This is a genomic window from Hymenobacter qilianensis, assembly GCF_014489555.1.
Taxonomy (GTDB): domain Bacteria; phylum Bacteroidota; class Bacteroidia; order Cytophagales; family Hymenobacteraceae; genus Hymenobacter; species Hymenobacter qilianensis.
Map to the genome: position 1 here is coordinate 1,323,403 of NZ_CP060784.1, position 228,418 is coordinate 1,551,820.

226 protein-coding genes, 1 tRNA gene and 11 pseudogenes (2 of these 238 running past the window's edge) are annotated in these 228,418 nt (G+C 54.6%); 113 read left to right on the forward strand and 125 right to left on the reverse strand.

Annotated features, from left to right (window positions below):
* The 8 genes and pseudogenes from H9L05_RS23245 to uxuA form a co-directional block, all read right to left on the reverse strand.
* Position 1, reverse strand: a 1-nt sliver of a protein-coding gene (locus tag H9L05_RS23245; RefSeq protein ID WP_262892643.1) for a RagB/SusD family nutrient uptake outer membrane protein. Its footprint begins 1,088 nt before the window's first position; only 1 of the gene's 1,089 nt is visible here; the start codon is cut by the window's left edge — 1 of its three bases falls inside, at position 1; the stop codon falls past the left edge of the window.
* A 165-nt stretch (positions 2-166) separates the two neighbouring features.
* Positions 167-589 carry a hypothetical protein gene (locus tag H9L05_RS23250; protein ID WP_223284760.1) on the reverse strand — a complete coding sequence of 141 codons (423 nt, stop codon included), beginning with the start codon at positions 587-589 and terminating at the stop codon, positions 167-169.
* Positions 590-692: 103 nt separating this feature from the next.
* Entirely contained in the window at positions 693-3,305 is a 2,613-nt protein-coding gene (locus tag H9L05_RS06045; RefSeq protein WP_223284761.1) for a SusC/RagA family TonB-linked outer membrane protein, read from the reverse strand.
* 55 nt (positions 3,306-3,360) lie between these two features.
* Positions 3,361-4,173 carry an SDR family NAD(P)-dependent oxidoreductase gene (locus H9L05_RS06050; RefSeq protein WP_187733420.1) on the reverse strand — a complete coding sequence of 271 codons (813 nt, stop codon included), beginning with the start codon at positions 4,171-4,173 and terminating at the stop codon, positions 3,361-3,363.
* The gene (locus H9L05_RS25895; RefSeq protein ID WP_394368487.1) at positions 4,077-5,024 is read right to left on the reverse strand and encodes a hypothetical protein; all 948 of its coding nucleotides are present in this window, start codon (positions 5,022-5,024) and stop codon (positions 4,077-4,079) included. Before H9L05_RS25895 ends, H9L05_RS06050 begins: the two co-directional genes overlap by 97 nt.
* Positions 4,998-5,833, reverse strand: a pseudogene (locus H9L05_RS26770) (alpha-glucuronidase); the annotation flags it as partial. The pseudogene H9L05_RS26770 and the gene H9L05_RS25895, both read right to left, overlap by 27 nt.
* 26 nt (positions 5,834-5,859) lie before the next feature.
* Entirely contained in the window at positions 5,860-6,300 is a 441-nt protein-coding gene (locus H9L05_RS25905) for an alpha-glucuronidase family glycosyl hydrolase (RefSeq protein ID WP_317175126.1), read from the reverse strand.
* 25 nt (positions 6,301-6,325) lie between these two features.
* Positions 6,326-7,582 (reverse strand): mannonate dehydratase, encoded by a 1,257-nt coding sequence (gene uxuA, locus H9L05_RS06060; protein WP_223284762.1) that lies wholly within the window; start codon positions 7,580-7,582, stop codon positions 6,326-6,328.
* A 329-nt stretch (positions 7,583-7,911) separates the two neighbouring features.
* Between uxuA and H9L05_RS06065 the strand changes: the two genes are divergently transcribed.
* Complete coding sequence (locus H9L05_RS06065; RefSeq protein WP_187733421.1) at positions 7,912-9,090, forward strand: LacI family DNA-binding transcriptional regulator; 1,179 nt, start codon at positions 7,912-7,914, stop codon at positions 9,088-9,090.
* 24 nt (positions 9,091-9,114) lie between these two features.
* On the opposite strand, the gene H9L05_RS06070 is transcribed toward H9L05_RS06065, so the two are convergent.
* From H9L05_RS06070 to H9L05_RS06080, 3 genes are all read right to left on the reverse strand, one after another.
* Positions 9,115-10,302, reverse strand: coding sequence for a VCBS repeat-containing protein (locus tag H9L05_RS06070; RefSeq protein WP_187733422.1), 1,188 nt, complete (start codon positions 10,300-10,302; stop codon positions 9,115-9,117).
* Complete coding sequence (locus tag H9L05_RS06075) at positions 10,299-11,738, reverse strand: VCBS repeat-containing protein (protein ID WP_187733423.1); 1,440 nt, start codon at positions 11,736-11,738, stop codon at positions 10,299-10,301. Before H9L05_RS06075 ends, H9L05_RS06070 begins: the two co-directional genes overlap by 4 nt.
* 307 nt (positions 11,739-12,045) lie before the next feature.
* Entirely contained in the window at positions 12,046-12,303 is a 258-nt protein-coding gene (locus tag H9L05_RS06080; protein ID WP_187733424.1) for a hypothetical protein, read from the reverse strand.
* Positions 12,304-14,009: 1,706 nt separating this feature from the next.
* On the opposite strand from H9L05_RS06080, the gene H9L05_RS06085 reads away from it, so the two are divergent.
* The 7 genes from H9L05_RS06085 (at position 14,010) to H9L05_RS06115 (ending at position 20,896) form a co-directional block, all read left to right on the forward strand.
* Positions 14,010-15,290, forward strand: a complete 1,281-nt coding sequence (locus H9L05_RS06085; protein ID WP_187733425.1) for a tyrosine-type recombinase/integrase — start codon at positions 14,010-14,012, stop codon at positions 15,288-15,290.
* A gap of 11 nt (positions 15,291-15,301) precedes the next feature.
* Positions 15,302-16,504 (forward strand): hypothetical protein, encoded by a 1,203-nt coding sequence (locus H9L05_RS06090; protein WP_187733426.1) that lies wholly within the window; start codon positions 15,302-15,304, stop codon positions 16,502-16,504.
* Positions 16,505-16,600: 96 nt separating this feature from the next.
* Positions 16,601-16,927, forward strand: coding sequence for a helix-turn-helix domain-containing protein (locus tag H9L05_RS06095; RefSeq protein ID WP_187733427.1), 327 nt, complete (start codon positions 16,601-16,603; stop codon positions 16,925-16,927).
* Positions 16,928-17,258: 331 nt separating this feature from the next.
* Positions 17,259-17,636: a BT4734/BF3469 family protein gene (locus tag H9L05_RS06100; RefSeq protein ID WP_187733428.1), complete on the forward strand. Its 378-nt coding sequence runs from the start codon at positions 17,259-17,261 to the stop codon at positions 17,634-17,636.
* A 158-nt stretch (positions 17,637-17,794) separates the two neighbouring features.
* On the forward strand, positions 17,795-19,732 hold the full coding sequence (locus H9L05_RS06105; protein ID WP_187733429.1) for a YfjI family protein: 1,938 nt from the start codon (positions 17,795-17,797) through the stop codon (positions 19,730-19,732).
* A 55-nt stretch (positions 19,733-19,787) separates the two neighbouring features.
* Positions 19,788-20,276, forward strand: coding sequence for a hypothetical protein (locus H9L05_RS06110; RefSeq protein ID WP_187733430.1), 489 nt, complete (start codon positions 19,788-19,790; stop codon positions 20,274-20,276).
* Positions 20,277-20,290: 14 nt separating this feature from the next.
* Positions 20,291-20,896 (forward strand): recombinase family protein, encoded by a 606-nt coding sequence (locus H9L05_RS06115; protein WP_187733431.1) that lies wholly within the window; start codon positions 20,291-20,293, stop codon positions 20,894-20,896.
* A gap of 246 nt (positions 20,897-21,142) precedes the next feature.
* Here the strand turns inward: H9L05_RS06115 and H9L05_RS06120 are convergent, their stop codons facing one another.
* Genes H9L05_RS06120 through H9L05_RS23265 form a run of 4 tightly spaced genes read right to left on the reverse strand, consistent with a single transcriptional unit; the run spans position 21,143 to position 25,840 of the window.
* Complete coding sequence (locus H9L05_RS06120; RefSeq protein ID WP_187733432.1) at positions 21,143-23,716, reverse strand: DEAD/DEAH box helicase; 2,574 nt, start codon at positions 23,714-23,716, stop codon at positions 21,143-21,145.
* Complete coding sequence (locus H9L05_RS23255; RefSeq protein ID WP_223284763.1) at positions 23,713-24,339, reverse strand: hypothetical protein; 627 nt, start codon at positions 24,337-24,339, stop codon at positions 23,713-23,715. Before H9L05_RS23255 ends, H9L05_RS06120 begins: the two co-directional genes overlap by 4 nt.
* The gene (locus H9L05_RS23260; RefSeq protein WP_223284764.1) at positions 24,336-25,514 is read right to left on the reverse strand and encodes a DNA methyltransferase; all 1,179 of its coding nucleotides are present in this window, start codon (positions 25,512-25,514) and stop codon (positions 24,336-24,338) included. Before H9L05_RS23260 ends, H9L05_RS23255 begins: the two co-directional genes overlap by 4 nt.
* Positions 25,515-25,528: 14 nt before the next feature.
* Positions 25,529-25,840, reverse strand: coding sequence for a hypothetical protein (locus H9L05_RS23265; protein WP_223284765.1), 312 nt, complete (start codon positions 25,838-25,840; stop codon positions 25,529-25,531).
* Positions 25,841-26,297: 457 nt separating this feature from the next.
* Here H9L05_RS23265 and H9L05_RS06130 point away from each other — a divergent pair, with 457 nt between their 5' ends.
* Positions 26,298-26,927: a hypothetical protein gene (locus tag H9L05_RS06130; RefSeq protein WP_187733433.1), complete on the forward strand. Its 630-nt coding sequence runs from the start codon at positions 26,298-26,300 to the stop codon at positions 26,925-26,927.
* Positions 26,928-27,225: 298 nt separating this feature from the next.
* Here the strand turns inward: H9L05_RS06130 and H9L05_RS06135 are convergent, their stop codons facing one another.
* From H9L05_RS06135 to H9L05_RS24880, 5 genes and pseudogenes are all read right to left on the reverse strand, one after another.
* Positions 27,226-27,687: a hypothetical protein gene (locus H9L05_RS06135; protein ID WP_187733434.1), complete on the reverse strand. Its 462-nt coding sequence runs from the start codon at positions 27,685-27,687 to the stop codon at positions 27,226-27,228.
* Positions 27,688-28,780: 1,093 nt separating this feature from the next.
* Positions 28,781-29,839 (reverse strand): hypothetical protein, encoded by a 1,059-nt coding sequence (locus H9L05_RS06140; RefSeq protein WP_187733435.1) that lies wholly within the window; start codon positions 29,837-29,839, stop codon positions 28,781-28,783.
* Between the two features lie 255 nt (positions 29,840-30,094).
* Positions 30,095-30,167 (reverse strand) — tRNA-Met (locus H9L05_RS06145).
* 135 nt (positions 30,168-30,302) lie between these two features.
* On the reverse strand, positions 30,303-30,821 hold the full coding sequence (locus H9L05_RS24875) for a BamA/TamA family outer membrane protein (RefSeq protein WP_317175127.1): 519 nt from the start codon (positions 30,819-30,821) through the stop codon (positions 30,303-30,305).
* A gap of 26 nt (positions 30,822-30,847) precedes the next feature.
* Positions 30,848-31,828, reverse strand: a pseudogene (locus H9L05_RS24880) (POTRA domain-containing protein); the annotation flags it as partial.
* Positions 31,829-32,417: 589 nt separating this feature from the next.
* On the opposite strand from H9L05_RS24880, the gene hemW reads away from it, so the two are divergent.
* The 5 genes from hemW to H9L05_RS23275 all read left to right on the forward strand — a co-directional run bounded on the left by hemW (position 32,418) and on the right by H9L05_RS23275 (position 35,773).
* Complete coding sequence (gene hemW, locus H9L05_RS06160; RefSeq protein WP_187733437.1) at positions 32,418-33,557, forward strand: radical SAM family heme chaperone HemW; 1,140 nt, start codon at positions 32,418-32,420, stop codon at positions 33,555-33,557.
* A 28-nt stretch (positions 33,558-33,585) separates the two neighbouring features.
* Positions 33,586-34,065: a hypothetical protein gene (locus H9L05_RS06165; protein WP_187733438.1), complete on the forward strand. Its 480-nt coding sequence runs from the start codon at positions 33,586-33,588 to the stop codon at positions 34,063-34,065.
* Between the two features lie 224 nt (positions 34,066-34,289).
* The gene (locus H9L05_RS06170) at positions 34,290-34,898 is read left to right on the forward strand and encodes an alpha/beta fold hydrolase (protein WP_187733439.1); all 609 of its coding nucleotides are present in this window, start codon (positions 34,290-34,292) and stop codon (positions 34,896-34,898) included.
* A 105-nt stretch (positions 34,899-35,003) separates the two neighbouring features.
* Positions 35,004-35,501 carry a cyclase family protein gene (locus H9L05_RS23270; RefSeq protein WP_223284766.1) on the forward strand — a complete coding sequence of 166 codons (498 nt, stop codon included), beginning with the start codon at positions 35,004-35,006 and terminating at the stop codon, positions 35,499-35,501.
* An 8-nt stretch (positions 35,502-35,509) separates the two neighbouring features.
* Positions 35,510-35,773 (forward strand): hypothetical protein, encoded by a 264-nt coding sequence (locus H9L05_RS23275; protein WP_223284767.1) that lies wholly within the window; start codon positions 35,510-35,512, stop codon positions 35,771-35,773.
* A 119-nt stretch (positions 35,774-35,892) separates the two neighbouring features.
* On the opposite strand, the gene rpmA is transcribed toward H9L05_RS23275, so the two are convergent.
* Positions 35,893-36,183, reverse strand: coding sequence for a 50S ribosomal protein L27 (gene rpmA, locus H9L05_RS06180; RefSeq protein ID WP_133274413.1), 291 nt, complete (start codon positions 36,181-36,183; stop codon positions 35,893-35,895).
* 93 nt (positions 36,184-36,276) lie between these two features.
* Positions 36,277-36,582, reverse strand: a complete 306-nt coding sequence (gene rplU, locus H9L05_RS06185) for a 50S ribosomal protein L21 (RefSeq protein WP_133274414.1) — start codon at positions 36,580-36,582, stop codon at positions 36,277-36,279.
* A 483-nt stretch (positions 36,583-37,065) separates the two neighbouring features.
* Between rplU and H9L05_RS06190 the strand changes: the two genes are divergently transcribed.
* Positions 37,066-38,025 carry a ribonucleoside-diphosphate reductase small subunit gene (locus H9L05_RS06190; RefSeq protein WP_133274415.1) on the forward strand — a complete coding sequence of 320 codons (960 nt, stop codon included), beginning with the start codon at positions 37,066-37,068 and terminating at the stop codon, positions 38,023-38,025.
* Positions 38,026-38,148: 123 nt separating this feature from the next.
* On the opposite strand, the gene H9L05_RS06195 is transcribed toward H9L05_RS06190, so the two are convergent.
* Positions 38,149-38,433 carry a GIY-YIG nuclease family protein gene (locus H9L05_RS06195; RefSeq protein ID WP_187733440.1) on the reverse strand — a complete coding sequence of 95 codons (285 nt, stop codon included), beginning with the start codon at positions 38,431-38,433 and terminating at the stop codon, positions 38,149-38,151.
* 487 nt (positions 38,434-38,920) lie between these two features.
* Here H9L05_RS06195 and H9L05_RS06200 point away from each other — a divergent pair, with 487 nt between their 5' ends.
* Positions 38,921-41,305 carry a ribonucleoside-diphosphate reductase subunit alpha gene (locus tag H9L05_RS06200; protein WP_187733441.1) on the forward strand — a complete coding sequence of 795 codons (2,385 nt, stop codon included), beginning with the start codon at positions 38,921-38,923 and terminating at the stop codon, positions 41,303-41,305.
* A gap of 50 nt (positions 41,306-41,355) precedes the next feature.
* Here the strand turns inward: H9L05_RS06200 and H9L05_RS06205 are convergent, their stop codons facing one another.
* Both H9L05_RS06205 and H9L05_RS06210 read right to left on the reverse strand, forming a co-directional pair.
* The gene (locus H9L05_RS06205) at positions 41,356-41,967 is read right to left on the reverse strand and encodes a hypothetical protein (protein ID WP_187733442.1); all 612 of its coding nucleotides are present in this window, start codon (positions 41,965-41,967) and stop codon (positions 41,356-41,358) included.
* Positions 41,968-41,975: 8 nt separating this feature from the next.
* Positions 41,976-43,043, reverse strand: a complete 1,068-nt coding sequence (locus tag H9L05_RS06210; protein WP_187733443.1) for a GmrSD restriction endonuclease domain-containing protein — start codon at positions 43,041-43,043, stop codon at positions 41,976-41,978.
* 260 nt (positions 43,044-43,303) lie between these two features.
* Here H9L05_RS06210 and H9L05_RS23280 point away from each other — a divergent pair, with 260 nt between their 5' ends.
* Together H9L05_RS23280 and H9L05_RS06215 are read left to right on the forward strand one after the other, a co-directional pair.
* Complete coding sequence (locus H9L05_RS23280; RefSeq protein WP_223284768.1) at positions 43,304-43,489, forward strand: hypothetical protein; 186 nt, start codon at positions 43,304-43,306, stop codon at positions 43,487-43,489.
* Positions 43,435-43,986 carry a RibD family protein gene (locus H9L05_RS06215; RefSeq protein WP_223284769.1) on the forward strand — a complete coding sequence of 184 codons (552 nt, stop codon included), beginning with the start codon at positions 43,435-43,437 and terminating at the stop codon, positions 43,984-43,986. Before H9L05_RS23280 ends, H9L05_RS06215 begins: the two co-directional genes overlap by 55 nt.
* Before the next feature lie 246 nt (positions 43,987-44,232).
* Here the strand turns inward: H9L05_RS06215 and H9L05_RS06220 are convergent.
* Positions 44,233-45,683: pseudogene (locus tag H9L05_RS06220) on the reverse strand (Gfo/Idh/MocA family protein).
* Positions 45,684-45,939: 256 nt separating this feature from the next.
* Entirely contained in the window at positions 45,940-46,953 is a 1,014-nt protein-coding gene (locus H9L05_RS06225) for a ScyD/ScyE family protein (RefSeq protein WP_187733444.1), read from the reverse strand.
* A gap of 362 nt (positions 46,954-47,315) precedes the next feature.
* Between H9L05_RS06225 and H9L05_RS06230 the strand changes: the two genes are divergently transcribed.
* The 4 genes from H9L05_RS06230 to H9L05_RS06245 all read left to right on the forward strand — a co-directional run bounded on the left by H9L05_RS06230 (position 47,316) and on the right by H9L05_RS06245 (position 51,117).
* Positions 47,316-47,867 carry a glycosyl-4,4'-diaponeurosporenoate acyltransferase CrtO family protein gene (locus H9L05_RS06230; RefSeq protein ID WP_187733445.1) on the forward strand — a complete coding sequence of 184 codons (552 nt, stop codon included), beginning with the start codon at positions 47,316-47,318 and terminating at the stop codon, positions 47,865-47,867.
* A 122-nt stretch (positions 47,868-47,989) separates the two neighbouring features.
* Positions 47,990-49,264, forward strand: coding sequence for a M48 family metallopeptidase (locus tag H9L05_RS06235; protein WP_223284770.1), 1,275 nt, complete (start codon positions 47,990-47,992; stop codon positions 49,262-49,264).
* Positions 49,265-49,279: 15 nt separating this feature from the next.
* Positions 49,280-49,570, forward strand: a complete 291-nt coding sequence (locus H9L05_RS06240; RefSeq protein WP_187733446.1) for a hypothetical protein — start codon at positions 49,280-49,282, stop codon at positions 49,568-49,570.
* A 212-nt stretch (positions 49,571-49,782) separates the two neighbouring features.
* Entirely contained in the window at positions 49,783-51,117 is a 1,335-nt protein-coding gene (locus H9L05_RS06245) for a TPM domain-containing protein (RefSeq protein WP_187733447.1), read from the forward strand.
* A gap of 79 nt (positions 51,118-51,196) precedes the next feature.
* Here H9L05_RS06245 and H9L05_RS06250 read toward each other — a convergent pair whose 3' ends face one another.
* The gene (locus tag H9L05_RS06250) at positions 51,197-51,751 is read right to left on the reverse strand and encodes a hypothetical protein (RefSeq protein WP_187733448.1); all 555 of its coding nucleotides are present in this window, start codon (positions 51,749-51,751) and stop codon (positions 51,197-51,199) included.
* A 449-nt stretch (positions 51,752-52,200) separates the two neighbouring features.
* Here H9L05_RS06250 and H9L05_RS06255 point away from each other — a divergent pair, with 449 nt between their 5' ends.
* The 4 genes from H9L05_RS06255 to H9L05_RS06270 all read left to right on the forward strand — a co-directional run bounded on the left by H9L05_RS06255 (position 52,201) and on the right by H9L05_RS06270 (position 55,366).
* Positions 52,201-52,767 (forward strand): GNAT family N-acetyltransferase, encoded by a 567-nt coding sequence (locus tag H9L05_RS06255; protein ID WP_187733449.1) that lies wholly within the window; start codon positions 52,201-52,203, stop codon positions 52,765-52,767.
* 306 nt (positions 52,768-53,073) lie between these two features.
* Complete coding sequence (locus H9L05_RS06260; protein WP_187733450.1) at positions 53,074-53,340, forward strand: acyl carrier protein; 267 nt, start codon at positions 53,074-53,076, stop codon at positions 53,338-53,340.
* A 178-nt stretch (positions 53,341-53,518) separates the two neighbouring features.
* The gene (locus H9L05_RS06265) at positions 53,519-54,235 is read left to right on the forward strand and encodes a 3-ketoacyl-ACP reductase (protein WP_187733451.1); all 717 of its coding nucleotides are present in this window, start codon (positions 53,519-53,521) and stop codon (positions 54,233-54,235) included.
* 207 nt (positions 54,236-54,442) lie between these two features.
* Positions 54,443-55,366, forward strand: a complete 924-nt coding sequence (locus tag H9L05_RS06270; RefSeq protein WP_187733452.1) for an alpha/beta fold hydrolase — start codon at positions 54,443-54,445, stop codon at positions 55,364-55,366.
* A gap of 68 nt (positions 55,367-55,434) precedes the next feature.
* Here the strand turns inward: H9L05_RS06270 and aspA are convergent, their stop codons facing one another.
* Positions 55,435-56,841, reverse strand: coding sequence for an aspartate ammonia-lyase (gene aspA / locus H9L05_RS06275; RefSeq protein ID WP_187733453.1), 1,407 nt, complete (start codon positions 56,839-56,841; stop codon positions 55,435-55,437).
* Between the two features lie 132 nt (positions 56,842-56,973).
* On the opposite strand from aspA, the gene H9L05_RS06280 reads away from it, so the two are divergent.
* The 4 genes from H9L05_RS06280 (at position 56,974) to H9L05_RS06295 (ending at position 60,229) form a co-directional block, all read left to right on the forward strand.
* Positions 56,974-57,564, forward strand: coding sequence for a DUF4269 domain-containing protein (locus tag H9L05_RS06280; RefSeq protein WP_187733454.1), 591 nt, complete (start codon positions 56,974-56,976; stop codon positions 57,562-57,564).
* A gap of 61 nt (positions 57,565-57,625) precedes the next feature.
* The gene (locus tag H9L05_RS06285; RefSeq protein WP_187733455.1) at positions 57,626-58,393 is read left to right on the forward strand and encodes a creatininase family protein; all 768 of its coding nucleotides are present in this window, start codon (positions 57,626-57,628) and stop codon (positions 58,391-58,393) included.
* Between the two features lie 72 nt (positions 58,394-58,465).
* Complete coding sequence (locus tag H9L05_RS06290) at positions 58,466-59,404, forward strand: proline iminopeptidase-family hydrolase (protein ID WP_187733456.1); 939 nt, start codon at positions 58,466-58,468, stop codon at positions 59,402-59,404.
* Between the two features lie 108 nt (positions 59,405-59,512).
* Positions 59,513-60,229, forward strand: coding sequence for a haloacid dehalogenase type II (locus H9L05_RS06295; RefSeq protein ID WP_187733457.1), 717 nt, complete (start codon positions 59,513-59,515; stop codon positions 60,227-60,229).
* Between the two features lie 11 nt (positions 60,230-60,240).
* On the opposite strand, the gene H9L05_RS06300 is transcribed toward H9L05_RS06295, so the two are convergent.
* Positions 60,241-60,672: a hypothetical protein gene (locus H9L05_RS06300; protein ID WP_187733458.1), complete on the reverse strand. Its 432-nt coding sequence runs from the start codon at positions 60,670-60,672 to the stop codon at positions 60,241-60,243.
* 311 nt (positions 60,673-60,983) lie between these two features.
* A complete protein-coding gene (locus tag H9L05_RS06305; RefSeq protein ID WP_187733459.1) occupies positions 60,984-63,080 on the reverse strand; it encodes a M13 family metallopeptidase in 2,097 nt (698 codons plus the stop codon).
* A gap of 261 nt (positions 63,081-63,341) precedes the next feature.
* Between H9L05_RS06305 and H9L05_RS06310 the strand changes: the two genes are divergently transcribed.
* Positions 63,342-64,196, forward strand: a complete 855-nt coding sequence (locus tag H9L05_RS06310; RefSeq protein ID WP_187733460.1) for a pirin family protein — start codon at positions 63,342-63,344, stop codon at positions 64,194-64,196.
* 168 nt (positions 64,197-64,364) lie between these two features.
* Here H9L05_RS06310 and H9L05_RS06315 read toward each other — a convergent pair whose 3' ends face one another.
* The 9 genes from H9L05_RS06315 to H9L05_RS06355 form a co-directional block, all read right to left on the reverse strand.
* Complete coding sequence (locus tag H9L05_RS06315; RefSeq protein ID WP_187733461.1) at positions 64,365-64,622, reverse strand: hypothetical protein; 258 nt, start codon at positions 64,620-64,622, stop codon at positions 64,365-64,367.
* A gap of 63 nt (positions 64,623-64,685) precedes the next feature.
* Positions 64,686-65,180 (reverse strand): hypothetical protein, encoded by a 495-nt coding sequence (locus tag H9L05_RS06320; protein ID WP_187733462.1) that lies wholly within the window; start codon positions 65,178-65,180, stop codon positions 64,686-64,688.
* Positions 65,181-65,293: 113 nt separating this feature from the next.
* The gene (locus H9L05_RS06325; protein WP_187733463.1) at positions 65,294-66,472 is read right to left on the reverse strand and encodes a M56 family metallopeptidase; all 1,179 of its coding nucleotides are present in this window, start codon (positions 66,470-66,472) and stop codon (positions 65,294-65,296) included.
* Positions 66,473-66,480: 8 nt separating this feature from the next.
* Complete coding sequence (locus H9L05_RS06330; RefSeq protein WP_187733464.1) at positions 66,481-66,672, reverse strand: hypothetical protein; 192 nt, start codon at positions 66,670-66,672, stop codon at positions 66,481-66,483.
* On the reverse strand, positions 66,672-67,040 hold the full coding sequence (locus tag H9L05_RS06335; RefSeq protein WP_187733465.1) for a BlaI/MecI/CopY family transcriptional regulator: 369 nt from the start codon (positions 67,038-67,040) through the stop codon (positions 66,672-66,674). Before H9L05_RS06335 ends, H9L05_RS06330 begins: the two co-directional genes overlap by 1 nt.
* A 159-nt stretch (positions 67,041-67,199) precedes the next feature.
* Complete coding sequence (locus tag H9L05_RS06340) at positions 67,200-71,486, reverse strand: T9SS type A sorting domain-containing protein (RefSeq protein ID WP_187733466.1); 4,287 nt, start codon at positions 71,484-71,486, stop codon at positions 67,200-67,202.
* 42 nt (positions 71,487-71,528) lie between these two features.
* Positions 71,529-72,854, reverse strand: coding sequence for a DNA/RNA non-specific endonuclease (locus H9L05_RS06345; protein WP_223284771.1), 1,326 nt, complete (start codon positions 72,852-72,854; stop codon positions 71,529-71,531).
* Between the two features lie 369 nt (positions 72,855-73,223).
* Positions 73,224-73,730, reverse strand: coding sequence for a GNAT family N-acetyltransferase (locus H9L05_RS06350; RefSeq protein WP_187733467.1), 507 nt, complete (start codon positions 73,728-73,730; stop codon positions 73,224-73,226).
* Positions 73,731-73,975: 245 nt separating this feature from the next.
* Positions 73,976-75,580 carry a family 43 glycosylhydrolase gene (locus H9L05_RS06355; protein ID WP_223284772.1) on the reverse strand — a complete coding sequence of 535 codons (1,605 nt, stop codon included), beginning with the start codon at positions 75,578-75,580 and terminating at the stop codon, positions 73,976-73,978.
* A 618-nt stretch (positions 75,581-76,198) separates the two neighbouring features.
* On the opposite strand from H9L05_RS06355, the gene H9L05_RS06360 reads away from it, so the two are divergent.
* Positions 76,199-77,233 carry a Gfo/Idh/MocA family oxidoreductase gene (locus H9L05_RS06360; RefSeq protein WP_187733468.1) on the forward strand — a complete coding sequence of 345 codons (1,035 nt, stop codon included), beginning with the start codon at positions 76,199-76,201 and terminating at the stop codon, positions 77,231-77,233.
* 237 nt (positions 77,234-77,470) lie between these two features.
* Entirely contained in the window at positions 77,471-78,142 is a 672-nt protein-coding gene (locus tag H9L05_RS06365) for an Hsp20/alpha crystallin family protein (protein WP_187733469.1), read from the forward strand.
* Between the two features lie 18 nt (positions 78,143-78,160).
* Here H9L05_RS06365 and H9L05_RS06370 read toward each other — a convergent pair whose 3' ends face one another.
* A complete protein-coding gene (locus tag H9L05_RS06370) occupies positions 78,161-78,499 on the reverse strand; it encodes a hypothetical protein (RefSeq protein WP_187733470.1) in 339 nt (112 codons plus the stop codon).
* On the reverse strand, positions 78,424-78,843 hold the full coding sequence (locus H9L05_RS06375; protein WP_187733471.1) for a hypothetical protein: 420 nt from the start codon (positions 78,841-78,843) through the stop codon (positions 78,424-78,426). Before H9L05_RS06375 ends, H9L05_RS06370 begins: the two co-directional genes overlap by 76 nt.
* A gap of 239 nt (positions 78,844-79,082) precedes the next feature.
* Here H9L05_RS06375 and H9L05_RS06380 point away from each other — a divergent pair, with 239 nt between their 5' ends.
* Entirely contained in the window at positions 79,083-79,466 is a 384-nt protein-coding gene (locus tag H9L05_RS06380; protein WP_187733472.1) for an Hsp20/alpha crystallin family protein, read from the forward strand.
* Positions 79,467-79,550: 84 nt separating this feature from the next.
* On the opposite strand, the gene H9L05_RS06385 is transcribed toward H9L05_RS06380, so the two are convergent.
* A complete protein-coding gene (locus H9L05_RS06385; protein WP_187733473.1) occupies positions 79,551-79,874 on the reverse strand; it encodes a hypothetical protein in 324 nt (107 codons plus the stop codon).
* A gap of 39 nt (positions 79,875-79,913) precedes the next feature.
* Positions 79,914-80,195 carry a VF530 family protein gene (locus H9L05_RS06390; protein ID WP_187733474.1) on the reverse strand — a complete coding sequence of 94 codons (282 nt, stop codon included), beginning with the start codon at positions 80,193-80,195 and terminating at the stop codon, positions 79,914-79,916.
* 113 nt (positions 80,196-80,308) lie between these two features.
* Here H9L05_RS06390 and H9L05_RS06395 point away from each other — a divergent pair, with 113 nt between their 5' ends.
* Genes H9L05_RS06395 through H9L05_RS06405 form a run of 3 tightly spaced genes read left to right on the forward strand, consistent with a single transcriptional unit; the run spans position 80,309 to position 81,819 of the window.
* Positions 80,309-81,160, forward strand: a complete 852-nt coding sequence (locus tag H9L05_RS06395) for a glycoside hydrolase family 25 protein (protein WP_187733475.1) — start codon at positions 80,309-80,311, stop codon at positions 81,158-81,160.
* A 35-nt stretch (positions 81,161-81,195) separates the two neighbouring features.
* A complete protein-coding gene (locus H9L05_RS06400) occupies positions 81,196-81,585 on the forward strand; it encodes a septal ring lytic transglycosylase RlpA family protein (RefSeq protein ID WP_187733476.1) in 390 nt (129 codons plus the stop codon).
* A gap of 39 nt (positions 81,586-81,624) precedes the next feature.
* Positions 81,625-81,819 (forward strand): hypothetical protein, encoded by a 195-nt coding sequence (locus tag H9L05_RS06405; protein WP_187733477.1) that lies wholly within the window; start codon positions 81,625-81,627, stop codon positions 81,817-81,819.
* A gap of 63 nt (positions 81,820-81,882) precedes the next feature.
* Here the strand turns inward: H9L05_RS06405 and H9L05_RS06410 are convergent, their stop codons facing one another.
* Positions 81,883-82,161, reverse strand: coding sequence for a DUF6799 domain-containing protein (locus H9L05_RS06410; protein ID WP_187733478.1), 279 nt, complete (start codon positions 82,159-82,161; stop codon positions 81,883-81,885).
* 301 nt (positions 82,162-82,462) lie between these two features.
* Between H9L05_RS06410 and H9L05_RS06415 the strand changes: the two genes are divergently transcribed.
* From H9L05_RS06415 to H9L05_RS06425, 4 genes are all read left to right on the forward strand, one after another.
* Positions 82,463-82,801 carry a DUF3140 domain-containing protein gene (locus H9L05_RS06415; RefSeq protein ID WP_187733479.1) on the forward strand — a complete coding sequence of 113 codons (339 nt, stop codon included), beginning with the start codon at positions 82,463-82,465 and terminating at the stop codon, positions 82,799-82,801.
* Between the two features lie 117 nt (positions 82,802-82,918).
* Positions 82,919-83,380 carry a DnaJ domain-containing protein gene (locus H9L05_RS25910; protein WP_317175128.1) on the forward strand — a complete coding sequence of 154 codons (462 nt, stop codon included), beginning with the start codon at positions 82,919-82,921 and terminating at the stop codon, positions 83,378-83,380.
* Complete coding sequence (locus H9L05_RS25915; RefSeq protein WP_317175129.1) at positions 83,371-83,865, forward strand: J domain-containing protein; 495 nt, start codon at positions 83,371-83,373, stop codon at positions 83,863-83,865. Before H9L05_RS25910 ends, H9L05_RS25915 begins: the two co-directional genes overlap by 10 nt.
* A gap of 49 nt (positions 83,866-83,914) precedes the next feature.
* Entirely contained in the window at positions 83,915-84,238 is a 324-nt protein-coding gene (locus tag H9L05_RS06425; RefSeq protein ID WP_187733480.1) for a chaperone modulator CbpM, read from the forward strand.
* A gap of 19 nt (positions 84,239-84,257) precedes the next feature.
* On the opposite strand, the gene H9L05_RS06430 is transcribed toward H9L05_RS06425, so the two are convergent.
* The 7 genes and pseudogenes from H9L05_RS06430 to H9L05_RS06460 all read right to left on the reverse strand — a co-directional run bounded on the left by H9L05_RS06430 (position 84,258) and on the right by H9L05_RS06460 (position 89,146).
* The gene (locus H9L05_RS06430; protein WP_187733481.1) at positions 84,258-84,995 is read right to left on the reverse strand and encodes a ZIP family metal transporter; all 738 of its coding nucleotides are present in this window, start codon (positions 84,993-84,995) and stop codon (positions 84,258-84,260) included.
* Positions 84,996-85,076: 81 nt separating this feature from the next.
* Positions 85,077-85,817, reverse strand: a complete 741-nt coding sequence (locus tag H9L05_RS06435; protein WP_187733482.1) for a class I SAM-dependent methyltransferase — start codon at positions 85,815-85,817, stop codon at positions 85,077-85,079.
* 245 nt (positions 85,818-86,062) lie between these two features.
* Positions 86,063-86,437 carry a hypothetical protein gene (locus H9L05_RS06440; protein WP_187733483.1) on the reverse strand — a complete coding sequence of 125 codons (375 nt, stop codon included), beginning with the start codon at positions 86,435-86,437 and terminating at the stop codon, positions 86,063-86,065.
* A gap of 126 nt (positions 86,438-86,563) precedes the next feature.
* On the reverse strand, positions 86,564-87,187 hold the full coding sequence (locus H9L05_RS06445) for a hypothetical protein (protein ID WP_187733484.1): 624 nt from the start codon (positions 87,185-87,187) through the stop codon (positions 86,564-86,566).
* A gap of 87 nt (positions 87,188-87,274) precedes the next feature.
* Positions 87,275-88,135, reverse strand: coding sequence for a carboxylating nicotinate-nucleotide diphosphorylase (gene nadC, locus H9L05_RS06450; protein WP_187733485.1), 861 nt, complete (start codon positions 88,133-88,135; stop codon positions 87,275-87,277).
* Positions 88,136-88,304: 169 nt separating this feature from the next.
* On the reverse strand, positions 88,305-88,703 hold the full coding sequence (locus H9L05_RS06455) for a DUF4783 domain-containing protein (protein WP_187733486.1): 399 nt from the start codon (positions 88,701-88,703) through the stop codon (positions 88,305-88,307).
* Positions 88,704-88,748: 45 nt separating this feature from the next.
* Positions 88,749-89,146, reverse strand: a pseudogene (locus H9L05_RS06460) (DUF4783 domain-containing protein).
* A 155-nt stretch (positions 89,147-89,301) separates the two neighbouring features.
* Here H9L05_RS06460 and gpmI point away from each other — a divergent pair.
* The 3 genes from gpmI (at position 89,302) to H9L05_RS06475 (ending at position 92,726) form a co-directional block, all read left to right on the forward strand.
* Positions 89,302-90,852: a 2,3-bisphosphoglycerate-independent phosphoglycerate mutase gene (gene gpmI, locus H9L05_RS06465; protein ID WP_187733488.1), complete on the forward strand. Its 1,551-nt coding sequence runs from the start codon at positions 89,302-89,304 to the stop codon at positions 90,850-90,852.
* Positions 90,845-91,423 carry a hypothetical protein gene (locus tag H9L05_RS06470; RefSeq protein WP_187733489.1) on the forward strand — a complete coding sequence of 193 codons (579 nt, stop codon included), beginning with the start codon at positions 90,845-90,847 and terminating at the stop codon, positions 91,421-91,423. Before gpmI ends, H9L05_RS06470 begins: the two co-directional genes overlap by 8 nt.
* 169 nt (positions 91,424-91,592) lie before the next feature.
* Positions 91,593-92,726 (forward strand): glycoside hydrolase family 43 protein, encoded by a 1,134-nt coding sequence (locus tag H9L05_RS06475; RefSeq protein ID WP_187733490.1) that lies wholly within the window; start codon positions 91,593-91,595, stop codon positions 92,724-92,726.
* Between the two features lie 88 nt (positions 92,727-92,814).
* Here the strand turns inward: H9L05_RS06475 and H9L05_RS06480 are convergent, their stop codons facing one another.
* The 3 genes from H9L05_RS06480 to prfA all read right to left on the reverse strand — a co-directional run bounded on the left by H9L05_RS06480 (position 92,815) and on the right by prfA (position 95,942).
* Positions 92,815-93,246 (reverse strand): secondary thiamine-phosphate synthase enzyme YjbQ, encoded by a 432-nt coding sequence (locus H9L05_RS06480; RefSeq protein ID WP_223284773.1) that lies wholly within the window; start codon positions 93,244-93,246, stop codon positions 92,815-92,817.
* Between the two features lie 8 nt (positions 93,247-93,254).
* Positions 93,255-94,763, reverse strand: a complete 1,509-nt coding sequence (locus H9L05_RS06485; protein WP_187733491.1) for a right-handed parallel beta-helix repeat-containing protein — start codon at positions 94,761-94,763, stop codon at positions 93,255-93,257.
* A gap of 108 nt (positions 94,764-94,871) precedes the next feature.
* Positions 94,872-95,942 carry a peptide chain release factor 1 gene (prfA, locus tag H9L05_RS06490; RefSeq protein WP_166073832.1) on the reverse strand — a complete coding sequence of 357 codons (1,071 nt, stop codon included), beginning with the start codon at positions 95,940-95,942 and terminating at the stop codon, positions 94,872-94,874.
* Positions 95,943-96,350: 408 nt separating this feature from the next.
* Between prfA and H9L05_RS23285 the strand changes: the two genes are divergently transcribed.
* The 7 genes from H9L05_RS23285 (at position 96,351) to H9L05_RS25925 (ending at position 103,269) form a co-directional block, all read left to right on the forward strand.
* The gene (locus H9L05_RS23285) at positions 96,351-97,238 is read left to right on the forward strand and encodes an aspartate kinase (RefSeq protein ID WP_223284774.1); all 888 of its coding nucleotides are present in this window, start codon (positions 96,351-96,353) and stop codon (positions 97,236-97,238) included.
* Positions 97,235-98,797 carry an ACT domain-containing protein gene (locus tag H9L05_RS23290; RefSeq protein ID WP_223284775.1) on the forward strand — a complete coding sequence of 521 codons (1,563 nt, stop codon included), beginning with the start codon at positions 97,235-97,237 and terminating at the stop codon, positions 98,795-98,797. The genes H9L05_RS23285 and H9L05_RS23290 overlap by 4 nt, the downstream gene beginning before the upstream one ends.
* A gap of 123 nt (positions 98,798-98,920) precedes the next feature.
* Positions 98,921-99,844: a homoserine kinase gene (locus tag H9L05_RS06500; protein ID WP_187733492.1), complete on the forward strand. Its 924-nt coding sequence runs from the start codon at positions 98,921-98,923 to the stop codon at positions 99,842-99,844.
* A 58-nt stretch (positions 99,845-99,902) separates the two neighbouring features.
* Entirely contained in the window at positions 99,903-101,195 is a 1,293-nt protein-coding gene (thrC, locus tag H9L05_RS06505) for a threonine synthase (RefSeq protein WP_187733493.1), read from the forward strand.
* An 86-nt stretch (positions 101,196-101,281) separates the two neighbouring features.
* Positions 101,282-101,971, forward strand: coding sequence for a c-type heme family protein (locus H9L05_RS06510; protein WP_187733494.1), 690 nt, complete (start codon positions 101,282-101,284; stop codon positions 101,969-101,971).
* Positions 101,972-102,007: 36 nt separating this feature from the next.
* A complete protein-coding gene (locus H9L05_RS25920; protein ID WP_317175130.1) occupies positions 102,008-102,736 on the forward strand; it encodes an FAD-dependent oxidoreductase in 729 nt (242 codons plus the stop codon).
* Positions 102,733-103,269 carry an FAD-dependent oxidoreductase gene (locus tag H9L05_RS25925; RefSeq protein ID WP_317175179.1) on the forward strand — a complete coding sequence of 179 codons (537 nt, stop codon included), beginning with the start codon at positions 102,733-102,735 and terminating at the stop codon, positions 103,267-103,269. Before H9L05_RS25920 ends, H9L05_RS25925 begins: the two co-directional genes overlap by 4 nt.
* A gap of 108 nt (positions 103,270-103,377) precedes the next feature.
* Here the strand turns inward: H9L05_RS25925 and H9L05_RS06520 are convergent, their stop codons facing one another.
* On the reverse strand, positions 103,378-106,404 hold the full coding sequence (locus H9L05_RS06520) for a M16 family metallopeptidase (protein ID WP_187733495.1): 3,027 nt from the start codon (positions 106,402-106,404) through the stop codon (positions 103,378-103,380).
* A 313-nt stretch (positions 106,405-106,717) separates the two neighbouring features.
* Between H9L05_RS06520 and H9L05_RS06525 the strand changes: the two genes are divergently transcribed.
* Complete coding sequence (locus H9L05_RS06525) at positions 106,718-107,140, forward strand: hypothetical protein (RefSeq protein ID WP_187733496.1); 423 nt, start codon at positions 106,718-106,720, stop codon at positions 107,138-107,140.
* A 71-nt stretch (positions 107,141-107,211) separates the two neighbouring features.
* Here H9L05_RS06525 and H9L05_RS06530 read toward each other — a convergent pair whose 3' ends face one another.
* The 8 genes from H9L05_RS06530 to H9L05_RS06550 form a co-directional block, all read right to left on the reverse strand.
* The gene (locus tag H9L05_RS06530; RefSeq protein WP_187733497.1) at positions 107,212-108,309 is read right to left on the reverse strand and encodes a glycosyltransferase; all 1,098 of its coding nucleotides are present in this window, start codon (positions 108,307-108,309) and stop codon (positions 107,212-107,214) included.
* Positions 108,310-108,565: 256 nt separating this feature from the next.
* Positions 108,566-108,694 carry a hypothetical protein gene (locus tag H9L05_RS25930; protein WP_317175131.1) on the reverse strand — a complete coding sequence of 43 codons (129 nt, stop codon included), beginning with the start codon at positions 108,692-108,694 and terminating at the stop codon, positions 108,566-108,568.
* Positions 108,691-109,908: an MFS transporter gene (locus tag H9L05_RS06535; RefSeq protein ID WP_317175132.1), complete on the reverse strand. Its 1,218-nt coding sequence runs from the start codon at positions 109,906-109,908 to the stop codon at positions 108,691-108,693. The genes H9L05_RS25930 and H9L05_RS06535 overlap by 4 nt, the downstream gene beginning before the upstream one ends.
* Positions 109,909-110,071: 163 nt before the next feature.
* On the reverse strand, positions 110,072-111,034 hold the full coding sequence (locus H9L05_RS25935; RefSeq protein WP_317175180.1) for an alpha-amylase family glycosyl hydrolase: 963 nt from the start codon (positions 111,032-111,034) through the stop codon (positions 110,072-110,074).
* Complete coding sequence (locus tag H9L05_RS25940; protein ID WP_317175133.1) at positions 111,019-111,909, reverse strand: alpha-amylase family glycosyl hydrolase; 891 nt, start codon at positions 111,907-111,909, stop codon at positions 111,019-111,021. Before H9L05_RS25940 ends, H9L05_RS25935 begins: the two co-directional genes overlap by 16 nt.
* A 104-nt stretch (positions 111,910-112,013) precedes the next feature.
* Positions 112,014-112,721: an SDR family oxidoreductase gene (locus tag H9L05_RS06545; RefSeq protein WP_187733498.1), complete on the reverse strand. Its 708-nt coding sequence runs from the start codon at positions 112,719-112,721 to the stop codon at positions 112,014-112,016.
* 168 nt (positions 112,722-112,889) lie between these two features.
* Positions 112,890-113,243: a cyclomaltodextrinase C-terminal domain-containing protein gene (locus H9L05_RS23295; RefSeq protein ID WP_223284776.1), complete on the reverse strand. Its 354-nt coding sequence runs from the start codon at positions 113,241-113,243 to the stop codon at positions 112,890-112,892.
* 1 nt (position 113,244) lies between these two features.
* The gene (locus H9L05_RS06550; protein ID WP_223284777.1) at positions 113,245-114,798 is read right to left on the reverse strand and encodes an alpha-amylase family glycosyl hydrolase; all 1,554 of its coding nucleotides are present in this window, start codon (positions 114,796-114,798) and stop codon (positions 113,245-113,247) included.
* A 358-nt stretch (positions 114,799-115,156) separates the two neighbouring features.
* Between H9L05_RS06550 and H9L05_RS06555 the strand changes: the two genes are divergently transcribed.
* The 3 genes from H9L05_RS06555 to glgP all read left to right on the forward strand — a co-directional run bounded on the left by H9L05_RS06555 (position 115,157) and on the right by glgP (position 117,405).
* Entirely contained in the window at positions 115,157-115,609 is a 453-nt protein-coding gene (locus H9L05_RS06555) for a ferritin-like domain-containing protein (RefSeq protein ID WP_187733499.1), read from the forward strand.
* Positions 115,610-115,756: 147 nt separating this feature from the next.
* Entirely contained in the window at positions 115,757-116,266 is a 510-nt protein-coding gene (locus H9L05_RS23300) for a hypothetical protein (RefSeq protein WP_223284778.1), read from the forward strand.
* Positions 116,267-116,586: 320 nt separating this feature from the next.
* Positions 116,587-117,405 carry an alpha-glucan family phosphorylase gene (gene glgP, locus H9L05_RS23305; RefSeq protein WP_223284920.1) on the forward strand — a complete coding sequence of 273 codons (819 nt, stop codon included), beginning with the start codon at positions 116,587-116,589 and terminating at the stop codon, positions 117,403-117,405.
* A 124-nt stretch (positions 117,406-117,529) separates the two neighbouring features.
* Here the strand turns inward: glgP and H9L05_RS06565 are convergent, their stop codons facing one another.
* From H9L05_RS06565 to H9L05_RS06630, 16 genes and pseudogenes are all read right to left on the reverse strand, one after another.
* Complete coding sequence (locus H9L05_RS06565; RefSeq protein WP_187733500.1) at positions 117,530-118,123, reverse strand: arylesterase; 594 nt, start codon at positions 118,121-118,123, stop codon at positions 117,530-117,532.
* A 66-nt stretch (positions 118,124-118,189) separates the two neighbouring features.
* Positions 118,190-118,801 carry a TetR/AcrR family transcriptional regulator gene (locus tag H9L05_RS06570; protein ID WP_187733501.1) on the reverse strand — a complete coding sequence of 204 codons (612 nt, stop codon included), beginning with the start codon at positions 118,799-118,801 and terminating at the stop codon, positions 118,190-118,192.
* A 75-nt stretch (positions 118,802-118,876) separates the two neighbouring features.
* Positions 118,877-119,566 (reverse strand): carotenoid biosynthesis protein, encoded by a 690-nt coding sequence (locus H9L05_RS06575; RefSeq protein ID WP_187733502.1) that lies wholly within the window; start codon positions 119,564-119,566, stop codon positions 118,877-118,879.
* 90 nt (positions 119,567-119,656) lie between these two features.
* Positions 119,657-121,167 (reverse strand): annotated as a pseudogene (crtD, locus tag H9L05_RS26775) (1-hydroxycarotenoid 3,4-desaturase CrtD).
* A 214-nt stretch (positions 121,168-121,381) separates the two neighbouring features.
* A complete protein-coding gene (locus H9L05_RS06585) occupies positions 121,382-121,807 on the reverse strand; it encodes an ArsI/CadI family heavy metal resistance metalloenzyme (RefSeq protein ID WP_187733503.1) in 426 nt (141 codons plus the stop codon).
* A 73-nt stretch (positions 121,808-121,880) separates the two neighbouring features.
* Entirely contained in the window at positions 121,881-122,456 is a 576-nt protein-coding gene (locus H9L05_RS06590; protein ID WP_187733504.1) for a sigma-70 family RNA polymerase sigma factor, read from the reverse strand.
* Between the two features lie 12 nt (positions 122,457-122,468).
* Positions 122,469-123,536 (reverse strand): ArsO family NAD(P)H-dependent flavin-containing monooxygenase, encoded by a 1,068-nt coding sequence (locus H9L05_RS06595; protein WP_187733505.1) that lies wholly within the window; start codon positions 123,534-123,536, stop codon positions 122,469-122,471.
* A 23-nt stretch (positions 123,537-123,559) separates the two neighbouring features.
* Positions 123,560-123,985, reverse strand: coding sequence for an arsenate reductase ArsC (locus tag H9L05_RS06600; protein ID WP_187733506.1), 426 nt, complete (start codon positions 123,983-123,985; stop codon positions 123,560-123,562).
* A 45-nt stretch (positions 123,986-124,030) separates the two neighbouring features.
* Positions 124,031-124,825, reverse strand: a complete 795-nt coding sequence (locus H9L05_RS06605; protein WP_187733507.1) for a cation transporter — start codon at positions 124,823-124,825, stop codon at positions 124,031-124,033.
* Between the two features lie 39 nt (positions 124,826-124,864).
* A pseudogene (gene arsB / locus H9L05_RS06610) lies at positions 124,865-125,967 on the reverse strand (ACR3 family arsenite efflux transporter).
* A gap of 95 nt (positions 125,968-126,062) precedes the next feature.
* Positions 126,063-126,530: a DUF6428 family protein gene (locus tag H9L05_RS06615; RefSeq protein WP_187733508.1), complete on the reverse strand. Its 468-nt coding sequence runs from the start codon at positions 126,528-126,530 to the stop codon at positions 126,063-126,065.
* Positions 126,531-126,558: 28 nt separating this feature from the next.
* Positions 126,559-126,909 (reverse strand): ArsR/SmtB family transcription factor, encoded by a 351-nt coding sequence (locus H9L05_RS06620; protein ID WP_187733509.1) that lies wholly within the window; start codon positions 126,907-126,909, stop codon positions 126,559-126,561.
* 123 nt (positions 126,910-127,032) lie between these two features.
* Positions 127,033-127,527, reverse strand: a complete 495-nt coding sequence (locus H9L05_RS25955; protein ID WP_317175136.1) for a class I SAM-dependent rRNA methyltransferase — start codon at positions 127,525-127,527, stop codon at positions 127,033-127,035.
* Positions 127,437-127,868 (reverse strand): class I SAM-dependent methyltransferase, encoded by a 432-nt coding sequence (locus H9L05_RS25960; protein ID WP_317175137.1) that lies wholly within the window; start codon positions 127,866-127,868, stop codon positions 127,437-127,439. The genes H9L05_RS25955 and H9L05_RS25960 overlap by 91 nt, the downstream gene beginning before the upstream one ends.
* Before the next feature lie 35 nt (positions 127,869-127,903).
* Positions 127,904-128,275: a hypothetical protein gene (locus H9L05_RS25965; protein ID WP_317175138.1), complete on the reverse strand. Its 372-nt coding sequence runs from the start codon at positions 128,273-128,275 to the stop codon at positions 127,904-127,906.
* 54 nt (positions 128,276-128,329) lie between these two features.
* Complete coding sequence (locus H9L05_RS06630; RefSeq protein ID WP_223284779.1) at positions 128,330-128,668, reverse strand: SRPBCC family protein; 339 nt, start codon at positions 128,666-128,668, stop codon at positions 128,330-128,332.
* A gap of 267 nt (positions 128,669-128,935) precedes the next feature.
* On the opposite strand from H9L05_RS06630, the gene H9L05_RS06635 reads away from it, so the two are divergent.
* Together H9L05_RS06635 and H9L05_RS06640 are read left to right on the forward strand one after the other, a co-directional pair.
* Positions 128,936-130,576, forward strand: a complete 1,641-nt coding sequence (locus H9L05_RS06635; RefSeq protein WP_187733510.1) for a hypothetical protein — start codon at positions 128,936-128,938, stop codon at positions 130,574-130,576.
* A 102-nt stretch (positions 130,577-130,678) separates the two neighbouring features.
* Positions 130,679-131,131: a GNAT family N-acetyltransferase gene (locus H9L05_RS06640; protein ID WP_187733511.1), complete on the forward strand. Its 453-nt coding sequence runs from the start codon at positions 130,679-130,681 to the stop codon at positions 131,129-131,131.
* A 13-nt stretch (positions 131,132-131,144) separates the two neighbouring features.
* Here H9L05_RS06640 and H9L05_RS06645 read toward each other — a convergent pair whose 3' ends face one another.
* Positions 131,145-132,242, reverse strand: coding sequence for a M20/M25/M40 family metallo-hydrolase (locus tag H9L05_RS06645; RefSeq protein ID WP_223284780.1), 1,098 nt, complete (start codon positions 132,240-132,242; stop codon positions 131,145-131,147).
* Complete coding sequence (locus tag H9L05_RS23310) at positions 132,239-132,673, reverse strand: hypothetical protein (RefSeq protein WP_223284781.1); 435 nt, start codon at positions 132,671-132,673, stop codon at positions 132,239-132,241. Before H9L05_RS23310 ends, H9L05_RS06645 begins: the two co-directional genes overlap by 4 nt.
* 113 nt (positions 132,674-132,786) lie before the next feature.
* Here H9L05_RS23310 and H9L05_RS06650 point away from each other — a divergent pair, with 113 nt between their 5' ends.
* The gene (locus H9L05_RS06650) at positions 132,787-133,656 is read left to right on the forward strand and encodes a TolB-like translocation protein (RefSeq protein WP_187733512.1); all 870 of its coding nucleotides are present in this window, start codon (positions 132,787-132,789) and stop codon (positions 133,654-133,656) included.
* Between the two features lie 19 nt (positions 133,657-133,675).
* Here the strand turns inward: H9L05_RS06650 and H9L05_RS06655 are convergent, their stop codons facing one another.
* On the reverse strand, positions 133,676-134,101 hold the full coding sequence (locus H9L05_RS06655; protein ID WP_187733513.1) for a hypothetical protein: 426 nt from the start codon (positions 134,099-134,101) through the stop codon (positions 133,676-133,678).
* A gap of 368 nt (positions 134,102-134,469) precedes the next feature.
* Positions 134,470-134,682: a hypothetical protein gene (locus H9L05_RS06660; protein WP_133274492.1), complete on the reverse strand. Its 213-nt coding sequence runs from the start codon at positions 134,680-134,682 to the stop codon at positions 134,470-134,472.
* A 428-nt stretch (positions 134,683-135,110) separates the two neighbouring features.
* On the opposite strand from H9L05_RS06660, the gene H9L05_RS06665 reads away from it, so the two are divergent.
* Positions 135,111-135,518: a BLUF domain-containing protein gene (locus H9L05_RS06665; RefSeq protein WP_187733514.1), complete on the forward strand. Its 408-nt coding sequence runs from the start codon at positions 135,111-135,113 to the stop codon at positions 135,516-135,518.
* Between the two features lie 8 nt (positions 135,519-135,526).
* Here the strand turns inward: H9L05_RS06665 and H9L05_RS23315 are convergent, their stop codons facing one another.
* Together H9L05_RS23315 and H9L05_RS23320 are read right to left on the reverse strand one after the other, a co-directional pair.
* Entirely contained in the window at positions 135,527-135,901 is a 375-nt protein-coding gene (locus H9L05_RS23315) for a TlpA family protein disulfide reductase (RefSeq protein ID WP_223284782.1), read from the reverse strand.
* A complete protein-coding gene (locus tag H9L05_RS23320) occupies positions 135,898-136,134 on the reverse strand; it encodes a hypothetical protein (protein ID WP_223284783.1) in 237 nt (78 codons plus the stop codon). Before H9L05_RS23320 ends, H9L05_RS23315 begins: the two co-directional genes overlap by 4 nt.
* 261 nt (positions 136,135-136,395) lie before the next feature.
* Between H9L05_RS23320 and chrA the strand changes: the two genes are divergently transcribed.
* Positions 136,396-137,589, forward strand: coding sequence for a chromate efflux transporter (gene chrA, locus H9L05_RS06675; protein WP_187733515.1), 1,194 nt, complete (start codon positions 136,396-136,398; stop codon positions 137,587-137,589).
* A 249-nt stretch (positions 137,590-137,838) separates the two neighbouring features.
* Positions 137,839-138,276 (forward strand): hypothetical protein, encoded by a 438-nt coding sequence (locus H9L05_RS06680; RefSeq protein ID WP_187733516.1) that lies wholly within the window; start codon positions 137,839-137,841, stop codon positions 138,274-138,276.
* Positions 138,277-138,313: 37 nt separating this feature from the next.
* Here H9L05_RS06680 and H9L05_RS06685 read toward each other — a convergent pair whose 3' ends face one another.
* The 4 genes from H9L05_RS06685 to H9L05_RS06700 form a co-directional block, all read right to left on the reverse strand.
* The gene (locus H9L05_RS06685; protein ID WP_308421996.1) at positions 138,314-141,310 is read right to left on the reverse strand and encodes a DEAD/DEAH box helicase; all 2,997 of its coding nucleotides are present in this window, start codon (positions 141,308-141,310) and stop codon (positions 138,314-138,316) included.
* A gap of 135 nt (positions 141,311-141,445) precedes the next feature.
* The gene (locus tag H9L05_RS06690; RefSeq protein ID WP_187733517.1) at positions 141,446-142,675 is read right to left on the reverse strand and encodes an FtsX-like permease family protein; all 1,230 of its coding nucleotides are present in this window, start codon (positions 142,673-142,675) and stop codon (positions 141,446-141,448) included.
* A gap of 215 nt (positions 142,676-142,890) precedes the next feature.
* Positions 142,891-143,700: a class I SAM-dependent methyltransferase gene (locus H9L05_RS06695; protein WP_187733518.1), complete on the reverse strand. Its 810-nt coding sequence runs from the start codon at positions 143,698-143,700 to the stop codon at positions 142,891-142,893.
* Positions 143,701-143,798: 98 nt separating this feature from the next.
* The gene (locus H9L05_RS06700) at positions 143,799-144,227 is read right to left on the reverse strand and encodes a ribosome-binding factor A (protein ID WP_187733519.1); all 429 of its coding nucleotides are present in this window, start codon (positions 144,225-144,227) and stop codon (positions 143,799-143,801) included.
* A 205-nt stretch (positions 144,228-144,432) separates the two neighbouring features.
* Between H9L05_RS06700 and H9L05_RS06705 the strand changes: the two genes are divergently transcribed.
* On the forward strand, positions 144,433-145,524 hold the full coding sequence (locus tag H9L05_RS06705; protein ID WP_187733520.1) for a hypothetical protein: 1,092 nt from the start codon (positions 144,433-144,435) through the stop codon (positions 145,522-145,524).
* A 13-nt stretch (positions 145,525-145,537) separates the two neighbouring features.
* Complete coding sequence (locus H9L05_RS06710; RefSeq protein WP_187733521.1) at positions 145,538-145,843, forward strand: hypothetical protein; 306 nt, start codon at positions 145,538-145,540, stop codon at positions 145,841-145,843.
* A 79-nt stretch (positions 145,844-145,922) separates the two neighbouring features.
* Here H9L05_RS06710 and rpiB read toward each other — a convergent pair.
* The 3 genes and pseudogenes from rpiB to glyA all read right to left on the reverse strand — a co-directional run.
* A pseudogene (rpiB, locus tag H9L05_RS06715) lies at positions 145,923-146,350 on the reverse strand (ribose 5-phosphate isomerase B).
* 49 nt (positions 146,351-146,399) lie between these two features.
* Positions 146,400-147,290, reverse strand: a complete 891-nt coding sequence (gene tatC, locus H9L05_RS06720; protein ID WP_187733522.1) for a twin-arginine translocase subunit TatC — start codon at positions 147,288-147,290, stop codon at positions 146,400-146,402.
* A gap of 308 nt (positions 147,291-147,598) precedes the next feature.
* Positions 147,599-148,733 (reverse strand): annotated as a pseudogene (gene glyA, locus H9L05_RS06725) (serine hydroxymethyltransferase); the annotation flags it as partial.
* Positions 148,734-149,134: 401 nt separating this feature from the next.
* Between glyA and H9L05_RS06730 the strand changes: the two are divergent.
* Both H9L05_RS06730 and H9L05_RS06735 read left to right on the forward strand, forming a co-directional pair.
* Positions 149,135-149,425, forward strand: coding sequence for a hypothetical protein (locus H9L05_RS06730; protein WP_187733523.1), 291 nt, complete (start codon positions 149,135-149,137; stop codon positions 149,423-149,425).
* A 103-nt stretch (positions 149,426-149,528) separates the two neighbouring features.
* Positions 149,529-150,329, forward strand: coding sequence for a tetratricopeptide repeat protein (locus tag H9L05_RS06735; RefSeq protein ID WP_187733524.1), 801 nt, complete (start codon positions 149,529-149,531; stop codon positions 150,327-150,329).
* 67 nt (positions 150,330-150,396) lie between these two features.
* Here H9L05_RS06735 and H9L05_RS06740 read toward each other — a convergent pair whose 3' ends face one another.
* The 3 genes from H9L05_RS06740 to H9L05_RS06750 all read right to left on the reverse strand — a co-directional run bounded on the left by H9L05_RS06740 (position 150,397) and on the right by H9L05_RS06750 (position 152,093).
* Positions 150,397-151,095 carry a metallophosphoesterase family protein gene (locus H9L05_RS06740; protein WP_187733525.1) on the reverse strand — a complete coding sequence of 233 codons (699 nt, stop codon included), beginning with the start codon at positions 151,093-151,095 and terminating at the stop codon, positions 150,397-150,399.
* 181 nt (positions 151,096-151,276) lie between these two features.
* The gene (locus H9L05_RS06745) at positions 151,277-151,513 is read right to left on the reverse strand and encodes a hypothetical protein (RefSeq protein WP_187733526.1); all 237 of its coding nucleotides are present in this window, start codon (positions 151,511-151,513) and stop codon (positions 151,277-151,279) included.
* A gap of 43 nt (positions 151,514-151,556) precedes the next feature.
* Entirely contained in the window at positions 151,557-152,093 is a 537-nt protein-coding gene (locus H9L05_RS06750; protein WP_187733527.1) for a hypothetical protein, read from the reverse strand.
* A 142-nt stretch (positions 152,094-152,235) separates the two neighbouring features.
* Between H9L05_RS06750 and H9L05_RS06755 the strand changes: the two genes are divergently transcribed.
* From H9L05_RS06755 to H9L05_RS06785, 7 genes are all read left to right on the forward strand, one after another.
* Positions 152,236-152,499, forward strand: a complete 264-nt coding sequence (locus H9L05_RS06755) for a 4a-hydroxytetrahydrobiopterin dehydratase (RefSeq protein WP_262891916.1) — start codon at positions 152,236-152,238, stop codon at positions 152,497-152,499.
* Positions 152,500-152,567: 68 nt separating this feature from the next.
* Positions 152,568-153,266: a 16S rRNA (cytidine(1402)-2'-O)-methyltransferase gene (rsmI, locus tag H9L05_RS06760; protein ID WP_187733529.1), complete on the forward strand. Its 699-nt coding sequence runs from the start codon at positions 152,568-152,570 to the stop codon at positions 153,264-153,266.
* Positions 153,267-153,345: 79 nt separating this feature from the next.
* Positions 153,346-153,996, forward strand: a complete 651-nt coding sequence (locus tag H9L05_RS06765) for a hypothetical protein (protein WP_223284921.1) — start codon at positions 153,346-153,348, stop codon at positions 153,994-153,996.
* A 2-nt stretch (positions 153,997-153,998) separates the two neighbouring features.
* A complete protein-coding gene (gene lnt / locus H9L05_RS06770) occupies positions 153,999-154,940 on the forward strand; it encodes an apolipoprotein N-acyltransferase (RefSeq protein WP_223284922.1) in 942 nt (313 codons plus the stop codon).
* 118 nt (positions 154,941-155,058) lie between these two features.
* Positions 155,059-155,853 carry an inositol monophosphatase family protein gene (locus H9L05_RS06775; protein WP_187733531.1) on the forward strand — a complete coding sequence of 265 codons (795 nt, stop codon included), beginning with the start codon at positions 155,059-155,061 and terminating at the stop codon, positions 155,851-155,853.
* A 50-nt stretch (positions 155,854-155,903) separates the two neighbouring features.
* Positions 155,904-156,107 (forward strand): FeoB-associated Cys-rich membrane protein, encoded by a 204-nt coding sequence (locus tag H9L05_RS06780; RefSeq protein WP_187733532.1) that lies wholly within the window; start codon positions 155,904-155,906, stop codon positions 156,105-156,107.
* Between the two features lie 116 nt (positions 156,108-156,223).
* Positions 156,224-156,562: a hypothetical protein gene (locus H9L05_RS06785; RefSeq protein ID WP_187733533.1), complete on the forward strand. Its 339-nt coding sequence runs from the start codon at positions 156,224-156,226 to the stop codon at positions 156,560-156,562.
* Between the two features lie 78 nt (positions 156,563-156,640).
* Here H9L05_RS06785 and H9L05_RS24885 read toward each other — a convergent pair whose 3' ends face one another.
* The 10 genes from H9L05_RS24885 to H9L05_RS06830 all read right to left on the reverse strand — a co-directional run bounded on the left by H9L05_RS24885 (position 156,641) and on the right by H9L05_RS06830 (position 163,396).
* Entirely contained in the window at positions 156,641-157,141 is a 501-nt protein-coding gene (locus H9L05_RS24885; RefSeq protein WP_262892645.1) for a mechanosensitive ion channel family protein, read from the reverse strand.
* Positions 157,138-157,545, reverse strand: coding sequence for a mechanosensitive ion channel family protein (locus tag H9L05_RS24890; RefSeq protein ID WP_262892646.1), 408 nt, complete (start codon positions 157,543-157,545; stop codon positions 157,138-157,140). Before H9L05_RS24890 ends, H9L05_RS24885 begins: the two co-directional genes overlap by 4 nt.
* A gap of 194 nt (positions 157,546-157,739) precedes the next feature.
* A complete protein-coding gene (locus tag H9L05_RS06795) occupies positions 157,740-158,762 on the reverse strand; it encodes an SPASM domain-containing protein (protein ID WP_187734204.1) in 1,023 nt (340 codons plus the stop codon).
* A gap of 123 nt (positions 158,763-158,885) precedes the next feature.
* Entirely contained in the window at positions 158,886-159,347 is a 462-nt protein-coding gene (locus H9L05_RS06800) for a CHRD domain-containing protein (protein ID WP_187733534.1), read from the reverse strand.
* 162 nt (positions 159,348-159,509) lie between these two features.
* Entirely contained in the window at positions 159,510-160,016 is a 507-nt protein-coding gene (locus H9L05_RS26780) for a CHRD domain-containing protein (protein ID WP_394368475.1), read from the reverse strand.
* A 45-nt stretch (positions 160,017-160,061) separates the two neighbouring features.
* The gene (locus H9L05_RS06810; RefSeq protein WP_187733536.1) at positions 160,062-160,568 is read right to left on the reverse strand and encodes a CHRD domain-containing protein; all 507 of its coding nucleotides are present in this window, start codon (positions 160,566-160,568) and stop codon (positions 160,062-160,064) included.
* Between the two features lie 94 nt (positions 160,569-160,662).
* On the reverse strand, positions 160,663-161,499 hold the full coding sequence (locus H9L05_RS06815) for a CHRD domain-containing protein (RefSeq protein WP_187733537.1): 837 nt from the start codon (positions 161,497-161,499) through the stop codon (positions 160,663-160,665).
* 57 nt (positions 161,500-161,556) lie between these two features.
* Complete coding sequence (locus H9L05_RS06820; protein ID WP_187733538.1) at positions 161,557-162,060, reverse strand: CHRD domain-containing protein; 504 nt, start codon at positions 162,058-162,060, stop codon at positions 161,557-161,559.
* Complete coding sequence (locus H9L05_RS06825; protein ID WP_187733539.1) at positions 162,054-162,986, reverse strand: CHRD domain-containing protein; 933 nt, start codon at positions 162,984-162,986, stop codon at positions 162,054-162,056. Before H9L05_RS06825 ends, H9L05_RS06820 begins: the two co-directional genes overlap by 7 nt.
* 68 nt (positions 162,987-163,054) lie before the next feature.
* A complete protein-coding gene (locus H9L05_RS06830; RefSeq protein ID WP_187733540.1) occupies positions 163,055-163,396 on the reverse strand; it encodes a CHRD domain-containing protein in 342 nt (113 codons plus the stop codon).
* Positions 163,397-163,769: 373 nt separating this feature from the next.
* On the opposite strand from H9L05_RS06830, the gene H9L05_RS06835 reads away from it, so the two are divergent.
* Positions 163,770-164,132 carry a hypothetical protein gene (locus H9L05_RS06835; protein WP_187733541.1) on the forward strand — a complete coding sequence of 121 codons (363 nt, stop codon included), beginning with the start codon at positions 163,770-163,772 and terminating at the stop codon, positions 164,130-164,132.
* 66 nt (positions 164,133-164,198) lie between these two features.
* On the opposite strand, the gene H9L05_RS06840 is transcribed toward H9L05_RS06835, so the two are convergent.
* On the reverse strand, positions 164,199-165,677 hold the full coding sequence (locus H9L05_RS06840) for a TlpA family protein disulfide reductase (RefSeq protein WP_187733542.1): 1,479 nt from the start codon (positions 165,675-165,677) through the stop codon (positions 164,199-164,201).
* 313 nt (positions 165,678-165,990) lie between these two features.
* Positions 165,991-167,376: a DNA repair protein RadA gene (gene radA / locus H9L05_RS06845; RefSeq protein ID WP_187733543.1), complete on the reverse strand. Its 1,386-nt coding sequence runs from the start codon at positions 167,374-167,376 to the stop codon at positions 165,991-165,993.
* 271 nt (positions 167,377-167,647) lie between these two features.
* On the opposite strand from radA, the gene H9L05_RS06850 reads away from it, so the two are divergent.
* From H9L05_RS06850 to H9L05_RS06865, 4 genes are all read left to right on the forward strand, one after another.
* On the forward strand, positions 167,648-169,036 hold the full coding sequence (locus tag H9L05_RS06850; RefSeq protein ID WP_187733544.1) for a sensor histidine kinase: 1,389 nt from the start codon (positions 167,648-167,650) through the stop codon (positions 169,034-169,036).
* Positions 169,037-169,182: 146 nt separating this feature from the next.
* Positions 169,183-170,835, forward strand: a complete 1,653-nt coding sequence (locus tag H9L05_RS06855; protein ID WP_187733545.1) for an FAD-dependent oxidoreductase — start codon at positions 169,183-169,185, stop codon at positions 170,833-170,835.
* A 119-nt stretch (positions 170,836-170,954) separates the two neighbouring features.
* Entirely contained in the window at positions 170,955-171,788 is an 834-nt protein-coding gene (locus H9L05_RS06860; RefSeq protein ID WP_187733546.1) for a metallophosphoesterase family protein, read from the forward strand.
* A gap of 37 nt (positions 171,789-171,825) precedes the next feature.
* On the forward strand, positions 171,826-172,416 hold the full coding sequence (locus H9L05_RS06865) for a hypothetical protein (protein ID WP_187733547.1): 591 nt from the start codon (positions 171,826-171,828) through the stop codon (positions 172,414-172,416).
* A 29-nt stretch (positions 172,417-172,445) separates the two neighbouring features.
* Here H9L05_RS06865 and H9L05_RS06870 read toward each other — a convergent pair whose 3' ends face one another.
* Together H9L05_RS06870 and H9L05_RS06875 are read right to left on the reverse strand one after the other, a co-directional pair.
* Positions 172,446-172,835, reverse strand: a complete 390-nt coding sequence (locus H9L05_RS06870; protein ID WP_187733548.1) for a hypothetical protein — start codon at positions 172,833-172,835, stop codon at positions 172,446-172,448.
* The gene (locus H9L05_RS06875) at positions 172,820-173,821 is read right to left on the reverse strand and encodes a lysophospholipid acyltransferase family protein (RefSeq protein ID WP_187733549.1); all 1,002 of its coding nucleotides are present in this window, start codon (positions 173,819-173,821) and stop codon (positions 172,820-172,822) included. The genes H9L05_RS06870 and H9L05_RS06875 overlap by 16 nt, the downstream gene beginning before the upstream one ends.
* A 99-nt stretch (positions 173,822-173,920) precedes the next feature.
* On the opposite strand from H9L05_RS06875, the gene H9L05_RS06880 reads away from it, so the two are divergent.
* Both H9L05_RS06880 and H9L05_RS06885 read left to right on the forward strand, forming a co-directional pair.
* Positions 173,921-175,135 carry a tetratricopeptide repeat protein gene (locus H9L05_RS06880; protein WP_187733550.1) on the forward strand — a complete coding sequence of 405 codons (1,215 nt, stop codon included), beginning with the start codon at positions 173,921-173,923 and terminating at the stop codon, positions 175,133-175,135.
* 323 nt (positions 175,136-175,458) lie between these two features.
* The gene (locus H9L05_RS06885; RefSeq protein WP_187733551.1) at positions 175,459-176,223 is read left to right on the forward strand and encodes a porin family protein; all 765 of its coding nucleotides are present in this window, start codon (positions 175,459-175,461) and stop codon (positions 176,221-176,223) included.
* A 116-nt stretch (positions 176,224-176,339) separates the two neighbouring features.
* On the opposite strand, the pseudogene H9L05_RS06890 reads toward H9L05_RS06885, so the two are convergent.
* The 7 genes and pseudogenes from H9L05_RS06890 to H9L05_RS06915 all read right to left on the reverse strand — a co-directional run bounded on the left by H9L05_RS06890 (position 176,340) and on the right by H9L05_RS06915 (position 182,794).
* Positions 176,340-177,789: pseudogene (locus H9L05_RS06890) on the reverse strand (phytoene desaturase family protein).
* A gap of 291 nt (positions 177,790-178,080) precedes the next feature.
* Positions 178,081-179,181 carry a chorismate mutase gene (locus H9L05_RS06895; protein ID WP_187733552.1) on the reverse strand — a complete coding sequence of 367 codons (1,101 nt, stop codon included), beginning with the start codon at positions 179,179-179,181 and terminating at the stop codon, positions 178,081-178,083.
* Positions 179,181-179,498 (reverse strand): prephenate dehydrogenase dimerization domain-containing protein, encoded by a 318-nt coding sequence (locus H9L05_RS24895; protein WP_262892647.1) that lies wholly within the window; start codon positions 179,496-179,498, stop codon positions 179,181-179,183. Before H9L05_RS24895 ends, H9L05_RS06895 begins: the two co-directional genes overlap by 1 nt.
* On the reverse strand, positions 179,432-180,022 hold the full coding sequence (locus tag H9L05_RS06900; RefSeq protein ID WP_262892648.1) for a prephenate dehydrogenase/arogenate dehydrogenase family protein: 591 nt from the start codon (positions 180,020-180,022) through the stop codon (positions 179,432-179,434). Before H9L05_RS06900 ends, H9L05_RS24895 begins: the two co-directional genes overlap by 67 nt.
* An 87-nt stretch (positions 180,023-180,109) precedes the next feature.
* Positions 180,110-181,207 carry a pyridoxal phosphate-dependent aminotransferase gene (locus tag H9L05_RS06905; RefSeq protein WP_317175139.1) on the reverse strand — a complete coding sequence of 366 codons (1,098 nt, stop codon included), beginning with the start codon at positions 181,205-181,207 and terminating at the stop codon, positions 180,110-180,112.
* Between the two features lie 17 nt (positions 181,208-181,224).
* Positions 181,225-182,079 carry a prephenate dehydratase gene (locus tag H9L05_RS06910; protein ID WP_187733553.1) on the reverse strand — a complete coding sequence of 285 codons (855 nt, stop codon included), beginning with the start codon at positions 182,077-182,079 and terminating at the stop codon, positions 181,225-181,227.
* 421 nt (positions 182,080-182,500) lie between these two features.
* Positions 182,501-182,794 (reverse strand): hypothetical protein, encoded by a 294-nt coding sequence (locus tag H9L05_RS06915; protein WP_187733554.1) that lies wholly within the window; start codon positions 182,792-182,794, stop codon positions 182,501-182,503.
* A 169-nt stretch (positions 182,795-182,963) separates the two neighbouring features.
* Between H9L05_RS06915 and H9L05_RS06920 the strand changes: the two genes are divergently transcribed.
* Together H9L05_RS06920 and H9L05_RS06925 are read left to right on the forward strand one after the other, a co-directional pair.
* The gene (locus H9L05_RS06920; RefSeq protein ID WP_187733555.1) at positions 182,964-183,590 is read left to right on the forward strand and encodes an RNA polymerase sigma factor; all 627 of its coding nucleotides are present in this window, start codon (positions 182,964-182,966) and stop codon (positions 183,588-183,590) included.
* Entirely contained in the window at positions 183,577-185,112 is a 1,536-nt protein-coding gene (locus tag H9L05_RS06925) for a TonB family protein (RefSeq protein ID WP_187733556.1), read from the forward strand. Before H9L05_RS06920 ends, H9L05_RS06925 begins: the two co-directional genes overlap by 14 nt.
* Before the next feature lie 63 nt (positions 185,113-185,175).
* Here the strand turns inward: H9L05_RS06925 and H9L05_RS06930 are convergent, their stop codons facing one another.
* Complete coding sequence (locus H9L05_RS06930; protein ID WP_187733557.1) at positions 185,176-185,562, reverse strand: dodecin family protein; 387 nt, start codon at positions 185,560-185,562, stop codon at positions 185,176-185,178.
* A gap of 168 nt (positions 185,563-185,730) precedes the next feature.
* On the opposite strand from H9L05_RS06930, the gene fumC reads away from it, so the two are divergent.
* From fumC to H9L05_RS06965, 7 genes are all read left to right on the forward strand, one after another.
* On the forward strand, positions 185,731-187,134 hold the full coding sequence (fumC, locus tag H9L05_RS06935) for a class II fumarate hydratase (protein WP_187733558.1): 1,404 nt from the start codon (positions 185,731-185,733) through the stop codon (positions 187,132-187,134).
* Between the two features lie 239 nt (positions 187,135-187,373).
* A complete protein-coding gene (locus tag H9L05_RS06940) occupies positions 187,374-188,270 on the forward strand; it encodes a DHH family phosphoesterase (RefSeq protein ID WP_187733559.1) in 897 nt (298 codons plus the stop codon).
* Between the two features lie 97 nt (positions 188,271-188,367).
* Positions 188,368-188,961, forward strand: a complete 594-nt coding sequence (locus tag H9L05_RS06945; protein ID WP_187733560.1) for a GNAT family N-acetyltransferase — start codon at positions 188,368-188,370, stop codon at positions 188,959-188,961.
* Positions 188,954-189,346 (forward strand): diacylglycerol kinase family protein, encoded by a 393-nt coding sequence (locus H9L05_RS06950; RefSeq protein WP_187733561.1) that lies wholly within the window; start codon positions 188,954-188,956, stop codon positions 189,344-189,346. The genes H9L05_RS06945 and H9L05_RS06950 overlap by 8 nt, the downstream gene beginning before the upstream one ends.
* Before the next feature lie 135 nt (positions 189,347-189,481).
* Positions 189,482-189,949 carry a DUF6970 domain-containing protein gene (locus H9L05_RS06955; protein ID WP_187733562.1) on the forward strand — a complete coding sequence of 156 codons (468 nt, stop codon included), beginning with the start codon at positions 189,482-189,484 and terminating at the stop codon, positions 189,947-189,949.
* 111 nt (positions 189,950-190,060) lie between these two features.
* Positions 190,061-190,552, forward strand: coding sequence for a DinB family protein (locus H9L05_RS06960; protein ID WP_187733563.1), 492 nt, complete (start codon positions 190,061-190,063; stop codon positions 190,550-190,552).
* Positions 190,553-190,648: 96 nt separating this feature from the next.
* The gene (locus H9L05_RS06965) at positions 190,649-191,284 is read left to right on the forward strand and encodes a thioredoxin family protein (RefSeq protein ID WP_187733564.1); all 636 of its coding nucleotides are present in this window, start codon (positions 190,649-190,651) and stop codon (positions 191,282-191,284) included.
* Positions 191,285-191,370: 86 nt separating this feature from the next.
* Here H9L05_RS06965 and H9L05_RS06970 read toward each other — a convergent pair whose 3' ends face one another.
* Complete coding sequence (locus H9L05_RS06970) at positions 191,371-192,207, reverse strand: DUF4382 domain-containing protein (protein WP_187733565.1); 837 nt, start codon at positions 192,205-192,207, stop codon at positions 191,371-191,373.
* A gap of 211 nt (positions 192,208-192,418) precedes the next feature.
* Positions 192,419-195,493, reverse strand: a complete 3,075-nt coding sequence (locus tag H9L05_RS06975; RefSeq protein WP_187733566.1) for an AsmA family protein — start codon at positions 195,491-195,493, stop codon at positions 192,419-192,421.
* 349 nt (positions 195,494-195,842) lie between these two features.
* Between H9L05_RS06975 and H9L05_RS06985 the strand changes: the two are divergent.
* Positions 195,843-196,819, forward strand: a pseudogene (locus H9L05_RS06985) (PorP/SprF family type IX secretion system membrane protein).
* 76 nt (positions 196,820-196,895) lie between these two features.
* On the forward strand, positions 196,896-198,170 hold the full coding sequence (locus H9L05_RS06990) for an SUMF1/EgtB/PvdO family nonheme iron enzyme (RefSeq protein ID WP_187733568.1): 1,275 nt from the start codon (positions 196,896-196,898) through the stop codon (positions 198,168-198,170).
* A 127-nt stretch (positions 198,171-198,297) separates the two neighbouring features.
* Here H9L05_RS06990 and H9L05_RS06995 read toward each other — a convergent pair whose 3' ends face one another.
* Entirely contained in the window at positions 198,298-198,999 is a 702-nt protein-coding gene (locus H9L05_RS06995) for a ComF family protein (RefSeq protein WP_187733569.1), read from the reverse strand.
* Positions 198,996-199,538: a hypothetical protein gene (locus H9L05_RS07000; RefSeq protein WP_187733570.1), complete on the reverse strand. Its 543-nt coding sequence runs from the start codon at positions 199,536-199,538 to the stop codon at positions 198,996-198,998. Before H9L05_RS07000 ends, H9L05_RS06995 begins: the two co-directional genes overlap by 4 nt.
* 206 nt (positions 199,539-199,744) lie before the next feature.
* Between H9L05_RS07000 and H9L05_RS07005 the strand changes: the two genes are divergently transcribed.
* The 9 genes and pseudogenes from H9L05_RS07005 (at position 199,745) to mnmG (ending at position 207,981) form a co-directional block, all read left to right on the forward strand.
* Positions 199,745-200,122, forward strand: a complete 378-nt coding sequence (locus tag H9L05_RS07005; protein ID WP_187733571.1) for a carboxymuconolactone decarboxylase family protein — start codon at positions 199,745-199,747, stop codon at positions 200,120-200,122.
* Positions 200,123-200,124: 2 nt separating this feature from the next.
* Positions 200,125-200,481 carry a hypothetical protein gene (locus H9L05_RS07010; protein ID WP_187733572.1) on the forward strand — a complete coding sequence of 119 codons (357 nt, stop codon included), beginning with the start codon at positions 200,125-200,127 and terminating at the stop codon, positions 200,479-200,481.
* Positions 200,482-200,506: 25 nt separating this feature from the next.
* Complete coding sequence (locus H9L05_RS07015) at positions 200,507-201,349, forward strand: exodeoxyribonuclease III (RefSeq protein ID WP_308421993.1); 843 nt, start codon at positions 200,507-200,509, stop codon at positions 201,347-201,349.
* 141 nt (positions 201,350-201,490) lie between these two features.
* The gene (locus H9L05_RS25970) at positions 201,491-202,192 is read left to right on the forward strand and encodes a hypothetical protein (RefSeq protein WP_317175141.1); all 702 of its coding nucleotides are present in this window, start codon (positions 201,491-201,493) and stop codon (positions 202,190-202,192) included.
* A 275-nt stretch (positions 202,193-202,467) separates the two neighbouring features.
* Positions 202,468-202,800, forward strand: coding sequence for a hypothetical protein (locus tag H9L05_RS25975; RefSeq protein WP_317175182.1), 333 nt, complete (start codon positions 202,468-202,470; stop codon positions 202,798-202,800).
* A gap of 100 nt (positions 202,801-202,900) precedes the next feature.
* Complete coding sequence (locus H9L05_RS23330) at positions 202,901-204,904, forward strand: coiled-coil domain-containing protein (protein WP_223284787.1); 2,004 nt, start codon at positions 202,901-202,903, stop codon at positions 204,902-204,904.
* Positions 204,905-204,948: 44 nt separating this feature from the next.
* Complete coding sequence (locus H9L05_RS07025; RefSeq protein WP_187733573.1) at positions 204,949-205,410, forward strand: ATP-binding protein; 462 nt, start codon at positions 204,949-204,951, stop codon at positions 205,408-205,410.
* Positions 205,407-205,898, forward strand: a complete 492-nt coding sequence (gene ybeY, locus H9L05_RS07030; protein ID WP_187733574.1) for an rRNA maturation RNase YbeY — start codon at positions 205,407-205,409, stop codon at positions 205,896-205,898. The genes H9L05_RS07025 and ybeY overlap by 4 nt, the downstream gene beginning before the upstream one ends.
* 215 nt (positions 205,899-206,113) lie before the next feature.
* A pseudogene (mnmG, locus tag H9L05_RS07035) lies at positions 206,114-207,981 on the forward strand (tRNA uridine-5-carboxymethylaminomethyl(34) synthesis enzyme MnmG).
* 121 nt (positions 207,982-208,102) lie between these two features.
* Here the strand turns inward: mnmG and H9L05_RS24900 are convergent.
* A complete protein-coding gene (locus H9L05_RS24900; RefSeq protein ID WP_262892649.1) occupies positions 208,103-208,315 on the reverse strand; it encodes a hypothetical protein in 213 nt (70 codons plus the stop codon).
* An 80-nt stretch (positions 208,316-208,395) separates the two neighbouring features.
* On the opposite strand from H9L05_RS24900, the gene H9L05_RS24905 reads away from it, so the two are divergent.
* From H9L05_RS24905 to H9L05_RS07055, 5 genes are all read left to right on the forward strand, one after another.
* A complete protein-coding gene (locus tag H9L05_RS24905) occupies positions 208,396-208,617 on the forward strand; it encodes a class I SAM-dependent methyltransferase (protein WP_262892650.1) in 222 nt (73 codons plus the stop codon).
* On the forward strand, positions 208,581-208,976 hold the full coding sequence (locus H9L05_RS07040; protein ID WP_262892651.1) for a class I SAM-dependent methyltransferase: 396 nt from the start codon (positions 208,581-208,583) through the stop codon (positions 208,974-208,976). Before H9L05_RS24905 ends, H9L05_RS07040 begins: the two co-directional genes overlap by 37 nt.
* A gap of 149 nt (positions 208,977-209,125) precedes the next feature.
* The gene (locus tag H9L05_RS07045; RefSeq protein WP_187733575.1) at positions 209,126-210,760 is read left to right on the forward strand and encodes an Ig-like domain-containing domain; all 1,635 of its coding nucleotides are present in this window, start codon (positions 209,126-209,128) and stop codon (positions 210,758-210,760) included.
* Between the two features lie 724 nt (positions 210,761-211,484).
* Positions 211,485-211,976, forward strand: a complete 492-nt coding sequence (locus tag H9L05_RS07050; protein ID WP_187733576.1) for a DUF4385 domain-containing protein — start codon at positions 211,485-211,487, stop codon at positions 211,974-211,976.
* 47 nt (positions 211,977-212,023) lie between these two features.
* Positions 212,024-212,506 carry a hypothetical protein gene (locus H9L05_RS07055; RefSeq protein WP_223284789.1) on the forward strand — a complete coding sequence of 161 codons (483 nt, stop codon included), beginning with the start codon at positions 212,024-212,026 and terminating at the stop codon, positions 212,504-212,506.
* Positions 212,507-212,706: 200 nt separating this feature from the next.
* Here the strand turns inward: H9L05_RS07055 and H9L05_RS07060 are convergent, their stop codons facing one another.
* A complete protein-coding gene (locus tag H9L05_RS07060) occupies positions 212,707-214,107 on the reverse strand; it encodes an inorganic phosphate transporter (protein ID WP_187733577.1) in 1,401 nt (466 codons plus the stop codon).
* Positions 214,108-214,424: 317 nt separating this feature from the next.
* On the opposite strand from H9L05_RS07060, the gene H9L05_RS07065 reads away from it, so the two are divergent.
* A complete protein-coding gene (locus tag H9L05_RS07065; RefSeq protein ID WP_187734208.1) occupies positions 214,425-215,939 on the forward strand; it encodes a glycine--tRNA ligase in 1,515 nt (504 codons plus the stop codon).
* On the opposite strand, the gene H9L05_RS07070 is transcribed toward H9L05_RS07065, so the two are convergent.
* Positions 215,914-216,390 carry a hypothetical protein gene (locus H9L05_RS07070; protein WP_187733578.1) on the reverse strand — a complete coding sequence of 159 codons (477 nt, stop codon included), beginning with the start codon at positions 216,388-216,390 and terminating at the stop codon, positions 215,914-215,916. The genes H9L05_RS07065 and H9L05_RS07070 overlap by 26 nt on opposite strands.
* A gap of 244 nt (positions 216,391-216,634) precedes the next feature.
* Here H9L05_RS07070 and H9L05_RS07075 point away from each other — a divergent pair, with 244 nt between their 5' ends.
* The 8 genes from H9L05_RS07075 to H9L05_RS23340 form a co-directional block, all read left to right on the forward strand.
* On the forward strand, positions 216,635-219,073 hold the full coding sequence (locus tag H9L05_RS07075) for an efflux RND transporter permease subunit (RefSeq protein ID WP_187733579.1): 2,439 nt from the start codon (positions 216,635-216,637) through the stop codon (positions 219,071-219,073).
* A gap of 171 nt (positions 219,074-219,244) precedes the next feature.
* A complete protein-coding gene (ileS, locus tag H9L05_RS07080; protein ID WP_187733580.1) occupies positions 219,245-222,688 on the forward strand; it encodes an isoleucine--tRNA ligase in 3,444 nt (1,147 codons plus the stop codon).
* A 157-nt stretch (positions 222,689-222,845) separates the two neighbouring features.
* A complete protein-coding gene (locus tag H9L05_RS25980; protein ID WP_317175142.1) occupies positions 222,846-223,175 on the forward strand; it encodes a signal peptidase II in 330 nt (109 codons plus the stop codon).
* On the forward strand, positions 223,151-223,492 hold the full coding sequence (locus H9L05_RS25985; protein ID WP_317175143.1) for a signal peptidase II: 342 nt from the start codon (positions 223,151-223,153) through the stop codon (positions 223,490-223,492). The genes H9L05_RS25980 and H9L05_RS25985 overlap by 25 nt, the downstream gene beginning before the upstream one ends.
* A 235-nt stretch (positions 223,493-223,727) precedes the next feature.
* On the forward strand, positions 223,728-225,653 hold the full coding sequence (locus H9L05_RS07090) for an ABC transporter ATP-binding protein (RefSeq protein WP_187733581.1): 1,926 nt from the start codon (positions 223,728-223,730) through the stop codon (positions 225,651-225,653).
* Positions 225,654-226,111: 458 nt separating this feature from the next.
* Positions 226,112-226,474 carry a hypothetical protein gene (locus tag H9L05_RS07095; protein ID WP_187733582.1) on the forward strand — a complete coding sequence of 121 codons (363 nt, stop codon included), beginning with the start codon at positions 226,112-226,114 and terminating at the stop codon, positions 226,472-226,474.
* Positions 226,475-226,500: 26 nt separating this feature from the next.
* Complete coding sequence (locus tag H9L05_RS07100; protein WP_223284790.1) at positions 226,501-228,168, forward strand: ribonuclease R family protein; 1,668 nt, start codon at positions 226,501-226,503, stop codon at positions 228,166-228,168.
* Positions 228,111-228,418 carry the 5' portion of a S1 RNA-binding domain-containing protein gene (locus tag H9L05_RS23340; RefSeq protein ID WP_223284791.1) on the forward strand. The gene runs 205 nt beyond the window's last position, so 308 of the gene's 513 nt are visible here — the first part of the coding sequence; the start codon lies at positions 228,111-228,113; the stop codon falls past the right edge of the window. The genes H9L05_RS07100 and H9L05_RS23340 overlap by 58 nt, the downstream gene beginning before the upstream one ends.

Here is a 228,418-nt window from a genome sequence, read left to right on the forward strand (position 1 = left end):
TAGAGGTTAATCCACCGCTAACGCCCCTTTCGGTTTGAAAGTAGCCGGGCGTGTAAATGGCTCGGGGTTCTTCTTCCAAAAGATCCGTGCACCCAGCGGCAGACATAGAGATGAATGCCGCTCCAATAAAGAATTTTATGTTAAAGGTCTTCATGTTGATCTTTTCTTAAAAGGTAAGGTTGAGTCCGGCGATGAAGGCGCGGGTTGCCGGGGCGTTGGTGCCCAGCGTCAGAATGCGGCGCAGGTTGCCGGACAGGGGTACGGCCGCGTTTTGGTCGCCAAACGAGTTAGTCTCCGGGTCCATGCCTGATTCTTTGTGGTAGGGCGAGAACAGCACGAAGGGGTTTTGTGCCGTCGCGTACAGCCGCAGTCGGCTAACGCCGGCACTCTTCAACCACTCCATATTGTCGAAATTATAGCCGAGCGAGATGGTGCGGATCTTCAGGTAAGAGGCATCGAAATAGCCAAGCGTAGAGCCGTACTTTGGGTTGTCGCCGCTCGCGAGGGCACCTGGCCGGGGATATTTGGCATCCGTGTTTTCCGGCGTCCAGTAATCCACTTTTACGTTCCCGCGACGACCATTCAGCAAGTTGAGGTAGCCCGACGAACCGTAAATTGTACTATTGAGCAGGCCGCCGTTTTGGAAGGCCCTACGAGGGACAGGTCAAAGCCTTTGTACGCTACCCGGGTGTTCACCCCCCCTCAAAGTTGGGGTTTACATCCAGAATCTGACGGTCTTGGGTGCCAATGGGGCGGGTGGGGGTACCATCAGCGTTGTACGTACCGGTGTATTTCACCTTAATCATACCAATTGTGGCATTAGGGTTAGCAGATGGCTCCAGAATGGCTCTGTAGGGGTCCTCTTCTTGCCACAGCCCTATTCTTTCGTAATCAAAGACTACGTTGATCGGTTTGCCCACAAACCACCAGTTTGCTTCATCCCGGGGTGAATTTCCTGCCAGCGACGTAATCTTGTTGCGGTTGGCATACACGTTGAAGCCCGCTTCCCACGTCAAGCCGTCAGGATTGTCCAAGATCAACCCGTTCAAAGAAAACTCTATGCCTTTGTTTTGAGTGGAGCCAATGTTGGCCGTGTAGCTACCCACACCGGAGGTGGAAGGCAAGGGCAACCCCAGCAGAAGGTCTTCGGTGTTGGTGACATAGTACTCCACGGTACCCGAAAGACGATTTTTCAGGACTGCAAAATCCAACGCGTAATTCCAGGTTTTAGAAAATTCCCATCCCAGGTTAGGGTTGGGTGCCTCACTCACAAACAAGCCCGTCTGGTAGCCGGTAGGGCTAAGGCCAAAATTGTAGGGTCGGGTGGCCAGGCGGCCTAGGGTAGAATAAGGGTTAACGGCCTGGTTTGACGTTACACCGTAGCCAACCCGCAGTTTCAACATGTTTACGGCTGAAACACTCTGCATGAACGATTCTTTGGCGATGTTCCAGCCGACCGACACCGCCGGGTACGTGTTCCATTTTTTTCCTTCAGCCAGCCGGGAGGAGCCGTCCGAACGGACCGTAGCGGATAGCAGGTACCGGTCATCGTAGGAGTACATCACACGTCCCATGTAGGACAAGAGCCCGTATTTTACATACTGCTGGTCGTTGGGGTTTACTATGATTTCGCCGGCCGCCAGGCCCAGATTATAGAACTGAAAGGCGTCGGCAGGAATATCCCGGGCATTAATCTGCGACCGATTGAAAATATTGCTGGAGGCAGAATACAAGGCTAACGCATTGATATTATGCTTCTCGCCAAAGGTGCGATCGTAGGTCAGGATGTTTTCAACGGTGTAGTCCGTGGTAAGCGAGTTACTGGTGGATGCCGTAGAAGGATTAGTAGCGAGAACCGCGTTGATGCCCGGTCCCGTATAGCTGCCCCCCTGGCCCTGCCGATAGTTTACACCCAGGTTGATGCGGTATTTCAACCCATCGACTCCTGGCATACTGAATTCACCGAAGAGAGAGTTGTAGCTGGCAAAGTTTCTCGATTCACTCAGCCATCTGTCTTTATTGGCTTCTATCACATCCTTGGTACCTACCCACTGCTCATCCAAGGGCATTCTGATGGTTCTTCTCAGCGTCCCATCCTCATTGTACGGACTGGCGAGTGGTGATGAAGTCAAGGCCCCATACACCCCTACGTTAGAGCCTTCCGTTAAGCTATAGGTATTGTTGGTAGTGAAGCCCAAGCGGACATATCTACCAACGCCTTGGTCAAGAGAGCCACGGACAGAATAACGGGTGTACTCCTGAGTAGGAATTACGCCTTCTTCTTGATAGTAACCCGCGTTGAAATTGTACCGCCCGTTCTCCGTACCACCGGTAAGCCCTATGTTATGGTTGGATTGAATGCCGGTTCGGTACAACAGCTTCTGCCAGTCGGTATCGACGTCATCAGATTCGTCTAGGGTGTTAGTATACAAGGGCTGCCCATTATTGTACAAGCCCGTTGCTTTGCGGAGCGCCGCAAACTCTGGCCCGTTCATCATGGGGTATGGGGCAAAAAGGGTTTTCGCGCCCACAAATCCATCATATGTCAGTTGGGCCTTTTGCCCTTTTTTGCCCCCTTTGGTGGTTACCAAGACCACGCCATTGGCTCCCCGCGACCCGTAGATGGCCGTGGCCGAGGCATCTTTCAGGATGTCGACGCTCTGGATATCGTTGGGGTTGATGTCGCCGATGGAACCCGGGAAAGGAATCCCGTCCAATACAATCAACGGGTCATTGCTGGCCGTAAGGGAGCGAGTACCGCGTATCCGAATCTGCGTGGTTGCGCCCGGCTGGGAGGAGGTTTGGGCAATTTGTACCCCCGGCAACCGGCCTTGCAGGGCCTGCGAGATGTTAGCCGTTGGCACTTCGCGCAAGGACTCTCCACTGATAGAGGCAACTGAACCCGTTACCGCTTCTGCTCTCTGCACGCCGTAACCAACCACCACTACCTCGTTCAACTGCTTCGTATCCTCGGCTAGTGTTACATCAAGCGTGGACTGGTTGCCGACGGGTACCTCCTTAGCCGTATAGCCTACAAATGAAAATACCAAAGTAGATCCTGGTGCTGCTGCTACCGTAAACCGGCCATCTGCGTCGGTTGCGGAACCAGTACTGGACCCTTTCACCACTACGTTTACACCGGGCAACCCGGTACCATCGGCCGCCACTACACGACCGGAAATAGTTTGAGTTGCTTGGGCTTGTACCTGCACAGGGACGAGCATGGCCCCGACTAGGGGTAGGCTGGTGGCCACCGCTAGCGGCCAGCTCAGCCCGAAGACCGTTTTTCGTAATGATAAATGCATGGAAGTGGGATGTTTGAGGTGTGAGAGTAAGCTTAATTTCTAGTGGAACCAGCTCCTAGAAGCCAATGGAATTGCCTCCATCCACGGGGAGGGAAGCACCGGTGATATAACGTGCTGCCTCAGAAGCCATAAACACAGCTGCATGGCCGATATCGGAGGGCTGTCCGAACTTGCCCATGGGCGTGCGGCGCATGGCCCGGTCGCGGCGGTCGGGGTCGCTGTTCATGGCGGTGCGGCTCATCTCGGTTTCAATGAAGCCGGGGGCAATTGCATTCACGCGCACGTTGTGCTTGGATAACTCTGAGGCTAACACCTTTACCATGCCTTCTACTGCCGACTTGGAAGCAGCATAAGCCACTACCCGGTCGATACCATAGTAGGCCGCCATAGACGAAATCATGATAATCACTCCTCTCTGGCGCTCTACCATGCGCTTGGCACAGGCCCGGGTGAGGGCAAACACAGCGTTCAGGTTGGTGTGGATAATGCGGTTGAAGTCTTCATCCGTGACTTCGAGGGCAGGCTTTTTCATGTTTATCCCGGCATTGTTTACCAGAATGTCCAGCGGGCCATAGGTAGCTTCAATTTGAGCTACCAAGTCTTCCAACGTGTCTAGCTCATTGACATCATTGGTGAGGTAATGAGCAGCTTCGCCAAGCTCAGCAACAGCCTCCTGCAGCACGGCCTCACGGCGGCCGGTAATGATGACGGTAGCGCCCGCAACGGTCATGCAGCGCGCTATTTCCAGCCCGATGCCGGTGCCGCCACCCGTCACCAGCGCCAGCTTTCCTTCCAGGGAAAACGGGTTGGACTGCTGCTGCCCGCTAGGCTGGGTATGCGGTGAAACAAGGTGCTCGGTGTGTGCCATGTCAGAAAGAATGATGCGGGATAATTAGCGCAGTTGATAGATGTCGACCAGTTCTTTGATTTCGGCCAAGGGGCGCGTGGGGGCGTTAGCGAAGGCGGAATCGGTCGCTTTGCGTAGGTCTGGAAGTAGAGCACGCAGGCATCGCGCCACCATAGGGCCTCGCGGTGCTGAATGCGCAGGCGGGAGGCTATATCGGTGTGCTGCTCGGGGTCGACCTTGGGCTTTACCTGCTCCCACTGCTGCTGCATCCAGAGCACGGAGTCGGCCCCAGAGTAGTAGCGGGTGGTCAGTTCATCCCACAGAGTGTTGCCGGTACTTAGCCGCTGCCCCCAGGGAACGTGGTGAAACCAAAGCAGATAGTCGGGGGGGCAAGTGGCCGGATTGCCCCAAAGCTGGCGCACCTGGGGGGAATACAAGCTGAGGGCATTGGAGCCTTTGGCAGTGCGGTCGAAGCCCAGACCAATGGAGTCGGCTTTGTGGTAATACACGGAGGTCCAGTCGGGGCGGGCGCTTTTCTCCAGCCAGGGCTCGGGGCCGTAGTGGATGCTTTGACCCATAATGTGGTGCAAACCCAGTGGCGTGGTGTAGCGCACATAGATGTTGCGCGACTGATTGAGCACCTGCGCAATGGTATTCACGGCCTGAGGCTCGCGGGTGAGCGTCATCTTGGTCCATTCCTCGGCAACGGCATCCGACTTCAGTGTGTGGTCCCAAGCCAGCCGCCCGAAAGCGTACCAGTTGGCCTGGCCTACGGGGTGGCCGGTCCAGTTGCGGTCGGAGCCGATGTTGGCCACGCCGGCAATGCCGCTGATGCTGTGCTTTTCCAGGGTGCCATCAATCACTTTGGCCACCGTCGAGCCTTTGCCTTGGGAATACGTGTCCGACTCCAGGCATTCTTTGATAAGCGGGCCCAGGTACACGAGGTGAGTAGCAAAGCCCAGATACTCCTGGGTAAGCTGCACTTCCAGCACGAGCGGGGTGCGGGGCATGGCGCCAAACAGCGGGTGAAACGGCTCGCGCGATTGGAAGTCAATCGGGCCGTTTTTCACCTGCACCAGCACCTTCGGGGCAAATTTGCCGTCGAGCGGCTTAAACTCCTCGTACGCTTCCTTAAACCGGTCGCCTTTGGAGTTGGCTTTGTACACGAAGGCGCGCCACATTACGATGCCGTCGTGCTGGCCCAATGACTCGGCAAGCATGTTGGCGCCGTCGGCGTGGTTGCGGCCGTAGTCCTGGGGGCCGGGCTCGCCTTCGGAGTTGGCTTTTACCAGAAAGCCACCGAAGTCGGGAATGGTCTTGTAGATTTCATCCGTGCGGGCCTTCCACCACTGCCGCACTTTGGGGTCAAGCGGATCGGAGGTAGAAAGCCCCCAATGAGCTTGGGAGCCGCCCACATCACCGACAGATACACCCGGATGCCGTAGGGCCGCATGACATCGGCCACGGCCGCCACCTTCCGCAAGTACTCGGGCGTGAGGTAGCGGGCGCTGGCATTCACGTTGTTGACTACGATGCCATTGATGCCAATAGAAGCATTGGCGCGGGCATAGTCCTTGTAGCGAGGGTCAATGACCTCGGGCAGCTCTAGCCATTTCCAGATGGAAGAACCCGCGTAGCCGCGCTCCACGGTACCATTGGGGTTGTCCCAATGATTAAGCATGCGGTACTGAACGCGCGGCTGACTGGTCAGGGCCGCCGTGGGGGCATTTGCCCGGTTTGCACGTGGCGAAGCAGGGCGAAACAGCCGTAGAGTACGGCCGCGTCGGTGGGGCCAGTTACGACTAGTCCGCCATTTTGCTCCGATATTTTGTAGCCTTCCTTGCCCAGCGTGGGGTCGGCGGCTACTTGCAAGCGGATTCGCCCCTTACCGCCCGATGCTCCCACCGACACCGGGCGGCCCAACAAACCTTGCAGCCCGAGTTGCAGCTCGTGGGCGGCCGTTTGTAAAGTAGGCGAGGCTCCATTTTCTACTGTAATGCCCTTGGCCTGCGCCTGCCAGGCCTTGCGTAAGCGCGCATCTGGCAGCTGGTCGTACTTCAGCCACAAGCGGTAGCCATCGTCGGCAAGGCCCTGTTGAAGGGAGCCAACGCATAGAACTACAAGCAGGAGGAGAAAGCGAAATACCATAGGTGGGAAGGGCAATTGAAAAGAATTAATTGAAGTGGGAAGCGAGAGAATCGGCGTTGGTGTGGATTGGGGGGCTTTTTTCGGTTTCCTGCATGCTCCGGCGAATACCCAGCTCCAGTCCGCGCAGCTCGGCTAGTCCGCGCAGGCGGCCAATGGCCGAGTAGCCGGGATAAGTGCGTTTTTCCAAGTCGTCGAGCATCTGGTGGCCGTGGTCGGGGCGCATAGGAATGCTTGCGTTGCCTTCGCCCGTGCGGGCGCGGCGCAGCTCCTCGCGCACCAGCTCCTTCACCACCGCGTACATATCCACGTCGCCAGTGAGATGATCGGCCTCGTGGAAGTTGCGCGGGTTTTCTTCGCGCTTGGTGGCCCGGAGGTGGATAAAGTGAATGCGGGGGGCAAATCGGCGGGCCATGCCGGCCAGGTCGTTATCGGGCCGAACGCCCAGCGAGCCCGTGCAGAAGGTCAGGCCATTGGCGGGCGAATCATACGCCTGCAGCAAGCCAGTGAGGTCGGCTTCGGTGCTTACCACGCGCGGCAAACCCATGAGCGGAAACGGCGGATCGTCGGGGTGAATGCACAGATTAACCCCTACTTCTTCAGCCGTTGGGCCTACTGCCCGCAGAAAGTAATACAGGTTTTCGCGTAGCTCAGCGGCGCCGATATTGGCGTACTGATCCAACAAACCTTGAAATTGGGTTAGCTGAAAAGCTTCCTCCGAGCCGGGCAACCCAAGCAGCACCGTATCCGATAACGTTTGCAGCTCGGCCGGCGACATAGCTTCAAACTGAGTGCGGGCCGCGGCTGCCACTGTTGAGTCGTAATCGTTTTCGGCACCGGGACGCTTCAAAATGCACAGGTCGAAAACGGCGAAATCCTGCCACACAAAGCGTAGCGCCCGCGAGCCGTCGGGCATCTGATAGTTCAGGTTGGTACGCGACCAGTCCAGCACTGGCATGAAGTTGTAGCACACCGTCTGAATGCCACAAGCAGCCAGATTGCGCAACGACTCCTTATAGTTCTCTATGTACTGAGTCCGCGTAGGCAAGCCTTTCTTGATGTCCTCGTGCACGGGCAGGCTTTCTACTACTGCCCAATGCAAGGCCGAATACTGGCCATCATCAGTCTCAATCAGCTGCTGGCGCGCCCGAATTTCTTCCATTGGCCACACCGCTCCCACGGGCAGCTGGTGCAGGGCCGTAACTACGCCGCTACATCCGGCCTGGCGGAGTGAGTGAAGAGAAACCGGATCATGGGGTCCGAACCAGCGCATGGTGTGCAACATAGGCGCTTTGTATTATAAAAGTCCAATTAACTTTAAGCTCTACGGTTTGTATCGGAGGCTTTGCCGAAAAAGCCGCAACAAGCTATTTAGAGTAACTTGCTCTCGAAGATAGAATAACAATTGGAACCGAAAGCAAAAAAAAACATGGCCTAACTGGCTGATTTCTAAATAAAAATACCGGAAACGTTACCGGAAACGGTTTCGATAGGTATTCTTAAAACTCATCTATACAAAAAATAATTTTAGATTATCTTCGAATAATCAAGGAGGATATTTCTTAGTGCTTTTCCACTACCGCTTAGGCATTTAGAAATAATACTATTCATATTATGATGAAATGCACAAAGTGCACCTCCGCCGATGCGGTGATGCGGGCAGGCTTCATTCGGGGCCGCCAACGGTTCTTCTGCAAAGCCTGCGACTATCACTTCACGGATAATAAGGCTCTTCCGGCGCCGGAGCGCAAACGGCACCAAACCACGATCAGCGACGTGGCAAAAGTGTTGGGCGTAGCGCCCTCCACGGTGTCGCGGGCGCTCAATGGCCACTCCGACATCAACTCAAATACCCGGCAGGCAATTATTGACGTGGCCCGGCAACTGGACTATCAGCCTAATTTGCTGGCTCAGAGCCTTAAAAGCAGCGAAACCAAGACCATTGGCGTTGTTATTCCTGACATTGAGCGACCATTTTTCGCTACGGCTATCAGTGGTATTCAGCAGGTAGTGACGGAGGCGGGCTACCGCGTCATGATCTGTCAGTCGAAGGAGTCGTATGATGTAGAAGTCAGCAATGTACAGGCACTTATCGCCAGCCGCGTAGACGGGCTGCTGATTTGCCACTCCCGCGAAACCCAGAACTTCGACCACGTGAAGCCGCTGGCCTGCCGCGGAATTCCGGTGGTGCATTTTGATCGGGTGAGCAACGAGGTGGACAGCGCCAAAGTGATTCTGGATGACTGGAATGGCGCTTTCAACGTGACCGAACACCTGATTGAGCAGGGCGCGCAACGTATTGCAATCCTGGCGGGGCCTGAGTCTTTGCTGATCAGCCGTAATCGTTTAGCGGGCTACCAGCATGCCCTCAAACGCAACCAAATGCCCCTGCGCCCGGAGTACGAGGTGCACATAGAGTTTCAGCCCGAGGAAGCCGTAGCAGCCTTAGACGCGTGGCTGGCTCTACCCGAGCCTCCCGACGCCATTTTTGCTATTAACTACACCAATGCGTTTGATTTGCTGGTCGCCCTCAAAAAGCGCGGCCTGCGGGTGCCAGACGATATGGCGGTGGTAGGGTTCGGCGACGAGTTTATGGCTTCGATGATAGAGCCCGGCCTGACGACCGTTGATCTACACCCTTATCGTATCGGGCAGCAGGCGGCGCGGCTCTTTCTCGAGCAAATGCGGATGAAGGAGAACTTCCAGCCCCGCACCTTCGTCATCTCCGGCGACCTGGTGATCCGGCAGTCATCTTTGAAGGGCAAGGGAAATTATTTTAAGCTGGAGATTTAAACCTGCCGGCTCTCGTCTACTGTATCACGCATCGGCTCTGGAAATGGCCGTCGGGGGTGTGGTAGCGCACCACATAAATGCCCCCGGTAAGCCAGCCAGAGCCAAGTCGCCCTCTGCCGCGTCTTTTACCGTCTGCGTGCGAACCACCTGGCCGCTTTGGTTAACTATACTGAGGGTGGCCGCAACAGTTGGCCCGGTATAGCGGTAGTACGCCCGCCCGGCCACAACCACGGTAGGATACACGTCGAAGCCAGGTACAACTTTGGGTCGTTTTAGGGCCCGCACAGGCGAATAATTCACCGTGCCGTCGAGGTCGGTTTGGCGGAGGCGGTAATAGAGCACCGCCGCTCCGGGCGGCAGGTTGTCATCGCGGAAAGTATAGCGGTGCGAGGCAGTGCTCGTGCCAGCGCCATTCAGCTTGGCGATGGCGGCAAAAATTTGCCCCCCAGTGCTGCGCTCCACCGTAAAGCTGGCGTTGTCCTTTTCTGAGGCCGTAGTCCAGGTTAAACTCACCGTAGAGGAGCCGCTGGCTACGGCCGTAAAGCTTACTAGCTCAACTGGTAAGGGGACAACACTGGAACCCTGGTAAAGATAGACCTGGCCTTGCCGGTTGTTTGCGTATGGGTCGCCGATCATTATATCGTCGTCCCCATCCCCATCGATGTCCCCGACCCCGGCTACTACACTCCCAAATAGAAAGGCAGTCGTTGTGCTTTCCGGTGTCTTCAATATGATGGGGCTCGTGGTATACAGCCCAGAACTGGACCCATGATAGAGATACGCTCTGCCCTTATTCCCATCAGAACCATAGGCTCCAATCAGTACATCAGCATACCCATCCTTATCCACATCCCCAGCGCTGGCAATGTCCAGCCCAAAAAAGCTCCCCGGCTTTGCCATGGGGTCATCGAGCGTTACATGGGTCGTGTTGATTCCGGCAGGGCCACCGTTATAGAAGTAAGCACGGTTCGGGGTGCCACCCAGACCGGCTATGATTCCTACCAAAATATCGGAATAGCCGTCTCCATTTACGTCTCCTACTCCACATACACTTACACCAAACTGGCTGAGCCTCACCCCATGAGGCTCATTTAGTATGGTGGGTGGGGTGACTAGTCCAGCGTTAGAGCCGTGGTACACGTAAGCACGCCCCCGATTATTATTGGCGCCCTGAGCCCCAATCACCACATCAGCATAGCCATCCTTGTTCACATCGCCAGCCCTGCTACGCTGACGCCAAACCAATCTTCACCTGTGTTGACTGGGTTGGCGATGATGACAGGAGTAGTGTTTATTCCTAAGCTAGTACCCCGATACAAGTAAGCTCGCCCTTGGTAGTTATTATTACCAAAAGCGCCAACCATTACATCGTTGTAGCTGTCGCCATCGATATCGCCGACGCCCGCCACACTGTTACCAAAATAATCGCCGCTATTGCTACCGGGGGAAGCCAGCAAGGTAGGATCTTCGGTGACAAGGCCAGTGCCGGAGCCTCGGTAGAAGTATACCCGTCTTGACCCACTACTGATGCTTTCAGCGCTTATCAATACATCGTCGTACCCATCGTTATCAATATCTCCTGCTCCCGCCATATTCTGACCAAAGGCGCGCGTATTTGCAGGGGCAACTAAGACCGTAGGATTGGCAGTAACCAATCCGTTTTTGCTGCCATAATAGAGGTACGCCCGGCTTTTGTATATAACACCTGAATTGTTAGCAGTGTCGCTGGCAGCAATGAGTACATCGTCGTAGCCATCTCCGTTTACATCGCCGGCTCCCGCTATGCGATGGCCGAAGGTGGTTCGCTTCTTCGGGCCAGGCTCAGCAATGGTGATGGGGGTAGTGATAAGCGGATCAATAACGAGCGGATAGGTGGCGCGCGCATCATCCACGACCAGCGCTACTGTTTTTTCATCGGCGCTGAGCTGCATTCGCGACGCTAGTACCCGCCCGGTTGCGTCCCAGGCGCGTAGGCCCGCATAGCGAAGCACTTCTTTGCCGGCCTCACGCAAGCTCAATGCCTGCCCATCCGCGTGCCCTGCTACTTGCAGATTGGTATGCAGAGCCAACTGCACCTGCACCGGACCGGACCGGCCAGCCGGCCGCTGAAACAAGGTATAGTTCTGACGCAACCCTGCCGGCGAGTTCTCATAATCGACGGCGAAGGCTGCGCCGTGGGCATATGCCGCCTTATTTTCCTGGCAGGTGGTACCGGTGGAAGTGTCTTCCGGCAAAAACTTCAGCTTATCGCCTCGCCCGATGCCGCGCAGCTTTAAGCTTAGCTGCCACGCCCGGGAAGCCTTGGCGCGGTCGGCGGAAACGGCCACGGTATAGGCCGCAGCGCCCAGGGTAGAAATTAGCCCCTGATCAGGATTATCGGCGATAGTGGCAGCTGAGTGCTCACTGGATTGATACAGAAAGTAGGCGCGGCGCTGCACATCAGCCAGCACGGCCGCAAGTTCGTCGGTAGCCGGAGCAGCCCGCGAAACTGCACTTTGAGCAAGTCCGGCGGCGGGTCCGTTAGCCAGCCCACCCGCACTAGGCTTGGCAGATGCTTCCTGGCTGGAAAAAAGCCCCCAGCGGGACCAGCAGCCTGAGTAGCAAGCGTCCGGCTGGTGGCGATAAAATTCAAATAAAAAAGCCCCCACTAACAGTGGCCACTACAAAAAAGCCGACAGCACAGATACAGTGCCTCAAAAACGAGGAAATGCGTAACATAAAAATTAGAGTAGAACAATTGGCTCATAGACACTTAACATTAGATAAGACACCAATAACCTGTAAAAGCAGGGGTATGGAGGTGGCGCAAGCTAGTGGGGTGCGCGGGCCCCTTTGTCCAACATTCAATCTGGCACAAGCCGGAAGGAGCGTTAGAAGATCTTTACTAAATATACATGTAAACGTTCTCGCGTTTGAAAGCAAGCAAGAAAATTTGTGACTAAGCCTACATATTTCTTAGCGCATAATCTTGCCGCGTAAGTCCCAGTGGCTGGATTTTACCGTCATACCATCACCTTCCCGCTTGATTGTGCGCGTGTAGCGCTCACCGGCAATGAGGCCGTCAGGTCGGCGCTTACCAAAAAATAACGTCACGGGTTCACCGTGCTGGTTGGTCACAAAGGTGATATCATAATCTTTGAACACATCGTGGATGCTGGTGGAGGGCTCAAACGTCTTGTTAAGCTTCTTTTCTAATTCGGGATGAAGGGGCATAATCTGCAGTTAAAAATTATACTAGGTGCTCACCTAAGCGCAGACAGCAGGTGTGAACTGGGACCTTTTGAAGCCGCCAAAAACTGCTGTTACCTGTTTTTAAGTAGCAGGAGATTAGGACAGGATCTCAGCCATCTGCTTTCCCGTGGCTGTTTATGAGGCGTCCTACCCGAAAACTCTGCTTCTATGGCTTAGGATGGCACATTGGTAGCTGGAGCATGCTTAATGCGAAACCGTATCCCCATGGCTCGCAGTCGCTTCCGGTAGTGCGCAAGCAGGCGCAATGTTGCCATATCCAGCCGAGGCAAGCGGCAATCAATCCAAACCAGGCGTTTTCCGCTGCGAGCCGCTCGTCGGAGTGCCTCCTGCAAGAGCGGCAGCGCAGGTTCCCGCTCTAGGTCTTGTACCAAGACAAGTCGATACGTACGCGGCAGAATTTCGTGGTATACCTGCATGAGTTGGTTCTGGTGGGAGAAAAACCGGGGCCGCTTCGAGCAGCACTCATGAGGTTATACGGCGGAGATAAAAGTGTCGGCTAGGCCTTACAGGCTAATTCTGTGTGTGATTTACCTTGAATCTTGGGCTGCGTATTTGTCGCAGCTTTTGTACAACTCAAACTACTGCGCAGCTACCTCACGATACTTTAATGCTTCATGGCTTTGAGTACCGCAGTCGTTCCAAGCTGCACGGTTTGAGAGCATTGCGGCAGCAAGCAGATTAGAAAATCTGAACTCGTGAGCTCAAGGATAAACCCCTGCGCTAATGACTTTGGCCCGATATTTCGTTGTTATAAGTAGAAATACTTAACAGACTCTCATCAGCGCGTCTGTACTCGACATTATTACTCACGGGCCTCGAGAGAAGCCTTTTACACCTCAAATTATGTACACGTTGTTATTGCAAGGGGCGGATCCATCGGCAGTGATGGAATGCGTTTGCCCGTATAAATACCTGCTTGGTTCAGCTTGCGGGAAAAGTACGTATTATCGATCTTTGTATTCCGTAATAATACTGGACTGATCATGCGTTCTACTTCCACCCTGAGTTCCCATCAAGCGCATCGCTTGGCGGTCTCGTTAGCATTCCATTTCCCTTCCTGTGCTTTTCTCACTCCGGGTCCTTATCATCAGCTGCTGCTTGAGGCCTTCGTGCGCGGGGAGCTAACAATGGATCAGGTACTGGTTCATCTGGAGGCTCACGAGTATGCGCCCGAGAGACGGTCAGTGGTGTATACAGCCTAATGTCTGGAGTTTACAGGGGCGTTTGGCTGTAAGACTATAAGACTAGTCGAAGTAGCCCTGATGTTTAAGTGGCACTGAATCCTGTACGCTTAAAATTGGCTTGCGGTAGGAGTAAATGCGCTAGTCTCAGGCTTTGCATTACGCTCAGGTACATGCAGTAGAGCGCCTCAGCCAAGAGTTGGAAGCAAGGGAATATGTATAGTCAGGTGCCCTGATAAAAAGAAAAGGCCTTTCCGTTATGGAAAGGCCTTTTTAGGTAGCGGGGACAGGAATGCAACCTGCATTTTTATACATACTACAAACGACCGTAAAAGTGGCCTTAAAATTCCAATAAGGCATATTTATCGTTCATGATATCTGTTTGAGTATGTCTAAATAGTGTTAAAATCAAGAAGTGTGTACCCCTACGTGTACCCGAATGGGGTACACACCCTATATTTGATACGGCAACTACACACACTTTCTATGGCAACCGTATCCTTTCACTTGAAAGAGCCGGGGGCAGACCGCCCTACGGCCATTTATGCCCTACTCACCATTGACCGGCGTACCCGGATCAAGGTCTATACTGGGCAAAGTCTTCACCCTAGTAAATGGGTTAAAGCGGACCAGCGGGCGCAAGTCCGAGGCAAAGGCAATGAACTGAATGGACACCTCAATGATGCACTGATTGCTATTGCGGAGCGGCTCCAGCTAGTCTATGCCGAGCACCTTGCGGCTGGGATGTTGCCAACTGCTGCCACCCTTCGTGAAGCTGCCGCACCAGCCCGAGCCGAAGAACCCATTGCTGCCCCAATCGCTCTTGGCGGAATGTTCTGGCAACGGTATGAGGAATGGGTTACTTACACACGTGACGCCGGCACAGTTCGGACAGCGCAAGCGCACGCTACAGCTGGCCGGCACTTACGGGAGTTTGCTGATTCGACTGGATACGCTGTAGACTTTGATACACTCTCCACCACCGTGGGAGACCGATGGGCAGCTTATCTGCTGAACGTGGCCAAGCTGACCGACAACACAATAAACAAACACCTAGGGCGGGTAAAGTCATTCATGAAATGGGCCGCCAAACGGGGTTACACTGAAAATACCGCGCTTGACCGTGTAAGCTGGGCACGCCGGGAGCCGGACGTTATTGCATTGGCTGCTGCCGAATTAGCTGCCCTGGAAGATCTGCCCCTAGCCCCTGGCTCCCGCCTCGACAAAGCCCGCGCCTGGTTCCTGCTGGCTTGCTACACTGGCCTACGGTATTCCGACTTGGTGAGCATCCGTCCTCAACACCTACGGCCCGCTACTGCTGCTATGCCGGCACTGCTTCGCATAACTGCAAAGAAAACGCGCTCTGTGGTGAACATACCTTTGAGCACCTCAGCCCTATCTATCGTTAATAGATTGCTGGCGGGAGAATTGGCAAGCATTAAAAGCCAGCCGATAACGAACCCTGTACTGAATCGCTTTTTGAAAGAGCTGGGGCAGTTGGCGGGCATTGATTCGCCCATCGAAGTTATTCGCTACCGGGGCGGTATTGCCGACGTAACAACGTGCCCCAAGTACGAAAAGCTGACTGTTCACACTGCCCGGCGCACGTTCGTGACCCTGAACCTGGGCAAGGGTATGAGCGCCGAATTTGTGATGAAGCTAACCGGGCACACGTCTTACAAGTCCTTCCAGCGGTATGTGAACTTGACGCCCCAGCGGGTAGCCGAGGAATTTGCGAAGTTCCACGAAATGCCGAGCACGCATTAAGGGTCTGTTAAATGGATACAGGAACCTCTTACCGTGACTATGAAAGTCCCTTGCCAGCAATAAATTGGGCCAGTGTAGCAGATGAGTCTGACTTAGAAGCTTTATCATTTTGGGTTTATGCTCTAGGAGACCACGACTGGCAAGGCGCGCCTGGAGAATTACCCCCGCCCATTCGTTACGAACGCATCTATTTCAACTCCCCAGAGCGAGAAAAATGGCTTAACGCACTAGAAACTTTGTTACGTCGAGCTATCCCATTTTTATACGATGAAGGGCAATTTGCTGTCCTTTCACAACATTTACCCTTTGAAACGAGACCGGAGCAACTACACCAAATGCTGGTTAAGAGCCTGTGGGCAGCAGACCGTCTAAAGTCATGGATTAGGCTAAGACGTGAGTCAGCAATTGAACAGTTTATCAAAGCGCTGGGTACAGTATATGCCGATGTTGATTATGGCCCTGACTCCGAATTTGATGTTGATGATGAATCTAAGATTCCAGTGAAGATTGGGCTACATCCCGACTGGGACGAACAGGAAAGGCTTCTTGGCTTGCTCAGAATGTTTGAAGTAGAAATTCAGAAAACTGCTGTGAGTGCTTCTCTTAGAGTCGCGGCTCACCGCTTAGAAGCGCTTGCTAATTTTCCATTAGAGGACTTTTTTACTGAAATTTCTTATCCAAATGCAATAATTAATTTAAATTCTTTTATTTATTTTCATCCTGGCCTTACTTGGCTCAACTTGGATGACTTCAAAACTCCCAATAAGTTGGAATCTGACTTTATTCAAGACTTTAGAAAGTCACTGGGGTTCAAAATAGGGTATGCTAAAGTAGCATTGGGTCTTGTGCTTGCTGCACTTGGCGAAAATGCTGTTTTACAGCATTCACCTTCCGTACCAATTGGTGCTTATCCTTGGACTTTTATAGAAGAGATAGCCGAAGAAATTGAGTTGCGTTCCAAGGGCAGATTTATGGTAGTGGATAAAAACATCCAAGCTGCCTGTGCCGGGTTTATTATAGCGTTAAAAGAGGTTAGCATTTTACCTAAAGAGAAAACGCTTCCAACACTATACGAAGCTTTTTCTGCCCATTACAACTGCAAAATTGGGTCTGACCGTGATGGGCCTATTCGTCAGCTTTGGAAATCGAAGGCTATAAAGGCGCTAGCAAAACGACAGGAAGGCCCGTCTTTACAAACCAAAGTCCCGAATTAAGTCCCGTAACCCACGTCGGGCTTTGTCTATCCATACCTAGGCGGACCTATTTCGCATCGTCGCTGACTTGCACACCTCTCCGTCAGCTTCTAACCGATGCCAGCTATTATCCCTGTGGGTGTTGATTACACTCAGCTATTAGAAGACTTCCGTGCTTTAATCCGGCATGAGCTAAACCATCATGCGCCGCCGGTCGCGCCCACCGGGGCTATCCCAGCGCTGGGCGACGAACTGCTGACTTTGCGTGAAGCAGCCCAAGTGCTAGACGTAACGGTGCAGACCGTACACGACTGGAAGCGACGTGGCTTGCTAAAATACCACAAGCTGGGCAGTCGCACCTACATAAAAAAGGCCGATGTGTTGACCGCACTAAGCGGGCATCAGCGGAGCGTTAAATCCGGCAAGGGGGGTCCCCGTGGATAAGCTGCTGCCTAATTCAAAACCGCCCTTAAGCTCTGACGAGTTAGCGGTCGCGCTTGCCTTAACCGGCAAAAGCACTCCTACCCCGACCGAATTGGCGACAGCGTTGCGAATAATGTACCCTGCTGGGGATGGACCGACTGTGAATGACGTGCTGGCGGCCGGCCAACTTGTTTACACAATTGATAGGCAACGCCTCCGGCTGCCTCCCCTCACGCCCGCCAAGTTAGAGCAACGCATGAAGACACCACCGGCCGGGCCAGTAGTCCCTCCCAGGGTCACCGGACTGTTTAGCTTTTACGAAGGAGGTGGTATTGGCAATACCACCCCTTCAATGACACTTACGCTAGCCGAATTACACGGGGTGTTAGTTTCGCCTCGATACAGTACTCGCACCAAGGCCCTGCGGGAAGCAACAGTAGATACAGCGCGGAAGGCAATCAAGAAAACCCTCGACTATGTGACCCCAGCTGGCGTTTTCAGCCACCGGGCAAATGCCGGGGTGCAAAGCCTCTCGGGGCTGTTGGTGCTAGATTTCGACCACTTGCCCGATGTGAACGCAGCTTGGGCAGCCCTGATGGCAGATGAATTGTTGGCACCGGGGCTAGCTATGCTGTTCACCAGTCCCAGCGGAGATGGCTTAAAAGCCATTGTATGGACTGACCCGGAAGCCGACCATTTGGGTAATTTCCGGGATATGCTGACTACTTGAAAGCCCATTATGCGCACTTGGGCCTCGTACCAGACGAAGCAGGTAAGGACCTCGCCCGCGCCTGTTTCGTGCCCCACGACCCGGCAGCTTGGCTTGCACCGCCCCCGATGCTTCGGCCGCAGCCTGACAGCCAATTCTATTTTTAAAAAAAGCTGGCAATGAAAATCAACCTCAAATCTTTGCGGGCGGCAACGCCTACCCCAAAAACTCATCTGCCCAACGGTTTTGCTCGACCCAATGCTGTACCCACCCCGCGGCAATCGGCCCCGAATGACACGCTGGATTGGTGCATTGAAACATTTAGCCGTGGACCGTGCCCCATGCCTAGCCAGGGCCGCAACGACTGGCTCGCCGCGCTGGCACTTTTCTGCAACGAGCGTGGGGTACTGGAAACAGACATGCTTTCCTGGGCGCTGACCCACCCCGCATTGCACGGCCACGGCGAAGACCGGATCATGAAGACCGTTAGCGGTATTTATCGCGAAAAAGTATCTGACCACGGCACTAAAGTGGCTGACTACAGCCATGGCCGGGCGGCAAGCCCTCGCCCACCTTCAACCAAAGCGAGCGAGGCGGAGTGGCCAACCCCAGCCGCCTTATCCCCACGCCTTCGGCCAGTGCCGGCGTTTAATGAGAATTTATTTCCGCCCGCTCTGCGGCCCGCCCTGCGTGATGTGGCTCACCGTCTGCAATGCCCGCCCGATTGGCCTGCCGTGGCCTGGATGGTGATGATGGGGGCTGTGGTGGGCAACCGCTGTGGCATCCGGCCCAAACAACTCGACACGGGATGGCTGGAAGTGCCAAATTTGTGGGGGGCGATAGTGGCCGACCCTTCCAAAATGAAAACTCCCACGCTTAACGCGGCGCTTTACCCACTCAAAGAGCTTGACCGCGTTGCCCGCAATGAACACCGTGATAATATTCGCTCACACGAAGCGGAAGCTGAGGTGCTCAAAGCCCGTAAGGAGGCCATTAAAAAGAAGCTCACTAGAGCCGCTGACAAAGGGATTGAGGATGATTTGATGAGTCTGCAAGCGCAACTGGCTAATCTTGAAGCAACCTCGGCCCCGGTGGCCCGCCGCTACTTAGTCAATGATAGCACTGTAGAGAAACTCGTCGAGTTGTTGATCGATAATCCTCGGGGCCTACTCGTTTTTCGGGATGAGTTGACTGGCTTATTGCTAACCTGGGAGAAGCAGGGCCGCGAAACCGATCGGCAGTTTTATCTAGAAGCTTGGAACGGCACCGGCGATTACGGGAGCGATAGAATTGGTCGCGGCTCCTCATATGTGCAAAATTGCTGTTTGTCGTTGCTGGGCGGTATTCAGCCCGATAAACTGGCCAACTACTTGAGGCAGACGCAAAACGGCGAAAACGATGGCATGACGCAGCGTTTTTCGTTACTGACTTGGCCTGACCCTCGCCCTTTTAAATACATAGACGTAGTTCCCGACCACGCCGCCCACGCCGACGCTGCTGAATTGCTACGCCGCCTTGATGCGTTAGACCCCATAAAGGCTGGGGCAACTATACGCCCTGGCGATCTTATTCCTGCTTTTCATTTCGACCTAGCCGCTCAAGAAGTGTTCGTGGCTTGGCTTACCAAATGGCAACTGGCGCTTGAAAGCAGCGATGAAAGCCCAGCTTTGGTGCAGCACTTGGCCAAATACCGCAAGCTGTTCCCAGCTTTGGCTTTGCTGTTTCACTTGCTTGAAATTGTAAGCGGAGCCACCGCACCCGGTCCCGTTAGTCAATGGGCCGCCGAATTGGCTGAGCAGTGGTGCGCCTATTTCGCGGCCCATGCCCGGCGCATTTACGCCTATGGTGCCAACGGTAGCAATGCTGCTACGCTAGGGGAACACATAAGTAAAGGCCACTTAAAGGCGAATTTCACTGCGCGCGATATTCAACGCAAAGGTTGGCAGGGCTTAACCGACAAGGTAGCGGTGGCAACTGCCTTGGAAGACCTGGTTGAGGCCAGCTGGATACGTGAACTACATGCCCAACCAGCTTCAGAGGTAGGACGACCACATAGTACGGTTTACGAAGCCAACCCCAGTATTTTTCTGAAAGGGCCAGAAAGCCGAGCACACTAAACTGACTTAATAAATCGCACATGTAAGGTGTTCCAAAAACCCTCTCTAAAATGCCTTGAAAATTCACTCTGCAAACGTCAAAAAGCGAGGTCAGCTAACTGTCCCTAAAACAGTAGCTTTACGAACACCAACATTCAATCTTATGCCAAGTACACCTGTTGTAGTATGGTTTGAAAAAGGCCGCTACCAGCACATTGAAAGTTTAGCAGATTTAGCTCAACAGATTCATAAAATGAATGTTACTGACACTGACTTAGCTAACCAAAATTATAGACTTAAGAATCGTCTTACTCTCATTTACCGCGAAGGGGATGGTGGCCCGACTAAGAGCGATCCCATCTTTAAACTTGACTCGATGGAACTAAATAATTACTCCTCATCGCCTCATGCTTTTTTGCGAAAATCGAACGCAGGAGAGTGGGAACTAAGAGATAATGAGAATAATTTGGTGCCACTCAAAGCAATAAGTGAAGCTAAAAACATCAATAACTTTTTTAAAAACGAAGAGGCATTTCGCAAATTATTCCCTAAAGCAGGTATTTGATCCACTGCTACACAATGACCGCTGCTATCTACGCCCGCGTCTCTACTAAAGACAAAGGCCAAACCAACGAAAACCAACTCCGCGAGCTACGGGCCTTCGCTGAACGCTTGGGCTTCACATTATATAAGGAGTACTGCGACCAGGAAAGCGGTGGTACCGCCAACCGGCCCCAATTCCAGCAACTGTTCGTTGATGCTCACCAGCGACGCTTTGATGTGGTGCTGTTCTGGTCGCTCGACCGCTTTAGCCGCGAGGGCGTGACTGAAACACTCAATCATTTGCAGAGGCTAACCACTGCTGGTGTCCAGTTTAAGTCCTTCACCGAGCCATTTCTTGACTCAACCGGGCCGTTCCGGGAAGCTATTATTGGTTTCATCGCTGCCATTGCCAAGCAAGAGCGGGTGAGACTGGGTGAACGAGTTCGGGCGGGGTTGGCTCGCAGCACGAAGAAATCGGGTAGGCCATCCCTGCCGGCCGACTTGGTAGCTAGTATCCAACTAGAATTGGATGCCGGCTTGGGACAGCGGGCCACTGCTCGCAAGTTGGGAGTGGCACCAGCAGTAGTTAATCGGCTAGCGCAGGCGAATGGAAAAAGAGTCGTTTCTGCTCAATCTAACTGATTCCTGACCGCAATCTGCCGGTACTACCATGAATCAAGCGCAAGTAGTAAGCTCCAATCCACAAATTATTATTTACCAAATGGCTGTTCGATAAGCTGACAAAACCGACAAAAACACTTTTGTCGGTTTTGTCAGCTTATCGAACAGCCGTTTTGCTTTTTGCACGATTAACTTCTAAGACAGTTTATATCCATTGGCTACTATACTGCCTAGTGTAGAGCTGTTCCTACTTCTATAAAGCACAGTTTATGAGTAATTGCCTGCCACAGCACTCTTGTAAATGGATTCTGCATTGGTCGCCCCCACTATTGCTCGGCGAACATCGGGGTTGGTCAAATTCAGTACGCGCATATTTCCTTCAACTTCTGCAACCGCTTCGATACGGCGGTAAAACTGTGAATGCGTTTCAGCGTAACGAGCCAAGCCTTGCAATTTTGGTAGTGCATCGGCAAGGTGAAAACCATGTGGATCGACTATATCGACCACAATCGTTTCATCCTGTTCCGCGAAGAAGATGAAATCTGGTCTGACTATTTTAGTGTCATTACCATTTGTATAGGCAATGCCTAATGAGTCTTGGCTAGGGCGGTCAGGATTTCGGTACCAGCATTTAAAGCCGTTTCGCTTCATCTCGCTCGACAAAACAGCCTGCTCCCAAGACTTTAATTCAGATGGATATAAACCCTTCTCATCGCACAGTAAATGCTGCTGATACGTCGGAACATCCGTTTCCGAACCATTGCCTTCGCGCACCTTGGTTTGTTCGACGCGCGATACGGGCAGTGCTAAATCTACATCCTGTGGCTCCGTGCTGAGGGCGACGATTTGCCGGTAAGCCTCTTGCCGGTCGTGCGGCAGTTCCTTGATTTGGCAGCGGTATTCCGAAAACCATGAATCGGACAGTGCTTTCGCTTCGGCGTCGAACAGGATTTGCAGGTTCTCCAAGAGGTGCAGAGCAGCGACATCCTCACGGGCCTCAATCAGTGCATCATCGAAATCATCAGCAGCTTCCGGTTTGCGTTTCGCCCTTTCGATGGTGTACGTGCGAGCAATATCAGGGGTGATGATGCGCGCGGTGTGTCGGTAAGCGTCCCCGACTACAGCGTCATCTGCGTCGGCTTGGAATAGGTCGTGACGAGTCTGGTGGCTTTGCATACTGAAAATAATGGTACGCCCATCCACTGTCATTACGGCTGCCCGTTTTTCAGTAAACGCTTGCTCCCGTTCAGCAATGAAATTGTCTAGCATCTTATGCATGGCAGCGTGAGCCTTGCCACCTGCACCAGGTAGCAGACCATCAGAAGCCAGTTCATGGGCCAGCGCAGTTAGACGAATAGCCGGTTTCGCGCCACGCTGTGGGCGGGTTTGAGAAGGCAGCAAAACGAATTTGTTCCACACCATTTGCGGCACGTCAGGATTGGGCTTCATCTCCTTCGGGTTCATGAGAATGCGCCCCGTTGGCGGTGTATCTCCACCACCCTCACTCAATGCCTTTACGACGTCTGCAACTGTCTTCTTATCAAACCTCGGAAGCAGACAATCGACGCTGTTAAGTCTGTCGTTGCCGGGGATGCGACGTGCGAGTGGTGTGCGCACCATGCGGCCCAGCATCTGAGCAATGTAGGTCCGGTCACTTGCCGGGCGGAAGGATACCATCACTTCGGCACGAGGGCAGTCCCACCCGGTGCTAATGGCATCCTTGGCAATGAGGATCCGTATTGAAGTGTCATGCTGAACGCGCTGTGGTTCGATGTAAGGCACTGAATACTTGCCGAATGCCTGAGTCTTGTGTTCACCGAACACATGGGCAACGGATGTCTCCGGTAAATCCCGCCATAGCTCAAAAATCGTATGAAGCGCGCGGCCGATTTCATTGGAATTAGGTGTGTTAGGTACCTGTAGCACCATCAGCGGAAGCACGGTTTCGCCGTTTTCCTGTTGAGTTGTATAAGCCGCCCATTCCTCTGTGGATTGACGCAACTTGTTTGCAGCACGGCGCACCAACACCGTGTCGAAATCACCCGTTGATTCCTCGGGAATGTCCAGCACAATAGTGTCTTTCAACAAGCCGGAATCTTGCACGAGGCTTGTATCCACGGTCACAGCAGGCAGTGTGCTGCGGCCCTGTGCACCTTCCATTGCCTTGTTGAAACGTTCCACCGTAGCGGATATGCCCCAGACAACTGGGATACCTGGTACGCCCTTCTCGCCGTTGATAAGCCGCTTAACAATGGTGGATTTTTCGCTATTCTCCTTGCCAATGCCACGATGCGCCTCATCCTGGACCAAGTATAGGGTAAGTGCCGGGTCTTCGATGGTGTTGCGGATTGTTTCCCAAATAGTGTGGTTTCGCAGGTCGGGCCGCATCTCGGGGAATGTGCCTTCATATTCCTCATCACCATCAGAACCACGAACAAGAAGGCTGTTCTTACTCAGTTTCCCCGTGTTCAGAAAATAGATTTTTCCGGGGTTGAATTTAGAGCGATTAAAGGTGTTTGCGACTACTTCCAAGTCCGTGTACCGCAGGCGGTCAGACGCCTCCAATAGCCGGAAGCGCGTTTGCTCATTCAAGGAGGGATCGTCGCTAAACCAGAGCACAACGGCGCCTGGGTCGCGGTCGAAGTCAAAACCGTCATCGCCGTGAAACAGTGCTTCGAACACCGCTGCAGCCATCACCGTCTTGCCCGCGCCGGTGGCAGCAGTCAGCGAAAAAGCATTTTTACGTTTGTATCTGCCATGCCAGTCCTCGCGCGCTATTTGCAGATTTACAAGCACATCGCGGACAGCTTTATCTTGGTAATCTTTGAGTGTAAACTTCATGCGTTGTCTCCGTTTTCGAATGCGAAATTGGTCAAGTAGGACTCGTACAGGCGGATCGCCTCCACGCCCTCAGGCAAGCGGCGCGCAAGCGCCTGAAAGCGCCGCTCGTCGTCAGTTACGATGTAAGCGATCTGAGGCGTTCCGGCCCTGCGAATGGCATTCAGAAAATCGGTTGCCTTGTCCAGCTCCACTAGTAGGCCATAAGCATCAGCGACATCCCAGCCCGCTACAGGCAGTTCTTCGATGCGGCGACCCACACTGCCTGCGCGCAGCCACAGCAGTGGTGCAATGCGCGGGAATGAGGTCTGATAGCTAACACCAACCGGCGTTTCGTACGTCAGGGTGAAGAATTCAGCATTTTCCTCAAAGCCATCGGACATAGGGAATTCATCGGTAAACTTGTAATCCCCCGTGATGGGCTGGCCGTCTGGCGTCGTGCCAGTAATGATAGCCTCAACGCGCGGCTTGGTAATGTAGTCACAAATGCCCCACCGTTCCCATTCAGCATCGCCGGGTCTAAAGCCCTTTTCTCGCAGCGTCGTTTGCTCATCCGCGCCGACTTCGTTGTTGGTGATGCTTATACACTGACGCCTACCGCCATCCTGCTTGTTAAGCCGCTTCACTGCATGGCGGTAGTGCCGGAGCCTGAGAAGAAGTCAAGGACAACCGCATTAGGTTTGTTTGTAACAAAAAAGCGTAAAGCATCCTCAACAGCATAGAGCGACTTAGGAAACGGGAATTTACGACCAGGAATAATCGATGTAAGAAGTCGGCTACCACCATTGCCCGCGTCATGTGAAGGAATACGCCATAAGTCCGATGGTACAAACATGATATGTTGATCGGATATGTCTGTGATAATTGATCCATCCGGGTTTTGGCCGATTAGTGGAAATTGGCCGCGCTCAACTTTACTTCGCTCTCCTTGGTTCAAATAGTAGAGAGCAGTATCCTTACCTCGCCAAGGTCCAATTTTGGCATAACCACTTTTTATCAATTCTTTTAGACGAGCTGGCCCATTTTGCCAAGTTCCAAAGCTACCATCCTTTCGTATGGGCCAACACGCGACACATCCATCGGGTGTCTCAATTTCCGATAGGTCGCTACCGTAATAGGCATCTCCTACACTGTGGAAAACAGCATGATCATCCAATTTCCGGATGAAAATAGGATAGAAACTATTAGGGCCATCCGCCCTTTGAGCATTCGTGCCATCGCGCCGCATAAGGCGCCAACGAAGTATGAACTTGTTTTTTGTCTGCACTGGATTCCAGTCCGCAGGAAGAGCCTGTGGCAACGGTTTGCAAACACCTAGAAATACAAAAAACAAGTATTCTGTTGATCGCGAAAAGCTTCCTTTTCTAGGTACACCTCCGGTATTAATCGCCGAACTGACCATAGTAATTCGTGCTTCCAGAAATACCTGCCCCAATAGTAACCCTAACCGTAGGTATTCTTTTTCGTCAATTGTGGCAATCAGAACAGAATCCGCCGGGTTTAACAACTCCTTCGCTAGCAGCAACCGCCGCTCCATGAACGCCAACCACTTGCTATGCCGGTACAAATCGTCGCCCTCGACGTAATCGTTGTTGTATTTCCAGTCCTTTGCGCCTGTGTTGTAAGGTGGATCAATGTAGATAGCGTCCACTTTGCCCCGGTGGGTCCAGGTCAAGGCTTTTAAAGCATGATAATTCTCGCCATTGATGACCGTATGCCATGGCTTGTCACCACCACGCGAAACATTACCAGTGGGAACAAGACCGGGATAGATGGTATCGCGGAATTCGGCAACTACCACAAGGTCGTCGAGCGCTACTGTGTGGCTCTCCCCCCGGCCGCGCCCAGTAATGTCAGCTCAGCCATTTTGCTGGTTTTGTGGATGGCCTTCACCAGCCACAGACGCTGGTCGCCCTTGGCCGTTGAGCCGCGCGGCGGCAGCACATGTACTTTGTCGCCCCTGCGCACTGGGCGACGAGGTAATTCAACGGCTTCGGGGTTATGCCGCTCAAAGTTTAGACCAAAGGAAAGCCGGGATGACAGCGCCCGGAACTCGCGTTCCAGGTCAGCCCCCAACTGTGGGTCTTTGCCCTTCGCGTTTGCAATAAGATCAGTTAATCGAGACACAAGCTTTTCTAAAATGTTTTTTAAAATGTAGTAGTGTAATGTTGGAGTTGGCCAATGTAATTCGGCACAAATTACCACTACCATTGGGTGTCAACACATGGTGTGGATCCGACGATAGGGCGGGGCCACGTCAGCAGGGGCCTCGCCCGATTGCCGAGAACCTATTCAGGTTCCGTCCAAGCGACCTCAATTCAATAAAACGGTTCTAATGTAGTCTCACAAAAAAGCCCCGCGTCCTCTAAGGATTATCGCAGGGCTTTACCGTTGGTTGAGCTGGCAACTACAAACCTTCCGGCTTATCGTAAAGGTAAGCAACATAAGGTTTATATTATTGGGGTATCGATACCCCTGAAGGGTTTCAAGTACACTTTTATTCTAGTTTACCCAGTTTACGGTAATGTCATAGGTTAGCTTTGCTCATGCAATTCCGTCAACACTCCATTACAAACTAACGCAAATGGCCAAATTACAGAATACGCACGAGCAGTCATGTGCCTATTGCCATCAAGATTTTGTCCCCATGAAGCGGGGCACGCAGCGCTTCTGCTCCGCCAGTTGCCGAACTACCCATTGCAAGAAGAAAAAAGCCGGTACACTGGGTCGGGTTACCAAACTCAAAGGACCAAGAGGCGGGATGCAGCGTGGCTCATTTGCAGAGACAGCCTTGGCTTCGGCCACGGGCGCCCTTGCAGCAAATACCCTAACCCAGACGGCAGAGTACTTCGCTGTCACGAAGGGCTTGGTAAAACAGGTGGAAGAGTTAACGCGGATGGTAATTCAGCTTTCAAAGACCCAGTTCAACACTTTTAATTTGGTTGGCAAAGGGCAGGTGGCAATCCTCAAGCAAATGGGCCTTTCTCGTGAAGAAGCCTTTGAACGATTGGGCATTCCTCTGCCAGCACCAGTTGCCCAACTCACCCCGGAAAAACAGTTACCCGCTCCCACTGCCTTCGACATGACCGCATTTGAGGCTGCCTTGGCGAAGGCACTCAGCCCCGAGGAACTGACTAAACCGGCATTTGAAAAGGCGATGAATACGCCACAAGCGGATGCCGGACTCCTATCCTTGGAAAAGGAAATTATTTAAGTGTGTACACATAGGGGTACGCTACGCCCCGACCGCCAACTGCCAGGAGCCATGCAGCTAAGCCAATTGGATAGCTTTGAGATGCCGCCCGACGAATTACCCGACGCAGTCCAACAGGCTCAAGGACCAGAGTCTTACCAGTCGGTTGAGGCTGTTTTATCTGCCATTGTTTTTTGAAAAGATTGAGCGATTAGAAGCAACTCGCCTTCGGTTGCTTTCTGCATCTCATTCCAATGAGCAGTCATAGATTTTTTGCCTAATGTTGGCCAGTTAGCAGGGTATTTATCTGCTAAATCAGTTAATCTCTAAGCACACTTGCCTTAATTGAGTTATAAAGCACGATTCTATCTTTGTCAAATGTCATCATATTTTTTACTCTGCTAATAGCAATAGATTCATTATCAATGTTTACACCATAAACCCCATTCCTATATGCTAATGGGAAGGGCAAAGCCTTCTGAACGGCGTCAACAAATGATTTAGGCACACCTTTTTCGCCTGAAAGCGGAATTATATTGTAAATTGTTGTAACGACTCTTCCATTTTTAACGCCAACAATAATATCTCCGATTTTTCTTCCAAACATATTCTCGTTAATAGTTCCGATATATTTGTAAGTAGATACATTTGTTTCAGAAGAAATTCCCAGTAATTTTAATTTATCTGCATCAGGCGAAATTTGATCTCCTAAGTCATATCGTTGTGCATTAGCTTGAAATGCAGAAAAAATTAATAAAATGATAAGTAAAATGTGCTTCATGATTTCCTGTTTTTAGGTTAAATGCAAATGCTGATTATTACTTTACAAGGGGTGGTTTCATGGTGGTTTTTTATGATGAGTGACCTTAAATATAGGGTGGCAGGGCAAACCATGCGATCTACTTCAAAGCTTCCTGAAATTGTCTGAATCTTCAAAATGAGGTGGGTGTATTAGTAAAACGTCTGTCATATAACACATACCGCCTAAAGCAATTAGAATAATAATAATCTTCTTTATTATGGACGTACTATCCTTGAGTAGACTATCAGCAAAATAAAGGGTTCCCCATAAGTAACCCAGCCAAAGTAAAAAGTTCATATTAGTGAAGAAAATCGCGTTGCAATTATTATCATTAAATATATGGTTTAATATTTATCATTTAATAGTCCATCCCGTTGTCTCAACGATTATCCCTAACTCTACCTTCCGTTTTGTATGTTAATGACTATGAAAACCAGCATACTTTCTTTCGCCATCTTCCTTATCTCAATCAATTGTGGCATACCCCCGCCAAGCTTGACTCAACCGATTGACGGCTGCTAAGGACGAATGAGTAGCCCGCCCTAGTAGTTTTGTCACCTTATAAAAAAGCCCTACGTTCCTCAATCGAGTACGCGGGGCTTTACTCATTAGGGGGAACTGGCAACTACTCACCCAGTGGGTATAAGTAAGGAAATAAGTTTAAACCCTACTTCACAGTTGCCAGCTAAGCAACTAGTTTATTCTCTACAAGCTAACTCATGGTTAGCGGTTGTACGGATTTTCTAAAAATTCGCTTCGGGGTGGGTTTATCCTGCCGCACATAATGAGAATCCACAATAGTATCACTAAGCATATGGCGAGTAATTTCTTCATTAGGCTAGTCGACTTAAGTTTTAATGTATAACCACTGATTTCTAATCCAATAATAAGTTATAATGTGGTAAATGTATATAGTACAAGTATGATAAAATATAAAATCTGAGTAATTATGACAAAAAAGCCCCGCGCCCTCGATTGAGGAACGCGGGCTTTTGCCGTAGGTAGCCTTTCGGACTATGACAAATTATACTATTAGATCTTAGTTTGGCCTTTACTATCCTAATCAAACGCATTAAGGCGTGTCAAACATGTTGAAGGTCCCAATAGGCTCAGTGTCAGTAGCTGTTTGACCATTAGTCGGCAGGGAAATAAGCTGTTGAGAACCTGTAACAAAACTTTCTATGGCGTCTAAAATGGTTGTTATAGTTCCTTGATGCTCCCAAGTTTCATACAGAGATTCTGAAATCCCCCACGTTTGAATGCTAACAACGATATCGCTTATCAGCTTACGGAAGTTCTCATCAGGTAGCTCTTCTATCTCGCTGATAAGAACCCCTTTAATTTTTCTTTGGCTACTATGCTTTACGTATCCAACTATTGAAACTAGATCTGTTGCCCGAGGAATTAGATGAATAAATCTGGGCTGTGATAATGGTGTAAAGCCTATGTGAAGCGGATTTATAGCCTGTGCTTGCAGGTAAGTTATTGCTACTGGTCTAATTGCGCCGCCAAATACTGCCGAAGTAGCAATATCGATCTTAGGGAGCACTCGGCGATGAAATTCAAACCTTTGGTTATGATCGCCAAACCACAACTCCTGTTCCATCAAGTGTTTATAATAGTACAAATCTTTTGCCGCAAGTATCCACCGAGGTGCCATACTCTGAGTGCGTTTCTTTCTAGATAAATCATAATTACTACAGTCAATTAATTTACGGTGAAATCTCACCACGACCTCTGCCTTTGATAGCTCATTTAGTAATGCTCTATAAGAAAACAGAAGTTGTTGCCTATAATTTAAAAATTCGTACTCTCCATTCTCAATCTCTTCAAAGAGAGCGTTGTCATGTGTTCCACACAGCCCCCGAAAAGTAAACATCTTAGTAGCGTTTACGCCAGTCCTTTCAAATCTATGTTCAGGATGATGAAGACCCCCTACGGTGAATTCTATGAAATTTCCGTCCGGAGCTATATGATTAAGTATTCCTCTTTCTTGAAGAATATGAGACCTCATATCTACATTTTGATGGCAACCAGGATACCGGCACTGCCCTCCAAACTTTTTTTCTGCTGAGAAAAACTTCTCTGAAAGCGCATCTTGCTGTTTACTATAACTGCCTTTTTTTGACATACAAAAAGAACTATTGACTATTACAGAAAAAGCCCCACTTCCTTCACTAAGGAATGTGGGGCTTTTGCCACAGGTAGAGCTGGCAACTACAACCTTATAGGCTTACTCAAAGATACAAGGCTAGCCTGAGATTATATCGGCCGTTTAAAAGCTAATGAATAAGGAAAGAAACAGCTAAATCGCAGTGATGTGTACCCCTACATGTACCCTTAAATATAAAAAAGGCCGTTTCCAATCAGGAAACGGCCTTTTAGGTAGCGGGGACAGGACTCGAACCTGTGACCTTTGGGTTATGAGCCCAACGAGCTACCAACTGCTCCACCCCGCACTGTTTGGTTCTGCAAATGTAAGAGGGTTTTTTGGAATTAGGTGGTATTGTAGTGTAAAAAGTTGGTTTTCGGGGCTTCTATACTGATAATCAGCCGCTTTATTCTTTGATGAAGTTGTGATTAAGTGACTGATTCTAGAAACGGCTGGTAATTCCGAAGTGAATTTTGGAGGCGTTGAGCGCCAGCTTTTGATTTAGCTGCTTTGAGCGGCCCACAGAATATACCAGCTGAAACAGACCAGCGCCGGTGCGAAAGCTGATACCGGCGCCCACGCCTGTTGGCGCATCGGCGTTGGCGCCTTGGGCTAGCTTACGTTGCAGGTATGCCTGATCGAGGAAGAGAAAGACAAAGGAATCGGGGCCGGTGAACTGGCGATACTCCACGGTACCAACGGCGTAGGAGCTGGCATAGAAAGCAAACTCGCTGAAGCCACGTAGTGTAGCCAGGCCGCCCAATCGGAATAAGTCGTTGAGAAACAGCCGGTCGTTGAGCAAGGACTCGCCCCGCACCCGGCCGAGGAGCACGCCGTTGCGACCAATCGGATAATAGTATTCGGCGCGGCCACCGAGCGTAACCTGGGTGGAGCGCAGAGGAACTCGGGTATAAAGCGTGTCATTGAGGTCGGTGTTCTTGCTGATGCGCTTGTTGCCCACAGCGGCCAGGCTGCTGAAAAAAGCCCCCGGCGTGGAAAATACAGGTCGTCGAGAGTGCTTTTGGAGTAGTCGAGACCGTAGGAAGTGTACTCGGAGTCGATATTTTCGGGGAGAGCCCGTAGCTCCCGAAAGGTAGAATCGGACAGCAGGCGGGAGCTGCGGAACTCGGTGAAGAAGCTGATGCGCCCGGCCCGCGCCGTGGGGTACGTCACCTGAAGGCGAGGCCGCAGGGTGAGGAAAGCATCGGATTGCCGATAAAGGTTGAAATTGCCCCCCACCTCCAGGGGCGAGCCGAAGAAATTAGGGTGCACATACTGCGCGTCCAGGAGCTGAGAGGCGGCGTCTACTTTGCGCCATTGTAAGCCCAGCTGCTTGCCCCCGCCGCGAATATTGCGCAGGTTGATGGTCACGTCGCCGGTGAGTTGCACTTTGTTCTGGCCCGGTCCGGGGCTTGGGTTGGGGAGCACGCCCACAATGGCATCGAACTGGTTGGCCGGCCGATCGTCAAGCAGCAAGTACACCCGCGCTTTGCCCTGCGCGAAACGCACTTCAGGCTCAGCCTTGACTTGTATATAAGGTAGCTGGCGCAGCTGGCGGGCAATGGCATCTACCCGCTGCTGACTATAGGGCTGATTAGGGAAAATCTGTAGGTAGCGGGTCAAAAACTGGGTTCGGGTTTTGGTAGTGCCCAGCACCTGCAAAGAGTCGAATACGATAACTGGGCCACGGTCGAGCACCACGCGGCCTTCGATATCGGAGCCGATAAGGGATACGGAATCGAGGCGCACGGTGGCAAAAGGGTAGCCCTGGTTTTCGGCTTCGGTGAGTACACGCTGCTGGAGCTGGGTCCACTCCTGGGGTCGGAAAGGCTGGTCGCGGAAGAATTTTTCGCGGTAGCCAGCCTTGGTGAGCAAAGCGTCGCCGAGGTTGCCATTGCGCAGCCGTGCCCACCGGAATTGCTCGCCCACGTACAGGCGAACCTGCACCGAGTCGCGACTCCAGCGCATGGAATCGGCGGAGGCAGTGAGGTAGGCGTCGGCTTGCAGAGCCAGCACGACGTCGCGGATGATGCGCAGAGCCGTAAGCGAGTCGGGCGCGGTGGGCCGAAACCGGTAGCGTACGAGCGTGGGCCGGTCGGCTCCCTCGGTAGTAAGTTGAATAAATTTTGCCCCCGCAGTGGCTTACGCAGCCGCGTAATGCTGGTATCTGGGCGGGCGGGCGGCAAAGGTGGCGTCTGCAGCGCAGGCTGGCTAGGCGCGGCCGGGGTGGGCGTTATCTGCGCCCGTATCTCACTGGGCCAACCCAGGAGCAGACTCAGCACACAGTAAAAAAAGACGCGGGCACACATTGGGGCAAAGAACGTGGACTGGAAGCATTTAATTTTGAAGCCTGTGGTTGAAATGCAATGAGAGCAGGGCCGCCGTCAGGTTCTGCTTCTGCGGCTCGTGCAATGGAGATTTGTGATCTGGGTACCTTGCAGAACAAATCAGGAGATGGAGCGAGAGGTGTTGCGTCCTTTTTAATGGAGCTGAAACCAATCACCCAAACTAATTATGCATCTCTGGGTGTTACCACATACGCTATCTTTTCTTCTGAATGCCTGGCCTTTACCTTCACATCCCTTTCTGCAAACAAGCCTGCCACTACTGCGACTTCCATTTCAGCACTTCTATGGCACTGAAAGGCAAGCTGGTAGATGCGCTGGTGCGGGAGGTGGAGCTTCGCCGCGACTACCTCGGCCCCCAAGCCACGCTCGACACCATTTATTTTGGTGGTGGCACGCCCTCTCTGCTGACTGCGGCGGAACTAGACACGTTATTTAGCGCCATTCACCGGCACTTCAAAATTGCCCCCCAGGCCGAGATTACGCTCGAAGCGAACCCCGACGACCTTACTGCCCCGAAGCTAGCGGAGTTGGCCGCCTCACCCATCAATCGGCTGAGCATTGGGTTGCAAAGCTTCCATGAGCCGCACCTGCGCCTGATGAATCGGGCTCACTCAGCCGTAGAATCGGCGCGGTGCGTGCGGCTGGCCCAGGATGCGGGCTTCGAGAATATCTCGGTGGACCTGATTTATGGTGTGCCGGCTCCCGACCACCGTATTTGGGAACAGGATATGGCCGCGGCTTTTGCGCTGGGCGTACCTCATCTTTCGTGTTATGCGCTTACTATTGAGCCTGATACGGTGTTTGGACGCCGCCTGCGCAAAGGGCAATTCACTCCGCCACCCGACGACTTTGTGGCCCGGCAGTTCGAAATGCTGTTGGCCCAAATACCTGCCCACGGCTACGAACAGTACGAGATTTCTAATTTTTGCCTCCCCGGCCGCGAGTCGCGGCACAATTCGAACTACTGGCGCGGCGTGCCTTATTTAGGCTTAGGCCCGAGCGCCCATTCATTCGACGGAGTCAGCCGAGAGTTTGCGGTAGCGAATAACGCGCGCTACGTAACGAGCCTGCTGGAGCAGAACGCGGTGCCCGTCACTCGCGAAACTCTCTCTCCCACCGACCGCGCCAATGAATACCTGATGACTAGTTTGCGCACTGCTCGTGGCTGCGACCTGGTGCGTCTGCGGCAGGAATTTGGAGTAGACTTACGTGCCCAACGCGCTGACTACTTGCGGGGTTTGGAGCAAAACCAATGGGCCACGCTACGCGATGAGGTATTGATTCTTACAGATCAGGGAAAACTGCTGGCTGACCACATCACCTTAGAATTATTTCAGGCCGCTGGCTAAATCAATAAAATCAGCGTAATCTGTGCCTATGGAACGCCTGATTGATGCCCTCGCCGACGATGCTGACTTTTTTGTCGAGCACGTTCAGATCACCGCCATCGTCTTCGACACGACCGATGATGTAACCGTGTGGGCTACTACATACTTCGATAACAGTCTGCATTTCTTTCATTTAGGCCTACAGTTTCCAGCCTTGGATCTATTGCTACGCTTAGCCGGAGAGCGGGCGGAGGCGCTACAAGAGGAAGTAGCCGAGGCGCTGGCTACCGTCACCGAATGGCCCTGCCTGCTGGAGTATACCACCGAAGAAAAGCCCCCCGTTCCCCTTCCAAACGTGGCTATGAAGCTGGCCTGCACCTATCCGGCTACATTGGTAGATGAGGATGATGAGGGCGAGAGTGAGGCAGAAGAGGAAAGCGAAGAAGACGAGGATGAGGACGATGAGGAAGAAATTGCCCCCCACAACATCTTTTACTTAGAAGGCGTGTATTTGCGGCTCGAACCGTAGCAAGTGCGAGTATTGCAACAGAGAAGATCCTTCTTGGTTTCAGGCCACATGCTCTAAAACCCGCCCGTCATGCAGAGCTAAGCGAAACATCTCGCGTGTTTAGTGGGAATACTAACCCAACATCAGCACGCGAGATGCTTCACTGCGTTCTGCATGACGTTCTTTTTAGTGATTAATTCAGCAGCTAGCTATTCGAATTCACATTAGTCTCTTTTTTACTGCTCATGTTTTACCTAATTCCTGGTCTTGGGGCTGATGCGCGCGTTTTTCAGAAGCTGCGTCCTCTGCTGCACGGTCCGTCTCAGGTGCTGGAATGGCTAAAGCCGATTGGTGATGAGCCGTTGCCGGACTATGTGCGGCACATGGCGGCGGTGATTCCCGAGGATGCGGACTGCTTTGTAGTAGGCGTATCGTTTGGCGGGGTCATAGCGCAGGAAATCTGCCGCATTCGGCCGCGGGCCTGCGCGGTGTTAGTGTCCAGCATTCCGGATGCTGACCGCCTGCCGACTCTACTCCGAATTATTCGGGCTACGCGGGTCTACAAGCTGGTGCCGCCGCCATTGCTCAAGCTTTTCCCGTGGGCCGGGCGCTGGTATTTCGGCATCGATGACAACGTAGAATACAAAGTGTTCAAAGCCATTCTGCGCGATATGGACTCCGCTTACACCAGTTGGGCCATCCGGCGGCTGCTGCATTGGGACAGTACCGGCGTTGGCAGCTGCGTACAGATTCTGGGCTCCCGCGACCGGGTTTTTCCACCTTCTCCCGCCCCGTCGACTATCTTATTCCCGGTGGCACCCACTTTATGGTTCTTACGCACGCTCACGAGATAAGCCGGATTCTGAATGATCTGCTTAGCAAACGGCAGGATAAGCAAGCAGCCTCCGCCGGTAAGCGTGTTGATATAGTGCAGTAATTATTTCTTGATTCGCCCCCAAATGCTCGCCACCTATCCTTACCACGGCCACACCTTTTCCTTCGACCCTGGCGCGCCGCTGGATATTTCGCTGCCCTTAGCACCCGGCCCAAACCAAGTAAATTGCTTTTGGGCCGAGCCAGTGCAGTTTGACACCATTCGGGTAGGCGACTTTGTGGGAAGCGTGGCCGAGGGCGGCAGCACGAACTATAAGCGGGTTCATCTCACTCCCCACGGCAACGGCACGCATACGGAGTGCTACGGCCACATTTCCACCGATCTGGAGGCAACTATCAACCGCTGCCTGCGGCGCTTTTTATTCGTAGCCCGGCTGATTTCCGTGGAGCCGCGCCAACTGCCCAACGGCGACCAAGTAGTGATGCTAGCGGACGCACAATCGGCGCTGGGGGCATTTTCCCGGATTCTGAGGTGTTGCCGGAAGCCATCATTCTACGGACGCTGCCCAACCACAAAGCCAAGCGCGCCCGTCAGTACTCTGGCACCAACCCTACTTATGTAGAGCCAGCCTTGGCCCAGTATCTCGCCGAACACCATATCGAACACCTGCTTCTGGACTTGCCTAGCGTAGACCGGGAAGAAGACGGCGGCCAACTGCTCGCTCATCACGCGTTTTGGCAATACCCAGAGCACACACGCCGCGCCAGCACTATCACCGAGTTGATTTTCGTGCCCGATGAACTCAAAGACGGCTTGTACCTGCTTAACCTTCAGATCACCAGCCTGGAGTTAGATGCCAGTCCAAGTAAGCCAGTCCTGTACCGCTTGAGCTAGCTGGATGGCCGACTTATCAAGCTGAACGTAAAAAGCCCCCAGGTAGAGTCTGGGGGGCTTTTTGAATATTGTATCGACTTCCACGAAATATGTGGAGCCCGATCAACTAGTAACTCAGACTAAGCAGCAGTTGCTTCGGTCAGTTCGGTCTCGTCGATAACGGGTACTACCGATACGAACGAGCGATCCTTGCGGCCCTTGCGGAACTGCACGGTGCCGTCTACCATAGCGAACAGGGTGTGGTCCTTGCCGATGCCCACGTTCTGGCCGGGGTGATGCTTGGTGCCACGCTGACGAACGATGATGTTGCCAGCAATAATGCCTTGACCGCCGAAGATCTTCACGCCCAAGCGCTTAGAATGCGATTCGCGGCCGTTGTTAGATGAGCCGACGCCTTTCTTATGTGCCATTGTTGTATTTGTTGTGCGTTATAGGTGTTGTCTTGTCTGATGGTAGTTCTGAGTTAAATCTTATCACACTCAGCAGCCGATCAGTCAATTCAATTACCCGATGCTGTTGACCATTACTTTGGTGTAGTCCTGACGGTGGCCGTTGAGCTTCTTGTAGCCCTTCCGACGCTTCTTCTTGAACACCAATACCTTGTCACCTTTTACTTGGGCCAAGATGGTACCCTTCACTTTCACGTCCAAGAACGGAGCGCCGATAGTGAGCGAACCGTTATTGTCGGTCAGGAGCACATTGCCCAGCTCAACTACGTCTCCGACATTGCCGGCTAGTTTGTGGGTATAAACAAATTTCTCGGCTTCGACCTTGGTCTGCTTGCCAGCTATGTTGACGATTGCGTACATCGGCGTCTCGCGTGTTTTAAAAATGGGAAGGCAAAAGTAACAGGTTTAAGATTCAAAACCAAACCTAACTCACTAGTCTTCATTTGGTCGGCTTCCAAAACTTATCCGCTACCGAGCTGGCATCAGCATGCAGACAGTCTTTTAACAGCACGCGCCGGGCACGCGAATAAACTTTTTGTGGATAAGTTGGATTGTCCACAGTCCAAATGTTGATAAGTATTCAAAATTTGGGCATTCCAAGCCAAATTTTGCTCCTTTCAACAAAAAAGGTTATCAACAGCTCATCAGTGAGCATAGGCAAAAATTAACAGAATAAAAATGGTTTTCGGGGGGCATTTTGCCGGAGGTCGGGTTTATATTTGATCCCATGACCGCCCAAATTTTTTGGTGAGTCAGGCCAAACAATTCCGTTTGCCGCAGAGTTGGCAAGCCACTAGCTGATCATATTTCTGGTCACGTTTCACCTTCAATACGCTATCTGTTATGGAACCACTGCTCGTTGAGAACCCCAACCGCTTTGTGCTATTCCCCATCCAGAACGACGATGTCTGGCAATTCTATAAGAAGGCGGAGGCCTCCTTCTGGACCGCCGAGGAAATAGACCTCTCCCAAGACCAGAAAGACTGGGAAAACCTCAACGATAACGAGAAGCACTTCATCTCGCATGTGCTAGCCTTCTTCGCGGCCTCCGATGGCATCGTGAACGAGAACCTGGCCGTGAACTTCATGCAGGAAGTGCAGATGCCCGAAGCGCGCTGCTTCTATGGCTTCCAGATTATGATGGAAAACATTCACAGCGAGACCTATTCGCTGCTGATTGACACCTACATCAAAGACCCCAAGGAGAAAGACCGCCTCTTCAACGCCCTTGAAACCGTGCCGTGCGTGAAGAAAAAAGGCGAGTGGGCCTTGAAGTGGATCAACTCCGAAGACTTTGCTGAGCGCATCATCGCCTTCGCGGCAGTGGAAGGCATTTTCTTCTCTGGCTCGTTCTGCTCCATTTTCTGGCTGAAGAAGCGCGGCCTGATGCCTGGCCTGACCTTCTCCAACGAGCTCATTTCCCGCGACGAAGGCCTACACTGCGACTTCGCCTGCCTGCTCTACGGCTACCTCCAGAACAAGCTCAGCGAGGAGCGTGTGCACAGCATCATCCGGGACGCGGTAACCATTGAGCAGGAGTTCGTGACCGATGCGCTGCCCGTTAACCTGATCGGGATGAATGCCAAGAACATGGCGCAGTACATCGAGTTCGTGGCTGACCGTCTGCTCGTGTCGCTGGGCTACAGCAAGATCTACAATGCTTCTAACCCCTTCGATTTCATGGAGATGATTTCGCTACAGGGCAAAACCAACTTCTTCGAGAAGCGCGTGGCTGAGTATCAGAAAGCCGGCGTAATGAGCGAGCGTACTGAGAATGCCTTCTCGCTTGATGAGGATTTTTAAGCGATAACTAATTCCGCCTGTCATCCTGACGAAGGAAGGACCTTATCACGTTAGAACGAACCGTAACTACATTGGTCGTTTCAGCGTGATAAGGTCCTTCCTTCGTCAGGATGACAGGTGTTTTTATCTAGGCGATAGAAACTCCCAGTTTGGATTCTGCGCAGCTATTAAAACTTCTTTTTTAGCACGCGTCCAGCCTTTCAATTCTTTTTCACGAGCAATGGCAGCTTTGCTGTCGGAATGCTCTTCGAAGTAGATAAGGTTGTAGCAGAAATAGCGGCCGGCAAACGTCTGCGCCGTGCCACGGTTTTCGTAGTGCTGGGCCATGCGACTGCTTAGGCTATTGGTGACACCGATATACAGCACGTTACGAGCAGGATTGGTCGTGATGTAGGTATAGTAAGGCATATGTGATTAGGTATGTCAGAGCCCTTTTCTCTTTGCCACTTAACTCCCCCTCGTCTGTCATCCTGAGCAGCGCGAAGGACCTTCTCACGCAGGCACGAGTTGTTGTTATGCTAGTAGTTCACTGGGCATAAGGTCCTTCGTAAACTCAGGATGACAAGGAGAGGTGAAGAAGGGAACAAGGTAGAGACTGACTACTCACGAGTGGCAAGTCTAAGCATACAACTTCCTACCAAAAAGGACAACCCAATTTCGCTCCCAAAATTTAGCACCTATCCTACAGCGCCTACATCAATTTTGCCCCCTAGCGCTACAATTTTGGACTATGTGGATAACTTCTGTTGATAAGTCTTGTCCTACCCAACAGATAGAAATATCTTCCGCAACGATTAACCGCAGTCACACGCTGCTTACCTCACTTTCTTGACTAAACTGTCTGCTCTTCATTGGGCCGGCAAACTCATATCCAACTACCAAAACGCACACGCATATGCTGGTAATTAAACGCGACGGCCGGCGCGAATCCGTGAAATTTGACAAAGTCACGGCGCGCATCGAGAAGCTCTGCTACGGGCTCAACATGGTGTATGTCTCGCCGATTGAAGTGGCCAAAAAGGTCATTGACGGGATTTATGACGGCGTTACGACTATTGAGCTTGATAACCTGGCGGCCGAAACTGCGGCTTCGCTCACCACCAAGCACCCCGACTACGCTATTCTGGCGGCCCGCATTGCCGTGAGCAACCTGCATAAGGTGACCTCCAAGTCGTTCAGCAGCACCATGAAGCGGTTGTACACGTATGAGGACCCCAAGACCGGCGAAAACGCTTCGCTGATTGCCAAAGACGTGTGGGAAGTTATCCACAAGCACGCGGCTACCCTCGACTCGGCTATCCTCTATGACCGCGACTACAGCTACGACTACTTCGGGTTCAAAACCCTGGAGCGCTCGTACCTGCTGCGCATGGATGGCAAAGTGGTAGAGCGGCCCCAGCACATGCTCATGCGCGTGGCCATCGGTATTCACAAGGATGATATCGAATCGGCCATTGAGACCTATGAGCTGATGAGCGAGCGGTGGTTCACCCACGCTACGCCTACCCTGTTCAACGCCGGCTCACCGAAGCCCCAGCTGTCGTCGTGCTTCCTGCTCACCATGAAGGACGACTCCATCACGGGCATTTACGACACGCTGAAAAACTGCGCTCAGATTTCGCAGTCGGCAGGCGGTATTGGCCTCAGCATTCATAACGTGCGGGCTACGGGCTCTTATATCAAGGGCACCAACGGCACGTCCAACGGCATCATCCCGATGCTGAAGGTGTTCAACGACACGGCCCGCTACGTGGACCAGGGCGGCGGCAAGCGCAAAGGTGCCTTCGCTATCTACATCGAGCCCTGGCACGCCGATATCTTCGACTTCCTGGACCTCAAGAAAAACCACGGCAAGGAAGAAAACCGCGCCCGCGACCTGTTCTACGCCCTCTGGACGCCCGACTTGTTCATGAAGCGCGTGGAGGATAACGGCGACTGGACCCTGATGTGCCCCAACGAGTGCCCCGGCCTGGGCGACACCTGGGGCGAGGACTTCGAGCGTCTTTATAAAAAATACGAGAAGGAAGGCCGCGGCCGCAAGACCATCAAGGCGCAGGAGCTGTGGTTTGCTATTCTGGAAAGCCAGACCGAGACTGGCACGCCTTACATGCTGTTTAAGGACGCGGCCAACCGCAAGTCGAACCAGCAGAACCTGGGCACCATCAAGTCGTCGAACCTGTGCACCGAGATTATGGAGTACACCGACGAGCACGAAATTGCCGTCTGCAACCTGGCTTCCTTGGCCTTGCCGCGCTTCGTGAAGGAAGGCGAGCAGAAGGGCCAGATGGTGTTCGACCACCAGAAGCTGTACGACGTCACGTACCACGCTACCAAGAACCTGAACAAGGTTATTGACATCAACTATTACCCCGTGCCCGAGGCCGAGCGCTCCAACCGCCGCCACCGCCCCATCGGGCTGGGCGTGCAAGGGCTGGCCGATACGTTTATTGCCCTGCGCATGCCGTTCGAGAGCGACGAAGCCACGGGCCTGAACAAAGACATCTTCGAGACAATCTACTTCGCGGCCTGCACGGCTTCCATGGATTTGGCCAAGAAAAATGGCCCCTACGAGACCTTCGCCGGCTCGCCCATGAGCCAGGGCAAGTTTCAGTTCGACCTCTGGAACGTGACGCCCGACTCGGGCCGCTGGGATTGGGAAACGCTGCGCGCTCAGGTAATGGAGCACGGCATGCGCAACTCCCTGCTGGTGGCGCCTATGCCCACGGCCAGCACCGCCCAGATTCTCGGCAACAACGAGTCGTTTGAGCCTTACACCTCCAACATCTACGTGCGGCGCGTGCTGAGCGGGGAGTTTATGGTGGTAAACAAGCACTTGCTCAAGGACCTCATCAAGCTCGGCATCTGGAACGAACAGATGAAGAACGAAATCATTGCCGCCAACGGCTCGGTGCAGAACATCGCCCGCATCCCGCAGCACATCAAAGACCTGTATAAGACGGTGTGGGAAATCTCCCAGCGCCGCATTATCGATATGTCGGCTGACCGGGGGGCATTTATTTGCCAGAGCCAGAGCCTGAACCTGCACGTGATGAACGTGAACTTCGGCAAGCTCACCAGCATGCACTTCCACAGCTGGAAGAAAGGCCTCAAAACCGGCATGTACTACCTGCGCACCAAAGCCGCCGCCGACGCCATCAAGTTCACGGTGCAGAAACAAGCCGCCGAGACCCTGGAGCCGCTGAACGTAGCCGCCCAGAACGCTTCGGACATGTCTTGCTCGCTGGATAATCCGGACGCTTGCGAGGCTTGCGGTTCGTAAAAAGCAATAGCCCAATAAAAAAGGCAGGAGTAATGAAACTCCTGCCTTTTTTATTGGGCTATTGCTTTTGCTACTGCCTCTATTTCGTCAAAAAACAATATTAAATTATACTTATTAGCAGCTTTTTTAGAAGGCATTAATAAAAATTCCCCAGGAGGAGGAGGGGTTAATGGGAAAGTCGAAAAATAACTCTTGAGCACCTTGTTGTACTCAAGGCTAGACTCTTTTGAATTATGTGCTATATGATTCCGAATTAATTTATAATTTTTTAAGTTTTGAGTTTTAGCAATCAATATTGATTTAACTGGTATTCCATCTTGCAAATAGACTTCTGCCCTAGATATAACAGATATTGGACTAGACCAATCAAGAAATGGCATCGCAGATTTAAGTAGAGTCTCTGCATGGTCTGAATCTCTAGGTTTCAAAAAAGAAACCACAGCAGTGCCTGACACAGTAGCTGCTTCGCAGCAGTAATTAGTAAATATATCTCGCAGGTAATTTTCATAATTTCTAAATGACTTGAGGAAAACAGACTCAGTAAGAATATGCAGCTGCCAAAGATTTATATTTCTTCTGCTAAATGACAATTGGTTATCTCTGTCAAAGTGACGAACCTTTAAAGTCTCGTCTAAGAAATTGTCTAATATCTGTTGTGTCATTATTTTTTCTAGATAAACGCATCAATAATCTCATTCACAACAAAATTAGTTCTATCCACTCTAGATCCAGTATCTGTTGTTGCCTTTTGACTTTTCTCAACAAAACGGCGGTATTCGGGCGGCCTACTACTTGTTTCTTTTTCTGAATTAATTTCATCGAACACAGAGCTAATTTCATCAAGTCTTACACGTATTTTACCTATTATTTTATTATTTATTATAAAATCACCAGTTATGGGCTCTAGTGCTCTTAATCCAAATAAGCAGTGCCCAATAGACGTAAACAGGGTATAGAATAGCTGTACGCGAGACCAGTTAGTATTCCTTAATTCACTAGGAGGATATATTTCGCCTATATATGACATAATCATATCAAATTGCTCCGCTTTCTCATCTAATTCGCCTAATGATTCTTCGTATTCTTTATAAAATTTTTCAACATTTTTATTTGATTGTACCCCATCAACTAATGCGACAAATAAGTCAGCTGATAGCTCAGCCTCTGCCATTCTTGTAACTTGCGACTTCGTGAGAACGTTTGACTGGATAAAATATTCGACATACTTATACCCGTATTTAAACACGTATTGTTTGAAATATCCTAAGTATTTAGCATTTATTATTTCTATCTTATTGAGCGAAACAGTGTAAGAATTTAATCTGGCAAAAATATCGAGTATATCTTCATATGGTAAATCAAAAAGGAGGTCTACACCTAGTTCGTATTGCAGAAACTCTCTCTTTTGATCTTCCGGCAAATTTTCAAATGTGTACCCAGCCAATTCTTTATTATGAGCACGAGATATTTTAAAATCGCCATCTATAAAGCCGATTATCGCTCTTAACCTTTGTTGGCCATCAACTACTACTCTGACAGTGCGCGCATTCCTAAGTGATTGAGTGATAAGTATCTTAGGAATAGGTTTTCCTGTCAAAATAGTATCTATCAAAAAAGACTTAGCTTTTTCAGACCAAACAGATCTTCTTTGAAAATCAGGAGAAAGCTCTAAAAGGTTATTTCTATGCCATTCTAGAAAATCGGCAACATTGTATACTCGTGTATCAAAGCTTTTCACAGGCAAATACATTAATGGTTAAGATTCAAGAAAATACTATTTTAAATGTAAAACAAGATGCTTCAATAACTGGCGCGAACTAATAGCCAGTGCCAGCTTCGAGATGAATGTTATGCTTTTGTTGCTTGCAATACAAGCAAGTTGAAATCGCCCCGTAGCATTCAGACAGTTGTCGTGGAAGCAGCTTATGATTCACCAATAGTAACTGGCATCTGCAGTTTCAACTTACGTATGGCAAGATGTACATCTTCCTGCTACTTATGAAACCTCGTGTAATCTGCCACATGATGAGTTCCCTGGACGGGCGCACCATTCTCAGCCGCTGGGGCGACTCGCCCAACACCAAGGAGTACGAAACGACGGCCGCCACCTTCGAGGCTCAGGCCTGGCTGTGCGGGCGCGTGACTATGGAAAAGGACTTCACCCACGGCCTGACCCCGACCTGAAGCCCGTAGCCTCCCCCCTGCCCCGCACCGACTTCGTGGCCGAGCACGGGGCCGAGTCGTTTGCCGTGGCCGTCGATGCTCACGGGAAGCTAGGTTGGGAATCGGCCGCCATCGACGACGACCACATCATTAGCATCCTCACCGAGCAGGTAAGCGACGAATACCTGGCTTACCTGCGCGAGAAAGGCGTGTCGTACCTGTTCGGCGGCGCCCAGGAAATCGACTTTGCGCTGGTCCTGCACAAGCTGGGCGAGCTATTCCCCATCCAGACCATCCTGCTGGAAGGGGGAGGACACCTGAACGGCTCCCTGCTCAAAGTCGGCCTCATCGATGAGCTGAGCCTGCTGCATTACCCCGTGGTAGATGGAGCACCCACCTCGCCCACTATTTTCGAGCAGGGCGATGCGCCCGGCCCCGCCACGCCCTTCAAGCTATTAAGCGCAGAGCAGCGCCCCGACGGGATTCTGTGGCTTCGCTACGAGGCAGGAGCAGCTTAAGAAAAAGCCCCCAGCAGCTAGTTGGCGGTGTGGGGGGCTTTTTTCTTTACGGACTGTTACTACTCCCGCCGGTCATGCAGAGGCGGAGCCGAAGCATCTCGCGTGCGGTCGTCGCCAAACTATCTGTCATGCTGAGCTTGTCGAAGCATCTCTACCGCTTCGTTGCAATGCTATTCAGCGAAGCGGTAGAGATGCTTCGACAAGCTCAGCATGACGTTCTTTTTAGCAGTACACGCTTCTGGCTTTTTAGCTGCCCAGCTTCCAGCCGGCGCGGTAGTCGCGCTTCACGAACTGGTTGACCTCGTCGAAGTTGGTGATTTTGCGCTGCTGATTATCCCAGAGCAGCTCGATGCCGCGGCCGGGGTAATCCATGCCCTGGCCCGTGGTTTTGGGGCGCTGGAGGTCGTAGCCGCGGATGGCGAGGTTGGCCATAAGCAGGGCTTCGGTGAGGGGGCCGGCCAGTTCGAAGGGTGAGCTGACGGTCTTTTTGCCGTGGCCGGCGATGCAGGCATCTACCCACTGGCCGTAGTGGCCGTCGGCGCCGCCGGGCACGCGGGCAATGGTTTGCTTCACCTGCACTTCGTTGGTGCGGGAGGTGGGCAGCAGGCGCGGGTCGGCGGAGTAGGTGCTGGCCATCATCTTGCCCTTGGTGCCGATGAAGAGCGTGCCGTTGCCACCGTCGCCAAACTTCTCGTTAGAGCCCAGCTCGTCGGGGCGGGTGGGCTGAATGCCGCCGTCCATCCAGTGCATGGTGATGTCCTGCTTGGTTTTGTTGGTTTTGGGGAACGTGAGGGTAACGTGGCTGGAGGGCGGACAGCTCTCGGGGAAGTAGCCGCGCTTAAACTCATCGACATACACGCTGCCCACGCTGGCCTGCACGGCGTGGGCGTATTCAAGGTTCAGCACGCGGAAAGGCGCTTCCATCAGGTGGCAGCCCATGTCGCCGAGGGCGCCGGTGCCGTATTCCCACCAGCCGCGCCAGTTGAAGGGCACCAGCTTATCCACGTAGTCGCGGTACGGGGCCGTGCCGAGCCACAGGTCCCAGTCCAGCTCTGTGGGCACGGGGGCTTTGCCGGTGGGCCAGGCAATGCCCTGGGGCCAGACGGGCCGATCGGTCCAGCAGTACACGGTGTGCACGTCGCCGATAATGTCGGCGTCGTACCACTCCTGGAGCTGGCGCACGCCGTCGTTGGAGGCGCCCTGGTTGCCCATTTGAGTTACTACTTTGTAGCGTTTGGCGGCTTCGGTCAGCACGCGGGCTTCGTGCAGGTCGTGGGTGAGTGGTTTTTGCACGTACACGTGCTTGCCTAACTGCATAGCCGCCAGCGTCACCACGGCGTGGTTGTGGTCGGGCGTGGCGATGGATACGGCGTCGATCTTCTTCGCTTCCTTGTCCAGCATCCGACGCCAGTCTTTGTAGTAAGGAGCCTGCGGATAGGCCTTGCGGGCAGCGGCGGCGCGGCGGTCGTCAACGTCGCAGAGGTAGCCGATGCGGGCTTTACCAGTTTTGACAAACATGGCTAGATCACTTTCGCCCTTGCCGCCTACCCCTACGCCGGCTATTACAAGCTGGTCGCTGGGGGCGGTGTAGCCTTTGCCCCCAGCACAAAGCGCGGCACAATCATAATACCAGCGGCGGCTACGGCGCTGTGCTTGATAAACTCGCGCCGTGATGGCGACTCCGGGATCTGGCTCATCGATAAGTACGTGAAGTAAGGGTGGGAACGAGCCGGCTGAGCAAATTTGCCCCCCAGGCCAGGCTAATCGAGCGGATATTCGCGGGAAAGGCGCCGGACGAAAGATACAGGAATGTATGAATTGCGCCGTCTGGCGCTGACCTGAAATTTCTGTAAGCAAGCACCTTAGGGTGTAGGCATACACGCAAAAACGCCCAGCCTTTTGGCTGGGCGTTTTGCGCTTATAACAGTATCTATCACAAGTAATAAAGCACGTTTAAAACGTTACTCTGCGGATAGTGCCGTCGCCATTGGTTAATACATAGTAGGTGCTGCCGCTGATGCGCTCGATATCGGTGGGCCGGCTGAGGCCACCCAGCAGGACGGTGCCTGATTCGTTGCGTACGGCGCCGGTATTGGGCTGGAAGCCTACGTTTGTTGGTGGCTGAAATACGAACTCGGCCAGCTGAGTAACCACGGGGGCTTTATTGGCTGTTAATTCAATATCGGTGAGGGTAGTGAAACCCGTGCGGTAGTCACTCACGACGCCGGTGTTGCTTACCTGCATTATTTTAGCCGCCCCAGGGGCAAAGGAAAAACCAGTGAGCAGGCTGACCAGGAATCTGCTGCCATCATGCACAATACCCGTTGGCACGGCCTGGGTCGTGGGTACGGGCTGGTTCTGGAGTGTGATGTTGGGGAAGCGTGCAAACACACTCAACCTTCCGTTGTCTTTATCCCGCCTGATGATAGCATTGGCACCCGCATCGACGATATACAGACTGCCATCTGGCCCAAAGGTCATGCTGTAAATGTTTGATTCGAGCGGGCTGGAAAGGTTCTGCGACAGCACAAACGCGCCGATATCCTCCGAGGGCAGACTGGAAGCTGGGCGCGCAGGGTCGCCGAGCCGGTAACTCGACACATCCACTCGGTAGAGTTTACCGAAATAGCCCCCCAGAATATACAAGATGCCATCTCTATAGAGTACATGGCCAAGACTACTTACGTCCCCGTCGGGCCGCAATTCGGACTGAAAGCCCGTGAATACAGGATACACCTGCCCCGTACCAGTTACTACCGACACCCGTCCGTCGTTACGACCTGTTCCAGTCTCACTCACCCACACCCGGCCATTCGGCGCAACACTCATCCCGATGGGATTTACTAAATCATCCGTTAGAATAGGTCGCTGGGAAGCCAGCAAACCATCGAGGCCGTCGCGGTCGCTGCAGCCAGTAACAAGGGTCAGAAGTAGGGTTGCACTCAGGAGGTAACGTTTGTAATTCATGGCAATTCGGGTTTGGAGTAGAGAAAGAAAATATGATTTTTTTAATTAAAATAGCTGTTAATCAGCTTGTTATCTCTAATTAATAAAGATAAACCCAGATTTCATAGCATTTTTCCTCTCTGTTTAATACCAGAATTTTGCAGCTCATCAGTGCGTACCCAACACTAGCAAATCCTTTCCAGATGAGTAGTAAAAAGCCCCCCAGCCTCTCAGTTCAGCGGGTACCGAGGGCGTCTTTATGCTAGCAGCTGAGCCCTGATAAAAGACTTGCTGCTACCGCGTTCTGAAGGCGTAGCACTGAGCTTTCATCTTGTGTAGTTTAGCTTATGCCCAGCCGCTGGGCGCCTTTGCATCCTTGCCTTATGCTCCCGATTGGTAAGAAAACGTCTGCTCCTTCTACCATCCGGCTGGCATGGTACAATGCCGTACCGAATATGTTCTGGTCGGTGCTGAGCCTAACGCCTATTAGCGTGTTCTGTTACCAGCATATGGAGCGGCCGTGGCTATATGGGATGCTACTCGTCAGTCTATTAGCTTTCGGGATACCAGCTTCTTGGTTCAGCTATCTACGGCTTAGCCGCGGCCCGGCCACGTACCGACGGTTGGGGGTGCACGCCGTAAACCGCTTCACCCAGCACGGCGACCTTATTCACCGCCTGATTCGCCAACAGTATCCGCAGTACAAGCGCGTACGCACTCACTCCGACAAGGCAGCGCTGGTGCGTGCCACCTACCATCAGGAGCGATTTCACCTGGTGCTCTTTCTGTTTTTTCTACTGACGAGCCTGTATGCCGCTGCGCTTGGCTATGGCCGCTGGGCACTACTTATCGGGCTTACCAATGTCGTTTATAACCTCTATCCGATGTGGCTACAGCAATACGTCAGATTGCGGCTTCACCCTTCTTCTACCTAATAGTGAGTAGCTTATTAAGAAAGGGGGCAAACAAATTGCGATTACGCTATATTACCTGCATTATTCCCATAGTGTACCTAGGTAAACAGTGTCCGAATAAGTCTCCTCTTCTAGCTAAATCTATGACGCTTCTTTACAAACGAATTTTTCTAACGATGCTGGCTTTGGGTGTGCTACTGGCTCCGGCTTTGGCCGCACCAGCAGCAGCGGCGGATTCGGTTGCCGCTTTCAGCATTGAAGCCGCTACGCAGCATTACCTCAACACGCTCACGCCCGCCCAAAAGGCCAGCTCCGACGCTTACTTTGAGGGTGGCTACTGGCTCCAGCTTTTGGGCATAGTATACGCGCTGGGCGTAGCGGCTATATTCCTGGTGCTGGGCCTTTCCAAGGTTATAAAAGGCTGGACGTCGCGACTGCCCGGTAAGGTGCTGCCTACGCTGGCTTATGCGGCGCTGTATCTGCTGTTGGCTTACTTGCTCAACTTCCCGCTTAGCCTTTACGACGACTATTTCCGCGAGCACCAGTACGGCTTATCCAACCAGAGCTTCGGTGAGTGGCTAACCGACGATTTGAAGGGCTTGGCGCTGTCGGTGGTATTCGGGAGCTTAGTGTTGCTGGCTTTGTACGCGGCTATTCGGCGCACGGGGCGCAACTGGTGGGTGTGGGGCACAGCTATACTAGCTGTCTTTCTGGTGATATCCATATTTGTGTCGCCAGTGTTCATTTCGCCCTTATTCAACAAGTACACCCCCTTGCCAGAAGGGCCCGTGCGCGACCAGATTCTGAGTATGGCGCGGGCCAACGGCGTACCTGCCGACAACGTGTACCTCGTGGATGCCTCCAAGCAGAGCAAGCGCATCAGCGCCAACGTAAGCGGACTGGGCAGCACTATCCGGGTTTCGCTCAATGACAACCTACTTAATCGCTCCACCCCCGAGGAAGTGCAGGCCGTAATGGGCCACGAGCTGGGCCACTACGTGCTGAACCACATTCCCAAAATGCTGATCTTCCTCGTCCTGATTATCGGTATCGGCTTGTGGTTTGTCGATTGGGCTTTTCACCGACTTATCGGCCGCTACGGCCCGCGCTGGGGTATTGCTGGCATCGCCGACGTGAGTGGGCTGCCGCTGCTGGTGGCGTTGTTTGCGGTGTATATGTTTCTGGCTACGCCCGCTTTCAATACTATTATTCGCACCCAGGAGCAGGAAGCGGACGTGTTTGGCCTGAACGCCGCCCGCCAACCCGACGGCTTCGCTACCATTGCTATGAAGCTGTCAGAATATCGCAAAATTGACCCCAGCCCGTGGGAAGAAATCATTTTCTTCGACCATCCTAGCGGCCATACTCGCGTGCTGACGGCCATGCGCTGGAAGGCAGAGCATTTGCAGGATAAATAACTTCTTTACGCACCTATGCAAGACGCCATTCTTAAACTAGTTCACCAAGCACACGCTCTGACCGAGACCGCCGCTATCGAGGCCGTCGATTCGCAGGAGAGGAAGAAGCTCATTTTAGCCGATTTGTCGCTGCACTTGGTACAGGCGGCATTACGCCATCCCCAGCCACAGGCAGCGGAATTGAGGCGGTACTTGTTTTCAGTGCTCACCGTTTGTGATGGCTTCGTACCCGACCTTGACCTCAAAGCAATGGCCGAAGTATTGCTACCACCACCCCCAGCAAGCCCCTCTCCTCCAGCGCAGTAGCATGGCATGATGCGTATGGGCCGGGCTTCATTTTTCACCCAACTTAACGAAGCTTGCCAAAAAATAGGCTCGATGACGGTAGATCAGCCAAGGAGCTTCATGCACCAAAGAGTAAGGAGGTTTTAGGTCAAGGGCTTACGGTCTACAGCCACTTGACAACAAGCGACGTAGAAGGCAAAATAGTGTTGATCTCCCACCTCATCCTCTATGCTATGCATCGTTTCTTGTTTGTCATCTTATTGCTCGTATCAGCGGGGCTGAGCGGGCCAGTAAGAGGCGCGCAGCAGCCCACTGATGGACTGCCGCCGCGGCCCTCACCTTTTCGCTTCGTAACCGATCAGGCGCAGCTTCTCTCCCCCGCCGACGCTAAAACCCTGGAAGGCGGTCTGCGGCGCTATGCCGATAGCACCGGTACCCAGATTGTTGTCGTGACGGTGCCCACGCTGGGTGGCCGTGCCGTGGCCGACTACGGTCGTGCTCTGGGCGAAGCCTGGGGCGTTGGGCAGCGCGGCAAAAACAACGGCATCGTGCTGCTGCTTTCCGGGCAGGAGCGCCAGGTCACCATTCAAGCGGGTAGCGGGCTGCGGGCTCAGATTACGCCGGAGTTGACCAACCGCGTTATCAGCCAAGAAATGGCCCCCAGCTTCAAGCAAGGCCGCTACTTCGCGGGCCTGCGCACTGGTCTCAACTCCTTAATGTTGGCCGCTAATCCTAATTATGCCCCCCAGGGTAAGCAGCAGGCTGCAACTACGCCCGGCCCAGCAACTTTGGGCGGGGCGGCAGGTTCGGCAAGTACTGATGGCTCCAGCCTGAACAATGAGTTGCCTGCGGCTTCTGAACCAGCCTCTGAGCCTTATCGGCCGGCCGAAGCGTCGCCTGAGCCTTCGTCTCCGGGCATGGGCATCGGTACTATGGCCATTGGAGCCTTGGTTATTGGCGGCATCCTGTGGCTGGTGATGCGGATGTTTCGGCGTAAGGCTCCGGACGCGCCCCGGACTGTTTATTCCAATCAGAATCCGAATCAAAACCCTAACCAGACGCCTGATTTCCTGGGTAACCAATCCGCGAGGTCGGCTGGCAACTACACCCGTGGACATGCGCGCCAGCCAGTTCCTGATTTTCTGGGCACCGGCACCATGAACAGAGGCGGCGGTGGCCTGAGCAGCGGCATGGGGGGCATTTTGGCGACGGGGGCAGCCGCCGCGGCTGGCGCTTACCTGGGCAACCGAATGGCCTCGGGCGGACACTCTGACCAAGCCGGCAACAGCATTGCGGGCGGCGACAACACGGCTCCCCAAAACCTTGACCCCGCAAACACCTATGCCGCTGGTGTGGGAGGCGCAGCTACTTCTGGAGGCTTTCCGGCGCTGGAAGGCACTGGCAACGTCGAGGAAACAAGCCCCGATTATTTCTCCGACTTACCCGCCAATAGTTCAGAGCCCGATTTCTTCTCCGCCGATGAGACGTCCTCCTACGACGACACCGCTTCTGATGACACTGGCGGCGGTGACTTCGACGACACCAACAACAACAGCGGCTCCTGGTAAACGTTTCGCAGGTCTGCACACACCAAAAAAGCCCCCAAACATGTTTGGGGGCTTTTTTGCTAGAAGTCTTTCGTGGTTATTACAGTCCATTACCGCTAGCTGCCAGCGGAGGAGTTGCTGCTAGAGGCACGGCAGCGTTGAGGGCAGCCACCTGCTGACTTTGCTTGCCCAGCCGAACCTTCACATTGCGCACGGCTACTTCTTCGTTGGCACCATCCGATTTTACCCGCAACGTGTACCGGTAGCTGTCCCCTCCGAGCTTGAAGCACAATAGGTAGTTGCCGGGCTGCAAATTATCAAAGTTGAGGCGGCAGGAATAATACGATTGGTCGAACGCTTCATCGAACAGTTTCTGGCCGTTGACGAGGCTGTACACCTGCACTTGCCCATGCTCTTTGGCTAGGTTCTGGGTGCGCACCCGGAAGACGGTGGGTTCTACTTTGTCGATGGTTACGGGTTGTTGCTGCGCCACTACGGGGCTGGCGAACAGAGCACCACCAAACAAGAGCACGCCCAGGGTAGCCCGACGCAAATAACCCAAAGCAGAAGATGCCGACCGGGCTTGAGTTGACTCAGGCGTAGAAGCAAAACGGGCGGCGAAGGCGGAAGCGGCGGAAGTGAAGGAGCTTTTCATGATAAAAAGTTTGGGGTTAGAAATGATGGAGACTTTACCAAATGCACCGCTTGGCAGCGGCTATTCCCCTCCATAATCTCCCTGCTGGTTGCCGAGCTCATTGCTGAAAAAAGCAGCGTGTGTGCGGTTGTGAACAGTTGAATCGTAGGGGCACCGATAAATTTCCAACACCCGTGCCACTTGCATAAATTATTGCAATACAGATGCTTATATAAAATATAAATAAAGGACGCCCATCAAAAAATGTTCGCTTACGGACAGTGCGTTCGATTCTGAACTAAGCGACAGAGCTGTTATCAATGGCTTCTTAGAAAAACTGAAGCCGCAGGGAGTGGCCGTTACCAGCGCGTACGCCCGGCACTAGCCTTGCACCACAGCCTGATTTATAAGCATCATCTCTATGTTTGCACTTATTACTTTAGCCAGCGCGTCGATACTAACTATACTTTATGCAGTCAATTTCTACCCCGGTTCTCAACCCTCCCCTCCATCAAGTACCCGTGCTGGAAACGGCCCGCTTACTCATGCGGGGGTACAAACCCATTGATTTTGAGCAGTATGTGGCCATGTGGGCCGATCCTAAGTTTTACCGCTACCTGACTCCCCGCCCCATGGTAGAGGAAGAAGTATGGGCTACCATGCTCCGCAGCATTGGGCATTGGGCGCTGATGGGCTACGGGTTCTGGGCCATTGAGGAAAAAGAAACCGGCGCCTTTATCGGTGCCGTGGGCTTTGCTGATCCGAAGCGCGATATCGTGCCCTCGAACCACGGCACGCCTGAAATTGGCTGGGTGCTGGCTGCTCACGCCCACGGCAAAGGCTACGCGACGGAGGCCGTAGCCGCGGCCGTTGCCTGGGGCGACGCGCATTTTGGGGCCGTGCGCACCGTGTGCATTATTCATCCGGCCAACAAAGCATCCCTGCGCCTGGCCGAGAAGTTTGGCTACCTGCCCTACCATCGCACCACGTACAAAGACCAGCCTACGGTGATGTTGGAGCGGTTTGGGAAGAAATAAGCAACTACTGCTGCGTATAAATCCATCATAAAAAGCCCCCCGAGTGACTCTGGGGGGCTTTTTTACACCGTCTTACTAGTTAGGCTTAGGACGCGTGCCTCGCGTCGGATTTACTACCTTTTTACGGGGTGTTCACTCATGTATCAGGAAAAAACAGATTCCTTGATAAGGTAAAAAGCCAGTTGATACGTCTGTATAGCCTAAGAATGGGCTCCTGCCACAGGCGTGGGAGCGGCTTCCTTTATCTACTTCTACAAGCGGCTTTGCAACGGCGCACGCTGCTCCAACTTCTATTATTTCTTTTGTATGCTACCTATTCAGCAGCAGGTGTATAGCTACCTGCCCATCAAGCCCACGTTAGCAGCCAAACCTTCCAACGATTCCCGCTTTGGTGAGGACTTGGGCATGGATCAGATTGACTTTTTTGAGCTGGTTATTCGCCTCGAAAATCTCTACCATGTCCGCATTCCCGACACCGAGCTGGAGCAGGTAAAAACCGTGCAGCAACTCATCAGCTGCCTCAATGATCAGTTGGTAGGGCAAAAGTGGGGCTGCTCGGTGCTTATGGCCTAGACTACTACACCTGCTTACTGACGCATTTGTGCTCGTTCTATTGAACGGCTTTTCTCGGCATTCCTCTTTTCGCTAAAAACTGAACCCGGCGTGTACCAGCTACTTACCGCAGGCGGCCAAACACCTGTCGGCTTCGGTGGTTATGCCGTGTATCACTCTCCCTTTTAGCTGAAATTGCATGGAATCATTAGCAGGAAAAGTCGCCCTTGTGACGGGCGCAGGTAAAGGAATTGGACGCGCTGTAGCCTTGGCGCTGGCTCAGCAAGGCGTGCATGTGGGCTTGCTGGCCCGCTCCGAGGAGCAGCTTCAGGCCGTTGCCGACGAGATCAAGGCTCTGGGGGGCAAAACCACCGTAGTAGCCGCCGACATCACCGACCGCGCCGCCGTGGAAGCCGCTGCGGCCCGCGTGGAGCAGGAGCTCGGCCCCATCGATATTCTCATTAACAACGCTGGTATCGGCACCTTCGGCAAGTTCCTGGACTTCGACCCCACCGAGTGGGAGCGCATTATCCAGGTAAATCTGATGGGCGTGTACTACGCCACCCGCGCCGTATTGCCTCAGATGATAGCTCGCCAAACCGGCGACATCATCAACATTTCGTCCACGGCCGGGCAGCGCGGCGCAGCGGGTACCAGCGCCTACAGTGCCTCGAAGTTTGCCGTCATGGGCCTCACCGAGTCGTTGATGCAGGAAGTGCGTAAGCACAATATCCGGGTGTCGGCGCTCACGCCCAGCACCATCGCTACTGAGTTGGCTGTCAGCAACAAGCTCACCGATGGCAACCCGGATAAAGTAGCCCAGCCCGAAGATCTGGCCGAGCTTATAATCGCGCAGCTGAAGCTCAACCGGCGGGTGTTTATCAAAGAAGCCGGCATGTGGTCTACGAATCCGTAGCAAGACCTTGCACTGCCTATTGGTCTTTTGGTGCGGCGTTTTTTAGGCTTATTAGCTTCTCGCCCAGCATCTAAGCACATCACTATCGCGTAGAAAGTACAGCGCATCAGCTTCGACCTACGCGAGATTCGCGAATGAAAAGCCCCCCAGACGCTCACAAGTAGCGCCTGGGGGGCTTTTTAATCTTCCCACTTCTACTCTTTTCTCATGGATATGCACCACATCCGGCGCGGTACCGGAAAGGCACTTTTACTGCTACACGGCATAGGAGGCAGCTGGCGCTCCTGGCAAACCATTCTCGATGGCCTCACTGCTGAACGTGACGTAATTGCCGTCGACCTGCCGGGGTTTGGCAATACGCCCCCTTTGAATGGCCCGGTTACCATTGCTACGCTGGCTGATGCGGTAACGGATTTCCTACGCGCCCAAAACTTGCTGGGCATCGATGTGGTAGGCAGTTCGATGGGCGCGCGCTTGGTATTGGAGCTGGCGCGCCGGGGCGGCGTGGTAGGAACAGTCGTGTCTCTTGATCCGGGTGGGTTCTGGGAAGGCTGGGAGATTCCTTTTTTCTACCACTCGGTGGCCATTTCTACTAAGCTTGTACGTGCCTTACAGCCAGTGATGCCCCAGCTAACTGGTAGCACCGTGGGCCGCACGCTGCTATTTGCTCAATTCTCAGCCCAGCCCTGGAAAATTGCCCCCCAAGTAGCGCTGGACGAGATGCGCACCTTCGCCCAAGCTCCCTCATTTGATGAGCTGCTCGATAACTTAGCTCACGGGGAGAAGCAGAAAGGCGCTCCACAGGGTAGTATTGTCGCTCCCCTTATCATTGGCTGGGGCCGGCAAGACCGGGTGTGTTTTCCGAGTCAGGCCAAGCGGGCGCTAGCCAAGTTTCCGGATGCCCGCTTGCGGTGGTTCGAAAACTGTGGACACTTTCCGCAGTGGGATCAGCCCGAGGAAACCATTCGCTTGATTCTGCGCGCTACCAGTGGCGAAATTATTGAAGAAGCAGTCGAAGCGCGTGGAACTGCTGCCGCTTCGCCCCGCCGCCTGAGTACTACCGCCGCCGTACTTGGCATAATGGCCATTGTAGCGGGTGGTATCTGGTTAACGAGTTCTAAAAACCGTTAAAAGGTGCGGCCCACGGCAGAAACGCATTTATACCGTGGGCCGCAATGGGTGTTCAGCTACTGGATCAGCTACTGAATAAAGTGCGGTCTGATCAAGTTTTCGAAGGTGAATATCTCATCCCATTTGGCTTGGGTCAGCAATTGCCGCTCGGTTACGGCTACATCGTACACCGATTTGCCGGTGCGCAGGGCCTCTTTCGCAATTTCTGAGGCCGTTTCGTAACCCAGCACAGGGTTTAGCTGCGTTACAATGCCCACGCTGTTGCGCACCAGTCGCTCCGCGTGCTCTTTGTTAGCCGTAATGCCAATCACGCATTTCTCGCGTAAGGTATGGCAGGCGCGGGTGAGGTAAGAGATACTGGTAAACAGAGCAAAAGAGATAACTGGCTCCATTACATTGAGTTGCAGCTGACCAGCCTCGGCGGCCATAGTCACGGTCAGGTCGGCCCCGATAACATAGAAGGCCGTTTGGTTGACTACTTCCGGCACTACGGGGTTCACTTTGCCGGGCATAATGCTGGATCCGGGCTGCAAGGGGGGCAAATTTATTTCATTGATGCCCGTACGGGGGCCGGAGGACAGCAGGCGCAGGTCGTTGCAGATCTTGGAAAGCTTCACGGCCGTGCGCTTTAGCACCCCTGAGAGCTGCACGTAGGCGCCCGTATCGTAGGTGGCTTCAATCAGGTCGCCGGCCAGTATTAAATCGAGGCCCGTAATCTGGCGCAGGTGCTCGGTTACGGTTTCGGCATAGCCAGCCGGCGCATTTACCCGCGTCCCGATGGCCGTAGCGCCCATATTAATCTCGCTGATGAGGCTGCGGCTGTCTTCAATGCGCAGCAGCTCCTCGCGCAGGTTGGTCGCAAAGGCCTTGAACTCGTCGCCCATGCTCATAGGTACGGCGTCTTGGAGTTGGGTGCGGCCCATTTTGAGCACATTCCGAAACTCGACGCCTTTTTCCGCAAACGCATCGGCCAATTGTCCCAGCGCTTGGCTGTAGCCCACCAGCTTATTATTCAAAGCAATACGAAAGGCCGTAGGATACGCGTCATTGGTCGACTGGGAGCAATTGACGTGGTTGTTGGGGTGGCAGAACTGATACTCGCCTTTCTGCTTGCCCATCAGCTCCAGCGCCACGTTGGCAATGACTTCGTTGGCGTTCATGTTTACCGAAGTGCCCGCGCCACCCTGAATCATATCGGTGGTAAACTGGCTATCGAACTCGCCGGCCGCGACCCGGTCGCAGGCCTGCACGATGCACTCGGCAATGGCTGAGTCGAGCACGCCTAAGTCGCGGTTGGCCAGGGCAGCAGCCTTTTTTACATAAGCCAGTGCCTGCACAAACAACGGCTCCGACCGGAGTGGAATACCCGTAATATCGAAATTCTCGAGGGCGCGCAGCGTCTGAATGCCGTAGTATACATCAGTAGGAATGGCCCGTTCGCCAAGAAAGTCGTGCTCGAGTCGGGAAGTTTGCATGGGTGGGTGGATTTCAAGGGGTAGCTTGTCTACGCAAAGTAACGGAGGAGGTCGGCAATTGTGAGGGGCGGCGCGTGCTATTCCCTGGGTTATGTCAGTTAGCAGCGCAAAAGGGCCGATAATTGGGGTACAATGACAAACTGGAAGGATATAGGCTACTTACAAACGGGTACCCCGCGCCAGCAACTAGCGTATGTCACCTTGCAAAACTTAGGTGTGCTCGCCACGCTGCGCGATTTTGATCCCGTGCTGGCCGGCACCATTCCGCTGGACATTGACATTGCCAGCAGCGACCTCGACGTGCTGTGTGCCGTAGCTCCTGCTGAGGTGTCTTCTTTCACCGAGCTACTCCGCTCCCACTATGCCCACCTTCCCGAGTTTGCGCTAGCGCAGAAAATCATCAACCACCGCACGTCAGTGGTGTGCTGCTTTCGGTACCAGGAGTTTGAGGTGGAGATTTTTGGGCAGGATTGTCCTACGGAAGTCCAACACGCCTTTCGGCATATGATTGTGGAAGACGTGGTGCTGCAAGCCGGGGGCGAAGCGTGGCGCACAGCCGTGCGCCAGCTGAAAGAAAAAGGCCTGAAGACGGAGCCCGCTTTTGCGACCCTCTTGCAGCTGCGCGGCAACCCGTATGAGGCCATACTGTCGTTGGAAGGCAAAAGCATAGAGGAAATTCGCATGTGGATGGCTAATCTTCCGGCGCTGCCTGACGTAGGTTGATGTCCAGCGTTCCACCTCATCTTATAGCTGCCAAGCAGCCTTCTTTTCTAGCTCTTACCCTATGACTCCACGCCCCTATATCCTTGCCGAAACCACCTGGCAACAGGTGAAAGAAACGAAGTACGAAGTAGTGGTGCTGCCCTGGGGCGCCACCGAGGCGCATAATTACCACCTCCCCTACGCTACCGACAACTACCAGTGCGACTACGTGGCGGCCGAAGCAGCCCGCAAAGCCTGGGAGCGGGGGGCAAAACTGGTGGTTTTGCCCACCATACCCTTCGGCGTAAACACTGGCCAGCTGGATATTACGCTCGATATGAATCTGAACCCCAGCACCCAGCTGCTTATTCTGCGCGATATGGTGCAGGTGCTGGCCCGGCAGGGTATTCCGAAGCTGGTGGTGCTCAATGGCCACGGCGGCAACGACTTTCGGCAGATATTGCGCGAGCTGCAGGCAGAGTTTCCGAGTGTCTTTCTCTGCACCCTCAACTGGTATAAGGCTGCCGACCGCAGCCAGTTTTTCATCGCCCCCGGCGACCATGCCGACGCTATGGAAACCAGCGCCATGCTGCACATTGCCCCCCAGCTGGTCCGCCCACTGTCCGAAGCCGGCGACGGCGCATCCAAGCAATTCAAAGTCAAAGCCTTTCAGCAAGGCTGGGCATGGGCGCAGCGCGAGTGGAGCAAGGTATCAGCAGATACCGGTGTGGGCGACCCAGCCGAGGCGACGGCTGAAAAAGGCGCGGCTTTTCTGGAAGTGGTGACCACCAACATCGGGCAATTCTTAGTTGATCTGGCCGCCGCCGATCCGCAGGACCTATACGAATAGACAATTTCGCTACCTCATCTACGGAAGTTTGTGCAAGTTTAAGCATGCCACTCCCGCTCCACTTTTGATTCTATGAAGCATTTTCTCCTGTCACGTCGCACGCTGTTACTTGCCACCATTTGTTGGGCGCTGGGCTTTGCCGTACAGGCTCAACCAACTATGAAAGAAGGCTATATCACCGTGCCGGGGGGCAAAGTTTGGTATAAAGTGCTGGGGGCCGACAAACCAGGAATTCCCTTGCTCCTTCTGCACGGCGGACCGGGTTCGGGAAGCGGCAGCTTCGAGGGCTTTGTGGCGCTGGCCGATGAGCGGCCGGTCATTATGTACGATCAGCTGGGCTGCGGCAAATCGGATAAGCCCGACAACCCGCAACTCTGGACCTTGGAGCGGTTTGTAACCGAGTTAGAGCAGATAATAGCGGCGCTAGGCTACCCAAAACTGCATTTGCTGGGTCACTCCTGGGGCGGCACGCTGGCCACCGAGTATTTGCTTACCAAAAAGCCTCCCACCGTCGTCAGTCTTATTCAGTCGAGCCCGTTGCTAGATACCAAGCGTTGGGTGCAGGATGCGGAGCGTTACATTGCTCAGCTGCCGCCCGCCCAGCAAAAAGCCATGCGCCTGTACGCCGCCACCGATGAGCCAAGCAAACAGGCGTATAAAGAGGCCGTCACGCTTTACAACCGCCGGCACTTATATCGCAACGGCCCGATGCCGCCGAACCCAACGTTCGGCATGCAGGTGTACGAGACCATGTGGGGACCCGATGAAGCCCAAGCCACTGGTACGCTGAAAAACTACTCCCGCGCCAACGACCTCAAAAAGCTCACCGTGCCAGTGCTTTACCTATGTGGCCGCTTCGATGAAGCCGCGCCCGCCACGGTGGCTTATTTTCAGAAGCAAACGCCTAATTCACAGTTGGTAGTCTTCGAAAATGCCTCCCACAAGGCTTATTGGGAAGTGCCGGAGCAATACTTCCAGACCGTTCGGGCATTTTTGCACAAGCAGAAGTAAGCCGAATTTCTATTCCGTTTCGCGCCAAAAAACGGGTAGTAGCAGTCTGTGTAAACGGTCGCTACGTATGCAGGTCTACTTGTTCCTTTGGTCAGTCGTTATTCACTTATGCAGCAGCCCCGCTCTACCTCTACCAGTAATTCCAAGGTTATCCTCTTCGACGTAAACGAAACGTTGCTGGACATGAGCAAGTTGAAAAACGCGCTCATCAAAGCCTTCAACAACAAAGCAGCTTTTCAGCAGTGGTTTGGGCTGTTGCTCCAGTATTCCTTGGTCGATACGGTGACCAATCACTACCACGACTTCCGCACCATCGGCGACGCGGCCCTGGATATGACGGCCGCTATGCTACAGGAAAGAACGCTGAAGTCGGCTGAGAAGCATAAGCTTTTGGCTCTCATGACCGAGTTGCCGGCGCACAAAGACGTGCCCGATGGCCTGAAAATGCTCGCTAAAGCCGGTTATTCGCTGGTGGCGCTCACTAACTCCACGCGTAGCGTACTCGACGAGCAGCTGCGCTACGCCGACATCATTCATTACTTCGAGCAGGGCCTGAGTGTGGATGATCAGCGCCGCTACAAACCGCAGCTCGACGTCTATCATACTGCCGCGCGCCAGGCCGGAGCGGAGCCCGCTTCCGCTATCCTGGTTGCCGCTCACGGCTGGGATATTGCGGGCGCGCTGCACGCCGGCCTCGCGGCGGGTTTCATTGCCCGCAAAGGCCAGACCTTGTATCCGCTGGCGCCGTCGCCCACTTATCAGGGCAAAACGCTGCCGGAAGTAGCTAAGCAGATTATCGACAAAAAAGCCCCCCAGCGACCTTAGTGCCGTTAGGCTTACGCTAGCGAGTCTCGGGTTTGCGCCTGACTGACCCACTCCATCGCATCGCCTTCATTGCTGAAAAAAGCCACGGCAAAGGGCTGGTAGTCGGAAGCGTGGGGCACTTCGTAGCCGGGCCCGTTGATAATGATTTCCAGCAGCGTCGGGCTCGTGAGATAAGCTACATACAGGCGACCGCCCAGCTGCGCAGCCATATCCAAAAAGTACTCGGTGAACAGCCAGCGGGTGATGGCCGGATCGTTGAGCGTACGCCGCCGAATATCCTGTAGCCAGAAGCGGCATCCAGTAGCTAGCGCGCTCTGGGTAAGCTTTTTATAAGTGTGAGGCAACACCTCAATGGGAGGTTGGTAGCCCCAGCGCCCGACGAACAGGTTCAGGTCGGATCGGTAGGTGGTTTCGAGCAGATCGGGGAGCCTCTCAGCAGCCATAGTTGCGGGTAGTTGGGGGCGAATATAGCCGTCATCAGGCAATGCGTCATGACTCTGAAGCTCGTCCGCAGAATCACCTACGCAGAGCAATGCGAAGTCTTCCTAATGCAGTTGTTTCTAAAGCACGTCATGCAGAGCGGCGCGAAGCATCTCGCGTGCTGATGTTGCAATGGTAACTCAACGAAGCGTTCGGCTGCAAAGAAGGCCAGAAAATGCGTCGCGCCGCTCTGCATAACCACCTATTTATAGAAGGCATAAAAGCCCCCAACAGTATGCTGGGGGGCTTTTTTGTCAATAATTCACAGAAAACGCTACCAGATCTTGGCCCGGTCAGCTTCGGCGCGAACCATTTTCTGGCCTTCCTTGCAGCCGAACGCCTCGTAGAATTGGGGCATATTCATGAGCGGGCCGATGGTGCGGTACTGGCCCGGCGAGTGCGGATCGGTGAGCACCTGCTGACGCAGGGCTTCGGGCCGGATGTTGGTGCGGCGCAGCTGGGCCCACGAAAGGAAAAAGCGCTGCTCCGGCGTGAACCCGTCGATTTTGGGGCGCGGACCGTTGCCGTACTTTTTCTGCAATTGCTTTTGCAAAGCGGCGTACACAATGGTGAGACCCGCGAAGTCAGCCAGATTTTCGCCCATCGTCAGCTTGCCGTTTACATATACCGAGTCGAGGGGCGAGAAGGCATCGTACTGTTGGCCTACGATAGCGGCGCGCTTCGTGAAATTCTCGGCGTCCTCTTTCGTCCACCAGTCGCGCAAATTACCCTGGGAGTCGTACTGCCGACCCTGGTCGTCGAAGCCGTGCGTGATTTCGTGGCCCATCACACCTCCGATGGCACCATAGTTCACCGCGTCGTCAGCGTTAGGGTCGAAGAAGGGAGGTTGGAGGTAACCGGCCGGAAACACGATTTCATTCATCGGCGGGTTGTAGTAAGCATTGATGGTGGGCGGCGTCATGCCCCACTCGTTGCGGTCGATGGGCTGCCCGTACTTCTGCACGTTCTGCTGATAGTTCCACTTGCGGGCGTTCAGCACGTTTTGCAGGTACGAGTCGCGCGAGATGGTCAGGGCCGAATAGTCCTTCCACTTGTCGGGGTAGCCGATTTTGACGCGCAGCGCGTTGAGCTTTTTCAGGGCTTCAGCCTTGGTGGCCGCGCTCATCCAGGTGTTGCTCTGTATGTGCTCTGCCATCGATTCCTTCACATTGGCCACCATATCTAGGGCCTTTTGCTTGGCTTCGGGCGAGAAGGCTTTATCTACGTAGAGTTGGCCAAAGGCCTCCCCCAGCGTGTTATCGGTGGCGGCCAGCATGCGCTTCCAGCGTACCGGCTGCTGCTTGGCGCCGCTCTGTACCTGCGCAAACCGGAAAGCTTCGTCGCTGTACGCCTTGGGCAACGCCGACGTCACGGAGCTAACCAGTTGCCATTGCAGATAGGTTTTGAGGTCAGCGAGCGGCTCGGTTTTCAGTACGGCGTTCAGCTCCTGAAAAAACTGCGGCTGCCCGACAATAACTTCCTTGGCGGCACCGAGCTTGTTTTGGGCCAGAATAGTAGGCAGGCCAATGGCCGGAAACTGCTGGTGGAAGGCCGCCACCGTCATCTTATTATAGTTGGCGTTAGGGTCACGCAGTTCCACGCGGGTTTTGGAAGCTTTGGCGAGTCGAGTTTCCAGGCGCAGAATGGCTGCTGCTTTCTTAGAGGCCGTTGCAGCCGGGTCGCCCATAAGCTGAAACGTATTGGTCATGTACGTGACGAAGGCATCCCGCACAGCCTTGGAGCGCGCATCATCCTTGAGGTAATAGTCGCGGTCGGGCATGCTCAAGCCGCCCTGGTTCAGGTTGACGGCGTACACCGTGCTATTCTTGCGGTCGGGCGACACACCGGCCCGGAAAAAGGCCCCTGTACCCAGTTGGTGCTGATAGGCCACCGTAGTAGGCAGACTCTTAAGGTCTTTGGTAGCGGCAATGCGGGCCAATTCAGGCTTTAGGGCAGCGGTACCGGCCTTTTCAATGGCCATCGAATCCATGCCGGAGGCGTAATAGTCGCCCACTTTCTGAGCATTGCTGCCCTTTTCGGCGCTGGTGTTGGCAGCGGCTTCTTCCAAGAGCTGGCGCAGCAGGGCTTGGGTACGGTCGCCGAGCAGGTTGCGCGGTCCCCAGCTGGAAGCGTAGGCCGGAATGGGGTTATTCTTGAGCCACGTACCGCCCGAAAATTGGAAGAAATCCTCACAAGGATCAACGGAGCGGTCAAGGTCAGCAACATCAATGCCTACTCCCTTGATATTAGCTTCGGCAACTGGCGCAGGTGTAGCAGTAGCAGCGGTAGTAGCTGGCGGCGTGCTGGTAGCGCAGCCGGCCAGCAGTAAACCCGCAGCCAGACTCAGCGTTAGGGTATAATGGTTTTTCATAGAGGCGAGTAGAAAAGAATGGAGGTAAAAAGCCGCTGAAAGACTCCCTTGCCTGCTGCTGGCTGCACCTGCTGGTAGCAGGCAAATCATGCGGGCATGGCGCTTCAGCGCTTTACAAATTAACACCGTTAGCGTAATCTATAGCCAGCAGCCCATCAGGCAACCCGTCAAAAACTATCTGACCAGCCAAATGGTATTCCTCCACAAAAGCCGCCGACGCTCTGTTGCCGGCCCTTCTACCTGATATTTACCCCCCAGCTTATGCGCACCATCAAGCAACAGCACCAAGCCGTTAGCGCCCCTATCGCCGACTTGATTACCTATCGGGCTCTGCCCACGCAGTCGGTCGATCATCTCGATCCTTTTCTGTTTCTGAACCACCACGGCCCGCAGGTATATCGGCCCAACAACCGCGGCTTACCTTTCGGCCCACACCCCCACCGCGGCTTCGAGACGGTGACGTTTATTCTGGCCGGCGACATTATGCACCAAGATTCCGGTGGCCACGAAAGTGTGATTGAGGCTGGCGGTATTCAGTGGATGACGGCTGGCAGCGGCCTTATTCACGCCGAAATATCGTCGCCCGCCTTCAAGCGCACCGGCGGCGACCTAGAGATTTTGCAGCTGTGGGTAAATCTGCCGGCCAAGCACAAAATGACCGAACCCCAGTACACTGGTCTGCAAAAAGCCGACATCCCGGAAATAAAGCAAGATGAAGGCCGGGTGGTCATTAATGCTGTTTCGGGCAACTGGCTGGGCACGGCCGGCGCCATGCAACCCCTCACCGATATTCAGCTGGCCACTGTGGAAATGAAGGCGGGGAGCAAATTGGCGCTGACTATTCCCGCTGAGCGCACCATTTTCTTTTACACCATCCGGGGCCAAGTGCGCGTGAACGGCGAGCAAACCGAAGCGCGCCGCCTGCTGGAGTTCAACTACGATGGCGACGACCTGCACATCGAAGCCCTCACCGATGCCGTGGTGCTGCTAGGTCATGCCGCTCCGTTTCAGGAGCCCATTGTAGCTGCCGGCCCCTTCGTGATGAACACCGATGCCGAGATTCAGCAAGCCTACCAGGATTACCGCGCGGGCAAATTCGGCACCTGGGAAGGATAATAATTTCTTTTAAAAGGCGGTCATGCAGAGCGGTAACGAAGCATCTCGCGTCCTGATGAGAGGTTAGTAATCCCACTACCGCGAGCGAGATGCTTCGTTACCGCTCTGCATGACCGCCTTGAGCTTTGAAAGGCAATAAAAAGCCCCCAGAAAGTATCTGGGGGCTTTTTACATGTGTGATTTACCCTTCAGGTCCCAATGGCTTGCTGCTGTCTGAGCATCACCGGGTGCCCGCTTGATGGTGCGCTTGTACCGCTCACCGATGATTACGCCATCGGGGCGGCGCTTGCCGATGAACAGCGTAACGGGCTCGCCGTTTTCGTTGGTCACGAAGGTGATATCGTGGCCTTTAAACACATCATCAATCGTGGCGGACGGCTCATAAATCTTGTTGAGCTTATCGAATAAAAGGCGGTGGAGCGGCATGGCAGGCGGGTAAGTAGTACCACCGTTTACGCGGCAGGCGAGTGCCGGGGTTTGCCAAAGCAGCTACTTAGTCGTTATTGACACCGAGCCGTTTTTGCCTTTTTCGCCGTAAGCCTTCACAGCATCGTCCGCCGACAACACCGTTACTTGCTGAAGTTGGCTAGGCAGCAGGCGCTCCATTTCTGTCAGCGTCACCTGCTGGCCATCCACGAGCAGCAGCTTATTGGTAAGGTCTACGCTACGGTTCAGCTTTTTATTCAGTTCCACCACCAGAGCCGCGTTTTCGTTGCCCTTGGTCGTAATCAAGATAACCTGCGTCTCGGGTACATTGCCCACTATCTGGCGGAGAGTAGCGCCCTTGAGGACGTTCACCATAGCGATGCTAGCAGGATTCATCTTTTCAGCCACTTCCTTGCTCACTTTCTGGCCATCTACATAATACAACACACCATCGGGTAAGCCTACTGCATTCTGTACCACGGTAGTTGGGACGGTGGCATAGGCAGCGGGGGCAGCGGCACTTACGTTTACGGCAACAACTAATGAACTAATGAACAAGCACTTGGCTATACGGCTCACGAGTTTTTTCTTTCCGTTTGTCATAATGAGAAATAAATGAGGATGAGATAAATGAATTTTATGTTCTGGTGAGTTTCTTCTGCTACAATACTCTATTCGGTCAGCGGCTTGCCCGTCGCGTCAAAGCTTCCTAGCGCCTTGCCCTGCGTGTCGAACACCACATACTTAGGACGGCGGCCCATGGCAATCACGGCTTTGTAGCGCACCTCGCTTGCGCCGCTTTCTTTTACCTCCAGCAGCTCAACTAGTCGATGACCCGGGAAATGCTGCGTGATATAAGCCAGCGCATCTGGGTGCAGGTTGCTGATGGGCACCACTTTCTCCTCAGGTTTGGTATCGGCCTCCGGCAGCAGCTTGATAATTTTAGCATTCAACATCTCCACGGCAGGCAGGCGCTCATTGCCTTTAGTAGTCACCGCCACCACGCCGCTTGCGGCAGCTTTGGTCAGCGCCTGGGCCGCTTCACCCTTCAATACCTGCACGTTGGCAATGGCATCTGGTGTCGTATTCAGCTTTTCCACCGCAGACTGCACAGTGGGCTGCCCATCCAGATAATACTTCACACCACCGACTTTCACGGTTGCTGAGTTGGAGGAAACAGGTTGCCCGGCGCGTAAAGTAGTGAAGGCAAACAGCGCGGCGGCAAGCGGCAGCACGAGTGCGTATTGCGCCAAATGCGCACGGGCAGAAGAGGGTTTGTTCATCATGGCAATTCGGTTTTTGAGGGTGAGAAGCGTGAAATGATTGGCCAGCGAGGCACCCGATGCCAAGCCGCTGAGACGGAGCAAGCTGTATTGATATTCTTTCGGAGCCACCACGCCGGCGCGGAGTACCGCGTCATCTGTCAGAAATTCCAGGTTTTCCTGCATGGCCCTCCCCAGACACCACGCTGCCGGATTAAACCAGCCCAACACCTGTCCTAGCTGCGCCAGCAAAACATCCAACGTGTGCCACTGACGCACGTGCACCTGCTCGTGGTGCAGAATGGCGGGCAGCTCCGCGGCAGGGTACTGTTCAGGGTTTAAGTATATAAATGGCCCAAAGGAAAACGGGCTATTGGCCCCCGGCAGGCACCGCACCAGCACGCCTTTCACCATTTTCGGCCCGGCCGTTCGGTGCAAACGGTAAAGCGAGATCAGCCTTCCCAGCAGGCGCAAACTCATTAGCGCTACGCCCGTCCAGTAGAGGACAACCAAAGCATCCGCCCAGCCGAGTACAGGCGTTGCTGGTGCAGCCAAAGTACCCGACCAATTGGGAATAATAGTAAGCAACGAACCGCTTAGGCGTTCGTGGGGGGCAAATATGGCCCTACATCCAGGGCTGAATACAAAGCCGAAAAGAGGAGCGCAAACAGCAGGTACGCCCGGTTCAGGGTATAAAACGTGAGCCGCCGCAACCCCACATAATACAGGCCCGCGAACAGCAACAGCGCCCCATTTGCCTTCAGCAGATACAAAAGCAGCGCCGTCATTAGTCCTTGCGCTGGCCGTTCTCAATCATGCCGATAATCTCCTTCAGCTCCTCGGCGCTAATCTTCTGATCCTTGGCAAAGAAGGACACGACTTCCTTGTAGGAGTTTTTGAAGTACTCGCTCACAAAGGCGCTCATAAACCGCTTACGATATTCTTCGGCGGCAATCTGGGGGGCAAATCGGTAGGAGTTGCCCAGCTTCTCACTGCGCAGATAGCCCTTGCGCTCCAGGTTGCGGATGGTGGAGGCCAGTGTAGTGTAAGGCGGCTTAGGCGTGGGCAGCAAATCCAGCACGTCCTTGGTGAAGCCGCCATTGAGCTGCCACAGCACCTGCATGGCCTCCTCTTCGGGTTGGGTCAGTCTTTCCATAAATGATTATTACGAAACTTTCGTAATTATACGAACAATTCGTAATTAGTTGCAGAAATTTTCAGAAGAAATAAATGCGGCACAAAAAAGCCCCCCAGACAGACTCTGAGGGGCTTTTTTCATAGCAACAAAATATTGCGCCATTATGCGCGGAGCAGGTCACTTGACCAGCACCAGGCGTTTGGTTTCTACTTTTCCGTTGGTAGTCAGGCGGCAGGTGTACACGCCCTCGGCCAAGGCGGCGCCTTCTACCGCGAACTCATAGGTGCGGCCGCCTTCTGCTACGCCATCATAGATAGTAGCGACCAGCTTGCCTACCGAATTGTAGACCAGCAGCTGCGCTTTCCCGGTTTCGGCGGCGCGGAAGCGCAGGGTAGCACGCTCTGTGAAGGGGTTAGGATACGCTTCAAACACATGGGCCGTAGCGGCATATTCGGTAGCTACCGCAGAGGCTGCGGCCGAAGCAGTAAGCGTATTACCAGCGCAACTACCGAGCTGCTCATTGTGCATTACAAGGTGGCCCTTCACAGCATCCACATCTTCCCAGGTGCTGACGCCGTTGTGGCAGAGCAGAATTTGTGCGTTTTTCTTACCACCACGCACATCAACCACTTTTATAGTCACGGCCTTGGTAGCAACGCAGCCAAACTGGTTCGTGACCGTCACGGTGTAGACGAAAGTACCGGGCTTGCTTGCAGTGAATACGGGGTTAGCAATATCGCTTTTGCTGAGGCCAGCCGGGCCGCTCCAGCTATACTTAGTGCCACCAGCAGCCGTCAGGGTCAGGCTCTGTGAGCCGTAGCCGAGGTAGAGGTTGGTGGCAACGCCGCCCGTGTACACGTCATTGGAAGGTGTAGCAGTAATGGTTGGTACGGGCAGCGGATTAACCGTCACAACGGCTGTGCCCGTGAAGGCAGCACCCGCGCAGTTGGCGTCCGATACTGCCAGCAAGGAATAGGTGGAAGTAGCAGCAGGACTAACTGAAACCACATAAGGAGAGTTGGTGATGCCCGTAACCGCGACCGGCGTGGTGCCGTCCGTGTACGTCAGGTTCCAAGGGCCCGTGCCCGTGAGAGCAACGCTCAACGAAGTAGAAGTGCCGGCACAAACGGTAGCAGTGCCGCTTAAGGTTGCGGTTGGCAACTCACGCACCGTTACTTTCTGGGTGTAGGTAGCAGAGCAAGCGCCCTGCGTAATAACCAGTGTAGCTGTGTAGGTGCCGGCGGCAGCGTACGTGTGGCTGATGTTGCCAACGTTTGTATAATCCACTTTGCCATCACTCTCTACATCCCAAGCATACGTAGCGTTGGATTCAATGACTTTAGAAGCGTCCGTGAAGGCAGTTGCGGAGCCTACACAAGCCGTAGTCGCCGTAAAGGCGGGCACCGGCTCTAGGCAAATAAGGCCCGTACGCACTACCCGGTAACTATTTCCCACCCGAATACCATCGATTGTCAGTTTCGGAAGGCTGGTAGCTTGACGAATTGCCACTGCGCCAATATTAGCAGGCGAACCACCTAATTCGGCCACTTCAGCACTTGCCGTAACAGGCTCTGCGTCGGCTGCCGGATTGACGAACAACTTAGTCGTACTGCTGACCTCATCATAGTCGTATTTGACTACCAATAAATGGGTAGCATTCAACGGATAATTCGCGGTCGTATAAGTAACGATTCCACCGTTGCCAGTGATACCAAACTGTACTGTACCCGACGTAGAACCAGCCCGTGTAAATACGCGTGCCTTGAAAGTAGAGCCTATTGCTGCGGGTCCAAGATGGAAAAAATAGTCAGCACCCACACTCGCAACGTTTACCAGCAAAGAAGTATATACCGGCGTACCGGCGTACACAGGCTCTTTAAACTTCAGGTTAACATCTTCGCCATTACCAACGGTAGCGGCTGCTTTGCCACTGCTGGCGCTGTAGCCGGAGTAAGTCAGGCCATCGGTTGACGTAACGGCAATTGAGTTAGTACCCGCGCCGCTGTGTGCTGCCCAGCCATTAGCCGTTAGCAGAGAGCCAGCTGCGTAGTCGAAGTTTTCTTCCAGCAGCAGAGCAGCAGGAGCAGCTGAAGTTGCCTGAACTAAAGTACCTGGAGAAGTTACCATGTAGTTTTCGGCGTAGGGCGTATCGTTATCATTGAAGGCGAAGACCGAAAAATGATAAGTAGCATTGGCGCGGAGCCCCGTTACGGTCACGTTGTCGCCGGTGCCGTTGTACACCACAAAGTTGCCTACACCTAGCACGCTACCTTTACCGAACTCTGCATCCGCAGTGTACGTGGTAGCATCAGTGGGCACAGCATCTACGGCGCTGCCGCGGCGGGCTACCACGAGGCGCTTTTTGCCATCTCCGCCTTTTAGGTTCAATTGGAGCGAGGTGCTGGCTACTTGGCTGGCTGTGAGCGTAGCCTGAGTGGTTGGCTCGGCGGCCAGCGGCACCATTACGGTAGTAAAGGAAATCTCCTCACCATAAGAAGTGCTTACACCATTGGTGGCATAAGCACGCACGAAGTAAGCTGTGCCTGGCACTAAGCCAGTTATAGCACTAGCGAAAGTACCCGTACCGGTGCCATCAACCGTTTTGGTAGTAACTGAGATAGTCGGATTAGCAGTTTTAGCCCACACAATGCCACGCGCTGTTACCGCGCTGCCGCCATCGGCTGCTACGGTACCACCGGTGTTGGCGCTGGTCGGGGTTAGCCCGGTGATGGCCGCAGTGCTTAGCGCAGCCGGATAAACAGGATTGACGCCTGTGCCGGTAACTGCTACCGACTGATCGGGCAAGCCGGCGCTCTGCACCGGAATCGATTCGCTATACGACTGGGGAGCAGTTGGAGCAAAGCGAACGTCAATGGTAGTGCTAGGCACATTGCCGCCGGCCGGCTGCAGCTCGATAGTGCAGCAGGCGAATGGGTTGTTGCCAGTCCGGATTTCAAAACCAGCCGGCGGCGTGATGATGATACCTCCTTTTAAATTATTGCCTTCCACCATAAAGCTCTTCAGCCCGGTTCCGGCCCCTACGGCCAGACTACCAAAATCGGAAAGGGTGGAAGCTGATACGAGCAAGGCAGGAGTAGTAGGAGGCGCCGATACAGTTACTGTAATGGGCGCACTCAGGCCCGTAGCCGTGCCGCAGTCGGTAGTGACAGTTGCTTTCGCAACCAGATAGTAAGTGCCTACACCAGGAAAATCTGCCCCCCGAATGGTGTAAGTAGCCGAAGTAGCCCCGCCGATAGCCGAAGTATACGGCCCGGCTGCACTAGTGCCATAAAGCCAAGTGAAGGTAGAAGTAGCGGCAGCACTAGCGGTGAGGGCATCTCCTGTCCCGGTAGCAATTACCGTCTGAGCATTGGCCGGCGTCACGGTCACCGGGTTGCTGTCGGAGGTTAAGCTTACGACCAGGTCAGAGCCGTTGTTGGAGCCATACGTAGCGGGCGCATCGTTTACAACCCGCACACGATACTTAGTGCCGCTTGGCGTACCAGCCGGGATAGCTGCCGCAATTGGGGAGCTAGTGCCGTTACCGATAATGTTATCAGTCAGGTTAGTCGGGAATTCACCCGAAGCATTTGACAGCTGCACTTTGAACGCGCCCGTGAAGGTGACGCTGCTGGTATAGGCTACATTGAAGGGAGTGCTTCCGTTAGAAGCCGTAATGCAATAAGGGCTATTGAAAGCAGAAGCTGCAGTAGTGATGCTGGCTGCCGGGGTAGGTGGGGTACCACCTTCTAACGTTGCCGTTATCGTAACATCATCTATACCAATACCCTGAGCATTTGTGATCAGGGTTCCCTCTGAGCTTTGGTAGGTCCACCGCAGATAATAAGTAGCATTTGGCGCGATATTGACACCAAGTAACGGGGCTGACTTGGACACCGAAACAGGAGGATAGTGGTAGGTGTTTACTCCGCCTGCAAAGGCCTGATCACCATCCGTCCGTGCCGTCCATGAGCTTCCGTCGGTACTAGTAAAGAACTTCCATTCGTAGCCTCGTGTGTTTGTGCGGTACTTTTCAAATAAAAACTGGACGTTTAAATCCTGAATTACGGCACCTGTTGTATTCTGGATTGCGAGCAGAATATGGCGGGGAGGAAGGACGGAGCCACTGGATAGGAAACCAATTGCACGGTCCGTGGAAACAGCCGCAGCACCGAAATTATAGGTGCCACCAGCAGTGAAATTTGTGCCGTTAGCGGCGGCTGTAGTAACCTTATAGTTACTGGCACTTGTGTAGGTGGGAGCAGCTTCGCTTGAGAAAAGAAAACCCGTAGGCACGGTTACCGCTGCACCACTTCCTATCTCGTCAAATGTCTGAGTATAAGTTCCAGTGGCTAATTGAGCGGGCGTCTGTCCCCAGCTTTGCTGCGTGCTGAAGAGAAACAGGCAAACCAGAAAAGCCGGCAACTGCCCAAGCTTCCAAGCGTTTTTGTAAAAACTTGTCATATAGACGATTATGTCGTTTTGAAAAGATCCAGGAAGTTGGAATTAGTTAACAGGACCGGCGTCAACCTTCGATTCGAGGGCGGTCTGCACCTCTACAGGCAGAGCTGAGAGCAGGTCATAGCCGGTGGCCGTCTCGATGGCATCGACAGTGGTCCGGTGTGTGCCCCAGTTCTGATCGAGGGTATTGATATTGGGCATATCCACAGCAATGACGCGGGTGGTAGTCGTGACACGAGCTACATCGTTATCGCCCACAGGCAAAATCACAATCACTTTCCAGGTTCTTTTAGGTACCGTAATGCGGCCATTATCAATGGTATTGGTTAACCCGCCATTACTACCTGTTCCGCCCACGCCGTAGCTCCCGCAGACGATGTACACCTCATTACCCGGCAAGAAGGTGCGGGCGTAATTTTCCAAGTCAGCCCAGGGCCCCTGATTGTTCTGGGGTGCCTGAGGCATCATGTTAGTCATCAGGAAAGTAGCCGAGTTGTTCTCAATGCTGGAGGTGCGGTCAGCAGATGGGCATAGGTGGCCCCGATCGAAGCCAGAAGACTGGTAGCTTGTACCAAGTACCTTATACCAGCCCTCGGGCAACGTGAGATCCTCGCGAAAGTCGTCCTGCCGGTCGATACCGCCGCGGTCAGAAGCATCCAGGTGCCAGCTTACCCAGTTGGCTTTGCCCTGATCTCGGTTGTAGCTCAGTTTATACTGAGGCTTCACCATCAGATAATTACCAGGATAGCTAACGTCGGTGACGGCACCGCTGGGGTTGCCCAAAGCGAGGTGGTCGTTGTCGATGGAGGGCTGAACAGTGCCAAAGTCGGTTACGGCAAAGTCGTCGATGTTCAGGCGGCTTGGCCCGCCCGACGTCTTGCGAATCTCAAACTTGACGTTACCGGCAATATTGACGGTGAAAGCAGTGGCCTGGAGTGTGCTGCTGGTAGTAAATACCGTATTGCCCACTTTCGTCCACTTGTTGCAGTTGCACGATTGGGCCTGCGCCCAAAGCTCCCAGCTGCTGCTGGCATCGCTACCGTAAATGGCGTGCTGTACGGTTACGGTGGTGGCGCCATTGGGTACAAAGAACTCCATGGTGAGCTTCCCGTTTTGCTGCAAACGCACGGACTGCGCGCCATTCTTACGGTCGGCCTCGGTATTGCCCAGCACGGCATCGGTCAGCGTCCAGGTGCCGGTAGCTAAGGATACTGTTCCGGCAGTATAATCCGTCTTCGTTCCGGAGTCGAAGGATTCTTGGGGATTAGTTGCGGTGAGGCTGGCAGCTTGCTGACCGGCAGGAGCCGATTGAAAAGCCAGACACGAAAACAGCAACAAAAAGCGAAATGGACTGTGTAGAAATTTGGGCATATTCTGGCAAGAGAAAAGCATTCGACTAAGTTCCAGTTGCGCAACCTTGTGCAACCCAGTGACAAAAGTACAATTGAAATAGAACTTAGCTATTAATAAAATATAATAGGCTTAAATTCGTAACAATAAAATAATGGGATAATATAAATGAATAGAGTTTATATAATTTTCAGACGTCTTGCTCACAGAGGGAAGCCAAATAGCTGCAAAGATTCTGGCTGGCGTGAAAAGCCGCTGAGATAGGCTCTCTGACCGGATGCGGTTGAGGCAGTCAAAACCATCTGGACACGCGGGCGCAACGGCAGTAGCTTCCGTTGCTGCCAGTTGAAATTGCCCTGAAAATCCGGTGAGATACTTCTTTGAAGATGCTTACGCTAGCTGCTTTTCGTAACAGAAAAAGCGCAGGCCAGGCCTGAACGCCAGCGTGATTTCGCCGGCGAATCGGTAGCCTAATTTGGGGAAAAGCTGTTGGGTGGCTTGGTTCTCCGAGTTGGTATCGACGCGCAGCACGGGCAGTTGCTGCTCTAGGGCTAAGTGCTCGGCCTGCTGAAGCAGAGCAGCGGCCACGCCCTGGCCTTGCGCGGCCGGATCGACGGCCAGGCGGTGCGTTACGAGTGCGGGCAGCGAAGCATCCCAATCGGCTTGGGCGTATTCCGGGTCCTGATCGGTGGTGAGAGCCGCGACGCCCGCAATTTTGCCCCCCAGCTCGGCTACCCACAAGTGTTGGCGTTCGATATCCTGCCGAAACACCGCTTCGTTGGGGTATGATGCTTCCCACTGATAATTGCCGGCGGCGTGCATCAGCGGTACCACACGGCTGATTAGCAGCAGAATACCGGGCAGATCAGTAGTGGTGGCGCGACGAATGGTTAGCATTGGCAAGGGCGGCGGTTTGGTTTTTTGCTTTAAACGTAGTTATTAATAACATCGAAAACAGGCAGGAAATAACTCCTAGTCCAAAACCGCCTCCCGTCCATTTCATCTGGCGGGCAGCTGTACGCCGGCATTATCGCTTTAGCTTTCGCGCCGGTTCCGTTATCATAAAAAAGCCCCCAGACTAGTCTGGGGGGCTTTTTTATGATAACGGAATGATAATGATACAACTATAATAAAGCTACTTTTTAGCGGCAGTTGCGCAGGGCGAAATTATCAAAGGCCACGGTGGAGGTTTCGGGCCCCTGAGCCAATAGCCCCACCCGTACGCCCCGATCCCACGGGGGCAGATAGGTGCCGTTCAGGGCAAAGCTATCCAGCACGACGGGCTGCCAGGCGGTGCCGCCATCGGTGCTGAAGGCGAAGCGGAAGCGGCTGCCGCCCCAGGCCTCCAGGCGCAAACAGAGCATCTTACAATCTTCCAGCTTTACCTCCGTTAGGGTCAAATGCTTACTGCCCTTCATGTGCCACAGTTGCAAATGGCCATTGCCAGCTACCAGCGCCAAGGCATTGTGCGGGTCGCCGATAGCCGCCAGTCCAGCGTAGGTATTTGGTGCCAAAGCACCATAATCAAGGGTAGTGGCTGCTTTGTACGTTGCCGTGAACGTGCGTTGCGCTACCACCGCTCCGATGCCCGTGGGGCGAGCAGTTAGCAGCAGTTGACCGTCGCTGACACCCACGCCAGGCTGCTCGTTCACTGGCCACTGCCAGGCTGCTGCCAGGCGATTGCCGGGAAAATCGTCATTCACATTCAGCACGCGCAAATCGCGCAAGGGTTCGGCCTGGGGGCTGTTGTTCACAAACTCAGGCCAGCCCTCGGCGTTCCAGGTGAACTCGCTCAGCAGCCCCTGACGACCCACAAACTCGTGGCTGTCGGTGTAGTAAGCATGGTGCAGCAGAAACCAGCGGCCTTCATACTCCGTCACGGTGCCGTGGCCGGGGCATTTCCAGGTTTTATTTTTCTTCAGAATGGGGTTCTGGGGGCATTTTTCCCAAGGCCCAAGCAGCTTTTTGGCGCGGGCCACTCCCGTAGCATAGGTGCAGCACTTGCCGCAGCAGCCATTCCCCGCATAAAACATATAAAAGTATTCGCCCTGACGCACGATGGCAGAGCCTTCTACCAGACAGCCTTCCCACGGCGTATCGTTGCGGAACAGCTCAACTTTTTTGCCTATCAGCGCCGTACGACTTTCGTTCATGCGCTGCGCCCAAATGGGAGTGTCCTTTTTGTAGGCGTTGCCATCCTCTTTCCACACCATATAGAGCACGCCATTCTCATCGCGCAGCGGGAAGCCATCGATGGAGCCTTTGCGCTGACCTATAAGCGGGCCGTGGTCGGTGTAGGGGCCGGCCGGATCGTCGGCGCTGGCAATGGCTACGCATAGCTGACCACGTCTGCCTTTCCCTTTTTTGCGGGCAGTGTAGCAGATGTAGGTTTTGCCGTTTTCGTGGCTGATTTCCGGGGCCCAGAAGTTGGAGTCGGCCCACTCGGGCAGCTTATCCGGAAACACATAGCTCACCACTTCCCAATCAACGAGGTTCGTAGACTTTAGCAGGGGGAAAATTGGCCCCCACTCGGCGGAAGTAGCGCTGGCCCAATATGTATCACCGATTTTGGTAACCGTAGGGTCGGGGAAGTCGCCGGGCAGAATGAGCTTATCGTAAATGCGTGTGGGCGCGGCCTCAATCAGCGGCGCGGTATTTACCACCGGCTGGCTGGCTACGGGGTAAGGAAGAGGCCATTCGCTGGGCGAACTGGCATCAGAGGCACCTGTTTCTAGATCGAAAGACACAACTAGAGAAAAAGAGGGTGGGAAATAGATTCTCTCGGCCGCTGGAAAGGCACGGTTTGACGGGCGGGTGGCCCAAGCCTGACTAGCAGTATGTGTACTCTGAGAGGTCGCTCAGCGTATTTGAAGCAGAAAAAACAGATTGGAAATGCATCGCGGCAGCCAATAACCGTAGGTGAGTATTAGCTCGTGAGCACCAGAATTAGAAAGTGTGAAGGGCAGCGTGACTAAACTTTCTTTGCGGTTAAAATACAGGGCTGATGCTCAACTGTATTTTTCTTATAAATCCAACTCTCTACTTTGATTTTCTTTCACCGGCCGGCCTGTGTGTTTCAGCGGCAGCCTAGAGAAACGAATCTTGTCTGGTATAGCGCTTTATAACTGTTTTTCACAAACATTCTGCCAACAACGGCCACCGAGCTATGCACGCCCGGATTTTTAACATGTTGTCTACAAGATAGATAATAAGCTATATAATTTTTTGCATTCATGCAAGATTTATTTTCAATAATTATTACGGTTATCACTCGTATTTCTTCATTATAGGTTAGCCTATGATGGACCATTTGTCGTTGCTATCGACTAACTATGAGGCCTGCCCATGCTTACTATCTCACTACGATGACGACAACTAACCCTATTCAAACCGGCTTGCTGGCATATGGCATGTCGGGCAAGGTTTTTCATGCGCCGTTTTTAGCTGCTCATCCCGGATTTGTACTACGCGCCGTGACGGAGCGCCACCAGAAGCAGGCGCAGCAGGATTATCCGAACCTGATTAGCTACGATAGTGTGGAAGCCCTGCTCGCGGACTCCGAAATTGAGCTTATAGTAGTGAATACGCCCAGCAACACGCACTTCGATCTGGCCCGACAGGCATTGGAAGCTGGCAAGCACGTGCTGATTGAGAAGCCGTTGGTTACTTCTTCGGCCGAAGTAAAGGAGTTGGAGGAGTTTGGCCAGCTCATGAACCGGCACGTATTCGCCTACCAAAACCGGCGTTGGGACAGTGATTTTCAGAGCGTGAAGCAGGTAATTGACAGTGGACAGCTTGGGCAGCTCATAGAAGTCCACTTCCGCTTCGACCGCTACAAGACGGCTCTTAACACGAAAGCGTTTAAGGAAACCCCTATTCCGGGCAGTGGGCTTGTGTACGATCTGGGTCCGCACCTGCTGGATCAAGCCATCAGTTTGTTTGGCAAGCCCACTTTCAGCCGCAAAACTACCGGCATGTTCCGTCCTGGCTCGCAGGTACCGGATTACTTCTGTTTTCACCTTCACTACCCCGATGGCTTGCAGGTATTTCTGACTAGTAGCCTGCTGGTAGCGCAGCCGCAAGCTTCTTTTGTGCTCCATGGCGCGCAAGGCAGCTTCAGCAAGGCCCGCACCGATGTGCAAGAAAACCAACTGCAGCAAGGAATTGCCCCCCAAGATGCCGCCTACGGCCTAGAAGCGCCCGGCCAAGAGGGAATTCTTACGTTAGCCAGCGCCGATGGCCAATTTTCTACCCATTCTTATCCAGCCCCAAAAGGCGACTATATGCAGCTGTTTGAGGCTTTGTATCAGACCATTCGGAACGGAATTCCTTACCTGATTAAGCTGGAGCAAATACGGTGGCAGATGGAGCTGCTAGAACAAAGCGACGATACGCTGTAGGTATTGTGAGATGCTGAGATGGGCACCTTTCTCGACATGCCGCGGGGCAATGAGTAGCCTACTGGACTGCGTAGTTTTACGGCCACTGGTGAGAACACACAGAGGTGATAGAAATACTACTGAAAAACGCCCTGACGAGCTTAAAAAGGCATATTTTAGTGAAACCTAGCGGTCAAAAGTGCTGTAAAAAGTCCGTGATTAAAACAATGGTTTAACCTCTTAAGCTTTGTTATCGCCATGGCTATTCAGCAATATCAGGATTCGTTTTCCGGAATGAGCCAGTCGCCTTTTAGTGCCATGCTCGACCGGTTTTTCAACGACACTGTAGCTTCCCGGGGGCGGCTATCCAGCTTCTCTCCCCAGGTAGATGCTTACGAAACGGAGCGTGGCTATCAGATTGAAGCCGCGCTACCGGGTATGAAGCGCGAAGACATTAAAGTTGATTTTCAGCAGGGCCGCCTGACTATTTCAGGCGAGCGGCAGTTTAAGAATGAGCAGAACGACCGGCGCTACCATCTTGTGGAAAGCTCCTATGGTTCGTTTCAGCGGTCATTCCAGCTACCTGACGCGGTAAGCCCCGATCAGATTGAGGCCTCGTTTGAGGATGGTGTGCTGCGTGTGATGGTGCCCAAAGACACCCAGAAAACCATGCGTCACCAGATTGATATTCGCGGGGGCAAAGTATCGGCAGCGGTCAGATGTCGGAGCGTATGGGCCAGCAAGCCAGCGACATATCCGTGCAGTCGGGCGAAGGGCAAAAGCAATCAAACGGCAATCAGTACAGCATGCAGCAAGGTCAGGGCGATGGCAGCTCCTATGGCGACTCGAACGATAGCCGTAACGCTGGAAAGAGGAAGCCTTAAAAACCGGCCCTTTGCAGTTATTATGTTTCACGAAAAAAGCCCCTGAGTACTTCAGGGGACTTTTTTATTCCGTAGGATTGGGGTTAGACTCGTAGTTTAGGGATTCGGCGCCGGCGCCCAAAGCTGCCAGCGTGAGGCCATCTTCTGCCACGTAGCTAAGCTGCGCCGTGAGACCCACATCAAGCAAATCCTGTACGAGGCCTTCGCCGGCGGCTTCAGGCGTGTACATATCCACGGTGGTAGCTACCACGTTCACCGGCCGGTCGGGTAGGCCGACGAGAGTGGCGCGGCGGTCAATTTCGGGCGGGAAGATGGCGGCGTACAGAATCAGGCGTTCATAGTTGATTCGGTTGCTGGCCAGCCAGCGACAGGCGGCCGCCGCACCGTGCCCATAGCCCAGCACCGTAACGGTGGTATCGGGGGGCAGGCAGCCAGAATTGTTTCGGCCAAAGAGTCGAGGTAATTGGTGAGGTCGGCGAGGTCGGGCAACAGGTCGGAGGCGGCAAACCATGTAGCGCCCGTGCTCAGTGTACCATCGGGAGCGGGCGGCAAGGTGTAGCGCGACAGGGCTTCGGGCAGAATCAGGAGGCGCTCGGGCGTCACGAGGTTGCTGAGCTGAGCGGCAAAATCAGCAACGGATTGGCCTTCGCCGTGCAGGCAAAACCAGACGTGACGAATCGTCGGGCCGGGTTCGCCCACACAATAGTAGCGGGCGGTGCGCGTCGTATTAAACGTTTGGAGCTGCATATAGTCTAACAGGTGCGGTGCGACAAAGTATTCTATACGGCGGCGACGCAAGCCATGGTTGGGAGGCACCCAAAGTTGTGCTTGATTTCAATTATTCCACCTGCCACTATGGCCGTTTAAATATGTTTCAGATGGGTTTTAAGGCGTCAATCTGGCCGGTATTCGGCGCTAGTGGCGCATGATAGAGGTTGGTACATCGTTTGAAATAAGTCCATCACAATCAAGAAAAGGACCTGACCATGAAGTTGATAAGCCAAGAATTCATTCGCAATATTGCCCCCCAGCTTAACCTACTCAACACGTTGGGCGGTGGCACGGCCCAGGCGCAGCTGCGCGTCGATAAGGTGGCGAAGGGTGTGGTAGTGCGGGTAGCGGCGCCGTCGGTGCGCCCCGAGAACTTCCACGTGTTGCTCGACAACAACCGTCTGACTGTGTACTGCGACTACCGCCACGAAGAGGACGACCAGATGAGCGCTCCACTGTTTGCGCAAACCCTGGATCTGCCCGCCAACCTAGACCTCGACCGCATCGACGCCGTGCATGAGGCCAACGAGTTGCGCATCCGCATTCCGTTCCAGGATTCGGCCAGCCGCCGCCGCGAAATCGATATCAAATTGCGCTAGGCTCCGCTTAGTTGCTCATAACGTCGGGACCGACCGACACCTTTTCACTGAAGCCACTGCTTAGTCGCAGTGGCTTTTTTTGTATTAATCGAAAAGCGGTATCAGCAGCAAAAAGCCAGTGACAAGCGCCAGATAAAACCAGCCCATTACCTGCCCCCGATACCGGCGCGGCAGTTGGTTGCTGAGCACGAGCACCGCGACCACTATCACCAGCAGGTGCAACAGCAAGAACACGACGGTTTTCACCCAATTGCTGACAATGGTATTCTCGGGCTGATACTGGTCGCTCATGCCCAGCCCCGAGGTGGCAAAGCGCAAAACGTAGTACGTCACGGCCTCGAACACCACAAAGCACGCGAAGCCAATCAGCAGCGACTTAGAACCCGATTTTTGCGAAACGTCAGCCATTTTTGCTTTTAAGTGCTAGATACCTATTTGCCCCCGAGCTTACTTGGTCTCGTTTTTCTTGCTCAAAACCTCCTTGCTGCGGGTTTTTATATAAAGCTCTTCCACTTTGGCGCGGGCCCAGGGCGTGCGGCGCAGAAATACGAGGCTTGACTTGATGCTGGGATCGACGGCGAAGCAATTAATATGAATGCGCTCATCCAGCCCCAGCCAGCCATAATGCGCCACCAGGTATTCCAGAATCTGGGCCAGGGTGATGCCGTGCAGCTCACGGATGAGGTGGCCCGATTCGTCGCGGGCGTCGGAAAGGCTAGAAGTGGTCATGGGGCGGAGCGTTAAGAAGCGAAAGGTCGGGAAAAGCAGTCATTGATAAGCAAACAGTAATTGGGGGGCTTTTTTGCGCCCGAACCACTAGCTTAGGTACGAGCAAGGGACGTATGTGCGTTACCTTTGCGATGGCCACGCTGATGAACCGACCCCGACGACGCCCTATTGCTCCCCGCCGCTCTGCTGCCCCCCGGCGGCGTTTGCTCTTGCTGATCGGCGTGGGGTTGCTGCTGGCGGCGCTGGCTTTTTATGGGCGGTACTGGCGGCAGATCAACCGCTATGCGCGCCTGACTTATGCCAAGTATACGGCGCATCAGCTGACGGGCCGCGAGAAAACGCCGCTGCTGACCGGCTACACGGTGCACGGCATTGATGTATCGTCGTATCAGGGTCGCATCGATTGGCCGGAAGTAGCAGAGCACCAGGTGCGTTTCGCATTTATTAAAGCGACAGAAGGCGTTACGCTGCGCGACTCCCGTTTCCAGCGCAACTGGCGCGAGGCGCGGGCGGTAGGCATTTACCGCGGAGCCTACCACTACTTTCAGCCCAACTACGACGGTGCCCAGCAGGCTGATCTTTTTGTGCGCAATGTGCCCCTGACCGCCGGCGATTTGCCCCCCGTACTCGATGTGGAAGACCCTAAGTTTCACGACGTGGCCGTAATGCGGCGCAACGTAGCCACCTGGCTGCGCCTGATCGAACGTCACTATGGCGTGCGTCCCATTCTGTACACCAACTACAACTTCTACAAGCGCCACTTAGCTGGTCACTTCGATCAATACCCGTTGTGGCTGGCGCACTACGAAGTGGAAAAGCCCCTCCTGCCCCGCGACAAATGGATTATCTGGCAGCATAGCGACGAATCGCACGTACCAGGTATTCGCGGCCCGGTCGATTTCAACGTATTTCAGGGCAACTTTGCCATGCTGCTTGCCATGCGAATTCCCGAAAAGGCGGAGTAGGATTCGGCCCAGCTTGGTGTCATTTATATTTGCTTATGCCTCACATTTCATTTCGTCGTTTTTGCTGGCTGCTGAGCTTGCCGTGGCTGCTGAGCGCATGCGCCGGTGGCGCCAATACGTTCACGCAGAGCGGGCAGGGCTCGTATTACGCCAACAAGTTCAATGGACGCAAAACGGCCAGCGGCTCCGTATATCGGCCCAATAAGATGACGGCCGCCCACAACACGCTCCCTTTCGGTACGGTGGTACGCGTGACCAACACACGTAATAACCGCTCAGTGAAAGTAACCGTGACGGACCGGGGCCCGCACGTGAAAGGCCGCATTATTGACTTGTCGCGCAAAGCCGCCCGTAAAATTGATCTGATTGATGCTGGGGTGGTTCCAGTTAAGGTGAAGGTGGTAAAGGCTGCTCCCTCGCGCTAAGCGGGGGCTTTTTTACCTGAATTTTTCTATTTGTCTCGCATGAGAATTCGCAAAAAAGTGCGCTGGACTATACCTGCTGCAGCAAGTCGTTTTGTAGCGCTGGCCGCGTTCGTGAAAGCCGCCGAAGCCCAGGCCTGGACCGATGTTGAAATCCAGTACGTGATGGACGAGGTAGTAGAAGCCCGCGACGATGCCGAGGCTACCCTGATTTTGCAGGATTACACCCAGACCTAAAACGCAGCCGGGCGGCCCAAACCTACTGGTCGGAGCCGCCCGGCTGTTTAGTACTAGTGCAGGTTAGCTTTTCTTCTTCTTGCCTTTATTCTTCAGGTTCTCCTTCTTAACCAGAAGCAGGCTGTCTTGCGCGGCCTTTTGAGCGCTCGTGGTAATACGGCCGCTCAGCGAAACCACATCACCTTCCGTTAGCTGAGTGCTGACGCCCGCGGGCGTCGTTATCGTGCCGGTCGGCGTTATTTTAGTACCATTAATAAGGCTCATTTCCTGGGTAAGGGGCGTAGTGCGGCCCATTTGGGTCACCATTACTTTTCCCTCCTTCATCATTACGCCATCTTTCATAGTAGCCACGCCGGGCGCTACAGGCTTCGGACGAGGAGTTGCGGCCTTGCGGGGGGCATTTTTGTTTGGGCCGAGGCGGCCACAGCGCTGGTGGTTAAGGCAAATACTAAGAGCGCGATACTGCGTAATCTCATGGGAGAAGTGGGATGAAGAGTGGGAGAAATAAGCCTAGCAAATTCAGAATACAACGGCTGGGCATGCACCTATACAAGCCAGCAACCTGCCTTAAGCCCTGCGCGTTAGAAAAGAAAAATCGCCACATCAGCGGCACCTTCTTTCATCCTCTAAATCAGTGATTCATATGGCAGCGGATAAAGCATCAAACAATATTTACGCCGATTTTAAGGCCCAAGTGAATATGACCGCAACTGAGTTAAAAAAATGGCTTGCCACGGATGAATCCAACTCGGTGGGCCAGGACAGCGGCGACGGCACCAGCGTCGGGCACAAGTCGGGCGAGCGTATTATTGAGATCCTGAACAAGAAAAAAGCGGACCTGACGGAGGCCGATGAAGCCCACATGCATAAGGTTCACTCGTACATTAGCCGGCACCTGGCTCAAGGGCCCGAAAAAGATGTGGAGCACTCGCGCTGGCGCTATTCGCTGATGAACTGGGGCCACGATCCGCTGAAAAAGTAAGCAGCTGGCTGTAGGCTGAATGCTACATCGGATTGCCGGCGCCCGAGAGTTGACATCTAAGAGCCGAAGTAACTTATTCAGTTAACATTCAGCATTCAATCTTCACCAACGCACGAAGTGGACTACAAGGATTATTATAAATCGCTGGGACTGGATAAATCGGCTACCACCGACCAGATCAAGAAGGCTTACCGCAAGCTGGCCCGTCAGTATCATCCCGACGTGAATCCGAATAATGCGGAGGCCGAGCGCAAGTTTAAAGAGATAAATGAAGCCAATGAAGTGCTTAGCGACGAGGAGAAGCGCCGCAAATACGACCAGCTAGGCGCCGACTGGCAGCGGTACCAACAAACCGGCGGTGCAGGCCGCGCTGGCGGAGGAGGCTTTGACTGGTCGCAGTATGGGCAGCCCGGTGGCTATGGCGGCTACGGGCAGGCCGGTGGCGGCGACCCATTTGGCAACGCCGATTTCTCAGATTTCTTCAGCTCCATTTTTGGCGGTATGGGGGGCGAAAGCCGCGCTGGGGGCATTCTGCAAGAGCCAGCGCCGGCCAGGACTATCAGGCGGAGTTGGAATTGACCTTGGCCGAGGCTTACGAAGGCGGCCCACGTACGCTTACTGTCAATGGCAAAAAGCTGCGCATCAACATTCAGCCCGGCGTAGAAGATGGCCAGACCATCCGGCTGCGCGACCAAGGTGCGCCCGGCCGCAACGGCGGGCCGGCCGGCTCGCTCTACATTACGTTCCGCATAGCCCCCGACCCTCGCTACACCCGCACTGGTGCCGACCTGACACTGGATGTGCCGGTAAGCATTTATACCGCCCTGCTCGGTGGTCAGCAGGTGGTCGATACGCTGTCGGGGCCGGTTAAGATCAATGTGAAGCCTGAAACGCAAAACGGCACGCGCCTGCGTTTGCGAGGCAAAGGCTTTCCCATGTATAAGCAGCCCGGCCAGTTCGGCGATTTGTACCTGCGACTGGATCTGAGTTTGCCTCAGCACCTCACGGACAAAGAGAAAGAGCTGTTTCGGCAGCTGGCTCAGCTGCGGGGCGAAGCCTCCTAACGCCCGCCCGTTTGTCTTTGCCGTTGCCACCCGCTATTTACTATCTGCTATGGAAACGTCGTCCATCATCACTATTACCTTTCACGACTGCGCCATCCGCTACGGCCTGAGTGAGCCTGACCTTCAGGAGTTTGTAGATCTGGGCCTGCTGCATCCGGCGGATGCACCCGGCACGCTCCGCGCCGAGCCCGACGACCTCGCCCGATTGGCCCGCTTGCACCATGAGCTAGGCTTGAGCGCGGAAGGAATTGACGTTGTATTGGCTATGCGCCAGCGTCTGTTGGAACTCCAAGCCGAGCTGGCTCATCAGCGTGCCCGCGTTGCTCAGTTGGAGTATTTTCTAAACAAATCCGGTCCGCTGGTGGATCTGTAGCGGCGGTTGCCATTCTAGACTAAACGTCAATGGCCAGCGCCAACAGCAGGCCGGCCAGCGTAGCGCCGAGTTTGGGCCAATTGAGACGATGCTCAGGGCTTGTTTCGAAAAGAATAGTAGTGGATACGTGCAGAAAATTGCCCGCGACCAAGCCCAGCAGCGCAGCGTATAAGCCGCCCGTCATCAGGTCCTCCAGCACCACATAATTGCTGACTACGATACCGATGGGCGCGGCCAGTGCAAACAGCACCAGATACGGCAGCGCCCGCCTGAAGCTGTGCAGGCGCAACAGCAACGCCGCCATCAGGGCAAAAGCGGCCGGAATGTGGTGCAAGGCCACGCCCCCCAGAATAGCATAAAAGTTCTCATTGCTGGGTGTGGCTTCGGGCTGCTTAACCAGAATGCTGCCCTCCAGAAAAGAGTGAATTACCAGCGAGAACAAGAGCAGAAACGGTACTTGCCCATCATGCTCCGTATTGTGATGAATATGACCGTGCTCGACGCCATGCGAGAAAACCTCCAATAAAAGCTGTCCAAAAAAGCCCCCCAGTACATAGTAGCCGATGCGATGCATCTCATCGTTAGGCACTAGTAGCAAGGCTTCGGGCAGCAAATGAGTGATGGTGAGCGTAAACAGATAGGCGCCACTAAACGCTAGCAAAGGCTTCATCCAGGTAGTGCGGGCCGTAGGCAGCAGACGAGTGAGCAGGCCCGCGCCCAACACGGTTAGAAATAGTAGCAGAACGGCAATCCACATGGGTACTGTGTTAATTAGGTATGCACTGATGGAGTGAATAGCAAGGCAGGATATAGCTCACCTGTTATCGGTTCATCACCACTATTTTTTGACTATAAAGATCATGCGGGGGCTCAGGGCCTCGTTGTACGGGCCTAGCTGATAGTCGCCTAGCACTTCGGCCAAACGCAGACCCGCCATCTGAAAATATTCCTCAAAATTTTCCAGGCTCAGTGCTCGAACCCGCTCCTCGAATTGCTGCTCTTGCCCCAGCGCATCCTGGAAGCGAATCGTTTTGACGATAAACCCATCGTCGAGACGGCGGCTGATGTGAAAGGTGATACCGCTCACGGTTTTCTCTTCCTCAAGTACCAGTTCGCGTAGCGTGCGCTCCGTATTCATGAAGTCAATCACCATTTTGCCCCCCGGCCGCAAGGCATTCGCCGCGAAGCGCAACGCTACGATGTTTTCCGTCTCGTGAGCGAAATAGCCAAAGCTGGTAAACAGGTTAAAGATGAAATCGAACTCCCCAAACGGCAGCGGGTTACGCATATCGTGCACGTGAAAGTGCAGGCGCTCATGCCCAAATTGCTGCGCATACGTGATGCTCTCCGGCGACAGATCGACGCCGGTAACTGCGTAGCCTTTCTGGCTCAGATACAGTGAGTGCCGACCTTTACCACACGCCAGATCAAGCACCCTCGCATGTGGCTTAACCCGCAGATGCGTCAGCAAAGCATCTATGAAGGCTTTCGCCTCTTCCTCGTTACGGTCACGGTACAGCAGATGGTAATAAGGAGAGTCGAACCAACTGATAAACCACTCAATAGCAGGATGTAACATGAATGGTATGGAAGGAGAAGCCTGCTGGCCAGACAATCAAATCTGGAAAGTATTGAGCACTAATATTTGCAACAATGTTACAGATAAAACAGCTGTCTTAAACTGACTTTCCTTCCGCCGGGTTGCTGTAAGCAGAAAATTTGCCCCCCACAGGAAGTGAAACCAGCGACTAAAGCAATAGCCGCCGTGAGCACTATGCTCATGGCGGCTATTGCTAAGCTATTAAACGAAAGCTACTTAACTATTTAGCGCTGAATCTCGCTACCATTTGCCATAGTATCGGCTTGGCTGGGCTTCGCGTTGATTTTGGCAGCTTCCTCTTTTCTGTTGGTGCGCATAGCTTCCTCGGCGTTAGCCGAGATGCTCGCTTCAGCTGATGGCTTTGGCTTGCCGTCAACACCTTCTACTGCCGAGCTAACCGGCTTCGGAATAGCGGCACCTTTTGCCTGGTTGGTTTCGTAAGCGGTGCCTTGGTCGAAATTGTCGGACGAACGGGAGCCGGGCGCTACCTGGTCGAATGACACTTGCTTGTCGGGGCGGAAGGAAGAAGGTTCGCTGCTACAAGCAGACATTGATAAGGCGAGACTGGCCACGCCAGCGAGCAACAGGTTCTTATTCATGGGTTTAAACTAATATGTGCTTGATGAGTAAGTGCTGGAAAAGCTACCTCGCTGCCTGCATTATCTGAACAGTCAGCCAGCAAACCATTCAGCGAAGTAAGGATTACCGACCCTGGGGGGCAAATGTTACGCCGCCGGCGCATCAGCGGCCGCTGCTGGTGCTGCGGGCAGCAGGTTTTTGCGGCGCAGCATGGCATCAAACAGCTTTATATCATTGGGCGAATTGAAAATTCGCAGGGGCAGCAGCAGGAATACGGGCACATCAAAGGTGCGCGCAATCCAGCGACGCCAGCCAGCTACCTCATCGGGTGCCTGGCCGGGGCGCAGCCACATCGTGAAGCCTTCAGCATCGCGCTTAGCCCGACCAATCATGTCCCAGTTCAGGTTCATCCCCTGCTTTTCATTGAGGCGAAGCAGAATCTGGCGTTGATCAATCTCGTAGTTAAAACGCTCAAAAAGCGGCTTGCTTTGCTCCATCTGCGTCACGCTCGTAATCTGGGCCGAGCGGAGCAGCACAAACAGCACAGTCAGTAGCACCGCCAGACCTATCCACCACCACGAAGGCCAGATGAGGGCCGGCAACAGCCCAATGGCCAGCGGAATAAGCGCATACCACCATTCCTTTTTCCACACTTGCGCCATGGCCATGCGGGTGTAAGTGTTGGTGTTCAGCTGGTATTTTTTGGTACGGATGGCCAGCGGCGCAGCTCCTTGCGCCTGACGGAAGCCCCGTTGATTTGGTTGCTGCATTAGAGTAATTGGAATTGCTAAATGAGTAAATGGCTAACCTACGGGTGGCTGCTCTGGCTACTAGCCATGCCTCTTCCCGACAACCACTTAGTACGCTTTAAGACTTAAGTCCAGGCTTTTCAGAGAGTGAGTAAGTGCCCCAACGGAAATAAAGTCGACCCCCGTAGCGGCCACTGCGGCAATCGTATCCTCAGTAATGCCACCCGACGCTTCGGTAGGAAAACGCCCCCCGATAAGCGCTACGGCCTCCCGCAGCTGACTGGGAGGCATATTGTCGAGCATAATACGGTCGATGCCGCCCGTATCAAGTGCTTCCTGTACTTCAGCCAGCGTACGGGTTTCTATTTCAATTGGCAGCTGACGGCCCGTACGCTTCAGATAAGCGTGCGTCGCTTCAATAGCCGCCCGAATTCCGCCGGCATAGTCTACGTGGTTGTCCTTCAGGATAATCTGGTCAAACAGACCGTAGCGGTGGTTTACGCCTCCGCCAATGAGCACCGCCCATTTCTCACACAGCCGAAAATTGGGAGTGGTTTTGCGTGTGTCGAGTAGTTGGGCGCGGGTGCCAGTTAGCAGGCTGGTCAGATGCGCCGTGTGGGTGGCAATGCCGCTCATGCGCTGCATACAATTGAGCACCAGCCGTTCAGCCGTCAGAATACTCTGTGAGCGTCCTTCCACCCGAAAAGCGATATTACCAACTTGAACGCGGGCTCCATCGCTCAGCAGTTCCTCTACCCGCAGGCCCGGATCGACGGCGCGGAAAATGTGGTGCGCCAAGGCGACACCAGCCAGCACGCCGTCATCTTTCACTAATAAATGCGCCCGATTCTGAGCATCCGCCGGGATGGAAGCGAGAGAAGAATGGTCGCCGTCGCCCACATCTTCGGCCAGGGCCGTGTGAATAAACGTGGATATGGCTTCAGGGGTGAGGTAGGGAGCGTTTTGCACGGTGCAAAAATAGAAAAAGCACCTGACAAAGCCTCTGCGCTACTCTCTCTTCGTGCGTGTACGCCGCAAAATGGCAAACTAGTACGAAAGCAAAAGCCCAGCATCGGCTGGATGCTGGGCTTGAAACGTATGACTAAAGCCTGTCGGGCAGGGCGTCTGACGTATGCTTTTACTCTTTCGTGAAATTGATGGAGTCAATGACTAAAGCACCACCAACCGGCTTCATTTGCACAAACACCTGGTAAGAGCCTGTTTTGCCAATGTATTTACCAGCAGCATATTGAATGCTTTCGGTGCTGGTCTTTTGGTGATCGTACTCAAAGCTGGCCGGCGAGTTCTTAGCAAAGAAATCCTTCATCACAAACTCTGCCTGGGTGGCACTGTAGCTTTGCTTATCGCCATCGAAGGCGAGCTCTACCGTAGGGCCGAAGAATTGAGAAAGCTCGCGGGCCGAGCCATTACGAATTGCCCCCTTGACAGCCCCCAGTGACTCTCCTTGCGCTTGTACTCCAACAGCCAGCAAAGCAAACCACAGAATGGCGCAGAACTGGAGTAGTATTCGTTTCATATAAAAAATTCTTTGTCTGGCTATACTATGCCGGTTGCCCGGCCGTTATTCCTGAGTGAAGTCAATCGTGTCGATGGTAGGTGAACCACCACCGGGCTTCATCTTCACAAACACACGGTAGGTACCCGCTTTGCCTGTGTATTTGCCGATGGCATACTTTGTTCCTTCATTACTGCTTCCCTGATGAATAAATTCAAAAGCGGTAGGGGGTTTTTAGTGAAAAAAGCTTTGAGGGCCGATTCGGCTTCAGCAGCGCTGTAGCTTTTCTTATCGCCGTCGTAACCTAATTCCACTTTCGGACCTAGATAAGGGGCTAACTCTTGGGCCGAACCATTGCGAATGGCGCCTTTTACGGCCCCAAAGGCTTCGCTTTGTGCATAGATGGCCACAGAGAGCAGCCCTAGCCAAACCAACAGGCAAGCCCGAAAGACTTTGCGTTTCATATACAGGAAAAGTACGAAAGAGTTAACTCCAAAACTATGCCAAGAGGCAACAAATTGATTTATTCCCCCACTAATTTGCACCAGTCCTAAGTTAATTGAAAAGATCCTGGAAGAACACAATATAGGGTTAGGGTCGCTATCTGTATCTTTGCGGTATGAACAAACAGGTGCTGCTCGTTATTCTGGATGGCTGGGGTCTGGCTCAAAACAAAGCTGTTTCGGCCATTGATGCTGCTCGAACTCCGTTCGTTGACTCCCTTTTTCAACGTTTTCCGCACAGTCGGCTTCAGGCTTCAGGTGAGGCGGTAGGCTTGCCCGACGGGCAAATGGGCAACTCGGAAGTAGGCCACATGAATATTGGGGCCGGCCGTGTGGTTTATCAGGACTTGGTGCGGGTGAATAAAGCAATCCGGGAGCGAAAGCTGGGCACCATTCCCGCGCTGGAAAAAGCATTTGAGTACGCGCGCACCAACGGCAAGAACCTGCACTTTATGGGTCTGCTATCCGATGGGGGCGTACACTCGCATATTGAGCACCTGAAAGCCCTGTGCACTCTGGCTCACGACGCCGACGTGCACAAAGTGTTTATTCACGCCTTCACCGATGGTCGGGACACGGACCCCAAAGGCGGTGTAAACTACGTTAACGACCTGGAGAAGCACTTGGAGCGGAACAGCGCCAAGATTGCCACTATCGTGGGCCGCTACTATGCCATGGACCGCGACAACCGCTGGGAGCGGATTAAAGTAGCCTACGACTTGCTGGTAAATGGTAAAGGCACGCCATCGCAAAACCTGATTCAGAGCATGCTCGACTCCTATAAGGAGGGCGTGACAGATGAATTTTTGCTCCCCATTGTTAAGGTTGGCGCTGATGGTCAGCCAATTGCTACTATTCAGGAGGGTGATGTCGTTATCTGCTTTAACTTCCGCACCGACCGGGGCCGGGAAATCACGCAGGCGCTTACTCAGCAGGATTTTCATGCCTTCAATATGCATCGGCTCAACCTGCATTATCTCACCCTCACTAACTACGACGCTACGTTTACGGGCGTAACGCCCATTTTTGAGAAGGATAATCTGGATAACACATTGGGCGAAGTATTGGCCGCAATGGGCAAAACTCAGATTCGTATAGCTGAAACGGAGAAGTATCCGCACGTTACGTTTTTCTTCTCCGGCGGCCGTGAAACGGAGTTTGTTGGTGAAAGCCGCATTATGCGTCCTTCCCCCAAGGTAGCTACCTACGATCTGCAACCGGAGATGAGTGCTTACGACCTGCGCGACGCGCTGGTGCCGGAGCTACTAGCTCGCTCGGCCGATTTTGTAGTGCTCAACTTCGCCAATCCTGATATGGTGGGCCATACTGGGGTATTCGCGGCGGCAGTGAAAGCGGTAGAAACCGTAGATGCGTGCGCTAAAGATGTAATAGAGGCTGCGTTAGCTAGTGGATACGCCTGCATTATCATTGCCGACCACGGCAATGCCGACATGATGATCAACCCCGACGGCACTCCTAACACGGCGCACACTACCAATTTGGTCCCCTGCATCCTGGCAGATACAACTTACCGCGGTACGTTGGCCGATGGCAAGCTCGGCGACATCGCGCCTACTGTATTGGCTCTGATGGGAATACCGCAACCGGCTGTAATGACGGGTCAGTCGCTGCTGCAACCCACTGCCCTGAGTACTGCGAATGCTTAGGGCTTTCTGGCTGCTGGGGTTGGTGGCACTAGTTTCGGCTTGTGGGTCGGAAGCGGCGGGGCCGGCTCCGGCGAAGGCAGCCCTCAAACCTATGTATTTCGATATCAAGGCTTTTCTGGATGCCCAAACGCAGGACCTGACACGGCGCAACCCAGCAGTGGAAAAGCGCGTGGAGCTGCGTGGGGGGCAAATGGAGACGACACGTGTGCCCGAGGTAGACTGGAGCAAAGAGCTTCAGATCTTTTACCAGGCTGATATTAACAAGCCGGCTCTGCGTGATGCATATAAAATAATGCGTCAAGATAAATGGCAAGGCGTTTCCCGCACGGTGTATCAAGCAGATAGGGATGATGAAGCACCTGTAACTAGGCTCTTCATAGAAACTAAAGCTGATAAGCTGCAATTGCTAACCGCTACTATTCAGCAGGATAACCCGCTTTTCTATTCTGAAAAGAGGCTCTTGCTGCGTTTGCATAATGGTAGGCTTTCAGAATACGAAGTGACAGGCATACAAAAGCTGGTGCTGTTCGACACATTGCGCTATTCGGCGGCCGGACGCGTGCTGGATTAGTGCTGGGGGGCAAAATTTGCGCGTTGGTGCTCAGCGTTTTTGAGCACGGGCCCTAAATCTTAGAATTAATTTTCTTTGCCATAGAAGCAGGAACTGCTATACTGCTTCTGTATTGCATCCGTACGCATCTTCATCACTACTCACTTCCATTCCGGCCAAACCATCATCTATGAAAAAAGCCCCCCAGTTCTTGCTACCATCGTGGCGCACGCTTGCTTTCCTGCTTCCACTGGCAGTAGGCAGCGCTTGCCAGAGCAACACTTCCACCAGCGAATCGGAAACTACTTCAGCTGACTCAACCACTACTGCTTCCACCGATTCTACCGGCTCGAAGAAATACTTGAATAAGCCGCTTATCTCGGACATCTATACGGCCGACCCGTCGGCGCACGTCTTCAACGGCCGAATCTATATTTATCCGTCGCATGATATTGAGACAAATATGCCGGAGAACGACAACGGCGACCATTTTGCCATGCGCGACTACCATATTCTGTCCATGGACAGCATTGGCGGCAAGGTCACGGACCACGGCGTAGCGCTTGATATTAAAGATATTCCCTGGGCCGGGCGGCAGCTTTGGGCCCCGGATGCGGCGTTCAAAAACGGCACGTACTACCTCTATTTCCCGGTAAAGGATAAGCAGGATATCTTCCGTATCGGCGTGGCCACCAGTAAGTCGCCCACGGGCCCGTTTAAGGCGCAGCACAAGCCCATGGAGGGCAGCTTAAGCATTGACCCAGCCGTGTTTACGGATACCGACGGCAAGTCGTATATGTATGTGGGGGGCATTTGGGGCGGCCAGCTTCAGCGCTGGCGCACCGGCAAATACGACGGCAGCAAGCCCAAAGAACAGGAACCCGCCCCGAACGAGGAAGCTGTAGGTCCGCGGGTAGCGCGCCTGAGCAACGATATGCTAAGCTTCGCGGAGCCCGTAAAGGAAGTGAAGATTGTGGGCAAAGATGGCAAGCCGTTTTTGGCGGGCGATAATAAGCACCGCTTCTTCGAAGGCGGCTGGATGCACAAATACAACGGCAAGTACTATTTCTCCTACTCCACCGGCGACACCCACTTGCTCGCGTACGCTACCGGCGACTCGCCTTACGGCCCCTTCACCTATCAGGGCGTTATCATGAACCCCGTAGAAGGCTGGACAACGCATCACTCCATTGTGGAGGTAGACGGCAAGTGGTACATCTTCTACCACGATACCGAGCTGTCGGGTAAAACCTGGCTGCGCAACGTGAAAGTCACGGAGCTCAAGCGCAAGCCCGACGGCAGCATCGAAACAATCAATCCGTAAGCTCTGCTTACTCATAAAAAAAGCCCCCACAACTTAGTGGGGGCTTTTTTTATGACTCCGTATTTGAGCAAGAAGGTATATGCGTCACTCACTTGCTAGCCTTGCCCATCAGGGTGGCTACCACCCACCGGCGCCCGCCGTCATTGCGATGTTCGCCGAGATATATTCCCTGCCAGGTTCCTAAAGCCAGCCGGCCACCGGTGATGGGCACACTCACGGTGGTGCCCAGCAGTGCCGCTTTCAAATGAGCCGGCATATCATCGGGGCCTTCCTGGGTGTGGCGGAAGTAGGGGGCATTTTCGGGGGCTACCCGGTTGAAGTACGACTCGAAATCCTGCCGCACCGTGGGGTCAGCGTTTTCGTTGATGCTGAGGCTGGCGGAAGTATGCTGAATGAAAAAGTGCGCCGTGCCAACCTCAATTCCTTCCAGCTCGGGCAATTCGGCCATGAGCAAGTCCGTAATAAGATGGAAGCCCCGCCGCACGGCGGGCAGGCGCAGACGTTTTTGAAACCAGATCATAACACAAACTACGGATTCTGGCGCTCGTAGGCACCGAGGTCGGGAGTGGTAGCCGCGCGGGGCTTATTAAGCAAGTCGCGGGCGAGCAGTGGAGCAAGCAGCGGCCGATTGCTGGCCGGGGAAAGCGTATCGAGGCGGTAGTCGAAACGATTGCCCCGGGGCAGGTCGGGCGTGCTGATAAACTTGGGGTCGGTAAAGATATTGTCGCTTCTTCCAAACCCTGGCTGAGTAGCTGTGCCAGCTTCTCTATAAGTGGAGGTACGAAGCAGGCTATTACGCACCGTAATTTGATTGGCATAGCGGCTCACGTTTTCAAAGCCTATCTCATCTTCCTTATCGCCCCAAACAATGGAGTTCAGAATACTGACCGTGGGCAGCACCGACGGGCCGGGCTGACCATTTGCCAGCGTGAGCACATCGGAAAAAACCAGCGAAGGATTGGGCCGCACAAAGCCGCGGGTATAGTTAGCGATGGTGCAGAAGTTGAGCGCAAAATTGCCCCCCTGCAAGCCCCGCACCGCAAACTCCCCGCAGTTGGTAAGCAGACAGTTGCGCAACGTAAAATCGCCGGAAAAGCTCAGAATGCCTGCCCCATCGAAGCTGGCGCTGCCGCTGGCAAAGTTGAGGCTGGCCCCGGAAATGTTCTTGATTATACTGTTCTCCACCAGCACATTAGGGCGCGGCTGGCGATTTTCGGGGTTGAATACCAGCAGGCCAAATCCGGCGTTCTTGATTTCGGCGTAGCGCACCACGTTGCCCTGGCTTGTAGCGTCAAACTGAATGCCGCGCCACTGGCCGGGAATTTCACGGTACGCGGCTTCAAGTCTGTCGCCAGCGAAGCGCACGAAGCGCGGGTCGTCGGGCTTCAACTCCTCGCCGGGGGCCAAATCCGGGTTTACCAGCAGTCGTCCTTTGATAACAATACCCGAGCCGGCATGCACATAAACGCGGGCGCCAGCCTCAATGGTAAGCGTGCAACCCGCATCAACCCGCACAAAATCATAGATAACGTGCGGCTTGTCATTGCGCCAGACGGTATTACAAGCCAACGTTTCGGCAGTATGGAAGTAGGCATTCTGGCCATAAGCTACCAGCGCTACCTGCTGCTCGTTGCCGTTGGTGCGAAACTGCACCTGGTCTTCCACCAAAAACGGCGTGTTCTCCGCCCCCGGCCCTAGTTTCGCCTTAACCAGCAACAGCAGACTATCACGACCCCGAATTTCTACGTCCTGTGCTAATGGCCCGGTAGCACCGCTGACAGTCAGCGTATAGGGTGAGTTGGCGGTTTTCAGTCCGATTTGTTCTACCCGCACGGCGCGGCGGTTGCGGTTGTACACCCACAGACGCTTCGTGACGGTACCCGTCTGCACGAATACGGTGTCGAAAACGAGTGTATCGGCCGAAAACTCCAGGCGGGCGCTTGAGTCGCGCGTTACAATTTCCTCCTTGGGCTCGCAGCCGGGCAGCAGGGCCGCAAAGCTGATAATGATGAGCAGTATGGGAAGAAATAAGCGCACGAATCGATAGATAAGTAACAAGTAATGAGCTGTCTCAGTACGCTTAAAAAGCCCGTTGGCGAGTGCTTTTCAGATAGAAAGCACTCGCCAACGGGCTTTTTTGCACGCTTAGGATACGCCTTCTTTCAGGCGCTCGGCGCTTTCCGCGATGCGCAATTGCTCTACGAAGTCGTCGATGTTGCCTTCCATTACGCTGGCCAGGTTGTACACCGTGTAGCCAATGCGGTGGTCCGTTACGCGACCTTGTGGGTAGTTGTAGGTGCGAATCTTGTCGGAACGGTCGCCGCCTCCGATCATGCTTTTGCGCTGAGCGCCTTCGGCTTCGTTTTTCTTGGCCAGCTCTATTTCGTAAATGCGTGAGCGCAACACTTGCAAAGCTTTATCAAAGTTCTTGAGCTGCGACTTCTGATCTTGGCACTGAGCCACCAAGCCCGTGGGCAAGTGGGTCAGGCGCACGGCCGAGTAGGTCGTGTTTACAGATTGCCCCCCAGGACCCGATGACATGAACAGGTCCTTGCGCACATCGTTCATATCGATTTCTACGTCCAGCTCCTCTGCTTCCGGCATTACCACAATAGAGGCAACAGAGGTATGAATGCGGCCCTGTGTTTCGGTGGCCGGCACGCGCTGCACGCGGTGCACGCCGCTCTCAAACTTGAGCTTGCCGTACACGTCCTCGCCTTTCACCGACAGAATAATTTCTTTGTAGCCGCCGCTGGTGCCTTCGGTGGCGTCAATCAGATCCATGCGCAAGTTTTGCTTTTCGGCGTAGCGCATGTACATACGCTGCAAGTCGCCGGCAAAGATGGCCGCCTCGTCGCCGCCGGCCCCGGCCCTGATTTCCATGATGACATCCTTGGAATCGTTGGGATCTTTGGGCAGCAGCAGGTCTTTGATTACGGTTTCGAGGCGCTCCTGCTCGGGCAGCAACTCATCGAGCTCGGCCTTTGCCATCTCGCGGAAATCTTCGTCTTTTTCCGTAGATATAACGGCGCGCGCACCCTCAATATTCGAGAGCACCTCCTGGTATCTGCGATACTCAGCTACAATGCGGCCAAGGTCTTTGTATTCTTTATTGAGGGATTTGTAGCGCTTCATGTCGCTCATCGCCTCGGGCTGCATTAGCTGCTCATTCACGTCGTCGTAGCGTTGGCGAATGGCCTCCAGTTTTTCTAGCATCTTGCCTTCAGAGAATTATATTGGGAGTGCAAAGGTACTGAAAACAAACAGGCCGCGCGCACCACAAGTTGCATTGCACTGCGAATGGAGCCGCGACAACAGTAGGTACAACCTGCTTCTTTTTCAATAATATAAAGCTCACGGGATATTATCCTTTCCAGAAAATGCCTACTTTACTGCTGTAAGTCTGCACCAATGACCACACTTTCGAGTCCAAACGACGTATTTTCTGCTCTGGGGGGCTTTTTTCCCGCGCCCACTATTTGCTACACCACAGGTATTACAACCCGCTAGACGGGCTGCGCTACCTCTCTTTGCCTTGATGTTCGCAGCCCGTCGCCGGCAGCTTCCTGACCCGAAGCCAAGCCGGTCCCGACGGGCTTTTTCGTGTCCTTTAGCTTCTGTCTTATGCAGGTTCTCAAATTTGGAGGTACGTCGGTGGCCACGGCGGCCAATCTTCAGCGCGTGGCGCAACTCGTCGAAACCGCCGCGCAGCACACGGCTACGGTGGTCGTGGTATCGGCGCTCGGCGGCACTACCGATGCGCTAATTGAAGCCGGACGCCTAGCTGCCGGAGGCTCGGCGCACTATCGCACGCAGTTGCAGCGCCTGGAAGACCGACACTTGGGAGTTGTGCGGGATCTGCTGCCAATTTCGGAGCAAAGCGCGGTGCTAAGTTTGGTCAAAACGCACTGCAATGAGCTGGATAGCATCTGCGATGGCATATTTGCGTTGGGTGAGCTGTCTGACCGCACACTGGACCGGCTGATGAGCTTCGGCGAAATCTTGTCGTCGCGGCTGTTGGCGGCCTATCTCAAAGCGCAGGGCGTCGCGCACCTCTGGCACGACAGCCGCCAACTCATCCGCACCGATTCGCGCCACGGCTTCGCCACCGTGGACAGCGAGACGACCAACCAGCAGATTCAGGCATTTGTGGCGGCGCAGCCCTGTCAGATCTATGTTGTGCCGGGCTTTATCGGCAGCGATGCGCAGGGCGTTACCACCACGCTGGGCCGTGGCGGCTCCGACTATACGGCCGCTATTTTTGCGGCCGCGCTAGCCGCGGAGCGCCTGGAGATATGGACGGATGTGAGCGGCATGATGACCGCCGACCCGCGCCTCGTAACGCTGGCCCGGCCTATCCCGCGCATCTCTTATCAGGAGGCCATGGAGCTGTCGCACTTCGGGGCGAAGGTTTTGTATCCGCCTACGGTTCAGCCGGTAAGAAGCCAGGGCATCCCGCTCTGGATCAAGAACACATTTGCCCCCAGGATGAAGGCACACTGGTTGAAGTGAATCCGCCGGCCAATAAGGACGTGGTTCGGGGCCTGTCGAGCATTGCCCAGCTGGCTTTGCTCAACCTGGAGGGCAGCGGCATGGTGGGCATTCCGGGTTTCTCGCGGCGGCTGTTCGGGGCGCTGGCTCAGCAGCGCATCAACGTAATTCTGATTACGCAAAGCTCCTCGGAACACTCTATCTGCGTGGCCGTCCGCGCCGCCGATGCCGAGCAGGCACAAAAGGCTGTAGATGAGGAGTTCACCACCGAAATCGCCACCGGCAAAGTAGAGCCCTTGCGCTGCGAAGACGACCTGGCTATTGTGGCGTTGGTGGGCGATAATATGCGCAATCACCCCGGCATCAGCGGCCGAATGTTTAGCGCGTTGGGCCAGAATGGCGTGAATATCCGGGCTATTGCGCAGGGCTCGTCGGAGCGGAATATCTCGGCCGTAATTAGGGCTGCTGATGTGCGCAAGGCCATTAACGTGCTGCACGAGGCCTTTTTCGAGGCTACGGCGAAGCAGGTCAACCTGTTTGTAGCGGGTGTAGGCAATGTGGGGGGCAAATTATTAGAGCAGCTGGCTCGCCAACAGGAATGGCTGCGCGAGAAGCTGCGGCTGAACTTGCGCGTGGTAGGGCTAGCTAATAGCCAGCGCTTTGCATTGACCGAGAACGGCGGTATTGCGCTCGACGGGTGGCAGGCGTCGCTGGAGCAAGGGCAGCCGCTTGATTTATCGGAGCTTGTCCGGCAACTGCACGAGCTGAATCTGCGCAATACTGTTTTTGTGGATGTAACAGCCAGCGCCGACGTAGCTCAGATTTATGCTGCGCTGCTGGAGAAAAGCGTGGCGGTGGTAGCCTGCAATAAGGTGGCTTGCTCCTCAGACTATGCGAGTTACGCCCAGCTGAAAGAGTTAGCGCGGGAGTTCAATGCGGAGTTTTTGTTTGAAACCAATGTAGGCGCGGGCCTGCCCATCATTGGCTCGCTCAACGACCTGCTGCGCAGCGGCGACGAGGTGCGGCGCATCGAAGCAGTGCTGTCTGGCACGCTCAACTTCGTTTTTAACCACTACGATGGCTCCGTTCCTTTCGCCGATGTGGTTCGCCAAGCGCAAGCCGAAGGCTACACCGAACCCGACCCGCGCCTCGACCTCAGCGGCACCGACGTAGCACGCAAAATTCTGATCTTGGCCCGTGAAGCCGGTCAGAAAATGGAGCTGGCTGATATTCACAACGAATCCTTCCTGCCGGCCTCTTGCCTGGAAGGCGACGTGGAAGCGTTCTACCAGCAGCTGGCCGTGCACGAAGCCCATTTCCGTGGTTTGTATGATGCGGCAGCGGCCCAGGGCCAGCGCCTGAAGTTCGTGGCTCGCTACGCCGACGGGCAGGCCAGTGTGGGGCTCCAGGGCGTGGCGCCGGGCCACGATTTCTACGTGTTGCAGGGCAAAGACAACGCGGTGCTGTTCTTCACCAATCGGTATTCGGAGCAGCCGCTGGTAGTGAAAGGCGCCGGCGCTGGCGCCGATGTCACGGCCTCGGGCGTTTTCGCTGACATCATCCGGGCCGCCCGGGCATAGAGACGCATATTTGCGTCTTACGCTGAACAACCAACACCGCGCATTTCTCACAACTAACCTCAGCAACGACCAGATGCGAACCGAAGGTCGGTGAAACCACATGCGCGTCTTTACAACTCTCTTATGGCTGATTTTCTGACGCTGTATTCGCCGGCTACTGTTGCCAATATGGTGTGCGGGTTCGATGTTCTGGGCTTTGCCCTGGAAGCTCCTTACGACACCATGCACATGCGCCTCACCGATGAGCCGGGCGTGCAGATTGTGCACGAGGATGACTTTCATCTGCCCACCGAACCAGCGCGCAATGTGGCCGGGGCCGCTTTACTGGCTTTGCTGAAAGCCGCGCCAGCGGGCACGGGCTTCGAGGTGCGCATCAACAAAGCTATCCTGCCGGGCAGCGGAATTGGGAGTAGCGCGGCCAGCGCGGCGGGGGCTGTGGTAGGAGCCAACAAGCTGCTGGGGGGCTTTTTTTCGCCGGAAGAGCTGGTTCGGTTCGCTATGTTTGGGGAAGAAGTGGCCTCGGGCGCTCAGCACGCCGATAATATCGCGCCCGCCATTTACGGCGGCGTCACGCTTATTCGCTCCACCGACCCGCTGGATATCGTGCCGCTGTCGGCGCCGCCGCTACACGCTACGGTCGTGCACCCGCAGATCGAGATACGCACCGCCGATGCCCGCCAGATTCTGAAGCAGGAGGTGCCGCTGAAGTCCGCCATCCGGCAGTGGGCCAATGTGGGCGGCTTAGTGGCCGGGCTCTTACAAGCAGATTATCAGCTGATTGGCCGCTCCCTGGAAGACGTTGTAGTAGAGCCAGTCCGCAGCATTCTCATTCCGGGGTTCGCGGCCGTGAAGTCGTGTAGTCTGGAAGCGGGTGCTTTGGGTGGGGGAATTTCGGGCTCTGGTCCGTCCATTTTTATGCTGAGCGAAACTGAGGCCACAGCCCAGGCCGTGGCCACTGCCATGCGGACGGTATACGAGAAGCTGGGCGTTGACTTTCGTATCCACGTCAGTACCATTAACCCCGTCGGCGTGCGATTCAAGCACTAGCAAATTGCTTCAGAAGCGGTTTCAGCGCCGCTCACTCCCACCGATTTCTTCCTTCAGTATGCGTTACTATAGCCTTAATAAGCAAGCGCCGGCCGTTGATTTTCAAACGGCCACCATTGCCGGCCAGGCACCGGATGGGGGGCTTTATTTCCCGGAACGGATACCAAAGTTCTCCCCCAATCTGCTCCATAATCTCAGCACCATGCCGCGGGCGGAAGTGGCCTTCGAGGTTATCCGGCCCTACGTGGGCAATACGATTCCGGAAGATGTGCTGCAAAAAATCTGCGCAGAAACGGTGGATTTTGAGTTTCCGCTGGTGCCCGTAACCGAGCGAATTGCCGCGCTGGAGCTGTTTCATGGCCCTACGCTGGCGTTTAAGGATGTGGGCGCCCGGTTTATGAGCCGCTGCCTGGGCTACTTTTCGCGGCAGCAAAAAGAGCCCGTCACGGTGCTGGTGGCAACCTCCGGTGACACCGGTGGGGCCGTAGCCGACGGATTTCTGGGCGTAGAAGGCGTGGAAGTCGTTATTCTGTATCCGTCGGGCAAAGTAAGTCCGTTGCAGGAACTGCAGCTGACCACCCTAGGCCAGAACATTACGGCGCTGGAAGTACGCGGCAACTTCGACGATTGCCAGCGTTTGGTGAAGCAGGCTTTCCTCGATCCGCACATAGCGGCGCACCGGCAGCTTACCTCTGCCAATTCCATCAATGTGGCCCGCTGGCTGCCTCAGCAGTTTTATTACTGCTACGCCCTGCAACAATGGACGCAAAAAAGCCCCCCAGTGGTAGCGGTGCCTAGCGGCAACTTCGGCAACATCTGCGCCGGCCTGCTCGCCCACGCGTCGGGGCTGCCCATCGGGCACTTTGTGGCGGCCTGCAATGCCAACTCAGCCGTAGCCGACTATCTGCGCACGGGCACGTTTAGCGCCCGCACGGCCGTCGTTACGCTTTCTAATGCCATGGACGTAGGCAACCCCAGCAACTTCGGCCGCATTCTGGAGTTGTTTGGGCAAAGCCATTCTGGTGTCAGCCAGCTCGTGAGTGGGGCTATTATTTCCGACCAGCAGACGAAGGAAACCATCCGGCGCGTGCATCAGGCAACAGGCTATCTGCTGGATCCCCACGGCGCGGTGGCGTTCAAGGCCCTGGAAGATTATCTGGCTGACCATCCTACCGATCAGGGCATTTTTCTGGAAACCGCGCACCCGGTAAAGTTTCCGGAAGTGGTAGAGCCCGTAATCGGGCGGATGGTGCCGGTGCCGGAGGCCGTGCAGGGCTTGCTGAGCCGAACCAAGCACAGCATTCTTCTGGAGCCTGAGTACGCTGCCTTGCAGGAGTTTTTGCTTAGATAAAGCTGCCGGCGAAACCTGGAGGCGGGGTAGCGGGTAGTTAGTGCGCTGGTTATCCTTTCTTTGCGGTGCCTACTTACCCTTTCCTCATGCGCTACGGTTTTTGCCCGCTTACCGGGGCTCTTTTGCTACTTTTCGGACTGCTGAGCGCCTGTAGCTCCGATCAGATTGAGCACATCAAAGACGGAAAGAAAATCGCTATTAAGCTGGAAAACATGGCGGTGAAGCGCATTATGCCCGCCGACCTACTGCGCGCCACGCGCTGGGCCGGCGACTCGCTCACGGCCCACGCCGACCGCGAATTGCGCCGCGTGCTAACCGAAAAGCTCGACAGCGGCGGCATAGCCGCGGCCCTGCCCTACTGCCGCCCCGAAACGTTTGCTTCCGTCGATTCGGTGGCGAAAGTGCTGGAAGCTATGCCGCGCCGCCTAAGCCAGCGGCCGCGCAACCCGCAAAATCAGGCAGATTTGCCCCCCAGCCAGCTGCGGCCCGACACCGCGCGGCTGGTGAGTCGGCTTAATACGGAGCAGTTTAGCTACCAGCGACCCCTTATCCTGACTGACCAAATGTGTCTGCGCTGCCACGGCGAACTAGGCAAAGACCTGAGCGCCACCGATTATGCCCTGATTAAGCAGCGGTATCCGGCTGATAAGTCCACGGGATTCCGGCTGGGTGAGCCGATGGGCGTTTGGCGGGTGCAGCTACAGCGCACCGGCGTCGCGGAGTTTTATACCATGAAAACCCGCAAGATCATGAAGCCGCGTCCCAAGCTGTTTTAGCCAAATTTGCCCCCCAGCCTTACTTTTCAGCAACTTATGTTAACCTCCGACCCTATTGTCATTATTGGAGCTGGCCTGGCCGGCTTGGCTTGCGCCAATTATCTGCACCGCGCTGGTCGGCCGGTGCTTGTACTGGATGGGGCCGATGCGGTAGGTGGCCGGGTCCGCACCGATGTCACGCCCGAAGGCTTCCGGCTTGATCGGGGCTTTCAGGTGCTGCTGACGCGCTATCCGGAAGTAGAGCGCCTGCTCGATTACGGCGCGGCCGACTTAAGGGCCTTCCGCTCCGGGGCAGTCATTCGCTTGGCCGATGGGCGTGAAACCACGCTGCAAAACCCTTTGCAGCAGCCGCTTGCCGCTTTTACCGCTCTTACTTCGCCCATTGGCTCCCTCACCGATAAGCTGCGGATTATGCAGCTGGTGCTACAGGTGCGCTCTCAAACCAGCCAGCAGCTATTAAGCCAGCCCGCCACCGACACGCTTACTTTTCTGCGGCGCTATGGGTGGAGCGAGCAGATAATCGACTCGTTTTTCCGGCCCTTTTTCGGTGGAGTGTTCCTCGACCGCTCTTTGAGCACGGCCAGCAATTTCTTTGAGTTCGTGTTTCAGCAATTCGTCATTGGCGAAGCCGTGGTGCCGGCCCTGGGCATTCAGCAAATCCCGGAGCAGCTGGCCGCTCGCCTGCCCGCGGCCAGCGTGCGCCTGAATACGCTGGTGGAGGCCGTGGGGGGCAATTTTGTGCAACTCAGGGCGGTGAAACTCTGAAAGCCAGCGCCGTAGTAGTAGCCACCGATGGCGAGGCCGCTGCCCGACTTTTGCCCCCTAGCCAGCACAGCGCTCCAGCTGTAGCCTGGCGGCGCACCACCTGTACTTACTTTGCCGCCGACCACTCCCCCGGCCGCGGCGACGGTCTGCTGCGGCTGAATGCGGCTTCCAATTCTTTGGCGCACAATGTCAGCTTCCCGAGCGATATAGCGCCCGAAATTGCCCCCCACGGCCGCACGCTGGTATCGGTAAGCACCCACGGCGAGCACGGCCTCGATGAGAATACACTTACCGAGCGCCTGCGTCAGGAGCTAGCCGCTTGGTTTGGCCCCGATGCGGCCCAATGGCAGCATTTGCGGACCTATCAAATTCCGTATGCGCTGCCGGTATATGCGGCAGGTCAGGCGCCACAGCAGGAGCTGCGGGTAGCGGAAGGGCTGTATCGCTGTGGCGATTACGCCGCCTATCCTTCGCAGAACGCGGCGCTGGCTACGGGTCGGCAAGTGGCTGAGATGATTTTGGCCGTTCAATAGTCTGCTTGCCAGTTCCCGGTGACGAGCTACTCGATCTAACATTACCCCAATAAAAAAGCCCGGTTCCATACGAAACCGGGCTTTTTGATAATGGAAGATGCTGCGTGCTTATTCAGCCTTCTCGCGCTTCTCCTTGATTTTCATCTTCTTGCCATCCTCCGATTTCATCTTCCGCTTCGACTTTTTGTCGGTGGCGGGAGCTGCTTCAGGGTCAGCAGGTGCTACCACATTGTAGGAAGCCGACATATCCGCTTTCACGGGATTACCGTCCAGGTCCAGCTCCACTACTTCGTAGCCCAGCTTCTGTAGCTCAGGCAGTTGCGTCTTGTCGCCGGTTACCACGAGTACCATGCTTTCCAGGGGCAGATACTTCTCTGCGCTGGCTTTCACATCCTCCTTGGTCAGACCCTTCAAGATATCCGTCTGCTTTTTCAAGTAATCCGGCGTCAGATCGTACTCGAGCAAGCGGCCGAGGAAAGCGGCTTTCTGCTGGCCCGTTTCGTAGCGCAGGGCATCGTTCTGGCCCACCGACGACTTCAGGAATTCCAGCTCTTCGTCGGTAATGCCTTTTTTGCGGTAGTCGTCAATTTCTTTCACAAACTCCTTCACCGAGGCGGCTGTAGCATCAGCGCGCACGCCAGCAGAAGCCGTAAACGGCCCGGCATAGCGGCTACCCGAGTAGCCTGAACGGGCCCCATAAGTGTACCCTTTGTCTTCGCGCAAATTCAGGTTGATGCGCGAGTTGAAAGCGCCGCCCAGAATGTAGTTCGACAGATACGCCTTATAGTAGTCACCGGTCGCATCGTAAGGCAAGGCCAAATAGCCAATGCGGATCTCCGATTGGGCCGCGCCATCCTTATTCACAAAATAGAGCTTGGTCTTGTCGGGCTTGGAAGCTACGGTAACCGCCGGCAGGTTTACTTCCTTGCGGCTCCAGTTCTCCAAGAAGCTCAGCTTGGGCATCAACGCTTTCTGGTCCACATCGCCTACCGCCACCAGGTGGGAGATATTAGGCGCGTAGTTTTTGGCGTAAAACTGCTTGACGTCCTCCAGGGTGATGTTCTGCACCGAGTTTTGCGTGCCGCTCACCGGGATGCTCATGATATCATCGTTACCGTAGAGCAAGCGGCTATAGGTCTTGTCGGCAATGACCACGGGCTGGGTGTTCTGATTGGCAATGCCTTCCAGGGTCTGCTTTTTGATGCGGGCGAAGTCGGCCGCATCAAAGCGTGGGCGCAGCAGGCGCTCTTCCACCAGGGCCATGGTCTGGTCCAGGTTTTTGGTCAGCGACTGTATGTATACCGTCGTGTTGTCAGCGCCGGCGCTTACCTGCACGGTGCTGCCTAAGCGGTCGAGGGCGGCGCTAAACTCTTCACCCGTGTATTTCTGCGAGCCTTCGTTGAGCATGGCGGCCGTCAAAGACGCGATACCCGCCTTGGTGCGGTCGGCTTGCTCCAGGCGGTGGCCACCCCGAATCGTGAGCAGCATGGTCACCGACGGAATTTCAGTGTTGCGCGTACCCATCACGCGCAGACCATTCTTAAACTGCTCCTGCCATACGGCGGGCACCTGCACGACTGGGTTTGTGCTACTCTTGGGCTGCTGGCTGCGGTCGAAGGTGTCCTTCGCTTTCACGTAGGTCAGGCCTTTGTAGATGTCAGCCGGGGCCGTATAGCCTTCTTTGGAGATGGTGTAGTTATCAGCCTTCGCCAGCAGGTTGGGGGCCGTTTTGGGCACTACGCTCAGAATTACCGCTTTTTTACCTTTGATGTACTGGTTGTATACCCGCACGACATCGGCCTTGGTCAGCGCACGCAGACGCTTCAGTTCCTCGGTCAAACGGTTCGGGTTGCCGGTATAGGTTTGGTAAGCCGCCAGCTGCGACACTTTGCCGCTCACGCTCGCCAGGCTATTCACTACGCTGGCCTCAGTGCTCGACTTAAAGCGCTGCACCTGCTCGTCGGTTACGCCGGTCTTTTCAAACTCTGCCAGGGTCTGGCGCACCAGTACTTCCGTGCTGTCGAGACCTTTGCCAGGAAAGCTCAGGGCTGTGATGTTGAATTCGCCAGCCAGCTCCGAAGAACGGTTGGAAGCCGAAGCCTGCACCGCTTTCTGGGTCTTTACCAGGTTCTTATAAATCAACGAGTTTTTGCCCTGGCCCATGATTTCGGCCAAAGCATCGAGGGCAACTTCGTCGGGGTGGTACTGCGGCACGCTCGGGAATACCATTTGCAGCATCGGGAAGCGCACGTTGTCCTGATAGCTCACGTAGCGGTCGGCGGTGAGCTTGGGCGCAGGCAGCTTCATATTTTCCACAGCCGGTCCCCGGCCGATAGAGCCAAAATACTTCTCCACTAATTTCACTACCTCCGCCGGCTTCACGTCGCCGCCCACGGTAATAGTGGCGTTATTGGGGCCGTACCAGCGCAGGAAGAAGTTCTTGAGGTCGTTTACGTCTGAGCGGTCCAGGTCTTCCAGGTAGCCGATGGTCATCCAGGAATAAGGGTGGCCATACGGGTACAGGTTCTTGGATACGTTCTCGCCGGCCAAGCCGTAAGGGCGGTTGTCGTAGTTCTGGCCGCGCTCATTTTTTACGGTAGAGCGCTGTACCTCAAACTTTTGCTGGGTTACAGCATCGAGCAGGAAGCCCATGCGGTCGGCCTCCAGCCAGAGGGCCGTTTCGAGCTGATTGCTGGGTACGGTTTCGTAATAGTTGGTCCGGTCGCGGTTGGTAGAGCCGTTGAGCGTGCCGCCCGAAGCCGTCACGGTTTTAAAGTGCTGCTCGTCGGCTACGTTGTCGGAGCCCTGAAACATCATGTGCTCGAAGAAGTGGGCAAAGCCCGACTTGCCGATCTCTTCCCGTCCCGAACCTACGTGGTAGGTTACGTCGACGTGTACCAGCGGATCGCTGTGATCTTCGTGCACGAGCAGCGTTAAGCCATTCGGCAGCAGGTACTTCTCGTAGGGAATTACCAGCTCACTCCCTTTGCGGGTTACTTTTTCCACCAGCTTGGTGCCACCGGTTGCGGCCGCGGGCTTGGTGATTTTCTTAGGTGCCGGGGTTTGTTGGGCCACCACTGGGTTTATCGCCAGTGTGAGGCCCAGGCCCAGCAGCCAAAATGATTTTGGGGTCATAAAAAGTACTTTCTACTGCGTGTGAGAAAAAGGATGGGTGAGCAAAGACACAGTGCCGTGCCGGAAGGACGCACGTACTCTGATCCAAGATTACCTGTTTTTTACCATATTCCCCAAATGACACTATTCTGGGGGCTTTTTGCTCATAACTTTCTGTAGGCCAAGCTCTATTTCAGCCGCTTCGGATGAGCTTATTGCGTAAAAGCCGGAGCGGCGATATGCAGGCGCAGAGGCCATAATATTTTGGTGGATTGTGGCCGCTAAGAGCCGACAAGCGCGGATATGCCGGTATCTTCGCAGGCTATCTGGCGCTATGCTTTCCCTCGACCTCGACTTTCTCCGTCTCTCTTACCGGCCCGATTTACAGCTGCTTTTTCTGCGGTGGACGCGGCCCGTGTCTACCGCCGAGCATCAGCATGGCTATACGGCCGCGCTGCACCTGGCGCGTTCGGCCAGTGCGGGGCGGTGGCTGATTGATTTGCGCAGCCGGGGCCTGGCCTCGGCCGAAGAATTTTCTTGGGTTTTAACGGAGTTCCGGAGCCGAATGGGAGCGGCATTGCCGCATGTTCCGCGCCGCATTGCTTATCTGGTAACGCCTTATCATAGCGAGCTTATCCGGGAGCGCCTGGCTTTGCTGGAGCCAACTTTTCCGTTGGCCTTACAGCAGGGCGCTGTTATTCAAGTGTTTACCGAAGAGCACCCCGCGCAGCAATGGCTGCATATGGGCGGCGTCTAAGCCAAGGCCGGATTTTGCCCCCCAGCGCGGTTTTCAAACGTGTAATCCGCGCCATTTGATTGGAGTGAGGCCTAACCTTCAGCCCACCGGTAGCGCCGCTCTTTCCACTGTATGTAGCTCGGCCACAGTGTATAAGTCAGCACAGCCACCGACATCACGGATAGGTACAGCTCGTAGAGCAGCAACACCGCCAACGTTTCGCGGCGTCCGACCTGGCGCAAGGTGATGTGCAGGAATAGCGTCTGTAGCACAAGCTTGGCAGTAAACAGGCTGGCAATCAATGCGGGAGCAAGGAAGCCGGGCCAGTACAGGACCATATAAAACAGGCCGTACAAATTAAACAGCGCTGACAGCTGCCAGGGCAGGCGCGTGGCACCCTTCATCCAGCGCTTACGCTGCCTCAGCAGGTGCATGACCGTCGGCTGAGGCACTGATACGCCCAGCGTGCGCGGGTCCATGAGGTTGCGGTAGCCCCACCCCTGCCCTACGATTTGGGCAAACAACTGTAAATCCTCCGTGATGCTGAACGCCAGCGCCTCGTAGCCGCCAATTGATTCGTAAGCCTCACGGGTGACGAGCATATTGTTGCCCACAGCGGTTACGGGCTGGCCCATTTCGGTGAGCAGACGAATGATATTCAAGCCAAACAGCCAGTCGAGGCCTTGCAAACGACCAAATAAGCTGCCATCAGCCGTAGTAGCACCGGTCACTACACCTACGCCGGCGGGAGCCGCCGCCAGCATGGTCTGGACCCAGTCAGGTGCCAGGGCCATGTCGGCGTCGGTAATGAGGAAAATATCGGCGGTGGCAGCCCGGCTCAGGTGAGCCAGCACGTTGCTTTTGCCCTTGGCCGTACCCAATCGGTGCCGGATTGGAAGTAGCTTAAACTGTGGCTTATCCGCAATAAAACGCTGCACGACGCCCATGGTGTTGTCGGTAGAAGCATCGTCGCCGATCAGGATTTCGAGCTGCTCGGGTGGGTAATTGAGGCGGGTAAGGGAGGTGAGGCAGCGCTCAATAATAGCTTCCTCGTTGCGGGCGGCAATCAGAATACTCACTTTCGGACGCGCCGTACTTATGGGGGCAATGGGCTGCACGCGCAGCACGCGGAGCAGAATGAGCGCACATAAACTGAAAAACAACCCAAAGAAAACCGCAGCAATTACCATAAACGACCCTTTTAATAAAAACAGGCCGCGCTCAACTGCACAGGGCAGGAATGCGGCCGGATAGATTAAAGGAATACGGTCAGTTTTGGGGGCAGTGTTGCTGGGTAAATGCTGATTTTAATGCCTGATATTCACGTACTAATACGGAGCCGCACATCAGATGGTACTGCTTCGATTAGCTCAGCTGTCATAAAAAAGCCCCCAGCACCGCTTTACGCATGCTGGGGGGCTTTTTTATGAAGTTGAGCAGACGCTCTTACAAACGCGGATCCGTTTCCACTGGGGCGTCGTAAGCGGGAGTACCCAGTACAACGGGCTCCTTAGCCGGAATACGGACGTCATCGGCATCATCCACGCGCAGGGTGAGCAGGCCGGAGATAATCATGGAAATGCCCCCAGAATGAGGGTATAGACGGATTCGCCGTCAAATACATTCTTGGTGAAAAATCCCAGAATCAGGCCGGCTACCACCTGCGGAATCACAATAAAGAAGTTGAACACGCCCATATAATAGCCCATTTTGTTGGCCGGCAGCGCACCGGCCAGCATGGCGTAAGGCACCGACAAAATGCTGGCCCACGCCACACCTACTCCCAGCATGGAGAGCAGCAGCATATTTGGGTCCTGAATAAAATAGATCGAAATCAGCCCTAATCCGCCGGCTACCAGGCACAGCATATGCGTGAAGCGGCGGCTGGTAGCGCGAGCCAGGTAAGGAAGCAACAGGGCCGCAATGGCCGAAACGCCATTATACACGGCAAAGCAAATGCCCACCCAGTCGGCGCCTTCGTTGTAGAGCTTGGAGGTGGCATCGGTGGTGCCGTAGATGTGGCTGGTAACGGCGGGCGTGGTATAAATCCACATGGAAAACAAAGCCAGCCAGGAGAAAAACTGCACCAGCGCTAGCTGACGCATGGTTTTGGGCATGGCAAAAATGCCTGCGAATGACTCCCGCACGCCATTGAAAAAGCCAGCGTTGCGTCGTTTTTCTTCCTCAAACTCCGCCATATTTTCGGGTGGATACTCCCGCGTACGCAGCACCGTCCAGAGCACAGCCAGGAAAAAAGCCGCCCCACCCATATAAAACGCATACTTCACCGACTGCGGAATCTGGCCGGCGGGGGCAGTATTCGGTACGTCAAACCAATTGGTAAACATCCACGGTAAGGACGAGGCCACCACGGCTCCTACGCCGATAAAAAAGGTTTGAGCCGCAAAACCAGTCGTGCGCTGCTCCGAAGGCAGCAAGTCGCCAACCAAAGCGCGGAAGGGCTCCATGCTGATATTGATGCTGGAGTCCATTATCCAGAGCATACCAGCGGCCATCCACAGGGCGGTTACGTTGGGCATGGCCAGCAGCGCCAGCGAGGCCAAAATGGCCCCTATCAGGAAGAATGGCCGCCGTCGGCCCCAACGTGGGCTCCAGGTACGGTCGGAGAGGTAGCCAATAATGGGCTGCACCAGCATGCCCGTAACAGGGGCAGCCAGCCACAGAAAAGCAATGTTGTCGGCGTCGGCCCCCATCGTCTCGAAGATGCGGCTTACGTTGGCATTCTGGAGCGCAAAGCCAAACTGAATGCCCAGAAAGCCGAAGCTCATATTCCAGATTTGCCAGAAGCTCAGGCGGGGTTTGTCGCGGGCACTAGCGGTGGCTACAACGGGCTGCTTGCCATGATGGGTGGGAATTGTGGTGGGGCGTATTAGTTAGTTCAGAAACTCCTGGTTCTCCTTTCTTTGTCCTCATCACAAAGGAAAGATATTGCTACTGCTTGAGCTTAATCTCAAACACATAGGCGCTGAGCGGGGCCAAAGTCAGGTAGAGATTGTCGGTTGGAGGAGCTTCGTTGAGCAAGTCGGTATAGGTGAACTGCTGCTGCGTATTCAGGCCCATAGCCGCCATCGCTTCTTTGGGAATAAGGATGGTAGGCTGCATGGTTTTGTCGCGACTGAAGTTAACGACAATCAGTAGTTTCTGCTTGTTGGTGTAGCGCAGGAAGCTGTAGATCTGCTTTTGGTCGTACTCTTTGCTGAGGTTGTTGGCATCCTGCAACTCATAGAATGTGCCGCGCCGAATGGCGTCGGAGGTGGCCGTGAGGTTGAGCAGGCGCGAGTAGAACGCACGCAGCTGGCGCTGCTCGGCGCTGAGGCGGCCGCCGTCGAACTTGCCGCCGTTCATCCATTTCTGGTGCTCCGGCACGCCCCAATAGTCGAATATGGTGGTGCGGCCATCCTCGCTGCTGAAGCCCTCCGCGCCCCGGCCCGGCTCGCCCACTTCCTGCCCGGAGTAAATCATGACGGGCCCTGTGGCCAGCGTGGCGGATACCGTCATGGCCGGAATGGCCGTGCGGGGGTCAGTGGCAAAGTCGCGGGAGGCGATGCGCTGCTCGTCGTGGTTTTCCAGGAAGCGCAGCATATGAGAGCTAAAGCCGCGGCTTTCTTCCTTCCAGACTTTGGTGATATCGTCGGTGGTGCCTTCGCCGCGCATGAGGCGGCGCAAGCCGTCGTACAGGCCTACCTTATCGTAGAGGAAGTCGAACTTGCCCTGCGCGATGTACTGCTTGTACACTTTGGGGTCATAGGCTTCGGCAATGAACACCAGGTCGGGTTTCACCTTTTTCACCTCCGGAATTACCCAGGCCCAGAACTCGATGGGCACCATTTCGGCCATGTCGCACCGGAAGCCGTCCACATCTTTCTTTGCCCAGAAAATCAGGATGTCGCGCATCTTCTTCCACGTATCGGGTATGGGCTCGAAGTGCTTCTGACGCTCATTCTGGTAATCGACGCCGTAGTTGAGCTTGATGGTCTCGAACCAGTCATCGACGCTGGGCGTGGCCGAAAACACGTCGTTGCCGGTGACTTTGGCCGGGTTCTCCGCAAACTTCTTATCTTCTTTTGGCCCTGCTGCTGCGCCCAGCGGGTTGTAGGAAGCCGGCACGACCAAGGATTTGCCGGGCAGGTAATAGAAGTTGTTCTGGGGGCAAATCCTTTCGTTTTATCGTCTTTTTCGCCCAGGTCCACCACGCCCGCCGGCTTGGCATCCGACTTATAGGTGCGGGCTACGTGGTTGGGAATGAAGTCGATAATGAGCTTGAGCTTGTTATCGTGGGTGCGCTTCACCAGAGCTTCGAACTCCTTCATCCGGTTTTTCACGTCCACAGCCAGATCGGGGTCCACGTCGTAGTAGTCCTTGATAGCGTAGGGCGAGCCGGCGCGGCCTTTTACCACGTCAGCGTCGTCGAGCGGGATGCCGAACTTGGTGAAATCGGACATGGTAGCATGCTCGATAACGCCCGTGTACCACACGTGCGAAACACCCATATCGCGAATGGCCTGAAGCGCGGGCGCCGTGATGTCATTGAATTTGCCGGTGCCGTTTTCGGCGCTGGTGCCGTAGGGCTTGTTCACGGTCTTCTTATTGCCGAACAAGCGGGGCAGTAACTGGTAGATAACGAGTTTGTTATCCTGCGGAGTTTCGTCGGTGGTATTGGGGTCCGGCAGCGTAGTAGTATCGGTCACGGAAATGGAAGATGTCGAAGGAGAAAGCTGGAACGCGGCTAATGCCAGCGCGCAAGCGGCAATAGGTAGAAGTTTGTGCATAGAGAGGCAAGATAGGAAGATAGATAGTTGATGCTATACAACAGCCCTTGTAGCGGAGAAAGCAACTGTTATCTGATCAAATTACATCTTTGACTATCAATCATTTAGTAGTCCTGCGTGAGAGGGTGGAGCATGAGCTCATCAACTACTACATGGGGCGGCGCTTCCAAGATGTAGCGTACCGCTTGGGCTACATCGATAGGCCGGAGGTGGGTTTTCTCAGCTTCGGGTCCGTCGGGCTGAGAACCGTTGAAATACGTATCGACCAGCCCCGGATAGACGGTGCTAACCTTGACGCCATGCGGACGCATTTCCTTACGTAGGGCGCTGAGTACGGCATCCTGAGCGTATTTGCTGGCGCCATAAGCTACACCGGTGGCAAAGGTGCGCTTTGAGACATCGGAGGCGATGCCCACAATATGACCGTGGCCTTGCAGCTTAAAGTGAGGCGCGGCCGCTTTGCACACCAGAAAAGTACCCTTCACATTTACGCTGAAGATGCGGTCCCACTCAGCAGCATCCACGTCTTCGAGCAGGTCGAAGCTGCCGACGCCCGCGTTGCAGATAATCATATCGAGGCGGCCGTAGTGGCGCAGGGCCACTTCCACGATGTTCTGGGCATCGTCCTCATCCGATATGTCGGCGGGCACGGCCAGGCCGTTGATTTTGTGGGCGACATCGAGCAGATCGTCGGCAGAGCGGGCCACGCACACCACTTTTGCCCCCTGCATGGCCAGCAGCAACGCAATAGCCCGGCCGATGCCCCGGCTGGCCCCCGTGACGATGGCAACTTTATCGGTGAGGTCGGTCATATCGTTCTGTTAGGTTTAGCTCGCAGAAGGCGCCTGAGACAAAGGCTATTGTTGTAACCTCTTGACCTTTCGCAATATGGGAGTTTCAAGATACAGATCATTAAGCTATATTCTTAGCTATCAATCATATAAATCTCAGCGTCCTCTGCGGGCTAAAAACATCAGAACTTACCGCTTCAACTCCAGCACCCAAGCCGTCTGGGCCGGAATACGCAGCGTTTTCAAGTCTGGTATAGTAGCCCCCGAAACCACGTTGGTTGCGGAGGTAAAACCGGTCAGGCGCTCGGCAAAACGCCCCCCAGCCACGGTTTTATCCTGCTTGTTGGCGTTCATCATCACCATGATTGTTTCGCCCTTATCGTTGTAGCGGAAGTAGGTGTACACGCCATCCTCCGGGATGTAGTGCATGAGCTTACCGCTGTGCAAAGCCGGGTGGGCCTTACGGTAGTTGGCCAGCTTGCTTACCAGCGTAAACACCTCTTGCTCAGGCGCTGTGCGGCCGGCGGCCGTGAATTTATTCACATTATCCCCGGAAAGCCCCCGGAAAGTCGGCGCGCACGAGGCCGTCGGGGTTGGAGAAGTTTTTCATCAGAATCTCAGTGCCGTAATACAGCTGCGGAATGCCGCGACAGGTAAGCAGCCAGGTCAGAGCCATTTTCTGCTTGCTCACGTCTTCGCCCAGCACCGAGAAGATTCGGCTCAGGTCGTGGTTGTCGAGAAAGACCACATTGCGGTTCGGATTCTCATACAGCCAGTCGCTCTGTAGCGTGTAGTAGATCTTGGAAATGCCCTCCGACCAGCCGGCCTCCTTGTTCAGCGCATCCTGAATGGCATAATACAGCATGAAGTCAGTGACGCCGTTCAGGTTGCTCTTGAAGCCATTGACGGCCGGAAAAGCATTGCGCGACCAGTAGGCTTGCTGGGCTACGCCTTCGGCGGCTTGCACCCAGGTTTCGCCAAACATGCCCAGCTGCGGGTACTCGTCCTGAATGGCTTTACCCCATTTCATCAAAAAGCCAGGCTCCGAATAAGGGTATGTGTCGATGCGGTAGCCGTCGAGGCCGGTGTACTCTACCCACCACAGGAAGTTCTGGATGAGGTAGGTGGCCACCAGCGGATTTTCCTGGGCCGGATCGGGCATGGTGGTGTCAAACCAAGTGGTATTGAACAGCTTGCGGTCCTCGGCCGACGCGTAGGGGTCGTTCACGGTGCCGTCGCGGTAGTTACCGCGCGTGAAAGTGGGCCACTGATGAAACCAGTCTTTGGCCGGCTGGTCCAGGTAGAGGTAGTTTTTGCTGCCCATGTGGTTGAGCACCACATCATGAATCACCTTCAGGCCGTTGCGGTGGGCATTGCGCACGAAGTTCACGTAGTCTTCATTGGTGCCGTAGCGGGGGTCCACGGCGTAGTAGTCGGTGAGGGCATAGCCGTGGTAGCTGGCCTTGGGCATGTCATTCTCGACGATGGGCGTGGGCCAGATAGCCGTGACGCCCAGTTCTTTAAGGTAATCGAAGTGGTCTTCGATACCTTTTAGGTCGCCGCCGTGGCGGGCGTACATAGAGTCGCGCGACACGCGGTTTACCATGGTGCCTTTCACCACGTCATTCTTGGGGTCGCCGTTGGCAAAGCGGTCGGGCATGAGCAGGTACACGAAGTCGGCGCTGGTAACGCCTTGTACACGACCAGCTTCGGTGCTGCGGGCGCGCAGCTCGTACTCGTATTTAATCTTTCTCTCGCCCTGAAACTCCAGTGGTAGCTTGCCCGGCTTGGTGTTGGCACTTATGGTCAGATTAACGAGCAGATAGTTCGGATTCTCCAGCTTTTGGGTGCCATCCAGAGTCACGCCGTCGTACTTCAAACTTACTTTGCTGGCGCCGATTTTGGGGCCATATACCAGCAGCTGCAGCTTCGGATTCTTCATGCCCACCCACCAAAACGTGGGGTCGATGCGGGTGATGGGGCCAGCTTTTTTCTTCGATTCAGTGGTTGAGGCTACCTCGGGCCCGGCGATGGCAGCGGCTGAGGTAGCTGCCAGCAAACCAGAGGTGAGCAGAAGCAAAACGCGAATAAATTTCATATGGTTGGCAGGAATAGGCGTGAGTGGGGCAGCAAGGTAAGCACATTCGGAAAGTACGCTAGTGCTAGCGGCTGTCCTTATGGGCACTATTAAGGTAAGAAAAAAGCCCCCACCTGGGCTGGGGGGCTTTTTTGAGTTCTCTAAAACGCTGTGCTCCTGTGGGGTAGCTGGCCCCGGGAAGCATTCCTAATCCCGCGGTCGGGTATTGGGTACTACCTTCTGTTTATGAGCCGGTCAGGAAGACAACTTCCTGCCAGAGCCCTGCTCACCATGCCAACTCTTTCTGCCCGTCTCCGTTTGCTATTTCTACCTGCTTCGTTGGGCATTAACTTATTCTTTACCCTTACTACTCAACACTATGGCTACCGAAACCACCGACCCCATCGACACGCTGCATGAACTGCTGCTCTTCGTAAACGACCGAATCGAAGGCTACAAAAGAGCGGTAGAGGAAACCAAGGACCACGAGCTGCAAGGCTATTATAAACAGCTGGTGAGTCAGAGCCAGCAGTTTGCCAGTGAGCTGAACGGTCATCTACGCAAGCTGGGCGGCGAGCCCGAAACCGGCACCACGCTCAAGGGCAAATTCTACCGCGGCTGGATGGACGCCAAAGCCCTCATCACCGGCTCCGACGAGAAAGCCATTCTGGGCTCCAACGTGTACGGCGAAGAATGGGCCCTGAAAGCTTACCAGGATGCCCTCGACGACAAAACCCTGCCCGCTGCCATCCGTACGGCGGTGGAGCGCCAACTGCATATTTCGGAAAAGACCCACAAAAAGCTCAAAAAGCTAGAGCACAGTCACTCCTAAATCATATCATCCTCCCGATCCTGCCTTACCAGCGGGAGCCGAACAATTGGTTCGGCTCCCGCTTTTTTTGAAACGAAATGCTGACCTTGGCCGCCGCTAAGGCCGAGCTTGGCCCGCCCCCTACCATTTCATTCCGATTTTCCCCTTATGGCATTCAAATTCAACCCGTACACGCCCGCCCCCGAATTTGCCCCCCAGGCCGCGTATTTCTCTATGGAGTTTGGTCTGGACCAAGCCCTTAAAACCTACTCCGGTGGCCTTGGCTTCCTGGCCGGCTCCCACATGCGCTCGGCCTATGAGCTGAAGCAGAACCTGGTTGGCATCGGCATTCTATGGTCGTTCGGCTACTACGACCAAGGCCGCAACGAGGACCAAACCATGCGCGCCGACTTCCGCCAGAAGCATTATTCCTTCCTGGAAGACACCGGCCTCGTGTTTCCCATCATTATTCACGATGTAGAAGTGAAAGTGAAGGCCATGTATTTGGCCCCGACACCTTCGGCACGGCGCCCATGTTCTTCCTCACCACCGATATTCCGGAGAACGACTTCATCTCACGCACCATTTCCCATCACCTCTACGACGCCGATACGGCCGCCCGCGTGGCCCAGTCCATTCTGCTGGGTGTGGGCGGCGGCAAGCTGCTGGATGAGCTAGGCGTGAAGGTTGACACCTATCACCTTAATGAAGGTCATGGTCTGCCGCTGGCTTTTTACCTCTACGACAAGCACGGCCGCAAGCTGGAAGAAGTACAGAAGCGCTTAGTATTCACCACGCACACGCCCGAGCTGGCCGGCAACGAGGAGCACGACATGAAGCTGCTCGCCAAAATGAGCTTTTTCGGTAACGTGCCCGCCGAGGAAGTAACCCGCGTGGCCGGCGTAGAAAATGACCGCCTGAACTACACGCTGACGGCTCTGCGCTTCTCGCGCAAAGCCAATGCCGTATCGAAAGTGCACGGCATTGTGGCCAATCAGATGTGGGGCGAAAATGCCGGCATCTGCCCTATCATTCCCATCACCAACTCCCAAAACGGCACTTACTGGCGCGACCAGGAGCTGCATGAGGCCTTGGCCGCCAACGACGACGTGGCACTGAAAGCCCGTAAGCGCGAGCTGAAAAAGCAGCTGTTTGACATCGTAGCCGACCAAACCGGCACCTTGCTCGACCCCGACGCGCTGACGGTGGTGTGGGCCCGGCGCTTTGCCGGCTACAAGCGCGCCGACCTGATTCTGCGTCACTTTGAGCGCTTTAAGAAGCTGGTTTCCAATCCTGATCGGCCGGTGCAGGTGATTTGGGCCGGCAAGCCGTATCCGAAAGACTACGGCGCCATCAACCTCTTCAACGACATCATCCGACAAACCCGCCCGTTCAAAAACTGCGCGGTGCTCACCGGCTACGAGCTGGCTTTATCCGCGGCTATGAAGAAGGGCTCGGATATCTGGCTGAACACGCCCCGCTTCCCCCGTGAGGCATCGGGTACCAGCGGCATGACGGCCGCCATGAACGCCAGCGCCAGCCTCAGCATCGCCGACGGCTGGATACCGGAGTTTGTGCGCCACGGCGAAAACGGCTTTATCATCCCCCACGCCGAGCTCAACCGCCCCGAGCACGACAAGGACGACTTCGAAGCCGACAGCCTGCTGACGGTATTGGAAAATGAAATAGTGCCCCTCTACTACGACCAGCCCAAGAAATTTCTGGAAGTAGTAAAAACTGGTATGCGCGAAGTTGAACCCACGTTCGAATCGCACCGCATGGCTACGGAGTACTACGAGTTGATGTACAAAGCGTAATTCATCGATGCTTGACAAAAAAGCCCCCCAGAACTAATCTGGGGGCTTTTTTCACATAAGGCTGTCATGCAGAGCGCAGCGAAGCATGACCGTCTATTGAATTCGATTTTGCGCCTTGCTGTGACTAGCTCGCTTGATCTGCAGTTTGAATAACCGTTTGCAATACAGCCCATACATTATTCGCCAGAATTTTATGTCCCTCCGCATTGGGGTGTACGCCATCCGGCAGATTCAGGGCGCGCACGCCGAGCACATTTTGCAGCAGAAACGGCACAAAGGCCACGCTGTTTTTGTCGGCCAGCGTGCGGAAAGACGCTTTGAATTCGGCGGCGTAGCGGCCGTATTGGTGGCTGCCAAAGGCACTTAAGTCGAAGGGAAACTCCAGGCCCACCAGCACGATCTTGGCCTCGGGGTACTTAAGCTTCACAGCGTCCATTATTTCCTGCAAGTTCTGGGTGGTTTCGCGAACCGGAATGCCGCGCAGACCATCATTCGCGCCCAACGCCAGCACAAACACATCGACGGGCTGGCGGGCCAGCACGCTGGCTACGCGGTGCCGGCCACCCGCCGTGGTATCGCCACTCACGCCATAGTTCAGCGCTTTATAAGGCAGCTTCAACGTATCAAGGCGCTGCTGAATCAGGGCGGGGAAAGCTTCGCTGGCGCGTAGTTGGTAGCCAGCCGTGAGGCTATCACCGAAGAAGATAATGTTTTGCATACAACCGGGTTAAGGCGCTGATTACTTGAGCGTTTGCACCACTGCCCGCTATTGGCTGGGGGCTTTTTACAGCTTAGCAAAATGCTTAGACACCAGGCGCAGGCCCGAATCGGTGCACAGGCCCCGCATGTAATAGAAGAACCCGCTACGCATCACTTCTGAGCGGGTGTATTGGTCGGGAGGGAAAAGCTCATGGTTTAAAGCCATATTCAGCATCTCCATTAATATCTTGGTTACCAGCCCAATATCAATATCGTGGCGCAGCTGCTGCTGAATTACTCCTTCCTGTATGAGGTCGCGGAGCATCAGAAAGCCGTAGTTTTTCAAATGATCTTGCATCATATTCCAGGCTTTGGGATGCAGGTGCTGAACCTCGAGCAGGGAACTGCCCGTCACCTTACTGATCTCATTATAGCCGTGCGTACACACTGCTAATAGACGCTCGATGGGTGTCGAGAAATTAGCGAACAATTCCTGGTGCTCCTGTTTTTGCCGCTCCAAATCGTAGGCCATGGCCTGCACGACTAAGTCGTTTTTGTCGCGAAACATGCCATAGAAAGTAGCTGGTGCTACGTGCAGAGCCTCTATCAACTCGCTTTCCGATAATCGGGTGACGCCGTAGCGGGCAAACACTAACTGGGCCTCTTTTAGCAGATTGCTCTTAAAAGTCTGTAACATACTATAGCCACAGGAAAAGCGCGCAATACGCGCGCATTCCTTCATTAACAAGATGATTTCTAATTTTTTATCCTTCTATTTCACCAACCCTAATCCGAAGAAGAATAGTAGCTGCAATAGGTACACAAACGGCACGAGTGCATTACGTTTAGTGAACTGTGTGCGGTTGAAATAAATCTGTAAAATAAATGAAATGATAAACCAGCCCTTAAAATTGAGTAGCGGAATCAGGTCGTATTGCCATTGCCAGAAATCCAGCGGGCCGGCCATGGGCTCAATACAGGCATCGAGGCCCACCATAAGCAGAGCGGCCACCACTGCACGTCCAATGCTAGGCAGCGGCAGGTAACGGGCCAACACGCCAGTGCAATACGTTAATATCCACCAGTTTACGCCAATCAGCAGCGGCACGCCCAATACCTTTATGCCTAGCGTATCGCCGTAGGTATACTGCCCAAATATGTAGCCCGTGTTGATGCCCACCACTTCCACAAAAAAGCCCACCACCATCACTACCAAGCTAAACCAGATAAATGTGGGGCTATGGTCGGGGTGAAAAGCCAGCAGCAACGCCGCTGTCAGTATTAAGTTGAGAGGCGTGAACTGCAGGAAAAAGCTGGGATCCTGGGAAAGCGCCAAGCCCAGAAAGCCCGTGACGTGAAACAGGAGCAGAATGCCCTGAGCTATGCGCAAACGGCGTTGCCCTGGATCGGTGCCCGTAGGCGGCGCGATGGGCAAGCTTTGCGTGGATTCGGAAAAAGACACAGAGGAAGATATTATCAATTAAAACCTAATAGCGGCGATTGGCAGGCCTTGGTTGTGTAGTAGAAGCAGAAACAATGCGTACTGCTTCCATCAGCCCTTGATTAGCTCAGCAGCTATTTTGGCTGAGAGCAAACAAAGCGGAATGCCGCCGCCGGGGTGCACGCTGCCGCCGCAAAAGTACAAGCCCTCCAGTTGGCGTGAAAAGTTAGGATGACGCAGAAAAGCGGCCAGCGCATTATTGGAGCTGCTGCCGTACAAAGCGCCCCCAAAAGATGACGTGCGCTCCTCAATTCCACGCGGGTCCCAGACCCGCTCGGCCCGAATGAGAGGTTCTACGGCAACGCCCAAGGTGCGGGTTATTTTATCAAGCACAGCCTGGCGAGTTTGAGCAATAAGCGCATCCCAATCTTGCCCTTGGTGGTGAGGTACATTCACCATCACAAACCAGTTTTCATGGCCGGCGGGGGCGTCGGGGGGCGTTTTTTTGGACGTCACGTTCACGTACACCGTCGGGTCGGCGCTGACGGTTTTGTGCTCGAAAATGGCTTTAAATTCCTGCTGATAATCCTGGGAGAAGAAGATGTTGTGCAGGTCCAACTCGGCAAACTCGTGGGCGATTCCCCAGTAAAAAATAAGGGCCGAGGAAGAGCGCGGCTGGCTGAGCGTGCGCTCGGGCGCGGGCTGCTTCGGTAGCAGCCGGCGATACGTCGGCACCACATCCATATTGCTGATTACCAGGCCGAAGTCGTACACATCCTGGGGCGTACGCACGCCGGTAACGCGGCCCGTGGCAGTCAGAATTTCCTCTACGGGCTCATTGTAGCGAAACTCCACTCCCAACTCTTCGGCCAGCCCCACGAGGCTTTGGGCAATGCTATAAATGCCCCCACGGGATAAAAAGCCCCAATTCCGTGCTCCAGATGCGGAATCAGGCTAAGGGTGGCGGGCGCCTGATAAGGGTCGGAGCCGTTGTAGGTGGCGAAGCGGTCAAAAAGCTGCACCAGGCGCGGGTCGTTGAAGGCCTTGGCGTGGCGCTGGTGCATGGTGCCCGTAAGGCCCAGCCCCGGCAGCGCCGCTACCGCCCGCAGCACTTCGGGGCTGAGATACGTAGCGGCTTTGTGCAGCGATTTATGCAGAAATGTACTTTCCGTGGCCTCGTAGGCAGAGGCGCTGCGGCGCAGAAAGCTCAGTACGTCGGCAGCCGGCACACCCATTTTTTCTTCTACTTCGGCGGCAAACCTTTCTTCATCGGCCCAGGCTTTCAGGCGCGTGCCGTCGGCAAAAAAGTAGTGCGTAATGGGGTCGAGGCGCTCGTAGCGAAAGTGGTCCTGCGGGTCGCGGCCAGCTAGCCGAAACAGGTCGTCGACGAGTTGGGGCAAGGTGAACAGCGACGGACCAGCATCGAAACGGTAGGCGCCGGGCAGTTCAAACTGGTACATTTTGCCCCCAAACGACTCCTGGGCCTCAAATACCGTGACGGCATGCCCCTTGAGCGCCAGTCGCACGGCTGTAGCAATACCGGCAATGCCCGCCCCGATAATGGCAGCGGGTTGCTTGAGAGAAGAAGCGGAGGTGCGCTTTTTTATGCTGGTTTGCTTCACGCCAATTGGGTGTGTACGTAGCCCTGATGGGCCTAAAAATAGCTGTTCAGCAGCACGCTCCGCCTACGTTGGCGGGGCACGCTGCTGAACTCTACCGCTACTGCACCAGAATTGTTGGTGAGCAGAACTAAATACACCCATCTTAACTCAACACTCTGGCCTTTGGGTTCACCAAAGTGCATCTGGTGGCGCACAAAGTCGGCTGGGGGCTTTTTTACTCTGCTGAAGCATTTTGCGGCTGGGCAGTGGATCGGGCGTTCTGGCCCTCACCGTACACCGTAGCCGAACCGAACGTATAAAAAGCCTCCCAGTCGACGCCCTGTGGGTCCGTAATCCAGCTTTTCTCCGATTTGGCGTAGCAGCAGGTGCACTTGCCTTCTTCGCGGACAGCGGCCTTGGCATTTTTGAGGCGACCATATACTTCGGCTAACTCCTCGGGACTTTCGGCTTGAATGCCAAGGTGCTCAATGCCAGCATTCTCGGGGTGGAGTGAAATAGCGAAGTTGATGCGTGGATCTTCGAGCATCCACTTGGCGTAATCTTCCTTCAACACGGTGGGCGCCGTGCCAAAAAGCGCTGTGTAGAAGGCTACCGATTCAGTGAGGTCTTTGATGCGGACGTTGACGTGGAAGCGTTTCATGGTCGGTTTATGTGGGGTTAGAGGTTAAATTCCCCGTCATGACGACCAGCCCGCTCAAAAGACGCAGACTTTTTTACTTTTTTTCTAACGTCTGTTTGTAGGTCTGCAAGGAGCCACAATCACTCCGAATCGCGAATCCCAGCAAGTGCCCCTGCGCATCCGTTTCGAGCAAACAGCACTCAGTAAATAAGTCCCGTAGCATCTCCCGCCCCCGCTGAATCCGCGACTTCGTGGCCGACAAGCCCAGGCCTAGCTGCCGGGCAATATCCTGCTGCTTAACGCCTTCCACATCAGCTAGGCGCAGGGGCTCGGCATAAGCCGGAGGCAGCAGCTGAATCATTGGCAGAATGTAATCTGCGGCTTCCTGATAGGCTTCGCTTTCCGATTCGGCTTCTACATCAAAGCCTTCATCCAGCGGCCGCAGCCGACGGTTTTTGCGTGCGGCGTCCACAATGGCATTATGGGCAATTTGAAACAGCCACGAGCGGATATTGGCCACCCCGGAGCGGGCCTGACAGAAGCCGTACACTTTCAGCAATACATCCTGCAATAAGTCAGCGGCTTGCGCCTCATCGGGCACACGTTTGCGGATGTAGTTGCGGAGCGCATCCTTATGCGCCAGCCAGAGAGCAGGTACGTCGCAATTCATAGCAGCCAGGAATTAGGAAGGAGTACTAGTAGACAAAAAGTGCTGAATCTCAGTCACGGTGGCCCGGGCCGAACGCCCCACACCAATTAGCGTGGCGGAGGCAAAGCCCGTCCAGCTGCCATAACCTACCAGCCACAGCCCCGGCAGCGCGGTGGCCTGGGTGCCTTCGGTAGCCACGCGCCCATCGGGCTGCAGCACGCCCAGCGGCGCCAGAAACGCCAGCGCCGGGCGGAAACCGGTGCACCAGATCACAGCATCGAAAGCTTCGGCTTCGCCGGTAGACCAGATAACGCCACTCGGGGTGAATCGAACAAACGGCCGCACTGCCTGCAGCACTCCCCGTTTTCGGGCCTCTTTGACCGGATCAACCATTACCACGTCCCCTAAGGAAGGAGCGGGCGCTGCTGCGGCCCCGCCCTGGGCTTGGTAGCGCTGGGTGGCCTGCGTGAACAATACCCGGCCGTCTACGTCGTCCGGCAGAAATCGGGGCTCATACTCTGTCACCCACTTGGTTTGGGCAACCTGCGAGACTTCGGCTAAGATTTGCGCACCCGAGTTGCCGCCACCTACCACCATCACCCGCTTTCCGGCAAAAGGCGCTGGTGTGTGGTAGTGGGCCGAGTGCAGTTGCAGCCCACGAAAATCTGACTGCCCCTGACAGCTCGGAATGTAAGGGTTAGACCACGATCCGGTGGCACAGACCACTGCCCGCGTGTGCCAGGTGTCCTTATCAGTTTCTACTGCAAACCCTTCTGCGTCGCGTCGCACGGCAATTACCCGCACCGGGCGATGTACCGGCAGCTCATAGCGTTGCTCGTACTGAGTCAGGTAATCAATTACAGCGTCGCGGGTAGGATAGCTGTTATCAGCGGGGCGCGGCATCAGCCAGCCCGGCAGCGAACTGACGTCGGCCGGCGAAAACAGCCGCAGCGAGTCCCAGCCGTGGGGCCAAGCACCGCCTGGCTGCGGCTGGTCGTCGAGCAGTACAAATGAGTAGCCGGTTCGGCGCAGATAATAGCCCACCGACAGGCCGCTCTGCCCTGCTCCAATTACCAGTACGTCGCGAAAAAGTGGGTCCATAGAGGGTTACTGAATACTATTGCTTAGCTGAAATAGCGCTGCGTGAAATCCTGAGCGTACGTTTTCACCTGGTCGCGCACGGCCCGAAACTGGTTCAGGATTTCCTCAGGAGTGCCGGTGGCTTTGGCAGGGTCGGGGAAGTTGTGGTGCAGCGTAGTGGCGGAAGATGGAAACACCGGGCAAGCCTCGCGGGCGTTGTCGCAGACGGTGATGACGTAGTCGAACGGCACGTCCGCGTACTCGTCTACATAGTTGCTGGTGTGGTGGCTGATATCCACGCCATCTTCCTGCATCACCTGAATGGCTTTGGGATTGACGCCGTGCGTTTCGATACCGGCACTGTACACGTTGGCTTGCTCGCCCAGATACTTGGTCAGGTAGCCGTGCATGAGTTGACTACGGCAGGAATTGCCGGTGCACAGCACCAGCACGTTTTTCTTATCAGGCATCGTGGCTTTGGTTGAAATAGAACAAATAAACTACTGATATTCAGCCTACTTGGCGAGTTGAAAAATACGGAAGGCCCCGCGCGCGACCAGCGCGAATACCACAAGTCCGATGAGTAGATCGGGCCAGGCAGAGCCAGTAACATACACGAGCCCGCCAGCCACGATTACCCCCATGTTGGCAATTACATCGTTGGAAGTAAACACTTGGCTGGCTTGCATATGCACCTGCTGGCTGCGCGACTTTTGTAGCAGGTACAGCGAGGCCGAGTTGCCCACCAGCGCCAGCGCCGAGATGCCCATCATTAAGCCAAAGTCCGGCTCTTGCTCCCCGACTGCGAAGCGTCGCAGGACCTCGACCAACCCACCCACGGCTAGGGCGAGCTGAAAATATCCGCTGAGCTTGGCCACCCGTTTTTGCGTGCTTACAATCCGGCTGACAGCGTACAAGGCCAAGCCATATACCAGTGCATCGGCCAGCATATCAAGGGCGTCGGCCAGCAAGCCTATGGAGTGGGCCAGAAAGCCCGTCAGGGCTTCCAGCACAAAAAAGAAGAAGTTGATGCCCAACACCGTCCAAAGCAACCGTCGGTCAGCGGGCGCGTCTTCGGTCAGCTCGGCTAGGCCGGCGTCGGCCGTCGCGATTAGTGTGCTGTTTAACCGAAGCCCTTCCAACGTCTTAGCCAAAGGCTCCACGGCGCCAGTGTGAAAAATGGTCAGTTGCCGGCCCGGCAAGTCAAAGTGTAGCCCTTCCACGGCTTCATTTCCCACGAGCTTCATCCGAATGAGCTGCTCTTCGGCGGAACAGTCCATGTTGGCGATGTGGAATATGGATTTGTTCATTGCGAATGGTGAAAAATCTTCTGCTCCGCAACACGAACATTAAGCTTGCGGGGCTACCGTTCGGCCGGCGTACCAGCGGCGGCGAAACCAAAACGCCACATTAACCAGCGCAATCAGGGCCGGCACCTCAATCAGCGGGCCGATGACACCGGCAAATGCCTGGCCTGAGTTCAGGCCAAATACACCGATGGCCACGGCAATAGCCAGCTCAAAATTGTTGCCGGTGGCAGTGAAGGCGATGGAAGCATTTTCGGCATAATCGGCCCCCAGCCACTTGCCGGCCGCAAAGCTGACGACGAACATAATGCCGAAGTACAAAGCCAACGGTAGCGCTATGCGCAGCACATCCAGCGGAATCCGCACGATCAGCTCGCCCTTCAAACTGAACATGACCACAATAGTCAGCAGCAAGGCAATCAAGGTAATCGGGCTGATGGCGGGGATAAATACCTGCTCATACCAGGCGTCACCCTTAAGGCGACGCAGTATCAGGCGCGATAAAAAGCCCCCAGAAACGGAATTCCCAGATACACGAGCACGCTCTGGGCAATATCCCAGATGCCGATGTTTACGGCGTAGCCTCTCAGGCCGAAATACGGCGGCAGCACGGTGATAAACAGCCAGGCCAGCACGGAGTAGAAAAGCACCTGAAAAATGGAGTTCAGCGCCACCAGTCCGGCGGCGTACTCGCGGCTGCCATCGGCTAAGTCGTTCCACACCAGCACCATGGCAATGCAGCGGGCAATACCAATCAGAATCAGGCCCATCATGTATTCCGGCTTATCGGGCAGTAGCCAGATGGCCAGAAAAAACATGAGCAGCGGCCCCACCAGCCAGTTCAGCACCAGCGACAGCCCGATGATGCGGGTGTTCTTAAAAACCGTGGGCAGTTGCTCGTACTTTACCTTAGCCAGGGGCGGATACATCATCAGAATGAGGCCAATGGCAATGGGCACATTCACGGTACCAACCGTAAAGTAATCGACGGCCCGCTCCACGCCCGGCACGAAGTAGCCCAAGGCCACACCCAGACCCATGGCCAGGAATATCCAAAGCGTCAGTCCTCTATCGAGGCCGGAGAGCTTTTTTTGGGCTATGGCCTCGGGCGGTGGACTCGGATGAATCGGGTGAGTTGGGGTCATGGGGTGACGCTAAGCAGAAGTTTAAAAAAGCCCCCAGAGTCAGCCGGCTACAAGCGAACAAGCAGAAGCTGGAGTAAGCTAACACAGATACCGCCTTAGCAGCAACCGCCGCCGGGCGCGCAGCAGGAGCCGGCTACTTGCAGTTGGGGCAGCGCAAACTGCTGGGCCGCCGGAATACCGCAGGCATCCTGAGCCAGGCAAGCAGTCTGTTTGGCCGTCAGAATAAAATCCTGGCCATCGAATGTCAACCCGAACTTGCCAATGGTATCCTGCTGATACTCCACTTCGATATCCAGATCGTCGCGGCCCAGAATCTTCTCCGAGAGGTTGAGAATGTGCAGAAACTTCTGCGGCGCGAGTCGGTGGTCGTAGTCGCCGGCTTCCCAGAGCTGGAAGTTCGCCACCGTTTCCTTGCGCTCTACACCGCCGCAATCAATAAAATGCTTGGTTACCAAACCCACTTCCGTCACGTGGAAATGCGAGGGGAGATATTCACCGTTGGGCAGACGGAAATTAATAGCCTCCAGCCCTGTCAAAGACTGCTTCATTTCAGAGATTTTCATGTTTTCTTACTTTGTGAGGTGAAAAATACTAGCAGGCGCACCCATCTTCCGGTCCGCATGCGGCGCCGGTGGTAGCCTCATTAAAAAAGCCGGTAAACTGCTGATGTACCTGTTGCAGCAGGGCAGTATTTAGGCAGTAGCAAACGGTCAGTCCGTCAATCTCGCCCCGAATGAGGTCCAGGGCCTTCAGCTCCTGCAAGTGCTGGGAAACCGTGGTGCGCGAAAGTGGCAGCTCCGCCGCGATGTCGCCGGAAATGCAGGTTCTTTTGGAGGCCAGCAACTGAATAATAGCCACCCGCGCCGGGTGAGCCAGGGCTTTGGCCACGCGGGCCAGCTGTTGCTGCTCCTCGGTAAAGGCGGTGGTTTTGGCGTAGGTCATACACTAACTATGAAGTATAACGTAAATATACGACATAGTATGACATATGTTTACGACACAGATAATTTTTATCTACGAGGTGATGCGCTTAGCCTTGGTCAGAGCTGTAAAAACAGCGTTGCCTTACTCTACCGCCAGCACTAAACCCTTCAGGTACTCGCCTTCGGGATGGAACAAGCTTACCGGATGGTCGGCGGGCTGGGTGAGATGATGGAGCACCCGCACCTGCCGGCCAGCCTCGATAGCGGCAGCCAACACGGCACCCTGAAACAGCTCACGGCTAACTACCTGCGAGCAGCTGAAGGTGAATAAAATGCCCCCCGGCGCGATGCGGCGTAGGCCGGCCGCGTTCAGGCGCTTGTAGCCCATCAGGGCATTGTGCCGGGCTGAGAGGTGCTTAGCGAAGGCCGGCGGATCGAGCACGATAAGGTCGTACTGCTCTTCGCTGGCTTTCATAAACGTGAACACATCCTGGGCATAGGCCGCGTGCTTGTCTTCCAGGCCGGTGAGGGCCGCGTTGCGTTCAGTTAGCTCGATGGCGCGCTTGGAGCTGTCCACGGAGTGCACCAGCGTAGCGCCGGCTTGCAGGGCGTACACCGAAAAGCCCCCGTGTAGCAAAACGTGTTCAGCACGCGGCGGCCGGCGGAGTAGCGGGCCAGCAGATCGCGGTTGTCGCGCTGATCGATGAAAAAGCCGGTTTTCTGGCCGGTTTCCCAATCAACGGCAAATGGGTGAGCATTTTCGTGTACCAGATGCTCGGTGCCGGTGGAAGAACCCAGCAAGTAGCCGTTCTGCGCGTCGGGGGCGGCTTTTGCGGGTACGGTTTCAGCGCTTTTATCGTAGATGGCCCGTAGCTTATCACCCAGCACGGCTTTTAAAGCTTCCGCAATTTGCGGGCGGGCCAGATACATACCGGCGCTGTGCGCTTGCAATACGGCCACGTCGCCGTACACGTCCACAATCAGACCCGGCAGGCCGTCGCCCTCGGCATGGATCAGGCGGTAAACGTCGGTAGCATGGCTGTCGGCCGACTGGGGGCTTTTTTCCTAGTTGGCTGCTCCGCATTTGTTTTCTGCGTTGTCAGGCCTAAGCGCTGGCGCAACTGGTAGGCGTTGCGCAGCTTTCCCTGCCAAAAGGCGGCATCTGGTTCTGTAGCCTCCGGGCCAAAACCCAGCATACGCACGGCAATGGAGCCCGGCGCATAATGGCCCATGCCCAGCTGTTCGCCGTTGGAGGCCTGTACAATCACCACCTCACCTTCCTGCGGCTGGCCCTGCATACGGGCAATAGCCCCCGAAAACACCCATGGGTGCAGGCGGCGTAAGGATTGATCTTTACCAGGTTTGAGGGTGACGATGGCGGGCATAGCGGCAAGGAATAAAAGGGAACTGGGGAGCAAAAGTACGCCAATCCGCGCCCCTCACCGAAACAGCCGACGATAAATAGGCCGGCGCCACGCAAACTGCGCCCACATCACCGGATAGAGCAGCGCATCCAGCACCGGCGAAACCGTTCGGTATTCTACGGCATCGATGATATCAGTGCCGCCATCGGGGCTGGGCTGCATCAGGTGGCGATGGCGCCAGAAGCGCAATGGGCCGGGGAGCTTTTGGCCCTCATCCACGAAAAAATGAGTGCCGTTGGGCAGTACGCCATCATCGGTAATCAGGCTGGTCCAGCTCTGGCTAATGGGTCCTACCACTAATTCAATCTCCACCTGGTCGCCGCGGCGGCTGCCGTCGAAGCGGTGCAGGCGCATTCGGGGAAAGGCGGCGCCAGCTGCATGAATAGCTCCCGGGTGAAGCCGGCCATGACCTGAGCCGGCGACTGGGCTACGTGGGTGCGGAGAGTAAGGTGCATAGCATCAAACAGGTAGCTGCGCGGTTAGTTGTCTTGCAGCTTTACCAGTAAGATTAGTGTTAGTTTTTTATGCAAAAAAAGTATGTATTTTAGAGCGCACAAAGATGTAGTTTGCATATGAGATTATCATTAAAATCACAGTCACAATTAAATTAAAGCCACTTAAATGCAAAAATACTTTATCACTAAAAATCATCGGCTTATTGACATAGCTTTCTTATTAGCAGCCACAATTTCGTTACAAATTTATTTTTTGTTTGACCTAGGGTTTTATAGTGATGACTGGGCATTCTTGGGAGTATTATCAAATATTAAATCGAGCGGATTATTGACGTTCATATACGATTTTTTTATAATATATAAAGACATACTTATAACTCGCCCCATCCAAGTCATACAATTGTCTTCATTATATTGGTTTTTTGACACATCGCCGCTTGGCTATCATATTAGTAATTTGTTTTTCTTATCCCTTTTAGTTATATATTTTTACTTAAGTTTAAACAAATTAAATGCTCCGCGTATTGCAGCGTTCACAATACCTCTTATATACACTTTATTACCTCATTACTCTACAACTAGAATGTGGGTAGCAAGTTTTACTATTAATGTTAGTACATGCTTTTTCTTTATTAACATATATGCTAATATGAAATATATAGAATCATTAGAAAAAGGCAAGAGTAGCTGGCAATGGCTATTGACAAGCTTAGCTAGCCTAGCAATTTCAATATTGGCGTATGAAGTTATAGTACCACTATTCGTGTTGAATTTTTTAATAACATGGTGGAAATGCCGTAGCAAGGGTTTAAAATGCGCAGGTATAATTTCTTTAAGCGTTCTAATATATTTATTGTGTATTTTATTCAAAGTTCATTACTCTACGCGAATAGGTGGATATAATTCTAATTATTTAATAAGTATTACACAAGCTTTTAAATCGGCTGCCATAAATGACTTTTATACATATGGATTTAAATTACCTAAGCACATATGGCATTTGTTTCAAACTCGCACTAGCGGAAATACATATTTTATTGCCCTTTCTCTTTCTTTAATAATATTTTTGTACCTTATCCAATTTAAAATTCAGGCTTATACAAGAAGGTTTTGGCTGCTTACAATTTTATCAGGAGCAGTGATTTACTTAATGGGGTATTCTATATTCTTAACTGCCAATAATCTGTCACCTACTCCTACTGGAATTAACAACAGGGTTACAACTGCGGCTGCAATAGGAGTATCAGCATGCTTTTTTGGATCAATTGGATTAGCATCTTTTCATATAAGGAATAAAAACATCAAAACTTTCATTTTTGCTTTTCCCGTTTCCGTTTTGTGTGGATCCGGATACATTGCTAACTACGCAATCAGCACATTCTTTTCAAGGTCGTACATTAGCCAACTAAAGATACTTGATTCTCTACAGAGAAGGGGTCCAGAACTCACCACAAAAAACACATTAATATTAGACGGCATATGCCCATATGTAGGTCCTGCTCCTATATTTGATTGTGAGTGGGATCTAGCTGGAGCGTTACAAAAAATTTATAAAAATACCTATATAAAAGCGGATGTCCGGACAAACAGATTAAGTTATAACGAAAAAGGATTAACAACTATCACATATGGAAAAAAGAATTTTTATGCTTATAATCAATATTTAATAATATATAACAACCAAACTGAAAAATACTTTATACTAAAAAACTTTGAAGATGCTAAAGCGTATTTCACTACAAATCTATCATCAGATATAAGCACTTGCGCCGAAGGAAGAGAAGGATATGGTGTAAATATTTTTTAGTATTCAAAAATAAAAACAAGTAAAATCCTAATCACATGGTATTTTGTAGCTGGGGGAGAATCTTTGATACAACTGCTTCGCCCGATAGCAACCTAAACTTCCATGCTACGCCTCATCCGAACAAGCTCCGACAACCCCGACTTTCGGGCGCTAGTACAATTGCTCGACCACGAGTTGGGAGCGCGCGACGGCGCCGACCATGCCTTTTACGCCCAGTTCAATAAGGTTGAAGCAATTAAGCACACAGTGGTAGCCTATCAGCACGACGAGCCAGTGGGCTGCGGAACTTTCAAGGAATTTACCGGCGAATTGGTGGAAATCAAGCGCATGTATATGCAGCCAGCCTTGCGCGGCCAGGGCGTCGCAGCGTCAGTCCTGACGGAGTTGGAGCAATGGGCCCGAGAGTTACACTACAGAGGCTGTGTACTGGAAACCGGAATGAAGCAACCAGAAGCCATCCGCCTTTACGAAAGAAGTGGTTATCAGCGCATCCCCAATTATGGACAATATGTGGGCGGTGAAAACAGCGTGTGTATGCAGAAAGGGCTGATATAGTTATGAAACCGCGCTACTTCAGCTGCATAATCGCGGCCATGGTTTCCATCCCGTCCCAGAGGTTGCCCAATCGGATATTCTCGTTTTCGGCGTGCTGGTTGTTGTCGTAGTTCGCCACGGGTACGGTGAGCGTGGTCGCGTTTATTTTCTTGAACACGTGCAGCGGCAGGCTACCGCCTGAGGTAGGTACCTGCACCACCGGCTGCGTGCTTGTGCGCTGCACGGCTACCACTACTTCCTGAGCCAGAGGCAGATCCATGGAAGTGCGTTCGGCATTGTAGCCGGTGTGAGGCGTTAGGCGCACGATGCGCGGATAGCGGGCCCGCTCGGCGTCAGTGGGTTCTTGAGTTGTCACGAAAAAGCCTTGGCGCCGAATGTGGCTTACTACTTTGGCTACCTGCCGCTCCCAGTCGTTGCCCAGCACCAGACGCAGATCCAGGGTTGCCTCGGCGGTGGTGGGAATCACGTTGGCCGCCTGCGCACCCACATTTGCGCTGCGCATACCGTTTATGTTCAGCGAAGGCTGATTGATTAATTCGCTTAAATTTTGCCCCCCACCATCGGCCCGGGCAAAGCTGAGCTCCTTCTGGATAGCCGCGTCGAGGTTAGGCACGCGGCTCAGGGCCTGCTGCTCCTTGGCAGTAAGGGGAATTACGTCGTCGTAAAAGCCCTCGATGGTCACGCGGCCGGTGCTATCCTTCATAGAAGCAAGCAATTGTGCCAGCGCCAGCGCCGGATTGGGGGCCCAGTTGCCGTAGTGCCCGCTGTGCAGAGGCCGCTTCGGACCATACACGGTGAGGCCCACATTTACGTCGCCCCGAGCGCCGAACACCACCTGCTTCTGCCCCGACTGATGTACCGGCCCATCACAAATAATCCAGAGGTCGGAGGCGAGCAGGGCGCGGTTACCTTCCACAATCTCGCTTAGGTGCGGCGAGCCTTTCTCTTCTTCGCCTTCGAAAAAGAATTTGATGTTGACACCGGGCCGCTGCTTGCTTTGCACCAAAGCTTCATAGCCCGCCAGAATGGCCATCACGCCGGCTTTGTCATCGGAGCTGCTACGGGCGTAGAGGCGCCAGTCGGGCCCGGACGTTTCCCCAGCCTGCATCATCGGGATAAATTGCCCCCATGAGTCAAGGCAGCGCTGGTTAGCTGGGGCTTAAAAGGACTTAGCCCACTGGCCCACTGCGCCGCATTGACCGGCTGACCATCGTAGTGCGCATAAAATACAATGGTGCGCTTGGCACCGGGCGTACGCACCTCGCCATACACGGCGGGCGGCACGCCTGGGGTCTTCGCTGGCAATAGCTGCCCTTTAATACCCCGTTTCTGCATCATGCCCAGAATAAAGCTGGCCGTCTGGCGCAGATTGGCGCTATCCGCGGCCACATTTGGGATGGCCAGAAACTGCATATACTCCGTTAAGAGAGTCAGTTCATGGGTTTGGCGGTAGCGCCGCACCTTATGCACTCCCGAATCGGGGCCCGCAAATCCTACCAGTGCCAGGAGCAAAATCAGACTCGCCGCGTATTGTTTTTTCATAACAACTAGCCGGGCACAAAGTGGGCGCAGCCACGAACAAGGTAAGCGGCTCCAGGCAAAAAGCCATATTTCATGAACTAGTCTTACTTTCACTTTTCGTAGCCCCTCCCCTGATGAACCGACTAGCCCTCCTTCTCTGCTGCCTTTTCCCTTTCCTGGCCTCGGCGCAGGCAGACACCGACATTTATCTAGTTGACTTGTCGGTGAAAGGCAATACGGTGGTACTATCTAATCCGCGCAACATTACTCCGCACAAAGGCTACGATAACCAGCCTTTTTTCCACCCCGCTTTGCCCCTGCTCTACTACTCGTCTAGCACGGATAGCAGCCGCACCGACCTGAAATCCTACAACTATAAAACTGCCCAAACGCAGCAGATTACGGCTACGCGTGAGCGGGAATATTCGCCCCTGCTCACGGCCGATCAACAGTTTCTCTCCTGCATTATCCAGCGCGACAATGGGCAGCAGGACTTAGGCAAATACCCCCTGAAGGGTGGCCCGCCTATTATTTTGGTGGACAAGTTGAAAGTGGGATATCATGTCTGGATTGACCAATCTCGCCTGCTGGTGTACGCGCTAGCAACGCCCAGCAGCGAGCTGCACTACCTCAACCTGACAACCAACAGCGACACCATCATTGCCCGCAACATTGGCCGCTCGCTGAAACAAATCCCCAATCAGACGGCCCTTAGTTTTCTGGAGAAAACGCCGGAAGGCAAGTGGCTGATTAAGCGGTTTGATACCAACACCCAAGCTATCAGCATTCTGGGGCCGGCGCTGGAGGGGTCCGAAGATCTGGCCTGGACAAAAAATGGTTTGATGCTAATGAGCAATGGACAGCAGATTTACGCCTGCCGGCCTGGGCACCGCGATGGCTGGAAGCCGGTAAAGATGACGGGAACAGCACCCGGCCTGAATAAAGTTAGTCGGCTGGCCATTAATGCGGCCAATAATCAGATGGCTGTCGTGGTCAGTGAATGAACGACGCGCGCCACTGGCTTCAGCGGGCCAGCCTGTGGCGCGCGTCCCACTCGGCTGCCAGCGCGGGCAGACGGCGTGATCCATCAGTAAGCCAGTGCAAAGCCGCCTCTGAGTCGGTGAAGTACTGCGCGTCGAAGCGGATACCTGGCTGCACCAGATCGTGTAAGGCGTCGATAGCCAGCTGATTGTGCACCCGAAAACTATCGATTACCAGCACCAGCCGCTCGAGGGTCAGTGTTACCAGCTCGGGCATCCAATGGTCGCCGAGCCATACCTGGTCGGCCAGGGATAAGTCGGGTACGGTGTTCATATCGATCAGCAGGTGGCGCACCTGCAACATTCGGATCAGACCCAGCAGCTGCTGAGAGCTGGTATGAAGCCCGCTCATATCGGGGCCATTTATCCACTCCAGGCGCAGCACACTCAGCACTTGGTCGTATTGCAAACAGAAGTGGGGAATGCTGCGGATAATCACAAGTGGAACCAGAGAGTGTAGCATCGCCGTCGCGGCCCCAACGCAAGAAACAGAAATTGGGCCGAAAGGCGTAGGTGCTGGCTGAGCCCGCATTTTACCAGAATCTGCTCCTGCTGAGCGCGCACCGGCAACGTGCGGTTGAGCAACTGTGGATGATAAAAAAAGCCCCCCAGCCTATGGTTTTTGCCTTGTGATAACCAAGGCACTACACAATTTCTAAACAGCCTAACATGACAAAGCCCGCACTTTGGGAGTGCAGGCTATCAGACAAGGCTTTACTGGTTCAGCTATTGATCAGCTATAGAATCAGGAAGCGAAGTTGGAAGGGGAGTTAAGTATTAACGAACTGTGAAGCCTTTAGCTTCCCAAACGGGCACGTTTTGAGTGCGCACGAAGCGCGTTTCAACATGGCCCCAGGCGTCTTGTTTGTACATTACCGTTTTGCCTTGCTCACGCGTGTGCAGGGAAAGCAGGTGATCGGCATGCGACATTGCGGGGCCAGTAGTTTCGATGGGTTTGCGCGCCCGTGGGCGCTTAACTGAAGTGGACATAAACAGCTAACGTCAAGACTGGCCAAAAAGGGTCAGTCTGGTTAATTTAAATTTTCATTTCTACGAATAGTAGCGCTTCTAAGGGCGTACAACCCGATTTGTGATCCGTGTAAGGGCACACCTTACGTGGTCATCATTACCCCTGCACCGGTAGAATACCATCAACGCTATAGGGTGTGGCTCAGATAGTAATGTACTTCGTTTGCCTGATCGTGGGGGGCAAATCTGCTCCCTGCAACACGTCAACGTAATATACAAGGTCCGGGTTTTTTTCTTATTTACCGCCGCCAGCCGTTCAAATTCCTGTCAGCGGCGTTCTTTCCGGTGTTTTTGCAGGAGCATAAAGTGCCGCTAATTGTGTATCTTCTCTTACCCAAGCGCAACCCCAGCCGTGGTTAGCGGCGAAGCCCTGTTGCGCGCGGGCCGCTATGTTCTATCAACTAATCTATGTCAGCCGAGCTGTAGCACCGCTAAGTGCAGAGGCTATGCAGTCCTTGGTTACGCAAGCCCGCAACTTCAACTCTATCCATCATATCACGGGGGTTTTATTTTACGATGGTGAGCACTTTGCTCAGATATTGGAAGGAGCGGAAGCAGAGGTAGAAAACTTATTTGCCCGCATTCAAGCCGATACCCGGCACCGGCAGGTAACCGTGGTTACGCGCTCCCGCCGGCCCCGGCGTGAATACCCGCATTGGGGTATGGCCGGGCACCTGCTGGCGAGCGCACAGTTTGCCGAATTGGTAAAGTGTCTGCCAGACGAGCCGGAGCAGTTCGCGCCCCGGTCGTTGCGCGTCCGGCTGGAGCCCTTTGTGGCGCATAGTCCACGGCTGTAGTGCTATGCTCAGCCATTAGGAACAAATAAGTTTTCCAGCGCTGCTTTAAACTCCGGGGTATCGTACTCGGCCATGCCGTCGTGGCGGGCCGCTACCTGCCCATCTGGGCCAAGGATGACGGTAGAAGGAATGGCGCTGGAATTGAAGGGTGCCGGCAGCGGACCCGTAGGAAAATACACCGGGAAAATATAGCCCCGACGCTTGAGCAGCGCCTGTGCCTTTGCCGGTTTTTCGTCGAGCGAAATCATCACAAACGCGACTTTCGTCTTATCTACCTTCTCATACAAGGCGTGTATGCCCGGCATTTCGGCCACGCAGGGCGGGCACCAGCTCGCCCACATATTCACAAATACTACTTTCCCTTTCAGCTCACTCAGGTTCATACTTTTGCCCCCAGCGTAACCAGAGTCAGATTGTGGGGGTAAGCCCCGCCGCCGGTGGTCGTTGTTTTATCTTTTGGCGCGCCAGTAGCTAACGTCGGCAGATCAGGCTTCCATAGCCCGGTGGCCAGCAACCCGCGCTGCATGCCTCCCAATACAATCGGACGCAGGTCGGTGAGCAGAACGAGGGCCAGAATGGCGAAAGGCAGCCATTGCAGCAGATTTTTACGATTCATGGACGGATAGTTAAGAAGAAAACGGCGAGGAACAGAAAAAGCTGCCGCTTTATGCTCCAACGGGCTGAGGCTTGGTTTGCACAGGAAGCCAGCTTGCCGTCGCCATCAGCTCATCAGAATGCAGGGAAATGGTGCCTCTCCTCTGATCATTTACGTTATTGCAACGCATGCTCCAGCCTTACCACGCTACTACCAACACTCATATCAGCATAGCCGTGCTGCTCAACGATAGATTCTGTGAGCGCTTATAACGGGGAGCTCATGGATAGGACAGATACGACTACCTCACTCGGCGAACTGGCGCTGCTGTTTTTGCGCCTGGGCTCTACTGCCTTCGGCGGACCCGCGGCGCACATTGCCATGATGGAGGAAGAAGTAGTGCGCCGACGGGGCTGGCTTACGCAGGAGCGGTTTCTGGATTTGCTTAGCGCGGCCAACCTCATTCCTGGCCCCAACTCCACTGAGCTGGCCATCCATATTGGTTATGAGCGGCGCGGCTGGGCGGGGCTGCTGGTGGCGGGCATCTGCTTTATTCTGCCGGCAATGCTCATTGTTATGGCCTTTGCCTGGGCCTACGTGCGTTTCGGCACCTTACCAGCCATGAGCGGCGTGCTTTATGGCGTGAAGCCGGTTATTGTGGCGGTGGTAGCACAGGCACTCTGGAGTCTGGGGCGCTCGGCGCTCAAAACCAGAACATTGCAGCTGTTGGCTGGCGCTGGACTGGCATTGGCGCTATTGGGAGTGGATGAGTTGCTGCTCCTGTTTGGTGCCGGCATAGCGACGGGCGCCCTGCGCTGGCCAACGCTGGAAACCAAACGCGTGCCCCCGGCGCTACTGTTATTGATGGGCGCCGTGGCAGCGCTGGCGTTGTTACCAATGGTCTTCGGACTAAAGCCCAGCGACGCGGCCGGTAGCGCGCCGCTCGGTTTGGGGCCACTTTTTTTGGTGTTCGTCAAAATTGGCTCCGTGCTTTACGGCAGCGGCTACGTGCTGCTCGCCTTCCTCGATGCCGACTTAGTACAACGCTTCCACTGGCTTTCGCAGGTGCAGCTGCTCGACTCAGTAGTGGTCGGACAGGTCACGCCAGGGCCGGTATTTACGACGGCTACCTTCGTAGGCTACGTGCTGTTGGGCTGGGCGGGGGCATTGGTGGCTACGGGAGGCATTTTTCTGCCCGCTTTCTTCTTTGTTGGTTTCAGTATCCCACTGTTGAAGCGTTTGCGACAGTCGCCCTTAGCCGGTGCCTTCCTCGACGGCCTTAATGCCGCCTCTTGGGCACTTATGGCCGCCGTTTCATTCACGCTTGCCCGTACCGCGGTTGTGGATGCGCCTACCGTAATGCTTGTCGTGGTCAGCGCGGTGCTGCTGCTCCGGTATAAGGTCAACTCGGCGTGGCTGGTGCTGGGTGGGGCCGTAGTTGGCTATGGCCTGCAAGCGTTATCTTTGGCAGGATAAAGTACAATGAGTAATAACCTGATTGCTAATAACATAGACGCGTACAGCGAAGAATAGTCGCGGGTACTCATCGCCAACCGAAAAAGCCATTTGGTAGCTGTGCGGCTTTCCATGCTGATGGGGGGCTTTTTAGGCCATCAGGCTACATTAATCGATAGTCTCAGTATCAAACAATTAGCTTTTAGTAACAGATTAAAAGTTGGGGCGTAGAACGGAAGGCGCTATTTCACTTCTATACGCTCCCACTTTATGTCTAGCCACGACCCTAGCCGCCGCAGTACCTCTGATGAAATCAACGCTGAACTAGACCGGGACGCAGCCGGACGGGTGCGGGCTTGTGCACAAGCCGGACCTGCCGCTTTGGAAAGACGAATACAGGAGTTGGATCAAGAGTGGGACATCGACCGCACACTAATGGCGAATGCCTCTGTGCTATCGTTGCTGGGCTTTGCCGCCAGCCGTACCGTTGATCGGCGCTGGATTGCCTTACCCGGGGTTGTTGCATCGTTTTTACTGTGGCACGCAATCCAAGGCTGGTGCCCGCCGCTACCCGTTTTTCGCAAGCTAGGCTACCGAAGCCGCCGGGAAATTGACACGGAGAAATATGCACTTAAAGCCTTGCGAGGAGATTTTAGTGGCTTAACCACCGATCAGCCGCATCAAGCCTGGCAAGCTGCCAAACAGTAACTCGTGGGGGGCAAAATAACCAGTTGTACTGCTGCGCCTAGCCCAGCAGCTCCTCAATATCCTCTTTCGTCAGACTTTTGATAATTGTCTCGTCGGTTGAGATTAAGTCCGTGACAAGCTGAATCTTCTTATTCTGCAGCGCCAGAATCTTCTCTTCTACCGTGTTCTTCGAGATAAACTTATAGGTAAATACCGTGCGCTGCTGGCCTATGCGGTGGGCGCGGTCAACGGCCTGCGCTTCCACGGCAGGGTTCCACCACGGATCAAGGATAAACACATAGTCAGCAGCGGTCAAATTAAGCCCTACGCCGCCGGCTTTCAATGAAATCAGAAATACCCGCAAGTCCTCGGTTTCCTGGAAACGGGCAACTTCCTTGTGCCGGTCGCGCGTGTTGCCGTCGAGGTAAGCGTACTCGATTTGCTTTTCGTCGAGGGAAGCCCGCACAATATCCAGGTGCTTCACGAACTGGCTGAATACCAAAACTTTGTGCCCCTCGGCTACCACGCTGCGAATCATGCGAACAACTTCGCGCAGCTTGCCCGACTCCGCTTCGTAGGTTTCGTCGGCCATGCGCGGATGATTGGCAATCTGGCGCAATTTCGTCAGGCCCTGCAACAGCATAAACTGCGTGCTGGCCGTGCCGTGCTCCTCAATATTGCGCAGAATCTTGTTGCGGTAAAAGCTCTTGGTTTCCTCGTAGCACTGCGTCTGCTCGTCTGTCATGGAGCAGTAGCTAAGGTGCTCTATTTTGTCCGGCAGCTCTTTAGCTACTTGCGCCTTATGGCGACGCAGAATAAAGGGTTTGATGAGCGCATGAAGTTTCCGGGTGCGGGTTTCGTCCTTACCTTTTTCAATGGGCTTAAGAAATTCCTTGCGGAAAAATGCTTGTGAACCCAGCAAGCCGGGGTTGATGAACGACATCTGCGACCACAAATCCATGGTGCTGTTCTCAACAGGCGTACCAGTTAGAATAAGACGATGGCGAGAGTGCAGCCCCCGCACGGCCTGCGACGTGGTAGAGGAAGGGTTTTTAATGGCCTGCGACTCATCCAGAATCACGTAGTCGAACTTGTAGGTTTTGAGCAGCTCCGCGTCGAGGCGTACGATGCCGTAACTGGTCAGCACCACATCGTAATCCGAGAACTGCTCTACGTTTTTGTCGCGGTAGGTGCCCGTGTAGATAAGAAGCCGCAAACTGGGCGCAAACTTAAAGGCTTCGCTCATCCAGTTGAAAACCAACGAGGTAGGCATCACAAGCAAAGAAGCCGAGCCAGAACTATCGCCGCTTTCTTTGCGCTGAAGCAGCAAAGCCAGGGTTTGAATGGTTTTACCAAGGCCCATGTCATCGGCCAGGCAGCCACCGAAGCCATAGTCTTTCACGAAGTGCAGCCAATCGTAGCCCGCCTTCTGATAGGGTCGCAATTTGCCCTTAAACCCGGCTGGCATAGCCTGTTCTTCCACTGTTTCGAAGCCGCGCAGCTTTTCCAGCTTCCGCGACATGGTAACGGTAGCCAAGTTGCCATTTTGCAAGTCCGAGACCAAGGCCAAATGGTGTTTGCGCAGCGTAAGCGTATTATCGGTTTCCTCCGAAAACGCGAACAGCTCCAAATACTGCGAAAACCACTCTTCCGGAATAATGGCAATCTGGCCGTTAGGCAACCGATATTCGTGGCGGCGCCCCAGAATGTAGGAGCGCAGCTTCACAAACGGGATTTCAAACTCGCCAAAGCGCACGGTGCCATGCACATCAAACCAGTCGTTGGACTCGGTGATGCCGACTTCTACCGTAATGGCACCGATAAAGTAGTCTTTGCCCGAAGTAGTGCTCTGCTGCACCGTAAAGCCCAGACGCGACAGATCTTCAGCATGGCTGTGGAGCCAGCGAAAAGCGGTGGCTTTTTCGAGCACCGCGCGGCCGTTGCGCACTTCCAGCGCCCGATCGGCCAGTTCCTGAATCATGGCCTCCTCGTGGTCGATATTGCGAATGAGGCGATGAAAAATGTAGCTGTCGGCCGTTTTTTCCAGCTTTACGCTCACCCGCTTATCGAAGCTGTTGGGCACGGTGTGGTCGCCGTAGCGGAACGACAGATCGAAGTGAATGTGGCCGGACGAAACGGTAGTGGAGGCGCTGGGGGGCAAATTTCCGTTGCGAGCGCCAGCGCGGGGCGCTGCGTCTTCGGTCACGACCAGTGCGCCGGGCACATCAGAGAAGGTAAGCTGGGGCCGGGCCACGTAGCGCTCCGAGCGAATATCAAAGCCGCGTGCATGCACGTCGAACGACTCGACCAGCGGGGCCACAAAGCGTTGAAAGTAGCTGTCTTCTACCTGCCGTGGAATAACGATAAACTTCTTATTCAGAAAGGGTTGCAGCTTCTTGCCGTCCACGTCATTGCGGAAGCTGTAGAGCACGTCGCTCACCAGCAGCCACGCGGGCTGGGCACATACGACTACCGCGTTTTTGAATTGAAAATCAAGCTTTTGTCCCTTGTACTGAATGGTGGGGAAATAGTGGGTATTATCCTCATTGCGACGGAAGTGAAAGAGCACCGAGGCTGGCTCATCGGCCATACTGATCTCGCGCCAGGTGGGCTCGCCGTCTTTGCCCATAATGAAGACACATTTGCCCCCCAGACGCGCCAGAATTTGCCCCATGCGCTCCTGCACGTAGCGGGCTATCTGCTCCTGTAAGCTTTTATCGCCCTTTTCAGGGTCATATATTTTAAAGAAAAAATCGGCCGGCGTGGTTTTTTTGGGCCAAAACTCTTTGATGACGCAGTCTTGCTGAATCTGGTCGGTGAGGGCAATCAGCTCGAAATCGATTGCGTCGAGGCCGGCGGCAAACTCAGGAGCGTTCTTAACCGAAACAGTCTGATGCTGAAGGGTAAGCTGTCCGCGCGGATTGCGCTGAACTACGTAAGACTCAAATAAATAACCTAAGTATTCGTGTTCGAGCAGCGAATAAACAATTTGAAATGGCTGCGACGTAGAGACCTTCATAATCAGCGCCGGCAACGGCGTGGAAATCAATGACAAACATCAAATATTAACTTTTCTGGCGAAAAGCAAAGTATAATCTGTCACTAATTAAGATGAGCACAGACTACCGTTCCACCGGTTATAGCACTCCGGCGGGTTTATAGCATGCATACTCCGATAAGGGCTCTGGCGTTACAGATTTTCGCGCACATCGAGGCGCGAGGCATTCAGCGCGGGTCGGATAGAAACCGAAATGGTGATAATGATGATGGCAATACTCGTCAGTACAATGTCAGAAGATTGCATTTTCACTGGGTACGAATCGACAACGCTGGTGGCCATACCCATGGAAACTAAGCCAAATGTTTGCTGAAGCCAGCAAATTGTCATGCCCAGAATGAGCCCGACAATAGCCCCGACAAAGGCGACAATGGCGCCTTCCAGCAAGAACACATTGCGCACGGTGCGGTTGGTGGCCCCCATCGCCATCAGAATGGCAATGTCTTTTCGCTTGTCGATGACCAGCATAGACAGCGAGAAGAAAATATTGAGCGAGGCAATAAGCAGGATGAAGGCGAAGGTGATGAACACGAACATCTTCTCCACTTTGATGGCTTTCAGCAGGCTTACGTGCTGCTCATCGGAGTTCAGCACTTTAAACTTGGGGCCAATGAGGCGCTGAATATCGGCTTGGGTTTCCTCCACCGGATGGTCCTCGGCTACGCGCACTTCCAGCGCCGTGCGCCGGTTGCCGTACTGCAGCAACTCCTCGGCAAAATCCAGGGGCACAAACACATAGCTATTATCAATTTGCTGCTCAATCAGAAAAACGCCCCCCGCCAAAATAGACTGCTCAGAAAAGGCATTTTCGGGGTTCATGGACAGCGTGCGTTTGCCGGTATTGCGCGGGTACAGTAAGCGCAAGGGCGAGAAGCGGTTGTCGAGGGCGATGCTCAGCTCGTGCTGCACGCCGGCCCCGATGAGCGCATACGCTTCGCCGCCGCGGCGCAGCCGATGGTCGCCCTCCACAATGGACGAGTCGATATTGGTTTGGGCGAAGTAGTTGCCGGTTACGCCCTTCATCTTTACCACCATCTGCCGGTCGTGGTACTGGAGCAAGGCGTTATCTTCGATTACTTCGGTCACCAGACTCACACCGGGCGCGGTACGCAGACGATTGAGCAGGGTATTGTTTACCTCAAATGACTTGCCTTCCACCGCCGTGATCAACAAATCGGGGTCAGATTTGCCGTAGAGGGTGCGCACCAAATCTTCGAGCCCATTGAACACGGACAGCACAATAATCAACGACATGGTACCCACCGCCACCCCAATCATGGAGATGTTGGAGATGATGCTGATGATGTTGCGCTTTTTCTTAGACGAAAAGTAACGCCGGGCTATGAGCAACGAAACGTTCATGCGGGGCGCAAACGGGGAATGACAACGGGGCTTATCACGGATTTAACTGGCGCAACGCATAAATTCATCCAAGCGGCGCAGACGCTCTTCGTGGTTGTGTGAAAGCTCAGAGAAGTCGTTTTTATCAGGCATTACAAACCGGAGCAGACGAGACGGCGAAAGCAAAGAAGTTAGGCAAGATACGCGGCTTCGCGGAAAGGCGATGCGCTGGGGGGCTATTTCCAGGCTTTCACGATGAGGCCGGTGCCGGAATCGTGCTTGGAGCTGGCATCAATCCAGTTTAGAAGCAAGCAGAACGGAAACGTGATGAGATAATAGAACGGCAATACCACAAAGAACCATTTGGACGCGCCCAGCATCAGAATCGGGTACTTCATGCTCAGGCGCCACGAAATCTGGCCGGGCTCGCCGTAGCTGTACTGGGCCTCAATGCGGTCGAAGCCGGCGGTGCGCAGCTTCTGCTGAATCTCGTGGATGTTGTAGCCATCGCGCACGTGCTCCTCAATAAAGCTGGTTTCGTCGTCGCCGTGTACGTCGGAGCCACCTTGGTCAGAAGGGGTAGAGATCAGCAACATACCGCCGTCTTTCAGCGAGGCGTGAATGTTCGTGAACACTTCCACGTCTTCCAGAATATGCTCCATCACATCCACCGACAACGCCAGATCAAATGTGTTCGGCTCCTGATAAAGCACCAAGTCCTGCACCGCGAACTGCACATTCACCCGCCCGATTTGGCGAAAGAAGCGGTTGGAATCGGCAATCTGCTCGTCTTTCACATCGACGGCGAGAATCTGCCATTTCTTGCTCAAGCCCGAAAGCCAGTAGGTATATTGCCCGTAACCGGAGCCCGCATCAAGAATATTCAGAGCCTCATCGGTGCGACCTTTGGCCCACTGCCGCAACTCGCGGTGCACGTGCCAGGTGCGCAGCAACAATAAATCGAGCAGATAATAGAAGAGGCGGCGCAGCCAGGGCGTGCGGTTAAACACCTCCCCCAGCGACTTTTTAATCGGGTCGTAATACAAAGTTCTGTTACCTGTTGTGAATAGTCGGTTGCCGGCTTAGAGTAGTTTGGGGGCTTTTTCGGTGAAGCATAAGGCTTCACGCTTGCCTATCCCGGACTTTACTCGTCTTCGTCGGCAAATAGCTTGGGACGCTTGCTCTCGGGCGGCGTATCCGCTTCGTCGTCGGGAGCCGGCGCAGGCGGAATATGCAGGGTATTGATCACCTCATCCATCCGGGCAGCGTACGATGCGCTGTCATCGAGAAAGAAATTCAACTCCGGGATGACGCGCACCTGCTTGCGAATCCGTTTGGCTAAGGCCTGACGAATGGCTTTGCCATTGTCGCGGATGTCGCGCAATACGGCCTCACTGTCTTTAACCAATAGCAGACTCAGATACACGCGGGCCACGCCCAGATCGGGGGATACGCGCACGGTGCTGATGCCGGGGGGCAAACCTGGGAACAGGTGAGGCAGGTCGCGTTGAAAGACGGCGGCCAGATCCTGTTGCAACAAGCTGGCGAATTTTTGCTGACGTTTACTTTCCATAATAGCCGACAAAGGTAAGATTTAGGCAATCAGTAGTTCACACTCCGTAAGCAGACTTCAAACCCGAGGGCGATAATCAACGCCAATGGGCTCAGATGAAGCCTTCCCGCGCTTTCGTTTTAGCTTTACGCAGCCAAAACAGATTGAGTATTCTGATCGTCGCTTTTGGCTGCCTTTTAACTAAACTTTTTGCCCACGCTTCGCCTTGCTGCGTTTTTTTAAAAGTCCGCTTTCTACCCGACTGATCACGCTGCTGGTGCTGGTGCTGGCCGTTCGGCTGCCGTTGCTCTGGCTGGGCGTGCCGCTTACGGCCGCCGAGCTGCGGGCTTTGCTGATTGGGGAGCGCATGCACGCGGGCGCCCTGCTCTACCACGACCTCTACGACAGCACCGCGCCTCTGTCAGCCGTCGTTTTCGCTGCCCTCGATTTAATTGCCAGTCGGCCGCTGTGGCTGTACCGAATTCTGGCGTTGGCGCTCCTTCTATTTCAGGCGTTGCGGCTTAACCTGGTGCTCAACCGCGCCGATGTGCATCCGGAGCGGGGCTATGTAGCGGCCCTGACTTATCTGCTCGTAGCCAGCGTTACGGCCGAGCTTGATACGCTTTCGCCGCTGCTGCTGGGCCACACCTTTATTGTGACGGCGCTGAGTGCTTTGCTGCCCACCACCCGCGAGGGCTACGACAATCGCCGACTGTTTCGGGCCGGATTTCTGACCGGGCTGGCGGCGCTGTGCTATTTGCCGCTGGCGCTGTTTCTGCTGGTTGGCCTGTTCGCCGTTATCATCTTCGCTGCCAATTCCTTCCGAAGCTTTTTGCTGTTGCTGTGCGGGTTTTTCTTTCCGTATGTTGTCGTCGCCACCTTTTTCCTTTACACCGAAAGCCTTCCCGGCTTCGTGCAGTTTCATCTGCGGCCTACGCTGCAGGGTTTGGTAGCCGGCACCGATGGGCTACCCCTGTGGGTGCAGTTGCGGCTGCTGATTCTGCCCGGCGCTATTCTGCTGCTCGCGCTGGGGCGGGCCTTCACCACGTCGCTGGGGCTGGTATTTCAGGTAAAATTCCGGCAGCTGATGCTGGTTTGGCTGCTGGCCTCGGGGCTGATGATGGCCATTGGCGGTGGGGTAGCTCCCGGCACGCTGGTACTGGCTTTGCCGCCGCTCACCTATTTCGGGTTATTTCTGTGGCAAAAAGCCCCCGCCCCTGGGTGCCCGATGTGCTGCTGCTGGTCGTGCTGGGGGCATTTTAGTAATCCGCTACCGGGCCGTACTGGAGCTGGAGCAGCTGGTTCAGATTCCGGCTGAAAGCACCTATGCCATGCGGCCGCACCCGGCATACACGGCCGTGCAGGGGCAGCGCCTCCTGGTGCTTGGCCCCGACCGGCGCCCGTATGTGCAAAACAGCCTCGCCTCGCCCTACCTCGACTGGCGCTTAGCACAGGCTGATTTCGGCCACCTCAACGAATATGCCGCCATCTTCCGCTTGTCGCAGAATTTTGCCCCCCAGCCACCAACATACCTTATCGATGAGGTTGGCCTGCTGCCGGAGCTACGCTACAAGCTGCCCGCCATCTTTGGCCGCTACCAGCCCACTAGCACGCCGCGCGTGTACCGGCTGAGATAAATTTAATGGTTGAAGGTTAAATGGCTGGTCGCTCCCGCATCTCGTTGAACGACCAGCCATTTAACCTCCACCCATTTAATCAACAATCAATCTTATTGACGCGCGTTTGGTGACGCCCACCTTCAAATTCAGTGCTGAGAAACTTCTCCGCGATTTCGCGGGCCGCCTCTTCACTTACAAAGCGGGCCGGCACGCACAGAATATTAGCGTCGTTGTGTTGGCGGGCCAAGGAGGCTAGCTCGGGCTCCCAGGCAATAGCCGCGCGGATGCCGCGGTGCTTGTTGGCGGTAATGCACACGCCATTGGCGCTGCCGCAAACCAGAATTCCCTGCTTAAACTCATCAGCCGTGATGGCCGAGGCCAGCGGGTGCACAAAGTCCGGGTAGTCGACGGAATTGGGGAGTGCGTACCGAAGTCCTGAACTTCGTGGCCGGCTTCGCGCAACCACTTGGCCAGCATCTGCTTGTACTCAAATCCGGCGTGGTCGGAGCCAATGGCAATTTTCATCGTGGTGCAGTACTACGTTTTTTTTGAATGATAGAGCCCGGCAGCCAGCTTAGCTCTGGCCGTTATTAGCCACCAGATCCGCGTTGAGCTTTTGCAGACTATTTCGCCGTACGATGCGAGCAATATTGATACTCACCTCGTACAGCAGCAGAATCGGGATGGTAACGATGAGCTGAGACGATACATCTGGAGGCGTAATGATGGCCGCCACCACGAGGATAACCACAATAGCATGCTTGCGGTAGAGGCGCATGACCTCAGGCGTAATCAGACCAGCTTTAGCCAGAAAAAACACGATCATCGGCAGCTCAAATACAAAGGCGCAGGACAGCGACATGGTGGTAAGCGTGCTCAAATAGCTTTGCAGGTCAATCTGGTTTTCAATGCTGGGATCAAGCTGATAAGAAGCCAAGAAGTTGATACTCAAAGGCGCAGCAATGTAATAGCCAAACAGCAAGCCCAGAATGAACAGAATTGAAACGAAGAATACCGCGCCCCGCGAGTTCGCCTGCTCGTGCGGATATAAGCCCGGCTTCACAAAGCGCCACAGCTCCCAGAAGGTGTAAGGAAAACCCATGGCCAGCCCCACGATAAACGAGCTGCTGATGTGCATCGTCAGCTGCCCGCTCATCTGCCGGTTCTGAATATCAAACTTAATCGGGTCCACGCACAGGTCGGGGGCGTTTAGGAGCTTTCCGAACTCACAAAACATGCGGTACGTCCAGAAATCGGGGCGCGACGGGCCCAGAATCAGGTCGTGAAAGAGAAAGTCTTTCGCTAAAAAAGCCCCCAGCGTAAACACTAAGACCGCAATGGCGGCCCGAATGATATGCCAGCGCAAGGCCTCCAGATGATCGATAAAAGACATCTCCTGGGGCTCGCCCGGCCGGTTTTCGGCTTGGATGCTGGTTTGATCCACTGATACTTGGGTTAATAACATGAAGTAGGTAGCACCTCTGTAGTTAAGTGCCTGCGCCAGACGTACGAAGTTTTTGGCTGCCTAGGTCGCAGCCAGCCAAAAACGATGGTTGTGGGGGGCTTTTTTTAAGTCTTTCCCCACGCCCGGTTAGCGCGTTCGCGCTGATTTTTTGCCTAGGCAAACAGCGGAAAGGCCTGCATCCACTCGTTTACCTGCCCGCGCACCCGGCTAAGGTGGGCTTCGTCGGCGTGGTGCATGAGCACATCGTCAATCAGCTCTACAATGCGCGTCATGTCTGTCTCAACGAGGCCACGCGTGGTGACGGCCGCCGAGCCAATGCGCATTCCCGAGGTCACGAAGGGCGACTTATCATCGAAGGGCACCATGTTTTTATTGATGGTAATATCAGCTTTGATAAGGGTGTTCTCGGCCAGCTTGCCGGTAAGGCCTTTGCTGCGCAAGTCAATTAGCATCAAATGGTTGTCTGTTCCACCTGAGATAATCTGGTAGCCGCGCTCCGTGAAGGCTGTAGCCAGAGCGTTAGCGTTGCGGATAACCTGGCGCGTGTAGTCGGCATACGTCTCAGTGAGGGCTTCACCGAAGGCAACGGCCTTAGCGCCAATCACATGCTCCAAGGGGCCACCTTGCGTGCCAGGGAATACGCCCGAGTCGAGCAGCGCCGACATCATGCGGAGCTCGCCCTTGGGCGTTTTCAGGCCGAAAGGATTCTCGAAGTCTTTGCCCAGCAAAATAAGCCCCCACGCGGTCCGCGCAGCGTTTTGTGGGTGGTGGTAGTTACGATGTGGCAATGCTCAAACGGATTATTTAGCAAGCCTTTAGCTATCAGGCCGCTAGGGTGCGAAATATCGGCCAGCAAGAGCGCGCCTACTTCGTCGGCGGCTTCGCGCAGAGCTTTGTAGTCCCAGTCGCGGGAGTAGGCCGAGGCGCCGCAGATTATAAGCTTTGGCTGCTCGCGGCGGGCCGTTTCCTTCACCTTCTCCCAATCGATGAGGCCAGTTTCGGGCTCCACGCCATAAAAAGAAGGCTTATACAGCTTGCCCGAGAAATTGACGGGCGAGCCGTGCGTTAAATGCCCCCATGACTTAGGTCGAAGCCCAGAATTTTGTCGCCGGGATTCAGGATTGACAGCATGACAGCAGCGTTGGCCTGGGCACCGGAGTGAGGCTGCACATTCACCCACTCTACGCCAAACAGCTCCTTTGCGCGGTCGATGGCGAGCTGTTCTACCTGGTCTACAATTTCGCAGCCGCCATAATAGCGCTTGCCGGGCAAACCTTCGGCATATTTATTGGTGAGGATAGACCCTTGCGCCCGCATCACCTGCTCCGACACATAATTTTCGGAAGCAATGAGTTCAAGACCGTGGGTTTGGCGCTCTTTTTCCTTACGAATAAGGTCGAACAGCACGGTATCGGGGGCGAGAGTAGTTGTGGTCGTTTCCATAGCCTCAAAGGTAGGGGTGAATCATTTAGCAATAAATACACAGCTCGTGGCAATGTTCAGCAGCAGGTACCAGCAATTTAGTAATAAGCTGCCGGCAAACTCGGGAGACCTCTTCCGCATGTCGATTGTTCCTCGTTACTTGCCATACGCTACGTGAGCATTTCTATGGTATCGCCCCTCGCCGAACTTCTGGCCCAGCTTCGTGTGGGCAACCAGAAATCCTTGATTACTTTCTACGAGCAGAACCGCGACCATTTTGCGCGTTGGGCGAAGTGGCACTATAAGCAGGACCCAGCCACCGCTCACGCCACGCTGCGGGCCGTATTGCTGGAGTTTTATGACCGCGCTACCGACGGTCGTCTGACAAAAATGCCCCCGACCTGCGCGCTTTTATTTATGACATGGCCCGGGAGCGCCTCGATGATGCCACCGCTCAGCGTTTGCCCCAAGCCGAAGCCAACCGGCGTCAGCACCTGCTGCGGGCATTTCATGCGTTGGGAGCCGATTGTCGGCAAGTACTTTCTTATTTTTATTTTCGGGGCTATAATTTTGAGAAAGTAGCAGGCAAAATGGGTTATCCCAATGCTGTAGTGGCTCGTATTCAGAAATCTACTTACCTGCGTAAGCTGTATGAAGTAGCGTTACAAACCCCCGACGCTGACGGCCATACGCTACCCTCTACCGATATCTAACCGGATGCTGGCCCCTTTCTTGTTTAGCTAGTGGCTACTACGTCTCATTCCTCATGCTTCTCTAGCTTTCCGCGCTGCCTTGGTTCAAAGTTCCACCTCTTCTATGACGTCGTCCTTCGACTTACGCCCGTATTTGGAAGATATGGAGCGCTTCGCTGACGGTCAGCTTTCGGCGGCCGAGCAGGAGGCCTTTGAGGAGCGTATGCTTGAAGACCCGGAGCTGCTGAAGGCGCACCAGGCCTACGAGCAGCTGACAGCCGATCTGCGCTGGGCTGCCGGGCATGAGATATTGCAGGAACAGCTTCAGGCCCTGGACCAAAGCCTGGACCAGCGCCAGCAAGCCCTGACCCGCGTGCAGCGCAGTCCGGCCAATACCCGCCGCCGTACTCGTCGGCGCTGGCTGCTGGCCATCATGGGCATTATTCTGGTAAGCATCGGAGCCTGGCTGATGCTGCGCCCCAGCGAGGATGACGCACCCGCTGCCTGGAGCCGCTATTATCAGCCGGATCTGGGTTTGTCGGAAGACGACCCGAGCATCAGCCGCCGGCCTTTGCTGGCCGAGGCCATGCACCAGTATCAGGCAGGCCGCTACCCCGACGCGCTCCGTATTTTACAGCGCCTCTCCCCCGACCAAGTGGGCCAGGATACGCTGCTCTATTACAATGGCATTTTTCTGCTTCAGCAAGACCGGCCAACAGCCGCGCGCTCTTACCTGCGCCGGGTAAGTCAGCAGTCAAGCTCTCCGCTGGCGGGTAAGGCCCTTTATCACCTGGGAATGGTGCATTGGCATAGTAGACACCCGGTAGAGGCCCGCGCTATTCTAAGGCAGGTAGCCGACGACCCCAAAAATCCATATCGGGAAGACGCCCAGCTCGTGCTGCACGACAACGTACTTCAAGACTAATTTAAAAAAGTCCCCCAGTCAGGAAGCTGGGGGCTTTTTTTGGCTGTGCATCAACCACCATACTGCCTCAGCGACGCGCTATTGCATAAGGCTCTTCCAGGTTGGGAATAAGCTGAAGTTGAAACGTGTCCAGATCCAGCACGGCTAAGTGAGCCAACTCCGGATTGTGGCGGTAAACGCAGCCTGTATCGAGGCCAATTGCTCCTTGACGAGCATCAACTCGCCGCTGCACTTCGGCCGTAGGCGTCGGAACGTGGCCATACAACAAGCGCCGCCCTTGCAGCCGCGACGCATCAAACACGAACTGCTTGGTATTAAGCATCGTGTTCCAATCTTGGCGCATCTGCTGGGGGGGCAAATGAAAGTCGAAGCCGGCGTGGACGAGCGTGAAGCCCGGAATATCTAGTTGGTAAGGCAGGGCATCGAGCCAGCGGAGGTAAGGCTCCGGAATATGAGCCGCCTCCGTCACTCCAAAGCTCTGGAGCGTCAACGCCCGGTCGTCGGCTGAGGCCCAGGTGGCGGCCGCTCTGCCGTGAGCAGCATCGAGCAACTCCTGATCATGGTTGCCGCGCAGACAATACACCTGAAAGCCAGTCGCTTGCAGCTGCATCAGGTAATCAAGCACGCCACGACTGTCAGGACCTTTATTAACATAATCGCCCAGCACATACAGCTCATCCGTGGCGCGCAGCAGCAACTTTGTTTCTACCGCGTGGCGGAAGGTGCGTAGGCAGCCGTGCAAATCGGTGGTAACGTAGCGAGCCATTAGCGTTTAGAGTATTAGTTAATATTATTGTCGTCTGGCCAAAGCCCGCAAAAATTTCGTGCATTTTAAATCTCTAGGGGCTTTTCTGGGCAGGCCAACCAGCATCTGGTAAATCAAAAAGCACTCCCTCCAACGGAAGAAGTGCTTTTTGAACAAGGTTCTGCAACTGCTTAATTATCAATTAGCTATACGCTGGCTTATCCAGATCTGGCTTATCGTAGTTGCGGTTGGGGTTGTTGGTCATGTGAGGCGGGATATCGGCCTCGCCGTCATTGGTGTATTCATCGGCCAGGCGCTGCGTCAACTCGTCTTCGTTGATCGGCGTACTGTTCGGGTCGCCTTTGGCTTTGCCGCCGGTGGCCGGGTTGCCTTTGTTTTCCTTGGACTGCTGGTTGGTGTTATTACTTTTGTAAGGCATGATTTCAACAGGTTAAAGTGGTGAAATACTGGAACTTCAAGCGTTATTCACCCCGCAAAATACCAGATTCCTGGGCATTGGGGTCATTCAGGTCAGCGTTGGTTTCGGGGGTAGCGCGGCCTGCCGGGCTGTCTTGCACTGTCGACACGTCGTGGTCGTCTTTGGTCAGGGTATTACGAATGCCATCTACGTCGCTCTCACCGGCGCCGTGTAGGGTGCGTTGGGCTTTTGTAGCGTTGGCTTCCGAAGCAGAAGGTGGCCGCCGAACCGTATCAGCACTAGGGAGGTCGAAGTCGGGCATATCCTGGTCGGCTTGCTCATCAGCACCTTCGCCTACTGTCAAGATATTATCGGCGGGATGGCCTACTTTATCTGCATCTTCGTTCACGGAAATAGAAGTATTGCCGCTGCCGCTATCCGTGCCAAAGCCTTCTTTGCCATCACGATTGCCAAACCCGCCACGGGCAGCTTCGTTTTTGGGTGGATCAGCGTCGGGAATGATATGTCCGGCCGCTAATTCCTGATCAGTAGTGTCGTCGTTGATGACGCGGACGGGACGATTATTAGGATCAATAGCCATAGAAAGCGTCGTTTAGAGTCGTGGGTGGATTACCTTGAAGTGTACTCTGGTTTGCGAAATTTGGTTTAAGTTGAACAGAAAGAGCGTGGCTTACCGCAAGTAAAAAGCGTTCGTGCCGAGCGCTTTATTGTCAAATTCCTCAATCAAAAAGCCCCCCATGTGGACCGAACACGATAACGCCCTCACCCGCAGCTTCCGCTTCCCCGATTTCAAAACTGCTTTTGCTTTCATGACGGCCGTGGCCGCCGAAGCAGAGCGCCAGAATCATCATCCGTGGTGGTCGAATGTGTACGATACCGTTGAGTTTCGCCTCAACACCCACGATGCGGGCAACACCATCACCAAACGCGACCACCGCCTGGCCGAAGCCATCGACCGGCTGGCCGCTGAGCACGGCGCACGCTGATCAGGGGCTGGTTGCATTTACGCTTTTCTATTTAGCACATCCCCGCATCAGCCTACCTTTGCGCCACTATGCCCGACGAAGCCCATACGACCACTGTTCTATACCTCGTGCCCACTCCCATCGGCAACCTGGAGGATATCACTCTTCGGGCCATCCGTATTCTGGGTGAGGTGGATACGGTGCTGGCCGAAGACACCCGCAACAGCGGCCGCCTGATGCAGCATTTGGGCTTGAAAAAGCCCCTGCTCAGCTATCATCTGCACAATGAGCACCAAACCGTAGCCCGCCTGATTGAGCGCCTGGAAAAAGGCGAACGGATGGCGCTGGTGTCGGATGCGGGTACGCCCGGCATTTCCGATCCCGGCTTTCTGCTGGTGCGCGAGTGCCTGAGCCGGGGTTTAAAAGTAGAGTGTCTGCCGGGTGCTACGGCTTTTGTGCCGGCATTGCTTAAGTCGGGTTTCGGGGCCGAACGATTTGTGTTTGAAGGGTTTTTGCCCGTGAAAAAAGGCCGCCAGACCCGCCTGCGGGAACTGGCCACCGAAACCCGCACGTTGATATTTTACGAATCGCCGCACCGAATTGTAAAGACGTTGGAGCAGCTGGCTGAGGTATTCGGACCAGAGCGGCAAGCATCGGTGAGCCGGGAATTAACCAAGTTATTTGAGGAAACCGTAAACGGCACGCTGCCCGCGCTGGCAGCCAACTTTGCGGGCCGTTCATCCATTAAAGGAGAAATCGTTGTTGTCGTTCAAGGAAGTAAAGACTAGCCCAGCCGTTGCCACGGCTCCGCGCCCCCGGGCAGGATGGGCCTATTGGCAACCTTCGCTGTTGGCGCTGCTCAGCGCTGTGCTTTTGTGGGCGGGCTGGCCCGTTCACCCCGCAGCCATGGCCCTGCTGCTGCTCGTAGGTTGGGTGCCGTATCTGCGGATGGAGCAGCTGCTTACGCGGCGCGGGGCCAGCGGCTGGAAGGTGTTTCGCTATACCTATCTGACTTTGGTACTCTGGAATGCCTTTACCACATGGTGGGTGAGCTACAGCACTTTAGGCGGCGGAATCGCGGCCGTCGTGCTGAACGCTTTGCTGATGTGTTTGCCCACCATGGCGTTTTATCACACCAAGAAGCTGGCTGGTCCTACGCTGGGCTACATTTCACTGCCCATTTACTGGATTGCCTTTGAGCAGCTGCATCTGCACTGGGATCTCACCTGGCCCTGGCTCACCCTTGGCAACGGCTTTGCGCAAGCCAATAGTTGGGTGCAATGGTATGAATACACTGGCTTTTTGGGCGGCTCCGTCTGGATTTGGGTGGTAAATATTCTGGCGTTTCTGTCCTTGCAAAAATACGCGGCGGCTAGTAGGCCCGGTGCCCCTGAGCTGAGCCGCGTACAGGTGCAGCGCCTGATCCTGATTCCTTTGCTGGCTGCTTTGCTGCCCATCGGGCTTTCCAAGCTTATCGGCTACAACTACCAGGAAAAAGGCCCCCAGTCGAGGTATTAGCTATTCAGCCAAACATCGACCCCTACCAGGAGAAGTTTCAAGGGGCGGAAAACTTCATTCCTATCGAGGCACAGGTTACCCGGCTGATTAACCTCACCACTGAAAACCTGACGCCCAAAACGCGCCTTGTACTCTGGCCCGAAACCTCGCTGGATCAGGCGCAGTGGGAAAATCAGTTTGATGCTAACCCAAATACCCAGCGCGTACGGGCCATGCTGGCTCAGCATCCGAATCTGGAGCTTATCACGGGTATTACCAGTCTGGTAGCGTATCCGAGCAAGGAAACGGCCTCTGTCACGGCCCGCTTCCGCGACGATACGGGCTTCTACGATGTGTTCAATACGGCCGCTTTTCTGCCAAATGCCAGCACGCCAGCTAATTTTTACCATAAATCACGCTTGGTGCCGGGCGTGGAAAAAGTACCGCCTTTGCTTACGAAACTCATTGCCAACATCGACTTAGGCGGCACGGTGGGCAGCTACGGCAGTCAGGAGGAGCGCACGGTATTCCGCTCCCCTACCGACTCCGCGCTGTGGGTGGGCCCGCTCATTTGCTATGAGTCGGTGTATGGCGACTTTGTGGCCGAGTACGTGAAGAATGGAGCTACGCTGCTAGGCATCATCACGAATGACGGTTGGTGGAGCGACTCGCCCGGCCACGAGCAGCACCTGCAATACGCCACTCTGCGTGCCATCGAGGCCCGGCGTGCTATTGCGCGGTCGGCCAATACGGGCATTTCGGCGTTCATCAATCAGAAGGGCGAAATCACGACCCAGACCGATTGGTGGGTACCTGCGGCCAGCCGTGCCACGGTGCAACTCAACTCAGAGCTGACCTTTTACGTGCGCCACGGCGATCTTATTGGGCCGACTATGCAAGTGCTGGCAGGATTACTGCTGGGTTTTACGCTCGTGCGCCGGTTTACGGGGCCCAAAACGATCTAACAAACCACATGTCATGCAGCGCAGCGCGAAGCATCTCGCGTGTTTATTTGGGTTGCTAACCTCACATCAGCACGCGAGATGCTTCGGCTCCACCTCTGCATGACAATTATGTTTTTCTATGGATTTCAACGCATTAAGCCTGCAGGTAGCGGATATAGCGCGCCGGGCCGGGCAGTTTATTCGGCAGGAAGCCGCCAGCTTCGACCTGGCGACCGTGGAGCATAAAGGCTTGCACGACATGGTTTCGTACGTCGATCAGCAAAGCGAAAAGCAGCTGGTAGATGAGCTGCACGCGCTGCTGCCCGAGGCTGGTTTTATCACGGAAGAAGGCACCGCCGCCAAGGCCAGAACCGAAGAGTACAACTGGATCATCGACCCGCTCGATGGCACTACCAACTTTATCCACGGGCAGCCCGCGTATTGCGTAAGTGTGGCGCTGATGCACCGCGACGAGCTGGTGGTGGGCGTAGTGTATGAAATCAATCAGGATGAGTGCTTCCGGGCGGCGCTGGGCAGTGGCGCTTTTTGTAATGAGAAGCCCATACATGTATCGGCCGCGGCCAATTTGCATGAGTCGCTGTTGGCCACGGGCTTTCCTTACTACAAGTTCGACAAGCTGGATGCCTACCTCAAAATTATGGGCGCCTTTATGCAGTCGACGCACGGTATCCGCCGCGTAGGCTCGGCGGCGCTGGACCTGGCGTATGTAGCAGCAGGCCGCTTCGACGGCTATTTTGAGTTCAACATCAACTCCTACGATGTAGCGGCTGGGGTGCTGCTGGTGCGCGAGGCCGGTGGCCACGTCACGCAGTTTCTCACCAATGGCGACCCTATTTTTGGTCGGGAAGTGTTAGCTACCAACGGCCAGATACACCGGCAGATGCAGCAGACCATTGGCGATTACTGGAAGTAGCCGGGCCGAAAGCCAAACTTTTTTCCGGATTGCGTAGTTTTGTGAGCGTTATGCTGTTCCAATATTTCCTCATCGGCGTTTTGTTTCTGGCAGCCACTATTTATGTGGGCCGGATATTCTGGGGGGCTTTTTTCTCCCCAAGCACTACGGGCTGCGCCAAGGGCTGCGGCGGCGCCTGCGGCACCATTGATGTCGACCGGCTGCAACGCACTATTGAGGCGGCGCAGAAAACCAGCCCGGCTTCAAGTAAATAACTTTCACTATTACCGATTCAGACAACCTCGCCCCGTGCCGACTGCGTATAGTTGGCACGGGGTTCTTTTTTGTTCCCTACTCTGCCACACCGTTCCACTCCCAAACGCCCCTGATCATGCAAGATAAAGAAGAAGAACGCTCCCTGATTATGGTAGAGCAAAAGCTGGCCAAAGATGGCTTTACCGAAGATTTTCGGGTTTCTGACGGCCGTCTGCGCCCCTTTAGCTCCGAAACCATCAGCTACGGCCCCGCGGATGTGACCATCGTGGATTTTTACCGCTTCGAGGGTGAGAGCGACCCTGATGACATGTCTATTCTCTACGCCTTAGAGTGCTCCGATGGTACGCGTGGCACGATTTCTTCGGCCTTTGGTCCAGCCGGCGACTCTGATAGCATGGAGTTTCTGAAGCAGGTAGAAGACTTAGGCAAAAACCTCAGGAAGGACCACAAATAAGAACTAATAAGAATCAAAAAAGCCCCCAGCAACGTGCTGGGGGCTTTTTTAGATTAAGGATTTCATTTACGCCGGTTATCAGCTCTTGTTGGTATCTACTTCTTCGTTTTGCAGGGCAACAGGCAAAACAGCTCCGCCAGGCACGTGAAGTGTCCGGATGGGGAAAGGAATGTTGATGCCGGCCTCGTCGAAGGCTTTTTTGATGCTCATAATGGCCGCGCTCTTGGCCCCTACGTAGTCAACTTGCCGCTTGTAGGGGATCCAGAAGCGGAGCTGAAACGTGATGGCGCTGTCGGCAAATTCCGTAAACATGACCTCCGGAGCCCGCTCGCGCACAAGGTGAGGCACCTGCTGCACAGCTTCTAACACCACTTCCCGCACCTGATCCAGGTCGGAATCGTAGGCCACGCCGCAGTCTAGATCGACGCGGCGCATGGTATTCACGGAGTAGTTAATAAGCGCATTCTCAAACACTTTGCGATTAGGCACCAGCACCATTTCGCCGGTGGGCTGGCGCAAATCCACGGTGCGCAGCCGGATGCGCTCAATCACGCCGAAGTAGTCGTTGGTCTTAATCATGTCGCCCACGTTGAAGGGCGCTGAATGGCGATGATAATACCGCTGATGAAGTTGGCTGCAATATCCTGAAAGGCGAAGCCCAGGGCCAGACCGATGATACCCACACCAGCCAGCAGGGAAGTCACGGTCTTGTCCAAGTTGAGAACCGACAGCACGAAAAACAGCCCAAACAGCAACACCACAAAATACACCAGTGTCGCAATCAGGCTGTTAATGGTAACGCTGTGCGATACGCGCGGCAGAAACCGGGTTGCCAAGCGTTTTACTAGCCGCGCGGCAAATATGGTCACCGTCAGCAGCAAAACGGCAACCACCAAGTTAGGCAGCATCACCACAAACTGCTCGGCCCAGGCAACGAGCTTATCGGTGACGAGGTTAAGCGTGTTCGAAAAATCAGAAGTCAAGGCAAATACTGCTTGTAATACCATGGAAGGAAATGCAGAAATGCAACATACGAAAAGTCAACAGGGGCACTGCCCTGTACTAGTAACAACGCGCTCAGCGGGATAGGGGTTTTATCGGTGTCAAACGCACACTCATCCAGATCTGCTATTTCGGGTTCGCAGAAATCAGCTTTGTACGCAGCAGAAAAGCAGCTTTAGCCCCACACGCGGGTGCCTTCCGTGCAGTTGCGGCACATCTCAATCTGGTCGCGGCCTTTGAGCAGGGAAGCGCGAAACTGCCGGTACTTTGGCCCCTGCCACAAGCCACGAAAGGTTTGCTGAGATAAGTCGCCGAGGCGGTATTCGGCGTCTTTATCGAAGCAGCAGGGCACCACCAAGCCGTCCCAGGTAATCACGCAGGAGTGCCACATCTTCCAGCAATGGTTTAGCAGGCGGTTTTTGATGCTCCAGGTGCCATTCTGGTTGTTTTCGTAGCGCGAGTAGTAGTCGATGGTCGGGATAAGGGGCGAGCCGTTCTGATAATCGTAAATCTGGGCGGTTTTGAACCACACATCGTCTACGCCCATCTCCTTGGCCAGCTGCTTGGCATCTTCAATCTGGTGCTCGTTGGGCTGCACTACCAGAAACTGAAACACCACGCGCGGCGTGCTCGACTTCAACTCCTTGCGCCAGCGCAGCACATTGCGCGTCCCCTCCAGCACTTTGTCAATTTTGCCCCCCACACGGTATTGCTGGTAGGTTTGCTGCGTTGTGCCATCGAGCGAGATAATCAGCCGGTCCAGGCCCGACTCCACCGTGCGGCGCGCGTTCTGGTCGTTGAGGTAGTGAGCGTTGGTGCTGGTAGCGGTATAAATGCCCTTGTCGGCGGCATATTTGACCAGCTCCAGAAAATGCGGATGCAGGTAGGGCTCGCCCTGAAAATAGAAAATTAGATACCAGAGCCGCGCCGCTAACTCGTCAATCGTGCGCTTGAACAGCTCGTCGGGCAGCATGCCGGTGGGGCGGGTAAAGGAGCGCAGCCCGCTCGGGCACTCCGGACAGCGCAAATTGCAGCTGGTCGTCGGCTCAAACGACAGCGCCATGGGTAGCCCCCAGTGGCGCGCCTTGCCGGTGAGCTTGCTCAAGGCGTAGCTTCCCACTATCTGCGCGGTATTGAGCGCACGGCGCGGGGTGGTTTTGGAAAGCAGATTAAGCGCGTCGGTGAGCGTGGAGGCCATGGTGCGGGCAAAGGTCGGCAATGCCTGAACAAAAATGCCCTCTAAAGTTTAGCTAGTACTTACAGGGCATAAAAAAAGCCCCCCACATATCGTGTGGGGGGCTTTTCAAGAAATCAGGCTGCGTTACTTTACCTTAATGTCGCCCCGAATTTCGCCGCCCGGAAAAGCGGGCGTATGTAGGTTCACATAAAAACCGTTATTCAGCAATAAGGCTTCATCGGCTTCAGTGAAAGTAGCCGTTGCTGTAATAGGGGAAGTGAGTTGTGGAAGTGGGTGAACCACTGGACCATTCACACCCGGCATACCGCGATGCAAGTGTCCCGCTTGCGGTGTCAGGCCCGTATACGTTACCGTGTAGGTCAGTACGTTGGTATCCTTGTTATAAACACCCGAGAACGTACCTGTAGCGGCTGAGGGAGTTGGTGGCACCTCTTGACTACCGTTTATCACAGCTGTCAAAACTACATTGGGGTTTGGGGCAGGCTTAACGATTTTACGTAGATCATCCAAGTTTACTTGGTCGCAGGAAGAAAACGCCACCAAGCTAGATGCCAGGAGGAAACCAGAAGTGAGTTTTTTTAGCATTGGTTAGGTAGTAAAGGGTGAGTTATAGAAAAGAAGAAAAGTGGGTCCGCTGAAGCGGAAATCGAATAAGAAAGCACGCTAGCACAACGTACGATAAAGCCCCGCCTCCGGTTCATAACAAGTTGACTTTCTTTTGTTTTCAGAAAAAACACAGAAGTTCCTTTATTGTCTCATGATAGTACCCCGAGTTTGGACAAGAAGTGGAGTAGGCGGCGATTGAAATGATAGCTCTCCATCCACATAAATCTGATTTGACAGGAGCAGAGCCTCATCCGCCTCACTTAAAGTGACCGTGCCTGTAATTGGAAACCGAGGCGAAGACAACGTGTAGATTATGGGCCCGACAACACCTGGTCCACCACGGTGCAGGTGCAATTCTTGAAGCGCATTAGCTCCAATTGCATAAACGTATGCCATGCTATAAGTCAAGACGTTGGTCTGCTGGTTATAAACACCCGTAAAAGACCCTAAGCCTGAAGTTGCAGGAGTCGGCAAAGCTTGAGGACCAGTCACCGTAGCCGACAAGGATATTTCGGGGGTTGGTGGCGCCTTTTTGCGTAGGTCATCTAGGTCGAATTGGTCACAGGCGGAAATAGCGACCAAACTTAAGAAGCATAGAAAACCGGAAGTGAGTTTTTGTAGCATCAGCGAGGAGTATGAAGTAAACATGTATCACCTTTAAGTTGAGGCAATTGAACTGGAATTAAACCAGCTTTACTGCCGCATAATAGTACCCCTGATTTCCCCAGCTTCGGGGAAAATCTGCGCGTGTACATCTACATAAAACTCGTTGTTCAGCAGCAAAGCTTCGTCAGCCTCAGAAAGGGTGACTGTACCTCCAATTGGAGATAGCAGCGAAGGAAAGGAATAAACGATGGGCCCATTTGTTCCCGGCGCGCCCCGGTGCAGGTGGGCTGCTACTACCGGCAGAGCTAAGCTCTCGCTACCAGAGGGAACACGCTCACCTGCATTATAATAGGTGATGGTAGAAACCAATACATTGGTTTGCGGGTCATACAAGCCTGAATAAGCCCCCACAGCCCGCGATGGCAATCGCTCTCCCAGTACTTGGCGGGAATCCATGGAAGACCATAATGCTATCTTGGGTCTAGTCGTAGGCTGCCCATTACCTCGCCAGTCTTCCAGGCCGAACTGGTCGCAGGCGAAAAACGCTACGGAGCTCAATGCCAACAGGCAACAGCCAATAAGTTTATTTAGCATAAGATTGTAGGTGAAGAGTGGGAGATAAAACCAGGAAAGGAGCCTATTGAGGCAGATAAAGGCTTAGTAAGCTGGCAGAACCTATTAGCTCGTTTTAGAGCGGCACGACCGCACCCCTAACCAGCCCATTTGGGAGGGCAGCATTATGGAAAAAATCTACATAAGTGCCACTGGAGAGCAATGCTGCTTCGTCCGCTTCCGGAATGGTTGCCTCGCCCTGGGACAAGAAACCTAAAAGAAAAGGCAGTTCCACGATAATAGGTCCAGTGGTGCCCGGCGTACCCCGGTGTAAATGCACGTCTGCTGGTAACGAAAAGTTTCCTCCAACAGAGTAGTAGGTCAGCACATTGGTGTCCTTGTTATACAAGGCATGGAAAGTAGCTGTTTCAGGGAAAGAAGAGGGCGGCACTACCTGGCTACCGTTTACTTGGGCTGTTAGCGCTATTTCAGGGCCCGGAACAGGAGCAGGTGTGGGCGACTGCCTCACGATAGTACCGCGCGATGTGACAGTGAGCGGGTCCGTCTCACGAATAAGTCGTGCTTCTGCATCTATATATAAGCCACCATTGAGCAGCAGAGCCTCATCGGCCTCAGTTAACGTGATGGTTCCATTCGTGGTCGTAGGCAAGGTATAAGCGATAGGCCCGCCAGTTGCTGGCGTGCCGCGGTGCAGGTGTAGCACATCCCGCTGGATGCTGTAGGGTACAATACCGAATGCCACTGTATAGTCCAACACATTGGTCTGGTGGTTATAAGTGCCCGTAAAAGAGCCGGCGCCGGCGCCACTACCCGTAAGCTTTGCCGATAGAAAAATGTCAGGAGGACTAGGCGGCGCCTTTTTACGCAGGTCATCCAGGTCGAACTGGTCGCAGGCGGAAACTATGCCCAGACTCAGTAGTAAAAGAAAACCGGAAGTGAGTTTTTGTAGCATCAGTGAGGAGTATGACGTGAGCGTTTATCACCTTAGTACAGTATGATTAAGCTAGACCTATATGGCCTTATTGCCGCGTAATTGGTCCACGGGCTTCACCCTGAGGAAAACCCGAGTGTGCACATCCGCATACATCCCATTGTTGAGCAGTAAGGCCTCATCTTCCTCAGAAAGCGTCACGATAGCGCCGATGGGGAGGGTAAGCGAAGGAAACGAGAAAACGATGGGGCCGTTCGTTCCGGGCGCCCCCCGGTGCAGGTGGACTGCCGTTACTGTTCCATTTATATTACCAGTGCTGACTTCACCGGCCGTATGATAAGTGATAGTTGAGGCTAGTACATTGGTTTGCGGGTCATACAGGCCTGTATAAACCGCAGTAGCCCGCGATGGAGGACCCAATACGACTTTGCGGGCATCCATATTATTGGATACTAATGCTATTTTGGGTCGAGGGGCAGGCTGACCATTACCTCGCCAGTCTTCCAGGCCGAACTGGTCGCAGGCGGAAAACGCTACTATGCTTACTGCCAACAGGCAATAGCCGGTAAGTTTGTTTAGCATAGGTTGGGAAGTGAAGAGTGAGAGACAAAAACGCTTATATCGGCTAGCGGAACCCGTAATCCGGACTTGCTACTGCGGCACCACTGCCCCCTAGCCTCTCCATTCGGGAACTCAGCTCTATGCACGTCTATATAGGTGCCACCGGAGAGCAATGCCCCTTCATCAGCTTCCGGAATGCTCGCTTCGCCTTGGGGGTAGTAACCACCAGGAAAAGACAATGTCGCTATGATGGGCCCATTCGTGCCCGGCGCGCCCCGGTGCAGATGCACCGCTTCTGATGAAGATGTAAATGATAAATTATTAGTTGTGTAGATTGACCAGTAGGCCAGCACATTGGTGTCCTTATTATAAATTGCATTGATAATGCCCTTACGATCAGAAGAAGTGGGCGGCACTACCTGGCTACCATCTACCCGGGCTGTCAGAGCTACCTGAGGGCCCGGAACGGGAACAGGAGTGGACGGCTGCCTTATAATAGCCCCCCGAGATCGGGTATAGAGCGGATTGCCCACCTCTGCATCCACATACATATTCCCCTCCAGCAGCAGTGCCTCATCAGCCTCGGTTAAGGTGATGGTCCCATTGTGGGAAGGCAAGGTATAGGCAATGGGCCCATTCGTTCCTGGCGCGCCCCGGTGCAGGTGCAACTCATCTTCGGGTATATAAGTAAAAAATATACTGAAGTCTACAACATAAGTCAGAAGGTTAGTCTGCTGGTCATAGGTGGCCGTAAAAGCACCTATGCTCAGGGAGGAATTTGGACGCCTCGGCACTACTTGGTTGTCCGTGAGGGTAGCAGACAGAGATATTTCGGGAGGACTAGGCGGCGCCTTTTTGCGCAGGTCATCCAGGTCGAACTGGTCGCAGGCGGAAACTATGCCCAGACTCAGTAGTAAAAGAAAACCGGAAGTGAGTTTTTGTAGCATCAGTGAGGAGTATGACGTGAGCGTTATCAGCTTGTTATCCGTGCAGCTGGTCTATACCAGAGCCTGCTCTACTGCCGCCTGACAGTCCCTCGAACTTCGCCCTGAGAGAAAAGCCGCGTATGCACATCCACATACATCCCGTTGTTGAGCAGCAACACCTCGTCCTCCTCAGAAAGGGTCACTGTAGCTCCGATGGGGAGTGTGAGCGAAGGAAAGGAGAAAACGATAGGCCCATCCGTTCCTGGCCGCCCCCGGTGCAGGTGGGCCGATAGGTGGGCCGATGTTACAGGCGCCCCCTCTACAGAGTAACCGATAGTAGAAACCAATATATTGGTTTGTGGGTCGTAGAGCCCTGCGTAGGTCCCAAAATCCCGCGATGGAGGCCCATTTACTACTTGGCGAGCGTCCATAGGGGACGTCAAGGCTATTTTGGGTCTTGGGGCAGGTTGCCCATTGCCTCGCCAGTCTTCCAGGCCGAACTGGTCGCAGGCGGAAAACGCTACGGAGCTTAATGCCAAGAGGCAAAAGCCAGTCAGTTTGTTTGGCATAGGTTGGGAAGTGAAGAGTGGGAGATAAGAACCAAGGGAAATAACTGTTGAGATATAAATAGCCTGCGCTACATCATTAATTTGAATGTAAGAAAAAGCTTTGCAATATTTCCACAAGTATTTGAATTTCTGATTGTTGAGTTAGAGCATAAGCCTATTACTGCGGTTTTATACCATCTCTTGGAACCCCACTCTGCCCCTACCGTTAATCATTATCTAACCCTGATCTGCTACTATGAAAATTCCAGTTGAAAAAGGCCAGGAGAAAGGCTTTCTGCCCGATGGCCGCCACGTGGTCGAGATTACCGATATTGAGGAAGGCACCAGCGAGCACCAGAATGTGCCATTCTTCGCGGCGCGTATGGAAAACGAAGACGGCTTCGTAACCCAGCGCTTTTATACATCACCGGCGGCTATGCCCATTCTGCTTTCTCTCTACTCAGCCGTTGGCATTCATGCTGAAGGCGGCAAAGACCTTGACACCAAGCAGTTACTTGGCAAGAAGCTATCCGTTGAGGTAAGCGACCATACTTACGCCGAGCCAGCTTCCGGCGCTGAGCGCACTATTAAGCAAGCAACCGGCTTCCGAGCAGCTTAGCTGCTTTCCGTAAAGCAAAAAAAGCCCCCAGACTAGTTCTGGGGGCTTTTTTGCTGTTAAGTCAGCTTACTTCTCGCTTCCGACTGGCAAAGCGCTGGTATAAGTGGAGGCCTTGCCGAAAGACTCTTTTATTTCGTCGATGGCCGCGTGGCTGCTCAGGCGCTTAGGCTTGGTATTGAGGAAAGAGCCATCTTCTGCTAGCAGAAAATACGAAGGAACTTCCTGCAAGGCGTAGGCCCTAGCCAGCGCTGAGCGCAAGCCGCCCGCAGCCCGCACATGTACGCCCGGCAGCTTCTTGCTCACCACCAGCTGCTTCCAGGCAGGATCATTCTCATCGAGGGCAATGTTGAGAAACACGATGTTTTTGCCTTCGAATTTCTTCGCTAAATCCTGAGCATACGGCAGGTCGCGCAAGCTCAGACCGCTGGTTGTGCGCCAGAAGTTCAGGTAGACCAGCTTGCCAGCAAAATCGCGCAACGATACTGTGTCGCCCTTCACCGTCACGAGCTTGAAATCGGGGGCCGGGGCACCAATAGCAAAGGCCTTATGGCTTTCGAAATCGCGCTGCAACAGCGGGTAAAACTCATTTTTAGGATCTACACTGCGAAAGTCAGCCAGCATGGCCGCCGACTGCTTCACGTGCCCAAACCGAAACGACTCCTGCAGAATACGGCCCATAATTAAGGGTTTTACCGGACCCGTCAGCTGCTTTTTAGCCAGATCATAGCACACCCAGTAAAAGTCGGGGTCGGAGCGGTGATGATTGGCAGCTACCGCAGTGTAATGGATGTAGTTCAGCAAAAACTCCTGATGCTGCTCGCTCTGGGCCGCACTGGGGTTGTTGATAAGCTTGGCATCGTTGAGGAAGCTGTAGTACTCAGGCGACATTTTCAAACGACCTTCGGTGGCTACAACCTGCTCGCGGAGGTCTTGAAAAGTGAGACGGTCGTTGGCGTAGCTATAGTCAATCTCGGCCTGGGCGTAAGCTTTGAAAGCGGCCGATACCTGATTGTCTTCCGCATAGCCATCCAAAAATTTTTGTTCGGCCTTGCGACGATAATCTAAGAAGGACAGGAAACCGGGCTCGTAAAGCATGATGTTATCGGGCAGCACCTGAAAGCCGTCGTTCTCAATGAACTGCTCATCCAGTTCAACCAGATAGCTGCTAGCTGCGGAGCCAGGCCCTTTAAACTTAATGCTGGACGCTAGGTCATTGCTTTTGAAGCGCACTTCAATTGCGTTGCCCGGCTCCAGAAACAGGTCGGCTACGTCATCGCCGTACACCAAGTCGGCGCGGGTGGGTCCGGGCACCGCCACGGCCAGCCGAAACTCCCCTTTGCTATCGAGGCGCGCGTACGTGATATGTTCCTTAGGGTCAAGCGGATGCTCACGAAAAGAAACGGCAATTGTATCGGTCTTGTAATTGCTCACCTTACCGGTCAGCACAACGGTGCCCTGCGCCCGACCTACGGCGGGTGCCAACAGCGCAACGGTCAGCAGACCAATGAGAAAACGAAAAGGCGATTTTTTTGAAGCAGAATTCATGCAGTAGGCAATCGACAGCACGGAGAATCCGTGGTGAATACTTAGCTAAATACTAATGTCTGACTGAATGGATCAATTCAGTATATTCTCGGGATAAGACAATTCTTAACCCGAAGATAAGGCATAAAAACCTATAAAATCCAATATCGTAGTTTACTTTTTCGTAACGTCTTATCAGGCTACCAGTTGAAATTTAGGAAGCTAGGCTGCGTAAAAGCTCTCATAACCACTGTAAAGGGGGCAAAAAGGTATTTTACCGGAGTAGCTGAAGCTATTATATATGCGTTACCAGCTATAAACATGCCTAAATTTTTTACCCAAACAGGCCTGTTAACACTTCGTCGAGCCTCCCAACCGGGTGTACACGAATACCAAAGCGTCCCAGGTCTAAACCTCGAGCGTTAAACTGCGAAATGTACATTTCCTGAAAGCCAAGCTTTTCTGACTCTGACAAACGCTGATCGAGGCGACTTACGGCCCGTATTTCGCCACTCAATCCAACCTCGGCCGCTAGGCAGGTTTCGCCGCTGAGTGGAATGTCGTTGAGCGAGGAAACAACGGCTGCACACACGGCCAGATCAAGGGCTGGATCTTCGAGGCGCAGGCCGCCGGCAATGTTTAGAAAGACATCGTGCTGCCCCAGACGCAAGCCGCTACGCTTTTCGAGAACAGCCAGCAGCATCTGTAGTCGCTTGGAGTCGAAACCGGTGCTGCTGCGCTGGGGTGTGCCGTAGGTGGCGGGGCTCACCAGGGCTTGCACCTCTACCAGCAAAGGCCGGTTTCCCTCCAGCGTCGCTCCGATGGCAATACCACTGAGGGTTTCGGTGCGCTGACTCAGCAGGATTTCTGAGGGGTTGGATACCTGGCGCAAACCAGCTCCCTGCATCTCGTAAATACCCAGCTCAGAAGTAGAGCCGAAGCGGTTTTTGATGGTGCGCAGAATCCTGTAGCTCAGGTGCCGGTCGCCCTCAAACTGAAGCACCGTGTCCACCATATGCTCCAGAATCTTGGGTCCGGCAATAGAGCCGTCTTTGGTGATATGGCCGATGAGTAGCACGGGCACGCCCGTTTCCTTGGCATACTTGAGCAGCTCGGCTGTGCACTCGCGCACTTGCGACACCGAGCCGGCTCCCGATTCTACCAAGCCGGATTGCAGGGTCTGGATAGAATCGACCACCACCACGTTGGGCTGCAACTGGTCGATCTGGCGGAAGATATTTTGGGTGTTGGTTTCGGTGAGAATGTAGCAGCCGGGATGCTGGTCGCCGAGGCGCTCCGCCCGCATTTTGATTTGCTGCTCGCTTTCCTCCCCCGAGATATAGAGCACCTTGAGCTGACGTAAGCTCATGGCAATCTGCAACATAAGCGTGCTTTTGCCAATGCCAGGCTCGCCGCCAATGAGGACCAGAGAGCCGGGCACAAGGCCGCCACCCAATACGCGGTTTAGCTCCCCATCGTGGGTGTCGATGCGGGCTTCTTCCTCGTAGTGAATCTCGCCGATAGGCCGGGGCTTAGCGCTGGTTTTGGCGGCGGGCGAAGCCGTAGGTGGCTTCCAGGAGCCGGTAGACTGGTTATTTTCTTTTTCGACTACTTCCTCCACGTAGGTGTTCCACTCCCCGCACGACGGGCAGCGGCCAATCCACTTGGCTGACTGAGCACCGCACTTTTGACAGAAATAAAGGGTCTTGATTTTGGCCATGAATCGGGTCGGATGAACGTATAGAATGCTCAGCAGGAAGGAAAAGTTTGGCAAGATCGAGATTTGCCGGGGCTCACCGGTTCTGGCTGGCAGCAGCGGTGATTATTAGTAGCGCTAGCTCAGCTGAAATTGAATTTAACTTACCTTGCTATGAGGCTTTAAGCCATTGCCTTGTGCAAAAAGCCCCCCGACTCGCTACAGTTGAGTTTCTCAAACCCAAGCTGCTTGTAGCTTGTTATGTAGCGATTTACTATCCCTTACTTATTATATAATGGCTAGCCTTGCTCCTACTGATCTGTCCGTTATTCCTGCCTTTGCCGATTTGCCCCCCGAAACCATCGACTGGCTAATGGATCATGGTGAGCGGCGCGAGTATGCAGCCGAGGAAGTTATTTTTAAACCCGGCGACCCAGCCGAGTACATGATGGCTTTGCTCCAGGGTGAGCTACAATTTTTCGCGGTGCGCAATGGAAATCGCGAGCCTATTTTTCGGGTGAGTGCGGGGCAAGTGAGTGGCGTGCTGCCGTATTCGCGGCTGCGCGTTGTGAATGGCTATAGTATTGCAACAATGCCTACCGCTGTGTTTGTACTGCACCGAGATCTATTTCCGGAGCTGGAGCGAACGAGTCCGGAGCTAACCCAGCGTTTAGTGGCTTTGATGAGTGACCGCGCCCGTGATGAAGCCCGTGGGCAGGAGCGCGACGACAAGCTGCGCGCTTTGGGTAAACTGTCGGCGGGGTTGGCACATGAGCTAAATAATCCGGCCGCCGCCATTGCCCGCGCCTCGCAAGCCTTGCAGGAGCTGACCCTGGCCAAACCCGCGCAGCTTCTGGACTTACTTCAGCATTGCCCCAATCCCGAGGCGCTAAAAGCATTGACGCTGCTAGCCACCGAGATAATCGCCAAAGAGAAGCCTATGTCGGCACTGGAGTGCGCTGACTATGAGGATGATTTGGCTGATTGGCTCGAAGATCAAGGCGTGGCTGATGGCTACCGCCTCGCGGCCGGTCTGCTAGAGGCTGGAGTGACGAAGGACATACTTGCCCCCGTAGCTGCCGACTTACCCAAGGCGGCGCTGCCGGCTGCTTTTGCCTGGCTGGAAGGCCAGCTTACCACCCAGCGCCTTATCCGGGATGTGCAGGAAGCCGGCAGCCGGATCAGCACCTTGGTGGCCAGCGTAAAAACCTACTCCCACATGGACCGCGCCACCGACCGCGCACCTTTGGACGTGCACAACGGTCTGGAAAGCACCTTTACCATGCTGGGCCATCAGCTACGCGCCAAAAAGATCCGGCTAACGCGCGATTTTGCCCCCCAACTTCCATTGGTGCGCGGCCAAGTCAGCAGCCTGAACCAAGTGTGGACGAACCTGCTCGATAATGCCATTGACGCCGTGGCCACCGGAGGAGAGATTACCGTGCGCACGCACTTGCAAAGCGGCTTTGTGCGCGTCGCCATCATCGATAATGGCACGGGCATCGCGCCCGATGTGCTGAATCATATTTTTGAGCCTTTCTTCACCACCAAAGAAGCGGGCGCGGGCTCTGGCCTGGGTCTCGATATTGCGCAGCGTATTGTGCGCAGCCACAACGGACGCTTGGAGGTAAACTCCGTTCCCGGCCGCACCGAGTTTAGCGTGTGGCTTCCCGCGCTTACATAAGGCTGGGGGGCTTTTTCTGACAGGTCTGAGAGTAGTTGAAGTAAAAAAGCCCCCAGCACGTCTGTACCTTTGAATTCTCTGCATGACTGTCTATTAGCATGACGTTTACTAATTAGCCTATACCCTACTAAGCACCAATTACCATTATGAAAAAGCCTGTTCTCCTTGTTGTGGATGATGATCCGCAGGTGCTCAGCGCCATCGACCGGGATTTGCGCAGTGAGTTTCGCCGCGATTATCGGGTGCTGCGGGCCAGCTCGGGGCCGGAGGCTTTGGAAATCCTGAAGGAGTTGGATACGCGCGCCGAGCCGCTAGCACTGCTCCTGGCCGATCAGCGCATGCCCGAAATGGAAGGCGTGGAACTGCTGGAAAAAGCCCGGGCAATTTTCCCGGATGCTAAGCGGGTGTTGCTTACGGCCTACGCCGATACCGAGGCCGCCATTCGGGCCATCAACAATGCTCACCTCGACTACTATCTCCTGAAACCCTGGGACCCACCGCAGGAGCTGCTTTACCCCACGCTACGCGACTTGCTGGCCGCTTGGCAAGCGCATTATAAGCCCCGCTTCCAAGGGCTTAGGCTTATCGGGTTTCAATGGTCGCCGGTTTCGCATGAGTTGAAAGACTTTCTGGCGGGCTATATGGTAGCTTATCAATGGCTGGATTTTGAAACGAACCCTGAGGCGGCTACTCTTTTGCAAAGCACCGGCCTCACGCCCGCCGATTTGCCTGTGGTTGTGTTTGAGGATGGCTCTGCGCTGGCCCGGCCTGAGCGGGCGGCGGTGGCTCTCAAAATAGGGTTGTCGCAGAAGGCTTCCGCCGAGCTTTATGATGTGGTCGTGATTGGAGCCGGGCCTTCGGGGCTGGCGGCGGCGGTGTACGGCGCCTCAGAAGGACTCAAAACGCTGGTTATTGAGCGCGGCGCGCCCGGCGGACAAGCCGGCAGCAGCTCGCGCATCGAAAATTATCTTGGTTTTCCCACGGGCCTGAGCGGCGCCGAGCTGGCTCACCGGGCCTGGGCGCAAGCCATCCGGCTGGGGGCCGAATTATTAGCCCCCCAGGAAGTCACAAACCTCTGTCTGCAAGACGAGTACAAGGTATTGACCCTGGCCGATGGCAGCGAAGTGCGCACCCGCGCGCTCGTGCTGGCCACCGGCGTAAGCTACCGCACCCTGAATGTGCCCGGCGAGCATCACCTGAGCGGGGCCGGCGTGTACTACGGCGCGGCCCGCACCGAGGCCCGCTCCTGCGACCAGCAGGACGTGTACATTGTGGGCGGCGGCAACTCAGCCGGGCAAGCAGCCATGTACTTAGCTAGTTACGCCCGCCGCGTGTTTATCCTGATTCGGGGCGAGTCGTTGGCGGCGTCTATGTCGGCGTATCTGATTGACCAGATTGGGCAAACGGAAAACATTGAGATTCTGCCTTTCGCCGAGGTGAAGGAGGTACGCGGAAAGGACCATCTGGAGGAAGTGGTTATTGTAAACCGAGGGCAGGAAGAGGTGCGGCCGGCGCGGGCCATGTTCGTTTTTATTGGGGCAAAACCGAGCACCGAGTGGGTACAGGACATTATTCTCTGCGATAAGCGCGGCTTTATGCTTACGGGTCGCGACTTAGTGACGGACCCACGCTTTGCGGCGGCTTGGAAGCGCAATCGCGAGCCGTATCTGCTCGAAACATGCGTACCGGGCATCTTCGCCGCCGGCGACAATCGGGTGGGCGCTATGGCGCGCGTGGCGTCGGCTGTGGGTGAAGGATCGATGGCGATTAAGTTTGTGCACGAATACCTGGATGAGTAGCAATGGCAAGTGTTGGCTGTTGTGTAAGACGGTCAGGCTGAGCTTGTCGAAGCCTGACCGCCCATATGAGTTGACTGCCTACTATTCCAAAGCGCTATATTCTACAACCCATTGAATTAATGATCTTTACCTTAATATCCCTTATTCGGCAGGCGGCGCTTCTGACGGTGGCTACACTGCTGCTTACGGGCTGCGAGCTATTTGAATTCAGCCCCAACGACGTACGCGCCCCTGCCGCCGACCGCGACCTGACGGCCAAAAACCTGGCGCGCCTGCAAGCTCAGCCCAAGCCCACCGGCGGCGACACGCTGCGCTTTGTGTTTACCGGCGATTCTCAGCGTTTCTATGAGGAGATCGGGCCGCTGGTGGAAAGCGTAAATCGTCAGCGCGGCATCTCGGCGCTGGTTGTGGCCGGCGACATTGCCGACTTTGGCCTACGCCGCGAGATGCAGTGGGTGAATGACCGCCTGCGCCATTTGAAGGTGCCTTACCTGACCGTCATCGGCAACCACGACCAGGTAGCCAACGGCCGGCAGGCGTACCAGGAAATATTTGGCCCCCTGAACTACACGTTTACTTACGACCGCACCCGCTTTATCCTCATCGACACCAACAGCCGCGAGTACGGCTTCAATGGAAAAGTGCCCGATGTAGGCTGGCTACAGCAGCAACTAGCTGATACCGTGGGCATACGTCGCCAGATTGTGCTTTGCCACGTGCCGCCCAGCAACGAAGATTTCGACCCTGCATTGGTGAAACCCTTTACCGAAGCGCTGGCAAAAGCCCCCCGCTTGCTGTTTCACCTCAATGGCCATGCCCACAGCTTCAGCATCAGCGAGCCGTACGCGGATGGCGTGACCTACATCAACTCCTTTGCCTTTGAGAAGCGCCAATACGTGATTCTGACCGTGTGGGGCGCCGATCAGTTTAAGCTTGAGAAAGTCGCCTTTTAGCTATGCGTGTTTTTCTACTTCTGGGGGCTTTTTCGGCTTGCTGCTATCCACGTTGCCAGCCTCGGCCCAAATAACTGATTCGGCGTCAACTACTTCGGGGCGGCGCTGGTATGTACCGAAGCACGCTGTGCTGCAAGCGGCTGGCGGCATCGGCATGGTGAGCGGGGGCGTAGGCTATAGCGTATTTCGCCAGCGCCTCGACGTAGATGTGCTGGCCGGCTACGTGCCCCAACGCTACGCGGGCACCAAGGCCTTGGGCATTTTCACCCTCAAAACGACTTACACACCCTACACCATTCCCCTGCGGAACGCTGCGTGGTGCCTGCACCCATTCTCGTTTGGTGGCCTGGTGAACTACACCCCTTCGCGCACCCTGAACCGCTCCCGCGACGAGAAGTACTACGATGGCTACTACTGGTGGTCATCTACCATTCGCTTCGGAGCCTTTGTGGGCGGGCGCGTCGCGCGTGGGCTGAAGCCGGCTGGCAGTGGTCAGCCCCGAATGGTGTCATTGTATTATGAACTGGGTACTAATGACTTGTATGTCGTTAGCAAAGCCACCAATCTGTCGGGGTTGAAAGTGACGGATATTCTGACTCTGGGTGTGGGGGGCAAATTCACGTTTTAGGCGCCTGTAGCGCGAACTTTTAGTTCGCGCTACAGCTCATTACCAGCCAGATAAGCGGCCCGTGCGTCGGCGAGCAGGCGCATAATACTGGCGCGCTGACGCAACAGCTTTTCTACTGCCGGGCGCTGCTGCCGAAACAGCCGCAGCATGCGCAAGCGCTGGAGGCGGTCTTGGAGGTTATTCCAATAATACAAAGCGTAAAAGCCGGTAATCGGCAAGCTCAGGGCGTAGAGCGTGGTCAGGCGCCAGTTCTGCGCAAAGTAGTGCACGAGGGCAATCTGGGCGGCGTAGGCCAGGCTGAAAGTAAGCATACCAGTCACCATCAGAATAGGAGCCACAAACTCAACTTCCTTGGTGGCGCGCTGGGCTACCAGCGACGGAACCCGGTAGGGCAAGTAGTTATTCACGACGCCATACACATACACGGGGAAGCCCAGCGCCAGCCGTAGCGCCGTTTTTGCCCCCGCAGCCACCGCTCGCCTTTGTTGCCCGACTCCAGCGACTCGTCGGTCAGGCGCAGGGCCCGCAGCTCGCGCAGGTATTCACTCAGCTTCTCCCGTACTTCCTGCAAGCGGGCAGGATCATGTTTTTCGAAGTAGATAATGGCTTCCGACAAGTTGCGACTAAGCTCGAAGTTGTCGTAAAGGGTTTCTTCGTCGTTGGGAGCGAGGTGTTCGCCGAAGGTGCGCTCCACTTGCTGCACCAGCTCGTCTTCGGCCGCGTCGCGGGTTATAACCAGGTTTTCCTCCAGCCGCCGCCGAATTTCCTCGGTCAACTCGTCCGCCGCCGCGATGGGATCCTGGGCGTACAGGGCCGCATAATCGGATACTTGAATGGGCAGAGCCACATTGAGCAGCACATCGGAGCGAAACCGGCTGGGGTCGAAATAATTAATGCCCACCGGCAAAATCTGCACCTCACGCCTGAAGTCGTGGCGCGCTGCGGCGCCCAGGGCAATGCGGGCGGCGCCGGTTTTGAGCGGACGCAGGCGGCGCTCGGTTACGCTGGTGCCTTCCGGAAAAATCATGATGGTGCCGCCCTGGTCGAGGTAATCGTAGCTGCGGCCGAACGTGGCTTCGTTGCGCTGGGCCAGCTCGGCCGGACTTACGTGGGCGACCGACTCGCCCTCCGCATCCTGGCGGCGGTAAATAGGAATGGAGTTGGTCTGAGCCATCAGCCATTTCATAAATGGCCCCTTGAAGAAGGTGCTTTTGGCCAAAAAAGCCACTGAGTCGCGCCGGTTAGCGGCTACTACCAGCGGGTCCATGAGCGTATTCGGGTGATTGGCGGCAATGATAAGCGGCCCCGGAGTTTGCAGCCGTTTGCGGTGGGGCACTTCAATTCGACGGAAGAAAACGCGCAGCCCTAGTTGAATCAGGGGCTTGAGTAAGGCGTACGACAGCATAAACGGGAACAGTAAAACGTTAGCGAAAGTCAGGATTATTTCTCAACCCGGTATCTTCGGCAAGGCTTTGCTGCCGCATTCATTTTTCCTGCTCTATTCATGCGTTTCGTCTTCTCGTTTTTTCTCGCTTTCCTGCTGACCCTGACTGCCGCTTCGGCCCAGACGGACAAAGCCGAATTAGCCGCCCTAAAGCAAGCTAATGACCTAGTAGCTCAGCGCAAATACAACTCGGCATTTGCGCTGCTCCAGCAGTTTGACCGCCAAAACACCCGACCGGCAATAGTGATGCGCAAACAGGAAATTGCCCTCTCCTACCACATTACCACCCGTGAGTATGAGACATTTTCAATGAAGGATCTGGCCTTGGTGGAAACGCTGGAGCAAATGCGCGCCCAGCGCTCCTATGACTCGGCTTATCGGTTTCCCATCGAGACGGCCTTGCTGAATTTGAAGCGGCGCAACCCCACCAATTACAAGCTTGACAAAGCCCTGGGCGACTATTATTACAGCGCCCAGCAGTGCGATTGTGCCGAGAAGGCGAAGGGCGAGGACCGGCTTTTTGCCCTCATGGTCCGGCATTATGAGGTGGCTCACCTGCGCGGCTACGGCGATTATCTTTCTTATTATGCCTTGGGCTATGCTCATGAGCGCCTCGGCAACTTTGCCCAGTCCGTGGCACCTTTCCGGCGCTCTATTCAGTTAAAGAAGGATTTTCCGGACGCTCACTACCACTTTGCTTACTCGCTGCTTGAGCTCAAGCAGCTGGAAAAGTCGCGGGATGAGGTGCGCATCGCCCTCAATTTGTATAAGGATGAGCAGTTCAAGTCCGACGCCGCCTACATGCTGGCCGATATTGAGGAGCAAATAAAACGCAAGGCTGAAGGCCGCCCCATCAAGACTTCGGCCCGCTCGAAGCCCCGTACCCCTGATGCCTCCACCGACCCGGAGCCCATTAACCCCACCGAGCTGGCGACGGTAAAACCCAAGCTGCTGGCTGCACTCAAAGGCAACAACAAGCCGGAGATTGTGCGGCTCACCAATCAGCTTTACCAATTGGCGCCCAAAGATGAAAGCACTTACCGCGAGCTGCTCGACCTGTATGTAGCTAATAATCAGGCACCCGACCTGATAACCTTTCTCACGGAGCAGGCGGCGGTACCCAATCAGGAGCCGCTGGCGCAAGGCTACCAGCGCTTATACCTGGGGCATCTGTACCTCGACCAGAAAAATGCCCCCAGGCGCACAATCAGCTGGTGCTGGCTCGGCAGTTTTTGGTGCAGGCCCTGCCCGCCAACAACCCGACTTTTGCCGTGATTGATCAGTTGCTTCAATCCACGCCGCAGGAATAGGCTGGGGGGCAAATTGTCGGCCTGGTTTGAGTTGGCAGCATACGTAAACTCAGCAGACTTAAATCACTTTAAAAGTAATTTTTGGGACCAGTCCAAGAAGTATAGAGGAGATTGCATGTGCTTATTCTAATTTTTAATTGACTATAAATCAGAATATTACAGCCACAACTACCGCATAACGCAGTGATTGGCACGGTTTTGCAATAATACCTTGCAACGCTCAGCTATTCCGCAGTGCACATAGCGAATAGCAGCGTTTCTTTTCTCCTTCTCTACTACTTCCTGGATATGAAAAATCTGCGTCTTTGCGGTCGCCTGGCCGCGCTTGCTCTTCTCCTTTCTACTGGCTTTGGTGTTCAGGCCCAGGTTCGGCAACCGTATAATGCTCCGTTGGCGCCTCGTCCGAAGCAATATTCCACCACCACTTCTATTGCTCCGCCTAGCCGGGGTGTGCAGTTTGGCCTCCGGGCGGGCGTCAATGTCGCCGATTGGTCGGGTGATGCCGTGCAAAGCGTGCTTGACGTGGCTGAGTTGACCAATGGCGCCGTGACCCGCGAAATGAAGCCCGGCTTTCACGCTGGCTTGTTTGCCACTCTGCCCCTGGGCTCTCACTTCGCTATTGAGCCCGGCCTGATCTATTCCGAAAAAGGCACCCAGCTCGCGGGCCGTGTTCCTTTCGAGCAGTTTGACTTTCTGAACACCCGCGTAACGGCCACCGCCCGCATGGCTTATATTGATGTGCCGGTGCTGGCGAAGGCTTACCTCACGCGCGGCCTCTACATCTATGCCGGCCCGCAGGCGTCTTATCTGGTGAGCAACAAAGTACGGGTAGAAGCGGGGGCCTTGGGTTTCTCCGCTTTCAAGCAAGATTTCGACGTGCGCAACCAGTTTCGTGAGCTGGACTTCGGCGTGGTTGGCGGCCTGGGCTACCAGTTCGACAGCGGCTTGGGCCTGAGCGCCGGCTACGACTACGGCCTTTCGTCCTTAGATAAAAACGACCGTTTCGACGCGCAGAACCGCGTGATCAAAGCTTCAGTAAACTTTTCTTTCTAGTTTCGCGCCCTATTCTTTCAACAACCAATAAAAAGCCCCCGGATATTCCGGGGGCTTTTTTGGGGCTAACAGGACCCGTGTCAGAGGCCGAATTAAGGCGAAATGCGCCTTGTGCTTTAAGTGGCAAGTAAGGGCTCCGGCTGGCGCTTGAATATATCCTGCAAGGCCTGCCGGGCGGCGTGGTGCCCACACATGCCATGCACTCCCCGCCGGGAGGCGTTGAGGAAGAGCAGATGTAGAGGCCCTTCGCCGAGGTACGATAGGGAGAAGCGCGCAACGCCGGACGGGTAAACAGCTGCGTTACATCCAGGATGCCACCGTTGATGTCGCCACCAACTAAATTGCTGTTAAACGCTTCTAGCTCGCTTGTATTGAAAGTATGGCGGGCCAGTATCCGGTCGCGGAAGCCGGGAGCGAATCGTTCTACCTGATTTTCAATAGCCGTGGTCATGTCAACGCGTGAGCCGTTGGGCACGTGGCAATAGGCCCACGCGGTATGCTTGCCCGCCGGCGCCCTAGTCGGGTCGAAGAGGCTTTGCTGGGCCAAAAGCACAAAGGGCCGGTCGGGGTGCTTGCCTTCGCTGGTTTGCTGCTCAGAGGCAAGTATTTCTTCCAATGAGTTGCCCAGATGTATGGTGCCAGCCTGCCGGCATTCCGGCGCCGTGAACGGTATCGGCCCATCCAAGGCCCAATCGACTTTAAATACGCCCATACCGTAGCGGTAGCGCTCTAGTTGCCAGCGGTAGAGCGACGAGAAGGTATGGCCCGCAATCTTGAGCAACTGCCGCGGCGTGACGTCGAAAAGTACAGCGTGGGTGGAGGGCAGTTGACTGAGGGAGCTAACGGGAGCATTTGTTTCGATTTTGCCCCCAGCGACACGAAATAAGAAGCCAGCGCCCGCGCTATAACTTGGGCGCCGCCCTCCGGTAGCGGCCACCCGCGCACATGGCCCATAGCCATCAGTACCAACCCGATGGCCGAGGTAGTGACATTGGTAAGGGGCTGAATGGCGTGAGCGGCCATACCAGCCCACAATCCTCGCGCTTCCAGTGTCTGAAACCGTTTGGCCAGCATCGTAGCCGAGGTAACGGCATCGAGGCCGAAGCGGGCCATAGCCAGCGGATGCTTCGGGATGCGCAACGGGCCCAGAATAGCGGGCGCCAACACTGGCCAGTCGCGCACAATAGGCTGGATCAGTTGCCGGTAAGCCTTTTCGTCGGGACCCAATCGGTGCGCCGTATCGGCTAAGGAAGCGACCAGGGTGGCAGCCCGACCTGTATCGAAGGGGTGAGCGGCGGCTACCGGCGGCGTGAGGAAGTTCAGGCCATGTTCGGCCAGGGGAAGGGTTTTGAAAAACGGTGACTCTGCCGCCAGCGGGTGAATGGCTGATCCGATGTCGTGTACAAAGCCAGGCAGCGTAAGCTCTGCCGAGCGCAATCCTCCTCCAATAGCGTCTTTGGCTTCCAGTATCAAAACGGATAGGCCGGCTTGCTGGAGCGTAATAGCTGCCGCCAGCCCATTCGGCCCGGAGCCGACAACGACGGCATCAAAATCTCGCTTATCCACTAGAAATGACTTTTATAGAGTAAGTATCGACTAAACTAGGCCGCGCCTGAAAGGTAACGAACCGTTAACAATCCAAAAGGCGGTCATGCAGAACGCAGTGAAGCATCTCGCGTGCGGTCGTTGATTACTAACTCAACATCAGCATGCGAGATGCTTCGCTACCGCTCTGCATGACCGCCAGACATGTATGACGCTCTTACGGAAAACTTACAGCTTTGCTACTCTCCTCTTAAAAGGAATTATCACAACCTCGCTCCTTTAGTTGGTTCCCGAAGAAAAAGCCCCCAGCCCTTATTTAACGTCGTCGTGAGGGTTCATTACGCGGTTTTGGCGGTTGATGGATTCGAGGTGAATGGCGTCGAAGTACTTGAGAATGAAATCTTTGGTAAGGCCTAGCTTGGCACCTTTTTTTACGCCGCGGTCTAGGATCTCATTCCAGCGGTTAGGCTGAAGGATGGTGATGTCGTTCTCCTTTTTGTAGGTACCAATCTTCTCGGCGACGGCCATGCGGCTGCTAATGAGCTGCATAATCTCGTCGTCGATGTGGTTGATCTGGTCGCGCAGCTTGGCCAGCACGGTTAGAAATTCCTGCTTGTCGGTGGTTTCGTGGCGCCAGATGAGGTGGTCGAGCAGGGCGACGAGGTTGGTGGGCGTTACCTGCTGGGCGGCATCGCTCCAAGCCTGGTCGGGGTCGCGGTGCGATTCCAGCATCAGGCCGTCGAAGTCGAGGTCAATGGCTTTTTGAGCAACATCGGCGAGCAGGTCACGGCGGCCGCAAATGTGGCTCGGGTCGCAAATGAGCGGCAATTCGGGCATGCGGCGCTTCATTTCGATAGGAAGCTGCCAGAGCGGCGCATTGCGGTATTCGGTGTTGCCGTAGCTGGAAAAGCCCCGGTGAATCAGGCCGATTTGCTTCACGCCCGCTTTCGCTAAGCGCTCCACGGCTCCGGCCCACAACTCTACGTCGGGGTTGATGGGGTTTTTGATGAACACCGGCACATCCGTACCGCGCAGGGCGTCGGCCACAGCCTGCACCGAAAACGGGTTCACTGTCGTGCGCGCGCCAATCCAGAGCACGTCCATCTCGAAAGCAAGGCTGTCCTCCACGTGTTTGGGCGTGGCCACTTCCACCATCACGGGCAGGCCGGTTTGCTCGCGGGCTTTTTGCAGCCAGGGCAAGCCTTTCGTGCCAATGCCCTCGAAGCCGCCGGGCTTGGTGCGGGGCTTCCAGATGCCGGCGCGGAGCATATCCACGCGGCCGGTTTGGGCCAGCTGGTTGCAGGTATCGAGGAGCTGTTCCTCGGTTTCGGCGCTGCACGGGCCGGAGATGAGCAGGGGCTTTTTGCTGGTGAGTTCAGCGGCCGAAGTGGTGGTAGTTTGGGTATGGTCCATTATTTCAAGATTTTACGAATGAGATTTGCTTGCTCGATGAGCTGATGAAAAGCGGGGTAATCTTCCTGTTCCAGCACGTCTTTCATGTGCTGCAATTGGCGCAAATGCTCGCTGAGCACATCGAGCACGTTGAGGCGGTTTTGGCGAAAAATGGGCACCCACATATCCGGGGAGCTTTTGGCCAGACGCACCGTCGACTCGAAGCCGCCGCTGGCCAGGTCAAAAATCTGCTGCTCCTCTTTTTCCTTGTTTAATACGGTGAGCGCCAGCGCAAAAGAGGTGATATGCGAGATATGAGAGATGTAAGCCGTGTGCAAATCGTGGGCGGCCCCGCCCATGTACACCAGCCGCATCCCGATTTGCTCAAAAATGCCCCCACGCGGGTTACGGCGGCGGGGTCGCTGTGCTCCGCATCACAGATAACCAGGGTTTTGCCCTGAAACAAGCCTTGCACCGCCGCCTCCGGCCCCGAATACTCAGTACCGGCCATGGGGTGCACGGCCACAAAACGGGCGCGGCGCGGGTGCTGCTCTACGCAGCCCAGCAGCTTTTGCTTGGTCGAGCCTACGTCGATAACTATCTGGTGGTCAGCGACTGAATCCAGAACCTTGGGCAGCAGCGTGAGCATGGCATCCATGGGCACGGCCAACACAATCAGGTCGGCGCGGCTGATGCCGGATGCGAGGTCAGCTACCTCATCGATAAGGCCTAGGCTCAGCGCTTTCGTTTGGTTTTCGAAGCTTTGGTCTACGCCAATGATTTGGGTAGCCAGGCCCGCTTCCCGGAGGCTAAGGGCTAACGAGCCGCCAATCAAGCCGATACCTATTATAGTGACTATCATTTTCTTATTGAGAAACAGGAGCGGAAGCTCGGGCGGTGACAATGCGCTCCAGCGCCGCCGCCAATACGCTTTCTGGCTGGCACAAACTCACCCGAATAAAATCGTTGCCGTTGCTGCCAAAAATGCCCCCGGCGTGATAAATACCTTGGCCTGGTGCAGCAGCTCGTCGCTGAGCGCGTAGCCATCGGCGTAACCGGCCGGAATTGCCCCCCAGACAAACAGACCGGTTTGCTGTTGATCAAATTGGCAGCCGATGGTGGTCAGCAAGTTGAAAACCTGCTCGCGACGGGCGCGGTACGTGGCGTTAAGCTGCTCAAACCAATCAGCCCCCAGCCCCAGCGCGACAATAGCGCCGCGCTGCACCGGCAGAAACATACCCGAATCGAGGTTGCTCTTGAAGCGCAGCACCTGTTGCAGCCACTCGGCCCGGCCCGCCAGCAACCCCACGCGCCAGCCCGCCATATTATGCGATTTGCTGAGTGAGTTCAGCTCCAAGGCTACTTCGCGCGCGCCGGGCACGGCCAGCAAGCTCTGTGGGTTGTCGTTGAGAATGAAGCTGTACGGGTTGTCGTGGACTAGTAGAATGCTGTGCTGCTGCGCGAAATCGACCAGGCGCGCCAGAAACTCCAGGTCGGCGGGAGCGCCGGTGGGCATGTGGGGGTAGTTGAGCCACATCAGCTTTACCCGGCTTAGGTCGCGCTGGGCCAAGGCGTCGAGGTAGGGCTGCCAGTTGTTGGCCACTGTCAGGTCGTAATCGACGGGCGTGGCGCCGCTGAGCTGGGCGGCGGCGCGGTAAGCCGGGTAGCCCGGATTCGGGATCAGCACCTCGTCGCCGGCTTGCAGAAACGTCATGCTGATGTGCATGATGCCCTCCTTGGAGCCCAGCAGCGGCAAAATCTCATTGGATGGGTTAAGCTCCACCTGATAAGCACGCTGGTACCAGTCTGCCATGGCCTGACGCAGCGCCGGGCTGCCCTGGTAGCCCTGGTAAGCATGCGTGTTGGGCTGCTCAGCTGTTGTGCTCAGGGCCGCTATTACGCTGGGGTGCGGGGGCAAATCTGGGCTGCCGATTCCCAGGTTAATAACGGCCGCCCCCGCCTGGTTCATGGCGTCGATTTCGCGCAGCTTTTGGGAAAAGTAATACTCGCCCGTGTGCTGGAGGCGGTCGGCGGTGGAAATGTTCATGGTGGTAGCTGTAGCTTCTAACTAACTGGTGTTGATTCGGTTAATTGCTGGTTTCCTCGTTGATAAAGTCCCAGCACGCGTAGATCTTCGGTGAGCGGTTCCAGGTCTTGGAGCACTTCGTGAAACTGATCGGCGTGGTCGAACTCCAGGTCGGCGTGGAAGAAGTACTGCCAGGCCCGGCCGGGCTGGGGAAAGGATTGCAGCTTGGAAAGGTTCAGGTCGTGGTCGGCGATTTTGTTGAGTACCCGTGCCAGCGAGCCTTTAGTATGAGAAGTGTGGAAATACACCGACGCTTTGTTGGCTGAAGCCGGCTGGGGGGCATTTTCGGCGGTATTGATGATAAGAAAGCGCGTGTAGTTTTCCGGTACCGACTGAATATCCGCGGCTCCTATTTCCAGATCAAACAGCTCAGCGGCAGCCTGGCCGGCCACGGCCGCGATGCCCATCAGGTGGCCTTCGCGGATGCGCTGGGCACTTAGGGCCGTGTCTTCGGTCTCAACCAGCTTCCACTCAGGGTGTTGATTAAGAAAATCGGCGCACTGAAGCAGGGCCATCGGATGAGAGTGCACCTCACGCAGGTCAGCCAGGGTTTGCCCGGGCAGCAGCAGCAGGTGCTGGCGAATGGGCAGGTACACTTCACCCGTCACCCGCAGCTCCGACTGTTGGAGCAGATTGTAGTTGGGCAAAATGCTGCCTGCAATGGAGTTCTCAATGGCCATCACTCCACCCGCCGCCGTGCCCCGCGCCACCTGCCGCACCACCTCCGCAAAGGTAGCGCAGGGCGTCACGGCGGTTTCGGGGCCGAAGTACTGGTGGGCGGCGAGCTGGTGAAAGCTGCCGGCGAAACCCTGAATGGCGATGGTTGGTGTCATGTAATTAGATGCGTGATTTTGTTATAAAAAAGGCCCCCTGAGGTTCAGGGGCCTTTTTTATTGCTTCTTTTTAACTTAAGCAGAATAAAAGACTCCCTGTTTCTCCCGGTAGAAGAAATAATAGAAGCCGTAATAAAAAGAAGCGGAGAACTGCATGATCAAGGAATACTCAGGAGATAAAAAAAGCGCCTTTCGGGAGTCCGAAGGCGCTTGATTGGTCAGGGTTGATGTGGGGCAAGCGGCCTCGGTTCTACGCGGTGGCGTAGAAATAATATGAGGTAAAATAATACCGGGTGGAGGTCGTGCGCATGAAGAAAGTAGCCGTTTAGCTGCCCAAATCTGAAGAAAGCCAAGCAGTAAAACAAGTTTACCCCAAATTTTTCTGATTTTATTCCTTGGCCATAAGCCATTTGCAACTTGGCTATTCCGTCGCTTGCGGATACTTCTTCCTTAGCTTTTTGCTTTGCCGCTGCATGTGTTTTTCGCGGCGGGCAGCCTGACCAGGGAATTCTATGGCTTCCTGAGCCCGAATAGCAGCGCATTGCGCGGCTGTGGGCAACCACCACGGCAATGGCACCGCAGCGGTTTGGTAAGCCGCCTCGGGAGCGGCAGCCAGCGTATCGGTGGGCGTATGAGCTGACGTTGGTGCCGTCTGGGCCGCGGCAGGCAACGCGCCGAGCAACCCGGCTATCAGCAAGAGGTATCTGTAGTTCATCGCACAAAGGAGTTGGTACAACATCTACCTCGATGCTCACTTTGGCTAAATTCCACACGGACTGGTCGAAATACGTAGCGTTGCGGCACGGTACGCAGCTCACAAGCGGAATTTTGCCCCCCAACCCGTAGCTTCCCGATTCATTCGCTGGTTGTTCGCTTCGCCTTGTATGTTTTTCAAACGCCGTCGTCCTGAGCTGCCTGCCGCGCTATCCGACGCAGAGCTGCTGGTGAGCTACCGTCAGCACGGCGACGTGGCCGACCTGGGCGCTGTGTATGAGCGACATATGACGGCGGTGCTAGCCGTTTGCCGGCGCTATCTGCGCGACGAGGATGACGCGAAAGACGCTGTGATGCAGCTGTTTGAAAAGCTGGTGGAAAGCCTGCGGCGGCATGAGGTCGAAAATTTTCCGGCATGGCTGCATACCACGGCCCGCAATCATTGCCTGATGATTTTGCGGGCCCGCCAACGTGCCGGCCCGGATGGCGGCGCGCTGGTGCTGCACTTTCCCGACGCGGCCGGTATGGAATCGGCGGTGGCGGCGCATCTACCTGCTGATGACTCCGACGAAGCCGCCCTGACCGAAGAGCGTCTGCAAGCGCTGGAACTTGCCCTGGCTGAGCTGCCGCCCGGTCAGCGACGATGTTTGGAACTGTTTTATCTCGAAAAGCAGTGTTATCGTACTATCGCCACCATCACCGGCTTCGAGCTGGGCTTAGTAAAAAGTCACCTGCAAAACGGCAAGCGCAACCTCAAACGTTACTTAGAGTCTTCTTCTCCTGATGCGGCCCACTGACCAGCTACCTGCTCCACTTTTGCCCCCCGCACCCGGTGGGCACCTGCCTGTGGCCTTGCTGCGGCAGTATGTGGCTGGTACGCTCGCGCCAGCCGCTCAGCACCGCGTAGAAGCGCACACGCTTGATTGTCAGCGCTGTGCCGAGATACTGGAAGGCCTGGAGATGACCGACGCCGCTACCACCGACCACAGCCTGACGGATCTGCAAAGCCGCCTTCGCACCCGCGTAGCGCAGGATACCAGCCGGAAGTCAGCGGCAGATTGGCCTTGGCTGCAAATGGCCGGCGTCGTGTTATTACTGATAGCCAGTATCGTTGGCTGGCGTCTCAATCAATCCAAAACCGAAGCGCAGTCGGAGCCAGTAGCGGCGGTGATGCGCAGGGAAAAGGCGGCAGCGCAACAAGAAATAATGACGCCGCCAACGCCCCAACCTGAGGTGGAGACAATAGAATTGAAACCGATGCCGGCGGAGATAGTGGCAGCTGATGCGTCAGACTCTGAAGGGACTCGGCCGGCGCCGTCGCGGGCGGTGGCTTCCGCCCGGCCAAAAGCAGTTGGTGCTGGTCGTACCCGGCCGGCTCGAATGGCGGAATCGGCCCGTGCTGATATAGCAGCAATAAGAACAGAGGCTTTTGACAGGAAAGATAAAGTAGTATATGATAGTGTTGCCACCTCCGGTTTGGCGGCGGATACCGAAGCCCCGACAGTTGCTTCCGCTTCTGCCCCTCTCCCACCCGACCGGGCGCGTACGACTCTGGCCCGCACGGCCGCGCCAACTGCCGACTCGGGTGAGCAAGCGGCAAAAATGCCCCCCAGCAGCGATGCGCGGTCTTTGGCCAGCAATGCTCCGGGTTCCAGCATGCGCATGGTTCGGGGCCGCATCACCGATCAGCGCTCCGGTGAAGGTTTGCCGGGCGTGACGGTGCTGGTGAAAGGCACTCAGCAAGGCGTGAGCACGCAGGCCGATGGTTCCTTCGCGCTGCCCATAACCGATAGCCAATCGACCCTGACCATTGCCTCCGTCGGTTATCAGACAAGAGAATATAAGCTCACCAGTCCCAGTACTCCGCTCACCCTGGCCCTCGCCTCCGATACCAGGAGTCTCAGCGAAGTGGTAGTGACACGCAAAGGCAAAATGCCCGCGCCACCAGCCGTTGGTCCCGCGCCAGCCGGCGGCCTACCGGCTTTCCACGAATACTTAAAAGAGGAGCTGCAATACCCTGAAAAGGCCCTACGTGACCGTACGCAAGGAACGGTGAAACTACGATTCACGGTAGCTGCCAGCGGTGCTATTGAGGATTTGAAAGTGGTGAGCGGCCTGAGCAAAGAGTGCGACGAAGAAGCCATGCGCTTAGTGCGCGAAGGACCAGCCTGGTTTCCGGGCATTATCGGGGGCGCCGCACCGCCCAGCAGGTGCGTATATCAGTACCGTTTCGTTTGTAGAAACTATAGCGGCCATGGTCCTGCGAGGCACGCTGGGCAACTCGCAGGCACACGGCCACCTTATTCATTTTTAAGCTAAGCCTCAACAAAAAAGCCCCCAGAACTGCTCTGGGGGGCTTTTTTAATAATCCAAAAAATGTTTCTAGCCGCTGTAGCCGCCACCGCTTTCTGCCGTGGTAGCGCTGCCGCCGGGTTCTACTTCGCGGGGAAGGTCGGGCTGAGTTCTCATTTCTACGTGGCTGTAATCGGGGGTACCGCCGCCGGTGCCGGGAACTTCGGCCTGCTCGGTTTCTATGCCGCTGCTAAGGGCACCGGCGTTCCACTTGTGCAATACTTCGAAGGTGATTTTGGCTGTGACGCGGTACTCTACAATCTTGTTGTCCTGCACTTTGCAGCTTTGATCTTTGATGTAGATCGACTTGATGCCTTTGAGCGTGGTGCTGGCTTCGGTGAGGGCGCGCTGAAGGGCGTCTTCGAAGCTTTTGTCGGAGCTGGCCAGTACTTCAATTACTTTTTTGATGTTACTCATAGCTTGGGGCGTTTGGTGATGGAACGGGGCTAAACAACGGCTCTAGGTGGGGCCGGCATGGTTGTACGCAAGCGCGCACTGTTCGGCTGAGTTCCAACGTTGCCCCCCGACTGGGCGTTACGTACTTTTACCCCCTCGAACTAATCTGCCACCTCAGCATTCCGCTTCATGAATTTTCGTACCGAGAAAGACACTATGGGCCCCGTACAGGTGCCCGCCGACGCTTACTACGGCGCCCAGACCCAGCGCTCCATCGACAACTTTCGCATTGCTCAGGATATCAACCGGATGCCGAAGGAAATTATCCGCGCCTTTGCTTATCTGAAGAAAGCAGCCGCCTTCACCAACCGCGACGCGGGCGTACTGCCAGCCGAAAAAGCCGAACTGATTGGCCGCGTGTGCGACGAGATTCTGGAGGGTAAACTGGACGCGGAATTTCCACTGGTGGTGTGGCAAACGGGTTCGGGCACGCAGAGCAACATGAACGTGAACGAGGTAGTAGCTTACCGCGGCCACGTATTGCAGGGCGGACAGCTCAGCGACGAGAAGAAAGCGCTGGCCCCTAACGATGACGTAAACAAGTCGCAAAGCTCGAACGACACCTTCCCCACGGCCATGCACATCGCGGCCTACAAGATTCTGGTGGAAGTGACCATGCCCGGCATTGAGAAGCTTCGCGACACGCTCAAGCGCAAGTCGGAGGAGTATATGCACGTGGTAAAAATTGGCCGCACTCACCTGATGGACGCCACGCCACTGACCGTGGGCCAGGAGTTTTCGGGCTACGTATCACAGCTCGACCACGGCCTGCGGGCTATCAAAAACACGCTGGCTCACTTGTCGGAGCTGGCTTTGGGCGGTACGGCCGTAGGTACGGGCATCAATACGCCCCCCAACTACTCCGAGAACGTAGCCAAGCACATTGCCGACCTGACAGGCTTGCCCTTCGTTACTGCTGAAAACAAGTTTGAGGCCCTGGCTGCTCACGACGCCATTGTGGAGGCACACGGCGCGTTGAAAACCGTAGCTGCCAGCCTGATGAAGATTGCCAACGACATTCGTCTGCTGGCTTCGGGCCCGCGTGCTGGCATTGGCGAGCTGTATATCCCTGATAATGAGCCTGGTTCCAGCATTATGCCCGGCAAAGTAAACCCCACCCAGAGCGAGGCCATGACTATGGTAGCCGCGCAGGTGATGGGCAACGACGTAGCCATTAACATCGGCGGCATGAACGGCCACTTCGAGCTGAACGTGTTCAAACCTTTGATGATCTATAACTTCTTGCACTCGGCCCGCCTCATTGGTGATGTGTGCGTGTCGTTTAATGATAAGTGCGCGGAAGGCATCAAACCCATTGAGGAGAACATTAAGAAGCACGTAAACAGCTCCCTAATGCTGGTAACTGCCCTGAACCCGCACATCGGCTACTATAAAGCCGCAGAAATCGCCCAAACTGCGCACCGCGAAGGCAGTACCCTCAAGGAAACTGCCTTGAAGCTCGGCTACCTGACTGAAGAGCAGTTTAATGAGTGGCTGAAACCGGAGGACATGGTGGGCGAGATAAAGAAGTAGCCCACGCTATAACCTTACTGAGCTACTCTACGAACAACGGGCGACCAGCTACTATGCTGGCCGCCCGTTTTCATGTCTGCCTATCCCCAATTTATCGCACCTTTTCGTGCTTTTCTGGACCAGATTCCTGATGCAGGCCGCGTAGTTGTTTTTTGCCATTTCGATGCAGACGGATTGGCTGCGGGGGCTTATTTGGGCGCGGGCTGAATCGAATTAATGCCAGTTGGGACGTAGAAGTTTTGCCATCAGGCAAGGGTGAAAACGCCTTTCTGACTCCGGCGGTGCGTGAGAAGCTGTTAGCCTTCAAACCCGACGCGCTTATCGTCACAGACCTGGGCGTGCATGAAAATGGGACTCTGGAAACCGATGGCGTACCTGTGCTTTACGTGGATCATCACATTCCCGAAGGTCAGCCGCCGGCTGGTGCTACGGTGCTCACCGGCTACGGCCTAGAGCCAGTTCCCTGCTCGGCTTGGCTGGCGTATGAGTTGCTGGCTACTGAGACCGAAATGACAGACTTGCGTTGGGTGGCCGCCATTGGTATTCTCTCCGATTTGGGCGACCAGGCGCCGTGGCCGCCGCTAGCCGAAACTAAAAAGCAGCATACCGCCAAGTGGCTCAAGGAAGCCGTAGCCATGTGCAATGCGGCCCGCCGCGCCGGCGCTTTCGACCTGGATTTACCCTTACAGTATCTATTGCACGATGATAACCCGCGGGCTTTAGCGCAGGATGCTACGCTGGCCGCCTACCGGGCGGAAGTAGCAGCCGAGCTGGCCGTTGCCCGCAAAATGCCCCCCAAGTTCCCACCAAAAGGGCCGGATGCCGCGTCGGTGGCAATTATTACCATCAATTCGCCCTGCCAGATTCATCCGCTCGTTGCTCAGCAATGGATTCAGCGCCTGCCCGATAGAGTGGTGCTATGCGCTAACCTGGGCTATTTGCCAGATGGTGCCGTGGCTATATCGGGGCGCGCTGCCAGCCGCGACCTTCATATTCCGGATATGCTGCGGGCGGCGTTTGCCCGGATTGGCGCTACCCCACCCGCTAACTTTGCCCATGGTCACCCGCAGGCCAGCGGGGGCATTTACCTCCTGCCGAGTACCAGCTGCTTTTGCAAGGGCTGGGGTTTTAACTAAGCTTATGCTTCTATGAAATTCGCTACTTCGTCCGGGAGTGGTAGCTTTTCTTTTTTCCAGCATCTTTAGGGCTGTCTTTCACGCATCTGCCCTCTCTATGAATTTCGCCCAAGACATACTTCTTGAAAATAACCGGGCCCAACTGCGCCCCTTAACGGCTGACGACTTTGAGGCGTTGCAACCCGTCGCTTTCGACCCTGAGTTGTGGCAGTTTACGCTTACCCGCGGCGACGACCGCATAGGTCTGGCCGCTTACATTGCGGCGGCAGTGCAGGGCCGCGAGCAGCAGCAGCGCTACCCTTTCGTGATAGTGGATAAGCAAACGAACCGGGTAGCCGGCAGCAGCAGCTATTACAATATCTATCTGGATGATGCCCGCTTATCTATTGGCTATACGTGGGTGGGCACAGACTTCCAGCGCAGCGGCCTGAATCGGGCGGCGAAGCATTTGCTGTTTCGGCATGCGTTTGACGTACTGGGCTGCGAGCGGGTAGAGTTGGAAACCGATACCCATAACCTGAAGTCGCAGGCGGCGATGCGGCGCATGGGAGCGACGGAGGAAGGCACCCTGCGCAGCCACCGCTACACCCAGGGCGGACGCCGGCGCGACACCGTCATTTTCAGCGTTCTGAAACCGGAATGGCATCAGCTGCGCACCACTACCTTCCAGGATTTCGAACCTCATGCCTGATTTGCCCCCCAACCAGCGCAGCCTGCTACGACGCCGCGTCGACAGCTTCGGGCACGCCTTTCGGGGCGTGGCCGCGGCGCTGCGCTCGGAGGTGCATCTGCGCTTTCACGCGCTGGCGACGGTGGTCGTGATTGGTTTGGGATTCTACTTTGGCATCAGCCGGACGGAGTGGGCGCTCGTGGCCTTGGCCGTGGGCACCGTCTGGACGGCGGAGCTGGCGAATACGGCCATCGAGGCGCTGACGGATCTGGTGTCGCCGGAGTATCATCCGTTGGCCGGAAAGGCCAAGGATGTAGCTGCGGGGGCCGTTTTGCTGGCAGCACTGGCCGCTGTAGTCGTTGGGGCGCTCATATTTGCCCCCCAGGTATGGGCTTTAGTTGAGTAGCGCGAACCAGGCCTAAAGAACAATTAGCAAAGCGCGGCGTAAGAACTACTGTTCCGATTATGGGCCTACCTTAAACGGAACGTGTGCCTCGCAAGTAGCCTATTGCTTTTTGCTCATTGCTTCCTTTTGCTCCCTATGCGCTCTGCTTTACTCTTTACTTCCCTCATGATGATGACCTTGCTAGCAGCAGGTTGTCAGACTGGTGTGAACGTAACCACGCCCACCGATCCTCCCGTGACGGGCAGCGTATCGGGCACCAGCACTCCCGCGCCAACCAGCGCCAACACGGTGATGCCCACGCCCGCTCGCTCAGCTATAGCTGATACCACGCGGCAGCCAGCCTGGCTAAAGGAGCGTATTCGAAAAATACTGGCCGAAGAACCCACCAACCCACCCGTACAGGTATTCCGCTACCTCTACAACGACCAGGTGGTGTACTATGAAACGGCTCCCTGCTGCGACTTTTTCACTACGCTTTATGCGGCCGATGGCAAAATCATTTGCCAGCCCGATGGTGGCATTACGGGCAAAGGAGATGGCAAATGCTCTGACTTTCTTCAGAAAAGATCGCGCGAAAGACTGATCTGGCAAGATCCCAGGTAGGCTGTTCTACTTGGTTTCAAATAAATTTGCGCCTTGTCCTCGGCTCTCAATTACTTTTCGAAAGCCATTTGCTACGGTTGATTTCTAATCCGTTTTCATCATTAAACTCCCATGATTAACACCATCGAAAAACTGGCCGCTTATAATGTGTGGGCCAATGATACATTGCTTGCTCACCTGGATAAAGCAGTAGCGGGCGGCGCCGAAATTCCGGCCGTAGCCCTGCGCCTGTTTAGCCACGTGCTCAACGCACAGGCTATCTGGATTGCGCGCCTCACCGACACGCAAAGCCCGGTGAAAGTGTGGCAGGAGCACACGCTGGAAGGCTTACACCAGCTGCACGCCCAAACCTCCAACCGCCTGCTTCAGATGGCCCAGGCCGCCGACGACACCGAACTGTACCGCACCATCACTTATACCAACTCAGTGGGCGACGCTTACGTGAGCCAGGTATCCGACGTGCTGACGCACGTGCATGTGCACGCCAACTATCACCGCGGCCAGGTAGCTACCCGTCTGCGCGACAATGGGTTAGAGCCTATCAATACTGACTTTATCACCTACTGCCGCGAGTTGTCAGCGAAGGAAACCGTGAGCTTATAGCTCCTGAGTTTGTTACGCTTACGTAAAAACCCTTCTGGCTTGCCTACCAGAAGGGTTTTTGTTTGTTATCCAGCTATTCTACTTAACACCCTGTCTATGTCTGCTCCCCTTTCTCCTGTTTTGGCTCCTGAGCGCTTGGCCTCAGCTTATACTTATGCCTCTTACCGCCAGCTTATTGATGAGCTGATGGCCCAAAACCTCACGACTGGCACCAATCAAACGGAGCAAATTCTGCAGTACGCTCGCCTGAATGTGCAGCGTATGCGCCGCGTAGACAAAACCATTGTGCTGCTCCCTGAGCTGCGCGAAGCCTTAGCCAATTTGCAAAACAAGTACGTGTGGCTGACGCTCACCGAAGGCTGGTGCGGCGACGCGGCGCAGATTGTGCCCGCAATCGAGGCGATTGTGCAAGCCAGCAATGGTAAGTTGGAATCACGGTATCTGTTGCGCGACGAGAACCTGGATCTTATGGATATTTACCTCACGGATGGCGGGCGCTCTATTCCCAAACTCATTGTGTTGCACGCCGATACGCTCACCGAAGCCGCCACGTGGGGCCCGCGCCCGGCGCCCGCGCAGACCATGTTTCGGGAGTTAAAAAGTCAGAATCTGCCTTTCGAAGACTTTGCTACACAACTCCACAGCTGGTACGCCCACGACAAAACGCAATCGACGCAACTGGAGCTGCTGGAACTGGTGCGGGCACTGGAGCCGGCGCTGAGTGCCAAGTAAGTGCAGCTTGGCTTTCCGAACACGTTGTTTACGAACAAAAAAGCCCCCAGAAAGTATCTGGGGGCTTTTTTGAACTTGAATCAGACTTAATCAAGCTTGGTCTGGCCCAGCTCAGTTACCTGATTATTAGTAACGGTAATGTCGGTACGAACCACGTTTTTGTAAGTGGGCTGACCAGTGGGAGCCGTAGTGGTGGGGAAAAACTCCACGCGGTAAACACCTGATGGCAAGCTACTTAATTGATATCCGCCTGATGCGTCAGCGGAGGTGCTGAACGTATCGGCTGGCGTGATAGAAGCGCGGATAGCCAGTATTTGGGGCAAAGACGCGCTGGGCGTAACGGTGCCGCGCAGGCCGCCGGCAATATCCTGAGCGATAACCCGGATGACCGGCTTCAGCAGAAAGCGCTCTTTCTTATCGACGCCGGGGCGCCAGTTGCCGCGCTGCACAATCGACTTGGCCACGTCGAAGTCGAGCAGAAGCTGGAAGGTTTCACGCTCCCGCAGCGTCGCATTATCAAGCTTCAGCTTGACGCCGGAAGTCTGGCCGCTAGGCGTTTTAAGTTCATAGATCTGTCCGTCACGGGTCGTCACGGTGCTATTCGGACCGAGTACCAAACGAATTTCTTTCAGATCGCCGGGCTCGAAGTCAGTATCTACCAGCAGTGCGGAGCGGCCGTTTACGTAGTCGAGTACATTCAGCGTTTGGGGCGTAAAAGGCAGCAGCTCCCAGCCATCAGCGCTTTGCTCGTCCTTGAGGTGCACTTCAATCTGACGAACATCCAGCAATACTTTCTGGAAGTCGCCGGGCGCATCCGTCAGGCGGATTTGCAGCTTGGTAGCGTTGCTGCTTTTGTCATCGGCGCAGCTCGCCAATGTAAGCCCAGCAAGTAATACAATGGGCAGGTAATGAGGGATTTTCATAAGAGAAAGCGGATGAAAAAGGGAGAACGAGGCTTGAGTGGCTGAAGAATACGCTAGCCATATTCAAGCCAGAACTATTAGATTTATTATATCCTAAAGAAATAAATATACTTTTAAACTGAAAAGGAGGCTGAATAGACATCTGCTAAACCTTACCAAATAAAAAAGCCCCCACCGGCTGCTGGTGGGGGCTTTTTTGTAGACAAAAGGTTTACCTATTGCCTGTGCTCGTAGTATCAGCCGGAGATGGCTCTGGGGTAGTGGTGGCGGGCTCCGTCGTTTCAGTGGGGCGAGTTTTGGGCTTGCCAAACAGAATACCGTTAAGCTTGTCTTTGGCCTGGCTACGAATCTTGGTTTCGGCTTCGAGGCGCTTTTTCTCGATTTCAAGTCGTGCCTTTTCCTGCAAATCCTGCTGCTTGCGGGCCAAATCACGCTGCAGGCTGTCCTGCGCCACCTGCGCGCGGGCCTGCAATTGTGATTTAGCATCGGTCACTTTGGCTTGCACAATGTTCTGCACCAGGTCTTTGGCCTGCGCCTTCACACTACCGCTGTTCAGTTTCACCTGCGGATTCTTGACGGTGCCGCCAATCGTGAGGCCAAGGGTCACGCGCTCGGTGCCTTCCAGGTTTTGGACGCCGGTAAGCGAGGTGAGGCGGGCGTTGAGCTGATTGCCCAGCTTGCCGGTGGGCACATTCAGGGCAGTTACGTATTCGAGGTTGCCGTTCACGTTGTTGGAGCCGCCTACGGTCATCTTGATCTGACCCACATTCACATCAAACGGCTTTACAATGAAGTTGCCGTTGAGCAGTTCAGCGGCTACATCTTTGTTTTCGACCACAAACTTCTTCAACTCCTGAAACTGGGTGAGGGCGCTAATCTTGTCCATTACCTCGGAGCCACTAACGGCGGCGCGCACTACCTCAAATAAGCCTTTGCCGGTAAGGGAGCTATACACGGGCATCATATCCGGGCCCATTTCGCCGCTTACGTTGAAATTAGTAGAGAAAATTCCTTCCAGATTGGCGGCCAGGGGCACCAGCGTTTTCACGGAGTTGAAGGCCTGAAAAGCGTTCTGGAAATTCAGGTTTTTGATGTTGAGCCCTAGGTTAAACTTGGGGTGCTGCAAATCTTTGCTGCTATAGCTGCCGGTAGTGGCAAAATTGCCCCCCAGCGTATTGAAGGTCAGCCCATCCATGCGCACGGCTTCGTCGCGGACGACTACGGTGCCCTTCACATCGTCGAGCTTGAGGTTATCATACACCACTTGACCAACATTGCTATTCAAGGTCAGGTCGAAGTATTTCGGGATTTGGAGCACTCCTTGCGCCTGGGCGGGCGCGGTGGTCTTGGCGGTGGTCGTAGGCTTGGCAGTTACCTCGTCTACCATCCACTCATTCACGTTGAAGCGGTTGCTGTTCACGGTCAGGTTGCCGCGCAAGGGCTGGCCCGGCGTAAACAAGTAGCCCATATAGTTGCTGATGGTGCCCGACGCGGCAATATCAGAGCTGCCCACAAAGCCATTCATATTCTGCAGCACAATCTTGTCGTTGTTGAACGTGGCGGTGGCGCGCGTCACTTTCACGCCCTGGGGCAGGTCAGCGCTTTTGTAAGTCACGTTCTGAGCATTCACGGTGCCCGAGGCCACTACGTTCTGATAGCGCTCCGCTTCGATATCAGCCATGCTGCCCTTAGCAGCAATGTCGCCGTTCAGACGCCCGGTTACGGTCATGCCTTCCAGCGGGAAAATCTTGGTCAGCTTGGTTAAATCCACCGTGCCGCGCACGTTGGTGTCGAAGATGGGCTTGTCGATGTTCTGGGCAGCAATGCGGCCTTCCAGCGGCTCGCCATCCAGCAGCATACGGAACTGCGGAATATTCAGGCGCGTGTCGTTGGGCTTGCCCGTTGTATTGGTGACGGTACCATTCAACGTCAGGTTTTCAATAGGTGCCGGAAATTGCTTGGACTTCACATAGCCATTGGTCAGGCGCATAGCGGCTTGCACCACAGGCATTTGAGTAGTTGAATAAATGCCCTTGGCGGTCGCATCCACGAATAATTGCCCCCTGAGCAGCAAGTCCTCAATTGGATACACCTTCATTATCTCCGCCAGATCCACGTTTGCTTTCACGCGCCCGTCCACGCGCATCGGCTCCAGACCATCGATGGCGACGGTGCCATCCACGGGATTTTTGCCTAGATCGAGGTGAAACTGCTTCACGCTCACTTTCACGTTGTTGGTGAAGCCCGAAGGATTATCCACCACCATATTCACGTTGATGTTGCGGGCGGCCTGCGGCAAATCGGGATATTTAAACATGCCGTCTTTAACTTGCAGATTCACTCCGTAGCCCGGCGACTTCACCTCGTCCATGGTGCCTTTGTAGTAGCCATCGAAGGCCATTTTGCCCCCCGTCTCAATATTTTTGAATTTCTCCGTAAACACGCCGGGTACAATGCTCAGGATGTTTTTGAAGTCGGTTTCGAGCGCTTTAAATGTCAGGTTGAAGTTGATAGCGTCCTGGGGCATGGCAATGGTACCAGCGAAGCTGGCCGGAAATTCATTGACGCGCACTTGGTTGTCTTTGAACGTGAACAACATCTTATCCAGGTCCATGGCCATGGTCACGTCGGCATTTAGCTTTGTGTTGGATAAATAATCGGTGCCGGCGTAGTTCATCGTGAAACGATCGGCCGTGGTCTGCGACACCATATCGAACACATTCTGCGTGAAGTCGCCCGAGCCGGTGTGGTTCACGTTGTGGGCCTGCACCGCAAAAGGAATAGTGAGGTCCTCGTAGCGCATTTTGCCCCCCACGATTTCCCAGCCCTTGATTGCGATGCTCAGCTGACTTGTATCCTTGCCTTGGGTAGCCAGGGTGGAGTCAGAGAGGAAAATATCCCAGTTGGCGCGCCCGCTTTTCAGCACCCGCAGATTTATATCGGGCTGATCGAGCTGAATAGACTTAATTTTGATCTGCTCGCCCCGCACCACACTCATCAGATCAAGCCCCACCCGAAAGGCCGGCAGGTAGGCGAGCGTATCGCGGGCAAACGAATCTTGCCCGATTATGCGCAGCTTGTCGATGCTGAGCGCCAGATCGGGGAAGGTGCGGAACAAGCTCAGGCTTACATTGGCCGGATCGTACTCTACCTTAGCCGCAACGCGCTCAGCCAGCTGCCGATCCAGGGCTTGCTTGATTTTGTCTTTGAACAGAAGGGGCGCCAGGGCAACAGCGGCCACCAGCACCACTAAAAATACCAGCAGGCCAACAAAAATTTTACGCATGAGTAAGAGGCTTTGAAACAGGAGAAGTGTACAAGTTCGGGGCTCAACACATCCACCGGAGCGGGTGCTACCTGAGATTTAAATCCTGAATCGGCAAAAATAGTGCAATGTTAGCCTGAAGGACATTGCTAAGATTAACATTCGATCCACGGACATTTTAACTTACTTTATTGGGCAAGAGTGCCTTTTACTTCTTGCGCCACCTGGGTCCCGCGTACGAAACGGGATAGGTGGCGCGTTAGTGTTTTTCTTTATGCGTCTACCTCTACTTTCTTTTTTTGCCCCCCAGCGGCTTCGTTGTACCTGGAGTCGCTTTGTGGCGCCGGTAGTGTTGGCAGTAGGTTGTAGTATGGGCTTGCACTCGAAGGTGCAGGCTCAGGACTTGTACTTCTCCCAGCCCTACGCTACGCGCTTGCACACCAACCCAGCCTTTACCGGCCTGCTCGACGATTATAGCGTTTCACTTAACTATCGAAACCAATTCCCGACCCTGTCTGGCACCTTCCAAACCAGCCAGCTAGCCGCCGACTACCGCATGCGGAACCAGCGTAGCGCCGTCGGCCTTTTGCTCAACTACGACCGCACGGGCTCCGTCGGCTACACGCGTTTTGAGGTGGGGGCTTATATGCGTATCACACTCGTCTTACGGAATATATAAGCTTAAGCGCGGGCTTGCAGGCCAGCTACGGAAATCAGCGCGTGAGCTACGGAAACCTTGTTTTTGGCGACCAACTTTCGGATGAAGGCCTAACTGGAAATCTCACTGCAGAGACTCTGGACGTGGTTCCGGTAAATTATCTTACAATTGGGGTAGGAGGTTTGCTATATACGGAACGGTTTTGGATAGGGGCTGCTGCACACCACTTAAATCAGCCAGATCTGGGTTTTGCAACCCAAACAAAGCTGCCAATGCGGTTGAACTTTAATACCGGTTACAAACATTATTTCGTGCGCACCTCCACTCCCATCAAAACTCGTGAGATTAGCCTGACCGGTACGGCCAGCTACACCCGGCAGGGTGGTTCGCAGCGGGCGGAAGTTGGGCTGTATGGTACCGTTTCACCAATTACCCTCGGGGCCGTGTATCGGGGAATGCCGCTGCCCGGCGCTCCTCAGCCACAGCAGATTATAGCAGCTATTGCCGGCATCAGCACGGGCGTTTTCCGCTTCGGCTATAGCTACGATGTCAGCTTGAGTGATTTTAGTGCCGATTTAGGTGGCGCGCATGAACTTTCGGTCAGCGTCCGCAATTTTGATCGGATAGAAGATGCCTGGCGCCGTTTGCGGCACCGCAACTTTAAAGCTATCCCGACTCCTGCTTTCTAAACCACAGTACAAATAAGTAACTTGCGTCAAATTACCTTCTCTAAATCATTTTCTCTCAGGTAGTTTCTATTACATCATGAATCTTTCCAAATACTTACGCTTTGCCATCGTGGGAGCCTGCGCGCTGGCTGCCTGCAGTAAAGGGGCACCGACCGCCACCAAACCTGGTAAGTACAGCTCCACGACGGGCATCGAGTACAACACCGAAGAGGGCATGAAGGTATCTGACTACGCTGGTATTCCAGAAGGTCCGGGCCTGATCTTCATTGAAGGTGGACGCACTGTACTCGGCTCAGCCGAAGAGGACGTGGCCATGACCCGCGACAACGTGGAGCGCACGGTTACTATCGCATCGTTCTATATGGACGAGGCCGAAGTAGCCAACATTCACTGGTTGGAGTATCTGCATTTTGTGCGTAAAGACTCAGCAGAAGAATTTTATCAGTCTGCTTTACCTGACACCGCCGTTTGGGCGCGTGAGCTTTCCTTCAACGACCCGTACGTAGATTACTACCTGCGCTACCCCGGTTTCCGTTACTTCCCAGTAGTAGGTGTAAGCTGGTTGCAGGCCAACGACTATTGCACTTGGCGCACCGCCAAAGTGAACGAGACCTTAGCTAGCGGTGGAGGCACCTCTACCAAGAAAAAAGGTGGCTTATTTGGTCGCAGCAAGAAAAACGCTGCTGCCGACGAAGCAGCCGATGCAGCTGAAGGTGCTGGCGCAGCAAAGCCTTCTATCGAAGATGGTAACACGCTGCCTAACTATCGTCTGCCCACCGAGGCTGAATGGGAATTCGCTGCTCAGGCCCTTGTTGGCACGCAGGAAGTAGGCAACGAGAACCAGGAAAACAAGCGTATCTATCCTTGGGATGGTCGTCAGGTGCGTAACCCCTATGGTAAGAAGATGGGCCAGTTCTTGGCTAACTTCAAGCGTGGCCGTGGTGACTATGCCGGTATTGCTGGTAGCCTGAACGACGGCGCTATGATCACGGAGTATATCTACAACTACCCTCCGAACGATTACGGCCTGTATAATATGGCTGGCAACGTAAACGAGTGGGTACAAGATATTTATCGTCCGCTCTCGTTTGAGGACGTAGAAGATTTGAACCCCTTCCGCCGGAACGGTTTCCTCGACCCAGCAGAATCGGGTAACGGCAGCAGCACCGGCTACGACAAGAAAGGCTACCAGTCGCTCATCGACGACCACGTGCGTGTCTACAAAGGCGGATCTTGGAAGGACGTAGCCTATTGGTTGTCGCCCGGCACCCGTCGCTTCATGGCTGAAGACTCAGCTACTGCTGCTATCGGTTTCCGCTGCGCCATGATTAACGCTGGCTCAAACAAGTAATCTGACTTAGCAGTCGATTAACACTAAAAAAAAGTCCCCCAGCCGAGTGCTGGGGGCTTTTTTTTGTAGCCATGTTGGCTGGGAAGCGATGTGAATAGGTAAGACTTATATGGCCTTCAAACCAAGGTTAGTTCTCTGCGCAGGCAATGGTTGCGATGCTGACTTCTCGGCAGCCAGCGGCCAGTAACGCAGCCGCGCAAGCTTCGAGCGTGGCGCCGGTCGTCAGCACATCATCTACGAGCAGGATGCGCTTATCTGCAACGTCCGCTGGCTTGGCTACCTCAAACACCTCCGCTACGTTTTGCCACCGCTCAGCGCGGTTCTTCTGGGTTTGGGAAGTTGTGTACTCTGTACGCTGTAACGTGGCGGCACTCCACGGCACCTCCAGACTCAATGATAAGCCCTCGGCAAACGTATCCGATTGGTTGTAGCCGCGCTTGGCTAGCTTGCGCGGATGCAGCGGCACAGGCACAATCAGGTCAAAATCGGTAGCGAGGCCGTGGTCGGCTAGTTCGGCGCCATACCAGCGGCCTAATACGCGCCCAATATCGCGCTGGCCCTGATACTTAAGCTGATGCAGCAGATGCTGTACCCGGCCACGCCGCAAAAAACGCAGGTAGCTAAGCGAGTAACGTACGGGCAGCTTTCCCCAGAACTTGCGAGCCAATGGATTCTCGCTTGGGGGCAATTTGTGATAGTCTGTGTAAGGGAACTGGGCGCGGCAACCCGTGCAGATATGATCTTCGCCGCGGGCCAACGACTCTTCGCAAGCCAGACATACCTGAGGAAAGATTAAGGTAACAAAGTCGGACAGGGCGGTACGGATCATGAAGGCGTGGGGGGCAAAAACGTAGCCACGGTTTTGCGGCGGTCGGCCAAAGGGCTCAGCCAGGCGAGCAGTAAGCCACCTGCCACCAGCCAGTAACTCAAGCTAAGCGCCTGATAGGATACGAGAATGCCGCTGATGACCAGCAAAATGCCCAACGACCAAAGCAAGTGACCAGGCAGGGTGGGCTTCGCCTGAAGTGTAGTGGGAGGGGAATACGCTACATCGGCCCACAGCACGCGCAAACGCGGATATTCAGATAGGAGCAGCGCCAAATCCATCAGTAACAGCACGCCCACTATGTAGGAAGTTGCGCCCCATTGCTGCGAAATGGTGATTAGCAGAATGTTGAGCAGCATAGGTACCAGCCCAATGGCACCGAGTAGCCAGAACCTCCGTGTCAGCAGCAAGAACCCAGTTATGACCTGACTAAGCGCAATAAAGGCCGCGTACATGCCCAGCTGATAAGCCTGTAGCTTTTCAATCAGCCACACGGGGCCAATCCAGCCGGGAAAATGGTGACCGGCGTAGAGCTTTGCCATACCAGAGGTAAAAAAAGTAGCCCCCAGAAACACCATCAAACCAACCCGCCACAACCGCATAATTCGCATAGCCAGAACGACAAAAAGATAGAAATATAGGTAGAAAGTAAGGTAGTGGGCGCAGCACTGCCTAGCAACTAAGCGGGCCTTTTCTGCCTACTTTCGTGTTATAGATTTTCACCTCCGACTTATTTCCCTTCAACAATATGAGTATCGTCACTGAATTCAACGACTACCGGGCGCGCATGAACGAGAAGATCATGGCGGCCGACAACAAGGTAATCAAGCGCTTTTTCAACCTCGACACCAACACCTACCAAGCCGGCGCCATCGACGTGAAGACCAAGGAAATGCTGGGCCTGGCCTGCTCCATGGTGCTGCGCTGCGATGATTGCATCAAATATCACTTGGGCAAATGCCACGAAGAAGGTATAAATGACGAAGAAATCTATGAGGTGTTTGCCATTGCTAACCTCATCGGTGGCAGCATCGTGATTCCCCACTTCCGGCGCGCCGTGGAGTATTGGGAAGCTCTGAAAGAAGAGGCTGTAACGGCCGCCCCACCGCACGCCCACGACGCCTAAGCATGGACGCGCAGGAAACGGAGGCCGAATTTGAGGCCCGCTGGTGGCAGTTGATGAATGAGATGCGGGAGCGTTTTGGCAAAAAGCCGGATCTGAATGCGTTGCTGCTGCTTATTGGCGTGCAGGAACTAGGTCAGGGGGCCGGGCCGTTCACCAAAGAACAGAAGCAGGACCTCATGCACATTGCTACCTGCCGACTCTTCAGCCTCTCGGGCCACTACGAGTTGGACCATGTGGATGAGGATGGCTGGCCGCACTATAAGCTCTTGCAGCCCGTGCCTTTTGCCAACCTGAAAGAGCAGGAGCGCATGCTGAAATGGCACATTCTGGAATATTTTGATAAATGGATGAAGGAGTAAATGGTGAAGTGGTGAAATTGTGAGTTTGTCGTTCGACTTGCGCATTGATAACAACAGTATCACTACTTCACATTTACCACTTCACAACTTCACCATTTCACTTTTGAAGATTATCAGCTACAACGTCAATGGTCTGCGCTCCGCTTTGAGCAAAGGCTTGCTTGACTGGGTGCGCGAGGCCGCTCCCGACGTACTTTGCCTCCAGGAAATAAAAGCCGGCCGCGAACCGCTCGACGTATCGGGCTTTGAGGCGCTGGGCTACCAGGCATACTTGCATCCGGCCGTGAAGCCCGGTTACAGCGGCGTAGCTACGTTTACCAAGCATAGGCCCAACCATGTGGCCGTTGGCTGCGATACGGAGTGCTACGACTGCGAAGGGAGGGTCCTGCGGCTGGATTTTGACGATTTCTCGGTGCTGAACACATACATGCCCTCCGGCACCAGCGGCCCCGAGCGGCAGGCGTTTAAAGTCGAATGGCTGCATTTTTTCCGCAGCTACGTGCGGGAGTTGCGGCCTGAGTTGCCGCCCCTTGTTATTGTGGGCGACTTCAATTGCTGTCAGCGCGAACTTGATTTGCACAACCCGAAGGCCAATCAGAACAGCACCGGCTTCACGCCGGAGGAGCGGCGCTGGTTTGCCGATTTTCTCGCCGATGGCTTCACCGATTCGTTTCGCCACCACCACGGCGACGCTGGGGGGCATTATTCGTGGTGGACGTATCGGGCCGGCGCCCGCGCCCGCAATGTGGGCTGGCGCCTCGATCATCTGCTGGTAGATGACACCCTGCAACCGCGCCTGGCCAGTGCCGGTCTTTTGCCTGATGTAGTGCACTCCGATCATTGCCCGGCCATCGTGGAGCTACTGTAGCGCTGAGCTTACGCCAGGCACATCGTTATCTTGGAACAATTGCCCCCAGCGGTTGTCGTTCCGAAATAGAATGGTGTCGCAAGTCACGCGCGGCTTTAATGCGTATCTTTCCTCAGCCCGGAAAGGCGTTTTTAACACCTTGTGAAGAAAGAATCCGTGTCCGAATTCAACGCAACTACACCTACTCGCTTGCCGGCCCTGCAACAGGTGCTCGGGCAGCTGGATGCGTTTAAGCGTAAGTTTTACCTCAACCTGCTCGTGCGCGGTGCGCTGGTGGCTGGGGGGCTTTTGCTGACGTTATTTTTGGTTTTGAGCCTGCTGGAATACTTCCTTTACCTGCCTACCTGGGTGCGGGGCGGTCTGCTTTTCGGCTTTTTGGGCTTGGTGGTGTACACCTTCCTGCACTGGATTTGGAAGCCCTTGGCGGCTCTCACCAACCTGCGCCGCCTGCTTTCTGATGAGCAAGCAGCCCAGCGCGTGGGCGAACTGTTTCCTCAGGTACAGGATAAACTCCTGAACGCTTTGCAGCTGCAAGGTCAGGCCCGCGAGAATGCCCTGATTGCGGCAAGCTTGGAGCAGCGGGCAGCGCAGTTCACAGGCTTGGAGTTTAGTGAAGGCATCAAGATAAAAGAGCAAACCCGGCCGCTGTGGAAATATGTGGCCGTGCCGGCTGCCATTGTACTAGGGGTGCTTCTGGTGTATCCGAGCCTGTTTGTGCAGGGAACTGGACGTATTTTGCATTACCGACGCGCGTATTCGCCCCCGCGCCATTTGAGTTCATTATTGAAAACAAGAAGCTGCAAGCCTTTCGCAATGAGGACTTTAAACTACAGGTACGGATAGAGGGCAAAGCGCTGCCCAATGAAATTAACATCCGCTACAACGGCCGCGAGCGGCGCCTCACCAAAGAGCCCGGCACTGGCAACCGCTACAGCTATGATTTTCGGCAGCTCCAGAATAACACGGAGTTTCAGCTGGCCGGCGCTGGCTTTACCTCCGACGAGTATGACCTGACGGTACGTGCCCGCCCCGATCTGCGCGATTTTGCGGTGCATGTTTCTTACCCAACTTACTTGCGCAAACCTGCCGAAACCATTCGCAACAGCGGCAACCTGACGGTGCCGGAAGGCAGCACCGTGCGCTGGGAATTTGCCACCACGGCCACTGATGAGCTGCAACTGCTCTTCAAAAACCCGGATGAAACCGTAACGGCTACCGCGGCTAACGACCAGTTTCAGGCCTCGCGCCGCGTGCTGCGCAGCCAGGAATATACCGTCCGCCTGCGCAACGCCGCCAGCCTCAACCGCGACCCTATTCAGTACCAAATCACGGCTATTCCCGACCAGACTCCGGAAATAACCCTGGAAGCTTTCTCCGATACCACCTCGCTGCGCTACTTGGCGCTGGGGGCAATTTGCTCGATGACTACGGCTTTACGCGCTTACAGCTAAATTATCGGGTTACTTCGGGCCTAAGTCAAACGCCGGCTATAAAACGCGGGCGCTGCCGCTGGAAAGTGGTCCGTCGCAGGCGTACGCTTATCAGTGGGATTTGAGCGGCCTCAACATGAAGCCCGGCGACCGGCTTGAGTACTTCGTGCAGGTATGGGACAACGACGGCGTGAACGGCCCCAAGAGTGCCCGTACGCGCAGCGCCGAGTTTCGGCTGCCGGCCCGCAAGGAGCTACGCGAGCAGCTGAATGCCCAGTCGCAGTCGGTGCAGAACCAGATGAGCAAGTCGGCGGAGCAGTCAAAAAAGCTGGAGCGCGAGTTGGCCAAAACGGAAGATAAGCTCAAGACCAAGCGCGAGCTGAACTTCCAGGACCGCAAGCAATTGCAGGATATGCTGGAACAAAAACAGCAGATGGATCAGCAGCTGGCCGACATGAAGAAGATGTTCGAGGAGATGAACCAGCGCCAGGACCAGCTTGATCCCAAAAGCCAAGAGCTGGCCGAGAAAGCCAAGGAATTGGAAAAGCTGATGGAAACGCTGCTCGACCCCGAAACCAAGAAGCTGTACGAGGAGCTACAGAAACTGCTGGAGCAGCAGCAGGACCAGACTCAGCCCGAGATGCAGAAACTGCTGCAACAGCTCGAGAACAAGGAAAACACCTTGCAAAAGGAGCTGGAGCGTGCCCTGGAAATGTTCAAGCAGCTTCAGTTTGAGCAAAAGCAGGAAAACGCCATCAATAAGCTGGAAGAGTTAGCTAAAGAGCAACAGCAGCTGGCCGAGCAAACCCAGCAGAATGACAAGTCGCAGCAAAAAGGCCCCCAGCAGCAACAAAAGCAGCAGGAGCTACAGAAGCAGCAAGCCGAAAAGCAGCAGGAATTCAATGAGGTAAAGCAGGACTTGCAAGATCTGAAAAAGCTGGACGAGCAGCTCGATGGCGAGAATGGCGCTGACGAGATGAAAGACGAGCAGCAGCAGGTAGACGAGGAAATGCAGGAAAGCCAGGAGCAGCTCGGCAAAAACCAGAACCAGAAAGCCAGTCAGAGCCAGCAGCAAGCCGGCCAAAAAATGCAGAAAATGGCGCAGCAGATGCGGGAGCAGCAAGAAGAGGAGGAAGGCGATAAGCAGCAGGAAAACATCGACAGCCTGCGCGACATCCTCGAAAATCTGCTCAAAATCAGCTTCGACCAGGAAGGCCTGATGAAAGAATTTCGCCAGGTAGACCAGACTGACCCACGCTTTGTGCAGCTTGGCCAGACCCAGCGCAAGCTCAAGGATGATGCGGCCATTGTGCAGGATTCGCTGTATGCGTTGGCCAAGAAGGTATTTCAGATTCAGAGCTTTGTGACTCGCGAAGTAGGGGAGATGAACAACCAAATGGATGAGTCGCTGAACCAGATTCGGCAGCGCAACGTGGGCCGGGCTACCAGCAGCCAGCAGCTAGCCATGACCAGCATGAATAACCTCGCCCTAATGCTCAACGATGCTTTGCAGCAAATGCAGGAGCAACAGCGCCAGAGTCAGCAAAACCAGCAGGGCGACGGCAAGCCGGGCAAGAAAAAGAAGAAAGGTCAGGCGGCTGGCGAAGGTCAGATGGGTCGTATGCAGCAGCAGCTCAACCAACAGATTCAGCAATTGCAGCAGAGCGGCAAGCAGGGTCGGGAGTTATCGGAGGAGCTGGCGAAGCTGGCCGGGCAGCAGCAAATGCTGCGCGAGGCGCTCAAGGAGCTGGATAAAATGCAGCAGCAATCTGGGGGGCAAAAAGGCAAAGGCCAGGAAGGCCAGGGCGGTACCGGCGATCTGAAAAAATTAATGGAACAAACCGAAACCGACCTCGTAAACAAGCGGCTGACGGAGGAAACTGTTATGCGCCAGCGTCAAATCCTGACTCGCTTGCTGGAAGCCGAGAAATCGGCCCGGGAGCGGGACCTCGATGACAAGCGTGAAGCGCAGACAGCCCAAGCGAAGCCACCTGTTTTTCCACCCGCCTTTGATCAATATAAGCGGCAAAAAGAACGGCAAACTGAGCTACTCCGCACTGTACCACCTGCCCTCACCCCTTACTATCAGCGTGAGGTAAGTGAATATTTTCAGAAAATGAAGTAGTACCTCGCTACTTTTACTGCTGCTGCCCCCCTCTTACTTTTACTATGAAGCAGGTTAAAATTCAGATTCCGTCGCTCGTTGAGAATATTCGCGTGGTAGAAAGCTTCATCGACAATTCGAAGGATACCTTTGATATTGAAGATGATATCTATGGCAATATCATGGTGGCAGTTACGGAAGCCGTCAATAATGCCATTCGTCACGGTAACAAATTCGATAAGGATAAAAACGTGTACTTGTCGCTGCATGTAGCTACCGACCGTATCAAATTTGAGGTAGAGGATCAGGGTGACGGCTTCGATTACACGAATTTGATTGATCCTACAGCTCCTGAAAACCTGGAAAACCCGGGAGGCCGCGGTATTTTTCTGATTCGCCACCTCGCCGACGAGGTAGAATTTCAGAAAGATGGCCGCAACGTTCAGCTTACGTTCCTGTTAGCTCCTACTTCCGATCTGGAAACCTCGGGCTCCGATTCTTTATCTTCCGATCATAACGCGGCATGAACCAACACCCGCCTGGTACCGAGGACGAAATGAACAACGGCCTGCCCGAGCAGTCGCACGAGGTACACGGCATTGAGTTTATTGTAGAGGATGTGGATTTTGAGCTAGCAGAGGCTGAAGCTCTGACGGCTTGGGTTGAGCGTATTGCGGAAGTGCACGAGCACGAAATCGTGCAGCTTACCTACATTTTCTGTTCCGACGAATACCTGCACCGCGTAAACGTAGAGTACCTCGACCACGACACGTACACCGACGTTATCACCTTTGATAATGCGGACACGTCGGACATTATTGAGGGCGATATTTTTATCAGCGTGGAGCGAGTACGCGAAAACGCTGAGCAACTGGGCGTACCCTTCTGCGACGAACTGCACCGCGTGATGATTCATGGTATGCTGCATTTGCTGGGCTACCAAGACAAAGACCTGCTGAGCCAGACGGCCATGCGCAAAAAAGAGGATTACTGCCTATCTTTGCGCACGTTCTGAGCACGTTGCCTTTTCTCTTTTCTAAGTAATTATCAGAAAACCGCAGGCCGTTTTGAACGGCGGCGGTTTTTTGGTTTTCAGGAACGTACTACGGCGTCTTTGTCGTTGTGCAATCCAACTTATCGGGTCAGGCAGCAACGATAAATACGCTGTCTTCTGCCTCTGTTTATAAGCTCTTTGCTGTTTATCCTTACAGCTAAAAAAGCCCCCCAGCCATGTTTCAGCAAGAAGAGTACGATGTTATTGTAGTAGGAGCCGGCCACGCTGGTTGCGAAGCTGCCGCGGCTGCCGCAAACCTTGGCTCCAAGGTGCTGCTCGTGACGATGAACATGAATACCATCGCCCAGATGTCGTGCAATCCGGCCATGGGCGGGGTGGCCAAGGGGCAGATTCTACGCGAGGTAGACGCCCTTGGGGGCAAAGTGGCATCGTGACTGATAAGACCATGATTCAGTTCAGGATGCTGAATCGGTCGAAAGGCCCGGCTATGTGGAGCCCGCGCGCCCAAAGCGACCGGATGCGCTTCGCCGAAGAATGGCGCCTGACTTTGGAGCAAACATTAAACATAGACTTCTGGCAGGAAGCTGTAACGGGTCTGCTAATAGAAAATGAGACGGTAGCAGGCGTGCGCACGGCGCTGGGCGTGGAGTTTCGCGGCAAAGCTGTGGTGCTTACCAACGGGACTTTCCTCAATGGCCTGATTCATATTGGCGAGAAGCAGTTTGGCGGTGGTCGGGCAGCTGAAAAAGCCAGTTCCGGTATTACTGAGCAGCTCATTGAGCTGGGCTTTGAAGCCGGTCGCATGAAAACCGGTACGCCGCCCCGCGTTGATGGCCGCTCGCTTGATTACTCTAAAATGGAAGAGCAGCCCGGCGACGAAATACCCGGCCGCTTCTCTTACCTCGACACGCCGACGCTGGTTAAGCAGCGCCCGTGCTATATCACTTATACGAACCCGGAGGTGCACGAAATTCTGCGCACGGGCTTCGAGAAGTCGCCGATGTTTCAGGGTCGCATCAAGGGTTTGGGGCCACGCTATTGCCCGTCGGTGGAGGACAAAATCAACCGCTTCGCTGACAAGGACCGCCACCAGATATTTGTGGAGCCGGAGGGCAGCAGCACCGTTGAAATGTACATCAACGGCTTCAGCAGCTCTTTGCCAGAGGATGTACAGTACCGGGCTTTGCGCAAGATTGCGGGCTTCGAGAATGCCAAGATGTTCCGGCCCGGCTACGCCATCGAGTACGACTTTTTCCCACCTACTCAGCTCAACCTAACGCTGGAAACCAAGCGCGTGCGCAACCTCTACTTCGCGGGCCAGATCAACGGCACCACGGGCTATGAGGAGGCTGCCTGCCAGGGTCTGATGGCTGGTATCAACGCCCACAACCGCGTACACGATAAGCAGCCTTTCGTGCTGAAAAGGAGTGAGGCCTACATCGGTGTACTCATCGACGACCTTGTGAACAAAGGCACGGACGAGCCTTACCGCATGTTTACCTCGCGCGCCGAGCACCGCATTGTGCTGCGCCAGGATAACGCCGACCTGCGCCTCACGCCTATGGGCTACGCGCTGGGTCTGGCGTCGGAGGAGCGTATGCAGCGCGTAGAGCAAAAGCAACGCGAAACGGCGGCGGTAATTGAGTATCTGCAAAAGAAATCCATCGAGCCGGCAGAGATTAACGGGCTGCTGACGGAGCTAGGCTCGGCTACTATCAGCGAGAAAACCCGGGCGGTAAACTTGCTACGCCGCCCTAATGTGGAGCTGGAGCACCTCACGCGCCACCTGCCCAGGCTGGCATTGGAGCTGGGTCAATACCAGCCCGATAGTTTGGAACAAGCCATCATTACCATCAAGTACGAATCCTACATTCAGAAGGAGCACTTGCAGGCTGCCCGCGTGGGTGAGCTGGAAAACTTCGTGATTCAGGGCCGCCTCGATTACAAGCAGATGCCAGCCCTGTCGCACGAGGCCCGCGAGAAGCTGCTGCGCGTGCAGCCCGAAACCATCGGCCAGGCCGCGCGCATTAGCGGCGTCTCGCCGGCCGATATTTCGGTGTTGATGGTCTATCTTGGCCGGTAAATTCAATTAACAATTAACATTGAGCAATTAACAATGAAGGATAAAGTCCACCTGCTCATCGCTTATTGTTAATTGCTCAATGTTAATTGTTAATTGAATACCTGTGTCCTACGAACGTCTGTCAGCCTGCCCGGTGTGCGGCAAAAGCGAGTTTCGCAACAAGCTGGTAGTTGAAGATAAGTCGGTAAGCAAAGAGAGCTTTGCCATCGTGCAGTGCAAAAGCTGCGGCTTTCAGTTCACGAACCCGCGGCCCGGCCCGGCCGATATCGGGCGCTACTACGAGTCGGACGAGTACGTGTCGCACAACAGCGGGGCGCAGGGAGTTATCAATCAAGCCTACAAAGTCGCGCGGTTTTTTACCATGCGCCGCAAAGTGGCGTTGCTGAATAAAAAAGCCCCCGCAAAGGAAAAGTCTTGGATTACGGCTGCGGTACGGGGCATTTTCTTGCGGCCTGCAAGTCGAATGGCTGGCAGGTGGCCGGAGTGGAGCCGAATGCGCGGGCCCGGGAAGAAGCCGCGCGCCGCGTAGGTCAGCCCATCGGCGCTGAGGATCTGGGGGCTTTTCTGCCGAGTCGTTCGATGCCATTACGCTCTGGCATGTGCTCGAACACGTACATGAGCTGGCTGGTACTTTGAAGCACCTCATCAGTCTGCTGAAGCCAGATGGCGTGTTGATAATTGCGGTGCCCAACGTGGAGAGCTTCGACGCCCAGCACTACCGCCAGGATTGGGCTGCCTACGACGTGCCGCGCCACCTGTATCATTTCAGCCCCAAAACCATGACCCAGCTGCTCAAAAAGCACAAGCTCATGGTTCGCGAAACGCTGCCGCTGCCCTTGGATGCTTACTATGTGAGTATGCTCAGCGAAAAGCACCGCGCCGAGCGTAACGGGGGTTTATTGAGCGTCCTCAAAGCCGGTTATAAGTCCAATCAGTACGCGGCGGAGCATGAAGGGCAATATTCAAGCTTAATTTACGTAGCTGCTAAGCGGTAGAAGTACGAGCAGGAACCAGAACGTCATGCAGAACGCAGTGAAGCATCTCGCGTGCTGACGTCTGATTACTGCTCCTGTGTCAGCGCGCGAGATGCTTCACTGCATTCTGCATGACTTTCTACTTTTCACCTTTCACCTTTCGCTTTTTCATGTCTGTACGCGCTCATTTGCTGTTTTTACTGGGAATTGGAATAGGAATGAGTGGCTGCGCGGCCGTTAGCTCACCGGAGGGTGGACCCAAGGATTTGACGCCTCCGAAGCTGGTGCGTACGTCGCCGGAGCAGGGCGCCCGCAACGTTACCCAGCGCAGTATTCGGCTGGAGTTTTCGGAAACGGTGCAGCTGAAGGACTTGCAGAAGAACCTCATTATCGCGCCCGTTATTTCGGAAGAGAACAAGTACCAGGTGCGTGAGGATAAAGGTGGCGTCACGCTTACCTTCGAGCAGCCCCTCGATAAAAACACGACCTACTCGTTCAACTTCGGCAAGGCCATCACGGATATTACCGAAAACAATGAGGCCCCTAACGTCATGCTGAGCTTCAGCACCGGCGCTGATCTGGATTCAGGCCGGGTGTTCGGGCGCGTGACGGACCTGCTCACCAAGCGAACGGCTGAGGATATTTCGGTTATACTTTACCCCGAAGCCGACACCGCAAATATTCGTCGGGGAAGGCCTTATTACCTTGCCCGCACAACTAAGAATGGACAGTACTCTTTCCAGAATCTGCGGGAAGGTCGTTACCGCCTTTTTGCTTTACAAGACAAGAATAACACCCGCCGCTACGAAGAAGGGGAGAGGATAGCCTACTTACCGGAGCTGATTACGGTGGCGCCCGGCCTCGACTCGATAGCGCTGGTGCTGGTACGGCCCGATGCTCGCCGTCCGTTAGCCACCGGCCGACAGGGCACGCCTACGCAGTTTAAGGTAAGCTACAACGAAGGCGTCCGTCAGGCTGTGCTGGCGCCATTACCTGGTGGCGGAGCAACTTCGCCGGAGGCTGTGGCGCAGCTAAATAGTGCCTTGCAGGTAGCTGATCAGGGCAAATCGGTGGTGCTTTACAAAACCAAAGCCGTTGCGGAAGGGCGCTATCTGCTATCGGCCACCGACAGCGTAGGCAACGTAGGCCGCGATACTATTAACGTACGCTTTCAGGGCAATGCGCCGGCGCGGCGTGGGCCAGCCTACACCGTAGAGGGCAGTCCGCAGGAAGTTTATTATCAGGGGCAGGTTCAATTTGTGTTTACTGAGCCTGTTATTTTGCCCCCCAACAAGCCATTTGGTACGCTGGTAGAAGATTCGACTGCCCGCCGCCCGCTTCGCCTCCCCCAGGATGGTACGCTCAGCCCCGACCGCGTCCGTCTGACGGTGAAACCAAATTTCAAGGCCCGCAAAACAGCCACCATTATTCTCGATAGCACCGCTATTACCAGCGTCACGGGTCAGTCGTTGGGGCTGCGGCCGCTGCGGCTGCGCATCTCTGAGCAGTCGCCTTCCGGCACCCTATCTGGGGCTATTCAAACCAAGTTTACGCGCTATCAGATTCAGCTGATCAATGACACCTTTCAGCCCGTAGCCGTGCTCGATAGCCCCAAAAACCGCTACATATTCACCAATATCGCACCCGGATCGTATCAGATTCGTGTTCTGATCGATGCTGATGCCAACGGTACCTGGTACGGCGGCGACCCACAGTTTCGGCTGCCTGCCGAGCCGGTTTATATTTTCCCCAAGAAGCTGGACGTGCGCGCTAACTGGGAGCAGGAGGAGAATATTGCCTTCTAGCGAAGTGCCTCCCGCGCACCGTAGTCGCTTTCCTTTCGGCAATATGTGGGTTTGACGTGATGGTGCTGCCGCAACCAGAATAGCTGCTTCATATCTTTTTTCTTCAGGCATGTTAATGCCTGTTTCAACCTATCAGCAAGCTATCCACACTGTGTGAATTGCCCCCCAGATATACTGGGGGCTTTTTTGTGGTTTTCCACAGGCTATACACGAGTTTATCCACGGGGTTATAAATACGCAGGTAATCTGTGGATAATACGGGCGTAACATGGGGATAACTCGTGGAGAAATTGCGGACAAGTTTTTTTGCAGGTCTGAAAGCTAACACAGCACTGTTGGGCTGTGGATAAGGGTGGACAACTCTCCCCCGAAAAAGACCTAATCCACACTGCCTGATTCGTGTGAATTGTGGATTCGTGGATAACGTCGTGGATTGTGAATAAAGTAAATAATTTATTATGAGTCAGCGATTTATAATCCACACACCCTGTTGATAGCTGGTGCATAAGCCCGAGCTTGTACACAAGTTTTCAGCACTGTTTATAACTCTGAAATCTTATCAACTTATGCACAGCCCTAATGGTGGGGGATTAAAAAAACATTTCTTAAAATCTCTTTTAAAAAGTTATTAACCCTGTGGATAAATCAGGCGTTTCCCAAAAAAGCCCCCCAACACAATTCGCGGCTTCTCGCGTATACAGCAGCTCAGCTTCAGCCGGCCGCCATGCCCTTTAATTATTCGCTCAATTTCAAAAAAGTTGATTTTCGGCAGCAGCCCGAATTGTATCGCGTGGGCAAAGGCGAGCAGGGCGTGCTGTTGGTAGAGCCCTATAAATCGGAGATACTACCGCACTGGCGCTTTCGCACGCCCGAAATAGCGCAGGAGTCGTCGGAGCGGATCTATGAGCTGTTTCTGGGCTATCTTAAAGCCAATGACTTTGTGGGGGCTGATATGGCGCGCAAATTCCTGCAAATGGGCTTTACCCGAGCCCGGCGCTACGCCAACCATAAGGGCGGAAAAAAGTATGATGGCCCGGTGCCCGACGACAAAAAAGGACAGAGCGGGGCCCACGGTCGTGCCGAGCTGCCCCGCGCCCCCGAAGACCCCGAGAAAGCTGCCGCTGCTGCCATCTTCAAACAGAAATGGGACCAGGCCCAGCACTACCCCGAATACGAACGGCAGCGGGCCGATTTTCAGGCTCGCTACGGCAAGTGAGTTACAGATTCCTACCTTTAGCTAAACTTAGACCTCACCCCATGGCTATGAAAAAGCCTGACCAACCAACCAGCATGGAAGAAAACGAAATCACTTTGGGCACCGGCATGGGGCCTCTGAAGTTTGGAGCCTCCATGGACGAGGTGCGCGCCCTGATGGGAGAGCCCGAAGAAATTGAAGAGTCGGAGGATGACGACGAGTTCGAGCATCAAGCCTGGAACTACTTGGAGGAAGGCTACTCGCTTTACTTCGATCGTGAAGACGACTATCGCCTCAGCTGCATTGAAACCGACCACCCTGGCTTGCGCCTTTTCGGTGAGCCAATTCATGGCAAGAGCCAGGCCGCTATCGAGGAGCTGATGCGTCAGCACGGATACAACAACTCCGAAACCGAGCGGATGGAAACCGGCGAAGTTCGCTTATCCTACGAGAAGGAGATGATTGACTTATACTTCGATGAGGATGAGCTACAGTTTGTCAACTTCGGCGTGTTTATATCTGACGATCTGGAAGTACAGTGGCCGAGCTAGTCGCTAGTTATCCACAAAACAAATGATTTTGTATGTGGAAAAGTGGATAAGTGCCTGTTAACTCGATACTTTGCACAACTAAATCAGTGGAAAATGCCCCCCAGCGGTTTTTCCACGGTTGTTAACAGCAAGCTTCAAAACGAAAAAAGCCACCCTCCAAGAGGGTGGCTTTTTTGGCTCTATTCAAGATGAGCTCAGCCCTACAGAATAGCCCGGAAGAACAGGAACAGCGCCCCCGACAGTACCATCGTGACAGGCAGGGTGAGTACCCAGGCTAATGCAATGTTGCGCACCATCTGGGGGTTCAGATTCTTCACCCCGCGGTTGGCTACCATAGAGCCGGCAATAGCCGACGACAGCACGTGGGTAGTAGAGCTAGGCAAACCAATAGCCGTAGAAACCCCAATCATGCTGGCGGCTACCAGCTCCGAAGAAGCACCCTGCGCGTAGGTCAGGTGCTCCTTGCCAATACGCTCGCCAATAGTTTTCACGATGCGCTGCCAGCCTACCATCGTGCCGATGCCCAGGGAGGTAGACACCATGAGCAGCACCCACCACGGGGCATAATCGGTGTAGGTGCGCAGGTCCGTGATGCCGGCTTTGTAGGTGGCCTGATCGGCTGAGCTTAGGGAAAGCCGCTCGCTGCCCAGGAGCTTTTTGGTGCGGTTATCAAGCAGCAGAATGGCCTTCCGAATCTCGAAGCGCGCGTTCTGGGGCAGCTCGCGCACACTGGTTTTGCCCACAAATACGCTGTCGAGAGCGTTGGTCTGAACTTTAATCTCCGCTAGGGTTTGGCGGTCATCGGCGCTCAGCGCGGCCGGATCCACTTTATTTACTACCTGTTCTACGCGAGCCAAAGTATCGCGCATGTCCAAGGGGTTGAGGTCATCGTTGAGGGCAAAAAAGGTGGGCACGATGCCGATAAGAATCAGCATAATCAGGCCTACGCCTTTTTGACCATCGTTGGAGCCGTGAAAAAAGCTCACCAGCGTACAGGTCACAATCAAGACCAAGCGAATCCAGAGGGGCGGGGGCTTGCGCTTGTGGGGCTCCCGGAAGATGGCCTTGTTGCGCACGAAGCGGCGCAAGATGAACATGAGCAGAATAGTCAGCGTGAAGCCAAACAGTGGCCCCACGAGCAGCGCCACACCAGTTTCGCCAGCCTTACTCCAGTTAACAGCGGCTCCGCTGGCCTCTGGCAACAGGGAAAACGCAATACCCACGCCGAGGATAGATCCGATAAGCGCGTGAGAACTGGAAGCAGGAATACCATAGTACCAAGTACCCACGTTCCAGAGAATAGCCGACAGGATAAGCGCACCCACCATGGCAATGCCGTGGTACACATTCTGATCTACGAGGCTCTCGACGGGCAGCAGGTACACGATACCCATGGCCACGGCAATACCACCGGCAAACACGCCAATGAAATTCCAGAAAGCCGACCAGATAACGGCCACCCAAGGGCGCAGTGTATTAGTATAAATGACCGTCGCAACGGCGTTAGCCGTGTCGTGAAAGCCATTGACGAATTCGAAAGCGCAGGCTGCTACCAAACAGAGTAGCAGCAAAAACAGCACTTGAGGCTCTAAGCCAAACATAGGAGGGGAAATAGGTACAAAAAAACGGGCACCCAAAGGTAATGTTACCAAAAACGGGGCAAGATTATCAAATTGTTACCTGACATGATGCGCCAGACTTATTTGTTGTGCCATCAGCAGAAATTTGCAGTCAACATACCAGTCGTAAAGGCCCCGATACGCAAGTGACCCGATGAGCGGACAACTGAGCTATAAAAAAGATTTGGGCCATGACTGGGGGGCAAATGGCTTACGGCCTCGTCGGCCTGAATAGCGCCGTAAGCTACGAATCTGTTTTTTCGCTCTACTCAGTTAAATCAGCGCCTATCTTTGCTGCTATGAGCAACGCGACGCAGAAACCCTCTCTCGAAAATACCCAGCTAAAGGACATTGTGGCCCACGCCAAGGAATACGGCTTCGTATTTCCTTCGTCCGAAATCTACGATGGCCTGCAAGCCGTGTACGACTACGGCCCCAACGGCGTAGAGCTGAAAAATAACCTCAAGCAGCTCTGGTGGCGGGCCATGACCCAGCTCAACCAGAACGTGGTGGGCATCGACGCGGCCATTTTTATGCACCCGCTCACTTGGAAAGCCAGCGGCCACGTCGACGGCTTCTCCGACCCCATGATTGATAATCTGGACTCGAAGAAGCGCTACCGGGCTGACGTATTGCTGGAAGAAAAAGCCGCTCAGTACGAAAATGCCGGCGACAAAATACGCGCCGACATGCTGCTGGCCGACATGGGCCGTCTGCTCACGGCCGAGGACCTGACCGGCGTGCGTCAGCTTATCATTGATGAGAAAATAACCTGCCCCGTGTCCGGCACCGCTAACTGGACCGAGGTACGCCAGTTCAACCTGATGTTCTCCACGCAGGTGGGTTCGGTGGCCGATGATTCCAGCTTAATATACCTGCGGCCCGAAACGGCGCAGGGCATTTTTGTCAACTTCCTGAATGTACAGAAGTCGGCGCGGATGAAGATTCCGTTTGGTATTGCCCAGATTGGCAAGGCTTTCCGCAACGAGATTGTGGCTCGCCAGTTCATTTTCCGCATGCGGGAGTTTGAGCAAATGGAGATGCAATTCTTCGTGCGTCCCGGCACCGAGATGGAGTGGTACCAGCAGTGGAAAGAAACCCGCAAGCGCTGGCACGAGGCTCTAGGTCTGCCCGCTGAAAAGCTGCGCTTTCACGACCACGACAAGCTGGCTCACTACGCCAACGCGGCCGTGGACATCGAGTTTGAATTCCCTTTCGGCTTCAAGGAAATCGAAGGCATTCACTCCCGCACCGACTTCGACCTGACCCAGCACCAAACGCTGAGCCGCAAAAAGCAGCAGTTCTTCGACAACGACCTCGACGAGAACGGCAAGGCTTACGGCAACTATGTGCCTTTTGTAGTGGAAACCTCCGTAGGTGCCGACCGGCTGTTCCTGGCCACGCTGTGCCAGGCCTATACTGAGGAAACCATTACGGAAGGGGAGGGCGAGCAGCAGCAAACCAAAACCCGCACCGTGCTGCGCCTGCACCCAGCATTGGCGCCGGTGAAAGCCGCTATTTTCCCGTTGGTACGCAAGGACGGTTTGCCCGAGAAAGCCACCGAAATCTTCGACGAGCTGCGCCACGATTTCCGCCTTGTATACGAAGAGCGCGACGCCATCGGGAAGCGCTACACCCGCCAGGACCTCATCGGTACGCCCTTCTGCATTGCCGTCGACCACCAAACCTTGGAGGACAACACCGTAACGGTACGTCACCGCGACTCGCGCGAGCAAACCCGCATGCCGATCAGCGAGCTGCGCAACTACATTAGCGAGGCCGTCAGCTTCAAGCGGATTTTTGAGAAGCTTTAGACTTAGTCTTTAACTCAACAAAAAAGCCCCCGGAGTAAGTCCGGGGGGCTTTTTTGTTGAGTTGTATTTTAATTATCACTGAGCCAGTCGGTGGCTTCGCTGCGGGAGGTGAAGTAGTTGAACTCAACCTGCTGGGGGCAAATGCGCGGTCGAAGGAAGGGGAGTAGCAGCCCATCTGGTGTTGGTACTGACTTTCGGAAAGCAGAGCCGCAATAAACAGCGGCCGAGATGAGTGCGCCGGCAAGTGGCGCATGATAGGCGCCAGCAGAAACTCCTCGTCTTCGTCGGTGGGCGGGGCGTTGCGCTTCAAATCCAGGAGCAACTTATCCACACCCAGATTGTGCATAGCTTCGAGCGCCAGCTCGTATACTTTCTCAAAGGTTTCCGCCAACGAGGCCGCCGCATACTGCAGCTGCATGGTAGCAGTAGCCGCATGATAAGCGAGGGACACAGTAGGCGTTTGGTACAAAATCATGGAAGCGGGAAGCTGGCGAACCAAGCTTCAAAACGGCATTGGGGGGCAAAAATTGCAGTAGACGGACCAATACGCAGATCAAGTTGCCTTCGTTTACAAAAATTTAACTTGAAAGATTCAACTTCTTACTGTTCAGTTGCCCGGGCTTGTGGTAATCTGGAAAACTTGTAGGCTTACTACCTACTCGGCTTTGCGTACCTTTGCTGCATTTTAACGGCCTATGTGGAGCTCTCTTGCGCTTTTCGTCATCAAGCAGCGGCGGATTCTTATCCTGCTCATAGCCGTGATGACTGTAGTTATGGCCTGGAAAGCCAAAGACGTGGAAATGACCTACGACTTTGCCCAGGTCGTAAGTCCGAATGACCCGGATGTGGTTTACTTCCAGCAGTTCAAGCAAACCTTCGGGGAGGACGGCAACGTGCTCGTACTGGGCTTGCAGGACAGCAGCGTGTATAAGCTGGGCAACTTCACCGAACTGCGCAACCTCACCGATACCCTGACTGCCGTAGAAGGCGTCAACGGCGTGTTGTCGGTCACAAAAGTCTTTGCCCTGCGCAAAGACACAGCCACCCAGCAGTTTAAGGCCGTTCCCATCTTTGCGAAAGCCCCCGAGACCCAACGTGAGCTAGACAGCTTAATGCGGGAAGTGAATCGGGTGGAGTTCTATAAAGGCCAGCTCATCTCGCCCACCACAGGCGCTACGCTGCTGGCCCTCACCATGGACCCCAAGTATCTGAATTCATCGCGCCGCCAGGCCGTGATGAACGAGATTCTGGGCCACGCGGAGTCTTTCAGCAAGAAGACGGGCATCCGACTGCACTACGCGGGCCTGCCCTACGTGCGCTCCACCATGACCACGAAAGTGGCCGCCGAAATGAAGTTTTTCGTGCTGCTCACGGTGCTTATGATGGCCGCTACCCTGTTCATGTTCTTCCGAACCTGGGCCGCCGTTATTTTCCCCATCCTAGTGGTGTTGGTGGTGGTGGTATGGTGCGTGGGCACCATGGTGCTCTTTGGATACAAAATCAACCTGCTTACCGGCCTGATTCCCAGTATTCTGATTGTTATCGGGATTCCCAACTGTACCTACCTGCTCTCGCGCTACCACTATGATTACCGCAAATCCGGTAATCAGATCTTGGCCATGACGCGCGTGGTGCGCAAAATCGGGTTGGTGACCTTGATGAATAACACGACCACCGCCATCGGCTTTTTCGTGTTCTGCTTCACCGATATTGCCATCCTCTATCAGTTCGGGCTGATTGCCACAATCAATATTTTCGTGGCTTTTCTAGTCTCCTTCATTCTTATTCCGGCGGTATTCACTTATCTGCCACCGCCCACGCCCAAACAGCTGGAGCACTTGGATGCCAAGCCGTTAACAAAGCTGTTGGAATTCTTCGAGCACCTAGTATTAGAGCGCCGCCCCACAGTCTATCTGATAGGAGCGGGCTTGGTGGCCATCTCATTGTTGGGTATCACGAAGATCAAATCCGTCTCTTATATGGTAGATGATTTGCCTAGTGAAAGCTCCGTAAATAGTGATTTAAAGTTCTTTGAGCAGCATTTCAACGGCATTATGCCGTTGGAAATCGTGGTTGACACGGGTAAGAAGCAGGGCATTCTCAAAATTAAGAACCTAGAGAAGATAGACCGACTGGAGAAATTCCTGCGCACCCAGCCCGTGCTCTCGTCGCCGGTCAGCATCGTTACTTTCCTTAAAGCCTCTACTCAAGCTTTCTACAACGACAACCCCGAGTATTACCGCCTGCCCGATAACTCGGAGAAAAACTTCATTCTGCGGTATCTAGCCAGCTCTAGGGGGCAAAAATCGGCCAACGGCCCCATGAGCGACAAGCTGTTGCGTTCCTTCACCGACTCTACGGGCCAACGGGCGCGCATCTCCCTCAAGATTGCCGACATCGGCTCCCGCAACCTCGACACCCTGATCACCCGTCGAATTCAGCCCCAGATTCAGGAAATCTTCAACGGTTCGGGTATGACGGTGAAGCTCACTGGTACGACTATTCTCTTCACCAAAGGCAACGAATACCTGATTAACACCCTGAAAGAGAGTATTCTAATTGCCTTCGCTCTGGTAGGATTAGTGGTGCTGATTCTGTTTCGGTCGGTACGGGCGGTGTTCTTCACGCTACTGCCCAACCTGGTTACCCTGATTTTGACTGGGGGGCTAATGGGCTATTTCGGTATTCCGCTTAAACCCAGTACGGCCCTGATTTTCAGTATTGCTTTGGGTATTGATGGTGACAACTCCATTCACCTGATAGCCAAGTTCCGACAGGAACTAGCTGTGAACGGTCGCCGGGTAAAGGCCGCTATCAGCACTACCTTGCGGGAAGCGGGAACTAGTATGATTTATACCAGCATTACATTGTTCTTGGGCTTTAGTGTGTTTGCTTTCAGCGAGTTTGGCGGCACCAAAGCCTTGGGTCTGCTGATGTCGGCGAGCTTGCTCATTACCAACTTCTCCAACCTGATTCTGTTGCCCTGCCTACTCGTGACGTTTGAGCACGGCAAGGATGAAACGATTGACCAATCATTACTCCAACACTACGACGACGATTATCACCAGGAAGACGACGACTACGAACTTAACCTTAGCCGTATGACAGTGAAGCGGTTAGGTACCGAAGGTTAGTTTTCCTCAATGAATGCCTTATCCCCTAGCCCCTTCTCCTAAGGGAGAAGAGGAACTAGTTCTAAAAACTAGCCTTCTAGGATTAATTAGCTTTTTAGAAAAACTAGTTCCTCTTCTCCCTTAGGAGAAGGGGCTAGGGGATGAGGCCCGCCAGAACGACAATACCCGTATATGAAATATTCCGAATACAAACAGCCGCTCAACTACGCCGATGTCGGGACCGACATCCTCAACTGGTGGCAGGAAAACGGCATTTTTGAGAAGAGCGTGAGCACCCGCGAGGGCCAGCCTACGTTCGTGTTTTACGAAGGTCCGCCATCGGCTAATGGTGCGCCCGGCATTCACCACGTGATGGCCCGGACGGTGAAGGATATCTTCTGCCGCTACCAGACTTTGCTGGGTAAGCAGGTGTCGCGCAAGGGTGGCTGGGATACCCACGGCCTGCCCATTGAGTTACAGGTAGAAAAGGAACTGGGCATCACGAAGGAAGACATCGGCAAGAAGATTTCGATTGCCGAATACAACCAGCGTTGCCGCGAAACCGTGATGCGCTTCAAAGCGCAGTGGGACGACCTAACCCAGAAAATGGGCTATTGGGTTGACCTCGATGACCCTTATATCACCTTCGAGCCGGAGTACATCGAAAGCTGCTGGGCGCTACTCAAGAAGCTCTACGACAAGGGTTTACTGTATAAAGGCTACACCATTCAGCCTTATTCACCTGCCGCCGGCACTGGCCTTTCCTCGCACGAGCTAAACCAGCCCGGCACCTACCGCGACGTGAAGGACACGACCATCGTGGCTCAGTTTAAGGTGAAGCGGGACGAGACTTCAGAGAAGCTGTTTGCGGCTCCTGTCTGGGAAAGACAAGGCACCGATTCCCAAACGGATGTATTCATCCTAGCTTGGACAACAACTCCTTGGACTTTGGCTGCTAATACGGGATTAGCGGTAGGTAAGAATATCTCATATGTTGTTGTTCGCACTATTAATCCCTACACGAAGGAATATATCCGAGTTGTTTTAGCGAAAGCACGGGTAAAGAGCTACTTCTCTGAATTCACTGAAATAGGCAAATCTATCCCGTCAACGTATTCAGATTGGGGAAGTGAAACAAAGCAAATTCCCTGGGAAATCGAGGCTGAATTCACCGGTGCTGACCTTGTCGGCATCAACTACGAACGTCTGTTCGGACAAAGCAAAGGTTTTCCAGCTTTTGAAGGCGAGGAAAAAGGCTTCCGCGTTGTTGCCGGCGACTTTGTAACGACCGAAGACGGTACCGGCATTGTACACATTTCGCCCACTTTCGGGGCAGACGACTTCCGCGTAGCGCAGCTTAATGACATCCCGGCCCTGCTGGTGACGGATGCCGAAGGCAAGCCCACGCCTATCGTAGACCGGACGGGCCGCTATGTGCCGCAGATGGGCGAGTTTGGGGGGCGTTTAGTGAAAAACTACGACGGCCACGACGAGACGGGCACCGACTACAAAACCCTGGATGAGAGCATCGCCATCCGGATGAAAGGGGACGGCACCGCCTTCAAAGTGGAGAAGTACGAGCATACTTACCCGCACTGCTGGCGCACCGATAAGCCCGTACTCTACTACCCGCTCGACTCCTGGTTCATCAAGACGACGGCTGTCAAAGACCGGCTCATCGAGCTCAACAAAACCATCAACTGGAAGCCCGAAAGCACCGGCTCCGGCCGCTTCGGCAACTGGCTTGAAAACCTGGTAGACTGGAACCTAAGTCGCTCGCGCTACTGGGGCACGCCGCTGCCTATCTGGCGCAGTCAGGATGGCTCGGAGGAGATCTGCATTGGTTCCATTGCTCAGCTCAGCGCTGAAATCGACAAAGCCGTGGCCGCCGAAATCATGACCCACAACCCGCTGACGGCTGGGGGGCAAATTGATCTGCACCGGCCCTACGTGGACGATATTTTCCTCGTGTCGCCCACCGGCCAGGCCATGTACCGCGAAACGGACCTCATCGACGTGTGGTTCGACAGCGGCGCTATGCCTTACGCGCAGTGGCACTACCCGCTCGAAAACGAAGCGAAGTTTCAAAAGAATTTCCCCGCCGATTTCATCGCCGAAGGCGTAGACCAAACTCGTGGTTGGTTCTTCACCTTGCACGCTCTGGGCGTGATGCTGGAAGACTCAGTGGCGTTTAAGAACGTGATTGCCAATGGTTTAGTACTAGCCAAAGACGGGCAGAAGATGAGCAAGCGCCTCGGTAACGCGGTCGATCCGTTTGCCACCATCCAGCAGTTTGGCCCCGATGCTACCCGCTGGTATCTCATCGCCAACGCGCCACCGTGGGATAACCTCAAGTTTGACCCAGCCGGCGTGACGGAGGTGCAGCGCCGCTTCTTCGGGACGCTGTTTAACACATACTCTTTCTTCGCGCTCTACGCCAACCTCGACGACTTCCGCACCCGCGAGTTCGACCGTATTCCGCTCACAGATTTGAGTGAGCTGGACCGCTGGGTGCTGTCGAAATTGCAGTCCTTGATTCTGGAAGTTAGGGGGCATTATGACAGCTACGACCCCACTAAAGCGGCCCGCGCCATCCAGGATTTTGTCACCGATCAGCTCTCCAACTGGTACGTGCGTCTCTCGCGTCGCCGTTTCTGGAAGGGCGAGCTGACCACGGATAAAAAGGCCGCTTTCGAGACCTTGCAGGAATGTCTAGTGGTCGTTGCGCAGCTGATGGCGCCTATCGCACCCTTCTTCGGCGAGTGGCTCTACAAAAACATGACTGACGGCATGCGTCAGGAAGCTTTGGCGAACAACACTCCGCTGGCTCCCGAATCAGTGCACCTCACGCTGCTCGTAGAAGCTAATACTAGTCGGATTGACACGGCGCTGGAGGAGCGCATGGAGTTGGCCCAGCGTATCAGTTCGCTCACGCACTCGCTACGTAAAAAGTCGGTGCTGAAAGTTCGTCAGCCTTTGCAGCGCATATTGGTGCCAGTGCTGAATGACACAACTCGCGACCAGGTAGGCATGGTGGAAGACCTGATTTGCGCCGAGGTAAACGTGAAGCACGTGGAGTTTTTGGATGACACGAGCGGCGTGTTGGTGAAATCGGTGAAGCCTAACTTCAAGCGTTTGGGTCAGCAATATGGCCCGAAGTTGAAAGTCGTGGCGGCCCGCATTCAGCAGATGACGCCCGAGGAAATCAGTACGCTGGAATCAACAGGAACACTGGTTGTAGAAATAGGAGGGGAGCAGCTGAATTTGGCCCCCGATGACGTAGAAATCCGCACCGACGACCTGCCCGGCTGGCTCGTAGCCACCGACGGTCCGCTTACCGTGGCCCTCGATGTGACCCTGACTGACGAGCTGCGCCGCGAAGGTGTAGCCCGTGAATTGGTTAATCGTCTGCAAAACCTGCGCAAGGACAGCGGCCTCGAAGTACAGGACAAAATCCGCATCACGCTAGGCGGCGAGCAGCCCGATCTGGCGGCCGCCGTGCAGTTCTTCGGCGACTATATCCGCACCGAAACCCAGGCACTTTCGCTCACCTTCAATCCGGAGCTGACGGGCGGCGTGACGCTGGAGTTTGATGACTACAGCGTGCCGGCTCAGCTTGAGGTGGTAACTGCTTGATACTGAATAGCCAACCGAGCCGTAAAAAGCTCGGTTGGTATAACCTCGCACAAAGCATTGTAGGGTGCGTTTAAAGTCGTTCAAAAACCCGTAAATCAGGCCCAAAACGGCACAAAAAGCCCTCTGGAGCTTGTACTCAAGCGTTATTAGCACAAGAATGAAGTACTGGAAATATTACTTGCTGGCCTTACTAGTTATCCTCATCGATCAGGTCTCGAAATGGGCGGTGCACGCGTACATGGAGCCAGGAATGCCGGGCGAGATTCCGCTGCTGGGCGACTGGTTTAAGCTCCATTACACCCTGAATCCGGGCATGGCCTTCGGGGTTGAGCTGCCCGCCCCTTACGGCAAGATCATCCTGACGACTTTTCGACTGGTAGCCGTCACGTTTATTGCCTATCTCATTCGCAAACACAGTTTTCGGCATACACATCCCGGCCTGCTGGCCTGTGGGGGCTTATTTTGGGCGGCGCCATCGGTAACCTGATCGACTCCATGTTCTACGGCGTGATCTACAACAACGCGCCTTTTGAAGCTCCCACACCCTGGCTGCATGGGCAGGTAATCGACATGATTTATCTGGACCTGTACGAAGGCTTTTTGCCGATGAGCTGGCCGCTGATTGGTGGTTCTCACCTCTCACTGTGGCCCATTTTCAACATCGCCGACTCAGCTATTTTTATCGGTGTGGCCCTCATTCTGCTCAATCAAAGCAAGTTCTTCCAGCACGAAGACTCGCCGACGAAAACCGTAGTACCCCACCGCGACACCGAGCCTACTTCGACTGAGCACGTTCAGCTGTAGCGCTTAGTTTATCCTCCTAAAAGCTAACTGTCGCTTTAAAAGTAGTTGTCATCCTGACGCAGGAAGGACCTTATCTAAGCCAGAAAGATGATCGTTACAACGACTCTCTTTGGCCCGATAAGGTCCTTCCTGCGTCAGGATGACAAGCGGTTTTATCATTGACAACCGTTTTTAAGTAGCTTTGGTGAGAGCCAATCGCTTCCCCAACAAACACCTTATCTAGCTTATCCACTCCGTGCAGCCTCTCCTCACCGTCTCCAATCTTACCATTGACTTCACCTCTCACCGCGGCGATGTGCGGGCGGTGAATGACGTGTCGTTTGAGTTGCGCCGGGGCGAGACGCTGGCTATTGTGGGTGAATCGGGCTCGGGAAAGTCGGTGACATCTCTGGCGCTGATGGGGCTGATACAAATGCCCCCCGGCCGCGTCACTACTGGCCAGACGCGGTTTCAGTCAGAGGAGTTGGGTGAAGTGGACTTGCTGAAGCTATCTGATGAGCAGTTGCGGCGGGTGCGGGGCAACGAGATTTCGATGATTTTTCAGGAGCCGATGACCTCGCTCAACCCCGTGCATACCTGCGGGGCCCAAGTGGTGGAAGCATTGCGCTTGCATACATCGCTGTCCTCTAAAGAAGCCGAAGCCCGAACCATCGAGCTCTTTGCTACCGCGCAGCTGCCACGGCCGGAGAAAATCTTCAAAGCCTATCCGCACGAAATCTCTGGGGGGCAAAAACAGCGGGTGATGATTGCCATGGCTATGGCCTGCAACCCCGCTATCCTCATCGCCGACGAGCCCACCACTGCTCTCGACGTAACGGTGCAGGCCCGCATGCTCCAGCTCATCGACGACCTGCGGCGCCAGAATAACACAGCAGTTCTCTTCATTACTCACGACTTAGGAGTAGTTGCTGAGATTGCTGACCGCATCCTGGTTATGTATCGGGGAAAGGTGGTAGAGCAGGGCCTTGTGCTCGATATTTTCACCAACCCTCAGCACCCCTACACAAAGGGCCTTTTGGCCTGTCGACCCAAGCTCTCTGTGGGTAAGCAGCGTTTGCCCGTTGTAGCCGATTTTATGACTGAAGACGCTTCCGGCCAACTAACCGAAATAAGCGCTTCTCAGCCCGAAGCTCCTAGCGTTGAGTTAGATAGAGCCCCGGTGCTGACCGAAAACATGCCAGTCGAAATCCCCAAAATGTTCCACGGGGAACATTTTACGCCTGTTTCTGGCTTAAAATCGACTTCAGAATCCGCTATTTCAGAGCCTACACCGGGGGTCCATTTGACTGCTGGAAACGGCTCCAAACCAGCCGAAAAGACTGGGCCTGTCCTGCTACGGGTAGAAGGCCTAAACGTGCACTTTCCCATCCGCAAAGGCTTGTTCAATCGGACTAAAGAATACGTACGAGCCGTGGATGGCGTGAGCTTCGACATTTACCCTGGCGAGACAGTGGGGCTAGTGGGTGAGTCAGGCTGCGGCAAGACGACGCTGGGCCGAGCCTTGTTGCGCTTAGTGGAACCAACGGCGGGTCGCATTCTGTTCGAAGGCACTGACCTGGCTACCCTGCCAGCGGGCGAGTTGCGGCGGCGGCGGCGCGAGTTCCAGATGGTGTTTCAGGACCCCTACGCGGCGCTTAACCCAATGATGACGGTAGGAGAGGCCATCATCGAGCCCATGCAGGTGCACGGCGTGGGCGGCACCAAACAGCAGCAAAAGGCTAAGGTGATGGAGCTGCTGCGCACCGTAGGGCTGCGCGAGGAACATTACTTGCGTTACCCGCACGAGTTCTCGGGTGGGCAGCGCCAGCGCATTTGTATTGCGCGGGCTCTGGCCTTGCAGCCCAAGTGCATCATCTGTGATGAGTCGGTGTCGGCGCTGGACGTGTCGGTGCAGGCCCAGGTACTGAATTTGCTCAACCAGCTTAAGCGGGACTTTGGCATCACCTATCTCTTCATCACCCACGACTTGTCGGTGGCTCGATTCATGTCGGATCGGCTGCTGGTGATGAACAAAGGGCAGATTGTAGAGAGCGGACCTGCGGCTGCGGTCTATGCTAAGCCCCAGCACGAGTACACCCGCACGCTGCTCAGTGCCATCCCGAAAGATGAGCCATCTGATATTCGGGCGGCCCAAGCTCGGAGGGCGACAGAAGTAGCGTAGGGCTAGGCTCCTGCTCAGCGAGTCTTTGGATAGGTGATAAGCAGATAGGCGGTCATGCAGAGCTTTCTGCGCATGAAGCAGCGACGAAGCATCTCGCGTGCTTCGTCGCAATGGTAACTTCGATCAAAAAAGGCGGACACCAGATTGAGCATGACCGCCGATTTCCTTATCATTTTCCATACACTAACTCGCATCCTACTAGGGGCTTTTTTACTGATTGCTAAAAACAGCAACAATTACATAACCCATCATTATCCTTAGTAAATAGTTATTATCCCTAATATTCCGTAGTATCTACTTTAGAGCAAAAAGCCCTTGCTTTCGCTCCCTTTTAACCGCCTTTCCGGCGACTTCTAATTTTTGCTTAACCCCGGAGAAACGCGCTTGCGTATACTCCAACCTACCTATACTCGGCCGCCTGCGAAAACGACAACCACTGGGCGGCACCTTCTTTTCGAATGAAGAAACAAGATGAATCTTCAGCTCCCCGCGCCCCTCGCGCGAAAGCTGCCCGCGGCGAAAAAGCCGCCATTGCCCCGGTTACCAAAACGCAAGTGTTCCGGGTATTTGCCGAAAACCCCGGCAAAGTATTTTCCTATCGTCAACTCTCACGCCGCCTCGGCGTGACCACCAAAGAGCAGCGCGATGAAGTGTTCGATCACCTCAAAGCCCTGCGCAAATCGAATCAGCTTACCCACCTCCAAAACGACGACTACCGCCTCACGGATCCTGCCGCGCTACGTGTGCAGCCTGATGCTGGCCAACGCCCTGAGCGTGGCCGCAGTCGGGGGGCAAATCTCGTCCGGATGGTGCCGCTATAGAAGCTCAGTTTGGGCAGGACCCGCTCGTGCATCGCCGCCGCGATGCTGGCTTCGACTTTCCCGGCGACGACCGTCAGCGCTTCCGCGAGCGGCCTAGCTCGGGGGGCGACATTATTATGGGAACCGTAGCCTTGGCTACCAACAAGTACGCTTTTGTAGTAAGCGAGGAAAGCGAAAACGACATCCGCGTCTTCACCGACCGCCTGAAGTTTGCTATGAACGGCGACACGGTGCGCGTACGTCTGCGCGGTGAGCGCGACGGCCGCCCGGTGGGCGACGTGCTGGAAGTGGTGAAGCGGGAGCGCGAAGAAATAGTAGGCCAACTGACGGTGCAAAACGCCGGCTTCGGCTTTGTGTCGCCCGACCATCGCAAGCTGTACTTCGATGTATTTGTGCCCAACGAAGGCCTCAAAGAAGCCCGTAGCGGCGAGAAGGTACTCGTGCGCATTACGGAGTGGCCCGAGGACCCCGGACGTCAGCCAGTGGGCGAAATCGTGCGTTCCTTTGGGCAGGCTGGAGAGAACGAAGCCGAGATCAACGCCATCATGGCGGAGTTCGGGTTGCCGTTCGAGTTTCCCCAGGATGTAGAAGAAGAGTCGGAGGAAATTTCGGACCGCATTCAGGAAGACGAAATTGCCCGCCGCCGCGACTTCCGCGACATCACCACCTTCACCATTGACCCCGCCGACGCCAAGGACTTTGATGACGCGCTATCCATCCAAAAGCTGGAAAATGGCAACTGGGAAATCGGTGTTCACATTGCCGACGTGACCCACTATGTGCGGCCCGAATCAATGCTGGAGCGCGAAGCCCGTCACCGCGCGACTTCGGTTTACCTTGTAGACCGCGTGATTCCGATGCTGCCCGAGCGCCTGTCGAACGGCCTGTGCTCGTTGCGGCCTAATGAAGACAAGCTGACCTTCTCGGCCGTGTTTGAGCTGGACGACAACGGTAAGCTTTACGACTCGTGGTTTGGCAAAACCATCATCCACTCCGACCGCCGCTTTGCTTACGGTGAAGCGCAGGAACGCATTGAAACGGGAGAGGGCGACTTTGTTGAAGAGGTAAATACGCTGAACAACATTGCCAAAAAGCTCCAGGCTCAGCGCTTCAAGAAAGGCGCCATTGGTTTCGAGACGCAGGAGGTAAAATTCCAGCTAGACGAGAACGGTAAGCCGGTAGGCGTGTACGTGAAGGAACGTCAGGATGCGCATAAGCTCATCGAAGAGTTTATGCTGCTGGCTAACCGCAAGGTGGCCGACTTTGTGTTCCAGAAAAAGAAGACCAAGCCGCGCTTCACCATGGTGTATCGTACCCACGATGCGCCCGATGCCGACCGTCTGCAGAACTTCGCTTTGTTCGCCAAAAAGTTTGGCCACGACCTGAACTTGGAGAACCCCAAGAAGCTCAGCAACGAACTGAACAGCCTATCGGAAAACGTGGTTGGTAAGCCTGAGCAGAACGTGATTCAGACCTTGGCTATCCGTACCATGGCCAAGGCCAAGTACACAACGGAGCCGTTGGGTCACTTCGGCTTGGCCTTCGACCACTATTCGCACTTTACTTCGCCCATCCGTCGCTACCCCGATATGATGGCGCACCGCCTGTTGGAACACTACCTGCAGGGGGCAAAAACGTGGAAGCCGAGCCCGTGGAAGAAGAGTGCAAGCACTCCTCCGAGCGCGAGAAGCTAGCCGCCAATGCCGAGCGCGCCAGCATCAAGTACAAGCAAGTGGAGTACATGGCTGCCCGCGTCGGTGAGCAGTTTAAAGGCGTAGTATCGGGCCTCACGGAGTGGGGCATGTACGTGGAAGTTGAGGAGAATAAGTGCGAAGGCATGATCCGCATCAGCGACATTCCCGGCGACTTCTTCGAGCTAGACAAGGACAACTACCGCCTCGTTGGTCAGCGTAGCAAACGCATCATTCAGTTCGGCGACGAGCT

Bases quoted from the DNA above. Each gene is read 5' to 3' on its own strand.
- H9L05_RS06045 (WP_223284761.1), bottom strand. From the start codon at position 3,305: ATGCATTTATCATTACGAAAAACGGTCTTCGGGCTGAGCTGGCCGCTA.
- H9L05_RS06050 (WP_187733420.1), bottom strand. From the start codon at position 4,173: ATGGCACACACCGAGCACCTTGTTTCACCGCATACCCAGCCTAGCGGG.
- H9L05_RS25905 (WP_317175126.1), bottom strand. From the start codon at position 6,300: ATGGTATTTCGCTTTCTCCTCCTGCTTGTAGTTCTATGCGTTGGCTCC.
- uxuA (WP_223284762.1), bottom strand. From the start codon at position 7,582: ATGTTGCACACCATGCGCTGGTTCGGACCCCATGATCCGGTTTCTCTT.
- H9L05_RS06065 (WP_187733421.1), top strand. From the start codon at position 7,912: ATGATGAAATGCACAAAGTGCACCTCCGCCGATGCGGTGATGCGGGCA.
- H9L05_RS06080 (WP_187733424.1), bottom strand. From the start codon at position 12,303: ATGCCCCTTCATCCCGAATTAGAAAAGAAGCTTAACAAGACGTTTGAG.
- H9L05_RS06085 (WP_187733425.1), top strand. From the start codon at position 14,010: ATGGCAACCGTATCCTTTCACTTGAAAGAGCCGGGGGCAGACCGCCCT.
- H9L05_RS06090 (WP_187733426.1), top strand. From the start codon at position 15,302: ATGGATACAGGAACCTCTTACCGTGACTATGAAAGTCCCTTGCCAGCA.
- H9L05_RS06095 (WP_187733427.1), top strand. From the start codon at position 16,601: ATGCCAGCTATTATCCCTGTGGGTGTTGATTACACTCAGCTATTAGAA.
- H9L05_RS06100 (WP_187733428.1), top strand. From the start codon at position 17,259: ATGACACTTACGCTAGCCGAATTACACGGGGTGTTAGTTTCGCCTCGA.
- H9L05_RS06105 (WP_187733429.1), top strand. From the start codon at position 17,795: ATGAAAATCAACCTCAAATCTTTGCGGGCGGCAACGCCTACCCCAAAA.
- H9L05_RS06115 (WP_187733431.1), top strand. From the start codon at position 20,291: ATGACCGCTGCTATCTACGCCCGCGTCTCTACTAAAGACAAAGGCCAA.
- H9L05_RS06120 (WP_187733432.1), bottom strand. From the start codon at position 23,716: ATGAAGTTTACACTCAAAGATTACCAAGATAAAGCTGTCCGCGATGTG.
- H9L05_RS06130 (WP_187733433.1), top strand. From the start codon at position 26,298: ATGGCCAAATTACAGAATACGCACGAGCAGTCATGTGCCTATTGCCAT.
- H9L05_RS06135 (WP_187733434.1), bottom strand. From the start codon at position 27,687: ATGAAGCACATTTTACTTATCATTTTATTAATTTTTTCTGCATTTCAA.
- H9L05_RS06140 (WP_187733435.1), bottom strand. From the start codon at position 29,839: ATGTCAAAAAAAGGCAGTTATAGTAAACAGCAAGATGCGCTTTCAGAG.
- hemW (WP_187733437.1), top strand. From the start codon at position 32,418: ATGCCTGGCCTTTACCTTCACATCCCTTTCTGCAAACAAGCCTGCCAC.
- H9L05_RS06165 (WP_187733438.1), top strand. From the start codon at position 33,586: ATGGAACGCCTGATTGATGCCCTCGCCGACGATGCTGACTTTTTTGTC.
- H9L05_RS06170 (WP_187733439.1), top strand. From the start codon at position 34,290: ATGTTTTACCTAATTCCTGGTCTTGGGGCTGATGCGCGCGTTTTTCAG.
- H9L05_RS23270 (WP_223284766.1), top strand. From the start codon at position 35,004: ATGCTCGCCACCTATCCTTACCACGGCCACACCTTTTCCTTCGACCCT.
- rpmA (WP_133274413.1), bottom strand. From the start codon at position 36,183: ATGGCACATAAGAAAGGCGTCGGCTCATCTAACAACGGCCGCGAATCG.
- rplU (WP_133274414.1), bottom strand. From the start codon at position 36,582: ATGTACGCAATCGTCAACATAGCTGGCAAGCAGACCAAGGTCGAAGCC.
- H9L05_RS06190 (WP_133274415.1), top strand. From the start codon at position 37,066: ATGGAACCACTGCTCGTTGAGAACCCCAACCGCTTTGTGCTATTCCCC.
- H9L05_RS06195 (WP_187733440.1), bottom strand. From the start codon at position 38,433: ATGCCTTACTATACCTACATCACGACCAATCCTGCTCGTAACGTGCTG.
- H9L05_RS06200 (WP_187733441.1), top strand. From the start codon at position 38,921: ATGCTGGTAATTAAACGCGACGGCCGGCGCGAATCCGTGAAATTTGAC.
- H9L05_RS06205 (WP_187733442.1), bottom strand. From the start codon at position 41,967: ATGACACAACAGATATTAGACAATTTCTTAGACGAGACTTTAAAGGTT.
- H9L05_RS23280 (WP_223284768.1), top strand. From the start codon at position 43,304: ATGAAACCTCGTGTAATCTGCCACATGATGAGTTCCCTGGACGGGCGC.
- H9L05_RS06225 (WP_187733444.1), bottom strand. From the start codon at position 46,953: ATGAATTACAAACGTTACCTCCTGAGTGCAACCCTACTTCTGACCCTT.
- H9L05_RS06230 (WP_187733445.1), top strand. From the start codon at position 47,316: ATGCTCCCGATTGGTAAGAAAACGTCTGCTCCTTCTACCATCCGGCTG.
- H9L05_RS06235 (WP_223284770.1), top strand. From the start codon at position 47,990: ATGACGCTTCTTTACAAACGAATTTTTCTAACGATGCTGGCTTTGGGT.
- H9L05_RS06240 (WP_187733446.1), top strand. From the start codon at position 49,280: ATGCAAGACGCCATTCTTAAACTAGTTCACCAAGCACACGCTCTGACC.
- H9L05_RS06245 (WP_187733447.1), top strand. From the start codon at position 49,783: ATGCATCGTTTCTTGTTTGTCATCTTATTGCTCGTATCAGCGGGGCTG.
- H9L05_RS06250 (WP_187733448.1), bottom strand. From the start codon at position 51,751: ATGAAAAGCTCCTTCACTTCCGCCGCTTCCGCCTTCGCCGCCCGTTTT.
- H9L05_RS06255 (WP_187733449.1), top strand. From the start codon at position 52,201: ATGCAGTCAATTTCTACCCCGGTTCTCAACCCTCCCCTCCATCAAGTA.
- H9L05_RS06260 (WP_187733450.1), top strand. From the start codon at position 53,074: ATGCTACCTATTCAGCAGCAGGTGTATAGCTACCTGCCCATCAAGCCC.
- H9L05_RS06265 (WP_187733451.1), top strand. From the start codon at position 53,519: ATGGAATCATTAGCAGGAAAAGTCGCCCTTGTGACGGGCGCAGGTAAA.
- H9L05_RS06270 (WP_187733452.1), top strand. From the start codon at position 54,443: ATGGATATGCACCACATCCGGCGCGGTACCGGAAAGGCACTTTTACTG.
- aspA (WP_187733453.1), bottom strand. From the start codon at position 56,841: ATGCAAACTTCCCGACTCGAGCACGACTTTCTTGGCGAACGGGCCATT.
- H9L05_RS06280 (WP_187733454.1), top strand. From the start codon at position 56,974: ATGACAAACTGGAAGGATATAGGCTACTTACAAACGGGTACCCCGCGC.
- H9L05_RS06285 (WP_187733455.1), top strand. From the start codon at position 57,626: ATGACTCCACGCCCCTATATCCTTGCCGAAACCACCTGGCAACAGGTG.
- H9L05_RS06290 (WP_187733456.1), top strand. From the start codon at position 58,466: ATGAAGCATTTTCTCCTGTCACGTCGCACGCTGTTACTTGCCACCATT.
- H9L05_RS06295 (WP_187733457.1), top strand. From the start codon at position 59,513: ATGCAGCAGCCCCGCTCTACCTCTACCAGTAATTCCAAGGTTATCCTC.
- H9L05_RS06300 (WP_187733458.1), bottom strand. From the start codon at position 60,672: ATGGCTGCTGAGAGGCTCCCCGATCTGCTCGAAACCACCTACCGATCC.
- H9L05_RS06305 (WP_187733459.1), bottom strand. From the start codon at position 63,080: ATGAAAAACCATTATACCCTAACGCTGAGTCTGGCTGCGGGTTTACTG.
- H9L05_RS06310 (WP_187733460.1), top strand. From the start codon at position 63,342: ATGCGCACCATCAAGCAACAGCACCAAGCCGTTAGCGCCCCTATCGCC.
- H9L05_RS06315 (WP_187733461.1), bottom strand. From the start codon at position 64,622: ATGCCGCTCCACCGCCTTTTATTCGATAAGCTCAACAAGATTTATGAG.
- H9L05_RS06330 (WP_187733464.1), bottom strand. From the start codon at position 66,672: ATGACGGCGCTGCTTTTGTATCTGCTGAAGGCAAATGGGGCGCTGTTG.
- H9L05_RS06335 (WP_187733465.1), bottom strand. From the start codon at position 67,040: ATGGAAAGACTGACCCAACCCGAAGAGGAGGCCATGCAGGTGCTGTGG.
- H9L05_RS06340 (WP_187733466.1), bottom strand. From the start codon at position 71,486: ATGACAAGTTTTTACAAAAACGCTTGGAAGCTTGGGCAGTTGCCGGCT.
- H9L05_RS06345 (WP_223284771.1), bottom strand. From the start codon at position 72,854: ATGCCCAAATTTCTACACAGTCCATTTCGCTTTTTGTTGCTGTTTTCG.
- H9L05_RS06350 (WP_187733467.1), bottom strand. From the start codon at position 73,730: ATGCTAACCATTCGTCGCGCCACCACTACTGATCTGCCCGGTATTCTG.
- H9L05_RS06360 (WP_187733468.1), top strand. From the start codon at position 76,199: ATGACGACAACTAACCCTATTCAAACCGGCTTGCTGGCATATGGCATG.
- H9L05_RS06365 (WP_187733469.1), top strand. From the start codon at position 77,471: ATGGCTATTCAGCAATATCAGGATTCGTTTTCCGGAATGAGCCAGTCG.
- H9L05_RS06375 (WP_187733471.1), bottom strand. From the start codon at position 78,843: ATGCAGCTCCAAACGTTTAATACGACGCGCACCGCCCGCTACTATTGT.
- H9L05_RS06380 (WP_187733472.1), top strand. From the start codon at position 79,083: ATGAAGTTGATAAGCCAAGAATTCATTCGCAATATTGCCCCCCAGCTT.
- H9L05_RS06385 (WP_187733473.1), bottom strand. From the start codon at position 79,874: ATGGCTGACGTTTCGCAAAAATCGGGTTCTAAGTCGCTGCTGATTGGC.
- H9L05_RS06390 (WP_187733474.1), bottom strand. From the start codon at position 80,195: ATGACCACTTCTAGCCTTTCCGACGCCCGCGACGAATCGGGCCACCTC.
- H9L05_RS06395 (WP_187733475.1), top strand. From the start codon at position 80,309: ATGTGCGTTACCTTTGCGATGGCCACGCTGATGAACCGACCCCGACGA.
- H9L05_RS06400 (WP_187733476.1), top strand. From the start codon at position 81,196: ATGCCTCACATTTCATTTCGTCGTTTTTGCTGGCTGCTGAGCTTGCCG.
- H9L05_RS06405 (WP_187733477.1), top strand. From the start codon at position 81,625: ATGAGAATTCGCAAAAAAGTGCGCTGGACTATACCTGCTGCAGCAAGT.
- H9L05_RS06410 (WP_187733478.1), bottom strand. From the start codon at position 82,161: ATGAAAGATGGCGTAATGATGAAGGAGGGAAAAGTAATGGTGACCCAA.
- H9L05_RS06415 (WP_187733479.1), top strand. From the start codon at position 82,463: ATGGCAGCGGATAAAGCATCAAACAATATTTACGCCGATTTTAAGGCC.
- H9L05_RS06425 (WP_187733480.1), top strand. From the start codon at position 83,915: ATGGAAACGTCGTCCATCATCACTATTACCTTTCACGACTGCGCCATC.
- H9L05_RS06430 (WP_187733481.1), bottom strand. From the start codon at position 84,995: ATGTGGATTGCCGTTCTGCTACTATTTCTAACCGTGTTGGGCGCGGGC.
- H9L05_RS06435 (WP_187733482.1), bottom strand. From the start codon at position 85,817: ATGTTACATCCTGCTATTGAGTGGTTTATCAGTTGGTTCGACTCTCCT.
- H9L05_RS06440 (WP_187733483.1), bottom strand. From the start codon at position 86,437: ATGAATAAGAACCTGTTGCTCGCTGGCGTGGCCAGTCTCGCCTTATCA.
- H9L05_RS06445 (WP_187733484.1), bottom strand. From the start codon at position 87,187: ATGCAGCAACCAAATCAACGGGGCTTCCGTCAGGCGCAAGGAGCTGCG.
- H9L05_RS06455 (WP_187733486.1), bottom strand. From the start codon at position 88,703: ATGAAACGAATACTACTCCAGTTCTGCGCCATTCTGTGGTTTGCTTTG.
- gpmI (WP_187733488.1), top strand. From the start codon at position 89,302: ATGAACAAACAGGTGCTGCTCGTTATTCTGGATGGCTGGGGTCTGGCT.
- H9L05_RS06470 (WP_187733489.1), top strand. From the start codon at position 90,845: ATGCTTAGGGCTTTCTGGCTGCTGGGGTTGGTGGCACTAGTTTCGGCT.
- H9L05_RS06475 (WP_187733490.1), top strand. From the start codon at position 91,593: ATGAAAAAAGCCCCCCAGTTCTTGCTACCATCGTGGCGCACGCTTGCT.
- H9L05_RS06480 (WP_223284773.1), bottom strand. From the start codon at position 93,246: ATGATCTGGTTTCAAAAACGTCTGCGCCTGCCCGCCGTGCGGCGGGGC.
- prfA (WP_166073832.1), bottom strand. From the start codon at position 95,942: ATGCTAGAAAAACTGGAGGCCATTCGCCAACGCTACGACGACGTGAAT.
- H9L05_RS23285 (WP_223284774.1), top strand. From the start codon at position 96,351: ATGCAGGTTCTCAAATTTGGAGGTACGTCGGTGGCCACGGCGGCCAAT.
- H9L05_RS06500 (WP_187733492.1), top strand. From the start codon at position 98,921: ATGGCTGATTTTCTGACGCTGTATTCGCCGGCTACTGTTGCCAATATG.
- thrC (WP_187733493.1), top strand. From the start codon at position 99,903: ATGCGTTACTATAGCCTTAATAAGCAAGCGCCGGCCGTTGATTTTCAA.
- H9L05_RS06510 (WP_187733494.1), top strand. From the start codon at position 101,282: ATGCGCTACGGTTTTTGCCCGCTTACCGGGGCTCTTTTGCTACTTTTC.
- H9L05_RS25920 (WP_317175130.1), top strand. From the start codon at position 102,008: ATGTTAACCTCCGACCCTATTGTCATTATTGGAGCTGGCCTGGCCGGC.
- H9L05_RS06520 (WP_187733495.1), bottom strand. From the start codon at position 106,404: ATGACCCCAAAATCATTTTGGCTGCTGGGCCTGGGCCTCACACTGGCG.
- H9L05_RS06525 (WP_187733496.1), top strand. From the start codon at position 106,718: ATGCTTTCCCTCGACCTCGACTTTCTCCGTCTCTCTTACCGGCCCGAT.
- H9L05_RS06530 (WP_187733497.1), bottom strand. From the start codon at position 108,309: ATGGTAATTGCTGCGGTTTTCTTTGGGTTGTTTTTCAGTTTATGTGCG.
- H9L05_RS25930 (WP_317175131.1), bottom strand. From the start codon at position 108,694: ATGATTATCTCCGGCCTGCTCACCCTGCGCGTGGATGATGCCGATGAC.
- H9L05_RS06535 (WP_317175132.1), bottom strand. From the start codon at position 109,908: ATGAGCTTCGGCTTTCTGGGCATTCAGTTTGGCTTTGCGCTCCAGAAT.
- H9L05_RS25935 (WP_317175180.1), bottom strand. From the start codon at position 111,034: ATGCGCGACATCCTGATTTTCTGGGCAAAGAAAGATGTGGACGGCTTC.
- H9L05_RS25940 (WP_317175133.1), bottom strand. From the start codon at position 111,909: ATGCACAAACTTCTACCTATTGCCGCTTGCGCGCTGGCATTAGCCGCG.
- H9L05_RS06545 (WP_187733498.1), bottom strand. From the start codon at position 112,721: ATGACCGACCTCACCGATAAAGTTGCCATCGTCACGGGGGCCAGCCGG.
- H9L05_RS06550 (WP_223284777.1), bottom strand. From the start codon at position 114,798: ATGAAATTTATTCGCGTTTTGCTTCTGCTCACCTCTGGTTTGCTGGCA.
- H9L05_RS06555 (WP_187733499.1), top strand. From the start codon at position 115,157: ATGGCTACCGAAACCACCGACCCCATCGACACGCTGCATGAACTGCTG.
- H9L05_RS23300 (WP_223284778.1), top strand. From the start codon at position 115,757: ATGGCATTCAAATTCAACCCGTACACGCCCGCCCCCGAATTTGCCCCC.
- glgP (WP_223284920.1), top strand. From the start codon at position 116,587: ATGTGGGGCGAAAATGCCGGCATCTGCCCTATCATTCCCATCACCAAC.
- H9L05_RS06565 (WP_187733500.1), bottom strand. From the start codon at position 118,123: ATGCAAAACATTATCTTCTTCGGTGATAGCCTCACGGCTGGCTACCAA.
- H9L05_RS06570 (WP_187733501.1), bottom strand. From the start codon at position 118,801: ATGTTACAGACTTTTAAGAGCAATCTGCTAAAAGAGGCCCAGTTAGTG.
- H9L05_RS06585 (WP_187733503.1), bottom strand. From the start codon at position 121,807: ATGAAACGCTTCCACGTCAACGTCCGCATCAAAGACCTCACTGAATCG.
- H9L05_RS06590 (WP_187733504.1), bottom strand. From the start codon at position 122,456: ATGAATTGCGACGTACCTGCTCTCTGGCTGGCGCATAAGGATGCGCTC.
- H9L05_RS06595 (WP_187733505.1), bottom strand. From the start codon at position 123,536: ATGGACCCACTTTTTCGCGACGTACTGGTAATTGGAGCAGGGCAGAGC.
- H9L05_RS06600 (WP_187733506.1), bottom strand. From the start codon at position 123,985: ATGCCTGATAAGAAAAACGTGCTGGTGCTGTGCACCGGCAATTCCTGC.
- H9L05_RS06605 (WP_187733507.1), bottom strand. From the start codon at position 124,825: ATGAACAAATCCATATTCCACATCGCCAACATGGACTGTTCCGCCGAA.
- H9L05_RS06615 (WP_187733508.1), bottom strand. From the start codon at position 126,530: ATGAAAATCTCTGAAATGAAGCAGTCTTTGACAGGGCTGGAGGCTATT.
- H9L05_RS06620 (WP_187733509.1), bottom strand. From the start codon at position 126,909: ATGACCTACGCCAAAACCACCGCCTTTACCGAGGAGCAGCAACAGCTG.
- H9L05_RS25965 (WP_317175138.1), bottom strand. From the start codon at position 128,275: ATGCCCGCCATCGTCACCCTCAAACCTGGTAAAGATCAATCCTTACGC.
- H9L05_RS06630 (WP_223284779.1), bottom strand. From the start codon at position 128,668: ATGCGCCTGCACCGCTTCGACGGCAGCCGCCGCGGCGACCAGGTGGAG.
- H9L05_RS06635 (WP_187733510.1), top strand. From the start codon at position 128,936: ATGCAAAAATACTTTATCACTAAAAATCATCGGCTTATTGACATAGCT.
- H9L05_RS06640 (WP_187733511.1), top strand. From the start codon at position 130,679: ATGCTACGCCTCATCCGAACAAGCTCCGACAACCCCGACTTTCGGGCG.
- H9L05_RS06645 (WP_223284780.1), bottom strand. From the start codon at position 132,242: ATGATGCAGGCTGGGGAAACGTCCGGGCCCGACTGGCGCCTCTACGCC.
- H9L05_RS23310 (WP_223284781.1), bottom strand. From the start codon at position 132,673: ATGAAAAAACAATACGCGGCGAGTCTGATTTTGCTCCTGGCACTGGTA.
- H9L05_RS06650 (WP_187733512.1), top strand. From the start codon at position 132,787: ATGAACCGACTAGCCCTCCTTCTCTGCTGCCTTTTCCCTTTCCTGGCC.
- H9L05_RS06660 (WP_133274492.1), bottom strand. From the start codon at position 134,682: ATGTCCACTTCAGTTAAGCGCCCACGGGCGCGCAAACCCATCGAAACT.
- H9L05_RS06665 (WP_187733514.1), top strand. From the start codon at position 135,111: ATGTTCTATCAACTAATCTATGTCAGCCGAGCTGTAGCACCGCTAAGT.
- H9L05_RS23315 (WP_223284782.1), bottom strand. From the start codon at position 135,901: ATGAACCTGAGTGAGCTGAAAGGGAAAGTAGTATTTGTGAATATGTGG.
- H9L05_RS23320 (WP_223284783.1), bottom strand. From the start codon at position 136,134: ATGAATCGTAAAAATCTGCTGCAATGGCTGCCTTTCGCCATTCTGGCC.
- chrA (WP_187733515.1), top strand. From the start codon at position 136,396: ATGGATAGGACAGATACGACTACCTCACTCGGCGAACTGGCGCTGCTG.
- H9L05_RS06680 (WP_187733516.1), top strand. From the start codon at position 137,839: ATGTCTAGCCACGACCCTAGCCGCCGCAGTACCTCTGATGAAATCAAC.
- H9L05_RS06690 (WP_187733517.1), bottom strand. From the start codon at position 142,675: ATGAACGTTTCGTTGCTCATAGCCCGGCGTTACTTTTCGTCTAAGAAA.
- H9L05_RS06700 (WP_187733519.1), bottom strand. From the start codon at position 144,227: ATGGAAAGTAAACGTCAGCAAAAATTCGCCAGCTTGTTGCAACAGGAT.
- H9L05_RS06710 (WP_187733521.1), top strand. From the start codon at position 145,538: ATGCGGCCGCACCCGGCATACACGGCCGTGCAGGGGCAGCGCCTCCTG.
- tatC (WP_187733522.1), bottom strand. From the start codon at position 147,290: ATGTTATTAACCCAAGTATCAGTGGATCAAACCAGCATCCAAGCCGAA.
- H9L05_RS06730 (WP_187733523.1), top strand. From the start codon at position 149,135: ATGGCCCGGGAGCGCCTCGATGATGCCACCGCTCAGCGTTTGCCCCAA.
- H9L05_RS06735 (WP_187733524.1), top strand. From the start codon at position 149,529: ATGACGTCGTCCTTCGACTTACGCCCGTATTTGGAAGATATGGAGCGC.
- H9L05_RS06740 (WP_187733525.1), bottom strand. From the start codon at position 151,095: ATGGCTCGCTACGTTACCACCGATTTGCACGGCTGCCTACGCACCTTC.
- H9L05_RS06745 (WP_187733526.1), bottom strand. From the start codon at position 151,513: ATGCCTTACAAAAGTAATAACACCAACCAGCAGTCCAAGGAAAACAAA.
- H9L05_RS06750 (WP_187733527.1), bottom strand. From the start codon at position 152,093: ATGGCTATTGATCCTAATAATCGTCCCGTCCGCGTCATCAACGACGAC.
- rsmI (WP_187733529.1), top strand. From the start codon at position 152,568: ATGCCCGACGAAGCCCATACGACCACTGTTCTATACCTCGTGCCCACT.
- H9L05_RS06775 (WP_187733531.1), top strand. From the start codon at position 155,059: ATGGATTTCAACGCATTAAGCCTGCAGGTAGCGGATATAGCGCGCCGG.
- H9L05_RS06780 (WP_187733532.1), top strand. From the start codon at position 155,904: ATGCTGTTCCAATATTTCCTCATCGGCGTTTTGTTTCTGGCAGCCACT.
- H9L05_RS06785 (WP_187733533.1), top strand. From the start codon at position 156,224: ATGCAAGATAAAGAAGAAGAACGCTCCCTGATTATGGTAGAGCAAAAG.
- H9L05_RS24885 (WP_262892645.1), bottom strand. From the start codon at position 157,141: ATGATTAAGACCAACGACTACTTCGGCGTGATTGAGCGCATCCGGCTG.
- H9L05_RS06795 (WP_187734204.1), bottom strand. From the start codon at position 158,762: ATGGCCTCCACGCTCACCGACGCGCTTAATCTGCTTTCCAAAACCACC.
- H9L05_RS06800 (WP_187733534.1), bottom strand. From the start codon at position 159,347: ATGCTAAAAAAACTCACTTCTGGTTTCCTCCTGGCATCTAGCTTGGTG.
- H9L05_RS26780 (WP_394368475.1), bottom strand. From the start codon at position 160,016: ATGTTTACTTCATACTCCTCGCTGATGCTACAAAAACTCACTTCCGGT.
- H9L05_RS06810 (WP_187733536.1), bottom strand. From the start codon at position 160,568: ATGCTAAATAAACTTATTGGCTGTTGCCTGTTGGCATTGAGCTCCGTA.
- H9L05_RS06815 (WP_187733537.1), bottom strand. From the start codon at position 161,499: ATGCTACAAAAACTCACTTCCGGTTTTCTTTTACTACTGAGTCTGGGC.
- H9L05_RS06820 (WP_187733538.1), bottom strand. From the start codon at position 162,060: ATGCTAAACAAACTTACCGGCTATTGCCTGTTGGCAGTAAGCATAGTA.
- H9L05_RS06825 (WP_187733539.1), bottom strand. From the start codon at position 162,986: ATGCTACAAAAACTCACTTCCGGTTTTCTTTTACTACTGAGTCTGGGC.
- H9L05_RS06830 (WP_187733540.1), bottom strand. From the start codon at position 163,396: ATGGACGCTCGCCAAGTAGTAAATGGGCCTCCATCGCGGGATTTTGGG.
- H9L05_RS06835 (WP_187733541.1), top strand. From the start codon at position 163,770: ATGAAAATTCCAGTTGAAAAAGGCCAGGAGAAAGGCTTTCTGCCCGAT.
- H9L05_RS06840 (WP_187733542.1), bottom strand. From the start codon at position 165,677: ATGAATTCTGCTTCAAAAAAATCGCCTTTTCGTTTTCTCATTGGTCTG.
- radA (WP_187733543.1), bottom strand. From the start codon at position 167,376: ATGGCCAAAATCAAGACCCTTTATTTCTGTCAAAAGTGCGGTGCTCAG.
- H9L05_RS06850 (WP_187733544.1), top strand. From the start codon at position 167,648: ATGGCTAGCCTTGCTCCTACTGATCTGTCCGTTATTCCTGCCTTTGCC.
- H9L05_RS06855 (WP_187733545.1), top strand. From the start codon at position 169,183: ATGAAAAAGCCTGTTCTCCTTGTTGTGGATGATGATCCGCAGGTGCTC.
- H9L05_RS06860 (WP_187733546.1), top strand. From the start codon at position 170,955: ATGATCTTTACCTTAATATCCCTTATTCGGCAGGCGGCGCTTCTGACG.
- H9L05_RS06875 (WP_187733549.1), bottom strand. From the start codon at position 173,821: ATGCTGTCGTACGCCTTACTCAAGCCCCTGATTCAACTAGGGCTGCGC.
- H9L05_RS06880 (WP_187733550.1), top strand. From the start codon at position 173,921: ATGCGTTTCGTCTTCTCGTTTTTTCTCGCTTTCCTGCTGACCCTGACT.
- H9L05_RS06885 (WP_187733551.1), top strand. From the start codon at position 175,459: ATGAAAAATCTGCGTCTTTGCGGTCGCCTGGCCGCGCTTGCTCTTCTC.
- H9L05_RS06895 (WP_187733552.1), bottom strand. From the start codon at position 179,181: ATGGACCATACCCAAACTACCACCACTTCGGCCGCTGAACTCACCAGC.
- H9L05_RS06900 (WP_262892648.1), bottom strand. From the start codon at position 180,022: ATGATAGTCACTATAATAGGTATCGGCTTGATTGGCGGCTCGTTAGCC.
- H9L05_RS06905 (WP_317175139.1), bottom strand. From the start codon at position 181,207: ATGAACATTTCCACCGCCGACCGCCTCCAGCACACGGGCGAGTATTAC.
- H9L05_RS06910 (WP_187733553.1), bottom strand. From the start codon at position 182,079: ATGACACCAACCATCGCCATTCAGGGTTTCGCCGGCAGCTTTCACCAG.
- H9L05_RS06915 (WP_187733554.1), bottom strand. From the start codon at position 182,794: ATGAACTACAGATACCTCTTGCTGATAGCCGGGTTGCTCGGCGCGTTG.
- H9L05_RS06920 (WP_187733555.1), top strand. From the start codon at position 182,964: ATGTTTTTCAAACGCCGTCGTCCTGAGCTGCCTGCCGCGCTATCCGAC.
- H9L05_RS06925 (WP_187733556.1), top strand. From the start codon at position 183,577: ATGCGGCCCACTGACCAGCTACCTGCTCCACTTTTGCCCCCCGCACCC.
- H9L05_RS06930 (WP_187733557.1), bottom strand. From the start codon at position 185,562: ATGAGTAACATCAAAAAAGTAATTGAAGTACTGGCCAGCTCCGACAAA.
- fumC (WP_187733558.1), top strand. From the start codon at position 185,731: ATGAATTTTCGTACCGAGAAAGACACTATGGGCCCCGTACAGGTGCCC.
- H9L05_RS06945 (WP_187733560.1), top strand. From the start codon at position 188,368: ATGAATTTCGCCCAAGACATACTTCTTGAAAATAACCGGGCCCAACTG.
- H9L05_RS06950 (WP_187733561.1), top strand. From the start codon at position 188,954: ATGCCTGATTTGCCCCCCAACCAGCGCAGCCTGCTACGACGCCGCGTC.
- H9L05_RS06955 (WP_187733562.1), top strand. From the start codon at position 189,482: ATGCGCTCTGCTTTACTCTTTACTTCCCTCATGATGATGACCTTGCTA.
- H9L05_RS06960 (WP_187733563.1), top strand. From the start codon at position 190,061: ATGATTAACACCATCGAAAAACTGGCCGCTTATAATGTGTGGGCCAAT.
- H9L05_RS06965 (WP_187733564.1), top strand. From the start codon at position 190,649: ATGTCTGCTCCCCTTTCTCCTGTTTTGGCTCCTGAGCGCTTGGCCTCA.
- H9L05_RS06970 (WP_187733565.1), bottom strand. From the start codon at position 192,207: ATGAAAATCCCTCATTACCTGCCCATTGTATTACTTGCTGGGCTTACA.
- H9L05_RS06975 (WP_187733566.1), bottom strand. From the start codon at position 195,493: ATGCGTAAAATTTTTGTTGGCCTGCTGGTATTTTTAGTGGTGCTGGTG.
- H9L05_RS06990 (WP_187733568.1), top strand. From the start codon at position 196,896: ATGAATCTTTCCAAATACTTACGCTTTGCCATCGTGGGAGCCTGCGCG.
- H9L05_RS06995 (WP_187733569.1), bottom strand. From the start codon at position 198,999: ATGATCCGTACCGCCCTGTCCGACTTTGTTACCTTAATCTTTCCTCAG.
- H9L05_RS07000 (WP_187733570.1), bottom strand. From the start codon at position 199,538: ATGGCAAAGCTCTACGCCGGTCACCATTTTCCCGGCTGGATTGGCCCC.
- H9L05_RS07005 (WP_187733571.1), top strand. From the start codon at position 199,745: ATGAGTATCGTCACTGAATTCAACGACTACCGGGCGCGCATGAACGAG.
- H9L05_RS07010 (WP_187733572.1), top strand. From the start codon at position 200,125: ATGGACGCGCAGGAAACGGAGGCCGAATTTGAGGCCCGCTGGTGGCAG.
- H9L05_RS07025 (WP_187733573.1), top strand. From the start codon at position 204,949: ATGAAGCAGGTTAAAATTCAGATTCCGTCGCTCGTTGAGAATATTCGC.
- ybeY (WP_187733574.1), top strand. From the start codon at position 205,407: ATGAACCAACACCCGCCTGGTACCGAGGACGAAATGAACAACGGCCTG.
- H9L05_RS07045 (WP_187733575.1), top strand. From the start codon at position 209,126: ATGTCTGTACGCGCTCATTTGCTGTTTTTACTGGGAATTGGAATAGGA.
- H9L05_RS07050 (WP_187733576.1), top strand. From the start codon at position 211,485: ATGCCCTTTAATTATTCGCTCAATTTCAAAAAAGTTGATTTTCGGCAG.
- H9L05_RS07055 (WP_223284789.1), top strand. From the start codon at position 212,024: ATGAAAAAGCCTGACCAACCAACCAGCATGGAAGAAAACGAAATCACT.
- H9L05_RS07060 (WP_187733577.1), bottom strand. From the start codon at position 214,107: ATGTTTGGCTTAGAGCCTCAAGTGCTGTTTTTGCTGCTACTCTGTTTG.
- H9L05_RS07065 (WP_187734208.1), top strand. From the start codon at position 214,425: ATGAGCAACGCGACGCAGAAACCCTCTCTCGAAAATACCCAGCTAAAG.
- H9L05_RS07075 (WP_187733579.1), top strand. From the start codon at position 216,635: ATGTGGAGCTCTCTTGCGCTTTTCGTCATCAAGCAGCGGCGGATTCTT.
- ileS (WP_187733580.1), top strand. From the start codon at position 219,245: ATGAAATATTCCGAATACAAACAGCCGCTCAACTACGCCGATGTCGGG.
- H9L05_RS25980 (WP_317175142.1), top strand. From the start codon at position 222,846: ATGAAGTACTGGAAATATTACTTGCTGGCCTTACTAGTTATCCTCATC.
- H9L05_RS07095 (WP_187733582.1), top strand. From the start codon at position 226,112: ATGAAGAAACAAGATGAATCTTCAGCTCCCCGCGCCCCTCGCGCGAAA.